Source organism: Bradyrhizobium sp. Kon10 (assembly GCF_055807395.1).
This window is the reverse complement of record NZ_JBVVOZ010000001.1, coordinates 391012-617112: the sequence shown is the minus strand read 5'-3', so window position 1 is coordinate 617112 and position 226101 is coordinate 391012. Positions and strand designations below refer to the sequence as shown.

Sequence of the window (226101 nt, the reverse complement as noted above, 5' to 3'; positions counted from 1 at the left end):
CTAAATCGCCGCAAAAGGAAGAGATCGACGATTACACCTATCGCGAGCAATTGGGACAATGCTCCGGGTTCCATCGGGAAAAACCCGTTCGCGCGTCGATTCAAGGAGCCATAAAATTCGACCGCATTTTGATTGTACGCAGACTCAACGAGGACCGGGTCAAGCGCCGGGATTGCATCCTTGAATGAGAAGATGCGTATGCCGCCGAACTGGAGGACAATTTGAACGATTGCCAGAACGGCGCACAGGCGAACATAGAAAAGGAAAGTGGGAAGGACAGCCTCGTTCGAGAATCTTGTCGAGGGTCCGAATAGGAAGATCGAATTCGTGACAAGAACCATCGCAAGCGACGCTGGGCTGGTCTCCACACCGCGATCAGGAGATTCGGCTGCAGCGACTGCGCTGACGAGAAACCAGATGACGACAAGTCCGAACGCGAGGGTCTGAGGCCCGCGAAGGCGTACAAGACCAACCCACCATCCCCACGCGACGAGGACAAAGAATCCGAACAACGAAAAGAAGATCTGTCCGGTTCCTACGAGGAGTCCGAAGCGCTGCATGCAAATGCACAGAATGAAGGCGATATGCGCGAAAATGACGCTGTTGCTCTCGTCGCTTGACGCTGCTGCAGCGCGCTTGTTAGACGAGCTTCTGGCTGGGAATGTATCGAGGCTCACCATGTTCGGACTCGTAGATTCCTGTTTCTTCGTGCCGCAGTTGTTGGCGTCCGCTTCGGCGGCGCGGGACAACAATCGCGATCGGCCTTGGTCTCGCTCGTGAGGCGGTCAGCCCTCTATACTAGAGCCAGTAGCAACTTCCACATGGAACACGACATGAGCGCAAGATTTAACCCTTACGTTCATGGCGCCAGAGGTTTGTTTTGCCTCATGGTATTCGTCTATCATGTTGTTCATTCCGGACTCCCGACGTTCGAGCTGTTTGCCGGGGGGCTGCTTGGAGAAGCGCTGCAGACCGGAAAGTTTGGTGTCGAGTTTTTTTTCGGCATCAGCGGAATCGTCATTCTGCCAAGCCTGTATCGAGCGTCCTCGGTCGTGACCTTTATCCTTGATCGCTATGCGAGGATTCTTCCGGTCCTCTGGGCGACGGTGATCGCGATTGCGATTTTCGGCTGGGTTTCAGGAAAGGGTCAAAGTCCGCTGCTCGTGGGCGTAAATCTGTTGGCGCCGCCTCCATTTATTGACATCATTCAAATCAATCCTGCTGCGTGGTCGCTCGGATACGAATTCCTGTTCTATGGCATATGCGCCGTCGTCTTCCTGATCAGCGGTTTCAGTCGTCCGCTGGCCCTGGCGCTGGCCGCCGGTTCGCTGATCTTCGTTGTGTACTACCCCCGCGCGCTCCTGATGATCGGCGGCGTGCTTGTTGCGGAGAAGTATCTAAAGTCGACACTATTGCAATCCCTGGCGAGATATCCGGCTATTTTCTTCGTGCTGTTCTTGACCGTCTGGAGAGGCCTCGAGCTTGTCAGTGCAACGGATTACGTCGGTTTTGTCACGCCGGCGCATCTCTCATTGCATGACTGGATCTCTGCTTTTCCATTTGTCGTTCTTGGTGGCGTCTTTGGGACCATTTTCCTGCTGGGCATGTCGCTCGGAAATGGTCCGTTCGGAAGAATGCTCCGTTGGCAGGTCATGCAATGGTTGGGGACGATCAGCTTCAGTTTTTATCTCTGGCCGCCGCTCGTGATGGCTGGTGTCAAGCTAATCATGTATCGAACGGGTATGGTCGATGCGTTGGGTCACGGGTCGCAGCTGGTGTTCTTCCTGGTCTCGCTTCCGCCGTCGCTCATCGTTGCGACGATCAGCCATCGGTTCCTTGAAGTAAAGGCGACGGCACAGATTCGAAAACGGATTGATAGGATCTCGGAAGCGAAGCCAACGGCCCGGCCGATCATGGAGGACGCCACAGCGAAGGAGGGAACCTGATCGGGGGGCGGTCAAATGTTCTTGAGCAGTCGACAGCTCATCGCCTCAAAACGATCGCAAGTTGAACATCTACTTGGGAAAAGCAGCAGGGCCGCGCGCTTGAGCGTGCTGGCTCGACGTGGCAGCGTCACCGCTGCCATCGTGTTTGCGCATTGGACCGGCACAGCCTGCCCGCCGGGGTCAACAGCCGAATCGAAAGGATCTCGATGATGATCGCAATCGCGCTCAGGCAATTCGTTTGTGTTGCCTCGATAGTTCTTGCGCTCGGATCGGCAGCTCCGGCGTGGTGCGCCGGCTGGGAGCTGGTGTTTTCGGATGAGTTCAATGGCGACAAGCTTGATCGAACCAAATGGGCGACCCGGTACATCTACAACAACGAAACGATGGACCGGTTCAACGACGAAAAGCAGCGCTATCGCGACAACCACATAGTGTCCGGAGGTGCCCTGAGCCTGACTGCAAAAAAGAATGAGGCGTCGGACACGTTCGATTCCTCGATGATCCGAAGCCACCAGACATTCTATTACGGCTACTATGAGGCGCGGGTCTTTCTTCCGAATGCGCGGGGATCGTGGCCGGCATTCTGGCTCGAAGCCGATTACGACGTCGATGGAAAATTTTGGCATCCACCGGAGATCGATATTTTCGAGTACGTCATCAACGGCGTGGAAGACAAGCCGAACATGCTGCACTCGAACGCCATGAGCAAGGACAAGTGGACGCCGCAGTCCTACACCTACGTGGACAACTCGTTCGTGCTCAGGTTTCAGGACATGGTCAGCAAGGAGGACCTGAACAAGGATTGGCATATTGCCGGTTTCGTTTGGGCGCCTGACCGCATTTCGTTCTTCTGGGACGGCCGCCTCATCTACACGCGCACGTACCAGTGGCTCAGGAAGGACGACCAACTGGGGCCGCCGGCGCATATCGATTTTAATTTCGCAATCGGCGGAGCGGCTTGGGCAGGCCGGCACGGGGTCGATGACGCGGCTTTCCCGCAGACGTTCAAGATCGACTACGTTCGTGTGTGCCAGTTCACAACGTCCGAACGGGGAGGCCGCAAATGCGGTCCGAGTGACGTGACACCCGATCCGAATGATTTTGGATATACGGCAGCGCTCAACGATATGCCGAAGCCGACATTCCTCAACGTCACGAAGGCGGTAGCGGACAAGAAGCCAAATGCAGGGGTATTGTCGCTGAATACGACCGATCCGCTCAACATCGAAGTTCCAATCAAGATTCCAAATGACTATCCAACAAATCGAACGCTTCACGTATACGTCTTCGATGAAACGACCGGCGCCATTGTCGCTTCGGCGAAGAAGCCGCTGCAACCGGTCTCTCGCAAGGAAGAGGAAGATGGCGCCAGTGTAGTCGAATTTGCGCTGCCGGCCGTGTCGCGCGAGGGAAACTACCTGCTGGGCAGCAAGCTGACCGCTGACGTTGCGGGCGAGGTTGGCCCCAAAGAAGTCCCTGTTGCCTGCGACACTGCGCTGATCCAACCAAAAAAAGCCCGGTCTTGCCGTCTATTGTCGCTGCACGTGGGACGCTGATCGGGAAGGGTGGATCTGGCGCAAGTACAACTCGTCGTGATCTGGATCAGGCCAAGTAGCGCTGGTTCCGATCGGCACGCTGTCCAATGTCGGTCTGAGTTTTGCTTTGGCTATGGCAGGTGAGCCTCCGTCGTGCGGGCTTATCTGCCATAGTCGGTGTCTTGCAAAGGTAATCGTCGATGAACTCCAAGGTTCTGGCCGTCAGGCAACTCCTCCGTGGTGCATTGCGCGGCAGCCCGAGCCGGCTCTGCGATCATCGCACGTGGCGAAGCGAGCATCCGCACACCTGGCTGACTGCGGTCGAAGAAGAGGTGCTTACTCGGAGGGCGCCGGTTCGATTTGGCAATCGTGACGCAGGGTTCGATGAAAGCGTTGAGAATAGAATGCCTGAGTTGGGCGTTCTCAGTCTGAACAACGCCCGCATCCTCGGTCCGGACGGTTGGCTCGTGACGGAGGATGGATCGCTGCTCTACGAGAGCACCTGGTACGGATCATCTTTCTCGCGCCATCCAAGATCAATTGGCTACGGGACACCGCTGCCGCTGAGCGGCACCTGTCTCTCACTGGCGAGCGATTTCGCCGGAGGGAACTATGGGCACTTCCTTCTCGATTGCCTGGGACGCCTGGCGCTTTTCCAGAACAGTGGCCTGTCGCTCGATGACGTGGATTATATCTATTTGCCCAAACCGACATCCGAAACAGCAGCCAAACTCGTTCGCCGGCTTGGAATTCCAATGCGCAAATGCGTGTGGGCAGGCCGCGACGATATCCAGGCCGATCTCGTGATCGGCACTTCGTTTCCGGGCTTGCGACGGAATTATGCGCCGTGGCTCACTAAGTTCTTTCGTTCGCAGGTAGCCCAGTCGCCGCTTCGTCACGACAGGCGCGTATATGTCCCGCGCAAAGGACAAAGGAAAGTTGCCAACGAAGAAGAGTTGATGCCTGCGCTGAAAAAGTTCGGCTTCCAGATCTACGACTTTGATGATGTCGAGGATGAAGCGACGTTTTTCTCGGAATGCTCGATTGTTGTTGGCCCACATGGTGCAGGCCTGACAAATCTCGTATTCTGCTCACCGGGAACAAAGATCCTTGAGCTGATCCCCTCAGACCACGTGCATCCCTACTACTACACGATCGCAACATCCGCCTGCATGGAATATTCGTACATTGTGGGACCCAGCAAGGGAACGCGCCCGCAGGGCGCGTTTGGACCCAGTCCATTCGATTTCGAGGTTGCGCCTGACATCTTCGAGCGCGCGCTGGAAGCCATCTGTCAATGAACGAGCATTGAAAATGGTCGCTGCTGCTGAGCATGTGGGGCTTCCTTTGTCGAAAAATTCAATCGCTATCGGAGCTGCCTGGATCGGCGTGAGCCGGCTGGTCGTCGCCAGTCTCGGCTTCCTGAACACGCTCATATTGGCGAAAATGCTCACGCCGGAAGATTTCGGCCTGGTTGCCGTCGCGACGGCCATTATTGCTATCCTGACGTCGATGACCGAACTGTCCCTGACATCGGCCCTCATTCACCACAAGGCCCCAACTGAAGACCAATTCCACGCCGCGTGGACGTTGAGCATGGCCCGCGCTTGCTTGCTCGCACTCCTGCTGTCGTTGCTCGCTTATCCGGTGTCATTTTCCTACGGCGACGACCGTTTGGTTGCGATCCTGTTGGTCCTGAGCTGCTCGATTGCGATATCCGGCCTTCGAAATCCGATGCTCGCAATGATGCAGCGTCAACTCGTCTTCTGGCAGGAATTCGTGACGAGCATCAGCCGGGCGCTCGCAACCATTCTGATCTCCTCCGGGATCGCCATTTGCTTCAAGAGCTATTGGGCGCTTATTGCCGGGGCCGTCGCCGCCAATCTCGTCGACGTCGTCGCCTCCTATTTGATCCGCCCGTTCCGGCCAAAATTCCGGATAAAGGGCAGTCGCTCCCTGTGGTCGTTCTCTGTGTGGCTATCACTTGGACAGGCCGTCAGCACGCTGAACTGGCGTTTCGATCAGATCATCATTGGATATTTTCTCGGGAAATCCGCGCTGGGCGGATATGTGCTGGGCAGCGACCTAGCCGCCACGCCGACAAGAGAAGCCACAAACCCGCTCGCAGGAACGCTGTTTCCCGCGTTCGTCAAGCTGAGGGACGACAAGGCTGCGCTGCAGCGAGCCTATCTGTCGGCGCAATCAATGCTTTGCGCGATCGCCTTTCCGGCGGGGTTCGGCTTCGCGCTGATCGCAGATCAATTCGTGCCGCTTGCTCTGGGTAAGGCCTGGGCAGGCGCGACGATTGTGATCCAGCTTCTCGGCGGCGCAATTGCGTTGCATACGCTCAGCGCGACCGTCCAACCTCTTGGTCTGGCTCTTGGGCAGACCCGCAGATTATTTCATCGCGACGTTGCGATCTTGATCGTGAGGCTGCCTGTCATCGTTGCCGGCTTGTGGGTAGGAGGGATACCTGGCCTGCTTGTCGCTCGCGTGGCGGTTACGCTCGGCGGTGTCGTCTACAACATGGTCCTCGTCCGTGAACTGATCGACACTTCTGTCTCCCGGCAATTTCTCGTTAATCTGAGGACCGTTCTGTCCACCTGCACAATGATCATTGCCGGTCTTCTGACCAACTGGGCTTTCGTCACATCGTTTGGCCACGAGTCTCACGTCTATGCTCAATTGATCGCTGCAGTCGTCGTGAGCGCTTTTGCCTATGTCGGGTCACTGTTTGGAATCTGGCGAGCGGCAGGCTCGCCGACTGGGCCCGAGCTTGAGATCCTGCGAATCCTCGTCGCAATCGCCAATAGGTTTTGGAAACTGGGAAAATCGTCAATTACAACCGCGCAGCCGGGTGAGCAATTATGAATGAAAAGTCGAAGCCCCGCGTCGCGCTGATTACGGGTATCACTGGTCAGGATGGTGCCTATCTCGCCGAGTATCTGCTCGGCCTGGGCTACACCGTCCACGGCATCAAGCGGCGATCGTCCTCATTCAACACCGCCCGTGTCGATCATCTCTATCGGGATCCGCATGCCGGCAACGTGCCGTTCCTCATGCATTACGGCGATATGACGGATTCAACGAATCTGATCCGCCTGATGCAGCAGATCCGGCCGACCGAGGTCTACAATCTGGCCGCGCAGAGCCATGTCGCGGTCAGTTTCGAGAGCCCGGAATACACCGCGAACGCGGATGCGATCGGAACGCTGCGGTTGTTGGAAGCGATCCGGATTCTCGGCATGGAGAAGGAGACGCGGTTTTACCAGGCGTCCACCTCCGAGCTCTACGGCCTCGTGCAGGAAGTGCCGCAGAAGGAGACGACGCCATTCTATCCGCGTTCGCCTTACGGCGTCGCAAAATTGTACGGCTACTGGATTACGGTGAACTACCGTGAGGCCTACGGCATGTATGCTTGCAACGGCATCTTGTTCAACCACGAGAGCCCGATCCGCGGCGAAACCTTCGTCACCCGTAAGATCACGCGCGGCGTCGCCCGCATCGAGACAGGCCTCGAAGAAGTGCTCTATCTCGGCAATATCGAAGCCAAGCGCGACTGGGGCCATGCCAGGGACTACGTCGAAGGCATGCACCTGATCTTGCAGGCAGACGGCCCCGACGATTTCGTGCTGGCAACCGGGGAGACCCGCTCGGTGCGCGAGTTCGTGGAGCTCGCCTTTGCCGAAATTGGCCGCACTGTCGAATGGCGGGGCAAGGGCGTCGAGGAAACCGGCATCGACAAGAAATCAGGCAAGATCGTGGTGCGGATCGACCCGACCTATTTCCGTCCCACCGAGGTCGATCTCTTGATCGGCGATCCCAGCAAGGCGCGCGAGAAGCTCGGCTGGAAACCCAGGACCCCGTTCGCGCAACTGGTCAAGGAAATGATGGCGGGCGATTTGCTCGAGGCCAGGCGAGAGGTTGCCAATGCTAAGCGCTGAGTTTGAACTGGCCGGCAAGACCGTCTTCGTTGCTGGCCATCGTGGCATGGTTGGCGCCGCGTTGGTGCGGCGGCTGGCAGAGGAAAATGTCGAGCTGCTGACCGTGTCGCGGAGCGAGGTCGACCTGCGCGACCAGGCCGCTGTCGACAAATGGTTCGCTGCAAAACATCCGCAGGCAGTGTTCCTTGCTGCCGCCAAAGTCGGTGGCATCGTCGCCAACCACACACTGCGCGCCGAGTTTCTTTACAATAATCTGGCGATCGCAACCAACGTCATTCACGCCGCGCACGTCAACCGATGCGAGAAGCTGATGTTCTTCGGCTCATCATGCATCTATCCCAAATTCGCAGCCCAGCCGCTGCGCGAAGATTCGATGCTGACCGGCCCACTGGAGCCGACCAACGAGCCTTACGCGATCGCCAAGATCGCGGGCATCAAGATGATCGAGGCGTATCGCAGCCAGTACGGATCAAACTTCATTAGCGTGATGCCGACCAATCTTTACGGTCGCGGCGACAATTATCATCCCGAATATAGCCACGTCGTCGCGGCGTTGATCCGCCGCTTCCACGAGGCCAAAATGTCGGGGGCGAAGAACGTCGAGGTATGGGGCACTGGAACGCCGCGGCGGGAATTTCTGTTCGTCGACGATCTGGCGGACGCCTGTATCCACCTGATGAAGACCTATTCGAGCGGCGAGCTCGTCAACATCGGCACCGGCGAGGACATCACGATCGCCGAATTTGCCCGCGTTGTCGCGGCGATCGTCGGCTATTCCGGCGAGATCAGCTATGACACCTCGCGCCCCGACGGCACGCCGCGCAAATTGCTCGACGTCAGCCGGTTGGCGAAACTGGGTTGGCAGGCCAAGACCTCACTCGTGGATGGGCTCAAGCTGGCCTATCAGGCGTATCTCAGCGAAAACGCGCAGGCGGCGGAGTAGGCAGCGCTAGCGCTTTGTTGTGCGGGCCAAGGTCGCGTGAACGCGCATCCGTCTCGGCGGTTGGCGTGATTGCATCGGAGCGATCATTCCGGCGCGAACCAGCAGTTCGGCAGCGCGACGTCGTCTCTGTCTACGACGTTTCTCCTGTCGAGGTCGTGAGGGAACCGTCTCGCAGGCGTCCGACGAGAAACGCGATCCTTGCGCAAGAACGAGAATTCCATGATCGGCGGGACCTTGAGGTCCCTGTATTCGATCGGTTTGAAGTAATTGTTCGGATGGATGTGTACGACGTCGAAGTGCTTGGTGATCTTCTTGAAAACGGCTCCGATGAGTTTGAGACCGATGGGATTGAGAAGTCTGTCCAAGGAATGGAACTCGATGATCATGATCCTGAAGCGGTTCAGATAGTCTGTGCTCGTTTCGATGAGAACCTCGTATTCGCCGCCCTCAATATCCATCTGGAGAATGAGATCGCCGGTCTGAGGACCCTTTCTCGACATCCAGTTCCCTAATGTCATGAACTTGTCGTTGTTCTCATTCCCGAGGAATTTCTTTTCGAAGTCCAGTAGATCATTTTGGATCGCGGGTGCATCCACTGAGAAGTCGGCCAGGAAACACGGTATGCCGCGTCTGGCTAGCCCGAGCTCGAAATCCGAGACGTTGTAAACGCCCGGCGAAAAGCAACCGACGCATCCATCCAGGTCGTCCGGAACCAAATAGCCACCATCAGCCGGTCCGCCGAGTCGAATTAATTTCTTGTCCGTTGCCACAGGGAAGAGGTCGCGGAAGTACTCCCTGAGCTCATCCTCCTTTGATGTGCCGGATATCATTAAATCGTTATCGAGCAGGCGCGACTTCACATAGTCCTTCAACAAACCAATCATGCGGTTGACTCCGAGCTCGCTGCGCAGTCGGGTGCCGCTTGCTGCAAGAAGCGGCACTCCGGGTAGGTACGTTGCCTAGGTTCGTTGCGACGAACAGTTGCCTATCTTAAGACTTCAATAGAGTCGATTTTTGTCATGAATATGTGCTGTGTTGTCGGTAGTCGGCAGCGTTGCCGACGGTGCGTTTGGCTGCTAAGTCGACCTATCCGCTCTCTGGAACCTGATCTGTTCCGCGGCGGCAAGGGACAGCGGGGGGACGCGAGAGCAGACGCACGCCGGATGAGCGCGAAGGATCGAATCTGATGCACGACGCAGGAAGCCCGGCGCCGCAAACTGTCGGGCACTCTCGCTTGCAGCACGCGGATGCGTCCTTACCCAGCTGTAACAGGTACCTCGCGGAACGCGGAAGTGGATTTGTCGAATGCGGATTTTGGGTAATGCATCAGAAGCCGTTCGACGCCGTGATGCAACCGGCGGCTCCGAAGAGTTCAGGACGATGGGTGAAATTCCCATGAAGGGTTCTCGTACCCTCATCACGGAATTGCAGAGTGAGATCGACAGGGTCATCGGGCCCTATCTGGAAGGCGTCGACGACTTTGCGCTAGTTGACTTCCCCAACCATCCAAATGTGGGAGACAGCGCCATATGGTTGGGTGAAGAGACCTATCTGCAAAAGAAGCTGGGAAGAGCGCCGTCCTACGTGTGCACGTACGACACCTGGGCAAAGGAGGAGTTTGAAAGAGCGGTTCCTGCCGGACCTATCCTCATCCATGGCGGCGGCAATTTTGGTGACCTGTGGCCGAGTCATCAGGAGTTTCGTCTCAGGCTTCTATCGGAGTTTCCCGATCGCCGGATCATCCAGTTGCCGCAAACCATACACTTCTCGTCGAAGGCAAGTCTCCAGCACGCGGCGGCCATCATAAACGCTCACAGAAAATTCCTGATTCTGGTTCGCGACGTTCAAAGTTTGAAGGTCGCGAGAGAGGAATTCACGGCGCCCGTTGATCTCTGTCCGGACATGGCATTTTGCTTGGGGCCGCAGAGCTCACGAGCGGCAAAAGCGAGAAAGTTGTTGCTGCTACTTCGAACCGATCACGAGAAGGTAGAGCGGGCGCGTTCTCGTCCGCTTCCAAGCTTTGCAGTTGTCGAGGACTGGTTGACGGAACAGCGCGGCTTAGGAAAGTGGTTGTTTCTCAGGGCGCTGCTTGAGACGTCCCTTCTCGTGTTCAAAGGCAGGATGCCATCCGAGCTCGACCTGCGCATTCGATGGTTTCATCTTTTGGCGTCGAACCGTGTAGCGCGTGGAATGAAGCAGGTTGGATCGTCGGCCTATGTGATCACAGACCGGCTTCACACGCACATATTTTGCGTGTTGTTGAATGTCCCGCACTCCGTCCTTGACAACAATTATGGAAAGATCAGCACTTTTGTCGATGCCTGGAGCAAGCCCTTCGAGAAGTTGGGCCGACCATTGAGCACGAGTGTGGACGAGGCGGTCGCAACCTTTCTGGATATATGCAAAGGCGCTCCGGCGTCGCCCGATCAAGGATGACGGTCGAGCATCATCTTCCCGTCCGGGGGGCGGCCGGATCGTGCGCGTCGATGGTGAACGTGGTCGTCCTCGTTGTTGTCTGACCCGCGTTGTTTGTGCAGGAGATTGTCGGGGTGCTGACCCCTGTTGCCGTTGGTGCGCCGGTGATGAGTCCTGTGGAAGCGTCAAAAGAGAGACCCTGCGGTAGTCCTTTGACGGACAGGATTTTCGGCGTCATGATCCCGGCGTCGCACGCCCCATAAATATCGTAGCTGTAGCGGTCGCCCGCGGCGGCCGAAAGGGGGCCGGTCGTCATTCGCGGGCCGCGATTGATGGAAAATCGCAGCGGTTCCATGGTCGAGCCATCGGGCTTATAGCCATAGAGGACCACGTGAGATCGCCCGGCATGGCCCGTGCCGGCGGTGAAGTCCGCCCTGACCGTGCGCGAGGCCGCGTCGTACGAAATTCCTGCCGGGAACTGCGTAAACGTCGTCTGCTCCGTCATGCCCGGTTCGGAGCTATCGTAGGGTACGACCTGGACAAATTCGGTAACGCTTGCATCACCCCACAGGGCCTTGGCGCTCGGGAGCACGACCTTGCCGCTGCCGTCATAATCGACATTAAGGTCTTTGACCGAAACCAGCGGCTTCCAATGCGCCACACCTGCCGTCCGCCAGCCGCGGATCCAGTCCACATCGAGATAGACCGCGGTCGCCGACCCGGCCCATGACGCGGCGTCATACGCCTCGCCCGCGAACGTGTTGTTGAATATGTGTGACGTCAGCAGCACAAATGAGGGCATATTCTTGGTATTGGAGTTCACGCCAACAAACTGGGACCGAAGGGTACCGTCGACGTAAAGCTGGGTGCTTCCGCCGTTTCGAAAGACGAAGCTGAAGACGTGGAACGTATCGTCCATATAGTCGAACGGTCCGGCGCTGTTGTCGGTCGAGATTGCCCCGGACGTGTGGACGATATTGCTGAAGTGCATCCCTTGAGAGTTACATTCCAGATCCCACTCATTGCCGGTTGGATTGAGCACGGGTGCGACGGAATAGGTCCAGAATGCTGGATGAAAGCCAGCCGGATTTGTAAGCCTGGAGCTGAAACGAGCGCGTATCTCGACGATGACGGCATTCGCGGTCGGGTAGTATGCAAATGCCCCGGCCGTATGGATCATAGCAGAGAGGTGCGGGCGGACGCCTCCATTGATGGACCGGTCGGTCGGTGTAAGGAATGCCTGTTCGCGCACTGTTGCCTTCCGCGCCCCGAGCCGCAGCACCGAACTGGAAACCGACATGTTGTCGAAGCCGACCGCGATGCCGCGGTTACGGTCTTTGTAACCTGTCGTTAGCGGGTCGGCATCAAACGCTGTCCCTAACGATGTGGTATTGCCGCGGATGCCTGGATGATAGGCCCCAGTCGGAAAGAACTTGCCGCGCGGGTTTGCCGGACTAACGATATCGAGCGTGTCGAAATCGTCACCCCAGGACAGCGTATAGCCCGCATACAACCCGCTGCCATTCTGGCCGAGGACAGCGCCACCGATGATCTGGCTGCTTTGCTTGAAGGGCGTGATGGATCGCAGGCGCTGTCGCATACCATCGTTGCTCAGGTCCAGATAGAATGTTGAGCCAGCAATAACCAGCGATGCGACGAATAGTGCTGCCATGGTGCCGTTAATTCGACGCTTTGATGGCATCCAAGCCTCGCTTAGCTTACGCGCGCAATCACTCGCAAGTGAGGAACCTTCGGTTCGCGTGACGGCGTCCGAATGCGGGACGCGTTCTGCGTATAGCCGCGGATTTCGTCCTGACGGGATAACAATCTGAAACATCGTCGCGAGCATGGCAGCCTTGGTGCTTGCCTTCTCCTTGTCAGCAGAGACATGTTCGCGCTAATCGTTCGACATCATGTGCAATGCGGTTCCAAGTTGATAGCGCAGGACTGACTAACCAATGGGCAGCGATCTAAGAGTTGTGGCGATTAGTTTGGCCGGTTCCCAGCGCCGCGAGCGCGCGAGTGCAAATCTGGACTCGGTTGGAATTCCGTGGACCTTCTTTGATGCCCTGCGTATGCCAGCCAAGGGGCTCCCGCAATATGATGAAGCGCTGGCCGTCCGCTTTTGGGGCAGGGGCCTTTCACGAGCCGAGATCGGCTGTGCAGCGAGCCATATGAGCATCATGGCGCAACTGGGGGCATCAAACACCGACGATTCATGGACGCTTGTGGTAGAAGACGACGTCATTCTCGATGTCGGATTCGGCTTTCGGTCGCTTCCGGATATCTGCAAGGCTGCCGAGATCGGCTATCTCCGACTGTATGGGCGACACATGGCACCCAGCAAGCATGTGGCCTGGCTGGATCAGCGGGAATTGGTGCGGTTTGAGCGCGCGCCAATGGGAACGCAGGCCTATCTGATCTCCAGCCGCGCCGCGCGTCGATTCATCGAAAGCGTGACGACGATCCATCGGCCAGTCGACTGGGAGATGGATCGCTTCTGGGCAAATGGCCTGTACAATTATGGCTTGTTTCCTTTTCCGTGCCTTGAGCTGACGCTGCCGTCGTCGATTGCAAAAGCAGCCGAGTCGGTCCGTGAGCCTACAGCGCGTGACAGGACGGCATGGTTTGCGTGGAAATCGAAGGAATATGTTCTGCGCTTGTCGGCAAATATTCGTCTTCGCCAGTCCGACAGGCGGATTCGTGCCCGCCTTGCCGGCGTAACCAATCTTTACGAGCCAATGCAGGAGGCAATTCGCAGGATCGAAAGCCTGTGATTGACGCTTGGAGGGCGGACGACGAGGATCTGACGAGGTGGGTTGCCTTTGCGCGATGGCGCATTCAGGCGTGCTTGCGTCGGGTGACGCCGCCGAACCTCTGGAGCGGCCTCAGGAGTTCTGCCCTGTTGAACCGGAGCATGATCAGCCGGTATGCAAGCCAGGACGGACTCAAGAATAATGCAGTGAACCAGACGATATGAGAGGCAGCGGTCCGCCATCGTGTCGTCTCGGTCAGGGCGAGCCATATGCCACGACGCAGAAGCGAGCTCGACGTGTCTGAGTCCTGGGCGACATACCTCAATCCCAATTTGCGCGACGCTAGTCGATAGTTGACAAAGACGATCTCGTTATCGATTGGCCTTGCCGATTGCACATGTACCGACTTCCTGTCGCAATGCGCCTTCAGGATATCGAACTCGGCGACGCGAAACCCGATTTGCCTGGCGAAATCGGGAAAGCGCTGCGGGCGCCCCTTCGCGTCGTTCCGGCTGATATTTCGACCATGGAGCCGATATTGCCCCAAGGCTGCCTGTACCGTGACGACGTCTCCGTAAAGAGGCGCAATCGAGTTGAGAGCGCCGTCGTATCCGACGGGCGGATTGAGAGGGATGACCTGACGAAGAAAGGCTCGGGAATACGCATTTCCCGACATGACCGGCCAGATGTACGTTCCCGACCGGATAAATTCTGCATGCACGTCCTGTGACGTATACGATTCCGGAAACGCACAGGATGAGCGTCCCAGAGGCGTGCCAGCGCCGTCGATAAGTTCCAGATTGAACTGAACTTTCGAGAGACCCTCGCGCCAGTGTGCGACGACATTTTCCACTGCTGTCGGCATCAGGATATCGTCTGCATCGAGGAAGAGCAGCACATCGCCTGTCGCTTCGCGATACCCCACCTCGAATGCTGCGATGTTGCCTTGGTTTGCCTGAAATACGGCTCGAATCCTCTCACCATACTCGGCGATGATCTGACGGGAACCGTCGATCGAGCCGTCGTCGACGACAACGATTTCATCCGCCGGACGCGTCTGATTCAACGCGCTGTCGATTGCCAATCCGACATACCGCTCGTAATTGTAGACTGTTATGACAATGCTAATCTTCAACGTGTGTCGCTCAGGAAATCCGCCAGTGTCACCGAAGGCTATCAATCCATGCGTTGATGAGCCAGAAGTAATTTCACGATCCGCAAGCATGGTTGGTGAGACAATCGCATGAAAATCGCTCTGATCGATCCGTCACTGTTTACCTGGCCGTACGATCTTAGATTAGCCAAAGGATTGACCGATATTGGGCATGCGGCGAGCATTGTCGGGCGCCAGCTTGGGCAGAAGCCGTCCGTCGACGAAATGCAGTTTCTTGATCGGCATTTTTATCCTGGGATGCAGTCGCGTTTTTTCAAGAAACTCCCGCGCAACGTGCAGCTGGGACTGAAGGGCCTCAGTCACGTTGAATCAATGGCTCGGCTGATCAGGCGCTTCAGGAGAGCGCCGCCCGATGTGATCCATTTCCAGTGGGCGCCTCTGGCGATCGTTGACAGCCAGTTCGTTCCAAAGTTCAGAAAGGTTGCGCCAACTGTGCTGACCGTTCATGACTCGAATCCCTTCAACAACAATCCGAGCTCGCGGATACAGCGGATTGGCGCGCTCAAGATTCTGCATTGCTTCGATCATCTTATCGTTCATACGACCGTTGCACGCGATCGCCTATTGGGCGTTGGTGTTCCGGACGAGAAGATATCCGTTATCGCGCACGGATTGCTGACGGATCATATCGCCCGACCGGTCGACGAGCTTTCGGCAGGGGGCGGGCTCGTTCAAATACTCCTGTTCGGCAAGATAAAGCCCTACAAGGGCGTCGACGTCATGCTTCGCGCGCTTGCGCTGCTTCCTCGAGAGGTCAGGAACTGTTGCGTGGTGAAAGTCGTCGGCTGGCCGGAAATGCCGATGGAGCCGCTGTTTGCGATGGTGAAGGATCTGCAGCTCGAAGAGCATGTCGAATTCGACCTGCGCTTCGTTCCGGAAGATGAAATCACTTCGCTGGTCGCGCGCGCGGATATCCTGGCTTTTCCATACCGGGATATTGACGCGTCGGGTGTGCTGATGCTGGCGATCGCAGGGGGACGTCCGATTGTCGCGTCGAACCTTGGAACGTTTTCGGAATGGCTCAGCGATCAGGCGGAAGGGACGCTCGTTGCTCCAGATGATCCCGTCGCATTGTCCCGGTCGCTCGAGCGCCTGATCGGCGATCCTGACTATCGAATCTCCAAGAGCCAAGGAATGCTGGACCTGCGCGACTCAGTGCCGACGTGGACCTCGATTGCACGCCAGACCGAAGCCGCCTATGCGAAGGCGGGCCAGCGTGTGGGCGCAGATGCCGGCGCCCAGGCTCTTGAGGCTTCACGAAACTGAAGGGGTCATCTGCCAGCTGCTCTGACGGATCGACAGGATGCCCCAGAAAAAGCCCAGCGCCCACGCGAAATGCATCACGACAGCAGCCGGCAGGGCCAGCAGTCCGCAGATTGAGCGGTGCTTTCCTGCAATCATCACTGCGGTCAGTGCCAGGATCGCCAGATAGGCCGCCGGGAATGCCAACAGCGCTGGCGCCACGGGGGACAGCAGGATGGTGCAAAACGTAAGTGCAACATGAGTGGGCACTAGGAACTGACGCAGTCGCAGCGATCCGGGATGCCGTCTCACTGTTCTCGATCGACCGCGGCCATAGTTGAAGTATTGCTTCGCCAGGCTGGCGAAACCCGATCGTGGTCGATATGAAAGGCGGATGTCCGAATCCAGAAATATCCGGCCGCCGATTGCACGCAGCCTGCAGTCGAACTCTGCATCTTCATTATGAGTGAAGGTTTCGTCGTAACCCCCCGCCCTTCGGAATGCGTCAACGGTCATGGCCGCATGATGTCCGTGGTCGACAAAGCCGCTTTGCCTTCCGCCGCGATGTGCCGATCCGCCCGAACCGACCTTCGTGTCCGAGACCCAGGCGACGGCGTTCTGGAGGCAGTCGTCGCCACGCGAGTCCATGGGCACCACGACCGAGTCGGCCTTGCGCTCGTCCAGCGTCTTGAGGAGGCGTGAAACATAATGCGCCGGATATTCGCAATGGGCGTCACACCGTACCAGGGCTTGCGCGTCAGCACCGTAGACCTGGACGGCCAGATTGACGCCGGCGCTCTGTCGCCGCTGGGGATTATGCAGCAGATTGACGCCATCAATTTCTCTGGCGAGAGCGCGAACAATGTCAGGCGTCCCATCCGTGCTGCCGCCATCTGCAACGACTATTATGCGGTCTTCGAGAAGACTGTCCTGGGCCAGGTTACGGACAACCGTCTCGATGTGGGACGCCTCGTTCAAGGCCGGTATGACAATCAGCACTTTCCTAGACACGGTCCTACTGCCACATGCATTTTTGTCTAATCCGTTGGCAGGCGCGGGAACGCTATCTATTGATGCACCCCAAGGGACAAGCAACAATCCACCAAAAAAATGGCCAACCCGTGGCCTCATGGCTTGTTCTCTTGGTGCCTCGGCAAAATGAGCGGATATGGCGACCAAGTGCCTTAAAACCGGCGATCTATTTTGCGTCTGGTGGTAGCCGTCCGCCTGAAGATCGGAAGCTAACTCGAATGGGAGCTTTATAAGTGAGAGTTGCTGTCGCCCTCTTCGCCTCATTGCTTGCCGTACCTTATCCTGCATCGGCTGATCCGATGACGCTGGATTTTTCCTGGCGCGGGGCGCACGGCTGCGTGACGCTCTTTCCGAATCCCGAAATCCGTTTTCGCAACCTTCCCGCAGGTGCCGCGTCGATGTCGCTGACGCTGACGCAAGGCATTCGAGAAATGGGAGGCCAGGACGTTCCGGTTCCTGGCAATGGCATCTTGCCCTTTGGGACGATCCGGACATACGGTCCTTGCATGCCCGGTCTCTATGAATGGACCGCGCTGGTGAAATCATCGACAGGACAGGTTCTATCGGAAGCGCGTCAGGGGCGCTTTTATCCCTCCGACGAACCCGGACCGGGACTTTAATTTCGCCGCAATGTCGCCGTGCTGAAAAAAAGACCGCCTGCCGCTGCATCGGACATCGTCGGCGGAACGTTTCGCCGAGACCGGTGCCGAGGCTCTTGCGAATACATGCGCGACGATCGCCGCTTGTATTGCGGTCTCTCGCCGGCCGATGGGGCAGGATCATGCAAGCTGCACAATTGTTTCGCACCAAATGAGGCCACTATCCCTCCCGATAAGATTTGATTGGAAGTGAGGAGACTGAGAAAACCGGCACGACCGCGGCAAGGAGTGAGGCGTTGTTGGCGCGAAGGAAGCGAATTCTGGCAACGGGTGGCGCCGGCCTTCTGGGTTCACACCTCTGCGAGCGGCTGGTCAGCGCGGGAAGCGAACTTCTGTGCGCCGACAATTTTTACACCGGCACGAGGGAAAATCTAGCTGGACTGCTCGCGTGCCGTTAGTTCGAAGTGAACCAGCACGACATCATCTTTCCTCTCTATGGGGCTCGTCAGGCCAATGAACACACTTGACGGTGTCGTCGGCCCGATGAGTCTCGGAAATCTCGCCGAGATCACGATGCTGGAGCTGGCCGAACTGGTCATCGAACTTACAGGGTCGAGATCCGCAATCGAGTTCAAGTCACTTCCGATCGACGATCCAAAGCAACGCCAGCTGCGGAATCCCGAATCACACGCCGATAGCCGAAACGCATCCGCAGGCGCTCTGGTCTCACCTCTTACGGAGGTGGGATATATTCTCGTGCTGTTCCTCGTTATCGCGTCGGCCGATATGTGGGGTATCGGATTTGCGACGAGCCTGACCGCAGTGGCGCTGCTCTATCGATTACAGCCGCATATGCGAGATATGGAAGCGAACTTGCTGTATATGGCGCAGATCGAGCCTCAGCTTCGTTCAATTCGTGGCATGCTGTCGACGAGTGACAAGGAGTATCCGAAGCCCGGACACCTTGCCGCGAGGACGCTGAGCGAGGGTATCTCGTTTCACGGAGTGACGTTTCGTTATGACGTCGGATCTGAGCCGGCGCTATCGGATGTTTCGTTTGATATTCCCGCGGGCAAAGCCACTGCGCTAATTGGAGCCAGCGGGGCGGGCAAGACCACGATCGTAAATCTTCTTCTTCGGCTCTATTCGGTCAGCGAGGGGACCATAAGGGTTGATGGTCGACCCATCGAAGATGTCCGCCGATCTGATTGGCTTGGCATGCTCGCGATTGCCGGACAGGACGTCGACCTCGTCGAGGGCACGGTGATCGAGAACGTTCGGATGGCCAAGGACGACGCCACCGAGGAAGAGGTCCAGCAGGCGCTGAGGGTGGCAGGCATTTCAGAGTTCGTTGAGGCGTTGCCCGACAAATACGACACCTGGATAGGGCAGCATGGCCTGCGCTTTTCGGGGGGGCAGCGTCAGCGTCTTGGTCTTGCACGCGCGATTGTACGCCATCCGAAATTCCTCATTCTTGACGAAGCGATGAGTGCGCTTGATCTGTCCCTGGAGGACAGCATTCGACGCGCGATCCGGCTGCACTTCAAAAATCGAACCTTGTTGCTCATTACTCACCGCCTCGAGTCCGTGCGCGATGCAGACCATGTGGTTTGCATTGAAGACGGCCGGGTTTGTGCGGGGGGGCCTCCCCTGAAGGTCCTGGCGAGTTCAAGCAGTGCGCGTTCCGAGAGCGTCGCGCGCTGAAACTTTCGGTGCCCCACCGAGTTCCACCTCGAAATCCGTATCCTTACGGTGCGCCTTGAGGCCCGTTCGATCGGGCTCCCAGCCGTGAGCGGATTTTATCTTCATGGGTCAAATTGTTTGGAATCCGTAAGGCGCTTTTGAACGCGATTATCGTTGGGTACCGCGCAAAGGGAGCACTGATCATGACCGTAATCAGCGGAACAGCAGGTGCTGACGTCCTGTTTGGTGGCACCGGAAACGATGTTCTGAGCGGAGGAGCAGGTCAGGATACTTTCGTCATTTCGAAGGGGTACGGATCCGATAGCATCACCGATTTTCAAGCGGGTATGGGCGGCGACGTCTTGCGCGTGCAGAATTACGGCTTTGCGACGTTCGCTACGTTCCTGGCCGCAGCCACGCAAGTGGGCTCCGATACGATCGTAACTCTGTCATCGACCGAGACGCTTACCCTGCAAAATGTAGCGCTTTCCACTTTGGCTGCAAATAATGTCGCGCTCGATAATCCGCTGCCGGCAAGTGGAACCGCGTGGAACTGGGCGGGTACTGTTCCGGCAGGCGGCACGCTGACCACCGGAGCCACAAATGACGGCATGGAGGCCGGCGGCACGGGCGTGACCCTTATTGGTGGAGCCGGGGACGACACCTACTACGTCTACGACCACAACACCAAGGTCGTCGAGCAGGCCGGAGAGGGTATCGACACGATCCGTGTCTGGAACATCAATGGATACAGCCTCGTCAATGCGCCGAACGTCGAGAACCTGGTTCTGACGGATAGCGTTCCGTCTCCCGCCACCGGCAACGATCTCAACAACATCATTATCGGCAACGCCGGCGACAACATGATCGACGGCGGGCGGGGCAACGATGTGCTGACTGGTGGCGCCGGTCGTGACACCTTTGTTGTGACTACGGGCAACGGAAACGACATCGTCACCGACTTTCAGGCGGGCGCGGGCGGGGACATCCTGCAGCTCAACAACACCGGCTTCAAGACATTCGTCGATGTCACGACGGCGATGAAGCAGGTCGGCACCGACCTTATCCTGACGATCGCCAGCGGCGAGACAATAACGCTCGAAAACACCAGCCTGCAGAATCTCACGGCGGCCAATGTAAATATTGTCAGTCCCCTGACGGGATTGGTCCAGACCTTCAACGACGACTTCAACACGCTTTCCGCGGGGCAGGATCCCAGCCTGACCTGGCGAACAAGCTATGCCTGGAGCGGAGCAGCAGGCTACGGGTTGGCCGGCGAGCAGGAAGTGTATGTCGATCCGAGCTTTTCCGGGCTGCCGACAACCCGGGCATCAACGTCGCTTGGGCTTAATCCGTTCTCGATTCAGGATGGCCATCTTGTCATCACGGCGCAGCCCTTGCCTGCGAGTGCCACGCCTTATACAGGCAGCGCCATTTTCTCGTCGGGCATGATCTCGACCCAGAACAGCTTTACCCAGACCTACGGTTATTTCGAGATGACGGCCACGCTGCCCGGCACAAGCGGCGCGTGGCCGGCGTTTTGGATGCTGCCCGCCACTGCCAACAACCTCAATACGGAAATCGATGTGCTCGAAGGCTTTGGTCAGGATCCTGGCCAGGCCCATTGGGCCATTCACTCACCGTACGCACCCGCGACGAACGGCGGTTGGGCAAATACAGCCAACCTGACCACAGGAGAACACACGTTCGCGCTCAAGTGGACGCCTTACGACCTGACGTTTTTCGTCGACGGGAAGGAGCTCGCACAGCAGGCCACGCCCGCCGATATGAATGCGGCGATGTATATGATCGCCAATCTCGCGATGGGCGGGAGCTGGCCGGGCAATGCCGCTCCAGGATCGACGGCGACGATGACCATCGATTCAATCAAGGCCTATCAACTGCCGGAATACACGCTCGCGAACTACACCCTTCTCACGAGCGGAACACCGACCAACACGATTGCGGGAAGCGCGGCTGCGGACACGTTGACTGGCACTTCCGGCAACGACCTGATTGGTGGCGCCGGAGGCGCCGATGCCATGACCGGCGGCGCCGGCGATGACACCTACGTCGTGACCGATTCGGGCGCGAAGATTGTCGAAGCCTATGGCGGAGGCATCGATACGGTAAACTCTTCGGTGACGTACACGCTTCCCAGCTACGTCGAGAATCTGACGCTCACCGGTTCAGCGGCCGTCAATGCCACGGGCAATATCCAATCCAACATCATCACCGGCAATTCCGCGGCGAACGTCATCACCGGCGGGCTCGGCAATGACATCCTGACCGGCGGTGGTGGTGCGGATACCTTCGTATTCAACTCCGGCGACGGTTCGGACATCATCACCGACTTTTCGCCGGGATCGGGCGCCGGACACGATATTGTCCAGCTGAACGGTTTTGCCTTCAGCTCATTCGCCGACGTACAGGCGGCGATGAGCCAGGTCGGAGGCGACGTCTATCTGAAGCTGACGAGCCAGGATACCCTGGTGTTTCGGAACACGACGATCTCCGCGTTCACCGGCGACGATTTCCAGTTGCCCGCAACGTTGCCGGTCGGCGGCACGATTACGTCCTGGATCAGCGGGAAAGCGAGTAGCCGCATAGTGTACGGCACCGCGGCGAACGACAAGCTCACGGCAGTAAATATCGATGACACGCTCGTCGGAGGGAACGGCGACGATACCTACATTATCGGCAGCGCAACCCAGAAAATCGTCGAGAATCACGGCGGCGGTATTGACAGCGTGGAGGCCTGGACGTCGTACACGCTGCCGGCCAACGTCGAAAACCTGACGTTGATGATGGGCGGGCTCGCCGGCGTCGGCAACCAGATGGCAAACCGCATGGTCGGCTCGACCGGTGATGACATCCTCGATGGCGCAGGCGGCAACGACTGGCTCTCCGGAGGCGCTGGGAACGATACATTCATTTACAATGCAGGCAGCGGCAACGATACAATCGCAGATTTCCACGTCTTGACGAGCGCGACTGCCGAGCACGACAAGCTGATCCTGAAAGGCTACGACAGCGGGGCCTATTTGACCCATGTGAACGATGTGTGGACCGTTCACTACGCCGGTGGCGCAGATACGCTGCGTATTGCCGGCGTCACCAGCTTGACCTCGGCCGACTATTCATTCGTTTCGGGGACGAATTCGCCGATGGCGATGACGTCTATTGCCGTACCGACGCTCTCCGCTACCAACGACAGCGGATCGATCGTTTCGGGCCTCATCAACACAAGTCATCTGATCCTCACGGGTCACGCAGAGGCAGGTGTAACCGTCGAGGTATTCGACGGGACCAATCAGATTGGCACGGCGATCGCCGATGGCAATGGTAGCTGGAGCTTGGCGACCGGAACGATGGTCGAAGGCGCCCATACCTTCGCGGCCGCCGCAATGGACGGCGTCGGCAGTCTCAGCGCGCTCTCGGCCGGGGTCAATGTCACGATCGACACCGTCGCCCCGACTGTGCCCAAGGTCGCGTCGTTCTCGCCTGACACCAATATTGCCGGCGACGGCTCCACCAAGGTCAGCCAGGTCAATTTGGCGGGAACTGCTGACGCGGGGAGCACGGTGCAGGTCTTCGACGGCGGCACGTTGATCGGAACGGTGGTCGCCGATGCCAACGGAGTCTGGTCGCTTGCGACGGGATCGTTGGCGGACGGCAGCCACACCTTCACCGGCAGGGCCGCGGATGCCGCCGGCAATGTCAGCGCTTCCTCAGGCGCGCTAAGTGTCATAGTCGACACGCATGCACCGGCTGCGCCTATCCTGACCTCGGACACACCTGCCGCTTCCAACGCCATTATCCTTTCCGGCACCGCGGAGGGCGGAAGCACTATCCGACTGTACGAAGGTTCGAGCTTGCTCGGCACCGGCGTGGCGGCGGTGAGTGGGGCCTGGAGCATCACCACCGCATCGCTCACGGCAGGCCAGCACAGCCTCACCGCGACTGCAACCGACATCGCCGGCAATTTGAGCCAACTCTCGAACCCCTTCAGCGCTCCCGTCGGTACCGTGATCGAAGCGGCCGGCACGACAATGCTCACCCAGGTGGGAAGCAAGTTCTATCTCTCGACGGCCGGGTCATCGATCCTCTTGAAGAATGGCGGGACGGCGGTCGTCGCAGGGCAGCTTGGTGCATGGACTGCGGTCGGTGCGGAAGCATCGTCGAGCGGTTATCTTGTCGCCTGGAAGATTCCCTCCACTGGCCAGTTCGCGATCTGGAATACCGATAGCAACGGCAATTTCGTATCCAATTATCTGACCAAGGTGTCTGGAACAGATCCGGCTCTTGAATCAAGTGAGACTCTCTTCCACCAGGATCTCAACGGCGATGGTGTGATTGGTCTTCCACCGATGTCCCAGTCGGTTTCAGGCACGGCCATCGAGGCGTCTGGCTCAACCAGTCTGGTTTTGGTCGGCAAGAATTACTTGCTCGACTCGATGGCCAGTGGCACTGGGCCGACGTTGAAGCATGGTGGTGTCGCGGTCGTGTCGGGACAGTTTGGCGCATGGACGCCGGTGGGCGTCGAGCAGACGTCCAGCGGTTATGACGTGGCCTGGAAGATTCCGGCCACCGGCGAACTATCTGTGTGGACCACGGACAGCAATGGCAACTATGTATCGAACCTCCTGAACAAGGTGTCTCCGACAGACCCTTCTCTAAAAATGGTCGAGACGACCTTTTATCAGGACCTCAATGGCGATGGTGTGATCAATACGTCATCGACCATCCTCAAAATCTCGGGAAATGTCGTATTGAACTTGGGCAATATGACGCAGGCCGCAACGATCGACGCCGGCGCCACACTCGAATTGTCGGGTGCCGCTTCCGGTTCGATCACCTTCAAAGCGTCGACAGGCAATCTGGTGTTGGACCACGCCGGGCAATTTGCGGGGACGCTGCTCGGTCTGACGGGCGATGGCACCGCCACCAATTCCAACCATATCGACCTCAAGGACATCGTGTACGGAGCCGGGACATCGGAGTCTTTTTCCGGTGACACAGCCGGTGGCGTGTTGACCGTGGTCGATGCCCAAAATCACACGGCACATATTTCGTTGCTTGGTGACTACACGAGGTCGACCTTCAATCTCTCCAGCGACGGAACGGGCGGCACGCTGGTCATCGATCCTCCGAAAACCAGCTTTGATTTCGCGCCGGTTCCGGCGTCGCAGCCTCCTGCGGCCGCTCCGGCCGCAACCGCGGCGGGCGTGGGAAACGAAGGATTTGTTTTCGAGCAATTTGCCGCCTGGAAGGGCGCCTATGAGTTCGTTAACGAGACGTTCCATGAATTGTTCAGGTCAGCGCCCCTCGTGGAGACCAGTCGCTCAGATGCCGACCTCAGTTTTCATCAGGTCGACCTCGTTCACGCGGTGGCTCCCATCGATGCCCATGTGGCGGAATTGCACAACTTCATCCTTCGCTGAAGCTCTTTGGATCACATTGGCAGGGCGAATTCAGCAAGCTGAACTCAATCGCTGCCACCGCGTATTGGTCTGACTGCTGTTAAGGTTCCGGTCGGCTGACGTCGCCGGGGTTGCGCCCGTTCCTGAAGCCCTGGGAGAGCTTGCCTAGATCTAGGGGATTGCCGTTCGATAAGCGTAGCGCAACAGACGCCTCGCGAGTGTCCTTTTCTGCGCAAAGAAAGTGATGGCTAGAAGATATGACGCATAGGCAAGCGCCAGCAGCGTAGCCATTCCAGCCAGAGAGTTTCCATCCAGCAACGCGATGGTCGAAATTCTTGTGACGGCCGCCGCGACGAGACAACCGATCCAATGCGGGCCGGTCGTTTCGATCAGACGCCTCGTTGTCACGGGACCATTGCGACCGATCGATTTCGCGTAAAGCGGCGGCACGATGGCGCAGTTCACAAGGGTATATGCCATGGCAATCCCGAGGGCGCCCCAGGGAAGGCCGATGATGAATGAGGTTACGTTGATCAGAGCGGTCCAAACGCCCAGCTTGAAGTACTCCCGCCCACGGCCTTGACTGAGAAACAGCCAGGCGCCCGTCGCGGTCGCGACCTGGATCAAGCCCGCAAGGCCAAGCCATGAAAAAATCGGGGCTGCAGCCACCCAATGCTCTCCGAGGACAATTCTGAACAGCGGCTCCGAGAGCAAGATGGCGAAGACGATGCCTGGCTGACATACAAGCATGACCATGGAAAGGGCATCGTCGTAAGTGCTCAGGTATTCTTTATGATCGAGACGAAGCCGCGAAAGAAGCGGGACGATTACCTGGCCGATCGGGTTGTGCAGTTGCACGATCGGGAACAGCAATAGCTTATAGGCCCGATCGTAAAGGCCGAGTTCGTCGCCGCCGCGGAATTTGCCGATAAGGATATTGTCCGCGTTTCTCGAGAAATAGTTGACCAGATTAAACCCAGACACGTGCAGGCCGAATGTTGCCATGTGCCGCGTCTCGCTGTCCAGGTGAGGATATCCGGGACGATAGCCCGAACAGATCCAGATCCCAGCTGTCGAAACCAGCGTAAGAACGAGCGTCGATAGGCAAAGCGCCCAGTAATTTCTCAAGACCATCACAGCAACGATCCCCGCGACTACGGATGCGGTTGTCGCTGCGACATCCAAGACTGCCAGGGCCTTGAACCCGGACTCTCTGGCAAGCAGGGCGGCGGGAACGGTTGACAGGCCTGCAATGAAGCTAAGCCCTGCAATTGCGACGACGAGCTGTCGAAGCCTAGGATCGTCGTAAAACAGTGAAAGCGGATATGCGCTCAATGTCAGGGCGAGGGCCGACGCCGCGGAAGCTAGCATCGACAGCCAGAACAGCGCATCGATCTGGCCCTTGGCGATTTCTGGGCGCTGAATGATGGCCTGTCCAACGCCGAGGTCCTTGATGAGCCCCAAGAACGTTGTGGCGGTCGCGGACATGGCAAGTAGCCCGAAGTCGGATGGCGTAAGATTTCGCGTCGAGAATATCGTCAAAACGAAACCGGCCGACAGTTTCCAAGCCTGGGCCCCACCCGTTATGAGGATATTGGTTGCGGCCCGCGACTTGCTGTCTTTGTCCAACGATGCGGGATCGGCGGACTCTGAGGCGAGTCCCGTCGAGCGAGGCGTATGACCAACTTCGAAAGATTGCATGAAAGTTCACCAACGTCGCTGCGGAGACGCGCAGTCACATCAATGCCCGCAGTTTGTCACATTTCAATTCGCAGTATTCAGGTTCCCGCAAGATGATTTTGTGAGCACTCCCATCGGGGGCCAAGGCTGCGCTTGCGATCCTTGCAGGACGCGATCGATTCGATAATGTTCGGTTGATCTGCGATCGCGCAGTTCCGGAGGTCCGAGACGGGATGGCGTTATATACCGTTGCATCACGGCAAGGAACCCGGTCTGGCATCTCATCGCTGGCGGGACCTCTCTTCCTCCTTGCAGTAGCCGTCGTTCTTTCTGCGATTTCGCGGCGGGCCGTCACGCATCTCGCGCGCTGGTCTGACATTTACGCGCTTGTGCTGGTTTGCACGGCATTTGCCGGCGCGCTCGCCTTCAGCTCGATTCGCTACCGGGATTTCTCGCCGCCATTGCGGATCACCGCATTCGCGATCGGAATGGCGATCTTCGTGCAGTTGCTCTTCGATTCACTCGGGCCCTTCGCAGGCCCTGCCAATATCCTTTTCGGTTCGGGCGACAGGATCCTGTTCTTTCGCTACGGCGCAGTGCTCGCGGTTGTAGCTGGCATTGCCGCGATCTGGCGTCCAGCATTTCTGCTGCCGCTGTTCTACTTCTACCATGCGTGGCGCGAGCTGGTCAGCGTCGTCTCCGGCATCTTTGTGACCGAGACCGACTATCTTGGCATGCTCGACGTCGGCAACTTCTGCGTTCTTGGCGTGCTAGGCACGATCGTCCTTACCAGTACCTTGGCAATGGATCGCGTGCCGCAGTTGCGGACCGTGTTCGCTTCCGCAGACGGTGTGAAACAGCTCCGCGATCGCGCCTACGGGCTGATCTGGGCGTGCGCTGTCGGGGCGCATCTCGGCAGCTATTTCTGGTCGGGAATCGCGAAGCTGCAGGCAGGCGGCGAGAAGCCGTGGACCTGGCTGCTTGCGAACCCGACGCAGACCTCGATTCTGATGGGGCTCGAACGTGGCGACGCCCCGCTCGGCCTGTGGCCGGCCGCGTTGCAGACTATCTGGGACGCGATCGTCAGCAACCAGGTGCTCTTCAACGTCTTGGTGCTGGGCGCGCAGCTGCTGTCGCCGCTGGCCGCGATGTCGACGCGCGCGTTGTCGTTCTTCTGTCTGTTGTTCGATGTCTTTCACGTTGGTGTGTACTTCACCCTTGGGGCGCTGTTCTTCTTCTGGATTGCGCTAAACCTTTTCATCGTCGCCGCGGCGGGCAGGCTGCCGCGCGACGGATTCACCCCGGCCATGAAGGTTGTGATGGTCGTGGCCATCATCTGCGGACGATTCTTCTTCTACACCAACTTCCTCGGCTGGCTGGATGGGCCGAAGCTGGCAAGCCCGCGATTCTTCGTCGAGACCCGGGATGGCCGCCAGATCCTCGCCCCGTCCACCTATTTCGGCATCTACTCGTACATGATCGGGACCGGAACCATGTACATCCCCGAAAACCATTTCCGGGCTCGTGTTGGCGGTAACAACCACGACCTTACGACCTGGCACGACGCGACCACCTGCGGTCCGGAGGTTCTTCCTCACCAGGACACAGGAGTAGTCATGGACTCTGTGGAGAAACTGGTCCGCGAGACGGACCGCTTTTTCCGCATCTATCCCTGGGTCAAGGACAACAACAGCTTCTATGCCTATCCGCATCACATGCTCGCAAATCCATGGATGTACCGCGAATTCAACAAGCTGAGCATGGACGACATTGTCGCCTATCACTACGTAGTGGATTCGGTATGCCTCGGCCTTGCGGAAGGCAAACTTGTGCGCGACGTGCGGAAGCAGACGGACTATCGAATTGACCCAAGATGGCGATGACGAGATCTGGGTGGTCTATGACGGCGAATGCCCATTATGCAGCCGTTATGTTCTGCTATACCGATTGCGGGAGCAGGGGCAGCGCGTCCACCTGATCGACGCGCGTTCGGAACATCCGATAGTGGGCGAGATCCGCGCGCGCAGTCTCGATCTTAATGAAGGCATGGTGGTTCGCTGGCGTGGGCAGTATTACTATGGGGCCGAGGCAATGTATCTGCTGGCAACGCTTGCCGGCGAGGCGACATTTTTCAATCGCGTCAATCGGCTCGTGTTCTCCCGGCCGCGGCTCGCACGGGCACTTTATCCGACGCTCGTGCGTGGAAGGAAGCTTCTCCTTCGGCTGCTCGGCCGCAGGCTGATCGGTGAGCTCTGATCTGAGCATGCTCCAGAACGGCGAGGACCGGTCTTCCAAAAGGTCCATCGAGTAGAACGATGCAGTCCGGTGACGAGTCGAGAAAAGGACTCTAGAGCGCGCCCGATGTTCCGGAAGCGATAGTTAGGGTTGCCGCGTCACGGTCTGGTAGGCCGGGGAGAAGCGCATCAGACCGCAACTGACAATATCATCCGACGATTGGTAGATCCGGCTTTTCGGATAGGTGAGTTCGAATGACCGATCCTGAGCGAGCCGCTCCGCGTAACGTTGATACTCGACCGATCCGCGGTAGTAATTCCGCTCGCGGACGGCCGTGGCGACCTTATCTGTGAAGTCATGCAGAAACTTGAAATGGAGCAGGGCGCCCGTGACGTCGCCTGGCTTGCCGGGCGGGACCATTAGGTGACCGGCGGCGATATAGCGGCGGCCGGGCAACCAGCGCGCGAGCGGCACCTTAGTGAGCAGCGGTGGCTGCCAGCGCGTGACGTTGACTGCGGGCAGAAGCCGCGCCAGCCCGTAGGGCTCGAGCAGCCTTACGAGCGCATCGTATAACGCGATCTTCGGCGGCATCGGCTCGTCATAGAACAGTCTCGCTCGCGCTCCGCCAATCAGGTACTTCGTCGGAAAGCCGCGGCGACGGCGCTTCACATAGGTATCTGAATCGAAATAGGGGCAGAATGCGACAAGGCTCTGTCCGGCGCGGTAGCGCTCCGGGCCGCCGAGCCAGCGTGGATACATATCGATCATCTCCGCAGTCATGCAATCCGCGCCGGTGCTCTCCAGGTAGCGGCACAGCCTTCGAAGATCAAAATTTTCGCAGCCGGGATAGACAAAGAGCTCGTCGGCGTCGAGCGTCAGCGCCCACCGTCCCGGCGCGAATTGGTCGAGCACGGCGCTGGTCCAACGCGCGCCACCATCTGATTCTGCAAACGGCTCGCAGATCTCGAGCAGGTGAACATCTGGCTGATCGAGGAGGAATTCTCGCGTGCCGTCGTCCGAACGGTCGTCGATCGCAAGGAAACGTCCGACCCCAAGCCGGCGATGATGGCTCAGGAAATCGGGTAGTCGGAGCATCTCATTGCGGAGTTTGCCGACCGCCACGATCTCATCGGCGCCAATATCGAGCGGCCGGGTATCGATCCGGCGAATGGCGGGACCAGGACGTTGCTTCGGCCGCAATCGTGTTGGCTCCGAGAGAGTTACAGCCGCTCGGTCCGTTTCGATCGACCGTTGCAATGCCTCCCGTGCGCCGCTACGGCGCGCTGCTGCCGCTACTCTCGCCAGCAGTTCCATTGTGGATCCTCCCGCCAACCAAACACACGTTGAAGCAATCTTAAGACAGGACACGACAAAGACGGCGAAGATAGGTGCCGTCGCGGCAGACCATTTCGTTTTCCAGCGAGTTGATTCTGTATTCACAATTCCCTGGCGAGGCCATCTGTGCGCTTCTTCTGCACGATGGAAAAATATCAGCCGAGGAGGCGCCGGTTCCAGATCCGCCGCCCATTATCATCAAATTCCCAAACAGCGTGAGTCGCCGCTGATGTAACGCAAGGCAGGCGTTGCGCCGTCAGTTCCTTGAGGAGATCGAGCCTAGCTGGCATTCAGCGTGGAATGCTGATGCGCTGAATTGGCGCGGGACAGGCTTTCCGCTGACGGTTTCGAGGTGTTCGCAAGCTGGACCATGACCGCGGGTACACTGTCTGGGAAATCCCGGTCAAACCATAACGGAACCGGCCGATGGACAGGCCAACGGCTCTGTCGACGTGGAAGATATCCATCCGTGGCACGTGCGACTAAGCGAGCTTCAGACTGATCCGGGGAGGAACTCGCATTGCACCGCGTAGTGCGACCAAATCCTCGGCTTGCATCCCCACTGTCGCGCCGGTGATTGATTAGAGTGCGACTCGAGCTTCAGGCAACGGTGGAGAAGCCTCCGACTGCACCTGATCGAGCAGCGAGAGGTTCTGGAGAAGCAGATTGGTCAGCAGGCTCGCGAAATAGGCCACCTGCATTACCGCCGCGCTGACGACAAATGATATCACACCGGTCATCAGACCTTGCTCAGCGCCCAAATACCACGCTGGAACTATGACTAGCATCGTTGCGGGAATGAGGACGAACGCGCGAAGAGTGCGCCCCAAAAGAACACCCGCTACGCCGCATACCACCAACAGCAAGATCAAAAATCCGCCCTCCTGCATTTGCGCCAAGGATGTCCCTGACCCGGGACATCGTCGCATTTCAACCACAGAACTGCTGAAAAGATACCACTTTATAACTGCGTCTGCTAGGCAATTAGTGGGTCGGCCACTTTCGCCGAAAATGCGCGGAGCCCCCGGGAAATATCCTCAGGGGCACAACCACGCTGCGAAAGGCGAACTCGCAGACACGGCGAAAGACTTCTGACCAAACCGACTCAAGCTAGAGGGGTCTAGACGCCCTTCCCGCGGCGCTTCAGGAGTGCGACCAACTCCTCGAGGCTCTGTTCGAAGTTCGCGGGCTGCAAAGATCCGGCGTTCGGCTCAGGCCGATGAGGCGGGATCAGATGCAAGTTTGCGCCGGCACGCCTTGCTGGTTTTTCCGGGTTCCACTCGTGAACGGATATGTCCTGAAACGAATGCGTGATGTCGTGGTTCGTCCGTCGCCCTTCATCCATCGGCGGTTCAGACGCGGCATGTCGCGTCCTCGCGCGTTCATCGGAAGATGATTGCCTGGGTCTGAGCGCGGGCGAAATGTAGGGTTGTAATTGCAGGTACTTCGTCTGTCGCTTGCGGGAAATTAGCTCGCGCGCGCCAAAGCCTGCAGCGAAGCCAATCGCGAGCAGAACAAATATGATAAGAAGCCCTGCCATCAAGCTATACGCGCGCTCTCACAATAACGCCCCCAAAACCAGTCTGCTGCCATCTATATCCCGTAGTTGACCATTTGAAGGCATGTTGTTCCCGTGTCCTCCTGGGCCGCGCTCTTTCAATATCTGTCCTGATGAATGATGTGGCAGCACTGTCGATTGACAGGCCATTCAATCTGGCCAGTATCGCAAGTAACAAACCACGAAATGCCGGGATCGTCGATCTTGTTAATACAATCTCCAGGTTCCTCCGTCCTCGCAGAAAGCGGCGCGCTGAAGATCGGGGCCGTCAACGGCCTTCGTGGCCTCGCGATAATGATGGTGATCGTCTTTCACCTGTTTGTTCCGTTTACATCCAGCACGCCGTCGTTTCCCGGCGAGCTCGATCCCAATGGTCTCCTTGCCGTTATCGCGAAGCACGGCTTCTTGGGCGTAAATATCTTTTTTGTGCTCTCTGGATTCGTTCTGTACCTTCCCTATCGCACGAAAAAGAAAGCCATCAAGCGGCTGGCGGACTTCCCGGATTTCTATTGGCATCGAGCTGCGCGGTTGCTTCCGCTTTACTATATCGTCGTCCTCGTGACGGTTGCACTCCATGCCAAATCTCCCGCTGGATCGCACGGCTGGTATATGGAGCTTGGCGGACTCCTATCGACACTATTCATTTTTGTGCCGCACGGATTTATGCCTCCGTCCAATCCCGTGTTGTGGTCTGTCGGTGTTGAAGTCTGGTTTAGCCTTTTGTTTCCACTGCTGATCCTTCTGATCGCGCGGTGGAGCCTCGAAAGGCTGGTGCTGTTGAGCGTGGTCGTCTGCTCAGCCTTCGTGGTGACCGGAAATCTTATCGCCGTCGATCGGATCGGCGTATTTCGCCCGTTTGTGGGCGGCATCTTCGGGGCGTGCTACCAATTCATTTTCGGAATGTTGGTTTGCGATCTTTATGTCAAGTCCAGGGACAGCGCTTCGCTCAAGCGATTGCATTCGTATTGGCTGCTGCCCGGGGTGCTGCTGATGATTGCCGCCATATTTCTCAAGGATTACGGCCCCTGGCTCGTGAGCATTCTCTATACAACGATATTTTGCGCCGGGTTTTCTATGGTATTGCTTGCGGTGCTGTGCGGGGCATGGTCGGTAAATCGTGTATTCGAAGCATGGGCAATTCAAGTCGTTGGATGCATGTGCTACAGCATCTATGCATGGCATTCGATCATCATGGTCACAATGATCCCGCCGGATACTTCTTCGTTGAAAGAGACGCTTCGATTGTCATTGCCGTATCTCGCAATAGTGATCGCGCTGAGCGCTTTGAGCTATCGCTATATTGAGTTTGGCCAACGGCTCGATTGGAGAGCTCTGTTCTTGTTGCGCGACTCCAGGTCCAATGAACTCGCTGGCGCTAGACGATCCAGTCGTGATCACGCCGAGTCTGAGTCCGTTGCATCGTCCTAACAGAGAGCGGGGCGCAAATCCGGCTGCGCAAAAATTCTGTCGCAGCGCTTTAGTCATGCGTTCCCCAGTGTCTTGCTGCATGTGGTTCTGAGGTGTACACGTGAGCATGACCGACGAAACCCATTCCATTCGAGCACGCGGCCTCACCGCGACCATCAAGGCGCGAGGCGCTGAGCTGTGCTCGCTCAAAGGTGAGGCCGGCATCGAATTGATCTGGCAGGCGGGGCCGGCCTGGCCGCGCCACGCGCCACTTTTGTTTCCAATTGTCGGGCGCCTCGCCAATGACGAATTGCACCACCGGGGCAGAACCTACCGGATGACCCAGCACGGTTTTGCGCGCGACCAGCGCTTTACATGGGCCCAGCGAGGTGAAAATCGTTGCACGCTGGTGCTGAACGACGATGAGGCAACGCGCACGGTCTATCCGTTCGCGTTCCGGCTAGCAGCAACCTTTACAATCGATGAAGAAGGGCTCGATGTGGCGCTCACGGTCGCCAACACCGGCGAGGAGACGCTGCCCGCTTCGCTCGGCGGCCATCCCGCTTTCAACTGGCCGCTCGTCCCTGGCCAGACCAAGGAAAGCTATGCACTGACGTTTGCGAACGCGGAGCGCTTTCCGGTTCGTCGTCTCGACGCCGGACTGTTGCGTGCGGCAGCGGAGCAAAGCCCCGTCAGAGGCGCGGAGCTTCCTCTGTCAGAAACGCTGTTCACCGACGACGCCATCATCTTCGATCGCATCGCAAGCAAGGCGGTCCGCTATGCGGCCGGGCAGGGCGCCGGGCCTTGGCTCAAAATGTCATGGCGCGGCTTTCGCGAACTCGGCGTCTGGTCGAAACCTTCGGGCGCGCCGTTCCTCTGCATCGAGCCCTGGCGCGGCTTTGCGAGCCCCGCGGGCTTCGACGGCGAATTCAGCGACAAGCCGGGTTTGATGCATATCGCAGCCGGTGCGGAAGAAGGCTTGTCGTATCGGATCGAGGTCGGATCGTCCTGATACATCGAACAGGAGCTGCGGCCGGGCGCCTCAAGCGGTCGCCAGCGCCGCCTCGTTCAGCCACCGAAGCTGACGACGAACCGGATGGCGAGAAAGGTCGACAGCGCCACCGCGCTCGTCGCCATGATCGCGAACAAAACTCTCAAACTGTTGTGCATGATCTCAATTCGGGTTCAGTTCGGAAATACCTGTTGTCCTAATGGCCGCTCGCTCAACGGCAAACTGTTGTATCACCGGGTTGCGACGCGTTTCCACCTTGCTTCGATGCGAGAGTTAATCAGCCTGATCCGGGCTTCCTTAGCTGCCCAATAGGCGCGGCTGGCTGCGGCTGTGCCTTGACGATAGCGCGCATAGACCTCCTTGGGCTCTACCGAGGGTTCTTCATTGCGCGCTGATTGTGTCGGCGGCCTCGCCGCGGCCGGTGTTGGCGTCGGCGCCGCGTCCGGGATGATCGCAGCCTGGGGGTCCGCTGCCGAAGAGTTCATTGCGACAAGGCGATTGCGGGCACGGTTACAGTAAACTTGCGAACGCGGGGTCATGGACTCCTCGCCATGGCCCGCCCGATATTTCATCAGGGCGCGGCAAAGGTCTCCGCCTGCGAGATGCCATGCGCGGCTGAGATAGAGCACCCCATAGTGGATGTTGACGTCCGGCTCTGCGAGCTCGGCATTATTTCCGCGGAATCCGAGCATCGCCGCCGTCTCCGGCCGCACCTGCATGAGGCCGATCTCGCCGACGCTGCCGATGGTGGTCGGGTTGTAGCCGCTTTCAACGAAGACAACGGCCTCTGCAATGTCGGCGGGCAGATTGGTTTTGGCTGTTTCTCGTTCGATGATGGTTCGGATTGCAGCCCGTGATGTCGCCGTCTCTCCGGCGCCGAGATCTGCATTGTGGGCGGCGATCGCCGAGGTCGTCTCGGTTTCGCCCGAGGCGGCATCTTCGGCATGTGCGCAGGTCGAGGCCAACAAAAGCACAGCGATCGCGACATGTTTGCGCGCCGCGCTGGAACAATTGTGTGCCCGATCCCACAGCATGGCTCCCTCATATATGTTTCGCGTTAACAACCGATTTTCCCGGTCGCAGCCCTTGAGGGCGGTCGCGGTCGGGAGCTGGGCACCGGCGCGGTGAGCTATCGCGCGCGCGATCCCTGATCGGTGGAGGCCTTCTGAGCAGGCCCGGCGAGTTGGTCGTCGACCGCATAGAGCGTGCATGTCGGCGACCATTTCATGCAGGCCGCGAGCGACTCGCGTTGGGCGTCCTCCACGGTGTTGCGCCCCGAGCGCCAACCGTAGCCGCCATTGGGCGACACCGCAAAGGCCTTGTGCGGCGTAGTGCTGGCGAGATAGCGCGCAAATTCGGCGAGCGCAGCGTCGCTGAAATGGCCAGGCGGCGGCAGCGGATCGGGCGCGCTCAAAATGTCGCGGCCGAGCCCGCGTTCGCGCAGGAAGGCGTCGACGTAAGGCGTCCATTGCGGACGGCCCGCCACTGAATAGAGATAATGACCGTCGTCGCCGTAAGCCGGTGCCGCGACGAACTTGGCGTTGCCGCCGCTGCTGCGAAATCCGTCATAGAAGCGGCGCGCCAGGTCAGGGCCGAAAAACAGGTCGTTGTTGGCATAAACCCACAGCATCGGCACGCGCGAGGTCTTGCCGAAGTTGGCGAAGGCCTGCACCAGCCCATCCGGATTGCAGACGTCGTCATCGTCGCGCGAGCCGCGGCCGCCGGCGAAGCTGATCGCGGCGACGAGACCCGCCGGCGCCTGCGCGGTCAGCGCGACCGTGGCGAGCCCGCCGGCGGAATGCCCGGCCGCGATCATGCCGGTCGTGGTGACGTCGGCCCTGCGCGCCATCGCATCGATCGCCGCGCGCAAATCCGCGACCGCGACCGCCGCCGCCGGCGAATAGGCGGCGTTGGCGCAGCCACCGACGCTGTCGACGCGGCCGCCCGCCGAGGTGCCGTAGCCGCGCCGCATCACGATCAGCGCGGCAAAGCCGCGCCGGGCATATTCGAGCGCGATGCCGTAATATTTGTGGGCCGACATCGTCGCGCGGTCGTCGAAATCGCGTGGCGAGCCGTGGCTGAGCAGCGCAAGCGGATAGCGCTTGATCGCCGCGGGGCGGACCAGGAACGCCTCCAGCCCCTGCGGCCCGGCCTCGACCATCGGGATGCGGAGGTCCTCGGTGTAGAATTCCGCGGCTGAGGCAAGCGACGGCGTGCCGGCCAGGGCGAGCCAACTGGTCAGCAGCAGGAGCTTGCGCGAAACAGCCATGAGCCGACTCGAATGATCTCTATGGCGCGAACCATAGCATGATCCGGCTGCGGCACCGTCATTCCGGGGCGCGCGAAGCGCGAGCCCGGAATCCATCGTGCGGCGTGTGATGCGGAGAGATGGATTCCGGGCTCGCGCCAAGTGGCGCGCCCCGGAATGACAGCAGGGAACGCCTCCCCATCGCCCTTGTTGTGCTCTTGGCGAGGGCCCGGCCGATGCTATGGTATCCCCGCAATCTCTATACGGCAGGACGAGGATATTTCCAGTGGCTGATGTTCATCCCGCGGCGGGCAAATTGGTCTCGCCGGACGCGCTTGCCAATATTCCACGGCTCGTGACGGCCTATTTCGCCAACAAGCCGGATGCGGCGGATCCGGCGCAGCGGGTGGCGTTCGGCACCTCCGGCCATCGCGGCACATCGCTGAAGACCTCCTTCAATGAGCACCACATCCTCGCCACTACGCAGGCGATCTGCGACTACAGACGGGAGAAAGGGCTGACCGGCCCGCTCTTCATCGGCATCGACACCCATGCGCTGGCGGAGCCCGCGCTCGCCAGTGCGGTCGAGGTGTTTGCAGCCAACGGCGTCGACATCATGGTCGACAAGGACGGCGGCTACACGCCGACGCCGGTGATCTCGCATGCGATCCTAGCTTACAACAAGGGCCGCACGTCGGGTCTGGCCGACGGCGTCGTCGTCACGCCCTCGCACAATCCGCCGGAAGACGGCGGCTACAAATACAATCCGCCGCATGGCGGGCCGGCCGATACCGACGCGACCTCCGTGATCGAGAAGCGCGCCAACGCCTATCTCGCCGACGGCATGAGGGGCGTAAAGCGCATCGACTACGCGAGGGCGCTGAAGTCGTCGACCGTCCACGCCTACGACTACGTCACGCCCTACATCGCCGATCTCGGCAATGTCGTCGATCTCGACCTGGTCAGATCCGCCGGCATCAATATCGGCATCGATCCGCTCGGCGGCGCCGCCGTGCATTACTGGCATCCGATCATCGAGCGCTACGGGTTGAAGGCCACCGTGGTGAACGAGGCGATCGACCCGACCTTCCGCTTCATGACGGTGGACTGGGACGGCAAGATCCGGATGGACTGCTCCTCGCCCTATGCGATGGCGAGCCTGATCGCGATGCGCGACCGCTTCGACGTTGCGTTTGCCAACGACACCGACGCCGACCGCCACGGCATCGTGACGCGCACCGGTGGCCTGATGAATCCGAACCATTATCTCGCGACCGCGATTGCCTATCTGTTCGCGCATCGCCCGAACTGGGGCAACGACGCCGCGATCGGCAAGACGGTGGTGTCGAGCTCGATCATCGACCGTGTTGCCAAAAAACTCGGCCGCAAGCTGGTCGAAACGCCCGTCGGCTTCAAATGGTTCGTCGATGGCCTCCTCACGGGCGGCTTCGGCTTCGGCGGCGAGGAGAGTGCAGGGGCCTCGTTCCTGCGCCGCGACGGCACGGTGTGGACTACCGACAAGGACGGCATCATTCTCGGCCTGCTCGCAGCCGAGATCATGGCTAGGACCGGCCGCGATCCCAGCCAGTTCTTCAGCGATCTCACCGCCGAACTCGGCGTGCCGCATTACGCGCGGATCGACGTCGCGGCGACCACGCCGCAGAAAAACATCCTGAAGTCGGTCACGCCCGAGCAGCTCGGGCTGAAGGACCTCGCCGGCGATCCCGTCCGCGCCACGCTGAGCAAGGCGCCCGGCAATGGCCAGCCGTTCGGCGGCATCAAGGTCGAAACCGATTTCGGCTGGTTCGCCGCGCGTCCCTCCGGCACCGAGGACGTCTACAAGATCTACGCGGAAAGCTTCCGCAGCACCGAGCACCTGGGGCGGATCCAGCAGGAAGCGCAGGCCGGGTTGGCGAAGGTGTTCGGGGCGTAGCCGCCAAAGCGCGGCTCCCGCTGTCCCTCCAGGGGAGGACACGCTGTTTCAACAGGTGTCATCACCCGCGAAAGCGGGTGATCCAGTACGCCGTGCCGCCAGTTGGGTGAACCAATGACGGCGCGGCGTACTGGATTCCCCGCCTTCGCGGGGAATGACAGTGGAGATAAGCGTGTATACACAATGATGCGTTTAGGTATTATGGTAGGCTGTTTTCGGCCTTGAACGATTATGTCCTCGTGCTATTGTATACATAACGTATCCATAAGCTCTGGGAGAACGCCGCCATGACCAAACCCTTCCCCATGAACGCCTGGTACGCCGCCGCCTGGGACGCCGATGTCAAGCCGGCGCTGCTGCCGCGGACGATCTGCGGCAAGCATGTCGTGATGTATCGCAAGGCCGACGGCTCGGTGACCGCGCTGGAGGATGCCTGCTGGCACCGGCTGGTGCCGCTGTCCAAGGGCCGGCTCGAGGGCGACACCGTCGTCTGCGGCTATCACGGCCTGAAATACAATGCGCAGGGCCGCTGCACCTTCATGCCCTCGCAGGAGACCATCAACCCGTCGGCCTGCGTGCGCGCTTATCCCGTGGTCGAGCGTCATCGCTATGTCTGGCTCTGGATGGGCGATCCCGCGCTGGCCGATCCTGCACTTGTGCCTGACATGCACTGGAACCACGACCCGGCCTGGGCCGGTGACGGCAAGACCATCCGCGTCAATTGCGACTACCGCCTCGTGCTCGACAATCTGATGGACCTCACCCACGAGACTTTCGTGCACGGCTCCTCGATCGGCAACGATGCGGTCGCCGAGGCGCCGTTCGACGTCACCCATGGCGAGAAGACGGTGACGGTGACGCGCTGGATGCACGGCATTGAGGCGCCGCCGTTCTGGGCGAAACAGCTCGGCAAGCCGGGCCTGGTCGACCGCTGGCAGATCATCCGCTTCGAGGCGCCCTGCACCGTCGCGATCGACGTCGGCGTGGCGCCGACCGGCGCCGGCGCGCCGGAAGGCGACCGCTCACAGGGCGTCAACGGCTTCGTGCTCAACACCATCACCCCGGAGACAGAGAAGACCTGCCACTACTTCTGGTCCTTCATGCGAAACTACCAGCTCGGTGAGCAGCGCATCACCACCGAGATCCGTGAGGGCGTCTCCGGCATCTTCCACGAGGACGAGCTGATCCTCGAGGCGCAGCAGCGCGCCATGGATGAGAACCCGGACCGCATCTTCTACAATCTCAACATCGACGCCGGCGCGATGTGGACGCGCAAGCTGATCGACAAGATGATCGCCAAGGAAAACCCGCCGCAGCATCTTCAGGCGGCGGAGTAGGGGCTTGGCCGAGCGTGAGGTCGACCGCTCCGTTTCGCAGACGGTGAAGGCGCAGCTCGCGCTGCGTGACCAGATCCTGTCGGGCTCGTTGCGGCCGGGCGAGCGCATCTCCGAGCTCCAGGCGGTCGAGACCACCGGGGCCTCGCGCACCCCGGTGCGCATGGCGCTGGTGCGGCTGGAGGAGGAGGGCCTGTTGGAAGCGATCCCGTCCGGCGGCTTCATGGTGAAGGCATTCTCGGAGCGCGACATCTCCGATTCCATCGAGCTGCGCGGCACGCTGGAGGGCCTTGCCGCGCGTTTCGCCGCCGAGCGCGGCGTTTCCGCGCGCGAGCTCGAGCCGCTGAAGGAGTGCCATGCCGCGATCGACGAATTGCTGCGCCAGGTCCCGATCTCGGTCGATGCGTTCTCGTCCTATGTCGCGCTGAACGCGCGCTTCCACGCGCTGCTCACCGAATTGTCGCGCAGCCCACCCCTGATCCGGCAGATCGATCGCGCCTCGGCGCTGCCGTTTGCCTCGCCGAGCGGCTTCGTGATGGCGCAGTCGGCGCTGCCCGAGGCGCAGCAGATCCTGATCATCGGGCAGGAGCACCATCGCGTCGCGATCGACGCCATCGAGAACCGCGAGGGCGTCCGCGCCGAAGCCATCATGCGCGAGCATGCACGGCTGGCCGTGCGCAATCTGCGGCTCGCACTGCGCAACCGGACCCATCTCAACCTCTTGCCGGCGCTCGCGCTGATCAAGACCCCAACCGATTGAGGGGAGTGGCATGCGATTCATCGAAACCTGGACTCCGGCCACGCTGGTCTCGACCCGCGATCTCACACCGGGCATTCGCGAATTCCTGATCCAGCCGGATCAGTTCGACGGCGCCGCCTATCCGGTCGGCAGCCACATCAATGTCAGCGTCGCCATCGATGGCCAGCCCGAGACGCGATCCTATTCGCTGGTCGGCGAAGCGTCGCCGCGTGGCTTGCGGATCGCCGTGCGGCGTGCCGAGGACTCCCGCGGCGGCTCGCGCTACATGTGGTCGTTGCAGCCGGGCGCGCGGCTCGACATCACGCGGCCGTCGTCGCTGCTCGCGGTCGACTGGACGCGCGAAAACTATTGCCTGATCGCCGGCGGCATCGGCATCACGCCAATTTTCGGCGCCGCGCAGGCGCTGGCGCGGCGTGGCGCTGACGTCAGGCTGCATTATGCGGTGCGCGGGCGCGGCGATGCGGCGTATCTCGATGATCTCACCAACCTGCTCGGAGATCGTCTGGCCGTCCACGCCAGCGATGAGGGCGAGCGGCTCGATCTCGACGCCCTGTTCGCGTCAGTGCCCAAGGATGCGTTGGCGCTGTTCTGCGGCCCGATGCGGATGCTCGATGCCGCCCGTCACGCCTGGATCGGCGCCGGCCATCCACTTGCAGATCTCCGCTACGAGACCTTTGGCTCCAGCGGCACGCTGCCAACGGAGGCTTTTCGCGTGCGCCTGAAGGGATCCGACGTCGAGCTCGAAATCCCGCGCGAGCGCTCGATGCTGGACGTGCTCAATGCCAGCGGCCATGACGTCATGTACGACTGCAAGCGCGGCGAATGCGGCCTCTGCGCCATCGACGTGGTCGAGGTCGACGGCGAGATCGACCATCGCGACGTCTTCTTCAGCGATCACCAGAAGCAGGAGAACCGCAAGATCTGCGCCTGCGTCTCGCGCGCCCGCGGCACCATCACGGTGGACACGCTGCTGCGGGCGGATCCGGTGTGACCGAGCGCTTGTTAGTAGACGTGAGCTTGTTAGTAGAAACTGACCGCGCCGCGGGCTCCACCTCTCCCGCTTGCGGGAGAGGTCGCGCCGAAGGCGCGGGTGAGGGTTCTCTCCTCTTGGGCAGTCTCTTTGAGAAGGCACCCTGGGCCGATTTCTCTGTGGCCATCCTTCGAGACGCCCGCCTTTGGCGGGCCCTCAGGATGAGGACCGAGTGTGCGGCAGCAGTTTCAACCGGCGGCTCCGATGCCGCTTAGCCTCATCCTGAGGAGACCGCGAAGCGGTCGTCTCGAAGGACGAGGCGCGCGCTCAGGTCGGCCAACAGCCCGCGAAGGGGCGTCCGCTACGCCGCGGCCCATCGGCTCATTCACAACTGCCTCGGCGTACTGGATCGCCCGCCTTCGCGGGCGATGACAGCAGTATTTGACGCTCGTGCGTCACCGTCCCATCTGTCTCGGATCGTAATAGAACCGCTCCTCGATCAGCTGATCGCCGCGCCAGGTCTGCCACGCGATCTCGTCCAGCGTCCGCGTCACGCCCTCCGTGTTGGTGAAGCTGAAGGTCCAGCGCGTGGCGACGTTGTCGCCCTCGATCAGGCTCGGTCCGATCCGCACCGCCTTGACCTCCTTGAATGCGGCCAGCACGCCGCGCTCCTTTGCAACGAGTTTGTCGCGCCCGACCGTCGGGGCGGCGTTGTTCTCGTAGGTCGCGGCGTCGGGCGTGTAGAATTGCTCGATCGCTCCGACGAAATCCCCGTCCTCCAACTGCTTTGCAAAAGCTTCGACAACATTCCGGCTCGGCATGGCTGACCTCACGATTAAAACCGACTGCTAGTCGGTAAATACCGACCGTCAGTCGAAAAGTCAACTGGTCCGATCGGCCGAATTGGATTAGACGAGAGCGATGGCAAAACAGGCGGAGCGGCGGGCCGCGACATCGGAGGCGATCCTGACGGCGGCGCGCCGCCTGTTCGGGACGCAAGGCTTTGCGGCCACCACCATGGACGAGATCGCCGAAGCCGCCGGCGTTGCCAAGGGCGCGGTCTATCATCACTTCAAGACCAAGGAGGCGGTGTTCGAAGCCGTGTTTGACCTGGTCTCGCGCGACCTCGTCGTCGAGATCGACGGCGCGGCGCGGGCCGAGAAGGACGTGCTCGCCGCGATGATCGCCGGCACCCAGCATTATTTTTCCGCTACGGCCAAAGGCCCGACCGGCCGGATCATCCTGCGCGACGGCCCGGCGGTGCTCGGCTGGGAGCGCTGGCGCGAGATCGACGCCCGGCATTTCGGCGGCAAGCTGCCGCGCGCGATTGCGGCCGCCATGGAGGCGGGCCTGATTGCAAAGCAGCCGGTCGAGCCGCTGGCGCGGCTGCTGCTCGGCGCGGTGACGGAAGCCGCGGTCGCCTGCGCCGGACGCGCGGATATCGCAAGGGCCGGTGTGGAATATGCCCGTGCGTTCAAGTCGCTGGTCGAAGCGCTGCGCGTGCGCGTGTAATGGTGCTAAAATCGGACCAGCTTACTTGGCTCGCTTCGCGCGCAGAACTCGGATCACCTCTCCCCTCCGGGGAGAGGTGTATCTCGCGCCACCGACAGAATTTTGCATGCTCTATTCGCGTGTTGTAAGGGACGAACCGGAAACGCCCGCCAACAAGAAGAACAGTAGCGCATGAACGCAAATTCCGCCCTCGCGCCCTCCGATCCCGAATTCGATTACATCATCGTCGGCGCCGGCTCGGCCGGCTGCGTGCTCGCCAACCGGTTGTCGGCGAACGGCAAGCACACGGTGCTGCTGCTCGAGGCCGGCCCGAAGGATACTAACATCTGGATCCATGTGCCGCTTGGCTACGGCAAGCTGTTCAAGGAGAAGACCGTCAACTGGATGTATCAGACCGAGCCGGAGCCCGAGCTGAAAGGCCGTCAGGTGTTCCAGCCGCGCGGCAAGACGCTGGGCGGATCGAGCTCGATCAACGGCCTGCTTTATGTTCGCGGCCAGCACGAGGATTATGACCGCTGGCGCCAGCTCGGCAACACTGGCTGGGGCTATGACGACGTGCTGCCCTATTTCAAGAAGGCCGAGAACCAGTCGCGCGGCGCCGACCAATATCACGGCTCCGGCGGCCCGCTGCCGGTGTCCAACATGGTTGTGACCGATCCGCTGTCGAAGGCCTTCATCGACGCCGCGGTCGAGACCGGTCTGCCCTACAATCCCGACTTCAACGGCGCCACGCAGGAAGGCGTCGGCCTGTTCCAGACCACGACCCGCAACGGCCGCCGCGCCTCGACGTCGGTGGCCTATCTCGGCCCGGCGAAGACCCGCGGCAATCTCAAGATCGAAACGTCTGCGCTCGGCCAGCGGGTGCTGTTCGAGGGGCGCCGTGCCGTCGGCGTGGAATATCGGCAAGGCGCCAGCCTGCGCCGCGCCCGGGCGCGCGCGGAGGTCATCCTGTCGAGCGGCGCCTACAATTCGCCGCAGCTGCTTCAGCTCTCCGGCGTCGGCCCTGCCGATCTCCTGCGCCAGCACGGCATCGATGTCGTGCTGGACGCGCAAGGTGTCGGCCACGATCTCCGGGACCACATGCAGGTCCGCATCGTGATGCGCTGCTCGCAGAAGATCACGCTCAACGACACCGTCAATCATCCGCTCCGGCGCACCATGGCCGGCGCACGCTATGCGCTGTTCCGAAAGGGCTGGCTGACCATCGCGGCGGGCACGGCGGGCGCGTTCTTCAAGACCCATCCGCGGCTGGCCTCGCCCGACATCCAGGTTCACTTCCTGCCGTTCTCGACCGACAAGATGGGCGAAAAGCTGCACGCTTTTTCCGGCTTTACCGCGTCAGTCTGCCAACTCCGGCCCGAAAGCCGCGGGTCCTTGCGCATCAAAAGCGCCGACCCGACCGTGCCGCCTGAAATCCGCATCAACTACATGTCGGCCGAGACGGATCGTACGACCAATGTCGAAGGCCTGAAGATCCTGCGCAAGATATTGAACGCGCCGGCGCTGAAGCCGTTCGTGATCGACGAGTATGATCCCGGCACGAAGGTATCCTCGGATGCCGAGCTGCTGGATTACTGCCGCGATCGCGGCAGCACCATCTACCATCCGACCTCGACCTGTCGTATGGGCAATGACGCGCTTGCCGTGGTCGACCAGCGGCTGAAGGTGAAGGGGCTCGAGGGCCTTCGCGTCGTCGACGGGTCGATCATGCCCGATCTGGTCTCGGGCAACACCAATGCGCCGATCATCATGATCGCCGAAAAGGCCTCGGATATGATATTGGAGGATGCGCGGTAAACCCGCGCTTCGAAAGGACTTCGACTTGGCTATTCGACTAAAGATCGGCACGCGCAAGAGCGCGATGGCGCTGGCGCAGACGGAAGAGATCGCGCGGCGCCTGACCGCCGCCGTGCCTGATCTCGACGTCGAGATCGTCAAGTTCGACACGTCAGGCGATCTCGACCAGACCAGCAAGCTGCTGCCGCATGGCGGCAAGGGCGGCGCCTTCGTGGCGCAGATCCGCGCCGCCGTGCTGTCAGGCGAGCTGCAGGCCGCGATGCATTCGCTGAAGGACATGCCGGGCAACGAGGACACGCCGGGCCTCGTGATCGGCGCGACGCTGTCGCGCGACCCCGCGAGCGACGCGCTGGTGCTGCGCGACGGCGTGACCCTGGAGGCGCTGCGCCAGTCACGCGGCAAGGGTTTCAAGGTCGGCACCAACGCCGTGCGCCGCGCCGCTTATGTGCGGCGGTTGTTTCCGGAGGTCGAGGTCATTCACTTCCGTGGCGCCGCCGACACCCGCGTGCGAAAGCTCGACAATGGGGAGAAGCAGCGCCTGCCGGACGGCGGCGCGGTCGGGCCTGCGGACGCATTGATCATGGCGCGCTCAGGCCTCGATCGCGTTGGTCTTGCCAACCGCATCGCCTACGAATTCTCCGCGGCGGAGATGCTGCCTGCGGCGGGCCAGGGCATCGTCGCGGTCGAATGCGCCGCGCAGGACTGGCAGACGCGGCGTATCCTCGCGTCGATCGACGACGCTGCCGCGCATGCCTGTGCCGATGCCGAGCGCGAAGTGCTGTGGGTGCTCAACGGCCATTGCAACTCACCGGTGGCGGGTTTCTCGACGATCACTGGCGATCAGATGTCGCTGACCGCGTCCGTGCTCGACCTCTCCGGCAACACCATCATCGAAGCCTCACGCGCCGGCCCCGCCAACCGTCCGCGCGAGCTTGGCCGTGCGGTCGGACTGGATCTGCTGGCGAAAGGTGCGGCGGAGATCATCGAGCGCAGCCGGCCGGGGTAGGGCGTGGACCCACAACTCAAGCGGAGTGAGACAACGTCCGCTTTGCGCCTACAGCGACCAAACTAGTGTGGCATCGCGATGGGGCCACAAGCAGACATCCGGTTTGTCACTTTCGTTTCGCCATTGCCTTTGCGAGCTCACGGGCGCTGTCCATGACGAGCTGCATAAGCGGGCTGACGGCGCGATCCCCAACAGTGACCATTCCGTTCGGTCGACGTGCCGCCGGCAGTTCAACCGACAAGACCTTCAGGGCTGAGCCTCTGGCGAGAAATTTCAGTGCGGAAGCCGGAAAAACGGTGATGAACCGACCTGTCTCCAGCAAGCTGACCCGCATATGGGGGGAATCAGTGACGACAGTCGCGCGTGGATAGTCAAATCCGCCGGCGCGAAAGGCTTGCGTGATGATCGATCCGATCACGCTCTCCCGCGGTGGAAGCACCCAACGCTCCTTCGCCAGATCGGAGAGCTGGATATTGCGCCGCCGCGTCCAGGGACTTTTGGCACCCGCCGCGACGACATAGCAATCCTCGAAAAGAAATTCGAAATGCAAACGCTCGTCAGCAATCGGGCCGCCGCTCCGCACGAACAACAGATCCACTTTGCGCTCGCTGAGGTCGCGGTGCAGCGCCTCCATGTAGCCGGTCACGAGCAGAAACTTGATCCTGGGATGACGCCGGGAGAGCCGATCGATGAGAGCGGAGACGAAGCTCGCTGCCAGAAAAGCCGTGCTTCCAATCCGCACTTCTCCAGCGGTGGGGTCGGCCAGAAATTCGATGCTCTTCACACCGCGGCGTAGTTCGTCGAAAACGGCGGCACCGCAATCGAGCAGGGCGCGGCCGCTCTCGGTCGGCTCGATTCCGCGCCGATGGCGATCCAGCAGGCGCACGCCGAACGCACGCTCAAGCTCCGCGATCGATCTCGAAATGTTCGGCTGGGTGGTATTGAGCATGACCGCCGCCTTGCCCATGCTGCCGGCCTGAACCACCGCCATCAGCACATGCAGATCGTGCAGCTTCATTCGCTTTCCGATACGATCGCTCATCTGCATGGGAGCACCCATTTCCGTTTTGAGATGATCTCATCAGACAATAGCCTTATGCGCTTATGCCAGCATCAACTATCCTCGACAGCCGGGAGCCGGCGCGAGTGCAGGTTCGGCGGACAAGCCCTATGACTCTCTCTAGACGTCAATTTCTGCGCCTTGCTGCGGGGCTGGCCGCACCGCCTTTGCTGTCAGGCATCGCTTACGCGGACAGCTATCCCTCGCGGCCGGTCCGGATCATCGTTGGATTCGCCGCCGGCGGGCCAAATGACATCCTTGCGCGTCTGGTGGCGCAATGGTGCTCGGAGCGGCTCGGCCAGCAGTTCATCGTCGAGAACCGGCCCGGAGCGGGAAGCAACATCGCCACCGAGGCGGTCGTGCGTGCGCCTCCGGACGGCTACACTCTCCTGCTGGTTGGCTCCCCCAACGCGATCAATGCGACGCTTTACGAAAACCTTGATTTCAATTTCCTGCGGGATATCGCGCCGGTCGCGAGTCTGACCCGTGGCGCCCTGGTGATGGTGATACATCCATCGGTTCGTGCCCATACAATTCCAGAGTTCATCGCCTATGCCAGAGCCCATCCCGGGAAACTCTCCTATGGTTCGGGCGGCGTGGGCGGGATCACCCATATCGCCGCGGAATTGTTCAAGCAGGAAGCCGGCCGGCTCGATCTTCAGCATGTGCCCTATCGGGGCGTGGCGCCGGCGATCACGGATCTGCTCGGCGGGCAGGTGCAGGTCGTCTTTGCGAATTTGGCGCCATCGATCGGCTACATCGTGAGCGGCAGGCTGCGCCCGCTCGGAATAACGGCGGCAGCGCGATCCGAAGCGCTGCCGGATGTCCCGGCCATCGGCGAATTCGTGCCAGGTTACGAGGCGAGTTCGCTGTTCGGCCTCGGCGCCCCGAAGGACACGCCGGCCGCGATTATCGACAGACTCAACAACGAGACCAACGCCGCTCTGGCCGATCCCGGGTTCAGGATGCGCCTTCGTAGTCTCGACGCGACGGCACTCGGCGGCTCGCCCGGCGATTTCCGCAAGCTGATGGCGGGTGAAACCGAGAAGTGGGCCAAGGTGATCAGCCTTGCGAAGATCCGACCGGAATAGCGCAGCGGCGTCTTGGACAGCCGCAATCTTCGTAGCGCGCATCCCAGCCGGACCGGGCATTGCCGCTGCACCTCAAACGAAACGTTGGATTCGACATGCAAGGGAAGCTGCACATCTCTCCCGGGGTGCGCCATGGTTACATGATGCGGAGAGGTCCCTCGTTCGATCAGGCGACACACAATTTTTCAATAAAGCGCGCCCGTGAGATTCTCGAAGGTCTCGAGTCGGCAGCTCGTAAGGCGGCTGTTCCATGATGAACCGCCAATCGCCGCGTCCCAATGGCGTCCCGGCCTACCTGCGAAGTCACGATCGCGATCATGCCATCGTGCGCCTGTTTTGCCCGACGAGTCAAACGTCGTTGTTGCAGGGGCTCAAGCCATGCCGGACGAAATTCTTCAATGATTTCTACTTTGCATGGGGTTGTTTTCGCGTTTTTTTGGGGGAGGACGCTCAGCCCCGCACACGCTTCAGCATCTGCTCGACATGGGCGATCGGCGTCTCCGGCTGGATGCCGTGGCCGAGGTTGAAGATCAGCCGGCCCTGGCCGAAATTCGCCAGCACATTGTCGGCCGCGCGGTCGAGCGCAGCGCCGCCAGTGATCAACACCAGCGGGTCGAGATTGCCCTGCACGGCGACGCGCGATTGCACGCGCTCGCGGATGAAGGCCGGCTCCGCGGTCCAGTCGATGCTGACCGCGTTCACCCCGGTGGCTTCGACGTAACCAGGCAATTGCGCGCCGGCGCCGCGAGGAAAGCCGATGATCTTTGCGTCCGGCACCTTGGCGCGCACGCCTTCGACGATGCGCTGCGTCGGCTCGACCGACCAGCGCGCGAACTCGGCCGGCGGCAACACGCCGGCCCAGGTGTCGAAGATCTGCAAGACGTCTGCGCCGGCAGCAAGCTGCGCCAGCAGATAGTCGATTGAGCTCTCGACCAGCACGTCGATGATTTTCGCGAATGCCTCGGGATGCCGATAGGCCATCATGCGCGCCGGCGCCTGGTCCGGCGTGCCTTGGCCTGCGACCATGTAGGTCGCGACCGTCCACGGCGCGCCGCAGAAGCCGATCAGCGCGGTTCTGGAATCGAGCGCGCGGCGCACGATGCGCAGCGCCTCGAACACCGGTGCGAGCGTGGCGAGATCGGCGTGCGGGGCGAGCGTCGCGACCTTGGCGGGATCATCCAGCGGCTCGAGCCGCGGCCCTTCACCGACCTCGAACCGCACGGACCGGCCGAGCGCATAGGGGATCACCAGGATGTCGGAGAAGATGATTGCCGCATCGAACCCGAACCGGCGGATCGGTTGCAGCGTCACTTCGGCAGCGAACTCCGGATTGAAGCAGAGATCAAGGAAGCCGCCGGCCTTGGCGCGGACCTCGCGATATTCCGGCAAGTAACGGCCGGCCTGCCGCATCATCCAGACCGGCGGGACCGCCTGCCGCTGGCCGGAGAGCACGTCGATGAAAGGCTTGGTCGGAGACTGGGGCACGAACCGTCCTGTTGCAGATTGAGGTTCCTGATACACCGCCGAGGGCCCGAGCGGAACAGGGGAACCAGCGCAAATGCGCCGCGTTGACCCGACCAATGGAGGAGCGATCATGGCTGAACCATTCAATCCCGCGCCGCATGACAAGCACGCCGACGATTTGCGCGAAGCCCTCGCCGCCGATCGCCATGCCAAGCTCGATGCCGGGCTGAGAGATAGCTTCCCCGCCTCCGATCCTGTCAGCGCCGCCCAGCCGACCCCGTCGAAAGCCGACGCGGAGGCCGACAGCCTGTCGCTCTGGGACAAGGTTAAGGCCATCTTCAGCTAGGGCGCGCCGTCGCCGGTTTCCGACAGGTTCGATAACGCATTGTTAGCGATCTGCGGACGCTTTGGTCCGTAGGAGTACGGGAAAACCCGGAAATGTCGGCAAGCGTTTCAGGGTTCAATAACAGAAGCGGCAGAAGGTCCGGCGATCGGAGATTTCTGCCGCATGAACGTCGTCTCACAAAGAGTCGGATCGAGCCGCCTGCCGCTGCGCGCGGCAGCCTTTGTCGTGCTCACTTGCGTGGCGATCCTCAGCATCAGCGGCTGGCGTGAATGGGCGGCACGCGACGCGGTGCTCAAAGGCGCCGAGACGGAGATGGCGAACGTCGCCCGCTCCCTGACGCAGCATGCCGAGGACAGTCTCGATCTCCTGGATTCCGGTGTTGTCGGCGTCGTCAGCCGGCTGGAGATGGACGGTACCGACCTCGCCACGATCACGAAGCTGCGCAGCCTGCTTGAGGTGCGCAAGAAGGCGATCGAGCGCATCCACAGCCTCGCCATCATCGACGAGCATGGCAACTGGCTGACCTCGCCCGGCACCATTGCCTCCACGCTCAGCGACGACGCCTTCTTTCGTTACCATCAGCTCTCGCCCAAGCGCGAGGCCCATATCGGCCACCCCGTGAAGAGCCTTCTGGACGGCGAATGGGTGGTCACCCTGTCGCGCCGTTTCAACAAGCCGGACGGCAGTTTCGGTGGCGTGGTGCTGGCGGCGATCAGCTCGAAATATCTTTCGCATTTCTACGAGCAGTTCGAGATCGGCCGCAACAGTTCCGTGACGCTGATTCACGGCGATGGCTTCATCATCGCGCGCAACCCGAGCAACGAACGATTCGTCGGCCGCAACGTCGGTGACACCCCGCTGTTCCGGGACCCAAGCCTGCTACGGCCGAGTGGCACCTCTCATTTCAAGTCGCCACTGGATGGCATCGAGCGCGTCAGCTTCTTCAAGCGGTCCGGCCGCTATCCGTTCGTCCTGCTCGCGACGGTCGACAAGGACGAGCTGCTCGCGCCGTGGCGTGCCGCCGCGATTTCCCGCATGCTCTATGTGCTCGCGCTGGTGATGCTGATTGCCGTCATCGGCGCGGTGCTGGTGCGGCAGCTGCAACGCGGCCAGCACATGGCCGCCGCCCTGGTCGAGAAGGAAGCGCATTTCCGCCTGCTCGCGGAAGGCTCCAGCGACATGGTCACCCGGATCGGGCTCGACGAGCGTCTGCGCTATGTTTCGCCGTCGTCGAACCGCGTCGTCGGCTGGCGCGCCAATCAACTGATCGGCACGCCCGCGCTCGCGGGCGTCCATCCGGAGGACCTGCCGCAGGTTCAGGCCATCATCGACGCCATGAAGCGCGGCGAGAAGGACGAAGCGCGCGTCACCTACCGCAACGTGCATCGGCAGAAATCCGAGGTCTGGCTGGAATCAACCATGCGGGTGACGCGCAAGGACAACGGCAGCGCCGATGGCGTGGTCGCGATCTCGCGCGACATCACCGAGCAGAAGAAGCTGGAGACAAGGCTTGAGACGCTCGCGATCGAGGACAGCCTCACGGGCCTTGCCAACCGCCGCCGCTTCGACGAGCGGCTGAACGAGGAATGGGCGCGCGCCTACCGCGATCGCTCCAGCCTCGGGCTGTTGATGATCGACGTCGATCACTTCAAGTCCTACAACGACGAGTACGGCCATCCCGCCGGCGACGCCTGTTTGCGCGTTGTCGCGAAAATCATCGCGGCCGAGATGCAGCGCGTCGGCGATCTCGCGGCGCGTTATGGCGGCGAGGAATTCGCCATGTTGCTGCCGAACACCGATGCCGCGGGCTGTGGCCGGATCGGCGAGCGGATCCGCAGCGCCGTCCGCGATGCCGGGCTGGTTCATGCCTCCAATCCGGTGGCATCCGTCACCGTCTCGGTGGGCGGTGCGGCCTGCCGGCCGGCGCTGGAGCGTACCGCGGGCACGGGATCGCTGGTGGAGGCCGCCGACCGCGCGCTTTACGCCGCCAAGGACGCCGGCCGCGACCGCCTGATGATGTCAGGCGAGGTCATGAACCTGCTGCTCAAGGCGTCTGGACAATAGTCCCGCTCAATAATGCGGTGGGCGTTCGTTGGCAGGCCCCGGCGCATTCGCCTCGGCCTCTTGCAGCCGCTCGCCGAGTTGCGCGAGCTGTCGCGTCACCGCGTCGATCTGCTTCCATTGCGCGGTGATGGTCTGGTTCAGGCTCTCGATGATGTCGTCCTGATAGGCCAGGCGCGCTTCCAGCGTGTCGACGCGCTCAGCGAGCGCCTTGATCTCATTCGTCACGTGCCGCGTCCTTGTCCCGTTCGCGCGATCCAAATTCGCGCAATCCATGCCCGAGCGCCACGCGCTCATCGAACACGAAGCATTCGCCGCGCCAGCGGCTCTGCGCTTCCGGCACCTCTTCGAGATATTTGAGGATGCCGCCCTTGAGATGATAGACCTCGGCAAAGCCGCGCGCGAGCAGATGCGCGCTCGCCTTCTCGCAACGGATGCCGCCGGTGCAGAACATCGCGATCTTGCGGTGCTTCGCCGGATCGAGCCGCTCGGCGGCAAAATCCTTGAACTGGCCAAAGCTCCTGATCTCGGGATCGACCGCGCCCTCGAACGTTCCCATCGCCACTTCGAATGCGTTGCGGGTGTCGAGCACCAGCGTGTCCGGTGCCGAGATCAGCGCGTTCCACTCGGCGGCATCGACGTAAGTGCCGACCTGCCGCGTTGGATCGGCGGCCTCGTCTCCGAGCGTGACGATCTCCTTCTTCAGCCGCACCTTGAGCCGGCCGAACGGCATCGCCGCGGCGGTCGAGAACTTCAATTCGAGATTGTTCAGCCTGCCGCCAAACAGGTCGCCATGGGCGAGCTCATGGGTGAAGGCGTCGATTGCGTCGGGCGCGCCCGCGATCGTGCCGTTGAGGCCTTCCTGAGCCAGCAGCACGCTGCCCCTCAGCGCCAGGCCAGCGCAGAATGCGCGCAGCGGCTCGCGCAGCTCGCGGTAATCGGGCAGGGCGGCGAATTGATAGAAGGCGGCAACCTTGTAAATCATGCCGCCCGTTTAGCAGGCGGCCCGCGCGCAGAAAACCCGCATGGTTGCGGTGCGCGAAAGGCCTATACGCCTAGCGGATGGCAGCCATTTCCGTGGTATGCCAGCATTGCCCGGGCGGGGTGGAATGTGCCATGAAGACCCGGTTTTCAAACTGGCGCGGGACGCGCGCGCCAGGACTTAGCCAGCGGCCTCGGAGAGCAAGAATTCGCATGAGAAATTTCCACTTCCCCGGCCGGTCCACGGTCCACGCCACCAACGCGATGGTCGCGACCTCGCATCCGCTGGCGTCGCTCGCCGCCATCGAGGTGCTGCGCGAGGGCGGCACGGCGGTGGATGCGGCGGTGGCGGGCTCGGCCTTGCTCGGCGTGATCGAGCCGCAATCGACCGGCATCGGCGGCGATTGTTTTGCGCTGATCCAACCGCGCGGCGAGGGCAAGATCGTGGCCTATAACGGCTCCGGCCGTGCCCCGAAAGCCGCGAACGCCGACTGGTATCTCGAGCGCAAGATGAGCTCCGTGCCGCTGACTTCGGCGCATGCGGTTTCGATCCCCGGCGTGATCGACGCCTTTGCGATGGTGCTGCGCGACCACGGCAAGTTCGGCTTCGACCGGCTGCTCCAGCCGGCGATCAAGGCGGCCGAGGAGGGCTACGTCGTTGCGCCCCGCATCGCCTTCGACTGGAAGAACCAGTTCGAGAAGTTGAAGAACGGCACCAATACCCAGCGCTATCTCCTTCCGCACGGCAAGCCGCCGGTCGCCGGAGATGTCATCCGCCAGGCCGAGCTCGGCAAGACGCTGCGCGCGATCGCGAAGGATGGCCGCGATGCCTTCTACAAGGGCCCGATCGCGGAGGACATGGTCGAGACCCTGCGCGGAATCGGGGGCCTGCACACGCTGGACGATTTCGCCGCGCACACGACCGAGACGACGACCCCGATCGGCACGATGTACAAGGGCTATGATGTTTGGCAATGCCCGCCGAACGGACCCGGCCTCACCATGCTGCTGATGCTGAACATCCTGTCGCGCTTCGACCTGACGAAATACGCGCCCCTCAGCGTCGAGCGCTTCCATCTCGAAGCCGAGGCCGCGCGCATCGCCTACATGAATCGCGAGTTGCATGTCGCCGATCCCGAGCACATGCAGATCGAGGTGGCCAGGATCCTCGCCAAGGAATTTGCCGACGAGCACATCAGCAAGATCCGGATGGACGGCATGCTCGACCTGCCGAACGTCGCGCCGCCGATGAATCCCTCGACCATCTACATCACCGTGGTGGACAAGGACCGCAACGTCTGCTCGTTCATCAATTCGATCGCGCATTCCTTCGGCTCGGCGATCGTCTCCAACAACACCGGCGTGCTGTTCCAGAACCGCGCCGGCGGCTTCCGTATCCAGCCGGGCCACCCGAACAGCATCGCCGGCGGCAAGCGCCCGCTGCACACGATCATGCCGAGCCTGCTCACCAAGGCTGGCCGGTCCGTGATGCCGTTCGCGGTGATGGGCGGCCAGTACCAGCCGGTCGGCCAGACCCGTGTGGTGACCAACATCCTTGACTATGGCTGCGACGTGCAGGAGGCGATCGATATGCCGCGCGGCCTGCATTACGAGGGCCAATATCAACTCGAGGACAGCGTGCCGGCCGAGATCGTCGAAGGCCTCAAGAAGCTCGGCCACAAGACCACCAGCGTGGTCGGCCCGCTCGGCGGCGCGCAGGCGATCTGGATCGACTGGGACAAGGGCACGCTCACCGGCGGTTCCGATCCGCGCAAGGACGGCTGCGCACTCGGCTATTGATGGCTTGCGGAGGCCGAGTTCCTCACGCGAGATCAGCAAAAGTTGACGGAGGGCGACGCGGCATTTGCTGCGTTCACCCTTTCTTGTTCCGGAACTGCGCTCGTTGCTCCAAGTTAAGGGGCGATGAGCGGCGCAGACGTGCGCTGCTGTCTCGAAGCGGCGGAGGCCGTCATGCGCGACAAGACAGGTTCCAGAAACGTAGGTTTCGATCGGCGCGCCTTCATGGCCGGTGTCGCAGGCAGCGCGCTCATTCCCATGACCGCGCGCGCCGTTGCCGAAGGCGCTCAGTCGCCAACCGCTCAGGACCCGACGCTGCCCGTCGACGTCACCTTGCGCGTGAACGGGCAAGACAAGCGCCTGCACATCGACGCCCGCACCACCGTTCTCGATGCCTTGCGGGAGCATCTCGGACTGACCGGCAGCAAGAAGGGATGCGATCACGGCCAATGCGGCGCCTGTACGGTGCTGATCGGCGAGCGACGCGTGGTGTCCTGCCTGACGCTCGCGCTCGCGGCGGAGGGCCAGGAGATCACCACGATCGAAGGTCTCGCCACCGGCGATCGCCTGCATCCGATGCAACAGGCCTTTGTCGACAACGATGCATTCCAGTGCGGTTACTGCACGCCGGGACAGATCATGTCGGCGATAGCCTGCGTGAAAGAGGGACATGCCGGCAGCGACGCCGACATCCGCGAATATATGAGCGGCAATATCTGCCGCTGCGCCGCCTATCCCAATATCGTCGCCGCCGTGAAGCAGGCCGCGCCTGAGATCATGAAAGGATAGGTTCATGCGATCCTTTCTCTATCAACGAGCAACAGACCCGAACATGGCCGTACAGCTGCTCAGCGCAGCCGCGGCGGCCGATAATCCGCTGACCCAGGCCGCCGCGCAGCCGCTTGCGGGTGGGACCACACTGATCGATTTGATGAAGCTCGACGTGATGCGGCCCACCGCGATTGTCGATATCAATCCGCTCGCGCAAGGCTGGTCGGCAATCGAGACTGGCGGCGAGAGCTTGAGGCTCGGCGCGCTCGCAAAGATGTCCGATGTTGCCGCGCATAGCGAGATCGAGCGCAATTATCCGGTGATCGCGAACTCGCTGAAGCTTGCCGCCAGTGCCCAGTTGCGCAACATGGCGACGCTTGGCGGCAACGTGATGCAGCGGACGCGTTGCAGCTATTTTCGCGATATTTCTTATGAGAACTGCAATAAGCGGAATCCTGGCTCCGGCTGTGCGGCGATGGACGGCGTCAACCGCATGCATGCGGTGCTCGGCACTTCGGATCGGTGCATCGCGACATATCCTGGCGATTTGGCGCAGGCCTTGATTGCACTCGATGCCGCGGTTGAAATCACCGGCAAATCCGGCAGCCGTAGCATTGCGTTTGCCGAGTTGCACAAGCCACCTGGCACGACACCCGAGATCGAGACGACGCTTCAGCCTGGCGAGCTGATCTCGGCGTTTTCCATCCCCGGGCGCTGGCCGCGCTCGGTCTATCTCAAGGCACGCGACCGGCAGTCCTATGAATTCGCGCTGTCTTCGGCTGCGGTGGCGCTTGACGTGCAGGATGGCGTGATCAGGGACGCGCGTGTTGCGATCGGCGGTGTCGCCACTGTGCCGTGGCGCGCACGCGAAACCGAGGCCCTGCTGAAGAGCCAGAAGTTCGATGACGGCCTGGCAGAGCGCGCCGCCGATGCAGCCTTTGCAGACGCCAAGGCGCGCCAGCACAACGGCTTCAAGATTGCGCTCGGCAAGCGCGTGGTGGCACGCGCGCTTGCGCAGGCCGCAACAATGGAGATCAGATCATGATCGTTGCTGCTCCCGAGCCGAAGGCCAATATGGGCCAGCCCGCGCCGCGTTACGACGCCGTTTCAAAGGTCACGGGCCGGGCGACCTATGCGTCCGATATGCCGCTGGCCAATCCGGGCTACGCATTCCTGGTCACCAGTGCGATCGCCAAGGGCCGCGTCGACCGCTTCGATTTGGATGATGCCATGCGCGTCCGCGGCGTCATCGACATCGTCACGCATCAGAACGCACCGGAACTAAAAGAGTCCAAGCTCTTCAGCAATGGCGGCTACGCCGGCACCACGATCCAGCCGCTGAAATCGGCTGAGATCGCCCATGACGGCCAGATCATCGCGGTGGTTATTGCCGAAAGCTACGAGGCTGCGCGCGAGGCCGCCAACCGCGTCAAGGTCAGCTATGCGCCCGTAACGCCGAGCGCCAGCTTCGGTTCACCGGGGGCGACGAAAGCCGCTGCGAAAGGCCAGAACTCGCAATTCAAGGAAGACCCGCAGGTCGGCGACTTCGCCAAGGCGTTCGATCAAGCCGAGGTCAAGCTGACTGCCTCCTACGACACGCCGACGCAGCACCACAATCCGATGGAGCTGTTTTCCACGAGCTGCGCCTGGATGGGCGACGACCTCGTCATCTACGAACCGAGCCAGTACGTCTATGGCTTGAAGAACGGCGTGGCCGAGCAGCTCGGCATCGATGCCGACAAGGTGCGTGTGGTCAATCCCTATGTCGGCGGCGGCTTCGGTTCGCGCGGCTCGATGACGCCGCGCACCGCCATCATCGCTGCCATCGCCAGGCGCTTGAATCGGCCGATCAAGCTGGTCCCGCCACGCGACCAGGGTTTCACCATCGCAACCTATCGCGCCGAGACGCGGCATCAGATCAAGCTCGGCGCCAGCCGCGACGGCAAGCTGGTCGCGCTCAGGCACGAAGGCGCCGAAGTCTCGTCGCGTCCGGACGCCTATTGCGTCGGCGGCACCAAAACGACGACGCGGCTCTATGCCTGCCCCAATGTCGACAGCCTGGTGTCGATCGTGCGGGCCGACCGCAATACGCCCGGCTTCATGCGCTCGCCCCCCGAGGTGCCTTACATGTTCGCGCTGGAAAGCGCGATGGACGAGCTTTCCGTCAAACTGAACATGGATCCGGTCGAGCTTCGCCGCGTCAACGACACCACCAATGAGCCGATTACCGGCAAGCCGTACACGTCGCGGTCGCTGATGGTGTGCTTCGACGAGGCCGCGAAAGCGTTCGGCTGGTCCCAGCGTTCAACGGCGCCGAAATCGATGTCGGACGGCGATTGGCTGATCGGCTACGGCTGCGCGGCCACCTGCTATCCGACCCAGATGGCGCCCTCCGCGGCGCGCGTGCGCCTCCAGCGCGACGGCCGCACCCGGGTCGAGATCGCCGGCCACGAGATCGGCACCGGCGCCTATACCATCATCGCGCAGACCGCAGCCGAACGGCTTGGGGTGCCGTTGGAGCGGGTCTCGGTTTTCCTGGGCGACAGCGATTTGCCACCGGCGCCGGTCGCGGGCGGCTCGAACTCGACGGCCAGCACCTGTTCGGCCGTGATGATGGTCTGCGATCAGGTCCGCCAACGGCTGTTCAAGGCAGTCATGCCGAACGACAGCCTGACGGACCGGGCCAAGGAGACGATCGGCATGGGACAGACGGCGACAGCCCAGGCGGCGAAGAGCGATCGCCCGCTCGACATCGAGAAAGCCTTCGACGCGCTCGGCGTTGGCGTGGTCGAGGAGTATGGCGAGTGGAAGCCGGACGGAGCGCCACTGGATTCCTTCAAGGCCATGCACAGCGGGCACGCGCGGCTGGTCGGCGGCCATCAAATGAAAGACAAGATCGCCTACGCCTTCGGTGCGGAGTTCGTCGAGATCAGGATCAACCGCTTCACGCGTGAAATCCGTGCGCCGCGCCTGGTCGGCGCCTTCGCGGCTGGACGCATCATGAATCCGCGGACGGCGCGCAGCCAGCTCATGGGCGGTCTGATCTGGGGCATGTCCTCGGCGCTGCTCGAGGCCACCGAGATTGACGAGCGCACCGCGCGCTATGTCAACGACAATTTCGCCGATTATCTCGTGCCGGTGAATGCCGACGTGCCCGGCGTCGAGGTCATCCTGCTGTCCGAGCAGGACGATCACATCAACCCGGCCGGCGCGAAAGGCCTCGGCGAACTTGCCAATGTCGGCACCAACGCCGCGATTTGCAACGCGATTTATCACGCCACCGGTCAGCGCATCCGCAAGCTGCCGGTGCGGTTGGAAAATATCGAGGTTTGAGGGGTGGAAACCACTCCCGCGTTGGGCTAGACACCTCCCGCCTCGAACGGAAGGTGCCTTATGCAGCGTTTCCAACGCGTGCTCCTCGCCATCATGTCGGCACTCGCGATCGCAATGATCGGCGGCGTGTCCAGCTTCGTTTCCACCACGGCCTCGGCCCAGACCGCAGGGAAGACCATGACCACAGCTTCAGGCTTGCAGATCATCGACAGCGTCGCCGGCACTGGTGCCTCGCCAAAAGCGGGTCAGATTTGCGTGATGCACTATACCGGCTGGCTGTACGAGAACGGCCAGAAGGGCAAGAAATTCGACTCCTCGGTCGATCGCAACGAGCCGTTCGAGTTTCCGATCGGCAAGGGCCGCGTCATTGCCGGCTGGGATGAAGGCGTTGCCTCGATGAAGGTCGGTGGCAAGCGCACGCTGATCATTCCGCCGCAACTCGGCTACGGCGCGCGCGGCGCCGGTGGCGTGATCCCGCCGAATGCGACGCTGATGTTCGACGTGGAATTGCTTGGGGTGAAATGAAACCCGCCAACAAAAAAGACCGGCCTTGCGGCCGGTCTTTTCGCATGCAAGCCTGCGCTCGTTAGTCGGCTGCGCGCTTTGCCGCGGCGGCGGCCCGGTCCGTCGCGTCCTTCGCGGCGTCCTTGGCGTCACCCATGGCCTGCTGGCCCTTGCCCTTCACTTCCTGAACCGCGCCTTCGCCCTTCATGCGGTCCGAACCGGTGGCTTCGCCGATGCCCTGCTTGGCCTTGCCGATCGCCTCATTCGTGCTGCCTTTGATCTTGTCGGTGGTGCTACCCATGAAACTCTCCTTCGTTTTGCTTATGGAGACAACGTTTCATGGCTGGGAGAGTTCCGATTTTGGTATGGCTTGCCGGCGCGACCTTGAGCTAGTTTGCGACGGCACGGAACCAACAGAAAGCAGTCCAGATGACCGGCCATGACCACACACATCCGCACCATGCACACGATCATGACGATCGCTGGAAACATGACGGTGTGCGCGTCATTCCCGCCAACCAGCTCGATACCAACGTGCCGTCCACGCCAGGGATGGACCGCGCGGCCGCGATCAATTTCGCCCGCGTCGGCGCACAGAAATTATGGGCGGGCACCGTCAGCATCAAGCCGGATGCCAAGACCGGCGCGCATCACCACGGCCATCTCGAAAGCGTCATTTACGTCGTGAAGGGGAAGGCGCGGATGCGCTGGGGCGAGAGCCTGCAGTTCACCGCCGAGGCCGGCCCCGGCGATTTCATCTTCGTTCCGCCCTACGTGCCGCATCAGGAGATCAACGCCAGCCCCGACGAGGTGCTGGAATGCGTGCTGGTGCGCAGCGACGGTGAGGCGGTCGCAATCAACCTCGATATCGAGCCGGTCGAGAAGCCCGAGAACGTGCTGTGGATCGATCCGGTGCACCGGGATCCCAACGAGACGAAGTAACGCCTGCTGCCGGCTTTCGCCGTTCATGCGTAACGGGCGGGCTGGTCAAAAAAAATAATAGGAAGCCGTGTCGGATGGCCGTCTGGCCGTCCGTCCTTGGGCAGAACCCCTCGCAAGGAGCTTCCGATGCCCAAGATGATCTTCGTCAACCTGCCGGTGACCGACCTCAAGCGCGCCACGGCGTTCTATGAGGCGGTTGGCGCGGTCAGGAACCCGCAATTCAGCGACGACACGGCGTCGTGCATGGTCTTTTCCGAGACCATCTACGCCATGCTGCTGACCCACGACAAATTCCGTCAGTTCACGCCGAAGCCGATCGCGGATGCCAAGACCTCGAATCAGGTTTTGCTCTGTCTCTCCGCGGACAGCCGCGACGAGGTGGACGCTATCGTGGGTAAGGCCGAGGCTGCAGGCGGGATGGCCGATCCGAGCCCGGTCGACGAATACAGCTTCATGTACGGCCGCAGCTTTGAGGATCCGGATGGTCATATGTGGGGCGTGAACTGGATGGACCTCGCGGCTGCCCCCGCCCAACCCGCGATGGCCTGATTGAAGCTCGACAAAATCGAATCCGGAAGAGGAGCCTTCGCAAATGTCCAAGGTCGTGCCCTGCATGTGGTTCAACGGCGACGCCGAAGAAGCCGCGAAATTCTACGTGTCGCTGGTGCCGAATTCGGAGATCACGCACGTCCAGCGCAACGTCACCGACAACCCGTCGGGTAGGGAGGGCTCGGTACTCGTCGTCGAGTTCACGGTGGCCGGACAGCCGCTAATCGCGCTCAATGGCGGGATGAAGATGGAGTACACCCACGCGCTCTCGCTGATGATCCATTGCGACGATCAGGCCCAGGTCGACAGCGTATGGAATGCGTTCCTCGCCCATGGCGGCAAGGCGCAGCAGTGCGGCTGGCTCAATGACCGTTACGGCGTGTCGTGGCAGGTCGTGCCGAAAGTGATGTTCGAATTTCTCTCGAGCTCGGACAGGCCTGCGGCCGCCCGCGCAATGCAAGCGATGATGAAGATGGTCAAGCTGGATGTCGAGGCCTTGCGCCGCGCATTCGAGGGCAAATCGGCAGCGTGATCTCAGCACAGCTACCGTAGGGCGGGCAAAGGAGCTCCTGCGCCGTGCCCACCGTCTTTCCGCCACGGAGTGACAAGTGGTGGGCACGCTTCGCTTTGCCAACCCTACGAGACGGTGCTTCGGCGATGCGTCTCAGTAATTGATCCGTAGCCCGACGCCGCCGTGGATGGTGTTGCCCACTGGCTGCGGACCGAGCGTGCCGTTTGCAAACAGGTCCACGATCCAGCCCTTCTGCACCCGGAAGCCGAGGCGGCCGCCATATTCGAACCAGCCCTGGTTGCCCATCGTCGGGACCACCGTGCCATCGCCGGTCACGGTGGCGACGATGCCGCTGTGGGACGCGAACGACTGCACCCAGCCGCCATTGAGGTTGGCTTCGATGTTGCTGCCGTAGAGATGGGTCCACTGGCCGCCGATCTTGACCAGGCTGGTGCGGTCGGTGCCGGTCGCAATGGTGGCGTCGAACGGATTGAACGCCGCCATGTTGTCCGCGTAGCCGGATACGCGCTGCCAGAGCTGCCAGACTTCGATGGACGCTGCGATTTCGTCGCGGGGTGACAGCCGGCTCATCCAGCCGGCACGGCCGTAGACCGCGTAATTCGCGGCGTTGGTCGAACTCGTGACGCTCACCGGTCCGAGGCTGGTGTTGTAGCTGCGGGTGTAGCGCGCTTTCTCCCAGGGGGTCAGGATCGTGCCGATGTCGAAGAACGGGCGCGACGTGCCCCAGTCGGTGAAGTCATAGCGCAGCGCGAAGGCGCCGATCGGCGCGCTGGTGATGTTGTAACCGCCCTCGCTGTATTGCGTGTAGGCGATGCCGGCGAGCAGCGACAGGTTATTGGTGAGCTCCTTGCGGCCGTGGATGCCGGCGGAGAACGAGCCGGCCGAGCCGAACGCGCTGACGCAGTCGCTGCAATTGACCTGCTCGTTCACACCGAGCAGCACAGTGCCGAGCACCCGGTTGGTGATCATCTGGTTGAAGCGCTGGTTGGCGAGGCCGCCGATCGAATTGCCGCTGGAATCGGCGCCGGTCGGCGTCGGCGACGGACTCGGACTTAGCGATGGTGAAGCGCTCGGGGTCGGCGTCGGTGTCGGTGTCGCCGTGGGCGTAGGCGTAGGTGTGGGCGTGTAAGTCGGCGTAGGCGTCGGCGTCTGGGCCGCCACCGGCTGCAACTGGGCTGCCAGCAGCAAGAACGTCCCGGCTGTGGTGAGCGCAGCCAGGAGAACGAAGCGCCGCATCCGGAGTTTCGTCATGATCAGCGCCCGCACAGCATGCCGTCGTCATGGACGGCGGGCGTGATGGTCGGCGAGGCGTCGGCATATTGGTTGACCGCGCACAGCCCGGCACTCGCGGCGCAGTTGGCGGCGAAAGTCCAGGGCGGTGTGTTGGTCTTGGCGATGCTGATCTTGCCGCCGCTCGAGGTGATGATCGCGGTATCGCCGGGCTGGATGAGCTGCACGCATTGGAAGCTCAGCGTGCAGACGCTGGCGGCCCCCTCCTGAAGCACGACGACGGAGCGACCGCGCTGGGACAGGATGTCGAGCGTGGTGCCGCGCACGCCGATGGTCGCGAGCGGCGTCGTGATCTTGTAGGCGGTCTTCTCCGAATGCCCGGTGACGAAGCGGAATGCACCGGTCGTCATGCGGATCGCGACGTCGCGATAGCTGTGCTCGTCGTTGAAGACGGTGCGATCGAGCTTCAACGTTGCGCTCGCCCCGAGCGACAGGTTGGTGCTGTCGGCCATGACGAAGCGCGCCGCACTGTTGGCTCCGGTCTGCACGGTCTCGTCGCGCAGCATGCTGTCGCCGACATTGATCGGCGTCGCGGTCGCGGCGAGGCGCACCACTTCGTTCTGGACCACGACGGCTTCGCCGACGCGGGTCTGCGCCTGCGCGCAAGGTGCTGTGCACAGCAACGCCGACAACAGCATTGGGAAGAGCAAAGAACGCAAAATCATTTCGCTACCGATCGATATGTCCCTGATCGTACCGGACCGCGCGCATTTGTGTTGTGGCAGAATTATCACAAGCGGCGCAGGACGCGCGTTAGCTTAGTGACAGCCGCTGCAGAATGCGTTCAATGCTGCGAGCGAGTTATCTTTTTTGTCCGCGGTGACGCAGATTTGCCACGCAAAATAGCCTCACAGAAGCCGGGTCAATTGCCTGCAGTTCCAAAGCTGTCGCGGAGCGCAGTGATTGCTGTCGCGATTTTCCTAGCCGCACATCTCGCGCTGCTGATCGGCCTCGTAACGCCGGAAAAATTGGTGTTCGACGAGGTGCATTACGTGCCCGCGGCGCGGCAGATGCTCGGCCCCACGCTGTCGCAGCCGGTGCTCAATCCGATGCATCCGCCGCTGGCAAAAGAGATCATCGCAGCATCGATCGCGGCGTTCGGCGATAATGCGCTCGGCTGGCGCTATCCGGCGACGGTGTTTGGCGCACTCGCGATCGTGGCGATCTATCTCTGCGGTCTCGCGCTGTTTGCCGCACAAGGCCCCGCGATCGCAGCCGCGCTGATCGGGGCCTTCAACCAGATGCTGTACGTCCAGTCGCGCATCGCGATGCTCGACATCTTCGCGCTTGGATTCGGCCTGCTCGCGACCGCCGCCTTCATGCACGGATTTCGAAGAGAGCGCCCGCATGCATTGTTCGCGCTTGCCGGGGCGCTGTTCGGTCTCGCCGCCGCGTGCAAATGGAGCGGGCTGTTTCCGCTCGGCGTCTGCGTCGTCATCGTTGCCATGGTCCGCCTGATGCGGAGCTGGCGCACGCTGTTTGCCGATGCCAGGCCGGGCGACTGGTACCGGCCGGATCTCTGGCCCGACTTCAGGGCGCACCATGTCGCGCTCTGCTTCGCGCTATTGCCGGCGTTGACATATCTCGCCGCCTTCGTTCCACTTTACGGTCTGTCGCTGTCGGATCTGATCGAGGCGCAGCGCCGGATCTTTGCCGACAACACCACCACCGCGATCGCGGGCCACACTTATATGAGCTCGTGGCCGTCGTGGCCGTTGCTCGCGCGGCCGGTCTGGTTCCTGTTCGACAAGACGGCCGACGACAACGTCGCGGCGGTCGTTTTCCTCGGCAATCCGCTGGTGCTTTGGCCGGCGCTGCTCGCGCTCGCCGTGGTACTCCGCGACTTTATCGTCGCGCGGCGGTGGGATGCATTCCTGATCGCGGCGTTCTATTTCGGGCCCTGGCTTGCCTGGGCGTTGCTGCCGCGTACGCTGGGCTTCATCTATTATTATCTGCCGGCCGCAACAGCGGCCTCGCTCGCGCTGGTCTATGTGCTGGCCAAAGAGGGGTCGCCGCGCTGGCTGTTATGGGCTTATGTCGGCGTCGCCGCGATAGGCTTTGCGGTGATGCTGCCGATTTCGGCGGCGTTCATCGGCACGTCGATGCAGACGTTCAACCGCCTGATGCTGTTTCAGAGCTGGATATGACATCGCCGCCCGCCATCGTCGTGGCGGGCGGCGTGTTTCGCGCAGCGATTATTTCGAGGCCGTCTTGGTATCCATGTTCACGACCTGGACGCGGCGGTTGACGGGATCGGCGCCATTGGCAGCGTCCTTCAGCTTGGTCTTGCCATAGCCGACGGTGACGAGATCGGTGCCGTTGAGGCCGTAGTTCTGCACCAGGTACTTCTTGATGGTGTCGGCGCGGCGTTCCGAGAGCCCCTGATTGTACTCTTCGGTGCCGATCGCATCGGTATGGCCGGCGACCACGAAGGTCGAGCCCTTCAGCGACGGATCGGACAGCGCCTTGCCGAGGGCCTGTACCGAGGGTACCGAGGTCTTGGCGATGTCGGCCGAGTTGTAGTCGAACTGGATCTCCAGATCGATGTTCGGCTTGGTCGCGGCGAGCTCGGCGATCTGGTCGCGCTCGCCCATCGAGAGCGAACGGGTCTGCCGGTTGCGCACGGTGTTGAGGAACGTCGCTTCCTTGGCCTGCGCCGTCGGGTCGGCCTGCGGACCGACGGACAGGCCGCGGGTCACCGGCTTTGGCTTCAACGCATCCAGGATCTGGCTGGAGGAGACGTTGGTGTCGCCGGCGAAAGCCAGGCCGGCTGTCAGCGACAGTGCGGCCGTGAGGGTAATCACCGTCAGTCCAAAAAACTTGTTGAAATGGGTCATTGTCGTAACCTCGCTGTGACGCCTGATGGCGATTTGATGCCGCGAGCATAGAGTAGGTTCAAAGGCCCAGATGTGATCTTCATCACGTTGGTGACAACGGGGCTGCGAGGTCATCCTACCTCGATTTGTGGGGACGGGACGCCGCTTTTGGATGGAAACCCAAGTACGTCGATTGTCGCAAAGGCGTCGTCGCGTGGCCTGCTCGCGAACAAGAATTTGGCCAGATGCGCGCCTAGCAGAAAACCTTGATCCAACAATTGCAGACAAGAGGAGCCGAGTTCCGTCCCGTGCCGAGGCCGAGTGACTATCAGTTTTATCGCAATGGCCCGCCGGATCGGACCGTGTCCGTAAGCTCCATGCCCATCTATATCGGCGCGGCGATGATCGCGGTGGCAATCCTGCTGTCGACGCTGATCACAGGTCTCACGTCCCGCTATGTCGGCCTCGAGGCCCCGAACGACGAGACCGTGTGGCTGGTCGACCGCCTCACCGGCAGCGTCTATCGCTGCCAGTCCGAGGGGCGCGGCAAGGCCGCCTGCGAGCCCGATGTCGCGACCGGCAGCCTCGGTGACCGGTCCAAAGCGCCCAAAGACGGCCGCTGACCGCCGTGCTTCGCACTGCAGCAAAAGAATTGTCTTCTCCGCGAAACGTTGTCGCTGGAGAATACGTAATTGCGAAGGCCGGCATGACGCCGGTTTCGTTTTACGGAGGAGACTTTTGATGAAGACCTTGCTCACCGCCGCTGCCTTTCTCGTGTTTGCCCTTTCCCCCGCATCCGCCGCGATGATGGCGTGCACCAGCGCCAACCTGATGAAATCGACCGCCATGATGTCCGGCCCTGCCGACACGCCCGCCAAGGTGGCCGCGAACAAGGAAATGGCCATGGTCAACACCGACATGAGCAATGCCAAGATGAAGAGCGCCTGCATGCACTACATGAAGGCGCAGAAGGCGATGATGATGAAATAGGCGCGAGGCCGCATCATCCGGCCGCGCTGTCACCAGCTGGCAGCGCGGCCTTTCTTCGACCCGTCGCTCTGCCCAAGTTGTTTCTCCCGGCGCGAATCCCGCTACATTGCTCCTCGCAATGCCTCGCTCACCCAAACCGCTTCCGCTCCCGACGACACAGGCCCGGCAGATCTGGCTGCATGCCCAACGGCTCGACACGCGCGCGCCGTTCGGGGAAGGCGCGGCGGCCGTGGCGGACGCAGTTGCGCATCTCGGCTATGTGCAGATCGACACCATCAACGTGATCGAGCGTTGCCACCATCACATCCTGTTCAGCCGCATCCCGTCCTATCGCCGCGCCGATCTGCGTCACGCCCAGAGTGTCGACAAGAGCGTGTTCGAATACTGGACCCATGCGCTGTCCTACGTTCCGTCGAGCGATTTTCGCTTCTTTCTGCCGGCGATGCGCGAGCACCGCCGCGAGGGGCATAAATGGTATGCGTCGGTCAAGCCGGCCGACACGCGTAAGGTGATGCGGCTGCTTCGCGCCGGCTCGCTGACGATCCGCGACATCGAGGACGACGTGCTCACCGAGAAGGAGCATCTCTGGCAGAGCCGAAAGCCCTCCAAGCGGGCGTTGCAGCTCGCCTTCTACACCGGCGTTGCCACCGTCAGCGAGCGCCAGGGCATGCTCAAGACCTATGAGCTGATGACGCGGCATTTCGGCTGGGACACATTGCCGAAGCCGGCATCGGCCAAGGAAATTACGGCCTATCTGCTCGACCGCGCATTGCGGTCACAGGGCGTAGTGAGTCTCGATTCGGTCTGTCACCTCGACGCGCCGAGCAAGAAGGCGGTGGCAGCTCTGATCGCCTCGCGCGTTCGCCGCGGCGAACTGGTTCCGGTTTCGCTCGAGGGCGCCGGCAAGCAGGAGCATTGGGCGCAGCCGTCCGCGCTGGAGCCGGACGAGGTGTCGGCGGATCTTGTCCACATCCTCTCGCCGTTCGATCCCCTGATCATCCAGCGCAAGCGGACCAGTCTCATTTTTGGCTACAATCACCTGTTCGAAGCCTACGTACCCAAGGCAAAACGCAAGCTCGGTTATTTCGCGCTGCCGGTGCTGGTCGGCGACGAGATCGTCGCTGCGCTCGACCTCAAGGCTGACCGGCAGAACAAAAAGCTGCTGATGCAGAAATGGACTTGGGTCGGGCAGGGCAAGAAGGCGGCGCGGCGCAAGGAGCTCAAGCAGAAGATCGAGGACGAGCTCGATCGCTTCGAGCGGTTTCAGCTGGCGGAGTGAGATGCGCTTTCGTAGGGTGGACAAAGCGAAAGCGTGCCCACCGAAATCGCCGCGCCAAGCAAGGTGGTGGGCACGGCGCTAAGGCGCCTTTGCCCACCCTACGAGACGGTCGATCCAAACGCCGAACGCAATCCCGATCGCGTAGGCCAGCAAATTCCACAGCGAGAAGATGCGCCCCAACAGCAGGGCGCCAGCGGTAGTAAGCCGGAACGCATCGAGCCACGGCGCATGCACCAGCCGGGATAATTCGACCGCGACCGCGATCACCGTCGCGAGCCTTGCGATCTGCGCCCGCGTTAGCCGCGGCAGCAAAACGCCGACCAGCAGATACACCATCGTCGCCCACAGCAGCGATCCGCCATACTTCACGACGAAGGCGGGGAGGCCGAGGCGAAAGCCGTACCAGCGCAAGGACAGCCCGCACGCGATGACCGCGAGGGCGAGCCCGGCGCGGATCACGGATGTTCGCAACGGCGCAACAGGTTTCTCCAACTGCGCCCCCCGCATCGCCTGCTCCATTGACTCTTTGCCTGTGATGCTCAAAACCGCAGATCAGCTCACAGAAACAATAATTCGGGGGACGCCATGAGCCAGACCACGACCTATGCCGGTTCCGCGAGCACCAACAAGACGGAAATCGAAACCTCGACCATCCGCGCCATCTCCTGGCGCCTGATTCCGTTCCTGGTGCTCGCCTACTTCTTCTCCTATCTCGACCGCGTCAATCTCGGCTTCGCCGCGCTGACCATGAATGCCGAGCTGAAGTTCACACCGCTGATCTTTTCCTGGGGCGCCGGCATCTTCTTCATCGGCTATTTCATCTTCGAGGTGCCGAGCAACCTCGCGCTCGAAAAGTTCGGCGCCAGCCGCTGGATCGCGCGTATCATGGTGACCTGGGGTATCATCTCGGGGCTGATGGCGCTGACGAGCGGTGTGACGAGCTTCTACGTCCTTCGTTTCCTGCTCGGCGTCGCCGAGGCCGGCTTCTTCCCCGGCATCATCCTTTATCTCACCTATTGGTATCCGGCCGAGTATCGCGCCCGCTTCCTCGCGGCGTTCGCGATCGCAGTCCCGGTCTCGACCGTGATCGGCGCGCCGACTTCGGGTCTCCTGCTCGGGCTCGACGGCGCCATGGGCCTGAAGGGCTGGCAGTGGCTGTTCATCATCGAGGGCATCCCCTCGGTGCTGCTCGGCATCGTCACCTGGTTCTATCTCACGGACCGGCCCGAGAAGGCGGGCTGGCTCTCGGCCGAGCAGAAGGCCTGGCTCAAGACGAAGCTGGACTCCGAGATCGCTGCCAAGCAGGCGGTGAAACATTTGTCGCTCGGCGAGGCGCTGTCATCACCGAAGGTGATCATGCTGAGCCTGGTCTATTTCGGCTTCGTCGGCGCGCTCTATGGCATGCAGTTCTGGCTGCCGCAGATCGTCAAGGCATTCGGCCTCACCAACGCCCAGACCGGCTTCGTCACCGCGATTCCGTATCTGTTCGGCACCATCGCCATGATCCTGTGGGCGCGGCATTCGGATGCGACGCGCGAGCGGGTGATGCATGTCGGCGCGCCGCTGCTGCTCACGGCCATCGCGCTTGCCGTCTCCAGCTACCTGACCGATCCGACTATGACGATGGTTGTGCTGACCATCGCGGCGATCGGCGTATTCTGCTGCTTCGGCGTGTTCTGGACCCTGCCGACCGCCTGGCTCTCCGGCACGGCGGCGGCGGGCGCGATCGCGCTGATCAACTCGATCGGCAACCTCGCCGGCTTCGGCGGTCCCTATCTGATCGGCTGGGTCAAGGAAGCGACGGGGCAGACCTCGACCGGCCTTCTGGTGCTCGCGGTGTTGCCGCTGATCGCCGGCATTCTGGTCTTCATCGGCGGCCACGAGAGCAAGCACGAGTTTGCGGAGCAGGGGCGGTAACGGAAGCCTTGTAGGGTGGGCAAGCGCTCTTCGCGCGCCGTGCCCACCGTTTCTCCCGAAAGGCCGACCGATCTGGTGGGCACGCTACGCTTTGCCCACCCTACAATAGCACCTTCGTGGCGGCCATGGGCCGCTTTACCACCCCTAAACGATCACAGATTTCTGATGACTGACGATTATTGACTTTCATCAGTGATTAGTCGACATTCCTCTCATTGCAGTGCGCAGGAGTGTCCTCCGATGTTCGTCCGGTTAGTTTTATCGAGCTACTCCAGGCTCTTGGCAGGTATATCGCTGGCCGTGATGGCCGCGGCGCTGGCCGGATGCAACGACACCGTGGCGCAACAAGCCGAGCCGCCGCGCCCGGTTCTGGTCGCAACCGCCCATTATGAGGCCGAGACGCCGGAGCGCAGCTTCGTCGGCACGGTCAAGCCCCGGATCGAGAGCGATCTCGGCTTCCGCGTCGCCGGGAAGGTCGCAAAGCGCCTGGTCGAAGTCGGTCAGACCATCGAAATCGGCCAGCCGCTCGCGACTCTGGACGAGGTCGACCTGAAGCTCCAGGCCGAGCAGGCCGTGGCCGAGCAAACGGCTGCGACCGGCGTGCTGGCCCAAGCCGCCGCCGCCGAGCAGCGTGCCAAGGAGCTGAAGGCCAAGGGCTGGACCACGGATGCGGCGATGGATACGAGCCGCGCCGCGGCCGACGAGGCCCGCGCGCGCCTGGACCGCGCCGTGCGCTCGGTCGAACTGACCAAGAATTCCCTTTCCTACGCGACGCTCAACGCCGACGCCCGTGGCGTCGTCACCGCAACGCTGATCGAGCCCGGCCAGGTGGTTGCCGCAGGCCAGACTTCGATCCGCGTCGCCCGCTTTGCCGAAAAGGAAGCGGTCGTCGCGATCCCTGAGACGCTGGTCGGACGTGCCAAATCGGGCGCCGCCAGCGTCACTCTTTGGTCGGAGCCGGGCAAGAAATACGCCGCCAAGCTGCGCGAGATCGCGCCCACCGCGGATCCCGCCACGCGCACTTACCTCGCAAAATTCTCGCTGCCTGAGGCCGACGACAAGGTTTCGCTCGGCATGACCGCGACGCTGACGCTGTCTGACGCCGCCACCGAGCGCGTCGCGCGGCTGCCGCTGTCAGCGCTGTTCAACGAAGGCGGCAAGCCCTCCTTCTACGTCGTCGACGACAACGGCGCGGTCGCGCTGAAGCCGGTCACGGTGAAGTCCTACGAGAGCAACGACGTCCTCATCACCAGCGGTGTGGAAGAGGGCGCCAAGATCGTCGCGCTCGGCGTGCAGAAGCTCGATCCGAGCCAGAAGGTGCGGATCGTCTCGTCACTGTCCTTTTAGCCTTCGTCGCTCCGGGGCGATGCGAAAGCATCGAACTATGGTGCGCAATCGCGCACCTGAGAACCTCGAGATTGCGGGTCTGGTCCTTCGGACCATCCCGGAATGACAAGAAACTAAGTTTCGTCGTGTGAGGTGAGTTTCGGCCAGAGCGCAAATGCGAAGGCTGAAGCGGCGAAGCGATCCAGAACCTGCCCAGCCCCCTGGATTGCTTCGCTGCCTCGCGACGACGGTTTGAACAGAGTGGCTGTTGTTTTTGGCAATCGGATCGTCTCGCGGAGAGAGCCATGAAGCGCTTCAACCTTTCGGCCTGGGCTGTCAGCCATCCGACGCTGGTCCTGTTCCTGATGCTGGTGCTCGGCGTCGCCGGCTTCTTCTCCTATCAGAAGCTCGGACGCGCCGAGGATCCGTTCTTCACGGTGAAGGTGGTCAACGTCTCCGTGCTTTGGCCGGGCGCGACCGCGCAGGAGATGCAGGCGCAGGTCGCCGATCCCATCGAGAAGAAGATCCAGGAGCTGCCTTACTTCGAGAAGGTGCAGACTTATTCCAAGCCCGGCTTCACCGCGCTCCAGGTGACCTTCCGCGACTCCACGCCGCCGAAGGACGTGCCCTATCTCTTCTACTTGTTGCGCAAGAAGCTGGTCGACGTGCAGGGCCAGCTGCCCTCGGGTATTCTGGGACCCGTCGTCAACGACGAATTCTCGGACGTCGATTCCATTCTCTACATGATGACCGGCGACGGCGCCGACTATGCCCAGCTCAAGAAGGTCTCGGAAGGTTTTCGTCAGCGCCTCCTGAAGGTGCCGGGCGTGACCAAGGTCGACGTCTACGGCAATCAGGACGAACGCATCTTCGTCGAATTCTCGCACGCCAAGCTCGCCACCCTCGGCATCACGCCGCAGGCGCTGTTCGATTCACTCGCCAAGCAGAACAACGTGACGCCGGCCGGCACGGTCGAGACCTCGGCGCAGCGTGTGCCGCTGCGCGTCACCGGCGCGCTCGACGGCGTCAAGGCCGTGGCGGAGACCCCGGTCGAGAGCAACGGCCGCGTTTTCCGCCTGGGTGACATCGCCACCATCACCCACGGCTATGTCGATCCGCCGAGTTTCAAGGTGCGCCAGGAGGGCAAGGCTGCGATCGGCATCGGTGTCGTCACCGCCAAGGGCGCCAACATCCTCGATCTCGGCAAGGAGGTCGAAAAGGCTACCGCCGAATTCATGAAGGCCGTGCCGCAGGGCGTCGACGTCCGGCTCATCGCCGACCAGCCCAAGGTGGTCGAGCATGCCGTCAGCGAGTTCGTGCATTCGTTCATGGAAGCGCTGGTGATCGTGCTGTTCGTGTCCTTCCTCGCGCTCGGATGGCGGACCGGCATCGTGGTCGCGCTCTCGGTGCCGCTGGTGCTCGGCATCGTCTTCATCGTGATGAATACGTTGTCGCTCGACCTGCACCGCATCACGCTCGGCGCGCTGATCATCGCGCTCGGGCTCCTGGTGGATGATGCCATCATCGCCGTCGAGATGATGGTGGTGAAGATGGAGCAGGGTTGGGACCGCATGCGCGCGGCGTCCTTTGCCTGGGAATCCACCGCGTTTCCGATGCTCACGGGAACGCTGGTCACGGCCGCTGGCTTCCTCCCCATCGGCTTCGCCAATTCCGCGGTCGGCGAGTATGCCGGCAGCATCTTCTGGATCGTGGCGATCGCGCTGGTCGCCTCCTGGTTCGTGGCGGTGATCTTCACGCCCTATATCGGCGTCATGCTGCTGCCCAACATCAAGGTGCACCAAAATCATGATCCGCACGCGGTCTACGAGACCCGCATGTACCGCGGCCTACGTGCCGTCGTGCAATGGTGCGTCAACCATCGCATCACGGTGGTAGCCGCGACCGTCGGCGTCTTCGTTGCCTCGATCGTCGGCTTTGGCCATGTGCAGCAGCAGTTCTTCCCGCTGTCGGAGCGGCCCGAGCTGTTCCTCCAGCTCCGCCTGCCGGAGGGCACCGCCTTCAACGTCACTGAGAAGGCCGTGAAGGAGGCCGAGACGCTGTTGAAGGACGACAAGGACATCGACACCTATACCGCCTATGTCGGCCAGGGCTCGCCGCGCTTCTGGCTCGGCCTCAACCCGCAGCTACCGAACGAGGCCTTTGCCGAGATCGTCATCGTCGCCAAGGGCGTCGAGGCGCGCGAGCGCGTCAAGGCCAAGATCGAGCGTGCGGCTGCCGACGGCATGCTGACGGAAGCGCGCGTGCGCGTCGATCGCTTCAACTTCGGTCCGCCGGTCGGCTTCCCGGTCCAGTTCCGCGTCATCGGCCCCGATGCCAACAAGGTGCGCGAGATCGCCTACCAGGTGCGCGACATCATGCGCGACAACAAGAACGTCAAGGACGTCCAGCTCGACTGGAATGAGCAGTCGCCTTACCTCAAGCTCGTCGTGGACCAGGATCGTGCCCGTGCCATGGGCCTGACCCCGCAGGATGTGTCGCAGGCGCTTTCGATGCTGATCTCGGGCTCACAGGTCACGACCATTCGCGACGGCATCGAGAAGGTCGGCGTGGTCGCCCGGGCGGTCCCGTCCGAACGTCTCGACCTCGGCAGCGTTGGGGATCTGACCATCACCACGCGCGACGGCATTGCCGTGCCGCTCGAGCAGATCGCTAAAATCGAATATGCCCACGAGGAGCCGATCCTGTGGCGGCGCAACCGGGACATGGCGATCACCGTGCGCTCCGACGTCGTCGACGGCGTGCAGGCGCCCGACGTCACCGGCCAGATCGCGCCGAAGCTGAAGGGCATCCAGGACAAGCTCGATCCGGCCTACCGCATCGAGCCGGGCGGGGCGTTCGAGGAGTCCGCCAAGGGCAATGCCTCGATCTTCGTTCTTTTCCCGCTGATGGTGATGGTGATGTTGACGCTGCTGATGATCCAGCTTCAAAGCTTCTCACGCCTGATCCTGGTGTTCCTGACCGCGCCGCTCGGGATCGTCGGCGCCTCCCTCGGGCTCAACATCGCCAACGCCCCGTTCGGTTTCGTCGCGCTGCTCGGCCTGATCGCGCTCGCCGGTATGATCATGCGCAACGCGGTCATCCTGGTCGACCAGATCGAGACCGACGTTTCGCACGGGCTGACCCGGCGCGAGGCAATCGTCGAGGCAACCGTCCGGCGTGCCCGCCCCGTGGTGCTGACGGCGCTCGCCGCCATCCTGGCCATGATCCCGCTGTCGCGCTCGGCCTTCTGGGGCCCGATGGCGATCACCATCATGGGTGGATTGTTCGTCGCGACCTTCCTGACGCTACTCTACCTGCCGGGCCTCTACGCCCTGTGGTTCCGCAAGAGCCTCGATCAGGCCGGCACTCCCGAGCAGCCTGCCGCGCCGCAGCATGGGAGCGATGACGAGCACGCAATTCCGCTTGCTGAAGCGGCTGAATAAGTGACAAGAAGTACTGACGAGTCCTGACATATGGCACTGATTGCGGAACATATCGAAGGCGACACCCGGGACCGTATTCTCGAGGTGGCCGAGCGGCTGTTCCGCCAGATCGGCTACCAGAAGACCACGGTCGGGGACATCGCCAAGGAGCTCAGGATGAGCCCCGCCAACGTGTATCGCTTCTTCGAATCGAAGAAGGCGATCCATCAGGCGGTGGCCCGTTCGTTGATGGGTGAGGTCGAACTGGAGGCGCAGCGGATCGTGGCGAGGTCCGGTCCGGTGCTGGAGCGCTTCCGCGAGCTGCTGACCACCGTCCATCGCATGAACACCGAGCGCTATGTCGGCGACAACAAGCTGCATGAGATGGTCGAGATCGCCATGCAGGAGGACTGGGGCGTCTGTGTCACCCATATGGAGTGTGTCGCCGGAATGATCGGCCAGATGATCGCGCAAGGCGTGGCCTCCGGCGAGTTCGAGGCGGCGGACCTGCAACTGGCCGCGCTGTGCACCTGCACCGCAATGATGCGCTTCTTCCACCCCCAGATGATCGCCCAGTGCGCCACCAAACCGGGCCCCTCGATCGACCAGATGATCGATTTTGTCATTGCGGGCCTGTCTCCGCGCCACTGACGGGCGGCGGAATTTTTCCTATAAGCGCACCTGCCGTCATTCCGGGGCGCGCAAAGCGCGAACCCGGAATCTCGAGATTCCGGGTTCGGTCCTGCGGACCGCCCGGAATGACGGGCAGCGGAGAAGCAGCGCGTGACCGACAAAGACCTTCACTTCTACGAGCCCTCCCAGGGCCACGGCCTCAAGCACGATCCCTTCAACGCCATCATCGCGCCGCGGCCGATCGGCTGGATCTCCTCCCGTGACACCAAGGGCCACGTCAACCTCGCGCCCTACAGCTTCTTCAACGCCTTCTGCTACGTGCCGCCGATCATCGGCTTCTCCTCCACCCACTGGAAGGACACGGTCGCGAACATCCAGCAGACCGGCGAATTCGTCTGGAATCTCGCCACGATGGACCTCGCCAAGCACATGAACGCGACCGCCGCGCATGTCGCCCCCGAGGTCGACGAGTTCGAGATCGCGGGCCTGACCGCCGTGCCCGGCAAGCTCGTCAACGTGCCGCGCGTCGGCGAAAGCCCGGTCGCCTTCGAGTGCAAGGTCTGCGATGTCGTCCGCCTCAAGGGCGCCGACGGCAAGGAAGCAAATGCCTGGCTGACGCTGGGCGAGGTCGTCGCCGTCCACATCGACAAGGCCATGATCAAGGACGGCGTCTACCAGACCGCAGCCGCCCACCCGATCGTGCGCGCGGGGCGCCGCGGAGACTATTTCGAGATCAAGCCGGAAAACATGTTCGAGATGGTCCGGCCGGATTAGGCTCGCGGAGCCCGTAGCCCGGATGGAGCGAAGCGCAATCCGGGATTCTCACCTCGCGGATAGGCTTTCCCGGATTGCGCTGCGCTCCATCCGGGCTACTGCCTCCCCTCCCGGAACTGCCACCGCCCCCGGCCGTTATCGCCCGGGGTCGCCCGGCCGCGTCAATTCGCTTCGTTTTGCTGCCGAAGTGTTCACTCCCGCCAGCCGATTTCCGCTAAAATGTCCGACATCCGCGCCGATCCAAGAGGTCTGCCATGAGCTTCCGCCGCGACAACATCACAAAGCCGATCTTCTCCTGGGCGCGCGGCGTGTTGCCGGCGATGTCGGACACCGAGCGTGAGGCGCTGGAAGCGGGCGATGTCTGGTGGGACGCCGATCTCTTCACTGGCAACCCCGATTGGGCGAAGCTGTTGAAGGTGCCGCCGGCCACGCTGACCGATGAGGAGCACGCCTTCCTCAATGGCCCCGTCGACGAGCTCTGCGCCGTGCTCGACGAGTGGAAGATCTTCTGGGAATGGCGCGACCTGCCGCAGGACGTGTGGGCCTTCATCAAGCGCGAAAAATTCTTCGGCATGATCATTCCGAAGGAGTTTGGCGGCCTCGGCTTCTCGCCCTACGCGCATTCGGAAGTCGTGCGCAAGATCTCGACCCGTTCGATCGCGGCCGCCGTCACGGTGATGGTGCCGAACTCGCTCGGGCCCGGCGAGCTGTTGATGCGCTTCGGCACCAGGGAGCAGCAGGAACGCTGGCTGCCGCGGCTTGCCGATGGCCGCGACATTCCCTGCTTCGGCCTCACCAGCCCGGAAGCCGGCTCCGACGCCGCCTCGATGATCGACACCGGCATCATTTGCAAGGGCATGTTCGAGGGCCGTGAGGTGCTGGGCCTGAAGCTCAATTGGCACAAGCGCTACATCACGCTCGGTCCGGTGGCGACGCTGCTTGGCCTCGCATTCAAGGCCTATGATCCCGATCGTCTCGTCGGCAATGTGGAGGAGCTCGGCATCAGCGTGGCGCTGATCCCGACCAATCTGCCCGGCGTCGAGATCGGCCATCGCCACTTGCCGGCGATGCAGGTGTTTCAGAACGGCCCGAACTGGGGCCACGACGTCTTCATCCCGCTCGACTACGTCATCGGCGGTCAGGCACGGCTGGGACAGGGTTGGAAGATGTTGATGACGGCGCTCGCCGCCGGCCGGGGCATTTCATTGCCGTCGCTGTCGGCGGCCGGCGCCGCCTATGCCGCGCGCACCACCGGCGCCTATGCCCGCATCCGCGAGCAGTTCGGCATTTCCATCTCCAAATTCGAAGGCGTCGAGGAGCCGCTCGCGCGCATCGTCGCCACCGCCTATCAGCTCGACGCGGCGCGGCGGCTGACCTGCGCGGCGCTGAACGCCGGCGTCCATCCCGCCGTCATCTCCGGCATCATGAAGCTGCATGCGACCGAGCGGATGCGGACCGCGGTCGACGACGCCATGGATATCCATGCCGGCAAAGCCGTGATCGACGGCCCGCAGAACTACCTCGGCAATCTGCATCGCGCCGTCCCCGTCGGCATCACGGTCGAAGGCGCCAATATCCTGACCCGCAATCTCATCGTGTTCGGGCAGGGCGCCATTCGGGCGCATCCCTATCTGCTCGACGAGATGAACGCGCTCGCCGACGCCGATCGCGAGCGCGGGCTGACAACGTTCGACAACGCGTTCTGGAAGCATGTCGGCCACAGTTTTCGGACCCTGCTGCGTGCCTTCGGCCGGAGTTGGACGTTGGGTGCGTTCGCACCGGCGCCTGATGCGGGCGAGGCGACACGATTTTATCGGCAGCTCTCGCGCTATTCCGCGGCGTTTGCACTTTGTGCCGATATGACGCTGCTGACGCTCGGCGGCGCGCTCAAGCGCAAGGAGATGTTGTCGGCGCGTTTCGGCGACATCCTCTCCGAGCTGTACCTGCTCTCGGCCGCGCTGAAACGCTGGCAGGACGAGGGCCGGCACAAGGACGATTTTGCCGCGCTGGAATGGTGCATGGCGGCCGGCTTCAGGACCATCGAGAACCGGCTTGCCGAAATCCTCGCCAACCTGCCGAACCGCTTTGTCGCTGTGATCCTCAAGCTCGTGGTCCAGCCCTTTGGTGCCCGCGTGCTCGGCCCAAGCGACCGCGTCGTGCACCAATGCGCAAGCCTCGTGCTGGAGCCGTCGGCCGCGCGCGATCGCCTCACGCCTGATCTGGCCCATGTCGACGACGACAGCGGCTTTGCCCGGCTGGAGCGCGCTTTTGCGCTTGTCGTAAACTGCGACGCGATCGCGAAGCGCATGCGTGCCGCGCATCTGAGCGATTGGAACGAGGCCGTGACCAAGGGCGTGATCACGCAGGCCGAGGGCGAGCAGTTGGTCGCGGCCCGTGAGGCCGTCGCAAAGGTGGTCGAGGTCGATGATTTTGCGCCGGAGGCGCTGTCGCCGATTTACAAGAAAACCGGAGACGTGCATCAATTCTTCCAGGAACTCGGCGAACAGAGGGCGGCGAGCTGATGGCACGGCCGGTTTTCATCGTCGACGGCAGCCGGACGCCGTTTTTGAAGGCGCGGTCAGGGCCGGGGCCGTTCACGCCGGTCGATCTCGCCGTGCAATGCGGCCGGCCGCTGTTGGCGCGCCAGCCGTTTTCGCCTACGGCCTTCGATCAGGTCATCCTTGGCTGCGTCAACGTGATCGCGGACGAGATGAATCCGGCGCGCGTCGCGGCCCTCAGGCTCGGCATGGGCGAGGACATGGTCGCCTTCACCGTGCAGATCAATTGCGGCTCGGGCATGCAGTCGATCGACACCGGCTATCGCTACATCCGCGAGGGCCACGCCGACATGATCCTCGCCGGCGGCACCGAGGCGTTGAGCCACGCACCGCTGGTCTGGCCGAATTCCGGGGTGCGCTGGTTTGCCGGTCTTGCCACGGCAAAAGGCATCGCCGCGAAACTGGGCGCGGCGTTCAAACTGCGGCCGCGCTATCTCAAGCCGATCATTGGCCTCGAGCGCGGACTGACCGATCCCATCACCGAATTGAACATGGGCCAGACCGCCGAGGTCGTCGGTCATCTCTTCGGCATCACCCGCGCGCAGTCCGATGTCTATGCCGCCGAGAGCCATCGCCGGCTCGCTTATGCGCAGGCGGAAGGCTTTCTGAAGGGCGAGGTCGAGACCGCCTTCTCCCGCGACGGCAAGTTCTTCGACCGTGACGACGGCGTGCGGCCGGACTCTTCGTCTGAGACGCTCGCAAAACTGAGGCCGGTGTTCGAGCGCCCCTGGGGCCAGGTCACTGCCGGCAATTCCTCGCAGATCACCGACGGCGCTTCCTGGGTGATCCTCGCTTCCGACGAGGCGGTGGCAAAACACAGACTGACGCCGAAGGCGGTGATCGTCGACAGCAACTGGGCCGCACTCGATCCCAGCATTATGGGGCTGGGCCCCGTGATGTCGGCGACGCCGCTGCTGACCCGTAACAATCTCACCATCAAGGATGTCGAGACCTGGGAGCTGAACGAGGCCTTCGCGACCCAGGTGTTGGGCTGTCTCGCAGCGTGGAACGATGACAAGTTCTGCCGCGAGATTCTCGGACTCGACGGTGCTGCCGGCGAGATCGATCGCGACAGGCTAAATGTCGATGGCGGCGCGATCTCGCTCGGCCATCCCGTCGGCACCTCCGGCAATCGCATCGTGCTGCATCTGGTCAATGCGATGAAGCGGCTCGGCACCCGGCGCGGGGTCGCCACCGAATGCATCGGCGGCGGGCTCGGCGGTGCCATGCTGATCGAGGCGGTGTGACGATGGATTCAAGGATCATGACCGCGCTTGGCGACCGCGTGCTGGAGCTCGGGCCTCCACCTGCGGCTGACAGCCCATACAAGAACTTCAAGCTTTCTCGCGACGCCGACGGTGTCGCCTGGCTGCTGTTCGATCGTGCTAATGCCAGCGCCAATACGCTCTCCGCTGACGTGATGGAGGAGTTCGACACCGTGCTCGCCGCGATCGAGACCGAGCGTCCCGCCGGTCTCGTGATCCGCTCGGCAAAACCGTCCGGCTTCATCGCCGGCGCGGATGTCAACGAATTCCGCGGCGCCAGCGATCCCGCGGTGGTGGAAACCCGGATCCGCGCCGCGCATGCGGTGGTCGATCGTCTGGAGGCGCTGAAGCTGCCGACGGTCGCGGTGATCCACGGCTTCTGCCTTGGCGGCGGACTCGAGGTGGCGCTGGCCTGTCAATCGCGGATCGCGATCGACAGCGCGCGTTTCGGTTTCCCGGAGGTGATGCTGGGCCTGCATCCCGGCCTCGGCGGCACCGCGCGCTTCACCGCGCTGGTCAATCCGACCCAATCGATGGCGCTGATGCTGACCGGTCGCACCATCGATGCGCGCCGCGCCAAATCGCTCGGCCTCGTCGATACCGTGACGCAGGAGCGCCATGTCCGCAACGCGGTGAAGGATGCGCTGTTCGGCCGGCTGAAAAAGGCGCGACCGGGCCTTCTCACGCGCGCGGCCAATTTCGGACCGGTGCGCGGTCTGCTCGCCAAGCGCATGCGCAGCGAAGCAGCGAAGGCCGCGCCGCGCGAGCATTATCCGGCGCCTTACGCCCTGATCGAACTCTGGGAGGCCCATGGCGGCAGCAAAGCCGCGATGCTGAAGGCAGAGCAGGCGTCGTTCGCCAGATTGATGGTGACGCCGACCGCGCAGAATTTGATCCGCGTGTTCTTCCTGCGCGAGCAGATGAAGAAGGCGGCCGGCAGCGGCAACACCATCAAGCACGTCCATGTCATCGGCGCCGGCGCGATGGGCGGCGATATCGCGGCCTGGTGTGCAGGGCAGGGCATGCGCGTCTCGCTCGCCGACATGAAGGCCGAACCGATCGCCGGTGCGGTCAAGCGCGCCGCGGAGCTCTACGGCAAGATTCTCCGCAAGCCGACCGAGGTGCGCGATGCGCTCGATCGCCTGATCCCCGACATGGATGGCGAGGGCGTCCGCAACGCCGATCTCGTCATCGAAGCGGTGCCGGAAAAGCTCGGGCTGAAGCAGAAGGTCTATGCCGGCCTCGAGCCCAGGATGAAGCCGGGGGCGATTCTTGCGACCAACACTTCGAGCATTCCGCTCCAGGATTTGCGCAACGGCCTGGCGCGGCCGGAGCGGCTGGTCGGCCTGCACTTCTTCAATCCGGTGTCGCGGCTGCAATTGGTCGAGGTCGTCAGCCATGACGGCAATGATGCGCAGGTGTTGAAAGAGGCGCTTGCCTTTGTAGGCGCGATCGATCGCCTGCCGCTGTCCGTCAAGAGCTCGCCCGGCTTCCTCGTCAACCGCGCGCTGACGCCCTACATGCTGGAAGCGATGGTGATGCTGGACGAGAAGATCGACCAGCGCCTGATCGATGCCGCCGCCGAACAGTTCGGGATGCCGATGGGGCCGATCGAACTGGCCGATCAGGTCGGGCTCGACATCTGCCTGGATGTCGGCGACATGCTGCGCACCAAATTCGGCGATCTCCTGCCGCCGACGCCGGCCTGGCTGCGCGACAAGGTCGCCAAGGGCGAGCTCGGCCGCAAGACCGGCAGGGGCTTTTACACCTGGAAGGACGGCAAGGCCGAGAAGGCGCCTTTGCCCGAGACCGGCCCGCGCGTCACTGACCAGATGATCGACCGGCTGGTGCTGCCGATGTCCAATGTCTGCGTTGCGGCTCTTCGCGAGGGCATCGTCGACGATGCCGACGCGGTCGATGGCGCCATGATCTTCGGCACCGGCTACGCGCCGTTCCGGGGCGGTCCGTTGAACTACGCGCGTGCGCGCGGCGTGGAGAATGTCGTATCCACCTTGCGCGCGCTGGCCGAACGATTCGGCGGCCGGTTTGCGCCCGATCCGGGCTGGGACAATTTCGAGTGAGAATTTCATGAGCGAACAGGGGAATACCGAGCCGAGCGGCGATCTCTGCATCCGCACGCTGGCGATGCCGGCCGACACCAATGCCAATGGCGATATTTTCGGCGGCTGGCTGCTCAGCCAGATGGACGTCGGCGGCGGCGTGTTCGCATCAAAGGTCGCGAAGTCGCGCACCGTGACGGTCGCGATCGAGGCGATGAATTTTCGCAAGGCGGTCTATGTCGGCGATCTCGTTTCCGTCTACGCCAACCTCGTCCGCCTTGGACGCACCTCGCTCACGGTGCATCTCGAAGCCTGGGCGCTGCGGCGAAGGGAGCTGCAGCCGATCCTCGTGACCGATGGTAATTTTACTTATGTCTCGATCGACGACACCGGGCATCCGCAGGTGATCCAGAGGAACGATCCGCCGGTTGCGACGTAACCGCCGCGGGTTTGCGTCTCATCTGGCGAAGACATACCGCACTGCCAAACGCGGCGCGAGTGGGTCGACGCGTCGCGGCTTTGCCAACAACAGGTCACAAAACGGATGAGGTCAGGGCGTACTCAATTGCGCGTCGATTCGGGGCGGAACCGGCTGATTGGCCCGAGGAACTTTTGGGCCGAGATCCGGTTATTTGCCCGCACTGAGGAATCCACGGGCCATGCCGGACAGCTACATCATCGAAGTCAATTCACAGACCGCAGGTATCGTCGTTCGCAGCCAGGGAGGCTACTGCTTCTTCGCCTCATCCGACCGCTTCAACCGGCTCGAAGGCCAGCTCTTCCGCAACGCCCGCGAAGCCGAGCGCGCCGCGCGCAAGCTGGTGAACGGTGATGTGAAGGAAGCGGCGTAGGCTTCTTCCTTCTCCCCTTGTGGGAGAAGAGTGGCATAGGCGGCCTGCGGCCGCCGTTCTTGAGAACGCCGAAGCAAAGCTTCGGCTACGGCGCCGGATGAGGGGTTGCTTCAACGCGCTCAGATGCAAGAGATGTACGCGCGGAGAGAGACCCCTCACCCGTCTCGCCGCTAACGCGGCGAGCCACCTCTCCCACAAGCAAGGGGAGAGGGAAAGAAAAGCATCACAATTTCGTCGCCGCCCGCGACAGCAGCTTCCAATCGTCGCCCTGCTTCTGCCAGTTCATCAGGATGTGCAGGTTGGTCGGCACTTTTTTCCCATCGGCCGCCATCTCCTGTTCCGCGACCCAGTGGAAGCGCACGATCGCGGCGGGACCGACGGCCTTGATGGTCGGATTCTGGTACTCGATCGACAGGAATTTCGATTTGCCGTCGGTGGCATTGGCGATGAAGGTCGCCTTGTCCTCGACCTTGCCGCTGGAATGGCTGTAGCTGAGATCGTCCCAGCAGAGCGCGGCGAGTGCCTTGGGATCGGCTGCGATCTGGGCGAGGCGGAAAGCCTCGAGCTTTTTCGCCACGGCCTCTTCGTCCGCTGACGCCGCCAGCGCCGGGGCCGCGAGTGCAAGCGCCGAGACCGCGAGGGCCGAGAGAGCAAGGTCGCGCCGATCGATCGTCATGGTTTCCTCCTTTTTGATCTTGCAGCGAGTGTTGCAGCCGAACGCGGCTTTGTCGAGTGTCGCTGGTCATGCCGATGCGTCATTGCGCGATCGCGGCTGTATTGATACGTCTTTCGCATCGATGCACCGCGCATTCTGGAAAGTACGGACATGATCGAGGCCAAGGGCAGAGCGTTGCTGTTCGATATCGACGGCACGCTGGCCGATACGGACGCACTTCATCGCGAGGCGTTCGAGCGGGTCTTTGGACCGCGCGGCCATGTGGTGGATGACGCGCGCTTCAAAAAAGAGCTGCAGGGCTTTTCCAACGCCTCGATCGGGGAGCGATTCCTGCCGATGGAAACGCTGGAATCCCGCGCGGTCATCATGAACGAGAAGGAACAGATTTTTCGCGACCTAGTCGCCGGACGGATCGAGCCTTTGCGGGGGTTGATGGCGCTGCTAGACCAGGCCGACGCAGCCGGCATTCCCATGGTCGCGGTCACCAACGCGCCGCGCCTGAACGCCGAGCTGCTGTTGTCCGGCCTCGGCATCACGAATCGTTTCAAGGCGATCGTGATCGGCGACGAATTGCCACACGGCAAGCCGCATCCGCTGCCCTATCAGGAAGGGCTCCGCTTTGTCGGCGCCAAGGCGCAAACCTCGATCGCGTTCGAGGACTCCCGCTCCGGCGTGCAATCGGCCGCCGCGGCCGGCATTCCGACCATCGGCATGCGCACGACCCTTGGCCACGCCGACCTCGTTGCCGCCGGGGCGATCGCGTCCGCGAGCGCCTACGACGATCCGGACCTCCTCGCGCGCCTCGCCACCGCCATGACTTGGTAAGATGACTTGGTACGATGATTGGTAGGACGTGACCTAGTAGGAAATGGCGTGGTGAGGGCGCTCATCGGTTAACCGTGATAGGCTCTCGCATTGACCGATGGGGCGAACCACCGCACCATGCAGCTTCCTGATTTTGAGGCCGATGCCGTGACCGGACTGACCCATCGCCAAGCCGAAATCCTCAACATCGCGCGTGCCTCGGGCCGCGTCATGGTCGAAGAGCTGGCGCGCCGGTTTGAGGTCTCGGCGCAGACCATCCGCAAGGATCTCAACGATCTCTGCGAGCGCCGTTCGCTGACCCGCATCCATGGCGGCGCCATCATCGCCTCCGGGGTGGAAAATCTCGCCTATGAGGCGCGCCGCTTCGTCGCCGCCGACGAGAAGAAGGCGATCGGGGCTGCCGCCGCATCGCTGATCCCGAATGGCTGCTCGCTGTTCATCAACATCGGCACCACGACGGAAGAGGTCGCAAGCGCCTTGACCTCGCACGAGGACCTTCTCGTCATCACCAACAATCTCAACGTCGCGATGCTGCTCTATCGTCACCCTCGCATCGAGGTGGTGGTCGCCGGCGGCACGGTGCGGCGCGCCGACGGCGCCGTGGTCGGCTCGACCGCAACGCAATTGATCGGCCAGTTCAAGGTCGACTACGCCATCATTGGTGCATCGGCGATCGACGAGGAGGGCGCGCTGCTCGACTTCGACTATCGCGAGGTGCAAGTGGCGCAAGCCATCATCGCCAACGCCCGCAGCGTCATGCTGGTTGCGGACTCGACCAAGCTTCGGCGCAGCGCGCCGGTGCGTATCGCCCATATCAGCCAGATCCAGACTTTCGTGACCGACCAGGAACTGCCGGAGCGCCTCGCCACCATCTGCCACAGCAAGGGTATTGAGGTGATGGCGGCGATGCCGAAGGTGGCGGGGGATTTGGATGAGGCAGCGGCGGAGCCGACGCAGGATGCGGCGCCTGAGGCCGCGCCGGTAGTCAGGCTAAGGTAAGACTATGGGCCGTCCCACGGGTTGAGCAGCGTCACGCCGAACGCCGCGAAATCCTTCACGTTGCGCGTCACGAGCGTGAGATCGTTGCTGAGCGCGGTCGCGGCAAAGAAGCCATCCATGACGGACAACGCGACGCAGCTCCTGCGGCTCTGAGCCATCAGGTCGCCCCAGCGCTCGGCCACCGCCTGATTAATCGGGAGGATGCGCCCGGAAAATCGCTCCGGCAGATCGTGGGCGAGCCAGGCGGCGAGGGCTGCGCGCCGACGGCCATCATCCAGCAGTGCGATGTCGCGGCGAAGCTCGGCGATTGAGGCCACGCTGATGAATGCACGATCCTCGTCGATTGTATCGAGCCAGGCCAGGACACTCGGCGAGGGCGCCGGCCGCTGAACCTCCGACAGGACGTTGGTGTCGAGCAGCAAGTTCACGGCATTTCGTCGCGTGGCGCGTCGTGCACGCGTTCAAGCGTAAGGTCGGCGCCCCGCAGCGGAGAGGCGAGCAGGAATTCAGCCAGCGTGCCTTTGCGGGCGGTCTTGCGTGCCCATTCCTCGGCGGAAACGATCACGGCGTTGGGCTTGCCATGCCGGGTAATGATTTGAGGGCCGCTTTGGGCACGGTCGATCACCTCGGACAGCCGGGCCTTGGCGTTGGCAAGCGTCCAGGTGTCACTCGGCGGTGCGTCAGGTGCAGTGCTGTGATCGCTCATGCTGGCTAGGACCAATGTGACTATTATGACTATACGGGTCCCAAATGGCTGTTCAAGGGCGATATTGCCACTGGCTCGGCCGGCAGGGTGCCGATTCCTTGGCCAAGTTGCCCACCAAAAAAGTTCCGCTTTCGCTTCCTCCCGCCTCTCTTTCATGTTGCTTTCGTTTTTGGCTGTGATCTAATCAAAAGCGAAAGTAACCACTCGATTGAACGGGTGGTCGCCCGGGGGATGCGTCTGTTGGAGCGTGTTTTCGACCTCGCCATCATTGGAGGCGGTGTTAACGGCTGCGGCATCGCGCGCGACGCTGTGGGCCGCGGCAACACCGTTTTCCTGTGCGAAATGAACGATCTGGCGAGTGGGACGTCGTCCTGGTCGACCAAGCTCGTGCATGGCGGCCTGCGCTATCTCGAATATTACGAGTTTCGGCTGGTCCGCGAGGCGCTGATCGAGCGCGAAATCCTCTGGGGCATCGCGCCCCACATCATCCGCCCCCTTCGTTTCGTTTTGCCGCATCACGCCGGTCTGCGCCCGGCCTGGCTCTTGCGCCTCGGTCTTTTCCTTTACGATCATATCGGCGGCCGGCATCTGCTGCCGGCGACGCGCTCGGTCGATCTCCGGCGCGACGAGGTCGGCCGTCCGCTGATCCCGAATCGCTATACCCGCGCGTTCGAATATTCCGACTGCTTCGTCGATGATGCCCGCCTCGTCGTGCTCAACGCGCGCGATGCCGCCGACAAGGGCGCCGAGATCCGCACCCGCACCCGCGCCACCGAAATCCGCCAGTCCGACGGCATCTGGACCGTGGGCATGGTCGACACGCTGACCGGCGCGCGCTCGCAGATCCAGGCCCGTGCATTGGTCAATGCCGGCGGCCCCTGGGTCGAGGACGTGCTCGGCCGCGGCGCCGGCGTCAACGCCAAGGCAAAAGTCCGCCTGGTGCAGGGCTCACACATCGTGGTCAAGAAGCTCTACGACCACGACCGCGCCTACATGTTCCAGAACGCGGACGGCCGCATCATCTTCGTCATCCCCTACCAGGACGACTTTACGCTGATCGGCACCACCGACCGCGACTACGACGGTGATCCGTCCAAGGTGAAGGCCACAGTGGAGGAGATCCAGTATCTCTGCGCTGCGGCCAGCGAATATTTGGCCAAGCCGGTGATGCCGCAGGACGTGGTCTGGACCTATTCCGGCGTGCGTCCGCTCTATGACGACGGCGCCAGCGAAGCCAAGGCTGCGACCCGCGACTATGTGTTCGAGCTCGATACGCCGGGCGGTTCGCCCCTGCTGTCGATCTATGGCGGCAAGATCACGACCTATCGCCGCCTTGCCGAAGAGGCGCTGGAACGGCTCGCGCCCTATCTCCGCAGTGCGAAAGCGCGCGAAGGCTGGACCGGCAAATGGCCGCTGCCCGGCGGCGACATGGACGTGTCGGCCGTTGACGGTCTGATCGCAGACCTCCTGCGGGGATATCCCTTCCTCAAGCCCGAGCATGCGCGGCGCCTCGCGCGCGCCTACGGCACCCGCGCCATCAAGCTGCTCGGCGAGGCAAAGTCGGCCGCCGATCTCGGCCAGGCTTTTGGTGCGACACTGACCGAACGGGAGGTTCGCTACCTCATGGCCAACGAATGGGCGGTGACCGCCGAGGACATCGTCTGGCGGCGCTCCAAGCTCGGCCTTCGACTATCTGCCGACGAAATTGCCACGCTTGACGACTGGATCAGGACCCACGCTGTGCCGCAAAGTCCCCTGTTGGAAGCAGGAGGACGCTCATGAGCGTGACACTCGATCACGTGACCCGGACCGTTGACGGGGTTCCGCACATCCGCGACGTCTCGCTAACGCTCGAGAGCGGCACGCTGAACGTGCTGCTCGGGCCGACGCTGTCGGGCAAGACCTCGATCATGCGGCTGCTTGCCGGCCTCGACAAGCCGACTTCGGGCAAGGTGCTGGTCGAGGGCAAGGACGTGACCGGCGTCGACGTGCGTCAGCGTTCGGTTGCGATGGTCTATCAGCAGTTCATCAACTACCCCTCACTCACGGTCTATGAGAACATTGCTTCGCCGTTGCGCGTGCAGGGCAAGTCGCGCGAGGAGATCGAAAAGCGTGTCGCGGAAGCCGCAAGACTGCTGCGGCTGGAGCCCTTCCTGAAGCGCACGCCGCTGCAGCTCTCCGGTGGCCAGCAGCAGCGCACGGCGATGGCACGTGCGCTGGTTAAGGGCGCCGACCTCGTGCTGCTCGACGAGCCGCTCGCCAATCTCGACTACAAGCTGCGCGAAGAACTGCGCGCCGAGCTGCCGCGCATCTTCGAGGCATCGGGCGCGATCTTCGTCTATGCCACCACCGAACCCAGCGAGGCGCTGCTGCTCGGCGGCAACACGGTCTGCATGTGGGAGGGACAGGCGCTCCAGATCGGCGGCACCCCCAACGTCTACCGCCAGCCGCAGACGTTGCGCGTGGCGCAGGTGTTTTCGGATCCGCCGCTCAACCTCGTCGGCATCGAGAAGAAGAACGGCTCGGTGCAATATGCCGGAGGCATTGCCGCGCCGGCGTCCGGTCTCTATTCGTCGCTCGCCGATGGCGCCTATCGCGTCGGTTTCCGCGCGCACCAGCTCGCACTTGCCAACGGCGAGACCGACCGCCACGCCTTCCATGCCACGGTCACGGTGACCGAGATCACAGGTTCGGAGAGTTTCGTGCATTTGACCCGCGACGGATCGAACTGGGTTGCGGTGCTGCACGGGGTTCACGAGTTCGAGCCCGGCCAGACCATCGACGCCGTGCTCGATCCCAACGACGTCTTCGTGTTCGATGCGGCCGACCGCCTGGTCGCCGCGCCGGGTCCCATAGCGTTTTCAAGCGAAGTGCCTGGCGGTTCGCGTGAAGAAAACGCGTTAAAGAAAAATACGTGAGGGAGATGCGCCATGGCCCGCATTGACCTGGTCGATCTCGCCCACTCCTACGGCGGCAATGATGCACCGCAGGAGAGCTTTGCGCTGAAGCCGGTGACGATGACCTGGCGACAGGGCGGCGCCTATGCGCTGCTCGGGCCGTCCGGCTGCGGCAAGACCACGCTGCTCAACGTCATCTCCGGCATCATCGCGCCGTCACGGGGGAAAATCCTGTTCGACGGCGAAGACATCACACCGCTGTCAACCCAGAAGCGCAACATCGCCCAGGTGTTCCAGTTTCCGGTGATCTACGACACCATGACGGTGGGGCAGAACCTGGCGTTTCCGTTGAAGAACCGCGGCGTGGCGAAGGCCGAGATCGACAAGCGCGTCACCGAGATCGGCCGCCTGCTCGACCTCGAACCCTATCTGAACCGCAAGGCGACCAGGCTCACGGCCGACGCCAAGCAGAAGATCTCGCTCGGCCGCGGCCTCGTCCGCTCCGACGTCGCCGCCGTGCTGTTCGACGAGCCGCTGACCGTGATCGATCCCGAGCTGAAATGGCAGCTTCGCTCCAAGCTGAAGGCGCTGCATCGCGAGCTCGACCTGACGATGATCTATGTCACCCACGACCAGACCGAGGCCCTCACCTTTGCCGATACTGTGGTCGTCATGCATGACGGCCGCGTGGTGCAGAGCGGCACGCCGGCCGAGCTGTTCGACAAGCCCGCGCACACCTTTGTCGGCTATTTCATCGGCTCGCCCGGCATGAACATCCTGCCGGCCGAAGTGAAGGGACGAGAGGCGCGGATCGGCGGCCATGCCATCGCGCTCAATCGCAGCTACGACAAATTGCCGGCGGGCGCGAAAATCGAGATCGGTGTGCGTCCGGAGTTTGTCGACGTCGTCGCGCCGGCGCCCGGCCTCCTCACCGCAAACATCGAGCGCATCGACGATCTCGGTCGCATCCGCTTTGCCCGTGCGCGCCTCGGTGGCGCAAAACTTGCCGCGCGTGCGCGCGCCGGCTTCACCAGCTCGGACGGCACCGCCGGCCTGAAATTCGACCCCGCGCATCTTCACGTCTATGCCGATAGCCTTCTGGTGGAGGGAGCCGCCTGATGGACAAGACTATCAACCAAAAAGCCTGGTTCCTGGTGCTGCCGGTCTTCCTGGTCGTCGCCTTCTCGGCGGTGCTGCCGCTGATGACGGTGGTGAACTATTCGATGCAGGACACATTCGGCAACAACCAGTTCTTCTGGAATGGCGTCGGCTGGTTCAAGGAACTGCTTGATCCCTCGACCGACCTCGGCGGCCGCTTCCTCGCCTCGCTCGGGCGCAATCTGTTCTTCTCGATGGTCATCCTCGCCATCGAGGTGCCGCTCGGGATCGTGGTCGCGCTGTCGATGCCGCGCGACGGCTGGACGGTCGCCGCCTGCCTCGTCACGCTCGCGCTGCCGTTGTTGATCCCGTGGAATGTGGTCGGCACGATCTGGCAGATCTTTGGCCGGCCCGACATCGGGCTGCTCGGCTATGTGCTCAACGCCATCGGCATCGACTATAATTACGTCTCCAACGACATCGACGCCTGGGTCACCGTCATCGTGATGGACGTTTGGCACTGGACCAGCCTCGTCGCACTGCTCTGCTACGCTGGCCTGAAGTCGATCCCGGAGGCCTATTATCAGGCTGCCCAAATCGACGGCGCCTCGCGCTGGGCCGTGTTCAGGGCGATCCAGCTGCCGAAGATGAATCGCGTGCTGCTGATCGCGGTGCTGCTGCGCTTCATGGACTCGTTCATGATCTATACCGAGCCGTTCGTCGTCACCGGCGGCGGACCGGGTAACTCGACGACCTTCGTGTCGATCGAGCTGGTCAAGATTGCGCTCGGGCAGTTCGACCTCGGCAAGGCCGCGGCGCTCTCGCTGGTCTACAATCTGATCATCCTGATCGTCTGCTGGATCTTCTACACCGTCATGACCAATGCCGGCACTGAGCGCAGACTCCGGGCGGAGAACGAGCCGGCGGCGGAGCCCAAGTCCTTGGATTCCAAACCGTCTGACGCCAAGCCCTCGGCCGGGCTCAGGCCCGTGACTGCACCCAAGCCAAAGGAAGGAGTGGCCTGATGCATTCGATTCCCGGCCGCCGCCTCATCATGGCGCTGTTCCTGATCTTCCTGCTGTTGCCGATCTATTGGCTCGTCAACATGAGCTTCAAGACCAACGCCGAGATCGTCTCGACGATGACGCTGTGGCCGCACACCCCGACGCTGCAGCACTACCGGCGTATCTTCACCGACGAGAGCTGGTATTCCGGCTATATCAACTCGCTGGAATACGTCGTCATCAACACCATCATCTCGATCTCCGTGGCCTTGCCCGCGGCCTATGCGTTCTCTCGCTACCGTTTCCTCGGCGACAAGCATCTGTTCTTCTGGCTGCTCTCGAACCGCATGGCGCCGGCCGCGGTGTACGCGCTGCCGTTCTTCAACCTCTATTCGGCGATCGGCCTGTTCGATACGCCCTGGGCCGTCGCGCTCGCGCATTGCATCTTCAACGTTCCGCTGGCGGTGTGGATCCTCGAGGGCTTCGTCTCCGGCGTGCCGCGCGAGATCGACGAGACGGCCTTCCTCGACGGCTATTCCTTCCCGCGTTTCTTCATCAGGATCCTGGTGCCGCTGATCGCCAGCGGCATCGGCGTCGCGGCGTTCTTCTGCTTCATGTTCTCCTGGGTCGAGCTGTTGCTGGCGCGCACGCTGACGTCGGTCAACGCCAAGCCGATCGCCGCCGTCATGACCCGTACGGTCTCGGCGGCCGGAATGGATTGGGGGCTATTGGCCGCGGCCGGCGTGCTCACCATCATCCCCGGCGCGCTGGTGATCTGGTTTGTCCGCAACTACATCGCGCGCGGCTTCGCGCTTGGCCGGGTGTGAGGGGAGGCGACAATGGAATCCATCGCATGGATGGCCTGGACGCTGCCGACGGCGATCTTCTTTGTGGCGCTCGCCTGCACGCTTGCCGTGATGACCTGGCTGGCCGCCGTCTATCCCGAGGCCGAGCGCGTCGGGATTCTGCGCATTCCGACTACGCGCGGTGACCGCCTCTTCATCTCGCTGATTGCCGCCGCCGTCATTCACCTCGCGTGGATCGGTCTGGTCGGCACTGACCCGATCGCGACGCTGCCGATGGGGGAGGGGACCCTTGAGATTACGAGCCTGTGGCTCGCAACCGTGATTTCGCTTGTTTCAGGCGCGGTGATTTTTCGCACCGTCTGAGTCAGGCGAGAAAGAGCAGATCCGGGGTCTACCCGGGCCTGGATTTTGTTTGTCGCTACAACCGGAGGAAACTAGATGCGACACTTGCGAACGACCAAGGACAGTCTTCTGACCATGACCAGCGCGGTCGCGCTGATCGCGGCTTCGATGACGATTGCCGCGCCGGCGCGCGCGGACGAAGCCGCCGCCAAGAAGTGGATCGACAGCGAATTCCAGCCGTCGACCTTGTCGAAAGACGACCAGATGAAGGAAATGCAGTGGTTCATCAAGGCCGCTGAACCCTTCAAGGGCATGGAGATCAACGTCGTCTCCGAAACCCTGACCACGCACGAGTACGAATCCCGCACGCTCGCGAAGGCGTTCGAGGAAATCACCGGCATCAAGGTGAAGCACGACATCATCCAGGAAGGTGACGTCGTCGAGAAGATCCAGACCCAGATGCAGTCCGGCAAGAACGTCTATGACGGCTGGATCAACGACTCCGACTTCATCGGAACCCACTTCCGTTACGGCCAGGCGGTCGACTTGACCGACTGGATGGCGAAGGACGGCAAGGACGTCACCGACCCGATGCTCGACGTCAACGACTTCATCGGCAAGTCGTTCACGACCGCGCCGAACGGTCACCTCTACCAGCTGCCCGACCAGCAGTTCGCGAACCTGTATTGGTTCCGGTACGACTGGTTCACCAACCCCGACTACAAGGCCAAGTTCAAGGCCAAGTACGGCTACGATCTCGGCGTGCCCGTGAACTGGTCGGCCTATGAGGACATCGCTGATTTCTTCACCAACGACATCAAGGAAATCAACGGTACCCGCGTCTATGGCCACATGGACTACGGCAAGAAGGATCCTTCGCTCGGATGGCGTTTCACCGATGCCTGGCTCTCGATGGCCGGTAACGGCGACAAGGGCATTCCGAACGGCCTGCCGGTCGACGAATGGGGCATCCGGATGGAAGGCTGCCGTCCGGTCGGCTCGAGCGTCGAGCGTGGCGGCGACGTCAACGGCCCGGCGGCGGTCTATTCGATCGTGAAGTATCTCGACTGGATGAAGAAATATGCCCCGCCGCAGGCGCAAGGCATGACCTTCTCCGAATCGGGACCGGTGCCGTCCCAAGGCAATATCGCCCAGCAGGTCTTCTGGTACACCGCCTTCACCGCCGACATGGTGAAGCCCGGCCTGCCGGTCATGAATGCGGACGGTACCCCGAAGTGGCGTATGGCTCCGTCTCCGCACGGCTCCTACTGGAAAGAGGGCATGAAGCTCGGCTACCAGGACGTGGGTTCGGCGACGCTGCTGAAGTCGACCCCGGTCGATCGCCGCAAGGCGGCCTGGCTCTACCTCCAGTTCATCGTCTCCAAGACGACGAGCCTCAAGAAGAGCCATGTCGGTCTCACCTTCATCCGTGAATCCGACATCTGGGACAAGAGCTTCACGGAACGTGCACCGAAGCTCGGCGGCCTGATCGAGTTCTACCGCTCGCCCGCGCGCGTGCAGTGGACCCCGACCGGCAACAACGTGCCTGACTATCCGAAGCTTGCGCAATTGTGGTGGCAGAACATCGGCGATGCGTCGTCCGGTGCGAAGACGCCGCAGGCGGCGATGGACTCGCTGGCAGCCGCGCAGGATTCCGTCATGGAGCGTCTGGAGAAATCCGGCGTCCAGGGCGCCTGCGGGCCGAAGCTGAACAAGAAGGAGACGGCCGAATACTGGTTCGCCAAGTCGGCCAAGGACGGCAACATCGCTCCGCAGCGCAAGCTCGCGAACGAGAAGCCGAAGGGCGAGACCGTCGACTACGACACGCTGATCAAGTCGTGGCCGGCCTCGCCGCCGAAGCGCGCCGAAGCGAAGTAATTCGCAGACATCACGACGGCCGGGCTCGTTCCGGCCGTCCAGGAGCAGGAGGCCGGGAGCGATCCCGGCCTTTTGTCTTATTGGCCTATTGCGTTGCCGACGGCCTTGATCTGAATTGGCGGGCCTAGATCCGAAGCGAGACTTCGCCATGCGCATGACGTTCCGTTGCGATCCCATGCTGGCCGACCACTTGATCCGGCCCTATCCGGCGCGCAGAGCCTTGCCCGACTGGCTGCGCGCAATGCCGGCGAAGGCGCACTCGGACGTCCACGGCCGAGACATACGTACGGTCAAGCAATGTCCGCCCGTCGTCGATGCGATGGCCCATGGCGTCATGATTCCGCTGCCATGCGACATCAGGATCGAGTCGGGACAATTCAGTTGGGATTGGGACATCCCGGAGCCGGCGACCTCGGGACATCCGCGTGCGCCTCTGAGTTTCCACCCCGCAGCCCAATTCGCTGCTGCGCCTTTCGCGAACGGGCGGTCTGCGATCAAGTTCAACAGTTTCTGGACGATCGAGCTCGAGCCCGGCTGGTCGCTGTTCGCGACGCATCCGGTCAATCGCGATGATCTGCCATTCCGCCTGGTTTCGGGTCTGGTCGACGCCGACCGGTTTCACGACGGCGGCATCAACTTTCCGGCCGTATGGATTGAGCCGGGTTTTTCCGGCGTTCTCGAAAAGGGGACTCCGGTCGCGCAGTGTTTTGCCGTACCGCGCGAGGCACCTGAGCTCGTGTTCGAGGCGTTTGACGAGCCTCACCAGCAGGCTTACGCGAAGGTCGTTGCCGACGTGCTGGCCGAGCCCAACGTCTACCGCAAGCATTTCCGTGCGAAACGTGGACGCCTAATCTCCTAATGCGCGGCGCAATCCGTCCTCGTCAAGCCAGAGGCGGCCATGTGAGGCCGAGGTCAGCGCCATCGCGATCGAGCCGAACAATTGCGGCCGCAGGCGATAGGCCTGGGCAAAGGCGCGCATGGCGTCGTCGACCGCTCCACTCTCTTGCAAGGCGATGCCGAGATTGAGCGCGGCCTCCGCATGGTCGGGCTTGAGTTCGAACGCCTTGCGGTAGGCGCTTGCAGCGCCGGTGTGGTCACGCAAATCCTGTCGCGCGACGCCAAGATCGAACCATACCGAAGCCGGTGCGCCCGTTGCGACCGCCTGTTCGAGCAGGTTAGCGGCGGTGGCGGGATCGCCATCCTCCCACGTCAGCCGGCCGAGCCGTGCCGCCGCTTCCTGGTGACCGGGGATGACCTTTAGGATCGCTCGCCAGGATTCTCGTGCTTGAGCCCTCAGGCCAGCCTGATCGAGTGTTCTCGCCTTCTCGACGAACATTTCGCGTTGCGGGCTGGTGGCGATCGCGGCATCGATGTGCGCGAGCGCGACGTCGAAGTTCCCCTCGCTGCGCGCAATGCGGGCGGCAAGCAGCCGTGCTGCGGCATTGCCGGGGCGCTTGGCAAGGCTCACGTCGATATGCGCATGAGCAGGGGCGATGGCATTCCTGGAGAACAACACAGCGGCCAGCACATGATGCAGCACCGGATCGCCAGGTTCGCGTGCAAGGCCTTGTTCACACAGACGTTGCGCCTCATCCGGCTTGCCCGAATTGAACGCTTCAGTCGCGCGGCGAACGAGTGTCTCGATGGCATCCATCGTCGCATTAGAGCAAGGATGCCACGACGCAGCAATACGGGAAAGTCCGGGAGCGATCCCGGCCTTTTTTGCTTTCTTTGTGAGTTCGGCCCGCCGACCCCACACCGTCATTGCGAGCGAAGCGAAGCAACCAGAGTCTTTCCGCGGAGGCGGTCCGGATTGCTTCATCGCCAGCGCAAATTGCTCTGCAATTTTGTCGCGGGCTCCTCGCAATGACGGAGGATGGAGCGGCGACGACGACCTACTCCGCCGGCTCGGCCGCTTCCAGCGCCGGGTAATCCGTGTACCCCTTGGCACCGCCGCCGTAGAACGTGTTCTTGTCCCAATCGTTCAGCGCCGCGCCCTGCTTCAGCCGCTCGACCAGATCCGGGTTGGAGATGAACGGCTTGCCGAACGCGATGAGATCGGCCGCGTTCGCATCGAGGACCTTGGTCGCTAGCTCGAAATCGTAACCGTTGTTGGCGACATAGGTGCCGGAGAAGCGCTTGCGCAGCGCCGCATAGTCGAACGGCGCGATGTCACGCGGACCGCCGGTGGCGCCTTCGACGACGTGGAGATAGACCAGCTTCAGCGCGCTGAGGCCATCGACGATATGGTCATACAAGGCTTGCGGGTTCGAGTCCGAGATATCGTTGGCCGGCGTTACCGGAGAGATGCGGATGCCGGTGCGGTCGGCGCCTGCCTCGGCAACAACGGCCTTGGAGACCTCCAGTGTCAGCCGCGCGCGGTTCTCGATTGAGCCGCCATAGGCGTCGGTGCGCTTGTTGGCGCCATCCTTGGCGAACTGCTCGAGCAGATAGCCGTTGGCACCGTGGATTTCGACGCCGTCGAAACCGGCCTCCAATGCATTCTTCGCGGCGCGCTTGAAGTCGTCGATGATCCCTGGAATTTCGGAGAGCTCGAGCGCGCGGGGTTCGGAGACGTCGGCGAAGGTGCCGTTGACGAAAGTCTTGCCCTTGGCGCGGATCGCGCTGGGCGCCACCGGGGCTGCGCCATTGGCCTGGAGGTCGACATGCGAGATGCGGCCGACATGCCAGAGCTGGATGAAGATCTTGCCGCCGCGCTCATGGACGCGCTCGGTGACTTTGCGCCAGCCGGCGACCTGATCCTTGGAGTAGATGCCGGGCGTGTCCTGATAGCCCTGGCCCTGCTGCGAGACCTGGCTCGCCTCGGTGATCAGGAGGCCCGCGGAAGCGCGCTGGCCGTAATAGTCGGCGGCGAGCGGGCTCGGCACGAAAGTGCCGGGCGCAGCGCGGTTGCGCGTCAGCGGGGCCATCACGAAACGGTTCGCAAGCGTGATCGGGCCGAGCTTGTAGGTCTCAAACAATTTGGTGGGACGGCTCATGAGTATGCTTCCAGACGATGAGAGGTCCGGAACATTTGTGCATCGCGGCAATCAACGCAAGGGAGGAGCCATACGGAAAGTGCAGGCGTGCTGCGCGGCAGGGCCCGCGCAGCATAATCCATGTGCAATTTGGGCGGCGGCAGCCGATTCCGGCTGCCGCGGCCCGCGAACTCAGTTCAGGCCCATGAAATCGCGCTTGCCGATCTCGACGCCGTTATGGCGCAAAATGCCGTGGGCGGTCGCGGCGTGGAAATAGAAGTTCGGCAGCGAGAACGCGCTGAAGAATTGCTGGCCTTTGAGAGTCATCGACCGGTCCGGGCCCACCGGAAAGGTGACGTCCTTGGTGTCGGCGCCCTCGAACTGCTCCGGCTTGAACAATTTGACGTAGTCGACCGTTTTGGCGAGACGCTGCTTCAACTCGCCAAAGCTCGTCTCCGTGTCGGGCGTCGAGGGCAGGTCGCTATGCGTCAGCCGTGCACAGCCCTTGGCGGCGAAATCGCTGGCCAGCTGGATCTGCTTCGAGAGCGGCAACATGTCCGGGAACAGGCGCGAGCCGAGCAGGACGCTCGGGTCGATCTTTTTGGCCGCGCAATGCGCCTCTGCCTTGGTGAGCAGGCCGATGAGGCTGTTCAGCATTTGCAAGTAGGCGGGGACGACGGCGTCGTGAAAGGACATGTGATGCTCGCTTCAATGGTGGGAGATTTCAGGAGAAACCTGAGCCACAGACATGGGAGCGTCATGGCAAATTACAATCGCGGAAACGGCCTGTGCAGTGCGAAAGTTCTCCGACTGTCATCGCGGCTTGACCGGGCGATCCAGTACGCCGAGACGCCAGGGATCGAACCGAAGCGCTGGATGCCCGCCTTGACGGGCACGACAAAGGGCGCTCAGCGGATCGCGCTCGCCGGTTGCGCCTGGGCCGTGCCGCCGCGCATGCGCGCGAGCAGCTCCGCGGTCGGCCAGGAATCGGCGGGCAGGCTGTACTTGATCTGCATCGCCTTCACCGCAGCGCGGCTCTGCTGACCGAGCACGCCGTCGACCTTGCCGACATTGAAGCCGGCGCGCACCAGCAACTGCTGCAATTCCTTGAGTTCGTTGAACGGCAGTTGCGTCACTTGCCCGGCCGGCCTGCGCATCGGCGCGGCGCCCGCGATGCGCGAGGCGAGATAGCCCGCGGTGGTCGAATAGATCAGCGAGTTATTCCATTCGGTATAGGCTGCGAAATTCGGATACGCCATGAAGGCCGGTCCGGTCCGTCCCATCGGCAGCAGCACCGAGGCCGCGAGATTGTCGTTGGGCAGCGGCCTTCCGTCCGGATAAGTCACGCCGAGCTGGGCCCATTTCGCGCGCGGCTGCTGTACGGTGAGATCGGTCTGATCCCACGGCAGGTTCTGCGGTACCTTGATCTCTTCCAGCCACGGCTCGCCGCGCCGCCACTTCAATCCGTTGGCGATGTAGTTCGCCGTCGAGCCGATCACGTCGGGCGCGCTGCGCAGCAGGTCGCGCCGGCCGTCGCCGTCATAGTCGACGGCGTAATTCACGTAATGCGTCGGCAGGAATTGCGTCTGGCCGAGTTCGCCGGCCCAGGAGCCGATCATCTCCTCCGGCGTGAGATCGCCGCGGTCGATGACCTTCAGCGCGGCGATGGTCTCGTTCACGAACATCTCCGAACGCCGGCAGTCATAGGCCAGCGACACCAGCGATTTCAGCGTCGGCAGATTGCCCATGTTGGCGCCGAAATCGCTCTCCAGTCCCCAGAACGCGGCGATCACCGCCGGCGGGACGCCGTATTCTTTCTCGGCGCGCGCGAACGCGGCGGCGTATGTCTTGATGTGCTGCTGGCCGTTCTGCATGCGATAGGGTGCGGCCATGCGGCCGGCGAATTCGGTGAAGAGCTGGCCGAACACGCGCTGGCCGCGGTCGCGGTTGACGATGCCCTGGTCGTAGATGAGGTATGGCGAAGCTTCCGAAAGCGCCCGTTGCGATACGCCGGCCGCCACCGCCTTCTGTTTCACATCAGCCAGGAAGCGATCGAAGTTCGCCCCGTTGTGGCACGATGCCGCGCGCGGTGAGGCCGCCGCCTTCGGAGCGGCAGGCCTTGCAGCCGGCGGCGCGAACTGGGCGAAGGCGGGAAGAGCGAAGGTCAATGAGACCGCGATCGTTGCGACCGCAAGGCGAGAACCAAGGCAGTTCATCGGCATCAATATCTCTGGTGCTGGGCGGATGAGCGTCAGGCCGCCAATACGGCGCGCTTTGTGGCGAGCGGCAATGCGATGGAGCGGAATAATGTCTTCGGATAAAGATAGTCTTCGCCCGACTCATCGATGATCCGCAGCATGCCGTGCTTATCGGCCGCCGGGTCGCGCAGCACCTCGTAGATCTTGCGCTTCTCCAGAGAGGCCCCGTAGCCCTCGTTGTTCACGCAGATCACCAGTTGCCTGCTTCGCGATTTCGTCATGGTCTTCAGAGCAGGCCTTTGATTTTGAATTCCTTGCGGCCGATGCCGGCAGCCTCATACCAATGTATCTCAGCGAGGTGGATAGAGCCACCGGATAATCGCACTCGGGCGACACCCTTGCGCTTGCGCCAGCGGCCTCGTCCATAGATTCGTCGCAGCCGGGCGATCTCGCGAATGCCCGAGCCGCTGGCGAAGGTTTCGACCTCGGTCATTTCGCCGAGAATCTCGAAATGCATGGCGTCGATCGTGCCCGGTTGTCCCGGGCTGGGTCAATAGCCGCGGCGCCGCGACGCACCCTGAAACCTTGCGGGCCAGCCGGGGTCATCCCCACCTCATGCTCGCCGGCCTTTCGACGCCTCGAGCGGCCGTGGCCGGCCCGGGAGACGGCCATGAACTATCTTCGTACCGCAATGCTTCTCGCAGGCCTCACCGCCCTGTTCATGGGCGTGGGCTATCTGATCGGTGGTGCCGGCGGCGCCATGATCGCGCTCCTGATTGCGGCGGCGACCAATCTTTTCACCTACTGGAACTCCGACCGCATGGTGCTCTCGATGTACGGCGCCCATGAGGTCGACCGCGCCAGCGCACCGGAGCTGGTCGGCCTGGTCGCCGAGCTTGCGCGCCGCGCCGGGCTGCCGATGCCGCGCGTCTTCCTGATGGACGAGCCGCAGCCCAACGCATTCGCGACCGGCCGCAATCCGGAGAACGCCGCGGTTGCCGTCACCACCGGCTTGATGCGCCAGCTCAGCCGCGAGGAGCTCGCCGGCGTGATCGCGCATGAACTCGCGCACATCAAACATCACGATACGCTGTTGATGACGGTGACCGCGACCATTGCCGGTGCGATCTCGATGCTGGCGCAGTTCGGGATGTTCTTCGGCGGCAACCGCGACAACAACGGTCCCGGCATTGTCGGCTCGATCCTGATGATGATCCTGGCGCCGCTCGGCGCCATGCTTGTGCAGATGGCGATCAGCCGCACCCGCGAATATGCCGCCGACAATCTCGGCGCGCGCATCGCCGGCCAGCCGATGTGGCTGGCATCGGCGCTGGTCAAGATCGAGAATGCTGCGCATCAGGTGCCGAATCTCGAGGCCGAGCGCAATCCCGCGACCGCGCACATGTTCATCATCAATCCGCTGTCGGGCCATGGCGTGGACAGTCTCTTCGCCACCCATCCCTCGACGCAGAACCGCATCGCGGCGCTCCAGCAATTGGCAGCCGAGCTCGGCGCGCAGGCCATGCCGTCGGTCGGTGCCAATGAAAACTATCCGCCGCAGGGACCGTGGGGCCGCTCGTCGTCGCGTGGTCCGTCACGCGGTCCTTCACGCGGTCCTTGGGGCTGAGCGATCGCGGCGGCGCGAACGCATGTCTGCGACGCTGCAATTCGAGCGCGAAATCTCTCGCGCAACGTCGCATTGCCGGTAGCCGCCGCGGTCATCGTCAGGATGCAGACTGCTGCCGCGCACGATCCGAAATGTCTCTTGCGCTCTGTCGCACATTGAGTCAGACCAGCGTTGCTCGCCTTGGCTGGGAGAGCAACAGGTTGGAATGCTTGCCGAGTGGCAGAGTTTGCAAATGCAAATTGCCGGAGGTTCGCATGGCACCGTTGCAGATCGAGCACGTGGTCGAACGCGATATTGCACCGCGTGAGGGCTTTTTAGAACGAATGGAAGGCGCGCTTCTCCTGACGTCACTCGCAGCAGTGACGGTAGGCTGGTGCTGTTTGCTCGCCTTGATGGCCTGGAAGAGCTTCTTCTGGTTCTCGACTTGACCTGGCTCTCCGAACTGCTGGCGTTCTGAGCGCTGCTCATGCGCAGCAATGTCGTCGCGCGCCTTTGTGATCTGGCGCACACAGGGCAGGTCCTGCCAATGTTAACACCTGGTCGAGAGTATTCCTTCGAAAGGGAATGCGTGGCCGGCGCGCTGCCGGTCACCGTCGACCATGACCAGAGCTGTAGTGCCATTGTTGATCGTCCTGGGCGTGCTCATTGGCCTGTCCACGCATACGGTCGTGAATTGCGGTGACGAAGACGAGCCGGATGTCTGCTCGGCCGTGATCGGCTTCTCGCCGTTTCGCGGCTCGCTGATCGCCTTTGCCTTTGAGGGGCGCGGGCGGATCGCGTTGCGCCACGGCGACTATCAGCGGGCAATCGCCGATTTCGACGAAGCGATCCACCTCAATCCCAGCCGCGCTTCGCTCTATCGCGATCGCGCGCTGGCCTACCGGCAGAACGGTGCGGTGGAGCTTGCGATTGCCGATTATGACGAGGCGATCGCGCTCGATCCCAGGCTCGCCGCGCCCTATCACGAGCGCGGCATTGCGCTCGCCGCCAAAGGCGATCTCGACCGCGCGATCTTGAGCTACAGCACCGCCGTCCGCCTCGACCCGTCGGACGCGCAAGCCCGCTTCGATCGCGGCCTGGCGTTCCTCGCCCGCGGCCAGGCCGACGATGCCCGCGCCGATTTCGAAGCCGCGCTTGCGTTGCCTCCAGGCAAGGACGGCCGCACCCACGCTGCTGCCCGCGCGAAGCTTGCCGAGCTCTCGACCACCGAGCCGACGCAGGTCTCCGGGCCGCAGCGGTGAGAGTTGCTCCCCCTCTCCCCGCAAGCGGCGGGGCTATCGCATATGGCCTGCACGATGCGGCGGCATCGGCAGTGGGCTCCCTCTCCCGCTTGCGGGGGAGGGCTGGGGTGGGGGGTGTCTCCGCGTCGGGATTGTCGAGAGTTGCTGAGGATGTCCCTGTGTTGTGAGAGCCCTCACCCGCCGCGCTCTGCGAGCGCGTCGGCCTCTCCCGCAAGCGGGAGAGGCGGAGCAAGCCGCGCGGTCCTCGTAAAAGCCATATGCGACAGCCCTGCCGCAAACGGGGAGAGGTGAAATTCACCAGTCGCGATTATTTCGCCTTCTTCGCTTTCGCCTTCTTCGCCGGCTTCTCCTTCGGCGCCTTCTTCTCCGCCTTCTTCTGGTCCGCCTTGGCCGCGACCGGCGTGCTGGCCGCTGCTCGCATTGCGCGGGCATAGCTGTCGGCGACGTTGTCGGCAGACATCTGGAGGCGTTTGGCGGCGGCGGTCGCCTGCTCCATCGTGGCCTTGGCCATCATCTTGAAGCGGTCGCCCGTCTCCTTGCCTTTGGCCTTGGCCGCAAGGCCGTTGAGGCGATCCCGCCGCTCCTTGGCGCGGGTCATCAGGCCCGTATGCAGCTGTCTGGCCAGTTGCCGGATCACGACATCCAGGTCGGCGTCCGCCATGTTGTTCTATCCTTTTCGAAACAGGTACCGATGCGGGCGGGACTATGCAGATCGAGCCCCGGCTTGGCAATTCCCGGCCGCGCGTCATCCGCAGCTTCCGGTTTACAAAACAAAAAGGCCGCGCTGGGGAGCGCGACCTTTGCCGTGATGATTGGGGTTGGTTGGCGCGAGGGGCGCTAGCTCCGCTTCACTTCAGCGAGGCCACCGGTCCGCTGGAAGCCGCCGCCGGATCGGGGTCGAAGCCGAACACGCCGACCAGATATTTGTAATAGTCCGGCATTTTTTCCTTGAGCGCTTCGCGGGTCTTGGGGTCGTGGAATTCGCTTTTGCCGGCCAGGAAAATGCTGGCCGTCACGGCAAAGAATTCCATGGGATTCTTCAGCGCATAGGCTTCCTTGGGCAGGAAGTCCTTGGACTTCGCGTAAGCGTAATAGCTGATCACGCCCTTGTTGGCGTAGCCGTCCGGCAACAGCCGCGCGTGATAGGCGTGCAACATCTCGTGGAGCAGCACGGCTTCCTTCTCGTAACGCATCATGTCCGGCCGCACCATGATCACGCCGAGCCCCGAATCGACCGCGAGGTCCACGGCGTTCGGATTGGTCCAGCGCTGCTTGTCGTGATCCCACACCGTCAGCGTCCGTGGCGCCGTGCGCTGGATGTCCGGCGTGACCCGGCCGTAGCAGGCGGTGGCGGCGCCTTCGTCGAGACAGGCCAGCTCGCTCGCGATGATCGGGACGGTACGGAAGAAGCGCGTCACGCGCGGCGAAAGGCCGACACTCTCCACGACGTCGATCTGGCGTTTCAGATTTTCGGTGAGCTTGTCGACATCCTTGCGGTCGGAGTTCTCCGACAGGTCGAACATGTAGCCGCGGTAGCTCTGGAATCCGGGCGGCAGCGCCTGCGCGGCATCGGCGGATGCAGCCTCGGGTGAGCCGGCATTGGATGGACTGGCGAAGAGCGTGCCGACGACGGTCGCAGCCAGCAGCAATGCAACGCGCATGATGAACCCCCTGATGTCACTTCACGCGGCAGGATAAGCCGCCGTTGTTTGCGAAAAGTGAGTAGGGCGAGACTAAGGCAGCGATGTTGAGGCGTGCTTAATGGCTGGTTGCAGACCGCTGGATGCGGGTTAGTCCCGGGTTAACCAAGCAGGAGCATCAGCCGCTGCTCAGGAGCGTCGAGATCGACGGAACGCATCGTCGTAGCGGCTACTTCAATGCAACGCGTTTCGTGCATAGCCGGTGCAAATGCCGTCGGAACGTTTCGTATGCTTGCCACTTTATCCCACGCCTCTTTTGGCAATTTGAAAATTGGAGGAGATGGGACATGAGGATCCTGAAATTGTCTGCGGCCGCAGCGGCGCTGCTGGCCGGTACTGCACTCGCGGTCGCGCAATCGAGTTCGACGGTTGGAACGGGCGGCAGCTCGGCCGGCGGCGGCACGAGCAACTCGACGATCGGCACCGGCGGTTCGTCAGCGGGCTCCGGTAGCGGCTCCGGCTCGGCTTCAACGCTCGGCACCGGTGGCTCGTCCGCGGGCGGTGGCACCAGCAGTTCCACGGTCGGCACGGGCGGCTCCGCGGCCGGCGGCGGCACCGGTTCCGGTTCGGCTTCGACGCTCGGCACCGGCGGCTCCTCGGCGGGTGGCGGCAAGAGCTCGTCGAGTCTAGGCACCGGCGGCTCCGCAGCGGGCTCGGGATCGAACTCCGCTTCGACTGTCGGCACCGGCGGCTCGTCCGCGGGTGGCGGCAAGAGCGGCTCGACAGTCGGCGCAGCCGGCTCATCCGCCGGCCATGCTGGCGACATGGGCATGGAAAAGGGCAAAGGCCACCACAAGGATGAGATGAAGAAGGACAAGGACAAGGACTGACGCCTTGGTCCAAAGGGAGCGGCGGCAATGCCGCTCCCTTCATCTCTGTTGGAGGAGAACGCAATGAACAAGTCGAGCATTGCGATCGCGGTGATCGCCCTGATGGGCAGCACTGCTTTTGCGGAGACCATGGAAAAGACCGGCAAGAACGCATCGGGCGAGACCTGCAAGGTGACCGTCGAAAAACATCCTGACGGCAGCATCACCGCACTCGGTTCGTCTGGCTCCGGCACGACTGGATCGAGCTCGTCGGCTGGGTCGTTGTCGAGCTCGAGTTCGGCCGGAGGATCGTCGGTGCATGTCCAGGCCGGCGGCGGCAACGTGTCGAGCTCGTCATCGACGTCAGGTGGGCCTGGTTCGACCAGCGCCAGCACAGTCACTGTCAATGGCTGCACGATTTCGACATCGTCGCCTTGAACCAAGAGGATTGATTCATGAAAGCACTTATCACGGCCTCGGCGGTCGCGCTTCTGCTCGCAGCCTCCTCGCCGGTCTTTGCGCAAACCAGCATGACGGGCGGCACCGGTGGGTCCGCGGCTGCCGGCGGCACCTCGGCCACCACGCTCGGCACCGGCGGCACCTCGACTTCGGCGTCCGGCCGCACCGGCTCCTCGATTGCGGCCGGCGGCAGCGCGGCGGTAGCCAATGGCAAAGCGCAGACCGGCACCAGCATGAACAAGGGCAATGGCCCGGTGCTCAACGCCAATGCCCGCGCACAGGCGCATGAGGGCGGCACGTTCAGCCGCTCGCACACGCGCACCAAGGTGAAAGCGGGTGAGCAGGTCGGTTCGACCACCAAGACCATGTCGCATGTGCCGGGCTCCAAGCCGAGCATGTCGACGACGTCGACGACGGTTCGCTAGTCCTCACGACACTGCTGCCCGATGCGTCGGGCAGCTTTTTTGTACCTGCCCCGGACTTCAACCGCCATGCAGGGTGTTGCTGATCCTGGTGACGACACTGTCCCACTGCCGTTTCTGGTCCGCCGGGTAGTTGATCAAAACGCAATGCACGTAGCGGCCGGAAAAGTTGCAGCGGTCGTACCAGATCGCATCGCGTTTGACGCTGGAGACCACGAAGAAGCGCGGGGTGATGCGTTTATAGACGATGCCGGACGGCGGATGTTTCCGCGCGAGGAACGCTGCCGGCGACTCGCCGGTCCGGGGCACCGCCTGCACGGTGAGATCCGCGCTGCCGTCGGCCGAGCGAAACCGCTGCCCATAGCCGTCCGGCTTGCCGGCCTCTTCGGTAAAAATGGAGCCCGGAATGTCCACCGCGGTGCCCGTTTCCGGAATGCGATAGGTAGTCCAGCTCGCGGCATGTGCGGCGTGGGAGGCGCAAAGCAGGAAAGCAACTGCAGCAAAGCCCGTTTCAATTCTCATCATTGACCTCGTCATGACCGCGGCGCGAGCTGGAGCTCCATCAGCGCAATCCGCTCGAGCACCGCGACATCGCGCTCGCCCGCATTCGCCGTGCGGAGGATGGATTGGGCAAGTACGTCGACATGCCCGGCATGGACCGGCTCGGGCAGCGTTGCGACCGCCGCTGTCAGCGCAGCGCTCATGATCTCGATGACCTCGGGGGAGAATTCCGCATTTGAAAAGTTCTTCATCGCCCGACCGGCGGTACATCACCGCACGCAGCTTGTCCGGCAACATCGGGAAAAAGCGGAAGTTCCAACGACAATGGCAGACAGCAGGGTGCGTCGCCAACTGCGCACGCAAGCGTGGATCGATCCGCTGCTTCGGCGTAGGATCGCAATTGGGCGCCGGGCCCACACGCAGCCGGGAGGATCCCATGTACGCCGCCATTCGTCAGGCCAAAGCCAAAAGCGGGAGCGCGGAAGAGCTGGCGCGCCGCATCAAGGACGGCGCCGTTCCCATCATCAGCGACGTCGAGGGCTTTCGCGCCTATTACGTCGTGTATGCCGGCGACGATACGGTCACCGCGATCTCGATCTTCGACAAGTTCGAGCAGGCGGAGGAGGCGAACAGGCGTGCCATCGCCTGGATCGAGAAAGACCTCGGTCCGCTGCTCGCTGGAGACGCGCGCGCGGTCGCCGGTCCGGTGATCGTGCATACGCTGGCGTAGGAGGCGGTCGCAGCGCTCTCCCCGCGTCGTCCCCGCCTTCGCCGGGACGACAGCGAGATTGTGGAGCGCGTTTGCCGGCAAACGCCCATCGTCCCCGCTTACAACTCCCGCGCATTCGAGAACGCGAACGAGCTCACCCGCCGCGTCGTCTCGTCCAGGATCAGCGTACGGGTGATCGGCGGCTCGGCGCGCTGGGCGCAGTTTTCGCGCTCGCAGAGGCGGCAATTGACGCCGATCGGCGTTCCTTCCGCCTTCTCCAGATCCATGCCGCCTGCATAGACCAGCCGTGATGCGTGACGGATCTCGCATCCCAATCCGATCGCGAAGCGCGGCTGCGGCAGCGGGTGCGGCGCGACCGGCCGGCGCACCATCTGCGCGATCGAGAAATAGCGCGTGCCGTCGGAGAGCTCGATCACCTGCTTCAACAGGCGATCCGGCGTGTCGAAGGTCGAATGCACGTTCCAGAGCGGACAGGTGCCGCCGAACTTCGAGAACGGAAACGTGCCGGACGAAAAACGCTTCGAGACGTTGCCGGCGTTGTCGACGCGGAGCAGGAAGAACGGAATACCGCGCGCGTTCGGGCGCTGCAGGGTCGTGAGCCGATGACAGACCTGCTCGAAGCCGGCATTGAAGCGCTGCGCCAGCAAATGGATGTCGTAGCTGAGCGCTTCGGCAGCGGCGAGGAACGCCGGGTAGGGCATCATCACGGCGGCGGCAAAGTAGTTGGCGAGGGTGATGCGGAATAGGCGGCGGGGCGCGTCGTCGAGCGGGCCGGCGCGGCCGACAATGGTCTCCAGCTGCTGCGCGGATTCGCCAAGCCCAAGCTGGAAGGCGAGCTGGAACGCGCGGCCCGGCGGGTCGACCAGTTCGGAAATCAGGAGCTGGCGGCGATGGCGGTCGAAACGGCGCAGTGTCTCGCGCATCACGTTCACCGGCATGATGCGAGTCTGGATCGAATGTTTTTCACGCAATCGCGCCGCGAGCGCCGCATAGAGCTCTTCCGCCGGTACGTTCAACTCGTCGCGCAAATTCTCCGCGGCCTGCTCGAGCTCCGGAAAATAGTTGCGGTTGGCCTCGATCAGCTCGCGCACACGCTCGACCGGATTGGCCTCGTAGCGCGTACCGACGTCGCGGTCCGCCATCTGCGCCGCGGCCAGTGTCTCGCCCTGGCGGGCCTCGGCATAGGCCGCATAGAGCCGCTGCAGCGCATGGGTGACGCCGGGGCAGAGTTCGGCGAGGTCGCGCAGCTCCTGCTTGGGCACGTCGATCTGGCGGAACAGCGGATCGGAAAAGATCTCGTTCAGCTCGGCGAAGAAGCGATCCTCGTCGGCGGTCGCGAGATCGCGCAGATCGAGGTCGTAGGTCTCCGCGAGCCGCAGCAGGATCTGCGCTGTCACCGGGCGCTGATTGCGCTCGATCAGGTTGATGTAGCTGGGCGAGATCCCGAGCCCCTCGGCGATCTGGGTCTGCGATAGCCCCAATTGCTGCCGGATCCGCCGGAAACGCGGGCCGACGAACAGTTTCTTCCCGGAATCGGCGGCCATTTTGGAGTCTCCAAAGACACTAAGGACAGACGTGCTGACCTGCGTGATTTACAATAATTACAAACTTACATCTATTACATGTACTGATGTTACATGACATCACCATTCAAGTACAAGCCCTCTGTACGAACTTCCCGTTCTCGCGTTTAGCTCTCGCCATGCATTTCGCAATGCACTGTCAAGTTTGTCGACAGTGACGAAGACTGAAGGGATCACGGACATGAACTTCCAACCGCGCGGGATCGACCAGGGCATTCAGGCACCGGCGTCGTATCAGAGCCAGATCGAGGCGGCCGAAGCGCTGCTCAAGACCAAGGACACCTGGAACGGCGTGACCGCTGAGGCCGTGGCCCGCATGCGCCTTCAGAACCGCTTCCAGACCGGCCTCGATATCGCCCGCTACACCGCGGCGCTGATGCGTGCCGATATGGCCGCCTATGATGCCGATCCGACCAAGTACACCCAGTCGCTCGGCTGCTGGCACGGCTTCATCGCCCAGCAGAAGCTGATCTCGGTCAAGAAGCACTTTGGCACGACCGACCGCCGCTATCTCTATCTCTCCGGCTGGATGATCGCAGCACTGCGCTCCCAGTTCGGACCGCTGCCCGACCAGTCCATGCACGAGAAGACCTCGGTGCCGGCGCTGATCGAAGAGCTCTATACCTTCCTGCGTCAGGCGGATTCCCGCGAGCTCAACGACATCTTCCGCAACCTCGACAAGGCGCGCAAGGAAGGCGACAAGACCCGCGAGAAGGAGCTGATCGCGAAGATCGACAACTTCCAGACCCATGTCGTGCCCGTCATCGCCGATATCGACGCCGGCTTCGGCAACGCGGAAGCAACCTATCTGCTTGCCAAGAAGATGATCGAGGCGGGCGCCTGCGCGCTCCAGATCGAGAACCAGGTCTCCGACGAGAAGCAGTGCGGCCATCAGGACGGCAAGGTGACCGTGCCGCACGAGGTGTTCCTGGCCAAGATCCGGGCCTGCCGCCACGCGTTCCTGGAGCTCGGCGTCGAAGACGGCATCATCGTGACCCGCACCGACTCGCTCGGCGCTGGTTTGACGCAGCAGATCGCCGTCAGCCATAAGCCGGGTGATCTCGGCGATCAGTACAACAGCTTCCTGGACTGCGAGGAAGTGACGGCGGAGAACGCCCGCAACGGCGACGTCATCATCAACCGCAACGGCAAGATGCTGCGTCCGAAGCGGCTGGCGAGCAATCTCTACCAGTTCCGCCCCGGCACCGGCGAAGACCGCTGCGTGCTCGACAGCATCACATCGCTCCAGAATGGTGCCGACTTGCTCTGGATCGAAACCGAGAAGCCGCATATCGAGCAGATCGCCAAGATGGTCGATCGCATCCGGAAGGTGGTTCCGAACGCGAAGCTGGCCTACAACAACTCGCCGTCGTTCAACTGGACGCTCAACTTCCGTTGGCAGGTCTACGACGCGATGAAGGAAGCCGGCAAGGATGTCAGCAAGTACAACCGCGCTGACCTGATGAAGCCGGAATACGACGAGACGCCGCTGGCCCTTGAAGCCGACGAGCGCATCCGCACCTTCCAGGCCGACTCAGCCAAGCGTGCCGGCATCTTCCACCATCTGATCACGCTGCCGACCTATCACACGGCCGCGCTGTCCACTGACAATCTCGCCAGGGAGTATTTCGGCGAGCAGGGCATGCTCGGCTACGTGAAGAATGTTCAGCGCCAGGAGATCCGTCAGGGCATCGCCTGCGCCAAGCATCAGAACATGGCCGGCTCCGACATCGGCGACGACCACAAGGAGTATTTCGCCGGCGAGGCCGCCCTCAAGGCGGGCGGCGCCCACAACACGATGAACCAGTTCGGCTAAGTCGGGTAACAGGAGACTGACAATGACCAACAGCAATTTCTGGGTGATCGGCGGCGAGTTCGGCTCGATGAACTTCCACAAGCTGGTGGAAGGCTCGGCCCAGGTGCAGGGTCCGTTCAAGACCCGCAAGGAAGCCGAGGATGCCTGGCGCTCGGTTTCGGAAGAGAACCGCCACAAGGCCGGCGTCCGCTTCTCGATCGTGGAAGAGCCGTCGCGGGTCTCGGCCTGACGGCTGCCTGACTGAACAAGAAGACGTCCAAGGACGGAAGGTCCCATCCGGCGCAAGCCGGGTGGGATCGTCTGTTTTTGGCACACATCAACCGCCTGTGGGCGCCGTAAGTATCTGGAATGATACGCCCTTTGCGGGCGTTGTGGTTGCTGCTAGGTTAACGGAGGAAAGTCGAGGACGAGGCCGACAATGTCAGAGCCTGAGACCAGTGGGACCCATCCCAGCCAGCCGCGCCCGGTGCGGCTGCGCGATGCGCTGCTGCGCGCGCGGATCGAGGCCGCCGACCGCACCGGCGTCGTCGTCGATTTGCGCGACGCCGAAGTGGCGCGGCTCGAGATCCTCAACGATGCGCTGGATCCGTTGTTCGCGCAGGTGCCCGAGCAAATCGACCTGTTCGACCGCGGCATCAGCCAGGGCGATACGCCGCGGCTCTGGATCGACGTCGTCGCACACGTGGTGATGGGGCGCGACAAGCGGATGTACCGCTTCGTCCAGGACACCCGCTTCGGCCGCATCGTGCTCGCCGAATCGCATGACACCTCCGTCATCGTCGACGCCGTCACGGACTATGTCGCCCGCCGCATGATCGAGCGCGAGCATGCGATGGTGATCCCGCCCGAGCCGAAACCCGTATTGGCGGCGCCGCCGCGCCGCTCGCGCGTCTGGCCGTTCGTGCTCGGCTTCATCCTCGGTGCCGCCGCCTTGTTCGGGATCGCCCTGCTTGCGGCCTTGCGGAGCTGGTGAGAAACCCTCCGCCGTCATTCCGGGGCGATGCGTCAGCATCGAACCCGGAATCTCGAGCTTCCGGGTTCATGCTTCGCATGCCCCGGAATGACGGCCCTGCTTCAAATCAACCGCGCGCGCTTGATCTCCCGGACCTGCAATCCATGATCCAGGCTCCGCACCACCTGCTCGCAGCGCCAGCCGGCATTGTCCTTCTCGATCGCGAACAGGTTATACGCCGCTGCCGGATAGCGCCCGTGCGCCAGCGCGGAGGCCGACGGCACCCCGACCGCGGGAATGTTGCCGTTGGGGCCTTCGAACCACATCGTCGAATGAACGTGGTCATGCCCCTGCAGGACCAGCTCGACGCCGTGGCGCTTGAGCAGCGCCAGCAGCGCGGCGGAATCGGTCAGCCGCTTCTGCCATGCGCGGGACTTCAGCGGATGATGCACCAGCAGCACGCGAAACACGTCCTCGGCCGCGAGCTGCTCGAGCACGCCTGCGAGGGCTGCAAGCTGCTCGCGCCCGAGCGTGCCCGTTGCCATCAAGGGCAGCGTCGGCACGGCGCTGGACAGGCTGATCAGTGCGGCCGGCCCGCGGCGGCGTATCGCGGGAAAGCCGGTGCTGCCGTCGTCGCCGGCCAGATAGGGCGCGAAACTCTCGCCGAAGCGGTGGCGCGTGGCGCGGACATAGGCGTCGTGATTGCCGGGAATCGTGGTGACGCGGTCGGGTGGACCGACGCTGTCGAGCCAGGCGCGCGCCGGCGCGAACTCCGCGTCCATTGCCAGATTGACGAGATCTCCGGTCACCGCGATGTGGTCAGGCGCTTGCGCCTTGATGTCGGCGACGAGCGCGTCGAGCACCTCGCGGCGCTGGTATTTGTGGCGGTTGCGGCGCCAGTTGACATAGCCGAGCGCACGCTTGCCCGCGAGCTCGACCAGCCGCGGCTTCGGCAACGGCGGCAGATGCGGATCGGACAGGTGGGCGAGCGTGAAGGGGGCCGTCAAAGCTGCCATGGCGCGCGATTGCCTCGCTATTCCATTGCTGTAATGGCAAGGTCGCGGGCGACGCGCAAGGGAAGCCTGCAAGCGAAGCCTGCCAGGGCCTGAAGGGGAGCGCATCACGAGACGTTAATGGCGAAGCGCCTGGACAAGATCCGACGGAGATTCGAGCCGCTGCTGCGGCGCGTCTTCCACGCCTATTTCCTGCTCGTCCGCGGCATGACGCTCGGCGTCCGCGCGGTGGTGCTCGATGCCGACAACAAGGTGTTTCTGGTCAAGCACAGCTATGTCGACGGCTGGTATCTGCCCGGCGGCGGCGTCGACCATGGCGAGACCATGGAGCAGGCGATGCGCCGCGAGCTGAAGGAGGAGGGCGACATCGATCTCACCGGCGCGGCGGAGCTGCACGGCATCTTCCTCAACAGCCACGTCTCCCGCCGCGACCATGTCGCGGTCTACGTGGTCAGGCATTTCCGGCAGGACAAGTTGCCCGCGCCGAACCGCGAGATCATCGAATGCGGGTTCTTCGATTGCGCCGCGCTGCCCGACGGCGCAACCCCCGGCACGCGGCTGCGGATCGCGGAAGTGCTGGACGGCAAGCCCGTGATTGCGACGTGGCGTTGAGGGCGGGCTGTGGTAGTAACTCGCCCCGAAGTGCGCCTCGGAAACCGGATGACAATCGTAAAACTCGCCTTCGGCCTGATCTGCCTTGCGATCCTCGCCAGCAACATCGTCACGATGTCGCGCTGGAGCGAAGCGCGCGGGGTCTATGACCACATCTGCTATCTCCGCCAGGCGCATCTGTTCCAGCGCTTCGGCGCCGATGGGCTGAACACCGACGCGGCACGCGACGATGATCGCTATTTTGAAGGCAAGATGAAGCAGATCGGTTTCGCGGAAGGGGCGGATCCTGCGCGCTGGCCCTGTCACAATCCGATGCCGAGCGGCAAGGTCGTGCTGCAATATCCGCCGGGCACCGGATTTCTGCTGGCGTTGTTCCCGCAGGGCCACCAGGTGGTGCCGCTCTATGTCGCCGCGAGCCTGATCGTGTGCGGCCTTGCGCTATCAGGCATTGCCATGGCACGGACGCTGCCGTCGGTCCTCAGCGCGGGTCTGTTCGGCGCGCTCGCCGTTTACCTGATGATCAATCCGGCCAAGGCGAGCTATTCGGTCGCACCGACCATGGCGCTGTGCGCCCTCGCAGGCCTCCTGACGGCGCTGTGGTTGACCAGGGACAGGCGCAGCCTCTTGTTGATTGCGCTGATCGGTCTCCTGCTCGGCGCCTCCGTCAATTTCAGGCTGCCGAATGCGCTGCTCGCCGCCGGCTATTTCCTGTTCCTCGGCATTTCCTTCGCGTGGTCGCGCAGGTTTGCCACTTTGGTGCAGGGCCTCGGCTTCGCGGCCGGCGTGCTCGTCGGCATCGCGCCGACCCTGATCGCGCAGGCCATCAATGCCGGCAGCCCGCTGGTCACGACCTACGGCAGCGCCGACGTGGTCGCACCGGGCTTCGACCTTGTCGTCCTCGGTCACTATTTGCACGACATGCAATTCGTGCTGATCGTGCTCGCGATCGGGTCGACCGCGTGGCTGTTGTCGAACGGTGAGGCGAGAACACGGCAGGTGGCCCTCCTCGTCGCCGGCAATCTCCTCGTCAACCTGATCTTCTTCCTGACCCACCCGATCTTCACGCCCTATTACGTCGTGCCGATCGCGATGCTGTCGCTCTGGACTGTCTCGTTCGCCTGGCTGATGCAGCCGGATCACGCGCGACAGGCCGCGCCGCTTCGGAGCGCATCGGCGAGCCTCGGAGCGCTGCAGCGATGATGTCAGCGCAACCTCGCATCGCGGTGCTGGTGCCCTGCTACAATGAGGAAGCGGCGGTCGCCAGCGTCATCGCCGGTTTCCGCAAGGCGCTGCCGTCGGCGGAGATCTACGTCTACGACAACAATTCACGCGACCGCACCGCTGCCGTCGCGCGGGACGCCGGCGCGATCGTGCGCAGCGAGCGGCGGCAAGGCAAGGGCCACGTCGTGCGCCGCATGTTCGCCGATGTCGAGGCCGACATCTACGTGCTGGTTGACGGCGATGCCACCTACGATGCGCCGAGCGCGCCGCCCATGGTCGACAAGCTGCTCGACGAGCATCTCGACATGGTGGTCGGGCTTCGCATCGACCAGTCGCAGGCGGCCTACCGGCTCGGCCACCGCACCGGCAATCGCATGTTGACCGGCTTCCTGTCCTCGACCTTCGGACAGGAATTCAAGGACATCCTGTCGGGCTACCGCGTGTTCTCGCGCCGCTTCGTCAAATCCTTCCCCGTGCTCTCGGATGGTTTCGAGATCGAGACCGAGCTTGCGGTCTATGCGCTGGAATTATCGCTGCCGGTCGCGGAGGTCGAGACGCCCTATTACGCGCGCCCGGAGGGCTCGTTCTCCAAACTCAACACCTGGCGCGACGGTTTTCGCATCCTCGGCACCATTCTGAAGCTTTATCGCTCGGAGCGTCCGCTGCGCTTCTTCTCGGTCATTGGAGTTCTGCTGGCGCTGGCCGCGATCATCCTCGCGATCCCGATCGCGATCACCTTCATCGAGACCGGCCTCGTGCCGCGGCTGCCGACCGCCGTGCTGTCGATGGGATTGATGATCATGGCCCTGCTATCGGTGTCCTCGGGGCTCGTGCTCGATACCGTGACGCGCGGACGGCGCGAGATGAAGATGCTGGCCTATCTGTCGCAGCCGGCGCCGAAACGGAACTGACGTTCACTCCCATGGACGGCCAGGGGGCCAGATGCTATTCCGCGATCCAATATGAGCGATCTCTCACTCACCATTCGTCCCGAATCCGCCGGCGACGCCCAGGCCATCGAGCGCCTGCACGAGCGCACCTTCGGTCCCGGCCGCTTCGTGCTCAGCGCCTATCGCATTCGCGAGCATGTCGATCATCTGCTCGACGTCTCCTTCACCGCCCGCATCGGCACGCTCCTGGTCGGCTCCGTCCGGCAATTGCCCATCCTGATCGGCGAGACCTCGGCGCTGCTGCTCGGGCCGCTCACGGTCGAGCCGCCGTTCCGCAGCCGCGGCGTCGGCCGCCTGTTGATGGAGCGCGCGCTGAAGGTCGCCAGGGAAAATGGTCACCGCCTCGTGCTGCTGGTCGGCGACGAACCCTATTACAGCCGCGTCGGCTTCAAGGCTGTGCCCAAGGGCCGCGTCACCATGCCGGGCCCGGTCGATTCGGCTCGCATCCTGGTGCTCGAGCTCGTCGACGGCGCCTTCGAGGGCGTGTCGGGCAAGGTCGCTCCCGACTGGAGCAAGGCGCGCCGGTCCCAACTCTGAGGCTTTATTCCGAACGCGGAAAGCCGGACACGCTATGCCGTCGGCGCGGTTTATGCCAAAACCGCCGCTGCGCAGCTGACGAAGGACATTTGAAGTTTGGCCGCATCCAGGAAGGGCACCTCGCCCGCGGAACGCCAGAACGGGATTGATCGGACCATCGATCTCCTGGAAGCCCTGCTGCATTTGCGCGCGCCCTCCAGGCTCAGCGACCTTGCGAAGCAGATGGGCGCGCCGCGCTCGACGGTCTATGCCATCGCCAACCGCCTGATCGAGGCGGACCTGCTGGAGAGCGTCGGCGAGGGCGGTCAGGTCTATTTCGGCAAGGCGGTGCATCTCTACGGGCGGGCCTATGCGGAAGCCAATCCGCTGCATCGCCGCTGCCGCGAAGCCCTCGACCGGCTGGCAACCCAGCACAGCGCCACCGCGCAACTTTGCGCGTTGCGCGGTCGCAAATATGTGGTGGTCGATACGCGAGACGGCTCGGGCCTGTTCCGGATCACGACGGATGTCGGGATCGAGGTGCCGCTGCCGTGGACTGCATCCGGCAGGTTGCTGCTCGATCATATGAGCCCGGCAGAAATCCGCGCCTTCGTTCCGAAAGAGGATTTTCGTCTTCCGGACGGCCGCGTCCTCGATGTCGACGATTTCGTCAAGGACGTCGCACGCGCGAGACGCGAGGGCAAATGCGTGACGACGGCGCTGTCCGATCGGTTCACGTCGTGTCTTGCCGCCCCGATCCGGGACAAAAAGGGTGTTGCGGTCGCGACGCTCTGCTTCGTCGTTCCCGCGGACTCGCTGAAGGACCGCAGGACTGCGCTGCTGGACGACCTCGTCGCCACCGCAACCGAACTCTCGGATCGAAACTAAACACAGTTGGCCGGCAGCGCGACGGCTGATGCACCGGCATCGGGGCCTCGCGCGTGGTCGCGCGTGCTGGCTGCGGGCCGATGGGCCTCGCATGTCCGCTCTTGACATCATGCCGCCGTAATATTTAACGTGACGCTACAAGATAATACTGTCCACTATAACGGACATTGCAGCAGCAGGCGCGGCGAGGTTCTCCCGTCTCCGTTTCGGGGGGAGGGATGCGGTCCTGCGTTCCAGGCGAGGATTCGAAATGGCGAATGCAGGCCAACAGGTACCCGGGCGACGCTGGCTGATCGGTTGTCTCCTCGGCGTCGGAATTCTCATCAACTACATCGATCGGGTCGGGCTCTCCGCCGCGACGCCCGAACTCACGAGGGAGCTTGGCCTCACCGCCACGGATATCGGGCTGCTCGGCAGCGCGTTCTTCTGGACCTATTCGTTGCTGCAAATCCCCGGCGGCATGGTGCTCGACCGCTTCGGCGTCACCATGGTCGGTCGTGCCAGCAGCTTCCTCTGGGCGGTCGCCGCCACGATCACCGCGCTCGCCAGCGGACTCTGGGGCATCGCCGGCGCACGCCTGTTGCTCGGCATCGCGGAGGCGCCGGCCTTTCCGGCGAGTCAGAAGGCGACCGGCCATTGGTTTCCGCTCGAGGAACGCGCGCGCTCGACTGCGATCTTCGATTCCGCCGCTAAATTCTCCAACGTCATCGGCGTGCCGCTAGTCGCTTACGTGATCTTCCTCTACGGCTGGCGCTGGGGCTTTGGCGTCACCGCGCTGCTGAGCTTGCTGTATTTCGTCGCCTACTATTTCATCTATCGAAATCCGAGCGAAGATCCGAAGCTATCGAGAGCGGAGCATGACTATATCATCGCCGGCGGCGGCACGCCGGAAGGCCCTGCCACGGCAGGACAGAGCCGCATGCTCGGCTACCTCTTGCGCAACCGCAAGGTCTGGGGACTGACCATCGGGTTCTCCGCCTATGGCTACACCTTCTATCTCTTCCTCACCTGGTTGCCGGGCTATCTCGCGCAGACCATGCACATGAACCTGATGTCGGCCGCGGGCTATTCGACGATTCCCTGGATTTTCGCGACGTTGTCGGATCTCCTGATCGGCGGTTTCCTGGTGGATCATTTGATCGCCCGTGGTTACGACAGCACGCGGGTGCGTCAGTCGGTGATCATCGTCGGCATGCTGATGGGGCTTGCCGTCATCGGCGCCGCCTTCACCGTGAAGCCGGGCTGGGCCCTGCTGTGGTTGTCGATCGCGATCTCGGGATTGTCGGCCGCGGCGCCCGTGGGGTCCTCGATCGTGTCGCTGATCGCGCCGAAGGGCGGGGCGGGAACGGTCGGCGGCATTCTCAATTTCACCAACAACATGATGGGCGTGCTCGCACCGATCGTGACCGGAATCGTCGTGGACTGGACTCAGTCGTTTGCCGGTGCCTTCATGATCGCCGGCGTGGTGCTGCTCATCGGCATCTTCTTCTATGTCGTGGTGCTGGGGCGGATCGAATCGATTCCCGATTTCGCCGAGGAACCGCCGCCGGACGCCGTGCCGGTGCACTGAGGAGGGGGGGCATGCCCCAAGGTACGAGCCAACGCAGCAGCAAGGACACTCTCATCCGCAATGCCAGGCTGATTGACGGCACCGGCGCGCCGTGGTTCGAGGCCGATCTGCGCATCAGCGGCAGCCGCATCGCGGCGATCGGGGCGTCCTTGCCGGCGGAGGAGGCCGACATCATCGACGCGCGCGGATGCTATCTCGCGCCCGGTTTCATCGACGCCCATTGCCACGACGACCTGATCTGCCTGCGCGAACCCGACAGGCCCGAGAAGGTGTTGCAGGGCGTGACCACGCTCGTGGTCGGCAATTGCTGCTTCTCGCTCTATCCGGCCACCGCAGGCTCCGCCGAGATGCTGCGCCTGCATTTCTCGGGTCTCGCCGGCGAAACCCGGGCGGACGAGATTTTCGAAAGTTTCGAGGGCTATCGGCAGGCGCTGGAAGGAGCGGGCGTGGCGCTCAATCTCGTCTCGCTGGTCGGACATGCCGCGATCCGGCTCGCCGTGCTCGGTTACGACCGCCGCGCGGCGACAGAGCAGGAGATCGCGGCGATGCAGGCGCTGCTCGCGCAGCAACTCAAGCAAGGCGCTGCCGGCCTGTCGCTGGGCCTCGTCTATCCGCCGAGCGCCTATGCCGACAGCAGGGAGCTATGCGCACTGGCGGAGACGGTGCGGGTTCACGGCAAGCTGCTCACCGCGCATATCCGCAGCTATGAAGCGGGCCTCCTGCAATCGATCGACGAGTTCATCGCGATCCTGCGCGCCTCCAGAGCGGCCGGGCTGCTGTCGCATCTGCAATCGGCAGGAAAGCCGAACTGGGGCGCGATCCCCAAGGCGCTCGACCGGCTCGAGGCCGCGCGCGCGGAGGGGATCGATATCTCCTTCGACATGTATCCGTATCCTGCCGGCAGTTCCTACATGCTGCAATTGTTGCCGCCGGCGGCGCTCGAAGGCGGCATCGACGCGCTGCGCGCGCGGCTGCGCGATTCGGCCAGGCGCGAAGCGCTGCGCGTGCTGGTGGAGGAGGGCGATCCCGATCCGCATGCCGCGCAGTCCAAGATCGTGCTGATCGGCTGGCACAATGTGCGTATTTCCGGCACCGGCAATCCCGCGCTGAAGCCGCTCGAGGGCAAGTCGATGGTCGATGCCGCGCGCGAGCTCGGCATCTCGCCGTTCGATCTGATGGTTCGGTGCATCGAGGAGGACCAGGGCCAGACCGGCATCATCATGTTCCAGCTCGATGAGGCCGATTTGCGCGCCGCCTTCACCCATCGCCTGCACATGGTCGGCTCCGATGGCATTCCGCGCCCCGGCACCAAGCCGCATCCGCGCGCCTATGGCAGCTTCCCGCGCGTCGCCGGCCGGCTGACGCGCGAGCAAGGCTGGTTGACGTTGGAAGATGCCGTGCGGCGAATGACGGCGATGCCCGCCCAGCGCTTCGGCCTGTCCGATCGCGGCATCCTGCGGCCGGGCATGGCTGCGGATCTCACTCTGTTCGACGATACCATCATGGACAAGGCGACGTTCGAGACGCCGACGGAAATGCCCGCAGGCATCCGCTCTGTGTTCGTCGCCGGCGAGGCCGTTGTCACGGACGGACGCAGCACCTTGGCGCGGCCGGGGCGCGCCCTGATCAAGGGGTGAAGGCCCCGCAGACATCATAATCACAGACAGGACGAGACCAATGACGCTGAAACGATACGGCGCGGCCGGCGGCACCGGCACCGGCGGCCAGCACCTTCCTTTTGCCCGCGCGGTCGAGGCCGACGGCTGGCTTTACGTTTCAGGGCAGACGCCGATGGAGAACGGCGAGGTGATCGAGGGCGGCATCATCCCGCAATCGCACAAGGCAATCCGCAACCTGCTCGCGATCCTGAGTGAAGCCGGTTACGAGCCCAAGGATGTCGTGCGTTGCGGCGTCTGGCTCGACGATCCCCGCGACTTTCAAAGCTTCAATAAGGTCTTCGCCGAATATTTCGGCGCCAATCCGCCGGCGCGGGCCTGCGTGGTGTCGAGCATGGTGGTGGATTGCAAGGTGGAAATCGACTGCGTCGCCTATCGCAGGTGAGCCGGCCGCGGGCTCGCTCGACCTCTCCCGCTTGCGGGAGAGGTCGGCGCGAAGCGACGGGTGAGGGTTCTCTCCATACGGGGGTTCTCGATTGCGGGAGACCTCCCGCCCCAGCCCTCCCCCGCAAGCGCAGGGCGATCGCATATGGGGCAGATTTCTCTGTGGTCATCCTTCGAGACGCCCACCTTCGGCGGGCCCTCAGGATGAGGACCGAGTGTGCGGCAGCAGTTTCAACGGGCTCCGATTGCCGCTTAGCCTCATCCTGAGGAGACCGCGAAGCGGTCGTCTCGAAGGACGAGGCGCGCGCTCACACCGCCCAAAATGCTAAATGCGATAGCCCTGCCCGCAAGCGGGAGAGGGAGACCACCTTCGCCCTGGTGAGAAGTTAAACCCAACGCCATCATGCTCTAGAACCGCTGCGAGAGGCCGACATAGAAGCCGCGCCGCGGTCCGTATTGTGGGGCGAACACGCCGATGCCGGAGCCGTCGCGGATCTGGTAGATGGTGTCGAAGGCGTTGACCACGTCGAACCGCAATGTGGTCGGCTTGTTCGGCGCGACGATGTTGAAGTCGTGCGACAGGCCGAAATTGACCTGCGTGTAGCCGGGCAGGTGATCGGTATTGGCAAAGCCCGAGCGCAGGCCGCTGCCGTAGATCATCGACACGCTGTAGCGCGTTCCCTGCCACAGATAAGAGGCGCCGGCCGACGCGCTCAGCATCTGCGCGTGATCGGTGTAGATGTAGTGGGTCGAGATGTAGCCGAGCTCGTCCTGGCCGAACAAATATTGGTTCGACGCCACATTGGTCGCGATCTGCTTGGCCCAGGCGAGATTGGCATAAGCACTGAAATCGCCGTTTTTGTAGGTCGACTTCAACTCGACGCCGACGTTCTCGCCGCGATCGTAGTTGAAGCCGCTCAGCACATAGGCCGCGCCGAACTGGCCGTCGTCGAGCAGGTCACGCGCCTTCTTGTAGTAAGCGTCGGCGCCGACCTCGAGGCCGGGGATCGGATAGATCTTCTGCACCACGCCGACGTCGAACACATGCGACCGTTCCGGCAGCACCGGGCTGTTCAGCCCGACTTCCGGCGTCTGGGTGTTGGCGGACGCGCCGGGCGGGGTCACCAGCGCGAGATTGACCGGCGAGGCGATCACTTGCGAGGGTGGGGTGAAGTTGCGCGCATAGCCTGCGTGGAAGGTCGTGCCGTCGAACGGTTTCCAGGTCAGGCTGACCCGAGGGCTGAGCTGGTTGGCATCGACATATTGATACATCTGGTCGAACCGCAGGCCGGCGTTGAGCGTCAAATTGTTGGTGATCTTCCATTCGTCCTGGACGTAGGTTCCGACCAGCCAACCGGTCTTTGCGTTGGAATCGAACACCGAGAAGGGCGCGTCGATGGTGCCCGCCGTGGGGTCCGCGGGATCGACCAGCGGCAGCACCGTCGTTGCGTTGTTGACCAGCGTTCGCTCCGCGCTGACGGAGAAGCCAAAGCGCAGCGTGTGCGCATAGCCGACGCGCCAGGCAGTGTCCTGCTGGATGCCGTTGACGACGCTCTGGCGATAGACGTCAGAGGAGACACCGTTGAAGACGAGATCGCCGATCGGGTCAGGATAGAAATGCAGCTGGCTGTAGCGATTGAAGTAGGAGGTTTGCGTATCGAACTCGCCGCTCGATGTCTGGTACGAGACGACGTTGAACTGGTTAAACTCGTTCTGGTGCTCGTTGAGACGGGACGAGTCGAAATCCGACACGCCGAAGGCGGTGAAATTCGGCGTCTGTCCGGGATTGTTCGGAATCTGGAACGTCGCGTTCGATACGCCGCTCATGAAGGTGAGGCGGCTGGTGGGATCGAGCACCGTCGAGAGATAGAGAAATCCCTTCTCCTGGTTGGTGCGGTCGTGAATCGCATTGACGGACGGCGCCGGATTCTCGATGCCGAGATTGTTCTGGAGAAAGCGGCCCGACAGGAAGTACTGGGTCTGGCCGACCGTTCCGCCATATTCGACGTTGGTCGAGATGGTGCCGTGGCTACCGCCATAGACGCCGACGACGCCCGTATTGTTGAAGGCGTCGGCCTTGGTCTGGATGTCCAGCACGCCCGCGGTTCGCAAGCCATATTGCGCAGGCAGCGCGCCGGTGAGGAGGCTGAGGCTGCCGACAATGCCGGTGTCGAGAATCTGCCCGAACGCGCCGACGCCGTCCGGAAGCATGACGCCATTGATGCGATATTGCAGATTGGCGTGCTCGTTGCGGACATGCAGGTCGCCGCTCGCGGCCGAGTCCTGGGTGACGCCGGGGAATTGCAGCAGCACCTTGTCCAGCGAGGCATTGCTCCCCTGCGGCAGCGCCTCGATCGCCTGGTGCGTGAGCGTGTGGGTCGCGGCACCTGCGGGCGGGAGCACGGATTGACGCGCCGTGTCGAACCGTTCGCTCTCGCCAGCGACGGTGGCCGGCGCCTCGGTGCGCGGCGGCGCCTGCGGCGTTGCCCGTCGCTTCTCGACTGCGACGCGAACCTTAGGGCGGCGCGGCGCCTGCGTCCGCTTGGGCGCATCGACTTCGACGGTGGGCAACGTCGTGGCGGGGGGCGTCGTTGCGGTTTGCGCCATGGCGCTGCCGCCGAGATGAAGCAGCGTCAGTGCGGCGAGGCTCGTGCCCGCCAATATCGGTTTTGAAGACAGCATTGTCCTGAGTCCGCTTCCGCACCGCCGCGCTCATTCAGAGGTTTGCAGGTGGCACGCACCGTCGTTACGCGACGGCTCAATTTCGATGGCCTTGCGAGATCGGCGCAACGCCGATCCCGATAGGCAGCTCAATGGTTGGGAATCAGGAGGCGGGAGGAGCGCGCGGCTGGTACGCCGTGCGGACCGAGTGCAGGTGGACGAACTCGGCATCGGTGGTGCGGTAGAGCAGTTCGACCGCCTGCGGCAGTTGCAGCAATGGCGGCGTCGCGAACATAACCGTGCCGGCCATCGCGACCAAGGCGCAGATCGCGCAATTGTCGTCGCCCGGATGTTCGCGATCGGGGGCTGCGGGTGATGGCTTCTCGACCGCGGCGTGGTCGGCCGCAGCGATTGTCTTGGCGCTGCCCGCCAATTGGGACTGGGCAAGGGGAGCGGCTTGCGCGAACCAGTGGCTGTGGCCGAAGGTCAGCGCGAACTGCACCAGCAGCGCGAACAACGCGAGCCGGGCGCCGTGCCTGATGTTCGACCGGAACCACTTCATCTAAAGACGCCACCCCGCATCGCGACGCACCAACCCTTGGTGTCGCCGCAACGTTACAATGTAACATCGCGCGATTGGTCTATGGGTGTCAACCGCGCGCGGAGCCGCCCGCACAAGCAATCGGGTCGGTGTGTCGTTGGGGCAACTCAAGTGGGACGAGTTTTGGTTGAACGAGCAGGCGCCCCGAACTCGAACACCTCTCCCCGTTGGGGAGAGGTGAATCACGGGATCAGCGCCCCTCGCGCACCCAGGTCGCCGCAAATGCGCCGAGCAGCAGCAAGAGCCCGATCAGGCCGGCGAAGATCGGCAGCACGCCGACGCCCTTCACCACGCTGGCGTCGCGCATCCGCACGCCCATCCAGCCGTCGCCGTGGAAGACGCTGGCCGAGCGCACCGGCACGATACGCGGCAGCTCGACGCTGGAGCCGTCGACCACGCGCACCGAATCGCCGCCGGTCGCCTGCGTCAGCGGCTTCAAGGTCTCGGTGGTGGAGGTGACTTCCGAAAACTCCTTCGGATTGGTCGGGCCGACATTGATCAGCGCCTTCAGCGTGCCGTCGGTGGCCTGCCACAGGCCGAGCTCGCCCGCCGGCAGGCTGGCGCGCCACTCGCCGGGGTCGCCGGCGTTGAGGGTCAGCTCACGCGTCACCCCGGAGGGCGAGGTGACGGTGACGGGCTGCACGCTGTCCGCCATGGTCTGGCGCACCACCACGAGGTTCTTGCCTTGCACCTGGAGGCGCAGCGCTTCCTCGTCGAGATCCGGCTGCTTCATCAGCCAGTGCGACATCCGCCGCAACAGATCGAGATGCGGGCCGCCGCCCTCATAGCCGCGCGCCCACAGCCAGATGTGATCTGACAGCAGCAGCGCGACGCGGCCCTCGCCGAAGCGCGTCAGGAACAGCAGCGGCTTGCCGTCCGCGCCGGTCATCACCGGCGGGTTGACGGAGTTGCGGGTGTCGACGGTGCGGAAGAAGCGGCTCCAGTGCGGCGGCTCGGAGGCCGAGCCTTCCAGCCCGCGCGTCACCGGATGGCGTTTGCCGATGTCGGACAGATGCGCATAGAACGGCTTCTCGGTCACGCCGACCGGTTCTGCCGGCAGCACCGAATCCAGCGGCGTGCGCCAGATGCTGGTGTTGGAGGCGTAGTCGGGGCCGGCCGAGACCAGCACCGCACCGCCTGAGCGCACATAGCGCGCGATGTTGTCGAAATAGGCGACCGGCAGCACGCCCTGGCGGGCATAGCGGTCGAAGATGATCAGCTGGAATTCGTTGATCTTCTGCTGGAACAGCTCGCGGGTCGGAAACGCGATCAGCGACAATTCGTTGATCGGCGTGCCGTCCTGCTTCTCCGGCGGACGCAGAATCGTGAAGTGCACGAGGTCGACGCTGGCGTCGGACTTCAAGAGGTTGCGCCAGGTGCGCTCGCCGGAATGCGGCTCGCCCGAGACCAGCAGCACGCGCAGCTTGTCGCGCACGCCGTCGATGGCGACGACGGCGCGGTTGTTCACCGGAGTCAGCTCCCGCTCCAGCGGCGAGGCCTCGATCTCGACGATGTTGGGGCCGGCATGCTTGATCTCGACGTCGACGCTCGCGCTCTGGCCGCTTGACAGCGTGCGCTCGTTGATGACCTCGCCGTCGCGGCGGACCGTGACCTTGGCGCGCTCGCCAGAGACGCCCTGGTCGTCGAGCCGGTAGCTGATGGTCTGGGTCTGGCCGACGATGCCGAAGCGGGGCGCCGCCGTGATCGCGATGCGGCGGTCGCGCTCGTCCTTCTGCCCGGTGATCAGCGCATGCACCGGCGCCTGGAAGCCGAGCGCGGCCGCGTTGGCCGGGATGTCATGGACGCGTCCGTCGGTGATCAGGAACGCGCCGGCGACGCGGTCGACCGGCACGTCGGACAGCGCCGAGGCCAGCGCGCCGAACAGCCGGGTGCCGTCGGTCTCGCCGTCGGCCTGTCCGGCGTCGACGACGCGCACCTCGAGGCCCTTGATCTTCTTCAGGCTGTCGACCAGCGCTTCCTGGGCCTGCGCGGCCTCCTGGTTGCGCTTGCCGAAATTCTGGCTCGGGCTCTTGTCGACAACGACGGCGGCGATCGACGTGAGGGGATCGCGGTCTTCACGTGTGAAGGAGGGATTGGCGAGCGCCAGCAGGAACAGCGCCAGCGCGGCGACGCGCACGGCCGTGCCGCGCGCGCGTGCCAGCAGCAGCACGCCCGCGATGACGACGATCGCCGCCAGCGCGATCCAGAGGACGATCGCGGGAACCAGCGGCGTGAACGCGATGCCGTAATTCATGTCGATCCTATTGCCCCAGCCGTTCGATCAGCGCTGGCGCGTGCACCTGGTCGGCCTTGTAGTTGCCGGTCAGCGTGTACATCACGATGTTGACGCCGGCGCGGTAGGCGAATTCGCGCTGGCGCGGCTCGCCCGGCGTCAGCGGCAGCATCGGCTGGCCGTCGGGACGGAGCGCCCAGGCGCCGGCAAGGTCGTTGGAGGTGATGATGATCGGCGAGACGCCGTCACCGCCGCGCGCGGGCTTCTGCGCGCTCTCGTCGTCGTCCTCGCGCGGCAGCGCTTCGACCCAGGTCTGGCCGGTGTTGAAGCGGCCTGGGAAGTCGCGCAAGAGATAAAAGGTCTTGGTCAGCACGTGCTCGCGCGGCACCGGCTCGAGCTCGGGCACGTCGAGCGAGGACAGGATCTCGCGCAAGCTCTGCATGCCCGGCGTCTGCGACGCACCGTTCTCGCCGGGCGGCGCCTCGACCGCGTCGCGGGTGTCGAAGATCACGGTGCCGCCCTGCTTCATATAGGCATCGATCCTGTTGATGGCGTCCTGCGGCGGCTTCGGCGCGCCCGGCACGATCGGCCAGTAGATCAGCGGGAAAAACGCGAGCTCGTCACGCGCGGGATCGATGCCGACGGGATCGCCGGCCTCGAGCGCGGTGCGCTGCGCCAGGAACAGCGTCAGCCCGGACAGACCGGCCTTGACGATGGAATCGACGTCGGCATTGCCGGTGACGACATAAGCGAGGCGGGTCTGCGACGTCGACTTCATCGCGAACTCGTCGGCGGCGCTGTCGGCGCGCGACGGCGTCGGCGCGAACGAGAGCAGGCCGGCGAGCACCAGGCCGAGCACGATCATCGCGGGCGCGGCCCGTCGGCGCAGCAGCGCGGCGAGGCCGCCGCCGAGCAGCGCGACGATGATGGCGTCGACCAAAAACAGTGCGAGCGAGGTCGACAGCAGCCAACCGCGCAGGTCTCGCGGTTCCGCATTGGTGTAGGTGGCGTGCCGGGCGCGCAGGCTCGCGGTGTTCAGGGCGGCGATGCGGTCGGCGCTAGCGAGCGTGTTCACGGCGAGCGGTCCTTCTGCCGGACCGTAGAAGCCGGGCGGATGATCTGGTGTGGCGCGGTCGCGATAATCGGCCGTCAGCGGCTTTGCGGCGGCCGGCGGCGGGCCGAAGGCGCCGAAGCCGTCGAGCATGCGCAGCGGCGCCAGCGTCTCGGTGCTGGCCTCAGTCGCAACACCGGCGCCAGGTTTGGAGGTGTAGCCGGACATGTCGACGATCCGCCTCAGCATTTCGACAAAGCTGCCCGACATCGGCAGATCCGACCAGCGCATGTCGGCGCTGACATGGAACAGGCTGACGATGCCCTTGCCGCGGTGCTCGCCGGTGACGAGCGGAGTGCCGTCTTCAAGCGAAGCCCAGCTCTTGGTGGCGAGCACCGCATCGGGCTCGGCCAGAACCTGCCGGCTCACGGTGACGTCCTTGGGGACGACGACGCCGGCAAACGGACCGTCGGCCGCGAAAGCGGCGAGATGCTGCGGCTTCTCCCAGGTCAGGCTGCCGCCGAGCGTGCGGCCGCCCTTGCGCAGCTTGACCGGGACGAGATCGTCCTCGGCCTGCGCCAGCCTTGGGCCCGCGAAGCGCACCAGCACGCCGCCCTGATCGATCCAGGCGTTGAGGCGTTCGCGCAACTCCGGCGCGACGGTGCCGACATCGGCCAAAATGATCATCGGCAGCTTCTGGTCGAGGAATTGCGTGATGCCCTGCTGCGGCGCGCCCTTGTCGGCCAGCCGCACATCGGCGAACGGCGCCAGCGCGCGGGTGAGATAGAAGCTCGGCGCCAGCAGCGGCTGTGCGGTCTCGCTGCTCGCACCCGAGACGATGCCGATGGCGCGCCGCCGCCAGCGCTTGTCGAGCAGCTGCACCGCGCCGGCCGAGCGCTCGCCGGAGATCTCGAGCCGGGCGATGTCGTTGCGCAACTCGACCGGCAGGTCGAACGCGGCTTCGGTTTCCTTGTCCTGCGGGCCGAAAGTGTAACGGGCTTCGCCGATCGGCGAGGCCTTCTGGTCCAGTGCCCGCACCGTACCGGCGGCGATGCCGCTGTCGGTGCGCAGCACCTTCACCGTCATTGTCGCAGCCGCATTTTCGGCCGCCACCAGCGCCAACGGGGACGAGGTGCCGCCTTCGAACACCGTCAAGCTGCGCTCGCCGATGGTCTTGCCGAGGCCTTGCAGAAACTCCTCGCCGCGGCCGGTGTCGACGCCGTCGGACAGCCAGGCGATCTCGCAATCGCCGGTCGCTTTCAGGAAGCGATCGATCGCCGCCAGCGTTTCGACGCGTTCGATCGAATAGGGTTTTGGCGAGAGCTGCCGCAGCGCGACGCGCGCCGCACCCGCCGGCATCAGGGTGATGTCGCGGTTCGGCTCCGACAGCGGCACCAGCGCAATGGCGCGGCGGTCGTTGTCGGCATTGGCGATCAATTCGTCGGCGGCCCTGATCCTGACGTCCCAGTTCGATGCCGCGCTCCAGCCGTCGTCGAACATGATCATCAGCGGCGCCTTGCTGCCCGCAAGCCCGGTCCGTGGATTCCAGATCGGGCCGGCGGCGGCGAAGATCACCAGCGCCGCAGCCAAAAGCCGCAACGCGGTCAGCCACCACGGCGTCCGCGAGGGCGTCTCTTCCCTCGGCGCGATGTCGAACAACAGGCGCGTCGGCGGAAACTCGATACGGCGCGGCCGCGGCGGCATCACGCGGAGCAGCCACCACAGCACGGGGAGGCTGACGAGGCCGATCAGCAGCAGCGGTTCGGTGAAGGCGAGCGGCAATCCCATCATGCGGCCGGCCCCGCCTTGATCGTGGTGGTGCGGGCGCCCGACTTGCTCACCTGCATGCCGGCATGGAGGAACAGCAGCAGTTCGGCGGCGGAACGGTCGGTCGAATGTGTCGCGAACAGCCAGTCGAGCTTGTTGGTCTCGGCGCGGATCTGGTCGCGGTGCAGCGCGAGCCGCGCGGTGTAATCCTGCGCCCAGCTCTCGGCGCGACCGGCGGTGATCACGCCGAAGCCTTCCGGCTCCACGAACTCGACGCGGCCGGAATAAGGAAACGACTCTTCGGCGGGATCGACGATCTGCACCAGCGTGCCATGCGCGCCGGAGCCGGAGAGCCCTGCAAGCGTCGCCCTGATCTCGTCGATCGGCGACCAGAAATCCGACAGCACGATCGTCTCGGCCAGCGCCGAAGGCACGAAGGACGGCGGCAGGCTCGGCCGCTCGGAATCGTCATGCAGCATCGCCTGCGCCATCTTGTCGATGACACTGCGGCTTGCGGTCGGCGCCATCAGGCCGGGAATGCCGACGCGCTCGCCGCCGGAGACCAGCAACTCCGCCAGCGCAAACGCAACGATCAGCGTACGCTCGAGCTTGGACTCGCGCGCCTGTTTCGAGGCGAACGCCATCGAAGGCGAGCGGTCGGGCCAGATCCAGACCGTGTGCGAGGCTTCCCATTCGTGCTCGCGGACATAGAGATGGTCGTCGCGCGCCGAGCGGCGCCAGTCGACATTCTGCGACGGCTCGCCCGAGACGAAGCGGCGGTACTGCCAGAAGCTCTCGCCCGCGCCGGCGCGGCGCCGGCCATGCAGGCCGTGGATGACATTGGCGGCGATACGGCGGGCTTCCAGAACCAGGCGCGGCAGCGAAGCGGCGAGCGTGCGGCTTTCGCCATCGGCACGTCGGATCGCAATGATCTCCTTCGCCGTGTGCCCGTTCTCCGCTGCCATCAACCGATCCGTGTCTTCAACTGCCGGATCACCTCCGGAATGGTGCGTCCCTCGGCGCGCGCCTGGAATGTCAGCGCCATGCGGTGCTTCAGCACGGGCTCGGCGAGGTCGAGCACGTCGTCGATCGAGGGCGCGAGACGCCCGTCGATCAGCGCGCGTGCGCGCACCGCGAGCATCAAGGATTGGCTGGCGCGCGGGCCAGGTCCCCAGGCGATGAACTTGCCGGTCTCGCCGCTGTCCGGCCCCGGACGAGCGGCGCGCACCAGCGACAGGATGGCTTCGACCACGGAATCGCCGACGGGCAGGCGGCGAACCAGCCGCTGCGCCGTGATCAGCGCGTCCGCGCTCATCGATCCCCTGGCCAGCGTCTCGTCGGCGCCGGTGGTTTCGAACAGGATGCGGCGCTCGGCATCGCGATCGGGATAATCGACGTCGATCTCCATCAGGAAGCGATCGAGCTGCGCTTCGGGCAACGGATAGGTGCCCTCCTGCTCCAGCGGGTTTTGAGTCGCGAGCACGTGGAACGGCTTGGGCAGATCGTGGCGCGCGCCGGCAACGGTGATGTGCTGCTCCTGCATGGCCTGCAGCAGCGCCGATTGCGTGCGCGGGCTGGCGCGGTTGATCTCGTCGGCCATCAGCAGCTGTGCGAACACCGGACCGGCGATGAAGCGGAACGAGCGCTTGCCGGCGGTGCTCTCGTCGAGCACTTCGGCGCCGAGAATGTCCGACGGCATCAGATCGGGCGTGAACTGGATGCGCTTGGCATCGAGACCGAGCGTGACGCCGAGCGTCTCGACCAGCTTGGTCTTGGCCAGGCCGGGCACGCCGATCAAGAGCGCGTGGCCGCCGGAGAGGATGGTGACCAGCGTGTTCTCGATCACGCGATCCTGACCGAAGATGACGGATGCGATCGCGTCCTTGGCCGCACGAATCTGGCTCGACACCTGCTCGGCCGAGCGAACGATCCCGTCCTCGAGTTTCTCGACACTTTCCGCCATCCGTCAGCTCCTTAAGCCTGCCATGCGGCTATCTTGCGTCGTCAGATCATCTGTCGTCACGTCATCCCGTGACTTTGTCGTGACGCGATCTCATGGGCCCTATGCTAGACTTGCAGGAAGGCCATGTATTCGTTGAATTAACCTATCCCCACCTTATCGGCTTGGGGATATGTAGGGCATCACGAAGTGGCGAACTCCACACCGGACTAATGCGGGGTGGAACCACGCACCGACATACAACGTAGACTTACAATTCAGACCTGCACCAATCGTGCCAAATGACCCATCGTGCGAAATGACAAACTCAGGGCAAACCATGGCGAACCAAGGGCAGGGCACCGATCGTGCTCTCGATGGGCTGACTGCCGCCGCCAAAACTGCTGCCAGTGCCGAAGGCGCCAAAAAAGGACTGCCGCCGGTGCATCTGTGGAATCCGCCGTTTTGCGGCGATCTCGACATGCGAATCGCCAACGACGGTACATGGTTCTATCTGGGCACGCCAATCGGCCGGCCTGCGCTGGTTCGCCTGTTCTCGACGATTTTGAAGCGCGAAGGCGACAAGCATTTCCTCGTCACGCCGGTGGAGAAGGTCGGCATCCGCGTCGACGATGCGCCGTTCATGGCGGTCGAGATGCAGAAGGACGGCGAGGACAACCGTCGCGTGCTCCGCTTCCGCACCAATGTCGACGACTGGGTCACCTGCGATGCCGCGCACCGGCTGCGTTTCGAACAGGCCAGGGACGGCGGGCTGACGCCCTATCTGCACGTGCGCGCCGATCTCTGGGCCAAGGTCACCCGCGCGCTCTATTACGATCTGGTTGACATGGGCGAGGAGCGGATGGTCGATGGCCAGCCGATGTTCGGCGTCGAATCGGCCGGCGAATTCTTCGCCATGGCCGATGCGGAGCAGGTGAGGGCCGCGCTTTGAACAAGCCTGTCTTGAAGACCGAGTCTGTCGCGGCCGGAGCGGCTGAATTCTTTGCCCGCTCCAGGGAGCGGCTCGGCTTCGACGTTCCGCCCGGCCTCTATGATCCCAACATCATTCCGGCTTCGGGCGATCCGGGCACCGACAAGATGCTCGAGATCATCGCGCGCGAGCAGCCGGTGCGGCCGGCCGCGGTGCTGATCGCGGTGGTCGACCATCCCGACCCGACGATCTTGCTGACGCAGCGCTCCGCGCATCTCAACGACCATGCCGGCCAGATCGCGTTTCCCGGCGGCAAGATCGACGCGACCGACACCTCCCCGCTCGATGCGGCCTTGCGCGAGGCGGAGGAGGAGGTCGGCCTGTCGCGCGATTTCGTCGAGCCGATCGGCTATCTCGATCTCTACGGCACCGGGTTCGGCTTCCGCATCCTGCCGACGGTTGCGAGGGTGCGGCCGGGCTTTGAGCTCACGATCAACCATTCCGAGGTTGATGACGCGTTCGAGGTGCCGCTATCCTTCCTGATGAACCCGGCCAACCACCAGGTGCACAGCAAGGAATTCCGCGGCATGGAGCGGTCCTATTATGCGATGCCGTTTGCCGAGCGCTACATCTGGGGTGCGACGGCCGGCATGCTGCGCGTGCTTTATGAGCGGATTTATTCGTCATGATCCGGCCGGTCCTGACCGAGATCGGAATCTTTCTCATTCCCTTTGCCGTCTATGCGCTGTTCCTGGCCGCGACGCGTACCGGCCTGTTCGTGCAATCGTCCTGGCCGACCACCATCGTCGCGCGCCTGGCCCTGGCGGCCCTGGTGCTGGTGATCGCGGGGCTGATCGGGTTTGCGCATTTCTCCGGCGCCGCGCCGAATTCGACCTACGTGCCCGCCCATGTCGTCAACGGCAAGCTCGTGCCGGGCACCGAAAAATAAAGGCGGGATGATGAGCGCAGAGCCGATCCTTGCGCAAGCGCCCTGGCTGATCTCAGGCGGGACCGCGCGCGTCCTGCAAATTCTCAATGTGGACGGTGAGGAGGCGCGCGTGGTCGGCGGCGCCGTCCGTAACGCGCTGCTCGATCTCGCGCCGGGCGACATCGACATCGCGACCACGGCATTGCCGGAGGAGGTGATGCGGCGCGCAAAGAGCGCCGGCATCAAGAGCGTGCCGACCGGCATCGACCACGGCACCATCACGCTCGTGATCGACAGCCAGCCCTATGAAGTCACGACGCTGCGCGAGGACACCGAAACCTTCGGCCGCAAAGCCAGGGTCGCCTTCGGCCGCGACTGGGTCAAGGACGCCGAGCGCCGCGACTTCACCATGAACGGGTTGTCGGTCGATGCGGGTGGCGTCGTCTACGACTATGTCGGCGGCGTCGCGGATGCGCGAGCGCGGCGCGTGCGCTTCATCGGCGATGCCGATCAGCGCATCACTGAAGATTACTTGCGCATCCTGCGCTTCTTCCGCATCCACGCCGCCTTCGGTGCCGGCGAGCCCGACCGCGCCGGCTATCTCGCCTGCATCCGTGGCCGCGCTGGCCTCGCGACCCTTTCGGCCGAGCGGGTGCGGATGGAGATGCTGAAATTGCTGGTCGCCGGCGGCGCATCGAGCGCCGCGCTGGCGATGGCCGATGCCGGCTTGCTGCAAGCGCTGATCGGCGGCGTCGTCTATACCGGACCGTTGTCGGCGATGATCGCGATCGAGCGCGCGCTCGGCCTGCCCGCGAGCGTAACCCGTCGGCTCGCCGCGCTGACGGTGGCCGTGACCGAGGATGCAAAACGCGTCGCCGCGCGCTTGCGGCTCTCCAACAATGAGGCCAAGGCGCTGGATTCGATGGGGCACCGCTGGTGGCGCTTCGCCACCAAGGACGAGGCCAGCGCGCGGCGGCTGCTCTACCGGCTCGGGCCGGAGCGCTATCACGATCGCGTGCTGCTGGGCTGGGCGAGGAACGGCGGCGACGTGACATCGTCGCGCTGGCGCGCGCTGGCCGAGCTGCCGCAGCGCTGGACCGCGCCGAAATTCCCGCTGAAAGCCGCCGATTTCATCGCGCGCGGCCTGGCCGAGGGACCGGCGCTCGGACATGTGTTGACCCTCGCCGAGGACGCTTGGCTCGCGGCGGATTTTCCACTAGATGAAGCCGCACTCGCTTCCATCGCAGATCAAGCTGCGGCACGCATCAGGCGCGATCAGAAACATTGACCATCGTCTCGGGCTTCGCCGACATCTCGCTGTTTCAGCTGCTGCTGGTCGCGTTGATGGCGTTGTTCGCGTCGATCATTGGTGGTCTGGCCGGCTACGGCACCGGCGCGCTGATGCCGCTGGTGCTGGTGCCGCTGGTCGGCGCCGAACCCGTGGTGCCGATCATCGCGATCTCCGCGATCTTCACCAATTCGAGCCGTGCGATTGCCTATCTCCGCTATGCCGACCGCCGCCGCGCACTGATCGTGCTCGCCTGCGCGGCGCTGACCACCGCGCTCGGCGCCTACGGCTATACCCGGCTGAGCAATGCCGGCGCGGCACTGGTGATCGGCACCATGCTGACCCTCAGCGTGCCGCTGCGCCGCGTGCTCCGCCGCCGCCAGGTCAAGATCGGCGACACTGGTCTGGCGGCCGGCTCGGTCGGCTACGGGGTGCTGGTCGGCGGCACGTCCGGTTCCGGCGTGATCCTGCTCTCGCTGCTGATGGCCGCGGGCCTCGAAGGCGCCGCGGTGATCGCAACGGATGCAATGATCTCGCTCGGCACCGGCCTCATCAAGATCTCGGTGTTCGGCCTCGCCGGCGCCGTCACCGCGCAGGTGCTCGCCTTCGCGCTGCTGATCGGGGCCATCGTCATCCCCGGCGCATTCCTCGCCAAGGCGTTCGTCGAGCGCATGCCGGTGCACATCCACACGGCGATCCTCGATGTTGCGGTGATCACCGGCGGGTTGGTGATGATCTCGGCTGCGGTGAGGCAACTCATCGCGTAGATGACCCGGCCCGGAAGGCATTCGCGCGTGGACCGGGGATCGAACCTCGTTCCGGACTACCGCGTCGGATATCACCATTAGCAACTTCCGTCGGTGAAGCGCGTTTGCGGTCGACCAGGGAGATGCAAATGGCAAACGCGAATCCTTCGACCCCTCAGAACACCGGTTCAGCTTCCCAGGCCTCAACGAACCAGGCGACCCTCAATCCCGGTGACGAAGCCCGCCCCGGAACACCCGGCACCGGCGAAGACATCTGTCCCGAATGTCATGGCAAGGGACGCATCGGTGCGTCTCCCTGTCCCAATTGCGGCGGCAGCGGCAAGATCACGAGGGCGATTGGCGGTGCGTGATGCCCGGCGCAGCCTGTAGGATGGGTTGAGCCCTCGCGAAACCCATCGCTTCCGTCATCACCTCATCATGACGGGTTCTCGTCGTAACGATTCCGACGACACCCGCGAGCATGGCGCGAGACATTGATGGGTATCGCTGCGCTCCACCCATCCTACGGGCTTCAGCGATGTCCGCTGTCCCGTGATTGGCGGTGAAGCGGACATCAGGCGCGACGGAGTTGAGTAGCGCTAGCGTCTTGATCGCTTGAGTTCGGCGACTTTGAACTTGTTGCCAGCAGAGAGGCTGCTGCAAAACCAGTAGGCTCTGTTGCGATACTCGCCCAGGAACACCTTGGTCTCGACGCAGTCTACGTAGTTCTTGTAGGTGAGACTGTCTCGGCACGTCGCCGAGAAAAATGCGCTGGTTTGTCCGCCCGAGGACTCGCTACATCCAACCCAGGGATCTTTTCCGTGGGGAAAGCTTGATTCACAGCCGACGACCGTTGCGGACATGGCTGCCACACGGCACAAGCTACGCTGGCGTGGCGCGGGAGAAGAAGTGCAGTCCGTAGGATGGTTGAGCCCTTGCGAAACCCATCGCCTTTTTCTGCAATCACCTCATCATGACGGGTATCGTCGTAACTTTGCCCGGGCGGCAGCGTAGACGAGAATTGAAACCCTTTTGGCCTTTATCTCTATCTCGAGAACGTTGACGCCGCGGCCCGCGAATTTCAGCGATCACCCGAAGACAAACCATGGGGGATGCACGAGTTTGCCATGTCTGATCCCGATGAAACGCTGGTTCGTGTCGGTTGGCCGACCCGCCTCCGTAGCGGCGCGCGATGACCCATCCTACGGACTGCGACAAGCGATGTCCGCTAATGCGCCGCGATTGGCGGACCAAGCGGACATCAGGTGCGCCGGAGCCGAGCACTCCGGGTCTAATCAGGCTTCAACCGTGCCTATTCCTCGTCTTCGTCGTCATCCTCGTCTTCGTCGAGGTCTTCCACTTCCAGGCGTTCGAGCACCGCGAGCGGCAGCGTCTCGCGAAACAAATCGCCTTCTGCGCCCATCCAGAGACAGGTCACGTCGTCGCCCTTCACGGTTGCGACGGTGAGCGGCTGGCCGCCGGATTTCAGCATGACGATATCGCCGGCTTTCAGTTCCATGGATGGTCCTTTCGGGTTGATTGACTTGAGAGGCTAGCAAACAGGCATGACATGCCCATCACGGGCTGCTGGATTGCTGGATGTGCTGCCGCAGGCGGATCCGCTGCCAGGCTGTTGAAACACCGATGGCACGGTTTCAAGCCGGAGCGATTTCACTGAGTCAGGCAAGTGCGCCTGTTGGATCGATTGCGCAAGGGCTTTCTTGGCCATGCCCCGCGACAATGACATCATGCGCCTGTTTTGCCCGACGGGTCAAAGGTTTTTCGCAAAATCCGCAAGCCGTTGAATTTGCGGCAGCCGTCTACTGTGCATGGGGTTGTTTTCGAGATTTTTTTGTTCGCGCCTGGTTACAGCTCGCCCGGCAGCAGTTCGGTCAGCGAGCGGATGATGCGGTCGGGCCGGACGGTCGAGCCCTCGGGCAGGCCCTCGCCATGCACGTCGATCCAGATCGCATAGATGCCGAGGCGCTGCGGGGTGACGACTTCCCATTCCAGATTGTCGCCGATCATCCAGGTGTCCTCGGCGGTGACGCCGAGCGCGTCCATCGCATGCAGATAGGCGCGCTCCTCCGGCTTGCCGAAGCCGTGCTCGCCCTCGATCTGGATGTGGTGAAAACGATGCGCCAGCTCGAATCGCTCGACCTTGGCGCGCTGGGTGACGGCGGCGCCGTTGGTCACCAGCGCGAGCTTGACGCCGAGCGCCTTCAGCCTGTCGATGGCATCATGCGCGCCGGGGAAGACGAACATCTCCTCTTCGCGATAGCTGGTGAAGCGATCGGCCAGGCGCATCGCGAGATCGTCGGGCAGGGCGCGGTGGCCAGCCGCGGCGAGCGCGGCAAAGCCGCCCTTGACCGTCAGATGCCGGGCTTCGGCAAGCTTCAGCCGCCATGAGGCGTCCGCATTGGCCCAGAAGTTTCGCGCGAAGGCCAGCACGGCCGTTGCGACCTCGCGCGGCGGCAGCGGCGCGAGCTCGTCGGCGAACTCGTTGGCGATCGTGTTCCAGGCGATCTCGGGCCGGCCATAGGCCGACAGGATGGTGTCGTCCATGTCGATCAGCATGGCGCGGGGGAGCGGCTTGATCGCGCTCATGGCCATTTCACCTCCGGCGGCAGCGATGACAGGATCGAGTCGACATTGCCGCCGGTCTTGAGTCCGAAAATCGTGCCGCGGTCATAGAGCAGGTTGAACTCGACATAACGCCCGCGCCGAACCAGCTGCTCCTCGCGATCCTCCGCGGTCCAGGCGGTTGCGAAATTGCGCCGCACGATGTCAGGATAGGTCTTGAGGAAGGCGCGACCGACGTCCTGGGTGAAGGCGAGGTCGGCGTCCCAGTCGCCGCTGTCGTGCCAGTCGTAGAAGATGCCGCCGACGCCGCGCGCCTCTTTCCGGTGCGGCAGATAGAAATACTCGTCGCACCACGTCTTGTACTTGTCGTAATCGGCAACGCCGTTCGGTCCGGTACAGGCGTCCTTCATCGCGGCGTGGAAGGCGATCGTGTCGGCGTCGTCCTGCGTGCGGCGGCGATCGAGCACCGGCGTGAGGTCGGCGCCGCCGCCGAACCAGGCCTTGGTGGTGACGACGAAGCGCGTGTTCATGTGGACTGCCGGCACGTGCGGATTGCGTAAGTGAGCGATCAGCGAGATGCCGGAGGCCCAGAACCGCGGATCGTCCGCCGCGCCGGGGATCTGCGCGCGAAACTCGGGCGCGAATTCGCCGTGCACGGTCGAGCAATGCACGCCGACCTTCTCGAACAGGCGGCCGTACATCATCGACATCACGCCGCCGCCGCCGGCCGCGCCGGTATGATCGGTACGCTGCCACGGCGTGCGTTTGAACCGGCCGGCGTCGCCGGGATAGAGGCTTTGCGGCGCGTCATCCTCCAGCCGCTCGAAGCTCGCGCAGATGTCGTCGCGCAAGGATTCGAACCAGGCGCGGGCGCGGGCTTTGCGGTCTTCGATGACTGAAACGTCCATCTGCAAATCCCAACCGTAGTGCCGTAGGGTGGGCAAAGGCGCCCTTGCGCCGTACCCACCATCTTTCACCGTGATCTTGAATGGTGGGCACGCTGCGCTTTGCCCACCCTACGAAATCCTCGAAGTCTATCCTTGCGGACCGTAATAGGTGCAGCTCTCGTTGCAACTGTCGCGGTGAATGCTGACGCGGGTGAGCTTGCCGATATGCTCTAGCCGCTCCCAGACAAAGCGTGAGAGGTTTTCCAGCGTCGGGATCCCAAGCGCCTCGATCTTGTTGAGGAACTTGTGGTCCAGCATCACGCGCACGTCCTCGATGGCGCGCTGGAGCACGCCGAGGTCCACCAGCATCCCGGTCGCCGGATCCGGCGTGCCGCGCAGGGTCACCTCGGCGCGGAAGGAGTGGCCGTGGATCTCTTCGCTGTCAGCGCCAAAGGTCGTGCCCGACAGCGAATGCGCCGCCTCGAAGCGAAACGATTTCGTCAATTCCCACATCTGTCCGTCAACCCGTCCTATCTGATGCCGAGCGATTTATGCGTCTGCACGCTCAGCCGCCATTGCGGATGGCGCAGGCAATAGTCGATCGCGCGAGCGGTATTCTCAGCGACGTCCGGACCGTCCATCGGCTGGAGCGAGAAGCGTTCGAAGGCGAGGCTCTCGAAAGTCTCAGGCCGCGCGAGCGCCTGCGGATAGACCAGCTTCAGCTCGTGGCCATGGCGCAGCACCAGTTCGCTGCCGCCCTTGGGGCTGACGCAGATCCAGTCGAGCCCGTCCGGCGGCGCGACCGTGCCGTTGGTCTCGACCCCGATCTCGAAGCCGCGGGCGTGGAGCGCCGCGACCAGTTCGGCGTCGACCTGCAACAGCGGCTCGCCGCCGGTCAGCACCACATAGCGGTTCACGGCCGATCCGGTCCATTGCGCGGCGATGGTGCCGGCGAGGTCCGCGGCCGAGCCGTAGCGTCCGCCGAGCGTGCCATCCGTGCCGACGAAATCCGTGTCGCAGAATTTGCAAGTCGCGTCGTCGCGATCGGCCTCCCGGCCGCTCCAGAGATTGCAGCCGGCAAAACGGCAGAACACGGCGGCGCGTCCCGCGTGGGTGCCTTCGCCTTGCAGGGTCAGGAAGATTTCCTTGACCGCGTAACTCAATCGTCTCTCCTTAAACTGTCAAACTTGCTGTCAAACTTGCGGGTTCCGGACCTGCCGCAGCGCCTCGCCTGCGGCCATCGCCGCGGTCATGGCGACATTGAGCGAGCGCAGCCCCGGCGAGATCGGGATCACCAGGCGGGCATCGGCGGCTTCGACCACCGCATCGGTGACGCCGGCGCTCTCGCGCCCGAATAGCAGGATGTCGGACGTCTGGTAACGGAAATCGCGGTAGTCGGTCGCGCCTTTGGTGGTGAACAGCAGCAGCCGATAATGTTGTTCCTCGCGCCAGGCCGAAAATTTCGACCAGGAATCGTGACGGGTCAGGCTGACATGGTCGAGATAGTCCATTCCCGCCCGGCGGAACAGCCGGTCGGAGAACGGGAAGCCGGCGGGTTCGATGATATGGGCCGCCAATCCGAGACAGGCGCAGAGCCTGAGAATCGTGCCGGTGTTCTGGGCAATGTCGGGCTGGAAAAGCGCTATCTGCATGTGTCGTGACCGGGTTGCTGCGGGCCGGAAATGTCTCATTAAAACATCGCCAGCGACGGAATTCGTTCATTGCACGCTTCCGCGCGGTTAGCGGGCTTGCGCTCGCCCGGCAAGGGTGCGAATAGAACGATTCTGGACTGCTGTTTCCGCCTGTTTTGGCGGGAACACGCGAAGTTCTGCCGCCGCGGGGGGCCGCGGGCGCCGGCAGACTGTTCTGGGGACCTTTGGGCGCCCCCTGGAGCGGTTCCACCGGCAGCTAAGAAGAAAGGGTTGGAATCGTGACGACAGCGTCTTCGGCGGACCATCCGACACGCCGTGATTTCTTATTCGTTGCAACGGGAGCTGCCGCAGCAGTAGGGGGCGCGGCCGCACTTTGGCCCTTCATCTCCCAAATGAATCCGGACGCCTCGACCATCGCCGCCGGTGCGCCGATCGAGGTCGATCTCAGCCCGGTCGCCGAGGGGCAGGACATCAAGGTGTTCTGGCGCGGCAAGCCGATCTACATCAGCCACCGCACCAAGAAGCAGATCGACGAGGCGCGCGCCATCAACGTGGCGAGCCTGCCGGATCCGCAGAGCGACGAGGCCCGGGTCAAGTCCGGCCATGACCAGTGGCTGGTCGTGATCGGCATCTGCACCCATCTGGGCTGCATCCCGATCGCCCATGAAGGCAATTACGACGGGTTCTTCTGCCCCTGCCATGGTTCGCAGTACGACTCGTCCGGCCGCATCCGCCAGGGGCCCGCGCCCGCGAACCTCGCGGTGCCGCCCTACCAGTTCGTTTCCGACACCAAAATCCAGATCGGCTGAGCTGCGGACCCGCGTCCGCAGCCTCGAACCGTCATGTCGTATTATTTCCTCAGGATCGCATCATGAGCGGACCATCCGACTACCAGCCGAGCAATCCGGCCCTGCAATGGATCGAGCGACGTCTGCCGATCATGGGTCTGATCCACTCTTCCTTCGTCGTCTATCCCACCCCGCGCAATTTGAACTATTGGTGGACGTTCGGCGCCATTCTCTCCTTCATGCTCGGGATCCAGATCCTGACCGGCGTGATCCTGGCGATGCACTACACGCCGCATGCCGATCTCGCCTTCAAGTCGGTCGAGCTGCTGGTTCGTGACGTCAATTTCGGCTGGCTGCTGCGCAACATGCACGCGGTCGGCGCATCGATGTTCTTTGTCGCCGTCTACGTTCACATGCTGCGCGGCCTCTATTACGGCTCCTACAAGGAGCCGCGCGAGGTGCTGTGGATCCTCGGCGTGATCATCTACCTGCTGATGATGGCGACCGGCTTCATGGGTTACGTGCTGCCGTGGGGCCAGATGAGCTTCTGGGGCGCCACCGTCATCACCAACCTGTTCTCCGCCATTCCCTATGTCGGCGAGAGCATCGTGACGCTGTTGTGGGGCGGCTATTCGGTCGGCAATCCGACGCTGAACCGGTTCTTCTCGCTGCACTATCTGCTGCCGTTCCTGATCGCGGGCGTGGTCGTGCTCCACGTCTGGGCGCTGCATGTCGCCGGCCAGAACAATCCGGACGGCGTCGAGCCGAAGACGGAAAAGGACACGGTGCCGTTCACGCCGCACGCGACCATCAAGGACGGTTTCGGCGTCGCCTGCTTCCTGCTGCTCTACGCCTGGTTCATCTTCTACATGCCGAACTATCTCGGCGACGCCGACAACTACATTCCGGCCAACCCCGGCGTGACGCCGCCGCACATCGTGCCGGAATGGTACTATCTGCCGTTCTACGCGATCCTGCGCTCGATCCCGAACAAGCTCGCGGGCGTGATCGGGATGTTCTCGGCGATCATCATCCTCTGCTTCCTGCCCTGGCTCGATGCCGCCAAGACCAGGTCGTCGAAATACCGGCCGCTGGCCAAGCAGTTCTTCTGGATCTTCGTCGCGGTCTGCATCCTGCTCGGCTATCTCGGCGCGCAGCCGCCGGAAGGCATCTACGTGATCGCCGGCCGCGTCCTGACTGTGTGCTATTTCGCCTACTTCCTGATCGTGCTGCCGCTGCTCTCGCGCATCGAGAAGCCGCGGCCGGTGCCGAACTCGATCGCAGAGGCGGTTCTGGCCAAGACCGGCAGCAAGTCGACCCCGATGGTGTCGACCGTGATTGCTCTTGCGCTTGCCGGCTCCTTGCTCGCCGGCTGGAGCGACAGCGCCCGCGCCGAGGAAGGCGGCACCAGGCCGCCCGGCAACAGCTGGTCGTTCGCGGGCCCTTTCGGCAAGTATGACCGCGGTGCGCTCCAGCGCGGTCTGAAGGTCTACAAGGAGGTCTGCTCGAACTGCCACAGCCTGTCCTACATCGCCTTCCGCAATCTCGGCGATCCCGGCGGTCCCGGCTATTCGACGGCGCAGGTGGCCGCCTTCGCCTCCGACTACAAGGTCAAGGACGGTCCGAACGACCAGGGTGAGATGTTCGAGCGCCCGGGCCGGCCGGCCGACTACTTCCCCTCGCCCTTCCCGAACGAGCAGGCGGCGCGCGCGGCCAACGGTGGTGCGGCTCCGCCGGACTTGTCGCTGATCACCAAGGCGCGTTCCTACGGCCGCGGTTTCCCGTTGTTCCTCGTTGACTTCTTCACCCAGTACCAGGAGCAGGGCCCGGACTATGTCGCGGCCGTACTCCAGGGTTTTGAGGACAAGGTGCCGGAAGGCGTGACGATCCCGGAGGGCTCCTACTACAACAAGTACTTCCCGGGTCATGCCATCAAGATGCCGAAGCCGCTCAGCGACGGCCAGGTGACCTATGACGACGGCCCGCCGGCGACGGTGGCGCAATACGCCAAGGACGTCACCACGTTCCTGATGTGGACCGCGGAGCCGCACATGGAGGCGCGCAAGCGCCTCGGCTTCCAGGTCTTCATCTTCCTGATCATCTTCGCCGGCCTGATGTACTTCACCAAGAAGAAAGTCTGGGCCGACTCGCACTGAGCGGCGTACGCGAGACGAGAATGAAGAGGCCCCCGCAAGGGGGCTTTTTTGTTGCTCGCCCCTCCGTCATTCCGGGGCGATGCGTCAGCGTCGAGCCCGGAATCTCGAGATTCCGGGTTCGCACTGCGTGCGCCCCGGAATGACGTGAGTGTGGATTGCGCTACGCGCCCGCAGCGGCCAAAATGCCGCCAACCATTCCCCAGAAACTCGTCGGAGGACACCCATGGGAACCGCAATCAGCTTCAAGCGCCCGGACGGTAAGGACGCCTCGGGCTATCTCGCCAATGCCGCGCGCGGCAACGCGCCGGGCGTGGTCGTGATCCAGGAATGGTGGGGGCTGTCGGACCAGATCAAGGGCCTATGCGATCGTTTCGCGCTGGCCGGCTTCGATGCGCTGGCGCCCGATCTCTACAAGGGCAAGGTCGTGCCCTATCACGACACCGACGCGGCCGGCAAAGAGATGAACTCGCTCGACTTCATGGACGCCACCACGCAGACCGTGCGCGGCGCCACGCAATATCTGTCGCGCAACGGCGCCAAAGTGGGTCTGACCGGCTTCTGCCTTGGCGGCGCCGTGACCATCATCGGCGCGACCAAAATCCCCGAGCTTGCGGCCGGCGTCGTGTTCTACGGCATCCCGCCGGAGCAGGCGGCCAAGCCCGCCGACGTCAAGATTCCCTTGCAGGCGCACTTCGCCAACAAGGACGATTGGTGCACACCGGAGCTGGTCAGCGGTTTCGAGAACGCGATGAAGGCCGCCGGCAAGTCGCTGGAGCTGTTCCGCTATGACGCCGAGCACGCCTTCGTCAACGAGCAGCGCCAGGCCGTGCACGACCGCGAAGCCGCCGAACTCGCCTGGGGACGGGCGACGGAGTTTTTTAGGAAGCATCTGGGGTGAGACTGTGCCGGATCGATCCGAAGACGAGAGGCCCCGAGACCGCGAGGTCTTCGTGATCCCGGAGGAGCACAGAGCGGTCGTTCGCGAGGGTCTCGATCAAGCTGAGCGCGGCGAGTTTGCCAGCGATGCCGAGATGGCAGCCCTTTGGAAGCGGTGTGGCCTTTGACTTGTACCCCGGATGGAGCGCAGCGTAATCCGGGGCTGTCTCATCATGGTACCGGACCTGGATTGCGCTGCGCTCCATGCGGGCTACCGGAGGCGACACCTTGACGCCGCCTTCGCGCCATGGTGAGTATCCGGCCATGAGCACCGTGGCCAGCCCATCCCGTCTTTGGTGGCGCACCTCCTAAGAGGTGGCCGGTGCGATTTCTTTTCTCAAAATCGTCGAAGGTCGCCCACGCAGTGCGGCGGCCTGATCGTTTGTCCTGTGTGGCGTTCCCTCGACAAGTTTCGTAAGAGGACCACATGAACAGGACCGTCTTCACCCTCCCGGCCAGATCCGACTATGTGACCCGCGCGGGCCTTGCGATCACGCGCGCCGCGGAGCAGTTTACCGGCGGCGCCAACCGGCTGGACGATCTCATCAACCTGCTCGACCGCCGCCATGGCGTGGTGCTGTCGTCGGGAACGACCGTGCCCGGCCGCTACGAGAGCTTTGATCTCGGCTTCTCCGATCCGCCACTCAAGCTCGAGACCGTCGGCGTCAACTTCAAGCTGGAAGCGCTCAACGAGCGCGGGCAGGTCCTGGTTGCCTTTCTCGGCGACGTGCTGCGCGAGCCCTGCGTGGTGATCTCCGAGAAGACGCCATCGCACCTTGCCGGCCACATCATCCGCGGCGACGCTCCGGTCGAGGAGGACCAGCGCACGCGCCGGGCCAGCGTGATGTCGCTGGTGCGCGATCTCGTTGCCGCCTTCTCCGCCAACGACGACGGGCTGCTCGGCCTGTTCGGCGCCTTCGCCTATGACCTCGTGTTCCAGATCGAGGACATCGTGCAGAAGCGGCCGCGCGAAAAAGACCAGCGCGACATCGTGCTCTACGTGCCCGATCGCCTGCTCGCTTATGACCGCGCCACCGGCCGCGGCGTGATGCTGGCCTACGACTTCGCCTGGAAGGGCAAGTCGACGGAAGGCCTGCCACGCGAGACAGCCGACAGCCCGTATCAGAAGACGCCGCGCCAGGGCTTTGCCGATCACGCCCCCGGCGAGTACCAGGCGACAGTCGAGACCGCGCGCGCAGCCTTTGCCCGCGGCGATCTGTTCGAAGCCGTGCCCGGTCAGCTCTTCGCCGAACCCTGCGACCGCTCGCCGGCTGAAGTGTTCCAGCGGCTCTGCGTCATCAACCCGTCGCCTTATGGCGCGCTGATGAATCTCGGTGACGGCGAGTTCCTGGTGTCGGCCTCGCCCGAAATGTTCGTGCGCTCCGACGGGCGCCGGGTCGAGACCTGTCCGATCTCCGGCACGATCGCGCGCGGCAGTGATGCGATCGGCGACGCCGAGCAGATCCGCCAGCTCCTGAACTCGGAAAAGGACGAGTTCGAGCTCAACATGTGCACCGACGTCGATCGCAACGACAAGGCGCGCGTCTGCGTCCCCGGCACGATCAAGGTTTTGGCGCGACGCCAGATCGAGACCTACTCGAAGCTGTTCCACACCGTCGATCACGTCGAGGGCATGCTGCGCCCGGGCTTCGACGCGCTCGATGCGTTCCTGACCCATGCCTGGGCCGTCACGGTCACCGGCGCGCCAAAGCTCTGGGCGATGCAGTTCGTCGAGGATCACGAACGCTCGCCCCGGCGCTGGTATGCCGGCGCGATCGGCGCGGTGAATTTCGACGGCAGCATCAACACCGGCCTCACCATCCGCACCATCCGCATGAAGGATGGCCTCGCCGAGGTGCGCGTCGGTGCCACCTGCCTGTTCGATTCCGATCCCGCCGCGGAAGACCGCGAATGCCAGGTCAAGGCCGCGGCCCTGTTCCAGGCGCTGCGCGGTGACCCGCCGAAGCCGCTGTCGGCCTTTGCGCCTGATGCCACGGGATCGGGCAAGCGGGTGCTGCTGATCGATCATGACGACAGTTTCGTCCACATGCTCGCTGACTATTTCCGCCAGGTCGGCGCCAGCGTCACCGTGGTCCGCTATGTGCATGCGCTCGACATGCTGAAGCAGAAGAGGTGGGATTTGCTGGTGCTGTCGCCGGGACCCGGGCGGCCTGAGGATTTCGGGATCAAGACGACCATCGGCGCCGCGCTGGCGGACAAACTGCCGGTGTTCGGCGTCTGCCTTGGCGTGCAGGCAATTGGCGAATATTTTGGCGGCGAGCTCGGCCAGCTCACGCATCCCGCGCACGGTCGTCCGTCGCGGGTTCAGGTCCGCGGCGGGCGCCTGATGCGCAATCTGCCGAACGAGATCGTGATCGGCCGGTATCACTCGCTCTATGTCGAACGCGATAGCATGCCGGAGGTTTTGTCCGTCACCGCAAGCACCGAGGACGGTGTTGCAATGGCACTCGAGCACAAGACGCTGCCGGTCGCCGGCGTGCAATTCCATCCGGAATCGCTGATGTCGCTTGGCAACGACGTGGGTCTGCGTATCGTTGAGAATGCGTTCCGGCTGGAAGCGCCGGCCAATTGAGAGACACCGATGAATTTTGATCACGATCTGAAGGCGAGCGTCCGCACCATCCCCGACTATCCCAAACCGGGGATCATGTTCCGCGACATCACCACGCTGCTCGCCGACGCGCGCGCCTTCCGCCGCGCGGTCGATGAGCTGGTCAATCCCTGGGCCGGCAACAAGATCGACAAGGTTGCCGGCATGGAGGCGCGCGGGTTCATCATCGGCGGCGCGGTGGCGCATCAGGTCTCCGCCGGATTCGTGCCGATCCGGAAAAAGGGCAAGCTGCCGCACACCACCGTGCGCATCGCCTATTCGCTGGAATACGGCATCGACGAGATGGAGATGCATGTCGACGCGATCCAGCCCGGCGAGCGTGTCATCCTGGTCGACGATCTCATCGCCACCGGCGGCACCGCGGAAGGCGCGGTGAAGCTGCTGCGCCAGATCGGCGCCAATGTCGTCGCCGCCTGCTTCATCATCGACCTTCCCGAGCTCGGTGGCGCCGCCAAGCTGCGCGCCATGGACGTGCCGGTGCGCACGCTGATGACGTTCGAAGGGCATTGAGCGGTGGCTGCGGCGATCTCAGATCGCCTCGGCTTTCAGCGCGGACCGCCAATGCAGCCAGCGCTCCTTCAGGAGCGCATTGCGGACGTAGTCCGCTTCCTCGTTCTCCAGACGCTCGCACTCGCCAAACGTCAGGCCCGCCTCGCCATGCGTGTTCCACGCGGCCTGGAGGCTGCGGCAGGTGTGGCTGCCTTGGCGCAGCGAGAACCAGATACGGTTCTGGATAGTTTCGAGGTTAGGAGCCTGACCGACCCAGGCCTCGCCCGAGGCCGCGCAGCGAACGGCGAAGATGCCCGCGATGGTCTTGCGTTCCTTGTAGGCGGCGATGGCTGCTTTCCGGTCAGTGCTCACGGGCGTGGGGCCTTGTTGAGGGGATGCCGATGGGCTCCTCAGTAGGCGCGATCCTGCTCTCCGTCAATATTACCCGGGTAAATAAAGCGCTATGAGCGCTGCAGGATCAGACTGAGCTCGAGCTCCCGGAACGAAAGGTAATTCCGGCGGACCCACTGATGCAGCTCGGTCGAGGAGTCCTTCTCCTGGCGCAGATAGCCGGTGAAGGAGAAGGTCAGCCGGTCAATATAGGTCTTCAGGAACCCGGGCAGCGCCGGCAGGCGCAGCAGGCGGCCGTCGGCCATGGCAGGCGGCAACTCGCCGCGGATGATGAATTCATTGTCCACAATGATCAGGTTCATCCGCGGGATCTGCCCGCGCAGCATCTCATGGGCGCGGGCGGAGACGCGGTCGGTATCGGCGACGAACAGGATCATCGGCGCGACATGCCGGCGCGCCGCCTCTTTCAGCAGCCCGATCTCGTCGGTCATCTTGAAGAACTCGTCGAAGGCGTGGAAGCCGAGGTCGATCACCTTGGCAATCCCATCATCGACGATGACGCGGTCCATCAGCTGCATCTTGCCGAACGTGTCGATCACATCGGCCGTTTCGGTGATCTTCGGCAGATAGTCGAGCAGCGACGGCTCCTTCAGATTGACGTCGAAGGCCGCGACATTGCCGTTCTTGAGCAGCAGGAATTCGCTCAAGAGCCGCGCCAGCAGCGTCTTGCCGACCTGCGGGCGGGGCGAGCAGATGATGTAGAGGGGCGTTGCGGACATCTTGAGCTTATCTGAGCGAACTCACCGCCCCAATCCAGCCGTATCCGCACGTCGCTCGCAACTATTTTTCGCTGCTGCGGGCCCCAGCCTTGGTCGAGCCGACGATGTCGGTCAGCCGGATCCGGTCGAACTCGCTCCAGACGTTCGCGAGCCAGTGCCGGACATACCCGCGCAGCACGAAGGAATAGTTCGCGGCCTCGTCGTTGATGCCCTTGTTGGCGACGAATTTCAGGAACGGAACGGAGGAGACTTCGACCTGCTCATAGGCCATTTCGTTGAGCTTGGGGATGGTCAGCTCGGTCGCGTCCTTGATGCGGTGGAAGTAGGAATTATAGGTCGCCTGATCCCACTGGAAGAACTGGGTGTCGTTGATGAAGTTCTTGACCAGGAAATATTTTGCGCCGGACATGAAATTCGCGGTCTCGGCGATTTCGTCAAGCGAGGCGATCGAGGGGCCCAGGATGTGGAACACCGCGAAGGTGATCTGACCGGCCTTGGCGGCATCGAGAAAGCCGATGTCGCGCAACGAGGCGAGCGCAGGCGAGAGCAGGCCGGCGCGGACGTCGATCACTGTGACCGACGGGCTTGTCGCGTTGAGCGTATCGAAGATCTTCATCTGATCCGACGTCGTCGTCATGTCGACGATCTCGGTGATATCGGGATGGAAGCGCTTCAGCGTTCCGCGCGGCGACTCCGTGTCGAAGGCGCGCGTCGGCACGTTGTTGGCGGAAAAATAATCGAGCAAGGTGCGCGACACCGTGGTCTTGCCGACCCCGCCCTTGTCCGCGCCCACCACAACCACTGCCGGCTTTGCCATTGCTGTCCCCTAACGCGCGCCCCCGATCGCGAGGTCGCAATCGGCCGGGCCCCAAATCGATGTCCCAAGAAGGTCCCAAGTCTGCTGTTGGGCGCGAACATGGCAGAAACAAGGGAGAATTCAATTCCGCAGGCCACGCTTGCGGCAATTCCCGTGGTTTTTCCCAAGCGCCGGGAAATACGCCGCAACTTGCTGCAAATCACGCGTTCAATGGCGGCCCCAAGGACCTATGGGGTTGCCTAACGGATTGCCGGGCGTGGTTCCGGAGGGGCTTGGTGCAGGCACGGGAGGCGGACTGGTCTGACTGCCTGCGTCGTTCCACGGACCGTGCGGCAGCGGCGGCGGGGCATTCTGCTGGCCGGTCTGTGCTTCGGGCTCTTCCGTTTCGTCGCTGGGCGGCGGCAGCGGGCCGGGATCATGGCCGCCGGCAAACTTGACCAGCGCGTCGACTCTCGACTGCACCGACGGGTGGGTCGCGAACAGATCGGCAAAGCCCTCGCGCGGATTGTCCAGGCAAAGCTCCATCACCGCCGAAGTCGCGCCCGGCAGTTCGCCGCGGTTCTCGATCTTGCGCAGTGCCGAGATCATGGCGTCGGGGTTCTTGGTCAGCTCGACCGAACCCGCATCCGCCAGATATTCACGCGAGCGCGACAGCGCGAGCTTGACCACCTGCGACACCAGCCAGGCCACCACGATCAGCACGACTGCGATGATGATGACGACGATTGCGCCGCCGCCGGAGCTCTTGCTGTCGCTCGAGGACGAGGACGAACGCGATGACGAGGAGGAGCCGGACGACCACGAGCCGCCGGAACTCCAGCTCAGATTCGTGAACAGGCGGAAGAACAATTCGCCGAAGAAGCCGACCACGCCGGCGATGATGACGGCCACCACCATCAGCTGCACGTCGCCGTTCTTGATGTGGGTCAGCTCGTGACCCAGCACCGCCTCGATCTCCTGGTCATTCAGCGCCTTCAGCAGCCCCGTGGTGACGGTAACGGCATATTGCCGCGGGTTGAGACCGGTCGCGAACGCGTTCAGCGCCGGGCTCTCCATGATCTTCAGCTTCGGCATGGTGATGCCGCGCGAGATGCAGAGGTTTTCGAGCAGATTGTAGAGCCGCGGCTGCTCCTGCCGGGTGACGTCATGGCCGCCGGTCACCGCGTCGATCATCGACTGGTGGAAGAAATAGGCGATCACGATCCAGGCGATCGCCGCGACCGTCGCAAAGGGCGCCGCCTTGAGCAGGTCAGCGAAGGCACGGCTCAGATAAAAGGCGGCGGTCTCGTTGCCGTTGATGACGACTTCGGCGACCAGCGCGCCGGCATAGACCAGTACATAGACCAGCGCGAACAGGCCGGCCAGCAGCAGCATCGAACGAAACTTGTTCGATGCGATGTGCGTGTAGAGACCGTACGCTGCCATGACTGCTTCCGTCTAACCACCGTCATTCCGGGGCAGGCCGCAGGCCTGAACCCGGAATCCAGAGATTGGTGATCTCGAAGAGATTCCGGGTTCGATGCTGCGCATCGCCCCGGAATGACACCGTTTGGTGAGCTGAATCAGAACTTCACCTGGGGCGCCGCTTCGACTTCGGTGCGGGTCGCGCCGAGATCGAAGAAATCCTTCCTGGTGAAGCCGAACATGCCGGCGAACAACGCGGCGGGCATCTGCTGGATGCCGGTGTTGTATTCCTGGACCGCGCTGTTGAAGAAGCGGCGGCTCGCCGCGATCTTGTTCTCGAGATCGGAGAGCTCGCTGGCGAGCTGCTGGAAGTTGGCGTTGGCCTTGAGGTCCGGATAAGCCTCCGACAGCGCGATCAGCCGGCCGAGCGCGCCGGAGAGCTGGTTCTCCGCCGCGGACACCTGCGTCGGCCCCTGCGCCGACATCGCCGAATTGCGCGCCTTGATGACGTCGTCGAGCGTGCCGCGCTCGTGCGAGGCATAGCCCTTCACCGTCTCGACCAGGTTCGGGACCAGATCGTGACGCTGCTTGAGCTGCACGTCGATATCGGCAAAGGCCTGGCCGACGCGCTGGCTCAGCGCCACCAGCCGGTTGTAGGCGCCGAAGGCGAACAGCACGAGGACGACGATAACGCCGAGAACGATCCAGCCGGTCGACATGGAGAACTCCTGAAGGGGATTGAGGCGGGCAGCGTAGACCAAAACGGGGCCGGGGGAGAGCCCGGCGCAGAGGAAAGGTAAGACTTGGTCGAACGGGGAACCATCCGAGTTCAAGGCAAAAGCGGCTAACGAGGTTAACTTTCGGCCGTGGCGGCATCACCCCAGCGCCAGCGCCGTGCATGCGCATAGGCGGGCTTGTCGCGGCGCGGCACCTTCGCGAGTTCGACGCCGTCCTCGGTGCAAAGCTTGGCCGTGATCTCGGCCTTGCCGATGTCCGGCGGCGCCAGCACGCGGGCGGCGCGTGTTGCGGGCGGCGTGCGGGTCAATGCGACGTAGATGAAGCGTTCGTCCTCGAACGGCACGTCGGCGCCTTTGATCTGGCGGTGCGCCTGCGAGCGCGGCAGGCGCTGGTTGAAATGGCACCAATCGGGCGCGATGAGAGGGCAGGGCTTTTCATGCGGGCAGGGCGCGGCGACATAGGCGCCAGCCGCGATCAGCTGCTGGCGCAGTGCGAGGATGCGTGAACAACCGGCAGGCGTGCCGGGCTCGATCACGACCAGCGCATGGCGCGCTTTGGCCCACATCATTTCGGCGAGCTTGCGCTGATCGCTCTCGCCGAGCTCGCCGATGACATAGTTCGCGAAGACGAGATCGGCTTGAGCGACCTCGGCGAGGTTGGTGGCGGCGTCGCCCGGCAAATAGCGGCAATCCGCGAGGCGCGAGCTGTCGTGTGCCAGCTCGAGCGCAAGCCGGCTCAGGGTCGCGTTGGCGTCGAGCAGCGTAAAATCTTGCAATGACGAAAAAGCCTCCGCCGCGGCCCAGCTTGCGGTGCCCGGGCCCGCGCCGACGTCGAGCAGAGTTTCCGGGGCGAACTCCGGCGCGGTCGCGGTCAGTGCGCTCAGGCTTGCGGCGACGGCAGCGTAAGTGGCCGGCATCCGCGCCAGCGCATAGGCGAGCGCATCGGCCTCGGATTTGATCGTGCCGGAGCCGCCGCCGGCGCGATAGGTGGTCGAGATCTTCTGCGATCGCTGCGCCGCGTCGGTGCGCGAGAAGCCCTGGAGCTTCGCGTCGAGGGCTGCCTTTAGCTCAGCGGGAAGCGTGGGCGAGATCATGTTCACCGCCTTCATCCCGGGGCGCGACGAAGTCGCGAAGCCGGGATCTAGAGATCGTCGCGCGAGATTCCGGGCTCGATGCCGCGCATCGCCCCGGAATGACGGTCAATCTTCTCAAGCCACGTTCTGGTCGAGAATGTCCACGGCCTCTTGCAGGTTCACCGACACCAGCTGAGAAACGCCGCGCTCGGCCATGGTGACGCCGAACAGCCGGTTCATGCGCGCCATCGTGATCGGGTTGTGCGTGATGATGATGAAGCGGGTGTCGGTCGAGGCGGTCATCTCGTGCAGCAGGTTGCAGTAGCGTTCGACGTTGTGATCGTCGAGCGGCGCGTCGACTTCGTCCAGCACGCAGATCGGCGACGGATTGGTGAGGAACACCGCAAAGATCAGCGCCATCGCGGTCAGCGCCTGCTCGCCGCCCGAGAGCAGCGACAGGGTCTGCGGCTTTTTGCCAGGCGGCTTGGCGATGATCTCGAGGCCGGCTTCGAGCGGGTCGTCGCTCTCGATCAGATGCAGCGCCGCCTCGCCGCCGCCGAACAGCTCGACGAACAGCCGCTTGAAGTGGTTGTTGACCACCTCGAACGAGGTCAGGAGCCGCTCGCGGGCTTCCTTGTTCAGGCTCTGGATGCCCTGGCGCAGCCGCTTGATGGCTTCGACGAGGTCGTCCCGCTCGGTGGTGAGGCTGGTGTGCTGGGTCTCGACCTCGCGCAGCTCTTCCTCGGCGCGCAAATTGACGGCGCCGAGGCGCTCGCGGTCGCGGCGCAGTTTTTCCAGCTCCTCCTCGGTCTCGCCGAGCGGCGGCAGCTCCGCGCCGGGCTCGATCTCGGCGAGGCCGGCAACGGCCTGCGGCTCGACTTCGAGCATGTCGCGGATCTCGCGCTCGATGTCCTCGAGCCGGCGCCGCGCGCCTTCCATGCGCTCTTCGGCACGCGCGGTGGCCTCGCGGGAGCTCGACAGCGCTTCGAGCGTCAGCTTGGCCGCGCGATCGGTCTCAGCCATCGCGGTTTCGGCGGCGGCGAGCGCGTCGGCAGCGACGCGGCGGTCGTTCTCGGCATATTCGATCTCGGTGATCAGTGCGCTGCGCTTCTCGGCGAAGACGGCGGGCGCGTTCTCGAGATCGCTGCGTTCGATCGAGACTTCGGTGATGCGGGCCTGGATGGTGTCGATGTGGGAGGCCGCGCTGCCCTTGCGGTTCTGCCACTCGGTGCGCTCGGCGAGGATCGCCTGCACGCGGCGGTCGGCAAGTTCGGCCTCGCGTGCCAGCGCCTGCGCCTCGGCGCGGACCTGGGCCGCCATGCGGCGATGTCCCTCGATGTCGCTGCGGACCGCGGCGAGACGGATTTCGGCGTCTTCGCTGGGCGGCAGCTCGGAGATCGCAGCGGCAGCGTATTCATGCGCGGCCTCGGCCTCGGCGCGGTCGGCGGCGAGGCGGCTATGCGCTTCGATCAGCGCCGATTTGCGCGCGGCGTGACGGTTGATCTCGCGTTCGGCGGTGGCATGGCGCTCACGTGCGGCGTTGAGCTCGCGCTGCGCGGCGCGCCAGGCTTCGCGCGATGCGCCCTCGGTGCTGGCCGCCATCTGCAATTCGGCTTCGGCATTCTCCAGCGCCTGGCGCTGGATCTGCGCGTCGATGCGGGCCTGCTCCAGCTCGTTCTCGAGGTCGACGAGGCGCGCGCGCTCGGCAAGCCGGCGCGCGGCACCGGTCGGGGCGTGAGCTGCTGCGACAAAGCCGTCCCAGCGCCAGACGTCGCCTTCGGGCGAAACCAGCCGCTGGCCGGTCTTGAGCTGCGAGACCAGCTCGGCGCCGCGCTCGCGCGGCACCACGCCGATCTGCGCCAGGCGGCGCGCCAGCTCGGCCGGCGCCTGCACATGATCGGCAAGCGGCACGACGCCATCGGGCAGCGCCGGATCGCCATCGGTCACGCCGGCATTGGTCCAGCGCATCGGCGCCGACGGATCCACGGGCGCGTCGAGATCGTCGCCAAGCGCTGCGCCGATCGCCTTTTCAAAACCCTTGTCGACGGTGATGCCGTCGATGATCGGCGGCCACAGATTCTTGGTCTCGCCATTGACGATCTTGGCGATCGTTCGCGCTTCGGTCTCGAGCCGCTGCACGCGCTTGTCGGCCTCGTTTAGCGGCGAGCGCGAGGATTCCAGCGTCTGGCGCGCGGCGACGTGGGCCGCTTCGCTCGCCTGGGCTGCGGCTTCCGAAGCCGCCAGCGTCTGCCCGGCGTTCTCGACTGCGGCAGTCAGCTCGTCGAGATCGCCGAATCCGCCGGTCTCGTCCGCGAGCTTCTGCTCTTCCGCGGCGACATTGGCGATCTCCTGGTCGAGCCGGGCGAGCTTGTCGCGGTGGGTGCGAACATTGGCCTCGAGCTGGTTGCGCTTGGCCGTGAGGTCGGCGAGCGCGGTGGTGAGCTCGGAGAACTGCCCTTCGGCCTCGGTCAGCGTTGCCTCGGCTTCGGCCACGCGCTCGTCGACGCCGGAGCGCTTCTCGACACGCGACTTGATCTCTTCCTTGAGTTCCGCGTCCTCAGCGTCGAGCCGCTCGAGCGCGACGTCGGCATCCATGGTCTGCTGTTGGGCCCGGGCGATGTCGCCCTCGAACTGCGCCAGGCGCCGTTCGAGCTCGGCGACGCGCTCCTTGGCGCGCTCCTCCTCGCGATCGAGCAGTTCGCGAGCATTGGTGAGGCGCTGAAGCCCCGCCGCGGCGCGGGCTTCGGCATCGCGCAATGCCGGCATTTCGGCAGCGCGGATCGCCTGGATGCGCGCGGCTTCGGCCTGGTGCTGGGTGCGCTCGGCCATCTCGCGGACCGCGAGATCATGGGTGTGGCCGGACTCGTTCACGTCGGCATGGGCGCCGATCCAGCGCAGGTGGAACAGGGTTGCTTCGGCCTTGCGGACCTTGGACGCGACCTCGCGATAGCGCACGGCCTGGCGGGCCTGCTTCTTGAGGCCTTCCATCTGGCCCGCGAGCTGGCCGATCACGTCCTCGACGCGGGTGAGGTTGGTTTCGGCCGCCTTCAGCCGCAGCTCGGCTTCGTGGCGGCGGGCGTGCAGGCCGGCGACGCCGGCGGCGTCTTCCAGCACGCGGCGGCGCTGCTCGGGCTTGGTCTGGATGATCTCGCCGATCTTGCCCTGGTGAACGAGGGCCGGCGAGCGCGCGCCGGTGGCGGCGTCCGCAAACAGGATCTGCACGTCGCGGGCGCGCACGTCGCGGCCGTTGATGCGATAGACCGAACCCGCCTCGCGCTCGATGCGGCGGGAGATTTCGAGAAGCTGGCTGTCGTTCATCGCCGCCGGCGCGGTGCGATCGGCGTTGTCGATCGTCATCGTCACTTCGGCGTGGTTGCGCGCCGGGCGGTTGCCGGAGCCCGCGAAGATGACCGCGTCCATGTCGGCGGCGCGCAGCGATTTGTACGAGGTCTCGCCCATCGCCCAGCGCAGCGCCTCGACCAGATTCGACTTGCCGCAGCCATTGGGTCCGACCACGCCGGTCAGGCCGGGCTCGATGACGAAGTCCGTGGGCTCAACGAAGGACTTGAATCCGTGTAGGCGCAGGCGGGTGATTTTCATAAGCACGCATCTCTGTTGACAGGGCGCGAATCTCCCTGCCGGGACAATACCATGGAAGGTAATGTCGCTGTCTGGTGAGTCGCCCAAGGCTACTCATGCGGCTGGACAATGGCCGTGGTGCGCCGTGAGGGCAACCTGCGAAAGCCGCTTTTCCCAAGGGATTTATGACGGGAAAGATACGGCTTTGGATGCGCGAATCAGGTGTTGAATCTTCGGATCAGCTCTTCAGCAGCGGATTGATCTTTTTCGCGAATTCCTCGAACGAGGCCTCGCCCTTGATCTTCTCGCCATTGATGAAGAAGGTCGGCGTGGAATCGACCTTCAACACGTCGCTCGCGTATTTCTGGTCGGCGGCGATCTTGTCGAGCAGCGCCTGGTCCTTCAGGCAGGTTTCGACCTGCTGCTGGGTGAGGCCGGCCTGCTTACCGATCCGCGTCAGTGTCTCCGTGGTGTTCTTCACCACCCAATCGCTCTGCTGGCGGAACAGCATGTCGGTGACGGCGAAATATTTTGGCGCGTCGCCGTTGGCGATGCAGCGCGACAGCATCGAGCCGGCGGCCGCTTTGATGTCGAGCGGGAACTCGCGGAAGATATAACGCACCTTGCCGGTGTCGATGTATTCCGACTTGATCTTGGGGAACACCTGCTCGTTGAAGGCCGCGCAATGCGGGCAGGTCATCGAGGCGTATTCGGTGATGGTGACGGCGGCGTCCTTCGGGCCCAGCGCCATGTCGGGCAGCGAGACTGGCTTGGCCACATCCGCGGCGCTCTGTGCCATCGCCTCCGAGATGAACCGCAGCGGCGAGAGCCCGGCGAGCGCGGCAAGCCCGGTCAGCGACAGCATCGTGGTGAAGGCGCGGCGGGTGATGATCAAGGTCGGCTCCCGAATTGGCGTGGTCTCGCCCGAACTTCGTAGCAGGGTTCCGGGCGGCCTGTCGCTAGCTTGAAACGTGGTTTGAGGCAATGGCGGGCCGCAAGGACAGGTCCAGATTGGTCGCAGAATAAGGCTCAATTTCGCTTGATGGCGGCGCCGAGCCGGGCCAGCGCCGTTTTCAATTGTTCATCTTCGATCTCCCCGAGCTCTTCCGCCACCTTGGCGACAGCCTTGGGGTCCGGCGGACCCGGCCGCATTGGGCGCCGGGTGCGCGACAGGGGAGCCTGGCGAAAGGCGAGCTTGCCGACCGCGCTCCAGCCGAAGAAGCGGTTGACCCGCTCCAGGATCACATCGGCCGAGTGCTGGATCTCCAGCGCCATCGGGCCCTCGACCCGCAGCACCAGCGTCGCCGGCTCCTGCGGCTGGCCCTCGACCGGCCGCGGCCACTGCATCTTGAGGGGCTCGGCATGGGCGGCGATCTCCGGCCCGGCGATCTGCGCCCATCGCGTCACCAGCTCGCGCGCGGCAAAGCCCTGCTTGGCGTAGGCCTCGGCAAAGACGTCGTTGAGCAGCAGCGACAGCGGCTTGGCGCTGATCGGGCCGGGTTTGGAAAAGCGCGCCATAGCTAGGCGGCCGCGCGCGGCCGGATGGCCTTCAAGTCGCGATCTATCTCGCGCCGCCGCTGCATCAGATCGTAATCCATCTGGAGGCCCAGAAAAAAGCCCTCTGACAGCCCAAAATAGCGGGCGAGCCGCAGGTCCGTGTCAGCTGTAATGTCACGCTTGCCCAGGACGATCTCGTTGATCCGCCGTGGCGGCACGCGAACCGCGCGCGCCAGCGCGTTCTGGCTGAGCTCCATCGGCTTCAAAAACTCCTCCAGCAGGATTTCGCCCGGATGGGGATTGCGGAGCAGCCCGCTCCTAGCCGTGGTAATCGACGATTTCGACATCTCTCGGTCCTCCGTCGTCCCAAACAAAGCAGATGCGCCACTGATCGTTGATCCGGATCGAATACTGGCCCTGGCGGTCGGCCTTCAGCGCTTCGAGCCGATTGCCCGGAGGAACCCTGAGGTCAGCCACAACCCGTGCCTGGTTCAACAAACGCAGTTTTCGCAAGGCGGCATTCTGAATGTCGGGCGGCAATTTTCGGCTTCGCCGTCCGGACCAGATCAACTCGGTCTCGGCGTTCGCAAAGCTCTGGATCATGTGCGTGTATAACGTAAGGCGTTATAGCGCGCAACGACGGGGACACGCTGGCCACAGATCGAATCCTCCCTTAGTAAAGGCAAATGCCTTCCACGACCACGCTCAAGAGGGAACGTAGCCCAGCGGCGAGCACCTTATCGGGTAGCCCCGAATTGCTGCTCGCCTGGTACGACCGCCACCGCCGCCGATTGCCGTGGCGAGCCGGTCCCGGCGAGACGTCGGATCCCTACCGCGTCTGGCTATCCGAGATCATGCTCCAGCAGACCACGGTGAAGGCGGTCGGGCCCTATTTCGAAAAGTTCGTCGCGCGCTGGCCTGACGTCACGGCGCTGGGCCGGGCCTCGCAGGACGAGGTGCTGCGGATGTGGGCCGGGCTCGGCTATTACTCCCGCGCTCGCCATCTCTATGCTTGCGCGGTGGCGGTGACGCGCGAGCATGGCGGGGTCTTTCCCGACACGGAGGAGGGCCTGCGCGCGCTGCCGGGGATCGGGCCTTACACCGCAGCCGCGATCGCGGCGATCGCGTTCGATCGCCGCACCATGCCGGTCGACGGCAATATCGAGCGGGTGGTGTCGCGGCTGTTCGCGGTCGAACAGGAATTGCCGCAGGCCAAGCCGGTGATCCAGCAACTGGCGGCGACGCTGCTCGCCGATACGCGTGCCGGCGACAGCGCGCAGGCGCTGATGGATCTGGGCGCCTCGATCTGTACGCCGAAGAAGCCGGCCTGCTCGCTCTGTCCGCTCAACGAGGGTTGCACGGCGCGCGCGCGAGGGACGCAGGAGAGCTTTCCGCGCAAGGCGCCGAAGAAGAGCGGGAGCTTGCGGCGCGGCGCCGCCTTCGTCGTCACGCGTGGTGACGAATTGCTGGTTCGATCCCGTCCCGAAAAAGGCCTGCTCGGCGGCATGACCGAGGTGCCCGGCTCGGACTGGCTGGCCGGACAAGACGATGCGGCGGCGAAACAACAGGCGCCTGAATTGAAGGGCCTCTCGCGCTGGCAGCGCAAGGTCGGCGTGGTCACCCACGTCTTCACGCATTTCCCGCTGGAACTCGTGGTCTACACGGCGAAGGCAGCGGCTCGCACCCGCGCGCCGGCAGGGATGCGCTGGGTGCCGATCGCGACCCTTGCCGACGAAGCACTGCCCAACGTCATGCGCAAGGTGATCGCGCAGGCGCTGGACCTCGCGCCGGCCGCATCCTCCTGACACCATGCTGGCAGCAGAGCTGCGTTAACAGCGGGGCGAAACGGAGCTTCGCATGATCAAGACCGCGCTCGACGATTTTCGAAGGCCGCCCTGTGCCGAGCTGCTGGGATGGCGGCTGCTCGATGCCCGTCCCGAAGATGGTTGGATCAAGCTCGCTTTCGAAGGCAAGCCCGAGTTCTGCAATCCGGCGGGCTTTATCCAGGGCGGCATGCTCTCGGCCATGCTCGACGACACAATGGGCCCCGCCGTGCTCGTGATGAGCGAGGGCCGGCTCTACACCACCACCATCAGCATGACGGTCAATTTCCTGGCCCCCGCAAAGCCCGGGCCGATCACCGCCGAGGCCAAGGTGACGCAGCTCGGCAAGACGATTGCATTCGTCGAGGCCAGGCTGATGGCCGCGGACGGCACGGTGCTGGCAACCGCGACGGCCAGCGAGCGGCTGCTGGAAGCGGCGAGGGTGGTGCTCTAGCTTTCCGATTTTGCCACGCGCTCCGCTTCCCTTCTCCCCTTGTGGGAGAAGGTGGCGCGAAGCGCCGGATGAGGGGTCAGTTCAGCGAGCTCAATTGCCAGAGATGTATTCGCGGAGACAACCCCTCACCCGAGTAAGTCTGCGTCCACCAGCGTCGCTGCCCTCTCCCACAAGGGGCGAGGGCACATTAAGTCGCATCTCGCTCGTAGCGTCGCACGACAGAGGTCGAGCCGAACTCAGCCCCCCACCCGCTTCGCGCCCCCGCTCACGATCGGCGGTTTCGCGTTCAGCGCCTCGACCTGGAAACCCGCGACGCGCTTGTAGTTCGCGGCGACATCCTCGAGCTCCTGCTGCGACAGCACGTCGGTGACGACCGCGTAGCCGTCGGGCGCGCGCTCTTCGACGAGCTGCATCACCTGCTCGGGGCCGTTCTTGCGGTTGAGCAGGACGAGGTCGGTGGTCGCAGGCCTCCGCTCGGTCTCGTAGGCGAGCAGCGCCGCTTGCGTCGGGCCATGCGCCAGGATCTCGCGGGTGATGGTACGGGCATCGAGGATCGCCTGCGAGGCGCCGTTCGAGCCGATCGGGTACATCGGATGCGCGGCGTCGCCCATCAGCGTGACGCGGCCGAAGGTCCATTGCGACACCGGATCGCGGTCGACCAGCGGATATTCATAGGCGTGCGGGCAGGCCTTGATCAGGCCGGGCACATCGAGCCAGTCGAACTGCCAGCTCTCGAACCAGGGCAGGAATTCTTCCAGCCGCGCCGTCCGATTGTAGTCCTCGCGGCGCCACTGATAGGTCGGCGGCATGTGGCGCTCGGCGACCCAGTTGATCAGGTGGTTGCCGGCCGCGTCTGGCTGTTTCGAGATCGGGTAGCAGACGAATTTCAGGATCTCATGGCCGGCCATGATCATGGTGCGGCCGGTGAGGAAGGATTTTGACGGCGTGACACCGCGCCACAGGATGCGGCCATTCCAGATCGGCGGCCCCTCCTGCGGATAGAGCTTCTCTCGCGCGGCGGAATGGATGCCGTCGGCGGCGATCAGCAGTGTTCCGTCGTAAGTGCCCGCCGGCTTACCGGTCGCCTTGTCGACGAAGTCGGCGCGCACGCCGTCGGCGGTCTCGGTCCAGCCGGTCAGATGATGGCTGGTCAGAATATTCTCGCGGCCGAGCCGTTCGACCGCGGTGTCGAGCAGCAGCTGCTGGAGCGTGCCGCGATGGATCGAGAATTGCGGCCATTTGTAACCGGCCTCGAGCCCGCGCGGCTCGCTCCAGATCGGCTTCCCGTGCTTGGAGAAATAGGCGAGCTCGCGCGTGCGCACGCCGCTCGCGTCGAGCTTGTCCATGAGGCCAAGCTCGATCAGCTCGCGCACCGCATGCGGCAGCACGTTGATGCCGACGCCGAGCGGCTTCAGCTCCGCGACGCTCTCGAACACTTTCACGGGAACACCGATTCCGCGCAGGCTGAGCGCAAGCGTCAGCCCGCCGATGCCGCCACCGGCGATGAGTACGGTCATGAAAAGCCCCTCCGATTGCGGGCGTCTTGGCACGAGCGGGCGCCGGTGGGCAACTGCGAAGAGGATGTGGTACTATGGACCAGGGGGCCGGCCGCCGTTAATTTCCAGCTTTCCCATGAGGTCCGACATGCTCAAGCTGTACTACGCCACCGGCACCTGCGCGCTCGCCACCTACATCACCCTCGAAGAGGCCGGCGCCGACTACGCGGCGGAACGGTTGAGCTTCAAGGACAACCAGCAGAACAGCCCGGCCTATCTCGCGATCAATCCGAAGGGCCGCGTCCCCGCCCTGGTGACGGATCGTGGCGTCCTCACCGAGACGCCGGCGATGCTGGCCTATCTCGCGCAGACCTTCCCCAACGCGAAACTCGCGCCGCTCGACGATCCCTTCGACTTCGCCCAGGTCCAGTCGTTCAACTCCTATCTCTGCTCGACCGTGCACATCAACCATGCCCACAAGATGCGCGGTGCGCGCTGGGCAACGCAAGAGAGCTCGTTCGCCGATATGAAGGCGATGGTCCCGAAGACCATGGGCGCGTGCTTTGCCCTGATCGAGCAGAGGATGTTCAAAGGGCCGTGGGTGATGGGCGATCAGTTCACGATCTGCGACCCCTATCTCTACACGCTGTCCACCTGGCTCGAAGGCGACAGCGTCGACATCAACGCGACGCCGAAGATCGCCGATCACTTCAAGCGCATGTCCGGCCGCCCGGCCGTGCGCAAGGTGATGGACGCGCAGAAGGGGTGAAGGCTCTTGTAGGGTGGGCAAAGGTGCGCAGCGCCGTGCCCACCATCGTTCCATGCTATGAAAGAGTGGTGGGCACGCTGCGCTTTGCCCACCCTACAAGAGTTAGCGCTTGGCTTGGTCCAGCTCCCGTTCCGTCTCCAGCATCAGCCGCCGCAGCCAGATTGAGCCCTGGTCCATCTGCGCCCGCGTCGGATGGAACATGAACTGCTCGTCGATGCCGGGATCGAGCGGCGGCGTCACGGTGACCAGCCCGAATTGCCGCGACAGCGCCGCGATCCACGCGCAATGACGCGTGGACCTTTCATGACAGCAAGACGCGATCAGGCGACCTTCGTGGTCATGTGCTTGAACATGTTGCCGCGGGCCTCATCGTCCATCTCGGCCTTGAAGGTGAACTTGTCCTTCAGCGCGAGGGCACGCGTCGCCGCAGGGCGCGCCGAGATTTCGTCCACCAGCCGCTTCACATTTGGGTATCGCGCAAAGGCGTCGTCGCCGAGCTTGAACGGCACCATCCGCGCCCAGCCCCACAGCGCCATGTCGACGATCGAATAGCTGTCGGCGACCATGTAGCGGCGGCCTTTGAGGTGACCGTCGAGGATCTTGTAGTGGCGATCGGTCTCGTACTGGTAGCGGTTATGGGCGTAGTCGTGGTTCTGGTCCTTCGGCGCAAAATGCTTGAAGTGCACGGCCTGACCGGAATACGGCCCCACGCCGGTGGCGATGAACATCAGCCAGGACAGGGTCTCGCCGCGCGCGCTGGCCGCGGGCAGGAATTTTCCGGTCTTCTCGGCGAGATAGAGCAAGATGGCGTTGCTGTCGAAAACGATCGTGCCCGCGTCGTCGATCGCCGGCACCTTGCCGTTCGGATTGATCTTCAAATAGTCCGGCGTGAACTGCTCGCCCTTGCGGGTGTCGATCTTCACGGGCTCGAACGGCAGGCCAGCCTCTTCGAGATAAAGCGCGACCTTGGTCGGGTTCGGCGATCCGTTGAAATAGAATTTGAGCATGTTGTCTCCCCGATTGCGTTTTTGCAGAACAATGCAGCGTCGTGCCGCGGGCGGCCTTGTCTTGCTGAACCTGTCCGAAAGCACAAGCGGCGAGTTTGCCGTGCGGCATCCGCGCGTCGTGCAGATCAGCCGGCGTAACAGAGGCCGATTGCCGCCGTAATCACCATGGCCGCGCCCACGGCCTCGAGCCGCAACGCCAGTCGCGTCGCCGCGTGCACGTTTGACGCCTGGGTGGCGCGCTCCGACCCCCGCGCATAGCCGTGAACGATGACGTCGTGATTGAAGCTGTTGTGGGCCTCGTTGCTGCTGGCGAGCCCGACGCAGACCACGAGCACGCCGAACAGGGCGAGCCCGAAAAATCCCAGCAGCCCGATCAGGAACATCGGAAACATACCGACCAGGAAGATCGGCAGCAGCGGCACCAGCAGCAATGTCTCGGACTGTCGTCGCATCGGACCGGCCGGGTCGGGGCGGGAGTGATGATGCTATCGCAGTTTCAGCGGGTGCGGCGTTCAAGAAGTCGTCATTCCGGGGCGGGCGTTTGCGCGAGCCCGGAATGACGGTGGATGGGACTTATCCCGCTCCCATACCCGCGCGGATTTCGGCGCGGAGTTCGTCGATCAGCTTGAGGCCCTTCTTGGTCTCGATATGCCAGAAGGTCCAGCCATTGCAGGCCTGCGCGCCCTGCGCGACGGCGCCGATACGATGGATCGAGCCGACCTTGTCGCCGAACATGATGGCGCCGTCGGCACGCACCAGCGCGCCGAGCTTCTTCTTGGCGTCGAACAGCTTGGTGCCGGGCATGATCATGCCGCGCTCGATCAATTCGGAGAACGCGACCCGCGGCGCTTCGCGCGCGGTCATGAACGGAGCGAGGCTTGCTTCCGGCAACGGCTCGACCGCGGCGATGCGGGCCTCCGCCGCCTTGGCATAGACCTTGTCGCGCTCGAAGCCGATATAGGAGCGGCCGAGGCGTTTTGCGACGGCGCCTGTGGTCCCGGTGCCGTTGAAGGGATCGATCACGAGATCGCCGGGTTTCGACGACGACAGCAGCACGCGCGCGAGCAGGCCTTCCGGCTTCTGCGTCGGGTGAACCTTCTTGCCATCGGCGCCCTTGAGGCGCTCCTCGCCGGTGCAGAGCGGGATCAGCCAGTCGGAACGTGCCTGCACGTCCTCGTTGGCAGCCTTCAGCGCTTCGTAGTTGAAAGTATAGCCCTTGGCCTTCTCGTCGCGCGCGGCCCAGATCATGGTCTCGTGCGCGTTGGTGAAGCGGCGGCCGCGGAAATTCGGCATCGGATTCGACTTGCGCCAGACGATGTCGTTCAGGAGCCAGAAGCCGAGGTCCTGCATGATGGCGCCGACGCGGAAGATGTTGTGATAGGAGCCGATCACCCAGATCGTCGCCGATGGCTTCATCGCAGCGCGCGCGGCGAGCAGCCAGGCGCGACTGAAATCGTCATAGGCGGAAAACGATTCGAACTTGTCCCACTCGTCGTTGACGGCGTCGACATGGGATTCGTCGGGGCGCTTGAGGTCGCCCTTGAGCTGGAGATTGTAGGGCGGATCGGCGAACACGAGGTCGACCGAACCGGCCTGAAGCTTCGACATCTCGGCGACGCAATCACCGAGGATGATGCGATGCGAGGCGGATTCAAAATTTGTGCGGGGCGCCCTTGCAGACGCCCCGCGACGCGACTCTACCATGACTCAAGAACTCTGACTCAGGCGACGCTGTCGGCGACGCGGGACCAAACAACCGACTGGCCGTTACATTGAAGCGTCAAAGTAAAAATCGACTTAACCCGCTGGTTTTGTGAGCAGGCATCGCATCGCGCGTTGCGCCCGGTTCGTCGCGCGCATTCGCCGTGTTTTGCAGTGTATTTCTGATTTCTTCGCGTTGCGGGAGCATCTCGATCCCGAAAAGGACTCCAATTTCCCTCGGAAAAAATTGCACGACCCTCGGAAAATATTGCTGGCACCGGCACGCTGTCGCACTAGGCAACTTTTGCCGAGCGCGATATTGATGCAACGGAAATTTTACATGTGTGGCGCGTTGAGCTTTGGCGCATTTGTGCCCAGATGATGCCACAAGGACTGAGGGAAGCCCGCCATGCGATATGATGATTTCCGCCGCAGCGACGACGTTGAAGATCGTCGCGGCGATGATGGCGGCGGCGGTGGAGGCGGCGGGTTCGGCCTTCCGATGGGCGGCGGCGGGCTCGGCATCGGGACCGTCATCGTGCTCGGCCTGATCGGCTACGCGTTCGGCATCGATCCGCGCATCCTGATCGGCGGCGCCGAGATCCTCACCGGCGGCGGCCAGGCACCGAGCTACCAGACCGATCGCCAGTCCTCGACCGCCAAGCGCGGCGCGCCGACGGACGAGATGGGCAGCATGATCTCCGGCGTGCTCGGCGAGATCGACGATCGCTGGAGCGAGATATTCAAGGCCAGCGGCCAGTCCTACACCGGCCCTAAGATCGTGCTGTTCCGCAACGCCACCAATGGCGGCCGCTGCGGCATGGCGCAGTCGGCGATGGGCCCGTTCTACTGCCCGCCGGACCGCACCATCTTCCTCGATACCGGCTTCTTCCGCGAGGTCGAGACGCGCTTCCACGGCTGCTCCGGCAATGCCTGCAAGTTCACCGCGGCCTACATCATCGCGCATGAGGCGGGCCATCACATTCAGAACCTGCTCGGCATCATTCCGCGCGTGACGCGGCTGCAGCAGCAGGCCGGCAGCAAGGCCGAGTCCAATGCATTGCAGGTGAAGGTGGAGCTCCAGGCCGACTGCCTGTCGGGCGTCTGGGTCAACCGCGAGGAGAAGAAGCGGCCGGGCTTCCTCGAGGCCGGCGACATCGACGCGGCCCTGACCACGGCAAGCGCGATCGGCGACGACACGCTGCAGCGCCAGGCCACCGGGCGCGTGGTGCCGGATTCCTTCACCCACGGTTCAGCCGAGCAGCGCAAGCGCTGGTTCATGACCGGCTACCAGCGCGGCACGGTGGACGCCTGCAACACGTTCGGCAGCGGGTCGTTGTAGTTATCCGTCATCCTGAGGTGCTCGCCTCTTCGGCGAGCCTCGGAGGATGGCGGCGGTGGTTGTGAAGCAGGAGTGAAGCCCGTGGCCTCCATCGACGAAACAAAACAGTTCATCCCGCTCAACATCGCCGTGCTGACGGTCTCCGACACGCGCGCGCTCGCCGACGACAAGTCCGGCCAGACGCTCGCGGATCGCCTGACCGCAGCGGGCCATCATCTCGCCGCGCGGGAGATCGTCACCGACGATGTCGAGGCGATCCGCGCGGTGATTCGCCGCTGGGTTGCGGATACCAGCGTCGACGTCGTCATCACCACCGGCGGCACCGGTTTCACCGGGCGCGACGTCACGCCGGAGGCGATCGAGCCGCTGTTCGAGAAGCGCATGGACGGTTTTTCGATCGCGTTCCACATGCTGAGCCACGCCAAGATCGGCACGTCGACAATCCAGAGCCGCGCCACCGCGGGCGTCGCGGGCGCGACCTACATCTTCTGCCTCCCTGGTTCTCCCGGCGCCTGCCGCGACGGCTGGGACGGCATCCTCAAACCCCAACTCGACTACCGCACGCGCCCCTGCAATTTCGTCGAGATCATGCCGCGGCTGGACGAACATTTGCGCAGGCCAAAGGCCCAAGGCGCGACGGTGTAGTCTTCCTCCTTCTCCCCACATGTCCGCCAAAGCCTTGGCGAAGGCGGATGTGGGAGAAGGTGGCGCGAAGCGCCGGATGAGGGGTATCTATCCGCACGCACCATTGCAAAAGAGTCGTTCGCGGAGACAAACCCCTCACCCAAGCGAGCTCGCGTCTGCCAGCGTCGCTGCCTCTCCCACAAGGGGCGAGGGCACATTCATGCGCATCGCGCCCGCTGCTGCAGCATCAGAGATCCCGCTCCCAGGTTTCCCCAATCAGATCCTGGCCGAAGCTGTGATGCGGCTCGGTCGCGACCAGCTTGAATCCTGCGCTCCGATAAATGCCGCGCGCGGCGACCAGGATGCTCTGGGTCCACAACGTCATTTTGCTGTAGCCTCTCTCGCGCGCGCCCTGGAGGCATTGCTCGACCAGTGCGCGGCCGACACCCAGTCCCCGCGCTTTCTTCTCCACCTGCAACAGGCGCAGCTTCGCGATCTCGTCCGTGGCCTTCACCAAGAAGATCGAGCCGACCGGCTCGCCAGCCACTTCCGCGATCCAGCAGTGCTCGCGCGCGGCGTCATAGCTCTTGATGAACTGTGCGCAGATCTCGGCGACCAGCGCCTCGTAGCTGATATCCCAGTTGTAGTCGGCCGCGTAGGCGGCGGCCTGTCGCGAGATGACCCAGCCCATGTCACCGACCCGATGGCTGCGCAGCACGAAAGCCGTGGGCTGGCTTCGACGTTGCTCCAGCACAGCCTCGATGGTCGCCATGGCCTGCGTGAGCCGCTTTGCATCGTCAGCCGCCAGGGGAGCCAGCATGGCGGCGACCTCGTTTTGCGAGCCGAGGTTCAGCTTTGCGAAAGTTTGACGGCCCTTCGCAGTGAGGCAGAGCTGGTATTGCCTGCGATCTGCGGGCAGGGGCTTTCGCGTAATCAAGCCTTTTTCGTCGAAGCTTTGGACGATGCGGCTGAGATAGCCGGGATCGAGGCCAAGCTCGGTCCCGATCTCCTTTGCCGCAAGGTCGTCGCGATGCGCGAGTTCATAGAGCACGCGCGCCTCACTGAGCGAAAACGGGCTTTTTCCCACATGCTGGTCGAGCACACCCAGCTTGCGGGTGTAGAAGCGGTTGAAGGCGCGAACCGCTGCGATGGCATCCTCGGTACCGTTGATTGTCATTTGACGCACCTCGATACTTGCCATCGTCAAACAATTCTTTGACTTTGGCAAGTATTAGATGCGTGTCAGCCGACCATGACAATCCGGCTCCGCAGCAGCGTCCGGGAGGAACGGCCGAGCCGCCGCAGCAGCTGCGCTTCGGAACGGCGGGCTTGGGGCGGATAACCCCCAATCCGGTCGTAATGATCACGCGCGATCAAAAGTCCCTGATCGGCCAGCGGGCCGGCAAGCTTGCGCAGGACGAAGCGCAGGACGTCACGGTATCCGGTATCAGAATAGGGGGAACGGGCGTAGCGGAACACGGCCGCACGATCCCGGCCGCTCGATGAGACGGCCTGGATGAATTGGGTGGTCTCGTCGATCCAGCCGGTCTCCAGCACGGCCCCGGCGGGGAGGAACATCAGCCAGGGCGAACGGGCCTGCAGCGCGCCGGCAGCGAGGGCTGCACCTTGCGACGAACCCTCGTAGCCGATGAAACGGCAGCCCGCGACATCGGCAACGCGCTCGATGACGCCGTTGCGGGTGCCGTCGACGAGGAGAACTTCGCGGACGACGCCGGCCGCAGCACCGGGGACCAGCGCGGCCAGACTTGCGACCGCCGTCTGCTCGACGCCGTCGGTCGGAATGATGACGCTCAGCATGATTTGGGCTTCGGTGTCTGCGACTTCGGGAGAAGCGTAGCCTGTTATGACGGTGTCATAAACACCCGGCGTCGCCGAGTGCAACTTTTTGGCACGCTTCGGCTTGCGATGGTAAATCCCCGTCTGTCCAACGCAGCCAAATGTGTCGCGCGCGGGTGGCAAGATTGCCAAATGTTTCGGCAGCGGTGCCGACTCCGTAGAAAGCCGGGTCGCGCAAGGAGGATATTCGCGTGAATGTCGATCAACTCTCCATTGGCACTCCGCCAATATCGTCGAAGCAGGACGCCGCGCCGACCTTGCGGATCCGCGCCCTGATGCTGGGCGACCGCATCAATGCATCAGGCCTCGATATCGGCACGCTGGTGTCCTCGACGCCCGCCGCCTTCCGGATCCATGCCGGCCTGGCCGTGATCTTCCGTTACGGCGTCGTGGTGCTGATCGGCCTGCTTCCTTCCGAGGAGAAGGTTCTGATCGACAGCCTCAAGCCGCGGGTCACCGGCGAGTTCAGCCCCTATGAAGAGGAGACCGCACAGGCGCAGCTTTGCAGCGACGAAAGCGCCGAGGCGATCCAGCCGGGCGGGCCGATCTGCCTTGCCAAATTCTCCGACGACCGGCTGCTGCTGGTTGCGGACGCACTTGCCAAGAGCACGTCGCTGGCGCGCGACGAGCGGCGCGTCGCCGCGGTCTTCGACGTCATCGAGCCCTTTGCGCGCGAGCTCGCCGAGCACGGCCGCACGCCGCGCCGGCGCAAGGGCATTCTGCAACTGATCGGCAACGCGCTGCTGGTGCAGCAGCGCGTTGCTGGCCGTGTTGCTGTCGCCGAGAAGCCCGACGTGCTCTGGGAGAAGCCGGAGCTCGACCGGCTCTATGCCCGTCTCGAAGACGAGTACGAGCTGAAGGAGCGCCTCGACACGCTCGAGCGCAAGCTCACGGCAGTGTCGGCGACCGCCAACGCGCTGACGGACATCATCGACACCCAGCGTTCCCTCCGCCTCGAAATCGCGGTGGTGATACTGATCGTGATCGAAGTCGCGATCGGCTGTTTTCAGATTTATACCGGCATTCACTGAGCAGGAAGAAGTCCGCACAGGCGCGTCGCTGGAGCAATCCGGTCCGCGAGCGAGATGCGCGTGACCGTGCCCTCGCCCCCTATGGGAGAGGGCAGCATCGTGAGGAGACGCAAACTCACTTGGGTGAGGGTATGTCTCCACACGCTTGCATGCCGCATTCTCGTCATTGCGAGCGCAGCGAAGCAATCCAGAATCCCACCGCATAGCCAGTCTGGATTGCTTCGCTGCGCTCGCAATGACGGATGGCTGCCATCATGCGCCAATCGAACGAGCGTTCATCGCTGCAACACCGCCGCGCAATGTCGCGCGATCATCAATTCCTCATTGGTCGGGATGACGAAGATGTCGACGGCACTGTCGTTGCCGCTGATGCACTCGTGCGCCGCGTCATTTGCAATGGGATCGATGCGCGCGCCGAGCCATGCCAGCCGCTCACCGATCATGCTGCGAATCTGCGGCGCGTGCTCGCCGATCCCCCCGGTGAAGACGAGATAGTCCAGTCCTTCAAGCGTATTCGCCATGACTGCGACCTCCTGGGCCGCACGGAACGTGAAGAGCTCGATCGCCTCCTTTGCCGCAGTCTCGCCGCTCGCAAGCAGCGAGCGCATGTCGGCGGAGATGCCGGACACCCCAAGCAGGCCCGACTCCTGATAGAGCAGGTGCTGCACGTCCTCGACCGACATCTTCTCGTGCTGTTGCAGATAGAGCAGGACGCCGGGGTCGATGGCGCCGCAGCGCGTACCCATGACCAATCCGTCGAGCGGCGTCAGTCCCATCGTGGTGTCGACGCTGCGGCCGTTGCGAAGCGCGCAGAGGCTCGCGCCGTTGCCGAGATGAGCGATCACGGTGCGCTTGGCGGTAAGCTCGGGCGCGATGTCCGCGAGCCGGCCTGCGACATATTCGAACGACAGTCCGTGAAAGCCGTAGCGGCGGATGCCGCACTCTTCATAGCGCCTCGGAACGGCGAAGCGGCTCACGGGTGGCCTCAGACCATGGTGGAAGGCGGTGTCGAAGCAGGCGATCTGCCTCAACGCGGCCCGGATCGCCCGGATCGTATGCACTGGCGCGAGACAGCGCGGCTGGTGCAGCGGCGCCAGCGGCGTCAGCGCTTCAAGCTTCGCGTAGACGTCTTCCGTCAGTTCGACCGGCCCTGAATAGTCTGGCCCACCATGGACAATGCGATGGCCCACGGCACGCAAGTGGCGCTCGCCGAAATGCTCTTCGATAAACCCAAGCACGTCTGCGAACAGGTGACCGCTGCCCGTATCCGCCTCTGTGCGTTGCTTGTCGAACAGGGTCTCGCCCGCCGGGCTCTTCACGGCGAGTCGAGGCTTCGTCTCGTGCTCGTCGAGCAGTCCTTTGCAGAGCAGGGCGGGATCGGACCCCGACAGCTCGAACAGGCCGAACTTGATGCTCGACGATCCGGAGTTGAGAACCAGAACGGTGTCCGACATGGCTGCCGTCAATCGCCGGCTTCGGCCGGAGTCTTGCCGCCTGCGCTGTTCTGCCAGACCCAGTCGCGGATCTCCGGCATGTCCTCGCCGTGTTCGCGCACATAGTGCGAATGCTCGATCAGTCTGTCGCGGAAGTGCTGTTTCACGTCGGCGGCCCTGGCCGCAAGACCCGGCACGCGCTCGATGGCCTCGATCGCGAGATGGTAACGGTCGAGCTCGTTGAGCACGACCATGTCGAATGGCGTCGTCGTGGTGCCTTCCTCAGCAAAGCCGCGCACATGCATGCCGGCATGGTTGGTGCGGTTATAGGTCAGCCGGTGGATGAGATAAGGATAGCCGTGATAGGCGAAGATCACCGGCTTGTCGCGCGTGAACAAGGTGTCGAAGTCGCGATCCGCGAGGCCGTGCGGATGCTGCTCCTTCGGTTGCAGCGTCATCAAATCGACGACGTTGACGACGCGCATCTTCAGCTCGGGCAACGCATTGCGCAGGAGGTCGACGGCGGCGAGCGTCTCAAGCGTCGGCACGTCGCCCGCGCAGGCCATCACCACGTCGGGCTCGTGGCCCGCCTCCTCCGTGCCCGCCCAGGTCCAGATGCCGATGCCGGCGTCGCAATGCGTGGCCGCGTCCCGCATCGAGAGCCATTGGGGGGCCGGCTGCTTGCCGGCGACGATGACATTGACGCGGTCGTAGGTGCGCAGGCAATGGTCGGCGATCCATAGCAGCGTGTTGGCGTCGGGCGGAAAATAGATGCGGACGATGTCGGCCTTCTTGTTGGCGACGAGATCGACGAAGCCGGGATCCTGATGGCTGAAGCCGTTGTGGTCCTGGCGCCAGACATGCGAGGTGAGGAGATAGTTGAGCGAGGCGATCGGGCGCCGCCATGGCAAATGCCGCGTCACCTTGAGCCATTTGGCGTGCTGGTTGAACATGGAATCCACGATGTGAATGAAAGCCTCGTAGCACGAGAACAAGCCGTGCCGTCCGGTGAGCAGGTAGCCTTCGAGCCAGCCCTGGCAAAGGTGCTCGCTCAAGACCTCCATCACGCGGCCGTCCTGCGCGAGATGCACGTCGTAAGGTTCGATCGGCTCCATCCACACCCGTTCGGTCGCCTCGAACACCGCGTCGAGCCGGTTTGACGCGGTCTCGTCCGGTCCCACGATGCGGAAGTTGCGCGTCTGCGCGTTGAGGCGGATGACGTCGCGCAGGAATTTGCCGAGCTCGCGCGTTGCTTCTGCAATGACACCGCCCGGCTCCGGCACGTCCACGGCGAAACTGCGGAAGTCCGGCAGTTTCAGCTCCTTCTTCAACAGCCCGCCATTGGCGTGCGGATTGGCACCCATGCGGCGGCTGCCTTCGGGCGCCAGCGCCTGAAGCTCGGGGATGAGCGTGCCGTTGGCGTCGAAGAGATTTTCCGGCTCGTAGCTGCGCATCCAGTCTTCGAGCAGTTTCAGATGCGCCGGATTCTCGCGGCAGTTCGAGACTGGAACCTGATGCGCGCGCCAAAAGCCCTCGACCTTGAGGCCGTCGACCTCCTTGGGGCCGGTCCAGCCCTTGGGGCTGCGCAGCACGATCATCGGCCAGCGCGGCCGCTCGACGTTTTTGCGCCCGTCGCGAGCATGCCGCTGGACCGAGCGGATGCTGGCGAGCGCGACGTCGAGCGCATCCGCCATGATCCGGTGCATCAATTTGGGATCGTCGCCCTCGACGAACAGCGGCTCATGGCCAAGGCCGCGAAAAAGCTCGCGGATCTCGCTGTCGGGCATCCGCCCGAGCACGGTCGGGTTGGCGATCTTGTAGCCGTTGAGATGCAGGATCGGCAGCACCGCGCCGTCATGCGCCGGGTTGAGGAACTTGTTCGAGTGCCAGGACGCCGCGAGCGGGCCAGTCTCGGCCTCGCCGTCACCGACGACGCAGGCCACGAGCAGGTCGGGATTGTCGAAGGCCGCGCCATAGGCGTGGACCAGCGCGTAGCCGAGCTCGCCGCCTTCGTGGATCGAGCCCGGCGTTTCCGGCGCGGCGTGGCTCGGAATGCCGCCCGGGAAGGAGAACTGCCTGAACAGCTTGCGCAATCCGTCCGCGTCGCGCGCGATGTCGGGATAGATCTCGCTGTAGCTGCCTTCGAGATAGGTGTTGGCGACCATGCCCGGGCCGCCATGACCGGGACCGCAGATATAGATCGCATTCAGGTCCAGCGCGCGGATCACCCGGTTGAGATGGGCGTAAATGAAATTCAAACCGGGCGTCGTGCCCCAATGGCCGAGCAGACGCGGCTTGATGTGCTCCGGCCGCAACGGCTCGCGCAGCAGCGGGTTGTCCAGAAGATAGATTTGCCCGACGGAAAGGTAGTTCGCCGCGCGCCAGTAGCGATCGAGGAGATCGAGGTCGCCGCTCGCGGCGGTCGTTTTTTGTTGGATTGTCATGTTCCTGCCGACTTTCACCCAGCGCTCGTCACCAACCATGTTGCGCGACGATTGATCCCCGACCGGCATCAGACGTGATGCCCGGGACGGCCGTGTTGCGGGAGGTCAAAGCACCGCGCCCGAAATTTGGGCGGCTGCTTTGCATGGGGTTGTTTTCCAGTTTTTTGTTTGCGTTCTTGATTTGTTCTTTCGTCGTGCTATCTTGGCTTCATGAGTCCAGCATCCTCTCATGCTCTCAAGCACCCGCCGGTCACGGCGCCCTCCGAGCCGGCGGGTGCGGCTTCCGACTTTCCTGAGCTGGCGGTCGCCATCGACCGCCAGCGCAGGCGAGGCCGGGGCGCGCAATCCAACGCCAGCGGCCGCTATGAGGCCGAGGCGCGCGTCGCCTTCGACGACGGCTGGCAAAGCCTCGAAGATTTGCCGCCGTTCAAGACCACGGTGGCGGTCGACACCTCGCGCAAGGTGATCACGCGCAACGATTCCCCCGATATCGGTTTCGACCGCTCGATCAATCCCTATCGCGGCTGCGAGCATGGCTGCGTCTACTGCTTCGCCCGGCCGACGCATGCCTATCTCGGCCTGTCGCCGGGGCTCGATTTCGAGTCAAAGCTGTTCGTGAAGCCCGACGCGCCGGCGCTGCTGGAGAAGGAACTCGCCGCGGCCGGCTACGAGCCGCGGATGATCGCGATCGGCACCAATACCGATCCCTACCAGCCGATCGAGCGCGAGCGCAAAATCATGCGCGGCATTCTGGAGGTGCTGGAGCGCACCGGCCATCCCGTCGGCATCGTCACCAAGTCGGCGCTGGTCTTGCGCGACATCGACATTCTCGCACGCATGGCCAAGCGCAACCTCGCCAAGGTCGGAATCTCCGTCACCTCGCTCGATCCCAAGCTGGCGCGCACCATGGAGCCGCGCGCCTCGACGCCGCAGAAGCGGCTGGAGGCGCTGAAGCAGCTCTCGGAGGCCGGCATTCCGACCACCGTCATGGTGGCTCCCGTGATCCCCGCGCTGAACGATTCCGAGATCGAGCGTATTCTCGATGCCGCCGCCCATGCCGGCGTCAAGGAAGCCTCCTACGTGCTGCTGCGGCTGCCGCTGGAGGTCCGCGATCTCTTCCGCGAATGGCTGATGGCGAACTATCCGGACCGCTACCGCCACGTCTTCACGCTGATCCGCGACATGCGCGGCGGTCGCGACTACGACGCCAAATGGGGCGAGCGGATGAAGGGCACCGGCCCGATGGCCTGGACCATCGGCCGCCGCTTCGAGATCGCCTGCGAGAGGCTCGGGCTGAACAAGCGCCGCTCCAAGCTGACGACCGATCATTTTGCGAGGCCGAAGCGGGAGGGCGATCAGCTCAGTCTGTTCTGAGGAGTCGTTGAATAACGGGAATTGCCCGGGGTTCCCGGTTGCGCTGGCCGGAGGCGCGTGCGCACGATCCCGGCCATGATTCGGGACAAGTCCGTCAGCAAGCCGGCCAAGAAGGTCGCGCCTCAAAAGCCTGAGAAGGCTTCGATCGGGAATGCCGAGCCGGGCAAGGGTGCGGCCAAGAAAAGCGTCATCGCGGTTGCTTCGCCGAGCTTCCGCCGCGAGCGCGCGCTGATCAAGCGCGGCATCTGGCCGGTCGCCGGCTGCGACGAGGCCGGCCGCGGCCCGCTCGCCGGTCCCGTGGTGGCGGCTGCGGTAATTCTCGATCCCGACCGCATTCCGCGCGGCATCGACGATTCCAAGCGCCTGACCGCGGAGGAACGTGAAAAACTGTTCGACAAGATCTGCGCGACGGCGCAGGTCTCCGTCGCGGTCGCCTCTCGCTCCCGCATCGACCGCGACAATATCCTGCGCGCCTCGCTCTGGGCCTTGAAGCGCGCGGTGGTGGCGCTGCCCGAGCCGCCACGCCACGTGTTTGTCGATGGTCGCGACCGTCTGGATACCACCTGCGACTGTGAGGCCGTGATCGGCGGCGACGGCATCGTCCTGTCGATCGCGGCAGCTTCTATCATCGCAAAGGTGACGCGCGACCGGCTGATGTGCGCGCTGGCGCAGGACTGCCCGGGCTACGGCTTCGAGCAGCACAAGGGCTATGCCGTTCCGGAGCATCTCGATGCCCTCGACCGCCTCGGGCCCACCGTGCACCACCGCAGCTTCTTCGCCCCCGTCGTCGCCGCCCGCGCCAAGCACATGCCCTGGACGGTCGAGCCGGTGCAGGACTTGTTTGCTGTCGCCGAGGCCGAGATGCAGGTGGAAGCGGCCATCGAAATCGATGCGTCCGCCAGCCTCTAGAGCAGACTGTCGTTGCCACGACGCGCAGCGCCCTTTATCAAAACAATCATGAGCGAATAGGGCCGGCTGGACGGGTTGGCTGCATCTTTCGGACGTTGCATGCGGTTTACCTCCCTGGTCATCGAGCTCATTCGCGCCCGGCCGCGGCTGATCGTATGGATTGCCGTGCTGTTGCAGGCCGCGATGTGGCTGCTGGTGGCGCTGGTGTTCTACCGCAGCCCGCCCGGCAACCTCGCAACACTGCTGGCCTTTGGCCGCGAATACCAGGTCGGCACCGATCTTGGCCCGCCGCTGCCGCTCTGGCTCGCCGACATCGCCTATCGCGCCGCCGGCGGCCACATGTTCGGCGTCTATGTCCTGGCCGAACTGTGCGAGATCGCGACCTTCGTCACGTTTTACCATCTCGCGCGCGCCGTGGTCGGCACCCAGCATGCGGTGCTCGCCGTGCTGCTGACCATGACTGCGCTGGCCTTCTCCTCGCCCGCGCTCGACTTCGGCCCCTTGATACTGGCGCGGCCGCTCTGGACGCTGCTGCTGTTGCATTCCTGGCAGATCATCGGCCAGCGTCGCGGCAACGCCTGGTTCGCCTGGTCGATCGAGGCAGGTTTGTTGCTGCTGACCACGCCCGCCGCGATCTTCCTGCTCATGCTGCTCGTGATCTTTGCGTTCTCGACTGCGCGTGGCCGCAAGACGCTGCGCGCGCTCGATCCGCTGTTTGCGCTGATCGTGGTCGCCGTGCTGGCGCTGCCCTATGCGGTCTGGTTGATGCGTGCGGAGACGCTTGTCCTGCCGGCCTTGCCGCAAATCTCGGACCTGAACGCCCGCGCGTTGCACGCGGCCTGGCTGTTCGGCGGGCTCGTGCTCGGCACGGCGGCGATCCCGGTGCTGACGTTCCTCAACACCAGCCTGTTCGCCGGCAAGAGCGAGGAAGCGCCCATCATCTACCGGCCGCCGGTTGAGCCACTCGCGCGCAACTTCGTCTATTTCGTTGCGCTCGCCCCGGTGATCGGCGCGGTCCTGATCTCCGGCTTGCTCGGGTTCGATGCTGTCGTCGCTGGTGCCGGGGTCGTGCTCGTGATGTCCGGCCTCGCCGTGGTCGTGGCGGCCGGCGATCTCATCGCGATGCGCCGTGCCCGGATGTTGCGCACGGTGTGGGCCGCCGCAATCGTCGCCCCCGCCGCCGGCGTCGTGCTGGCGGTGCTGTTTCTACCCTGGAGCGGCACCGGCGAGATCGCGACCTCGATGCCGGCGCGCGCGATCTCGGACTTCTTCGACGACAGCTTTGCCCGCCGCACCAATCACCGCCTGCGCGCGGTCGCCGGCGAGACGCAGCTTGCCAGCTTGATCACGTTGCATTCCGGCCGGCCGCATCTCTTCATCGATGCCGAGCCCGCGCGCACGCCGTGGATGACGCCCGCGCGCTTCGCCGAGACTGGCGGCGTGGTGGTCTGGCGCGCCTCCGACACTGCCGGCACCCCGCCGCCCGACATCCTCAAGCGTTTTCCGGACATCGTGCCGGAAGTGCCGCGCGCCTTCGAATGGCTGGTGACCGGACGCCAGCAGCTCCTGCGCATCGGCTGGGCCATTGTGCGGCCGAAGGGGACGTAGGCGCGCGCGGCTCTCTCCGCCGTCATTGCGAGGAGCTCTTGCGACGAGGCAATCCAGAGTCCCTCCTCGGAAAGATTCTGGATTGCTTCGCTTCGCTCGCAATGACGAGGAAGGAGTATCCGTCCCTCACGCGCCCGCCAGCACCTTCGCGATCGCCCGCAGATCCTGCCAGGCCAGCCGCTTGTAGGATGGCGAGCGCAAGAGATAGGCCGGGTGGAACGTCGGCAGTGCCCGGATCGTGCGCGCGCCGGTCTCGTAATCAAACCAGCGGCCGCGAGTGCGCATGATGCCTTCGCGGGTCGAGAGCAGCGTCTGCGTCGCGGGATTGCCGAGTGTGACCAGCACGTCGGGATTCACCAGTTCGATCTGGCGCTGAATGAAGGGCAGGCAGATCTGCGTCTCCTGCGGCGTCGGCGTGCGATTGCCGGGCGGCCGCCACGGAATCACATTGGCGATATAGGCGCTGGTGCGGTTGAGGCCGATGGCTCCTATCATCAAATCGAGCAGCTTGCCGCTGCGCCCCACAAACGGCAGTCCTTCGATGTCCTCGTCGCGGCCCGGCGCCTCGCCGACGAACATGATGCGGGCCCGCGGATTGCCATCGGCGAACACCAGCCGAGTCGCGGTGTGCTTCAGCGCGCAGCCCTCGAAATTCTGCATCAGCTCGCGCAACGCCTCCAGCGTCGGCGCGGTGCGCGCGGCATCGCGTGCGGAGGCGATGGCGATCTCGGGTGCGGGAGCGGCCTCGCCCCGCATCACGGCGGGCGCGGTGACAGGCCGCGGGGCCTCGATCGGAGGTGTCGCACGCGGGGCCGGAGGCGGAGCATCCATTTCCGCCAGGCGGTCTACCGGCTCTTCTGCGAGCGCGCAGTCGACACCGGCCTCCAGATAGAAGGCGAGCAGCTCTCGGACGGTGGGTGCGGGTTCGGGGATCATTTGGAAAGTCAGGCTTTTATATCAGTTTCGGGCGCCTTGCATCCCAGCGGAACGCATTTCCGTGGTTGTCCTACCCGGAAAAATCGGAAACAAGGGAGCGCAAACGACCGAGGAACCGTCTCAAGGGCTGAGATCAGATGAGCATCGAAGAACTTCCCCCGCGCGAATCCATGGAATTCGACGTCGTCATCGTCGGCGCCGGCCCCTCGGGCCTGGCGGCCGCGATCCGGCTGAAGCAGCTCAATGCCGATCTCAACGTCGTCGTGGTGGAGAAGGGCTCCGAGGTCGGCGCGCACATTCTCTCCGGCGCCGTGATCGATCCGGCCGGGCTGGACAAGTTGATCCCCGACTGGCGCGAGGATTCCGACTGCCCGCTGAAGACGCAGGTCAAGGATGACCGCTTCTACTGGATGACGGCTGGCGGCGCGATCAGGCTGCCGAATTTCATCATGCCGCCGCTGATGGACAACCATCACTGCTATATCGGATCGCTCGGCAATGTCTGCCGCTGGCTGGCGCGCAGGGCCGAGGCGCTCGGCGTCGAGATCTATCCGGGCTTTGCCGCGGCCGAAGTGCTCTATGACGAGCAGGGGGCGGTGAAAGGCATCGCCACCGGCGACATGGGGATCGGCAAGGATGGCAAGCCAAAGGACTCCTTTACCCGTGGCATGGAATTGCTCGGCAAGTACACGCTGTTCGCCGAAGGCGCGCGCGGCAGCCTGACCAAACAACTGATCGCGAAGTTCGCGCTCGACTCCAACAGCGAGCCGTCGAAGTTCGGCATCGGCTTGAAGGAAGTCTGGCAGATCGACCCCGCCAAGCACCAGAAGGGCATGATCCAGCATTCCTTCGGCTGGCCGCTCGACCTGAAGACCGGCGGCGGCTCATTCCTCTATCACTACGACGACAATCTCGTTGCGGTCGGCTTCGTCGTGCATTTGAACTATGACGATCCGTATCTATCGCCGTTCGATGAGTTCCAGCGCTTCAAGACCCATCCGGCGATCCGCGGCACCTTCGAGGGCGCCAAGCGGCTCGCTTACGGCGCCCGCGCCATCACGGAAGGCGGCTACCAGTCGGTGCCGAAGCTGAGTTTCCCAGGCGGCGCGCTGATCGGCTGCGCGGCCGGTTTCGTCAACGTCCCCCGCATCAAGGGCGTGCACAATGCGATGGGCACCGGCATGCTTGCCGCCGAACATGTCGCGGCCGCCGTCGCTGCCAATCGCGCCAATGACGAGATCGTCGATTACGAGAACGCCTGGCGCTCGTCGTCCGTGGGCCGGGACCTCTTCCTGGTCCGCAACGTCAAGCCGCTGTGGTCGAAGTTCGGCACCGTGATCGGTGTTGCGCTCGGCGGCTTCGACATGTGGTGCAACACGCTGTTCGGCGGCTCGATGTTCGGCACCCAGTCGCATGCGAAGCCCGATCGCGCGACGCTCGATCCGGCGAAACAGCACGCGCCCAAGAATTACCCGAAGCCGGACGGCAAGATCACCTTCGACAAGCTGTCGTCAGTATTCCTGTCCAATACCAATCATGAGGAGGACCAGCCGGTCCATCTCAAGGTGGCCGACATGAATCTGCAGAAAATGTCCGAGCATGATGTCTTTGCCGGTCCATCGAATCGCTATTGCCCGGCCGGCGTCTATGAATGGGTCGAGGAGAGTGCGGGCCCGCGCTTCCAGATCAACGCCCAGAACTGCGTTCATTGCAAAACCTGCGACGTCAAGGATCCCAACGGCAACATCACCTGGGTTCCGCCGGAGGGCGGCGGCGGCCCGAACTACGAGGCGATGTAACGGCGCACCAAGTCGCGAAAGGTGACGGAGCGCACGTTCGCGTGGAACCGGGGCGTAGCCGGCGGCTGCGGCCACGATAAGGCCATACTAGCAGCGTCTTGGGGCACCTCAGGCCGGTTCGGGGCGCGCGGAGGGGACCGCACGGTCCGAATCCTTGCGGTGAGGCGCCAAAAGCGGCATTGTCCGGCCCTGACGGTTCCGGGTCCCGATGTCGCCGGCCGCGTTCGCATGCGAGACGGCCTTCTGCTCCAAACCCAGGCACTACCAACTCAAGGCGAGCCCTGATGTTTTCAAATCGTTTTAACCGCTGGACTGTTGCCGCCATCGCCCTCATGGGCACAGCGCTCGCGACGGTCCCCGGCGGGGTCCGGGCGCAGACGCCGGATCATCCGGCCGACACGGCGGCGCAGTTTCCGACCCGAAACGATCTGAAGGCGCTGACCACGTCCGGCAGCTATCTCGCCGCGCGCCACGCCAGCGTCGAGCGCGATGCGGCCTCCGCCGCGGCCTTCTATCGCTCCGCGCTGCGCAGCGATCCCAAGAACAACGAGCTGCTCGACCGTGCCTTCATCTCCTCGGTCGCGGACGGCGATATCGATGAAGCGGTCAAGCTCGCCGAGCGTATCCTGACCATCGACAAGACCAACCGAGTCGCGCGCCTCGTGGTCGGCGTGCACGACCTCAAGCTGAAGAAATATCCGAGCGCGCAGAGCAACATCAACCAGTCGATTCGCGGACCGATCACCGATCTGGTCGCAACCCTGCTGTCCGGCTGGGCCGCTTACGGCGCCGGCGACGCCAAGGGCGCTGTCGCCAGCATCGACAAGCTGGCGGGACCGGAATGGTATCCGCTGTTCAAGGATCTGCATGCCGGCATGATCCTCGAGCTCTCCGGCAAGGAGAAGGACGCAGGTACGCGTTTCGAGCGCGCCTACAAGCTCGACGATTCCATGCTGCGCGTCACCGAGGCCTATGGCCGCTGGCTGTCACGCAACAAGGACGCGGCTTCCGCGACCGCGGTCTACGAGGCTTTCGACAAAAAGCTCGCCCGCCATCCGCTGATCCTGGAAGGCCTGCGGGAGACCAAGGCCGGCAAGAAGATGCCGCCGCTGGTCGATTCCGCGCAGGCCGGCGCGGCCGAGGCGCTCTACGGCATCGGCGCCACGCTGACCCGCCGCGGGGGCGAGGATCTTGCGCTGGTCTATCTCCAGCTCGCGCTCTATCTCCAGCCCACGCATCCGCTGGCGCTGCTCTCGCTCGCCGACCTCTACGAATCGGTGAAGCGGCCGCAGATGGCGATCAAGGTCTATGAGCGCGTGCCGTCGTCGTCGCCCTTGAAGCGCAACGCACAGATCCAGCTCGCGGTCGATCTGGATTCCGCCGACCGCACCGACGAGGCGATCAAGATACTCAAGAGCGTCGTGAGCGAAGACCCCAAGGATCTCGAAGCCATCATGGCGCTCGGTAATCTCGAGCGCGGCCGCAAGAAGTTCGGCGACTGCGGTGCGACCTATTCGCAAGGGATCGACGTGCTGCCGGCCGGAAACGACAAGGCGAACAGCGTCTGGTACTATTATCGCGGCATTTGCGAGGAGCGCTCCAAAGAGTGGGGCAAGGCCGAAGCCGACATGAAGAAGGCGCTCGAGCTCCAGCCCGACCAGCCGCATGTCCTCAACTATCTCGGCTATTCCTGGATCGACCAGGGCGTGAATCTCGACGAAGGCATGAAGATGATCAAGCGTGCCGTCGAGCAGCGTCCGGACGACGGTTACATCGTCGACTCCCTCGGCTGGGCCTATTACCGCATCGGCAATTACGAGGAGGCGGTGAAGAACCTCGAGCGCGCCATCGACCTCAAGCCCGAGGATCCCACCATCAACGATCATCTCGGCGACGCTTATTGGCGCGTCGGCCGCACGCTGGAAGCAAAATTCCAGTGGGCGCACGCCCGCGACCTCAAGCCCGAGCCGGACGAGCTGCCGAAGATCGAGGCCAAGATCGCCAATGGTTTGACAGAGGACACTCCAAACTCTTCGGCCGCGCAGGCAGAGAAGAAGAAGGACGACGGCAAGGGCGGCTGAGGGTGCTGTTGGGGGTTGGTCGCCAATGCCGGCGTTGAAGGAAGAGGGACGCGCGAAGGTCAATTTGAGCCTTCGCGTCGTCGGCCGTCGTGCCGACGGCTATCATGATCTCGAAAGCGTGGTCGCGTTCGCAGATTGCGCCGACCGGCTCACGCTGGAGCCGGGTGGCGAGCTGAAGCTCACCACCACGGGACCGCTCGCGGCAGCCTGCGGCGACACCACCGACAATCTCGTGTTCAAGGCCGCCAAGCTTTTGGCAGAGGCGGTGCCGAACCTGAAATTGGGCGCCTTCGCGCTCGACAAGGTGCTGCCGGTCGCAGCCGGCATCGGCGGTGGTTCAGCTGACGCGGCGGCGGCGTTGCGGTTGCTGGCGCGTCTCAACAATCTGTCGCTCGATGATCCCCGCCTGCAGCAGGTCGCGCTCGCGACCGGTGCCGACGTGCCGGTGTGTCTGTTCTCGCGCGCCTGCGACATGACAGGGGTCGGCGAGCAGCTATTGCCGCTGGCGCTGCCGAGTATGCCCTGCGTCATGGTCAATCCGCGCGTGCCGGTCGCGACCAAGGACGTGTTCAAGGCGCTCGGCCTGCGCAACGGCGACCTGCTGGTCGGCGCGACCTCCGTCCTTGAAGCCCCTGCGTGGCCGGAGGAAGGCGCCTCCATTGCCGACTGGGTCGACGTTCTCGAAACCGTCCCGAACGATCTCGAAGCGCCCGCGCTGCGCATCGAGCCGGTGATCGGCGACGTGCTGGAAGCTCTGCGCGACTCCCGCGGTGTCAAGCTCGCCCGCATGTCCGGCTCGGGTGCGACCTGCTTTGCGATTTTCGGCGCGCCCACCGATGCGCATGCCGCTGCCGAGAAGATTCGCCGGGACCACTCCGGGTGGTGGGTGCATGCGGGGACGTTGAGTTAGGCACGTCCGCCTATCGCCTCCGACCAAAGCCCAATGGCGCTCGTGATGGGGTGCGGCCGATATTGCTCGTCAGCCGGAGAAGCTTCTTGGCCGGCGGGCAGAGGAAAGGGTGTTTGGATGACGCCAGACAATGTCGCCCTGTTCGCCACCATCATCCTGCTGCTTCCGATGTTTTACCTCCTGCTGGCCGCTCCCGCCTTTCTGCTGGTCAGGCTGGATGTCCCGACCGTCGCCGAGCTGTTGCGCGGCATGTTCAACGGCTATTTCCTGGCATTGGCGGTTGCCGGTGCCGTCGGGACGATCGCCGTTGCTCTGGCTGGTCGCCCGATTTTGGCCGTCGGCATCTGCCTGATCGCGGTTCTCGCAGCCTGGTCGCGCCGCTGGTTCCTGCGGCAGATGGATGCGCGGCTTCAGGACAGAGATGCAGGCCATTCCGATGCAGTGCGCCGGTTGCGACGGCTGCACTGGGGCGGCATGTTGAGCAATGCGATCCAGCTTGTCGCGGTGGTCGGTTGCATTCCCTATATCGCCGTCGCACCCTAGCGATCGCGCGTTGAGCTAAATTTGTTCGTCATTGCGAGCGCAGCGCGCTGCGCTCGCAATGACGCGGACGTCGCCGAGCTAGCCCGCAGCGTCCTTGCCCAGCCCGAGAAACCGCCGGATCTCATCCAGCACCTCTTGCGGCTTGTCATGCTGCAGCCAGTGCCCGGCGCCAGCGATGGTCTCGATGTGCGCCTGCTGGAAATAGCGTTCCAGGCCTGCCGCTTTGGGTCCCGCGAGAAAGCTTTCGCCGGCATTGAGCAGCAGCGTCGGGCAAGCGATGCGCGACCACAGCGCGACGTGATCGTCAGGCCAGAGCCGATGCGGCGCGGAGGCGCGCTGGTAGGGATCGAACTTCCAGCTATAGCTGCCGTCCTCGTTCTGTCGCGAGCCGTGCGTTGCAAGATGCAGCGCGAGGTCGCGGGACAGTCGCTTGTTGTGAAGCACCATCTGAGCGGCCGCAGCTTCGAGAGTCGAATAGCGGCGCGGCGTGCGGACATGCAGTTTGTCCAACTGGCCGACCCATTTGCTGATGCGTTCATGCGTTGGCGCTCTGGGCGCGTCCGGCAGCATGGTCACGCCGTCGAGCACGACCAGCTTTGCGACCTGCTCGGGGAACGATCCCGAAAAGATCAGGCTCACCATGCCGCCCATGGAATGGCCGATGAGTGTCACTTGAGGCGCCGCGATGTGGCGTACGAGCTGGATGAGATCGTACACATACTCCGTCAGCGCGTAGCTGCCGCCTCTGGTCCAGTCGGAATCGCCGTGGCCGCGCAGGTCGGGTGCGATCACGTGAAAATGTGGCTGCAACGACCGGGCGATGACATCCCAGCTCCGGCAATGATCGCGGCCGCCGTGAACCAGGATGGCGACCGGCGCTCCCGTATTGCCCCAATCGGCATAGTGCAGCCGCAGGCCGTGAGACTCATAGAAGCGGCTTTGCGGGGCGTTAGCCATTTGCCGGCCGCCGCGCCAAAGCGAGCGACAGGCCGAGGCCCGCGATGAAAACGCCGGAGCCCTGCGTGAGGCGCCGCATCAGGTGCGGCCTTCCGACCAGCTGGGTGCGCGTCGCCGACGCCATCAGCACCACAACGACGTCGGCGAACGTGTTCAGCGTCACCGAGATCGCGCCGAGCACGATGAATTGCAGCGTGGGGTTCGCTGCCGCCGGATCGAGAAACTGCGGAATGAACGCCAGGAAGAACGCCGCGGTCTTCGGGTTCAGCGCCTCGACCAGCACGCCGTCGCGGAAGGCGCGCTTGTCGCCAACGGCTTCGCTCTCGAGCGACAGCGCGCGACCGGCGTTGCGGAAGGTCTTGATGCCGAGCCAGACCAGATACAGCGCGCCCACGAACTTCACGGCCGTGAACAGTTCGGCGCTCGCGAGAATAATCGCGGAGATGCCGACGCTGCCCGCCACCACGTGAACCAGCCCGCCGAGCGCCGTGCCTGCGGTCGAGGCAAATCCGCTTGTCCGCCCTTCCGACAAGGTCCGTGCCGCGACGTAGAAAATGCCCGGACCGGGGATGGCAGCGACGACGAGTGCGGCCGCCAGGAATAGCCAGAAATCGGTTTCGATCATCCTGTTGTCGTAGCGATGCCCGGCGTGATTGCAAGTCCCGTCATTCAGGCCAACCGCCGAAAGATCACGCTGGCATTCACCCCGCCAAAGCCAAATCCGTTCGAGATGGCGTGCTGCATCGGCATCGGCCGGGCCGCAGCAGAGACGATGTCGAGGCCCTCGGCACCCGGATCCGGGTTTTCAAGATTGAGCGTCGGAGGAGCGATCTGGTCGCGCAAAGCGAGGACGGTAAAGATTGCCTCGAGACCTCCGGCGGCGCCGAGCAGATGACCGGTCGCCGATTTTGTCGCACTCACGGCGATGCTGCGGTCACGGCCGAACAGTGCGGCGATAGCGCCGAGCTCGCTCGCGTCGCCGGCCGGCGTCGAGGTCGCATGTGCATTCAGGTGCTGCACCTCGGCGGGCGCAAGGTTCGCCTGCCGGAGCGCAATCTCCATGGCACGGCGGGCGCCATCGCCATCCGGCGGACCCGATGTCATATGATAGGCATCCGCGGTGGTGCCGTAGCCGACAATCTCGGCGATCGGGCTGGCGCCGCGCGCAAGCGCATGTTCCAGCTCCTCGATCACCAGAATGCCGGCGCCTTCGCCCATGACAAAACCGTCGCGGTCGCGATCGAACGGGCGCGAGGCGCGCGCGGGCTCGTCATTGAATCCGCTCGACAGCGCGCGTGCCGCCGCAAAGCCACCGAGACTGACGATGTCGATGCAGGCTTCCGCGCCGCCGCAGATCGCGACGTCGATTTCGCCGGCGCGGATCATGCGCGCGGCATCGCCGATCGCCTGGACGCCGGCGGCACAAGCCGTGACCGGCGTGCCCAGCGCGCCCTTGTAGCCGTATTTGATCGAGACGTGGCCGGCGGCGAGATTAGCGAGGAACGAGGGGATCGTGAACGGCGACAGCCGGCGCGCGCCGCGCTGCTCGGTGATGCGCACGGCTTCCGCCATCGCCGGGAAGCCGCCGACACCGGAGCCGATGATGGTCGCGGTCCGTTCCCGCGCGCTTGCGTCCTGCGGCATCCATTTGGCCTGTGCCACGGCCTCTGCGGTCGCGAGCAGCGCGAACAGGATGAAGCGATCCATCTTGCGCTGGTCTTTTGGCGCTGCCGCCTGCGCCGGATCGAAGCCGCCGTCCGCATCATCGGCCTTATCGGGCACGAGGCCGGCAATGCGCGCCGGCAGCGCCTGCGACCAGTCGGGCAGGCGTCGCAGCCCGCTTTGACCGGCGAGCAGCCGGCGCCAGGACAATTCGACACCGCAGGCGAGCGGCGATACCGCGCCCATTCCCGTCACGACGATACGACGCATGTCAGTCTCCAGCCGGCGCGACCGCCGGGTTCATGGCCTTGAGCGAGGTGAGCCGCCGCCGCATCAAGCGGCTCGCGCCGGGCCCTGCGATCACCACCGCATTGCCGAGCGTGATCGGTTGCATGTCGGCGGCGTTGACCACGACGGGATCAAGCGGACGACGATCGTCCCGGTTCGCCAGCAGGATCGCTTCGCCCTTTGGCGCGAGATGCTTGTTGCCCCAGGCGAGCAGCGTGGCAATCACCGGGAAGAAATCCCGCGCCTTGTCCGTCAGCACATATTCGTAACGCGGCGGCCGTTCATGATAGCGGCGGCGGACGAACATCCCGGTCTTGGTGAGATGGGCGAGACGTCGCGACAGGATGTTCGGCGCGATGGACAGATTGCGCTCGAACTCGTCAAACCGGGTCGATCCCTGGAACGCATCTCGAAGGATCAGGATGCTCCACCACTCCCCCACAGTCTCCACGGCACGGCCGACGGGGCATTCCAGGATGGAGGGCGATTTAGGCTGCATGGCGGAGAAGGTAGGTCAGTGACTTGCAAAACGCAAGTTACTAGAGTTCGTCTTGCGGACGTGTGGAAATGCGCCGAAACTGCGAAGGAGGTTTCTGCGAGGCGAAATGCAGGTTGCAGGGACGTGCCCGTGCACCTTGCTCCGTCATTGCGAGCGCAGCGAAGCAATCCAGAGTCTCTCCGCGGCAAAGATCCTGGATTGCTTCGCTCCGCTCGCAATGACGCTGTTGATGCAGTGGTGGCGCTACCTCAACCATGTCGTCCCGGCCTTCGCCGGCACGACACTGAATGTGTGGCTAGCGGCAAGCGCTAAGACGTAAAAAAAACTAATGCGACCTTGCTAGGCAGAACGCCACCACCTGCTCCAGCGCGCTCTTCATGGGTGAGGACGGGAACAGCGCCAGCGCGTCGACCGCCATGGCGCCATAGTGCTGGGCGCGGTTCAGCGAATCCTCGAGCGCGCGGTGCTTGTTCATCAGGCCGATGGCGTGATCGAGGTCGGTGTCGCCGATCTCGCCGCGCTCCAATGCCCGGATCCAGAACGCGCGCTCGGTGTCGTTGCCGCGGCGGAAGGCGAGCACCACGGGCAGCGTGATCTTGCCCTCGCGAAAGTCGTCGCCGGTGTTCTTGCCGAGTTTTGCGCTCTTGCCGCCATAGTCGAGCACGTCGTCGACGAGCTGGAAGGCGATGCCGAGATTCATGCCGACCGACCGGCAGGCGGTCTGCTCGGCTTTCGGACGGTTGGCGATCACCGGCCCGACCTCACAGGCGGCCGCGAACAGTTCGGCGGTCTTGCCGCGGATCACCGCGAGATATTCGTCCTCGGTCGTTGCGGTGTTCTTGGCAGCCGCAAGCTGCATCACTTCGCCCTCGGCGATGGTGGCGGCCGCCGCCGAGAGGATGTCGAGCGCGCGCAGCGAGCCGACTTCGACCATCATGCGGAAGGCCTGCCCCAGCAGGAAGTCGCCGACCAGCACGCTCGCCTCGTTGCCCCAAAGCATGCGCGCCGACAGTTTGCCGCGGCGCATCTCGCTCTCGTCGACGACGTCGTCGTGCAGGAGCGTGGCGGTGTGCATGAACTCGACGGAGGCGGCGAGCTTGATGTGTCCGTCGCCGGTGTAGCCGGCGAGGTTGGCCATGGCGAGCGTCAGCATCGGACGCAGCCGCTTGCCCCCGGAGGAGATCAGGTGGTTGGCCACCTCCGGGATCATGGTCACCTCGGACCCGGTCCGCGACAGGATCGTGGCGTTGACGCGCTCCATATCGGGAGCGACAAGGGCAACCAGCTCTTCGATCGACGCGCCGGGAGTTTCGAAAGGTACGATGACGGCCACGCCGGTCTCCAATATTTGCCCCGGAAGGGCTATTCTGACGGAAAGACAATAGAAACTGGACGCGGATGCGGCAAGACCTGCGGAACCATTGACATTTGCCGTCGACCCCCGTCAGGCAGGAGGCCTGTGTTTTGCGAGAACTGGTTCGGACCAACGATATCGTGCTGGTATCAGCCATAGGCGCACTGCTCGACGGCGCCAACATCCATCATCTGGTGCTGGACCAGAACATGAGCATCATCGAGGGCTCGCTCGGCATTTTGCCGCGCCGGATCCTGGTTCACGAGGATGACGCCCGCGAGGCCCGGCAGCTCCTGGCCGATGCCGGCCTCAACCACGAACTGCGCGGCGATGATTGAGGCCGCGCTCGAGATCACCGAGGATGCCTTTCTCGGCGGCCAATTGCTGTTGAAGCAGAAGCGCTCCGGCCACCGTGCCGGTCACGACGCCATCTTGCTTGCGGCAGCGACCGAAGCCCAGGCTGGTGACCGTGTGGTCGATTTCGGTGCCGGCGTCGGCGCGGCCGGGCTGGCACTGGCCCGGCGCGTGAGCGGGATCAGGCTGAGCCTGGTCGAGATCGATCCGGAGCTGGCGGAACTTGCGCGCGAAAATGCGGCGGCGAATGCGATTGATGCGGAGACGATCGTGTTCGATGTCACCGCCGGCGCGCAGGATTTTGCGGCACATGGGCTCGTCCCCGACAGCGTCGATCGCGTGCTGATGAACCCGCCCTTCAACGATCCGGCGCGGCATCGCGGCTCGCCCGATCAGGCGCGGCAGATCGCGCATGTCGCAACGGGCGAGACGCTTGATGGCTGGGTGCATGCAGCCCGGCGCATCCTGCGATCGAACGGCGCACTGACCTTGATCTGGCGCGCGGATGGGATAGCAGAGGTTTTGGCAGCGCTGTCGCGCGGCTTCGGCAGCCTGTCGATCCTGCCGGTTCATGGCGAGGCGGCAAGCCCTGCAATCCGCGTGCTGGTGCGTGCCGTCAAAGGCGGTCGGGCGCCGACTCGGCTGTTGCCGGGCTTTGTGCTCAATGATGAGTCACGAATGCCTAAAAAAGAGGTGACTAATATTCTGGAAGGGAGGGCGGTCTTGGCGCTGGCAGAGCCGTGAAGGCCTACTGCGGCAGCGATTCCGACTGCTGTTCCTGTGGGGACGTGAAGCGAATCGCTGCGAAAAGGGCACCGATCAGCAGCAACAGCAGATAGATCTTCATGTTCTTGTTCTCCGCTGCCTCATTGCAGCCTCCCAAGGGGCAATCTGCAAAACACGTTCCAGGCATCTTCAATGACAGTCGCGTGATAAAAATTGGTTAACCAGAGGTAACGGCATGGCCGAACAATTGAACGATCGCAGTAACTCCGGCTTTGCCGACAAACTGATGCAATATGTGCCGGCGCGCTTCCGCCCGGGCACGGCGGTGGTGCCTGTGGTGCGGCTGTCAGGCGTGATCGGGGCCGTGACGCCATTGCGCCCAGGCATGACGCTTGCGGGCGTCGCGCGGGTGCTGGAGCGAGCGTTCTCCGTCCGTAACGCCAAGGCGGTGGCTCTGGTGATCAATTCGCCGGGCGGCTCGCCGGTGCAGTCGCGCCAGATCTATCTGCGCATCAAGCAGCTCGCGGCGGAGAAGAAGTTGAAGGTTTTGGTGTTCGTCGAGGACGTCGCGGCCTCCGGCGGCTACATGATCGCCTGCGCGGGCGACGAGATCTTTTGCGATCCATCCTCGATTCTCGGCTCGATCGGCGTCGTCGGCGGCAGCTTTGGTTTCCAGGAAGCGATCAAGCGTCTCGGCATCGAGCGGCGCCTCTATACGGCCGGCGCACACAAGGCGATGCTCGATCCGTTCCTTCCCGAAAATCCCGACGACGTCGCGAAGCTGAAGGCGCTCCAGCGCGAGATCCACCAGATCTTCATCGCGCTGGTGAAGGAGAGCCGCGGCGCGCGGCTCACGGGCGCGGACGACACCCTGTTCACCGGCGAGTACTGGGCGGGCGAGAGCTCAATCGGGCTGGGGCTCGCCGACGGCATCGGCGATCTCCGCTCAACTCTTCGTGCCCGCTATGGCGAGAAGGTTCTCACCCCTGTGATCGCCCAGCCAACCGGGCTGCTCAGCGGTCTTCTGGGGCGGAAATCGCCCGGCGCGGGCCAGCTTTCGGTCATGGAATCAATGGCAGGCTTGCCGGACGATCTGATTTCGGCGGTCGAGACCCGTGCGATCTGGGCGAAATTCGGGTTCTAGCGCGTGGCCACCCGCGCCATTTGGTCCAGGCCGAGCCAATTGCGGCGCGGCCCGGTCTGCGCAAGAATGCTCGTGGGGGCTGAGCATTGAACAAGGATCGACCGATGCCGCCGTTCGTTGCATTCGCGGGCGTCCTGGGCGGGCTTGCCGTGGTCCGCTGGGCGTACAAGACCGCACTCCGGATCAACCAAGAGCTGGAGGAGATGCGCCTCTCGCGCGTCGCCGAGGCCGCCCATATGGGGAACATCCAGACGTTGAAGCGTGACCCCGTCAGCGGGGCTTACCGGCCGGGTTAGGTGCTGCGGGGTAACAAGGTGCCGTAGGGTGGGCAAAAGCGAAGCGTGCCCACCACCAGTATCGCAGTCCCAGCAACATGGTGGGCATGGCGCTTCGCGCCTATGCCCACCCTACGGCAGTCGTTAAGCTCGGATCCTCCCCCTTTGCCTTGATTCCCACCCCCGCCGTCGATACGGTCCCGCGCGATTCAAAACCCCCCGCGAGAGCCTGACCTGACGATGGACGCCTCATTGCCCGCCCATATGCGCCCGGAACGCTCGTTCCAAGGCTTTATCCTCGCGCTCCAGCGGTTCTGGGCCGAGCAGGGCTGCGTGATCCTGCAGCCCTACGACATGGAGATGGGCGCGGGCACCTTCCATCCGGCGACCACGCTGCGCGCGCTCGGGCCGAAGCCCTGGAATGCCGCCTATGTGCAGCCCTCGCGCCGGCCCAAGGATGGCCGCTACGGCGAGAACCCGAACCGGATGCAGCACTACTACCAGTTTCAGGTGATCATGAAGCCGTCGCCGCCGAACCTTCAGGAGCTGTACCTGAAGTCGCTCGCCGCCATCGGCATCGATTCCGCCGTGCACGACATCCGCTTCGTCGAGGACGATTGGGAGAGCCCGACGCTGGGCGCCTGGGGCCTGGGCTGGGAATGCTGGTGCGACGGCATGGAAGTGAGCCAGTTCACTTATTTCCAGCAGGTTGCGGGTGTCGAATGCGCGCCGGTGGCGGGCGAGCTTACTTACGGGCTCGAGCGTCTCGCGATGTATGTGCAGGGCGTCGACCGCGTCTACGATCTCAACTTCAACGGCCGCGACGGTGACGCCAAGGTCACCTATGGCGATGTGTTCCTGCAAGCCGAGCGGGAATATTCGAAGCACAATTTCGAACTCGCCGACACCGCCATGCTATTCGAGCAGTTCAAGATGGCGGAGGCAGCCTGCAAGAAATATCTCGATGCAGGTTGGAAGGACGGCAAGCGCGAGGCGCACCTGATGGCGCTGCCGGCCTATGACCAGTGCATCAAGGCGAGCCACGTCTTCAACCTGCTCGATGCGCGCGGCGTGATCTCGGTGACTGAGCGGCAGAGCTACATTCTTCGCGTGCGCGAACTGGCAAAGGCTTGCGGCGACGCCTGGGTGCACACCGAAGCCGGTGGAGCGGCCTGATGCCCGAATTGTTGCTCGAACTGTTTTCGGAAGAAATCCCCGCGCGCATGCAGGCCAAGGCGGCCGACGATCTGCGCCGCATGGTCACCGACAAGCTCGTTGCCGAAGGCCTCGTCTATGAAGGCGCCAAGGCCTTCGCTACGCCGCGCCGCCTGGCACTCACCGTGCACGGCATTCCCGCGCGCCAGCCTGACCTGAAGACCGAACGCCGTGGACCGAAGATCGGCGCGGCGGATGCGGCCGTGCAGGGCTTCCTGAAAGCGACAGGGTTGCAATCGCTCGACGAAGCCAAGATCCAGCGCGATCCGAAGGGCGATTTCTACATCGCGCTGATCGAGAAGCCCGGCCGCCCGGCGATCGAGGTGATCGCCGAGATCCTTCCCGTGATCATCCGCACCTTTCCCTGGCCGAAATCGATGCGCTGGGGCGCACGCTCCGGCAAGCCGGGCTCGCTGAATTGGGTGCGCCCGCTGCACGCGATCACCGCCACCTTCGGCCTGGAAACCGAAGACCCCGATGTCGTGAAATTTTCGGTGGACGGCATCGAGGCCGGCCAGACTACCTATGGCCATCGCTTCATGGCACCTGCGGCGATTTCTGTGCGTCGCTTCGAAGACTACGAAGCCAAGCTGAAGGCCGCCAAGGTCATTCTCGATCCGCAGACGCGCAAGGACATCATCCTCGCCGACGCCAAGGAGCTGGCGTTTGCGCAGGGTCTTGAGCTGGTCGAGGATCAGGTGCTGCTCGACGAGGTCTCGGGTCTCGTCGAATGGCCGGTGGTCATGATGGGGTCGTTCGAGAAAGAATATCTCGCGATCCCCGACGAGGTCATCCGCGCCACCATCCGCAACAACCAGAAGTGCTTCGTCGTCAGGGATGCCAAGACGGGCAAGCTGACCAACAAATTCGTCCTCACCGCCAACATCGAGGCGCCCGACGGCGGCAACACCATCGTCGCCGGCAACGAACGCGTGATCCGTCCGCGCCTGTCGGATGCGAAATTCTTCTACGAGACGGATCTGAAGACGAAGCTGGAAGATCGGCTGCCGAAGTTCGAGCAGATCGTGTTCCACGAGAAGCTTGGCACCCAGGCTGCGCGCATCGAACGCATCGAGCGTCTCGCTGCTGAGATCGCGCCTTTGGTCGGCGCGGATGTCGCCAAGGCCAAGCGTGCCGCGCATCTCGCGAAGGCGGATTTGCTGACGGAAGTCGTCGGCGAATTCCCCGAGGTTCAGGGCTTGATGGGCAAGTATTACGCGCTTGCGCAAGGCGAGGACACTTCCGTCGCCGCGGCCTGCGAGGAGCACTACAAGCCGCAAGGGCCCGCGGATCGCGTGCCGACCAATCCGGTCAGCGTTGCGGTGGCGCTCGCGGACAAGATCGATACGCTTGTCGGCTTCTGGGCAATTGATGAAAAACCGACGGGAAGCAAGGACCCGTATGCGTTGCGTCGCGCGGCTCTGGGAATGATTCGTATATTGATCTCTAACAACATTCGTCTGCGCCTCTGGGAGGCATTTTCGAATTCGGTTGCGATCTACCGTCAGAGTGACAACAAAGCTGTGATCGCTGGTACCGATAAGTGGATTAATGGGGGCACGAAGGGCGAGAGCGTGCGTGAGACGTTGGAGCGGGTATCGAAAGGCCTCGGTGCCTCAGGGCTTCAGGATTTCTTGGCCGACCGTCTCAAGGTCCAGCTCCGCGAGCAGGGTGCTCGGCACGATCTTGTCGACGCCGTGTTCGCACTCGGCGGTCAGGACGATCTCTTGATGATCGTCCGCCGCGTCGAGGCGCTCGGAAAATTCCTCGAGAGCGACGATGGCAAGAACCTGCTCGCCGGCATCAAGCGCGCCAGCAATATCCTTGGTATCGAGGAGAAAAAGGACAAGCGCAGCTTCGATGGCGCGCCGGATGCTGCACTTTACAGCCTCGGCGAGGAGAAGGCGCTGGCGAAGGCAATCGGAGAGGTGACGGCGGAAGCCAGTGCCGCTGTGGCCAAAGAAGACTTCGCCGCTGCGATGAGCGCGATGGCAAAACTGCGCCCGCCGGTCGATGCCTTCTTCGACAAGGTCCGCGTCAACGACGAGGATGCGAAGGTGCGCGAGAACCGCCTGAAGCTGCTCAATGAGATCCGCAGCGCCACGCGTGCGGTGGCGGACTTCTCGAAGATCCAGGACTGAGGCGCGGTCGGGCGGTAAACACCGGCGTCATTCCGGGTCGCGCCACTTGGCGCGAACCCGGAATCCATTTCTCCTCGTCACGCGCGGCGCGATGGATTCCGGGCTCGCGCTCCGCGCGCCCCGGAATGACGAAGCACACAAAAAAAAGCCCCGCCCGGCGGGGGGACGACCGGGCGGGGCCTGATGTCCGTACTACGCGATGCGCGCCAGCCTGATGTGGCGCGCCGGACATCGAGTTGTGCAGAGCGTTTTCAAAGCGACGTGGCCGTCGGTTTGCGTGAAGAAAACGCGTCCAAACTAGTCGATGAGTTCCACGATGCGCCGCGAGCGCGGCTCGACCAGCACGGTCTCGCCGTTCACGACCGTGTAGCGGTAAGTGGTGGCGCCGAAACGTTGCGGCACGTCGTAATAGGTGACGCCGGTCTCAGGTAAGGTGGCACCGACCACCACGCGACCCGGAATGCTGAAGGCCGGCACACGTTGTTCGACGACATAGTCGCGGAACGCCGGCCGCTGTTCGACCGCAATGGTCGGGCCGCTATCGACCACGACGGGCGCGCGCCCCACCGTGATATCGGTTTGCGCCTGCGCTGCGACCGGCGAGCCGATCGCGGCTGCGAGCGCGGCAAGAGCAAGAATCCTGTTCCGCATAGGCAACTCCTTCGAGATGAGTCTTCGGAAGCGCCGGTGGCGCGACCCGTTGCCAATGCATGCGTCCTGTCAATGTTCCGGCAAATGCGCGGCCATATTCGCGGCAATTTCGGGCAGTTTTCGCGAAAGGTGGAACCCCGCTGTACGTCCGCGCGTCTCTACTCGCGGAACCAGGGCCGCTATGATCCGCCCGCGATTCGTCTCAAGGTCCACGCCCAGAAGGATAATTCATGCACCTCACCATCGCCCACATCTCGCCGATCCTGTCGCTGATTGCGGGCGTGCTCATCTTGATCATGCCGCGGCTCCTCAATCTGATCGTCGCGATCTTTCTCATCATAAATGGTGCGATCGGGCTCGGATTGTTGAGGTGGCTCCATCTCTAGGCCTTCATTTTCCGGAACTCTTCGACTTGCGCGGACCCGCCCAAAGTGGTGTAAGCGCGCGATTTCCCATTCCTCTCGCAGGTTGTGTGCAAGCTATGGCCAAAGCCGCCTCGAAGCCTAAGAAAATGCCAGCGAAATCAAAGTCTTCGGTCAAGACGAAGGCCGCGCCGGCAGCCCGCAAGGCGCTGCCCAAGAGCGCCTCGAAGCCTGTTGCCAAGCCCGCCTCGAAGGCTGCGACCAAGCCGGCAGCGCCGAAGAGTGCCGCCAAAGCCGCACCGATCAAGCCAGCATCAGCCAAGGCGGCGCCCGCTGCGGTCAAGGCCGGCAAGTGGGTCTACACGTTCGGCGACGGCAAGGCCGAGGGCAAAGCGGAGATGCGCGACCTGCTCGGCGGCAAGGGCGCCAATCTGGCCGAGATGGCCAATCTCGGCCTGCCGGTGCCTCCCGGCTTCACCATCCCGACCTCGGTCTGCACCTACTTTTACGCGCACGACAAATCCTATCCGAAGGAGCTGCAGTCGCAGGTCGAGAAGGCGCTCGACTATGTCGGCAAGTTGACCGGCAAGGTGTTCGGCGACACCAAGAACCCGCTGCTGGTTTCGGTGCGATCCGGCGGCCGCGCCTCAATGCCGGGCATGATGGACACCGTGCTCAATCTCGGCCTTAACGACGACACGGTGGAAGCGCTGGCGGAGCTGTCGGGCGACCGGCGCTTTGCCTATGACAGCTATCGCCGCTTCATCACCATGTATTCCGACGTGGTGCTCGGCTTCGAGCATCATCACTTTGAGGAAATCCTCGATACCTTCAAGGACAGCCAGGGTTACACGCTCGACACCGATCTGTCGGCCGAGGACTGGGTCGAACTGGTCGGCAAATACAAAGACGCCGTCGCGCGCGAGACGGGCAAGGACTTCCCGCAGGATCCGCACGACCAGCTCTGGGGCGCCATCGGTGCGGTGTTTTCATCCTGGATGAACGCGCGCGCGGTGACCTACCGCAAGCTGCACGACATTCCGGAATCCTGGGGCACCGCGGTCAACGTGCAGGCCATGGTGTTCGGCAACATGGGCGAGACGTCGGCGACCGGCGTCGCCTTCACGCGCAACCCCTCGACCGGCGAAAGCAAGCTCTACGGCGAGTTCCTGATCAACGCGCAGGGCGAGGACGTGGTGGCGGGCATCCGCACGCCGCAGGACATTACCGAGGATGCGCGCAAAGAGTCGGGCTCCGACAAGGCCTCGATGGAATTGGCGATGCCGGAGGCGTTCAAGGAGCTGACGCGAATCTACACGCTGCTCGAGAAGCACTACCGTGACATGCAGGACATGGAGTTCACGGTCGAGCAGGGCAAGCTGTGGATGCTCCAGACCCGCGGCGGGAAGCGCACCGCCAAGGCAGCGCTGCGCATCGCGATCGAGCTGGCCAAGGAAGGTCTGATCACCAAGAAGGAAGCGGTGACGCGGATCGATCCGGCCTCGCTCGATCAGCTGCTGCATCCGACCATCGATCCCAACGCCAAGCGCGACGTGATCGCAACCGGCCTGCCGGCCTCGCCGGGCGCTGCCTCCGGCGAGATCGTGTTCTCCTCGGATGAAGCGGCCAAGCTTCAGGGCGACGGGCGCAAGGTCATTCTGGTCCGCATCGAGACCAGCCCGGAAGACATCCACGGCATGCACGCCGCCGAAGGCATCCTGACCACGCGCGGCGGCATGACCTCGCACGCCGCCGTGGTCGCGCGCGGCATGGGCAAGCCCTGCGTCTCCGGCTGCGGCACGATCCGCGTCGATTATGGCCGCGGCACCATGAGCATCGGCTCGCGCACCTTCAAGGCCGGTGACGTCATCACGATCGACGGCTCGCTCGGCCAGGTGCTCGCGGGCCGCATGCCGATGATCGAGCCGGAGCTCTCCGGCGAGTTCGGGACGCTGATGAACTGGGCCGATCAGGTCCGCAAGATCGGCGTTCGCGTCAACGCGGATACGCCGGAGGACGCCCGCACCGCGATCAAGTTCGGCGCGGAAGGTATTGGTCTCTGCCGTACCGAGCACATGTTCTTCGAAGAGACGCGCATCCGCACCGTGCGCGAGATGATCCTCTCCGAGGACGAGCAGTCGCGCCGCGCGGCGCTGGCAAAGCTGCTGCCGATGCAGCGCGCCGACTTCGTCGAGCTGTTCGAGATCATGAAGGGCCTGCCCGTGACGATCCGGCTGCTTGATCCGCCGCTGCACGAATTCCTGCCGCACACCCACGCCGAGGTCGAGGAAGTGGCCCGCGCCATGAACACCGATCCGCGGCGTCTCGCCGACCGCGCGCGCGAGCTGTCGGAGTTCAATCCGATGCTCGGCTTCCGCGGCTGCCGTATCGCGATCGCCTATCCGGAGATCGCCGAGATGCAGGCGCGCGCGATTTTTGAGGCTGCGGTCGAAGCCGAGAAGCGCACCGGCAAGGTCGTCGGCCTCGAGGTGATGGTGCCGCTGATCGCGACCAAGGCCGAGCTCGACCTGGTCAAGGCGCGCATCGATGCCACCGCGAAGGCGGTGATGCGCGACACCAACACCAAGCTCAGCTATCAGGTCGGCACCATGATCGAGCTGCCGCGCGCGTGCCTGCTCGCGGCCGAGATCGCCGAGAGCGCCGAGTTCTTCTCGTTCGGCACCAACGATTTGACGCAGACCACCTACGGCATCAGCCGCGACGATGCCGCGAGCTTCCTCGGAACCTACGTGTCCAAGGGCATCCTGCCGATCGATCCCTTCGTCGCGCTCGACCAGGAAGGCGTCGGCGAACTCGTCAAGATCGGCGTCGCGCGCGGCCGCAAGACGCGGCCTTCGCTCAAGGTCGGCATCTGCGGCGAGCACGGCGGCGATCCCGCCTCCGTCGCCTTCTGCCACACGATCGGCCTCGACTACGTCTCCTGCTCGCCCTACCGCGTGCCGATCGCCCGCCTCGCCGCCGCGCAGGCCGCGCTCGGCAAGGCGATCGCGAGCCAAGCGTAAGGCGAAGCCGCAAGATCGAGTCGCGAGAGGCGGGGCTTTGGCCCCGCCTCTTTTCATTTTGCGCGCCGCTGTCGCCATATCGTCATTGCGAGCGCCACACCCTCGCTGTCATCGTCCGGCTTGACCGGACGATCCAGTACGCCGAGACGTGGGTGACTGAACGAGGCGCCGCGGAGTACTGGATGCCCCGCCTTCGCGGGGCATGACAGTCGTGTCAGGTGGGAGCATCTGGCGCAAACCACGGAACCGCACCAGCGTCCCGTAATGACACGTGCCCGCAAGGGTTCCTTCACCATTCGCGTTGACCGGATGTTTACCGCGTCGCGTGAGGGCGCATTTACCACGCACGCAATCACCCCGTGAAAACACCTGAGAGCGCTTGAGTGTGTTGCGCGCGCAACGCCGATTAACGCCCCAGCAACCTAAATTAGATACTCACGAGAAGGATCGAATTGCACGGATGTACTGCGGCTCGATTTTTCTAGCGTAAGCGTAGCGTGAGCGTATCGATGTCTGTGTTGCGTACCCATCCGAAGGGCGCGCGGTTCGCGTCCTTCGGAATCGGTCTCTGCATCTTCGCATTGATGCCGAGAGAGACCGGCTATCAGGATATTGCATCGTTGCTGGCGCGTCAGCCCGGCGTTGCCGAGCGCTGGCAGAAGCAGGTGTTTTCTGCGGCGTCGTCCATTCAGCTCGCCACCTACAGCTTTTCCCGGCCGATCGGAACCTCGGCTCCGCAGAGCACGATGATCCGCCTTGCGAGCCTCGATGGTCGCGACGTCACCGGCTCTATCACCCACAATCCGGCGCTGCAGGCGCCGGCGCGCTACCAGGCCTCCGATTTCCCAAGGGTCGATCGCTCAATGAAGGGCGATCGCCTCGCCACCGTGACGCCTGCGCCGGCCTCCGAGACGCCCGCGCCACCCGCACGGCAGGATCCGGCGACCTCCAACAGCTCGGTGTTCGGCGCCAAGACGGCCGCGTTGCCGCAAGCCATGTCGCCGGAATCCGCGGCTGCGCTCGATCCCGAGCTCCAGGAGGCGCTTCGCGCGCCGCCATTGCCGCAATATGTCAATCCACCGAAGGCCGGCGACAACGCGCTGTCCTTTGCGGCCCAGCCGCTCACTGCGCCGAAGCAGGCCAAGATCGCCGCGCCGCCGCGCGATCCCTTCAGCGTGAAGACTGCGAGCCTGTTCTTCGGCAGCTCCTCGCTCGGTGGCAATGTCGAGAGCATCGAGAGCTGGCAGCCGGGCGCCGAGCCGCTGATCGTGATGGCCGACCCCGACATGAAGGTGACGGCCTCGCTGTCTCCGTCGTCCGAGGACATTGCTAGGGACATCGAAAGCGGCGAGAGCGTCGCGCCCAAGGGCGAGGTCAATGCCGACAACCAGCGCGCCAAATCGCCGGCGGAACGGCTGGCGCTGGACGACAAGTCACGTGCGAAATCCGAGAAGTGTCTCGCCGAGGCGGTCTACTTCGAGTCCCGCGGCGAGGCCGTGCGCGGCCAGATCGCGGTGGCGCAAGTGGTGATGAACCGCGTGTTCTCCGGCAAATATCCCGACACTGTGTGCGGTGTGGTCTATCAGAACAAATACCGCCACCTGGCCTGCCAGTTCACCTTCGCGTGCGACAACAATCCCGACGTGATCCGCGAGCCCGAGATGTGGGAGCGCGCCAGGAAGATCTCGAAGGCGATGCTCGACGGCCAGATCTGGCTGCCTGAAGTCGGCAAGTCCACGCACTACCATGCCTATTGGGTCCGCCCGTCCTGGGTCGCCGAGATGAAGAAGATGTACAAATTCGGCGTGCACACCTTCTACCGGCCGCGCGCCTGGGGCGATGGCGGGGAGGAGCCGAGCTGGGGCACCCCGGCCCAGACCGCCGCACTCTCGGCCGAACTCGCCCAGGAAGCCAAGAGCTCCGCCGAGATGGGCGAAGTGGTGCGGCGTTAGCGTCTCACGCCTCGATATCCAGCGCGCAATCGAAATTCGGCGCCGAATGCGTCAGCGCGCCGGATGAGGCGTAGTCGACGCCGGTCGCCGCGATGGCCGCGATCGAATCCAGCGTGACACCGCCGGACGCCTCCAGCTTAAGGCGGCCCTCCGTCATCCGCACCGCCTCGCGCAGCATCGCGATATCCATGTTGTCGAGCAGCACGGCATCGGCGAGCCCGCTGTCGAGCACCTCGCGCAGCTGCGCCAGCGTGTCGACCTCGATCTCGACCTTGACGAGATGCCCGGCGTGCGCCCGGGCGCGCTCCAGCACGGGGCGGATGCCGCCGGCGACGGCGATGTGGTTGTCCTTGATCAGGACCGCGTCGTCGAGGCCGAAGCGGTGGTTGAAGCCGCCGCCGCAGCGCACCGCGTATTTCTCCAGCGCCCGCAATCCCGGCGTGGTCTTGCGCGTGCAGCAGATGCGCATTTTTGTGCCCACCGTGCGCGCGACATGGTCGGCCGTGAGTGTCGCGATGCCAGATAGACGGCCGACAAAGTTCAACGCCGTCCGCTCCGCCGTGAGGATGGCGCGCGCGGGACCGGAGAGCGTCAGCACGTGCTGCCCCCGTGCGACGCGCGCGGCATCGCGGACATGCGCGCGCACTTCGATGTCGGGCGAGAGCTTTTGCAGCGTCGCCAGCGCCAGCGGCAATCCGGCGATGACGCCGGACTGGCGCGCCACGAGGATCGCTTCCGCCTTTGTCGCCTCCGGGATCGTCGCAAGCGAGGTGATGTCGCCGGCACGGCCGAGATCCTCGTCGAGCGCGCGGTGCACGGCCTCGTCGATCGCGAGCGGGGACAGGAAGGCGTCGGGACAAAGCAGTGAGGTCGGGGTGATCATGAAAAAACTCCGTCAGGCGATCATGGATTGCGCGATGCGCGGCATCGGGTGCTCGATGAGGCTGTCCGCGACCTCGCGCGCTGCGGCGAGTGTCGTCATCGTTCTCTGCGCCAGCTCGGGTACGTCCGTCGGATGATCGGCCCGGAAATGCGCGCCGCGGCTCTCGCACCGCGTCCACGCCGACGCCGCAACGAGCAGGGCTGCCGTCGCCATGTTGCGGACAACGACGCTCGTTGCCTCGCGTTCGAGCGCCGCCAAGCTTCGCATGGCTTCCTCAAGCCCATTACTGTCGCGGATGACACCGACATGCGCGCTCATCATGGTTCGCAGCCGCTTTATGGCAGCTGCGTCCGGCGCGCCACCGCGCGGCGTCACCACGACGTCCGGGAGGCGGGTAGGCGAGGGGATCGCGCCGCCGGCGATGTCGTCGGCGATGCGCGCGGCATAGACCACGGCCTCGAGCAATGAATTTGAGGCGAGCCGGTTGGCGCCATGCGCGCCGGTGGACGACACTTCGCCGCCGGCCCAGAGCCCGTCGATCGAGCTGCGGCCCCGGTCGTCGACCGCGATGCCGCCCATGTGATAGTGCGCGGCCGGCGCGATCGGGATTGGTTGCGTGGCGGGATCGAGTCCGGTGGCGATGCAGCTTGCATGCACCGTCGGGTATTTACCGGCGAAGCGCGTTCCCAGCGCGTCCCGCGCATCGAGGAATGCACCACGGCCGGCCGCGATCTCGGCGAACACGCCACGAGCCACGATGTCGCGCGGCGCCAGCTCGGCGAGCGGATGTTGTGCGGCCATGAAGCGCTGGCCGTTGCCGTTGATCAGCGTGGCGCCTTCGCCGCGCAACGCTTCGGTCGCAAGCGGCGCCGGATCGCGGCCGGCCATGATGGCGGTCGGATGAAACTGCACGAATTCGGGATCGGCGATCACGGCGCCGGCGCGGGCGGCGATCGCAAGGCCCGATCCGCTGGCTTCGGCGGGATTGGTGGTGACGGCATAGAGATGACCGATCCCGCCGGTCGCCAGCACCACCGCGCGCGAGGCGATCATCGTCGGTCTCGCCAGGAAATTGCCGGCCTCGCGCAATTGCAGGCCGGTAACCGCGCCGTCCTCGGTCGCCAATGCTTCGGCGACGAAACCTTCGATCAGGCGGATTGACGGCGTGCGGCGCACGGCATCGCTCAATGCTGCGATGATGGCCGCGCCCGCGCCGTCGCCGCGGACATGCACGATGCGCCGTGCCGAATGCGCGGCTTCGCGGCCCACCGCGAGCCGGCCTTCGAGATCGCGGTCGAACGGCACGCCATAGGCGAGAAGGTCGTTAATCCGCTGGCTGGCCTCGCGCGCAATCCCGAGCGCGACCGCTTTGTCGACGATACCGCCGCCGACCGCGATTGTATCCGCGGCATGCGCCTCCGGGCCGTCGCCCTCGGCCACCGCAGCTGCGATGCCGCCCTGCGCCCATGCGGATGATGCGCCCTGTCCGAGCGGGGCCGCCGAGATCAATGTCACCGGGCGCGGCGCGAGCTTGAGTGCGCAGAACAGTCCGGCGAGACCGCCGCCGACGATGACGACGTCGTCGGTCGAGCGGGTGAGGTTGTGGAGGTTGGTTGTTTTCATAGCTCTCTCCGAATTCTGCGCTGGTGAGTTTGTGGCAGCGATTGCTCTCAATTCTTCAGATTGATCATCCGCTCGACCGATCGACGCGCACGCATCGCCAACGCAGGATCAATCGTCACCTCCTCGCGCAACGTCAGCAGGCTCTCCAGAATGTTGGACAGCGTGATCCGCTTCATGTGCGGGCAGAGATTGCAGGGGCGCAGCATCTCGATGTCCGGCAGCTCGGCGCGCACATTGTCGGCCATCGAGCATTCCGTGATCATCACCAGGCGCTTCGGGCGCCGTTCGCGCACCCAATTGATCATGTGCGCAGTCGAGCCGGTAAAATCGGCCTCTGCCAGCACGTCGGGCGGGCATTCGGGATGCGCGATGATCTGCACCGACGGATCGGTCTCGCGAAGCCCGCGCAACTCCGCAGCGGTGAAGCGCTCGTGCACCTCGCAGGCGCCCTTCCACGCAATGATCTTCACGTCGGTTTTCGACGCTACATAAGTCGCGAGATAGCGATCGGGCAGGAAGATGACGGTTGGCGCATTCAGGCTCTCGACCACCTGCACCGCGTTCGACGAGGTGCAGCAGATGTCGACCTCGGCCTTCACCTCTGCGGACGTGTTGACATAGGCGACCACCGGCACACCCGGAAATCTTTCGCGGAGGAGGCGCACGTCGGCGCCCGTGATGCTGGCCGCGAGCGAACAGCCGGCACGCTGGTCCGGGATCAGCACCGTCTTGTCCGGATTGAGCAGCTTTGAGGTCTCTGCCATGAAGTGCACGCCACACTGTACGATGACATCGGCCTTCACCTTGGTGGCTTCGACGGCGAGCTGCAGCGAGTCTCCGCCGATGTCTGCCACGCAGTGAAAGATCTCCGGGGCCTGGTAGTTGTGCGCGAGGATCACCGCGTTGCGCGTCTTCTTGAGCTCGTTGATCGCCTTGATGGTCGGTGCCATCAGCGGCCATTCGATGGGCGGGATCACGTGCTTCACGCGATCGTAGAGGTGGGCGGTGGCGCGCTCGACCTCATCAGTCCATTCCAGCGAGGGCATCGGCAGCGCAGCTCCCTCTCGCGCCGGGGCTGCACGGGGAGAGGCGAGGGCTTGGCCCTGCGGCCGGTCTGCAAAGTCGTCGGGACCGTAAATTCCAGTGATCGGCATCCAAGCCTCCCGCAAATGAGAATTATGCTCCATTTGAGTATATCTGAAGCTTGAGAAATCCGGCCGAGAGGGCCGGTGCAGTTCCGCCAAAGCCTACATATACTCAATCTGAGTAAATCAACCCTAACACGCCAAGCGGGAGGTCGCCAGGGCCACCCGCACACATTCTCGTCAAGTCACGCCATGCGCACGCCAGACGAGGTTGGGTTGAAGCGCAGCAGCCCTTCATGGAACGCAATCATTTTTGGATTGGGATTTTCATGCATTTGCATTAAATTCCTGACTCGCGGCCGCCCATTCCGGACCCGCCAACGACAGAAGAGAAACCCCATGTCGACGCAAGCGGGCGAGTTCAATCCGGCTTCACGTTCCTCCTCCTGGCGCACCCCGGCCATCATTATTCTTTGCGGCTGCGCGATCGGCATGCTCGGCTTCGGCCCGCGCTCGGCACTCGGCTTCTTCGTGCAGCCGATGAGCCACGAGTTCGCCTGGGGGCGCGACGTGTTCGGCCTCGCGATCGCCGTGCAAAATCTGTTGTGGGGATTGGGCCAGCCGCTCGCCGGCGCGATCGCCGATCGCTTTGGCCTGTTCCGGGTGATGTGCGTCGGTGCTCTGCTCTATGCCGGCGGCCTGCTGCTGATGCGTTACTCCTCCACGCCGCTGTCGCTCAACCTTGGCGCCGGCGTGATGGTCGGCTTTGGCCTCGCGGGCTGCTCGTTCAATCTGGTGCTGTCCGCCTTCACAAAGCTGCTGCCGGTCGAGAAGCGCGGCCTTGCGCTGGGTGCCGGCACCGCGGCGGGCTCGCTCGGGCAGTTCCTGTTCGCGCCCATCGGCGTCGCGCTGATCGACAATTTCGGCTGGCAGCAGGCGCTCAGCGTGTTCGGCTTCCTGATGCTGTTGATCATTCCGCTAGCGCTGGCGATCTCGACACCGCCGGTCGCAAGCCCCGCCAGCACCGCGCCCGCGGATGAGCAGACCATTACCAAGGCGCTTGCGGAGGCCTTCGGCCATCGCTCCTATGTGCTTCTGGTGCTCGGCTTCTTCACCTGCGGCTTCCAGCTTGCCTTCATCACCGTGCATCTGCCGGCGTTCCTGGTCGACCGCGGCGTCTCGACGCAAACCGGCGGCTGGGTGATCGCGGCAATCGGCTTGTTCAACATCATGGGATCGCTGAGCGTCGGCTACCTGCAGAATTCCTTGCCCAAGCGTTACATCCTCTCGGCCATCTACTTTACCCGTGCACTTGCGACGCTCGCCTTCATCTCGTTCCCGATCACGCCGCTCTCGGCGATCGCGTTCGGGGCTATCTCGGGCCTGACCTGGCTGTCGACGGTGCCGCCGACCTCGGCGCTGGTGGCGCTGATGTTCGGTACGCGCTGGTTCGCAACCCTCTACGGCTTCGCCTTCGTCAGCCATCAGGTCGGCGGCTTCCTCGGCGTCTGGCTCGGCGGCATCGTGTTCGAGCGCTTCGGTTCCTACACGCCGATCTGGTGGCTCTCGATCCTGTTCGGCGTGCTCTCGGCGCTGATCAATCTTCCGATCGTGGAGAAACCGGCGCCGCGAGCGGTTGCGCAGCCTGCCTGATCGGCTAAACATTTCCGACGAACAAGTCAGGGAGTTCAGCCGTGGCCACATTCAAGGCGATCCGGATCGACAAGGCAGACAAGGGCACCACCGCGCAGCTGGCTCTGTTCGACGAAGCCGAGCTGATGGAGGGCGACGTCACCGTGCGCGTCGAATGGTCGACGCTGAACTACAAGGACGGCCTCGCGCTCACCGGCAAGGCGCCGGTGGTGCGCCGCTTCCCGATGATCGCCGGCATCGACTTTGCCGGCACGGTCGAACAATCCTCGCATCCGCAATGGAAGGCCGGCGACAAGGTCGTTTGTACCGGCTGGGGCATGGGCGAGACCCATCTCGGCGCTTACGCCGAGAAGGCAAGGGTGAAGGGCGACTGGCTGGTCGGCTTGCCGCAGGGCCTGTCGGCGCGTGACGCCATGGCGATCGGCACCGCCGGCTTCACCGCGATGCTCTCAGTGCTGGCGCTGGAGAAGCACGGGCTGTCGCCGAAGAGCGGCCCGGTGGTGGTAACGGGCGCGGCCGGCGGCGTCGGCTCGGTCGCAATCGCCGTGCTGTCGAAGCTCGGCTATCACGTAATTGCTTCGACCGGCCGCGCGTCGGAAGCGGACTATCTCAAGCATCTTGGCGCCGCCGAAATCATCGACCGCAACGAATTGTCGGCGCCCCCAAAGCCCCTGGCCAGGGAGCGCTGGGCGGGCGGCGTCGACAGCGTCGGCTCGACCACGCTCGCGAACCTGCTGTCGATGACGAAGTATGGAGGGGCGATTGCCGCCTGCGGCCTGGCCGCCGGCATGGACCTGCCGTCATCGGTCGCGCCGTTTATTTTGCGCGGGGTGTGCCTTCTCGGCATCGATTCGGTGATGTCCCCGCTGCCGCCGCGAAAAGCCGCCTGGCAGCGTCTGGCGTCCGATCTGGACCGGGAAAAACTATCTGAAATCACTACAGAAATTCCGCTGGACGACGTTCCTGAATGGGGCGCGAAAATCCTCGCCGGCCAGGTCCGCGGCCGCATCGTGGTAAAAATTGTCTAACGGCGTTCAGACTTTACCAACGAAGCTGCTTCAATGTCGCCTTGGTTGGTATGGTAAGCAGCGGGTAAAGAGATACGGCATCGCCCGCTGCGGGGTTGGTTCGGAGTTGAGCATGCTAGCGCGTATTGTGTTGGGGGCTGTCACGGCGGCGGTGACGTTTGCGCCGGCCATTGCCGGAAGCATGAACGCCGATGAGGCGCGCCGCTTCGTCGCCGGCAAGGTGTTTGCCTTCACCTGTTTCGACGGCACCCGCGGCGCAGGCCGCATCCTGGACGATCTGGGCGCCGCCGGCGCTGTGCAGTTCTCGGGCGCGGGCCCGGTGCGCCATCTCCGGCTGCCCGGCAACACGCTCCAGATCCGCGGCCAGAACGTGTGCGCCTCGATCAAGGGCATTCCATTCGAGCCCTGTTTTAACCTGGAAAAGACCGACGATCGCAGCTTCCGCGGCTCGGTGTCGGGCATGGGCTTCGCCTATTGCGATTTCCACCACCAGGGCGGCAACCAGATGCTGATGGCGCGCGCCGTCGCGCGGCCGCGCTCGCTTCGTGCGCCGGAGCAGACCGGTTCGGTCAACGCATCGAGCACCGAGGTCGCCGCGCGCGTCGAAACGCCGCGGGTGGAAAGCAGCCGGCTCGAGCCGGTAAAATCGGAGGTGAAGTCCGAGCCGAAGAACGAAGGCGTGCCGGAGTTGCGCCGCTCGACTGAGTGACTTTGGCCTGCGCGCGCAGCCACCTTGCGCGTGCGTTGTTGACGATATCCATCAGCGATCAAGCCGCCGCGCCGTAGTCATACGGAGGGCGGCTTTCATGCCTTGGTAGCGACTGGCGCCCCAGCTTGCGGGACGGCCAAGGGCGGCCCGACACAAGGGTTCAACGATGTCGCTCTATTTCTTCCGCATCACCACCGGCCGCTATTCCGGCGCCGCCGATCAGCCGTACGAGTTCGACGATCGCGCCGCCGCATGGACCGAGATGACAGAGGTCTGCGCCAATTTGCTCGGCACCATCGCGCGCAATCTGAAGCCGAATGCGAAATGGAGCATGGAGCTGCTCGACGAGAACAAGGCGCCGGTGTTTCGCATCAGCCTTGTCGGTGAGAGCGAGACGGCCCCTGACTGGACCGGCTAGAAGTTGGGCATCCTACCGGTGCATGTGGTTAACCTGGTAAGCGCGGAAACGTGCCTGTTTTAGTTATTTCTCCGGCTGCGGTTGTTAACCAGATCGGAATGCCCGGCGCTCGCCGACGGCGGCCGACAATGATTTGGCCGCGTCTTCCCGAACCCCCATGTCGAGCCTGGTCCAAAATCCGCAAATCGGCACCAAACTCGCGATCGCTTCGGCGTTCGGCATTGTTCTTGTCGTCGCCATGATCGTGAGCCAGCTGATTGGCAACGGCAATGTGCATGATTCCAACCAGGCCGCACTCGCGCAGCAGCAGCTGGCGCGGGATACGGTCGAAGCCAAGCTTGGAAGACGAAGCATGCAGCTCGCCGTACGAGACATCCGGCTCGCCAATAATCAGGGTGAATTGCAGAAGGCGGGCGAGGCTCTGCTGGATCGGGCGAAAGCGCTGAATGGCGCCACCGATTCCATGCTCAAGCTGGCGCATTTCGCGGAAAATCGCGCGCGCATGGAAAAACTCAAGAGCTTGTCCGCGGATCATGTGAAGGGCGCCCAACAAAACGCCGCCATCCGTGGCGAGGCCTTTGCCCTGACGGCTACGGACCCTGCTCGCGCCGCCAAGATCACCGCCTTGTCCGCGAGCTGACGCTGCCGATCGCTGCACAGATTGATACCGCCGTCGAGGAGCAGGGCGCGGCCACACAGGAAATCTCTCGCAATGTGGCACAGGCCGCCCAGGGTACCGAGCAGGTGTCGTCCAACATCACCGACGTCCAGCGCGGCGCAGGCGAGACCGGTTCGGCATCCACGCAGGTGCTCGCGGCGGCACAGTCGCTGTCGAGCGACAGCAATCGCCTCAAGCTCGAGGTCGGAAAATTCCTCGACACCGTGCGCGCGGCGTGAAGCTCACGCAATCTCGCGACGTCGCGTGATCAGCTGCTTCGCCGTGTCGGCTGCAAGGACGCGCAGTAGCGACTTGAAGGCGAAATTTACAACTCTCTGGCGAGAATAGTGTTTCGAATTCAATTATTTGGCGCGAAATCTCAGTATTACTCCGAAGGCGCCCGTTAACCGAAACAGGGTGGCCCAGCTGTATCTTCGGAGGCAAGGGCGATCAACGTCCATGCGGCCGGCAAGGACTTGGCTGCGTGTTCCCCCGGGGGAAACCCACTGTGTTGAGCCTCATCAGGAATGAGCGGACCGGAGCCAACATGGCCCGTTCGCGCAGCAAGCTTGGACATGTTCGGATAGGTACGGTTCTGCCGGCCATCATCACGGCACTCGCCTTGCTGGGATTGGCCTCGGCTGGATTCATTGCCTACCAGGCGATCATCAAGCGGCAGGAGTCCGAAGCATTCCTGAGGGTCAATGGAGCTGCGCGTCTGCTGCTGCGTAGCGCAGGGCAGTGGGCGATTGAACGCGGATTGACCAACGTGGCGCTGAAGTCTCCTGACGCCGTGACCTCGGAGCGTCGTACCGAAATCGAGAAGGCGCGCGCGACGGCCGACGAGGCTTTTCGCGCTGCCGTGCTCGATATCCGCGCGATTCCGGAAATGGCGGCGGGACAGAAGCAGATTACCGAAGCTCAAGCGAGGTTCGAGGCGCTGCGTCTTTTGCGCGAGACGGTCGATGGCAACCTTTCGCATCCGCGTGGCGAACGCGCGTCCGATGTCGTTGACGGTTTTGTCCCCGCCATTACCGACGCGATCGACGTCGCGGGCAACCGCCTGCGGCTGACACTCGAGACCCTCACCAGTCCGCCTGTGGCAAAGCTGGCGCAACTGACCGGCCTGCGACATCTCGCAGCTCAGATGGCTGAGTATGCCGGAAGAGAGCGCGCCTTGCTCGCCGGTGCGATCGGGGCACGCGCGCAACTTGGCACGGAAGGCTTCCAACGTCTCTCGGCGCTGCGGGCGAAGGTCGAGCTCGCCTGGGACACGGTATTGCCGGTGCGGCTGCGCTCGGATCTGCCGGCGGAGGTCGGGGATGCGATAAGCGAGGTCGAGAAGATCTATTTCGTCCTCTATGGTGAAACCCGCGCGGTCACGCTGGCTGCCGGTGAAAGCGGGGACTACAAGATCACCGGATCTGAATACTTCGCGCGTGCCACCGCCGGCATCAATAGCGTGCTGAAGCTCGGCGAAGCCCTAGGGGCTGCCGCAGATCAGGAGGCCACGTCTCAGGCCACCGGCAGCACCCGTAATTTCGCTTTCACAGCTCTGCTGCTGTGCGCCGCTCTGCTGCTCGCCGGCGTCAGCTTCTGGATCACCTTCTCGCGGATTCTCAACCCGCTTTCGGCTATTTCGCATGCGATGGGCCGGCTCGCGGATCGCGACTTCAGCACCGAAGTTCCCGGCGTCAGCCGAGGTGATGAGATCGGCGAGATCGCGCGTACGGTGGAGGTCTTCAAGCAAAACGGCCTTGAAATTGAACGCCTGCGCGGCGAGCAGGCAGCTTCCGAGAAGCTTGCGGCCGCGCAGCGCCGGGACGACATGCACAAGCTTGCGAACGGTTTCGAAGCCGCAGTGGGCGAGATCATCGACACGGTATCTTCAGCCGCGACAGAGCTCGAGGCCTCCGCGTCGACGCTGACCTCGACGGCAGAGCGCGCGCAGGGACTTACGACGATGGTGGCTGCAGCCTCCGAAGAAGCCTCCACCAACGTGCAGTCGGTCGCGTCCGCGACGGAAGAGCTGTCCTCCTCGATCACCGAGATCAGCCGGCAAGTGCAGGAATCGGCGCGGGTGGCGAGCGAGGCGGTCGGCCAGGCCCGTACCACGACCGACCGTGTCGGTGAATTGTCGAAGGCAGCGGCACGAATCGGCGACGTCGTCGAGCTGATCAACACCATCGCAGGCCAGACCAATCTGCTGGCGCTCAACGCCACCATCGAGGCGGCGCGCGCCGGCGAGGCCGGCCGCGGCTTTGCCGTCGTCGCTTCCGAGGTGAAGGCGCTGGCGGAGCAGACCGCGAAGGCAACCGGCGAGATCGGTCAGCAGATCTCCGGTATCCAGACCGCGACGCAGGTCTCGGTTGGTGCGATCAAGGACATTAGCGACACCATCGAAAAGTTGTCGGAGATTTCCTCGGCCATTGCGGCCGCGGTGGAAGAGCAAGGCGCGGCGACGCAGGAGATCTCCCGCAACGTGCAGCAGGCGGCGGAAGGCACGCATCAGGTGTCGTCCAACATTACCGACGTCCAGCGCGGCGCAGGCGAGACCGGCTCGGCATCCACGCAGGTGCTCGCGGCGGCACAGTCGCTGTCGAGCGACAGCAGCCGCCTCAAGCTCGAGGTCGGAAAATTCCTCGACACCGTGCGCGCGGCCTGACGGCAGCGGCCTTCACCGACACGTCGGGCTTGCAACTGTCGCGCGCAAGCGAGCGGCGGATGCGCGCGTGCATATTGCGGCGCCGCGACGATTAGCGTCCAAGGTTAACTTTCCCGAAAAGCGAAGTGGTCATAATCCCCGCAATATTCCGGGCTTCTCGAGTCCCCCATCCTGTATCGCGTATCGCCCGTTTTGGAGCACATTCATGAGCGGCCTTTCCATGCGCCTGACGCACAAGGTGATGGCGATCGGGTTATTCGGCCTTGTTGGTCTCGCAATTTTCGGCGCGATCTACCAGATCGGCAGCCTCTCTCAGGACACCTCCCGCAGCGCCGCTAACCGTGCCCGTGCGATCGTGGACCTCAACCAGCAGCTCTCGATCGAGATGCTGGAGGCTCGTCGCAACGAGAAGAACTTTGAGCAGCGCCGCAACGAGAGCTACGCGAAGGCGCATGCCGAGCTGATAGGCCCGATCAACCGCGATTTCGACGAGCTTGAGCGGCTGACGTCGCGGGGCGGCATCAGCGCGCTCTCCGACAAGACCAAGCAGGCCCACGACGGCTTCAAGCGGTACGCGACGGATTTCAGCGCGCTGGTCGCCGCCGAGACCAAGCTCGGCCTGAACGAGACAGTCGGGTTGTCCGGTTCGCTCCGCGGCGCGGTTCACGACATCGAGGGGAAGCTGAAGGAGCTCGACAATCCGCGGCTGACGAGCTGGATGCTGACGATGCGCCGGCACGAGAAGGATTTCATGCTTCGGCGCGATCCGAAATACGTCACTGAACTAAAGAAGGCCGCGACCGAGTTCTCGAAGGCCATGGAGGCTGCTGCCGTACCCGCTCCCGTCTCCGCTGAGATCACGGCCAAGCTGCAGAAATATCAATCCGAGTTCGTGGCCTGGGCCGAGACCGCACAGCAGAGCGCGGCGCTCGACGCCAGCATGATGAAGACGTTTCGTGAGCTTGAGCCAGGCATGGTCGAAGTCCGCACCGCGGTCGAAGGACTCTACAAGCAGGCCGACGCATCGGAAGCTGCAAGCCGCGACGCGGTGCGCCTGTGGATAATGATCGCCTTCTTCGTCACCGTCGCGGTGCTGGCGATTGTCAGCTTCTTCCTGGGACGCTCGATCTCGAAAGCACTGTCGGGCATGGTCGACGCGATGACTGAGCTTGCGCGCGGCGATTTGTCGATTGCCGTTCCCGGTGTCGGGCGCAAAGACGAGATCGGCGAGATGGCCGGTGCGGTCGAGGTGTTCCGGAGCAACATGGCGGAGGCTGAGCGGCTCCGTGCCGAGCAGGCCGAAGCCGATACCCGTCGCCGCGCGCAGCGCAAGGCGGATATGAAGCAGCTGGCTGACAGTTTTGAAGGCGCAGTCGGCGAGATCATCGAAATCGTCTCATCGGCGGCGACCGAGCTCGAAGCGTCCTCGAACACGCTGACGCAGGCAGCCGAGCGGTCCAGCGGTCTCGCCAGCGCGGTGGCGTCCGCCTCGGAAGAGGCATCTGCCAATGTGCAGTCGGTGTCGTCCGCGAGCGAGGAGATGACGACGTCGATCTCCGAGATCAGCCGCCAAGTGCAGGAATCGGCGCGCGTCGCCGACGTCGCGGTCGAGCAGGCCCAGCGCACCAATGCGCGCGTCGCCGAATTGACCAAGGCTGCCGGGCGGATCGGCGACGTGGTCGAACTGATCAACACGATCGCCGGACAGACCAACCTATTGGCGCTGAACGCCACGATCGAGGCGGCGCGGGCGGGCGAGGCCGGCAGAGGCTTTGCAGTGGTTGCGAGCGAGGTGAAAGCGCTTGCCGAGCAAACCGCGAGAGCGACCGGGGAGATCGGCCAGCACATCGGTGCGATCCAGACGGCGACGCAGGACTCCGTCGGCGCGATCAAGGAGATCGGCGACACCATCGCGCGGATGTCGGAGATATCGTCGGCCATCGCCGCTGCCGTCGAGGAGCAGGGCGCCGCGACGCAGGAGATCTCCCGCAACATCCAGCACGCCGCGCAGGGCACCTCGGAGGTCTCGGCGAACATCGGCGACGTTCAGCGTGGCGCCGGAGAAACCGGCGCTGCCTCGGCGCAGGTGCATTCGGCCGCGCAATCGCTGTCGCAGGAGAGTAACCGTTTGAAGAGCGAAGTCGCGCGCTTCCTGGATACGGTGCGGGCAGCGTGATGCTGCTCGATGCCGCGCTGCGAACTGCGGTGCGCTGGTGTGGCGCAACGAGATATCGGCCCAACTGCAACACATGGTTGCAGCAAAATGACGTCGGCCGGGCTGCTACGTAGTTTTACGCAGCATCCCGTTAACGGCTACTTGCGACTATGAGTGCAATCCTCCGGGATAAGAACCAGCCAGCATTATTGGAATGACTTCCGCCCTGCCGTCCATCGTGACAGTCGCGGCGCAGGTGACTTGTGCGTTGTGAGATCATTGGGATTCATCGTGATGTCGAAGTTGTCGATCGTCTTCAAACTTCTCGCCGTGTTGTCGGTTCTTGTTCTGTCGCTCGCCGGTGTCGGCGTGACGGCGATCGGAACCATGCAGAACATCAATTCTCACACTGTCGAGATCGCGGAGAGCTGGCTGCCGAGCGTGCGTGCGCTCGGCTCGCTTCGCGCCGACATCAACGAGCTGCGTGTCGCGCTCCGCCTGCATGTGATGCAGGACACCGCCGAGGGCAAGGACGCCGCCGAGAAGCGCCTCGCCTCGCTGCGCGAGCGCATCGACCAGACGCGCAAGGTCTATGAGCCGCTCATCACGTCCGCCGAGGAGCGCTCGCTCTATGAGCAATGGAGCAAGGCCTGGGCCGAATATCTGAACGGGGTGCAAGACGTGATGGCGCTGTCGCGCAAGGGCGTCGGCCGCTTCCCGACCGACGCCAACGAGCTGCTGCAGACCAAGGTCGCCAAGATGGCGCAAGCCGCCGATCCCTTGCTCCAGAAGGGCATCGAGCTCAACAATCGGGGCGCCGAGCTCGAGACCAAGCAGGCGGCCGACAGCTACGCCACGATATTCCGCGTGCTGGTCGGCATGATCGTGACCTCGGTCCTGGTGGCGGTCGGCGCCGCCTATTATCTCGTGCGCGACGTTTCGCGCGGCATTGCCTCGATCATCAGTCCGATGCAGGCGCTCGGCGAGGGCGACCTCTCGGCCGACGTGCCGCATCGCGGCGAGAAGACCGAGATCGGCTCGATGGCGGACGCGCTCCAGATTTTCAAGGAAGCACTGATCGCCAAGAAGGCCGCCGACGAGGTCGCCGCGGCCGATGCCGAGGCCAAGATCGAGCGCGGCCGGCGCGTCGACGCCATCACGCGCAAATTCGAAACCATGATCGGCGAAGTCGTCGGAACCGTCTCCTCGGCCTCGACGGAACTCGAGGCGTCCGCGAGCACGTTGACCGGCACCGCGCAGCGCGGTCAGGAGCTTGCGACGGTGGTAGCCGCGGCGTCGGAGGAGGCCTCCACCAATGTCCAGGCGGTGGCGTCGGCTTCGGAAGAGCTGTCGTCCTCCATCACCGAGATCAGCCGTCGGGTGCAGGATTCGGCACGGATGGCTGCGGAAGCCGTCGAGCAGGCGGGGCGGACCAACGAGCGCGTCAATGCCTTGTCGCTCGCGGCGTCACGCATCGGCGACGTCGTCGAACTCATCAATACCATCGCGGGGCAGACCAATCTGCTGGCGCTGAACGCGACTATCGAGGCGGCGCGCGCAGGCGAGGCCGGCCGCGGCTTCGCCGTCGTTGCCTCCGAGGTGAAGGCGTTGGCCGAGCAGACCGCAAAGGCGACCGGAGAGATCGGGGCGCAAGTCGCAGGGATTCAGGCGGCGACGCAGGAATCCGTCAGCGCGATCCAGGAGATCGGCGGCACCATCGAGCGGCTCTCCGAAGTGTCCGCCGCCATTGCTGCTGCCGTCGAGGAGCAGGGCGCGGCCACGCAGGAGATCTCGCGCAACGTGCAGCAGGCCTCGGTCGGCACGCAGCAGGTCTCCTCCAACATCACGGACGTGCAGCGCGGCGCGATCGAGACTGGTTCGGCCTCGACCGAGGTGCTGTCGGCCGCCAAGTCGCTCGCGAACGACAGCACGCGGCTGAAGGTCGAGGTCGCGCAGTTCCTGGAATCGGTCCGCGCGGCCTGATCGTTATGCACTTGGCTGCGGAGCCGGCGGCGGCGCTACCTGCCGCCGGAACAGAATGCGCTGATAGAGCCAGCCGATCGCGACCAGCACGATGCCAAGGCACATGAACGACAGCGCACGATAGACGCCCGTCAGCGTCGACATGTCGATCACGAACGCCTTCAGGATCGTCAGCGCGATGACCACGGCAGACGCCAGCCGCGCCCGCTCGGAGTTGACGAGAAGACCGACACCGAGGAGCACCACGCCGAAGGCAAGCCAGCCGATGGAATAGGTGTATTGCTCGGCGCCCATCGTCTCGCCGCTGGTGAGGATCGGGCCATGATAGAAGCGGCGGATCTCCAGTGTGACGTAGGCCAGCGCAAAAAAGAGAGCGCCGCCCGCGATGGTGTTGGCATAGGCTTTGCCGCGCCCGCCTGCCACCGCGTAGGACAGCAGCAGCATCAGCACCGCCGGCAGCGCGTAGCCGAGCAGCAGCAGGTTGAACACCGCGCCGCCGATATCGATGCGCCACAGCAGCGGGTTCTCCAGGATGAGGAGGCCGAACACGCTGATGAGGCCGGCGATCGCCGTGAGCACGATAGCGCCGACATCATGCACCACACTGCGGCTGCGCAGCCGCAGCCGCTCCAGCCCGATCGCCATGGCGAGCGCCACGCAGACCTGGAGCGCGCATTCGAGCAGCGAGGGCGACGAGGTCATGTCGCCGCCGGTCGCGAGGTGACGAATTTCCATGAAAGCGAGCAGCGCGGTGAACAGGATCGCGGCCGCCTCCACCATGCGCAGCGGTGCGTCGTCGCCGCGGCGGTGCAGGAAACGGCTCGCTGCCCAGAACGATGCTGCCGGCAGGCCATAGCCCCACAGCAGCCAGTTGAAGATCGGCGTGGTGCCGACGGCGTCACCGACGATGCGCGGATCATAACCGATGCGCGCGGTGACGACGCCTGCAAGGATAGCCGCGAGCCAGCGTAGGAACGGGATCGGTCGCTGCATCGAGATCCAGGCGGTGCCGAGCGACATCAGCGCCAGCGCGATGGTGAGCCAGCCCTTCTCCAGCGCAAAGGTCAGCGCCAGCGCCAGCGCACCGAGCGTGCCGGTCGCGAACAACGCGGCGGAGATCGCAAGGCCCGGCCGGGTCTCGCGGCGGGTGAGAGCTTCGGTCGCCGCGCCAAAGGCGGCGGCGAGCAGCACCGCCAGGCTCGCGAACGGGATCGAACGGTCGAGATGGGCGATGCGCGCGTAGAGCGCAACCAGGATCGCGAGCGGGGTTGCGACGCCGGCCGCCGACCACACCACCGGAATGATCGCCGAGCTCGAGCGGCCCTGCGCGCGGAAGCCGGCGATGCCGAAGCCGGCGGCGAAGACCGCGGCCATCAGCAGATGCAGCGTCACCGCGCTGTCTGTGGCCGTTGGTCCGATGCCGGGCAGGGGCCCGTCCGGCAGCACCAGCATGTCCGGATTGGCGCGCACGGCCCATTCGGCGAAGACGATGAAGACGGTTGCCGCGGACGCACCCAACGCGCCGGTCGCCGCCGGCGCGCGCCAGGCCACCAACAGCGTCGCGGCGACGAGCAGCGTGAAGGCGATCAGCGCCAGATCGGCATGCGCGCTCGACAGCACGATCAGCATCGCGCCGAACAGATAGGCGCCGAGCGCGCTCGATGAGACCGGCTCGATCTGGCCATCTTCAATCGTCGGCCCGAACATGAAGCCGCAGACCACGAGGAGTGCGGCCAGCACGAAGCCCGCGATGACATGGAAGGCGTGCGGCGCGACCTGCAATTCGCCGAGATCGAGTCCCGGGAAAATCCACAGCACGGCGAACACGATGGTCGTCACTGCAAGCCAGCGCCACAGCCGGATGCGGGCGAGGCCGAAGCTCGCGGCGGTGACGATGGCGAGATAGGCGTAGAGCGCCCAATAGTCCGGCTTGGCGCTGGAGACGAGGACAGGCGTCGCGAAGGCGCCGACCACGCCAAGACCTGCAAGCGCGGGACCATGCAGAAGCGCCGCGGCGAGCGTGCCGAGCGCGACCAGCCCGAGCAGCACGAAGGCGGTGGCCGGCACGAGGAAGCCGTAGAGTGCGTAGGCTGCGTAGATGGTCGCAAACGCCACCGCCGTTCCTGCCGCGGTGAGGATCGCGGGGATGTTGGCGATCGGCAGCGCCACGATGTCGGAAATGCTCTCCTTGCGTCGCGACCACTCCCCGGCCCCGAGCAGCGCCAGCGCGAACAGGCCGCCGAGGAACACGCGAACGCCGGGGCCGACAAGACCGGCCTCGATCGAATAGCGCACCATGAAGAAGCCACCGAGGGCAAGCGCAAGGCCGCCGATCCACACCACCCAGCGGGTGCCGAGCCGCTCTTCGAAACCGGGCTCTGCCGCCGGCAGGCGAGGCGGCGGCGCGATGTGATCCGTGCTGGTTTCGAGCGGCGGCGGTGAGACATCATCGGTGACGAGCGGGGGCGCCGGCTCGGCTTCGGCCGCAAGCGGGGCTGGCTCTGCCGCGGTCGTCGCAGGCCAGGGCGGCGGCTCCTGCGCGGGCATCAGGGGCGGCGGCTGGACCTGTCGTTGCGCATGCAGCGCGGCTTCCAACGAACTCAGCTGGCGGCGCAGATTAGTCGCCTCCTTGGACGCCTTGAGCGCGATCAGGAACGCGGCGATCGCAATCATCACCGCAAAGACGTCAAACGGAGCGTCGAACATAGGGCCTCCAGGCAATCGGCGGGCAGGGGCCGATCGCGCAAATCTTAACCTAGCGCCGGGAGCGCACGCGCAATCCGGGCGCCGGCCGCTCCTGGAGCACGTCGCGGCGGAAGCGGTAGAGCGCCGCCGGCCGTCCGCCCGTCTGTGTCGACATCACCCCGGTCGGTTCGACCAGGGCCTCCATTTCGACCAGGCGACGGAAATTTTGCTTGTGCAGGACCCGGCCCGAGATCGCCTCCACCGTATACTGCAGTTCGGTAAGTGTGAACTCGGCGGGCAAAAGTTCAAAGACGACAGGACGATACTTCAGTTTTGCGCGCAGCCGCGCGATCGCCGTGGCAAGAATCCGCCGGTGGTCGAACCGCATGGAAGTGCCGAGTGCGGGAAGCGCCTTGCGCGCCAACGCCGCAGGGCGGCCATCGCGCCGCGCCTCCTCGACGAGGCCAGCCTCATAGAGGAGCTCGTAACGGTCGAGCACACGCTCCTCGTCCCAGGCCGCACCCTCGAGGCCGAAATAGAACCGTACGCGATCCCTGCGCGGCAGTGCGCGTGTGGTCTCCGGCGGCTCCTGTTCGGCCCATTTGGTCAATGCCGGGATGATATCTCGGGCAATGATCGCGGGCGGCGCCTCGCGCCAGTCTTCCCAGGGAAAGAAGCGATACCACGGCTCGAAACTGGCCGCATTTGTGGACGCAGGGCTATCGACAGCGCGCGTCAGCGCGAGATAGCCGATCGATACCATGTGCGCGCCAGTGTCACCGGTCTCCGCGTGGCGGCCGCGATCGCCGAACGTATAGAGCTGCTCGACGTAGCCGAGCCGCAAGCCCGCCTGCGCCTCGACCCAGGCGCGCAGGCCGATCTCGAAGGTGCGGTGGCTCGGCGCATCGAACGGGCCGAACGGCAGGCCGGCAAGCCCGTCGCCGCCACGGGCAGTGAGGACCAGCGGCTCATGGTCCTCGATCGCGACAATGGCCGCGGTCAGGCCGATCTCGATCGGCGTCAGCTGCCTCTCGCTCATGCGGGAATGATCGCAGGCGCTGCCACAAATCCGTCATGCCCGGGCTTGTCCCGGGCATCCTCGTTCTTCGCGCCGCGGGAAAGTTCGTGGATGGCCGGGACAAGCCCGGCCATGACGGCGTGAAAGCATCCACGCCCGCCATACACATGTGCAATTGCGCCGCCTGCAAGCGGGAGAGGGGGCGCACCTGCGGTGTTGCGTGCAGTGGTCATTCGAGCTCGATCATGAAGGGGCGGCCATCCACCATCATCGCGCCAGGGCCCATCTCGTCGAGTGCGCGCAGCATGCGGCCGTTGCGGCCCAGCGCGCGATCGGCGAGGCTGACGATGCGGCGGTTCGGTGAGGCGATCGGCGAGGCCGCGCGAATCTTCTTGGCGATATCGATCTCGTCGCGATTCGGATTGAGCGCGCAGACGGTCGCGAACGCGCTCGCGGTGGAACGGCTGATGCCGGCATAGCAATGCACCACCAGCGGCGCATTGCGGTCCCAGCCGCGCACGAAGTTCAGGACCTGCTCGATATGCGCCTCGGACGGGGCGACAAAACCGTCCATCTCCTCGGTGATGTCATCCATCGACACCTTGAGGTGGTTGGCCGGCAGCACAGACACCGGCCGCACCACCTGCTCGACATTGGCCATCACGGTCAGCACATGGCTGGCCCCGGTCAGGCGGACGGTCTCGGGAAGGGCGGCGAGGGAACAAACGTGGATCATGGGGGACCTTTTTGCCGGCCATTATAGCGAGCGCCCGTAGGGTGGGCAAAGGCGCAACGCGCCGTGCCCACCATTTCGCAGCTTGCTCGAACTGGTGGGCACGCTACGCCTTGCTCACCCTACAGGACCTAAGCAAACACCGCGTTGAACCGCTCCAGAAACTGCTTCTCGGCCCGCGCCGCGGTCCAGGGCGTGAGATAGTCGCGCCGAACGCTGTCGGAGAGGCCGGGATCGCGGCCGAACAGGCGTTTGGCCTCGGCATCGCTGAAGCCGGCGAGCTCGGTCGCTTCGAGATAAGCCGCGCCGCGGTCGGCGGCCTTGATCTGTTGCGTGATCTCGTCGGCCAATTCCGGCGGCAGCCCGAAACGGATGTGGATCGCACCGAGCAGGCGCTTCTCGACCGCCTTGTAGTGGCCGTCGAGCACGGCCTTGAACGGCGAGATCATGTCGCCGATCACATATTCGGGCGCATCGTGCAGCAGCGCGGCGAGCCGCACGCGCTGATCGACCCGCGGCGCCTCGTGCCGCATCACGGTTTCCACCAGCAGCGTATGCTGTGCGACCGAGAAGATGTGGGCGCCGGTGGTCTGCCCGTTCCAGCGTGCCACCCGCGCCAGCCCATGCGCGATGTCGGCAATCTCGATGTCGAGCGGCGATGGATCGAGCAAATCGAGCCGCCGGCCTGACAGCATGCGCTGCCAGGCACGAGACGCCACGTCGCGTTCCGCCTTCTTCGCGCTCATTTGACCTTGAGGCGCGGTTTGCGCTGCGTCTTGCCGCAGCTCGCGTGGCAATGGCAGTCGACGAGATGGTCGTTGACCATGCCGGTTGCCTCCATGAAGGCGTAAACGATGGTCGGGCCGACGAACTTGAAGCCGCGGGAGGACAGCTCCTTTGAGATCTGCACCGAAAGGGACGTCGAGGCCGGCACGCTCGCGGTGGTCTTGAAATGGTTGACCTTGGGCCTTCCGTCCATGAAGTCCCACAGCAGCTTGGAGAAACCCGGGCCTTTCTCCATGATCTCCAGATAAGATCTTGCGCTCAGGATCGCGCCATCGATCTTGGCACGGTTGCGAACGATGCCCGCATCATTCATCAGAGCATGGACCTTCTGGGGCGTGTAGCGCGCGATTTTCTCCGGCTGGAAATCGTCGAAGGCTTTGCGGAAATTGTCGCGTTTGCGCAGGATCGTGATCCAGGACAAGCCGGCCTGGAACCCGTCGAGCATCAGCTTTTCATAGAGCGCGCGGTCGTCATATTCCGGTACGCCCCATTCGGTATCGTGATAGGCGACGTAGAGCGGATCTTCGCCCGGCCACGGGCAGCGGGTCAGGCCGTCGGCATGGAGGCGCGGAGCACGGCTCATGCGATGGGCTGCTTCGTTGGAATGCGCACGACCTCAGGTTCGGCGAGGTGCAACTCAATGCCGCCGGCGCTGAGCGGCTGGTTTGCATCGAGTGCATCGGCGACGCGGTCGATGCGCACCAGCGCGATGCCCTTGCCGTCGGCCGTCGAGCCGATGGTGCCGACCGGCTTGTCGCCGGCGAGAATGGTGGCGCCGGTCTCCGGGGAAGGCCCGTCGAGCAGCACTTTGACGCTGCGGGTGCGCGCCGTGCCGCGATGCTGCATGCGCGAGACGACCTCCTGGCCGACATAGCAGCCTTTGTCGAAATCGACGCCGGCCAAGCGGTCCATGTTGGTCTCGTGCGGGAACGCGTCGCTGTACAGGAAATCCAGTCCACCGCGCGGCACGCCGAGCGCGATGCGGTGGGCCTCATAGGCTGCAGCATCGAGCAGTTCGGCGCCGATGAGATCGGACAGCTTCTGCTTGAGATCTTCGGGGATCAGGATGCGATAGCCGAGCTCGCCATTGCGCGGATCGGCGAAGGCGAGGTCGGGCTGAGCGTCAGGCTGGCCGTCCCAACCCGCGAGCACGCCAAGATCGTCGGAGAGGTTTTCCACCATGACCTTGGCGCGCAGCTTGTAGAATTTCAGCTTGGTGACGAGGCCGTCGGCCAGCGCCTTCGGACAGTCGATCAGGAACCCGCCGCCATGGCCGGCCGGCGCTTCCGTAATCAGGAAATCGACGATGATCTTGCCCTGCGGCGTCAGCAGCGCACCGAATCGCCCCAGGCCCGGCTTGAGCCTCTCGAGATCGGTGGTGATGAGGCCGTTGAGGAAGTTGCGCGCATCCTCGCCCGCGACCTTGACCACGCCCCGGTCGGGAAGAAACGCTGATTTCATGCGAAAATCTCTTGCGACATGTTGCTCCGGAACGTAAGCCCGCGAGGCATAAACGACAAGACCTCGAGCCCTGCGCTTGGGGACGAGAGAGGCCTTTAGCCATGACCCAGCGTTTCGACGTCATCCTCAAGGGCGGCACCGTGGTCAACCAGGACGGCGAGGGCGTCCGCGACATTGGCATCGTGAGTGGCCGCATTGCCGAGATCGGCGCGCTGTCGCAAGCCTCCGCCGCGGAGCTGGTCGACTGCAAGGGCCTGCACGTCCTGCCCGGGGTCATGGACACGCAGGTGCATTTCCGCGAGCCCGGGCTGACGCACAAGGAGGACCTCGAAACCGGCTCGCGCAGCGCCGTGATGGGCGGTGTCACGGCCGTATTCGAGATGCCGAACACATCTCCATTGACGGTGAACGAGGCCGAGTTCACCGACAAGGTGAAGCGCGCCCATCACCGCATGCATTGCGATTTCGCCTTCTTCATCGGCGGCACCCGCGAGAACGTGCAGGATCTGCCGGTGCTCGAACGCGCGCCGGGCTGCGCCGGCGTGAAGGTGTTCATCGGTTCCTCGACCGGCGCGCTGCTGGTGGAGGACGACGAAAGCCTGCGACGAATCTTGCAGGTGATCCGCCGCCGCGCGGCGTTCCATGCCGAGGACGAATACCGCCTCAACGACCGCAAATCGCTGCGCATCGAGGGCGATGCGCGCTCGCATCCGGTGTGGCGCGACGAGACCGCGGCGCTGATGGCGACGGAGCGGCTGGTCAAGCTCGCGCATGAGACGGGCAAGCGCATCCACGTGCTGCACATCTCGACTACGGAAGAGATCGAGTTTCTGCGCGACCACAAGGATGTTGCGTCCTGCGAGGCGACACCGCATCACCTCACGCTGGCCGCGCCGGAATGCTACGAGCGGCTCGGCACGCTCGCGCAGATGAACCCGCCGGTGCGCGGCGCCGATCACCGCGCCGGCATCTGGCGCGGCATCGAACAGGGTATCATCGACGTACTCGGCTCTGATCATGCGCCGCATACGCTGGAAGAGAAGCAGAAAACCTATCCGGCCTCGCCCTCCGGCATGACCGGCGTGCAGACGCTGGTGCCGATCATGCTCGATCACGTCAATGCAGGCCGCTTGTCGCTGGCGCGTTTCGTCGATCTCACCAGCGCCGGCCCCGCGCGCCTCTACAACATGGCCTGCAAGGGCCGCATCGCGGCCGGCTACGACGCCGACTTCACCGTTATCGACCTCAAGCGCAGCGAGACCATCACCAACAAATGGGTCGCCTCGAAAGCCGGATGGACCCCCTATGATGGCGTCCGCGTCACCGGCTGGCCCGTCGGCACCTTCATCCGCGGCCGCCGCGTGATGTGGCAGGGCGAACTGGTGACGCCGTCGCAAGGCGAGCCGGTGCGGTTTCTGGAGACACTGAAACAGTAGCCGCGAGGGCGTTGGAACACAGGAGGCGCTTTGTATCCGCAACCTCGTCATTGCGAGTGCAGCGAAGCAATCCATGCTGCCGCCGCGGAGGGATTCTGGATTGCTTCGCTGCGCTCGCAATGACGTAGGGAGAGAGCTACAATTCAGTTCGCCAGGGAGAGTAGTCAATGAACCAACCGACACCCCTCATCACGACCGAGCAACTCGCCGCCCAGCTCGGCGATCCCAGCCTTCGCCTCTACGACTGCACGACGTATCTGGAGCCAGCGCCTCCCGGCAGCGACATGCCCTATCGTGCAGTGCCCGGCGACAAGACGTTCGAGGCCGGCCACATCCCGGGCGCCGATTTCCTCGATCTGCAAGATGAGTTTTCCGACGCCTCCGCGCAGCACTTCTTCATGATGCCTGCCGTGGCGCAGTTGGAGGCCGCCTTCGGCCGCCACGGCCTCGATGGATCCAAAACCATCGTGCTCTATAGCATCGGCACGATGATGTGGTCGACGCGGTTCTGGTGGATGCTGCGTTCGCTTGGCGTCGACGCGTGCGTGCTCGACGGCGGTCTCGACAAATGGAAGGAAGAGGGACGGCCGGTTGCGACGGGCGCACCCAAGGGGTATCCGGTCAGGACGTTCAAGGCTGCGCCGCGCGCTGGGTTTTTCGTCGACAAGAACACCGTCGCGGCGCGGATCGGCGATCCCTCAACCGTTATCGTCAACGCGCTCGGGCCGCAGTTCCATCGCGGCCTCGAGCCGAGCCGCTACGGCCTGCCCGGCCGCATCCCCGGCAGCGTCAACGTTGCGGCCGCAACGCTCACGAATGCCGACAAGACGCTGACGACGCTTGCGGATGCCGAAGCAAAGTTCACCGCCCAGGGCATCACGCGTGACAAGAATGTGATCCTGTATTGCGGCGGCGGCATTTCGGCGACGATCGACCTGCTCATGCTGACGCAGCTCGGCTACGACAAGCTCACGCTGTACGACGCGTCGATGGGTGAGTGGGCGAGGGATTCGGCACTGCCGATCGAGACGGATTAGAGCTTTTTTCGGGAACCTTCTTGCCAGCCCTGCATCCAACGTTAGGAGAGCTGGAGACACGCCGTGACCGCTATTCATCGCACCGCAACATTTCCGGCCCTGGGTGCTGGCGCGCCTGAGACGGAGCTGATCCGCCGCGCGCTGGCCCGTGACGAGGCGGCTCTGCGCGCGATCATGCAGGCCAACAACCGCAGGCTCTATCGCCTTGCCCGCGGCATCCTGCGCAGCGATAGCGAGGCTGAGGATGTGGTGCAGGAGACCTATGTCCGTGCGTTCACGCATCTCGAGCGCTTCCGCGGCGAGGCCGGTCTGTCGACATGGCTGTCGCGCATAGCGATGAACGAGGCGCTCACTCGGGTGAGGGCCCGGAAGCCGCACGTCGAACTGGACGTGTTGCCGGAGGCCGTACTCGAAGCGCAGATCATCCTCTTCCCGCTCTCGTCCGCTGCAAGCGACCCGGAAAGATCTATGGCCCAACGTGAAATCCAGCGCGTCGTCGAGCGCGCGATCGATGAGTTGCCCGATGTCTTCCGCATGGTCTTCATCGCGCGGGTGATGGAGGGGATGAGCATGGAGGAGACCGCCGAACTGCTCGGCGTCAAGGTCGAGACCGTCAAGACGCGGTTGCATCGTGCGCGCACCATGCTGCGCGAGAACGTCGAGAGGAAGATCGGGCCGGTCGTGATGGATGCCTTTCCGTTCGCCGGCCAGCGCTGCGAGCGCCTCACCGAAGCCGTGCTGAAACGTCTCGGCGTCGGCGCGTAATTTTCCGGGAACGTTCGCGCGGAATTGTCATCCAACTCCTGTGCAAGCAATGCCGGCACAGCCACGGCGCCACAGGAGTATCAAACCATGTTCGTTCGATGGAGCGCAGCGATTGCTGCAGTCGCCCTTTTGTCCAGCCCTGCGCTCGCGCAAGGCGCCAAGCCGAGCGATCCGCAGATCGCGCATATCGCCTACACCGCAGGGGTGATCGACATCAATGCCGCCAAGCAGGCGGTGAAGAAAGCCAAGAACAAGGACGTCAAGGCATTCGCCGAGGACATGCTGCGCGATCACGAGGCGGTCAACAAGCAGGCGCTCGCGCTGGTCAAGAAGCTCAATGTCACGCCCGAGGACAATGACACCAGCCGCGCGCTGTCGAATCAGGCGAGCGACAAGCTCGCCGAGCTCGACAAGCTGGACGGCGCAGCGTTCGACAAGGCCTATGTCGCGAATGAGGTCGCCTACCACAAGACGGTCAACGGCGCGCTGGAGACCCAGCTCATTCCCTCGGCCAGCAATCCAGAGCTGAAGAGCCTGCTGCAGACCGGCTTGAAGATCTTCCAGGGGCATGAGCAGCACGCCGAGCATGTCGCGGCCGAGCTGAAATAGGGAGAAGAGATGATGCCGGGACGTTTGTCTTCGATCGTGACAGCGGTCGTGTTAGCAACGATGATCGTCCCGGCGCACGCCGCGACAATTCAGATCACGATGGAGAATCTGGAGATATCGCCGGCCGAAGTCTTGGTGAAGGTCGGCGATACGATCGAGTGGATCAACAAGGACGTCTTCGCCCACACCGCAACCGCGAGGAACGGCGATTTCGACGTGAACCTGCCGGCGAAGAAATCAGCAACGACGGTCGTCAAGAAGGTGGGGACGGTCGAATACTACTGTCGTTTTCATCCCAATATGAAAGCGACGCTCAAGGTCGAGCCGTAACGGACAGGGAACCGAGGGCTATTGCCGGGAGATGTCGACCGAGAACTCGCCGTTGCGGATGCGGCCGGGAAATCCCTCGACGAACTTCGCCACCGCGTCTTCGCCATAGGTGCCGACGAGCTCGGCCAGCGCCGCGAACAGGCTGGCCTGCGCCAGGCAATCGCCGTCGACGCCGTCATGGCGCGCCTCGGCCCAGGCTTCGTTGAGATAGCTCAGCGCGGCCTGTTTCTGCTCGTGATCGGGCAGCGGCGCGCGTGCGGGGGCGTAGGACACTGAATGGCTCATGAAACTCGTCAGGGCTGGGGCGCGATCCACGGCGATGCGCTGTTCGAGAGGTGTAGCACGCGCGTTAACGCCCGCTAGGCCACATCTTTAAGAACGGTTAACGGCTGTGTACAAAGACGATGACAGGGTTCCTTCCCGCGTCTCAGTTCGCGTAACGCGCCGTGAGATCCCGAGAAATCCTCGAGCCTTCTTCGATGTAGCGGCGGATTGCGACGGTCGCGGCCGGCGTGCAGCTCCGGTAGGTCTGCTGAAAGCCGTTATAGCCGCGGTTGAAGCCGGCGATCATGCGGGTGCGGCGCTCGCCGGCGGGCGTTTCGGCATCGATCAATGCCTGCATCTCGCTGCGCCATTTGTTGCCTTCGTTGGAGCCGCAGATGCCGCGCAGATAATGCAGGCCGCCCAGGATCTCGGCCAACCGTTGCAAATCGGCGTCGAACGGCGCCGCCACGTCCTGGGCCCGGGCGGGCGCGGAGGCGCAGGCGAGAATCAGGGCAAAAATGGCCAGAAATCGCGTGGACATCGGCCGCTGTATGCCTCCTCGGGACGATGGACGCAAGGCGGGCGGGAACGGCCGTCAGGGTGCGATCAGGCGGTGGGCGGACTGGATGACCTCCTCGAGGCCCCCCGTCAGCTGGAGGTCGCCCAGGCTGGCCAGTGCGTCCGGTGCGACCCAGCGGACATCGTCGAGCTCGTCGTTCAGGACCGGCTCCCTGGCTATCCAGCGAGCGGCAAAGGACATGATCAGGTAATGGCCGGCGCTGGGTGCGGCCGGCAGCACCTCACGCCAGCCGGCAAGGCCGATGATCTCGATGCCGAGCCCCGTCTCCTCGTCGACCTCGCGCGCCAGTGCCTGCTGCAGCGATTCGCCGAACTCGACCCGGCCGCCGGGGAGCGAATAAAACCCCTTTGCGGGCGAGCGGGCACGGCGGACCAGCAGCACCTTGCCGTCACGAAAAATCGCGGCCGAGACGGCGAGCTGGGGGTGGCTGGGCTGGACGACCGGGGCCATTCTCGTCACCTCCCCAGAGCTCAATTCGCCATGATGGTGTCGATGTCGGCCTCCGCGCCGCCATTGATGATGCCGCCGCAGGCCGCGATCAGCGGCTTGACCCAGAGGGTAGCTTGCTCTGCGAGCCGGACGCGGGTCGTGTCCTTCTCGACATCGCGCATGGCCGAGCCGACCGCGGTCAGGATCGACGTCATGGTATCGGTGAGATGGTCGAACTGGGCGCGCACGGACGGCTCGGCCTTCTCATAGGCTTCGATGGCGAGATCGCGCGCCTTGAAATTCGAGGCGGTGAAGTGCTCCGCGTAGGACAGTGGCGACCAGGTCAAGAAATCTTCGGCACATTCCGGCATGTCCGGGACCATTTCGAGCAACATCACGGCTTCATTGAAATGGTTGAGATAGTCAGTGGCAAGCCCGGTCCGCGGATTGATGTTGGCCACGCGCAGCCGCTCGGCCCAGGCCGCGACCTCGGGCCCCGTCTGTCCATGCGTCCGGGCGGCTTGGGAGACCGTTGAGCTCATCCGCCGCAGTGTTAACGTTGGGGGTTAAAAGGACCTGAACGGACCCTATATGGACGGCCAAGGATGTGTGGACGCTTCGTCATAACTTCGGCCCCCGCGGCTTTACGGCAACTGTTTGGCTATATCGAGCAGCCGAATTTCCCGCCCCG

The 226101-nt window shown here is 63.7% G+C and carries 210 protein-coding genes and 2 pseudogenes (2 of these 212 cut by a window edge); 124 read left to right on the top strand and 88 right to left on the bottom strand.

The features are described 5' to 3' along the window. Window positions 1-680 carry the 5' portion of a hypothetical protein gene (locus tag AC0L2O_RS02970; RefSeq protein ID WP_473368630.1) on the bottom strand. Its footprint begins 646 nt before the window's first position, so only the first 680 of its 1326 coding nucleotides appear in the window; its start codon is at window positions 678-680; the stop codon falls past the left edge of the window. Between the two features lie 141 nt (window positions 681-821). Here AC0L2O_RS02970 and AC0L2O_RS02965 point away from each other — a divergent pair, with 141 nt between their 5' ends. From AC0L2O_RS02965 to fcl, 6 genes are all read left to right on the top strand, one after another. Continuing rightward, a complete protein-coding gene (locus AC0L2O_RS02965) occupies window positions 822-1946 on the top strand; it encodes an acyltransferase family protein (RefSeq protein WP_473368629.1) in 1125 nt (374 codons plus the stop codon). Window positions 1947-2152: 206 nt separating this feature from the next. Continuing rightward, on the top strand, window positions 2153-3502 hold the full coding sequence (locus AC0L2O_RS02960) for a glycoside hydrolase family 16 protein (protein WP_473368628.1): 1350 nt from the start codon (window positions 2153-2155) through the stop codon (window positions 3500-3502). A 179-nt stretch (window positions 3503-3681) separates the two neighbouring features. Continuing rightward, on the top strand, window positions 3682-4782 hold the full coding sequence (locus AC0L2O_RS02955; protein ID WP_473368627.1) for a glycosyltransferase family 61 protein: 1101 nt from the start codon (window positions 3682-3684) through the stop codon (window positions 4780-4782). Between the two features lie 13 nt (window positions 4783-4795). After that, on the top strand, window positions 4796-6352 hold the full coding sequence (locus tag AC0L2O_RS02950) for a lipopolysaccharide biosynthesis protein (protein ID WP_473368626.1): 1557 nt from the start codon (window positions 4796-4798) through the stop codon (window positions 6350-6352). Next, a complete protein-coding gene (gmd, locus tag AC0L2O_RS02945) occupies window positions 6349-7425 on the top strand; it encodes a GDP-mannose 4,6-dehydratase (RefSeq protein ID WP_473368625.1) in 1077 nt (358 codons plus the stop codon). The genes AC0L2O_RS02950 and gmd overlap by 4 nt, the downstream gene beginning before the upstream one ends. After that, the gene (gene fcl, locus AC0L2O_RS02940; protein ID WP_473368624.1) at window positions 7412-8368 is read left to right on the top strand and encodes a GDP-L-fucose synthase; all 957 of its coding nucleotides are present in this window, start codon (window positions 7412-7414) and stop codon (window positions 8366-8368) included. The genes gmd and fcl overlap by 14 nt, the downstream gene beginning before the upstream one ends. Before the next feature lie 83 nt (window positions 8369-8451). On the opposite strand, the gene AC0L2O_RS02935 is transcribed toward fcl, so the two are convergent. Next, entirely contained in the window at window positions 8452-9252 is an 801-nt protein-coding gene (locus AC0L2O_RS02935) for an FkbM family methyltransferase (RefSeq protein WP_473368623.1), read from the bottom strand. Between the two features lie 421 nt (window positions 9253-9673). Between AC0L2O_RS02935 and AC0L2O_RS02930 the strand changes: the two genes are divergently transcribed. Continuing rightward, window positions 9674-10804: a polysaccharide pyruvyl transferase family protein gene (locus tag AC0L2O_RS02930; protein ID WP_473368622.1), complete on the top strand. Its 1131-nt coding sequence runs from the start codon at window positions 9674-9676 to the stop codon at window positions 10802-10804. A 10-nt stretch (window positions 10805-10814) separates the two neighbouring features. Here AC0L2O_RS02930 and AC0L2O_RS02925 read toward each other — a convergent pair whose 3' ends face one another. Next, complete coding sequence (locus AC0L2O_RS02925) at window positions 10815-12485, bottom strand: putative Ig domain-containing protein (RefSeq protein WP_473368621.1); 1671 nt, start codon at window positions 12483-12485, stop codon at window positions 10815-10817. A 256-nt stretch (window positions 12486-12741) separates the two neighbouring features. Between AC0L2O_RS02925 and AC0L2O_RS02920 the strand changes: the two genes are divergently transcribed. After that, window positions 12742-13560 carry a glycosyltransferase family 25 protein gene (locus AC0L2O_RS02920; protein WP_473368620.1) on the top strand — a complete coding sequence of 273 codons (819 nt, stop codon included), beginning with the start codon at window positions 12742-12744 and terminating at the stop codon, window positions 13558-13560. 64 nt (window positions 13561-13624) lie between these two features. Here AC0L2O_RS02920 and AC0L2O_RS02915 read toward each other — a convergent pair whose 3' ends face one another. Then, entirely contained in the window at window positions 13625-14674 is a 1050-nt protein-coding gene (locus tag AC0L2O_RS02915; RefSeq protein WP_473368619.1) for a glycosyltransferase family 2 protein, read from the bottom strand. 108 nt (window positions 14675-14782) lie between these two features. Between AC0L2O_RS02915 and AC0L2O_RS02910 the strand changes: the two genes are divergently transcribed. Further along, entirely contained in the window at window positions 14783-15979 is a 1197-nt protein-coding gene (locus tag AC0L2O_RS02910; protein WP_473368618.1) for a glycosyltransferase, read from the top strand. On the opposite strand, the gene AC0L2O_RS02905 is transcribed toward AC0L2O_RS02910, so the two are convergent. Next, on the bottom strand, window positions 15968-16954 hold the full coding sequence (locus tag AC0L2O_RS02905) for a glycosyltransferase family 2 protein (RefSeq protein WP_473368617.1): 987 nt from the start codon (window positions 16952-16954) through the stop codon (window positions 15968-15970). The two genes, AC0L2O_RS02910 and AC0L2O_RS02905, sit on opposite strands and share 12 nt — an antisense overlap. Before the next feature lie 266 nt (window positions 16955-17220). Here AC0L2O_RS02905 and AC0L2O_RS02900 point away from each other — a divergent pair, with 266 nt between their 5' ends. From AC0L2O_RS02900 to AC0L2O_RS02885, 4 genes are all read left to right on the top strand, one after another. Next, window positions 17221-17607 carry a hypothetical protein gene (locus tag AC0L2O_RS02900; protein ID WP_473368616.1) on the top strand — a complete coding sequence of 129 codons (387 nt, stop codon included), beginning with the start codon at window positions 17221-17223 and terminating at the stop codon, window positions 17605-17607. A gap of 218 nt (window positions 17608-17825) precedes the next feature. Beyond that, a complete protein-coding gene (locus tag AC0L2O_RS02895; RefSeq protein WP_473368615.1) occupies window positions 17826-18044 on the top strand; it encodes an NAD-dependent epimerase/dehydratase family protein in 219 nt (72 codons plus the stop codon). Window positions 18045-18099: 55 nt separating this feature from the next. Beyond that, a complete protein-coding gene (locus tag AC0L2O_RS02890; protein ID WP_473368614.1) occupies window positions 18100-19290 on the top strand; it encodes an ABC transporter ATP-binding protein in 1191 nt (396 codons plus the stop codon). A gap of 182 nt (window positions 19291-19472) precedes the next feature. Next, window positions 19473-24713, top strand: a complete 5241-nt coding sequence (locus AC0L2O_RS02885) for an Ig-like domain-containing protein (RefSeq protein ID WP_473368613.1) — start codon at window positions 19473-19475, stop codon at window positions 24711-24713. A 150-nt stretch (window positions 24714-24863) separates the two neighbouring features. On the opposite strand, the gene AC0L2O_RS02880 is transcribed toward AC0L2O_RS02885, so the two are convergent. Next, entirely contained in the window at window positions 24864-26393 is a 1530-nt protein-coding gene (locus AC0L2O_RS02880) for a lipopolysaccharide biosynthesis protein (protein WP_473368612.1), read from the bottom strand. 212 nt (window positions 26394-26605) lie between these two features. Between AC0L2O_RS02880 and AC0L2O_RS02875 the strand changes: the two genes are divergently transcribed. Both AC0L2O_RS02875 and AC0L2O_RS02870 read left to right on the top strand, forming a co-directional pair. Beyond that, complete coding sequence (locus tag AC0L2O_RS02875) at window positions 26606-28255, top strand: hypothetical protein (RefSeq protein WP_473368611.1); 1650 nt, start codon at window positions 26606-26608, stop codon at window positions 28253-28255. Next, window positions 28236-28628, top strand: a complete 393-nt coding sequence (locus AC0L2O_RS02870) for a DCC1-like thiol-disulfide oxidoreductase family protein (RefSeq protein WP_473368610.1) — start codon at window positions 28236-28238, stop codon at window positions 28626-28628. Before AC0L2O_RS02875 ends, AC0L2O_RS02870 begins: the two co-directional genes overlap by 20 nt. A gap of 123 nt (window positions 28629-28751) precedes the next feature. Here the strand turns inward: AC0L2O_RS02870 and AC0L2O_RS02865 are convergent, their stop codons facing one another. The 3 genes from AC0L2O_RS02865 to AC0L2O_RS02855 all read right to left on the bottom strand — a co-directional run bounded on the left by AC0L2O_RS02865 (window position 28752) and on the right by AC0L2O_RS02855 (window position 31482). After that, window positions 28752-29921, bottom strand: coding sequence for a glycosyltransferase family 2 protein (locus tag AC0L2O_RS02865; protein WP_473368609.1), 1170 nt, complete (start codon window positions 29919-29921; stop codon window positions 28752-28754). A 602-nt stretch (window positions 29922-30523) separates the two neighbouring features. Then, window positions 30524-30841 (bottom strand): hypothetical protein, encoded by a 318-nt coding sequence (locus AC0L2O_RS02860; protein ID WP_473368608.1) that lies wholly within the window; start codon window positions 30839-30841, stop codon window positions 30524-30526. A gap of 221 nt (window positions 30842-31062) precedes the next feature. Further along, entirely contained in the window at window positions 31063-31482 is a 420-nt protein-coding gene (locus tag AC0L2O_RS02855) for a hypothetical protein (protein WP_473368607.1), read from the bottom strand. A gap of 135 nt (window positions 31483-31617) precedes the next feature. On the opposite strand from AC0L2O_RS02855, the gene AC0L2O_RS02850 reads away from it, so the two are divergent. Beyond that, window positions 31618-32928 (top strand): acyltransferase family protein, encoded by a 1311-nt coding sequence (locus AC0L2O_RS02850; protein WP_473368606.1) that lies wholly within the window; start codon window positions 31618-31620, stop codon window positions 32926-32928. A 106-nt stretch (window positions 32929-33034) separates the two neighbouring features. Further along, window positions 33035-33919 (top strand): aldose 1-epimerase family protein, encoded by an 885-nt coding sequence (locus AC0L2O_RS02845; protein WP_473368605.1) that lies wholly within the window; start codon window positions 33035-33037, stop codon window positions 33917-33919. Between the two features lie 230 nt (window positions 33920-34149). Here AC0L2O_RS02845 and AC0L2O_RS02840 read toward each other — a convergent pair whose 3' ends face one another. Beyond that, complete coding sequence (locus AC0L2O_RS02840) at window positions 34150-34953, bottom strand: lytic transglycosylase domain-containing protein (RefSeq protein ID WP_473368668.1); 804 nt, start codon at window positions 34951-34953, stop codon at window positions 34150-34152. A gap of 95 nt (window positions 34954-35048) precedes the next feature. Continuing rightward, entirely contained in the window at window positions 35049-36188 is a 1140-nt protein-coding gene (locus AC0L2O_RS02835; RefSeq protein ID WP_473368604.1) for an alpha/beta hydrolase family protein, read from the bottom strand. A 265-nt stretch (window positions 36189-36453) separates the two neighbouring features. On the opposite strand from AC0L2O_RS02835, the gene pgm reads away from it, so the two are divergent. The 4 genes from pgm (at window position 36454) to AC0L2O_RS02815 (ending at window position 41185) form a co-directional block, all read left to right on the top strand. Further along, window positions 36454-38100, top strand: coding sequence for a phosphoglucomutase (alpha-D-glucose-1,6-bisphosphate-dependent) (pgm, locus tag AC0L2O_RS02830; protein WP_473368603.1), 1647 nt, complete (start codon window positions 36454-36456; stop codon window positions 38098-38100). 287 nt (window positions 38101-38387) lie between these two features. After that, window positions 38388-39437 (top strand): aromatic ring-hydroxylating dioxygenase subunit alpha, encoded by a 1050-nt coding sequence (locus AC0L2O_RS02825; protein WP_473368602.1) that lies wholly within the window; start codon window positions 38388-38390, stop codon window positions 39435-39437. Between the two features lie 4 nt (window positions 39438-39441). Beyond that, a complete protein-coding gene (locus tag AC0L2O_RS02820) occupies window positions 39442-40194 on the top strand; it encodes a GntR family transcriptional regulator (protein WP_369725966.1) in 753 nt (250 codons plus the stop codon). Window positions 40195-40204: 10 nt separating this feature from the next. Next, window positions 40205-41185, top strand: a complete 981-nt coding sequence (locus AC0L2O_RS02815; RefSeq protein ID WP_473368601.1) for a PDR/VanB family oxidoreductase — start codon at window positions 40205-40207, stop codon at window positions 41183-41185. A gap of 434 nt (window positions 41186-41619) precedes the next feature. On the opposite strand, the gene AC0L2O_RS02810 is transcribed toward AC0L2O_RS02815, so the two are convergent. After that, window positions 41620-41985 (bottom strand): nuclear transport factor 2 family protein, encoded by a 366-nt coding sequence (locus tag AC0L2O_RS02810; protein WP_369725964.1) that lies wholly within the window; start codon window positions 41983-41985, stop codon window positions 41620-41622. 100 nt (window positions 41986-42085) lie between these two features. On the opposite strand from AC0L2O_RS02810, the gene AC0L2O_RS02805 reads away from it, so the two are divergent. The 3 genes from AC0L2O_RS02805 to hemC all read left to right on the top strand — a co-directional run bounded on the left by AC0L2O_RS02805 (window position 42086) and on the right by hemC (window position 45479). Further along, window positions 42086-42676 carry a TetR/AcrR family transcriptional regulator gene (locus AC0L2O_RS02805; protein ID WP_473368600.1) on the top strand — a complete coding sequence of 197 codons (591 nt, stop codon included), beginning with the start codon at window positions 42086-42088 and terminating at the stop codon, window positions 42674-42676. Between the two features lie 171 nt (window positions 42677-42847). Continuing rightward, window positions 42848-44473, top strand: coding sequence for a GMC family oxidoreductase (locus AC0L2O_RS02800; RefSeq protein ID WP_473368599.1), 1626 nt, complete (start codon window positions 42848-42850; stop codon window positions 44471-44473). 25 nt (window positions 44474-44498) lie between these two features. After that, a complete protein-coding gene (gene hemC, locus AC0L2O_RS02795; RefSeq protein WP_473368598.1) occupies window positions 44499-45479 on the top strand; it encodes a hydroxymethylbilane synthase in 981 nt (326 codons plus the stop codon). Window positions 45480-45585: 106 nt separating this feature from the next. On the opposite strand, the gene AC0L2O_RS02790 is transcribed toward hemC, so the two are convergent. After that, window positions 45586-46497 (bottom strand): LysR family transcriptional regulator, encoded by a 912-nt coding sequence (locus tag AC0L2O_RS02790; RefSeq protein WP_473368597.1) that lies wholly within the window; start codon window positions 46495-46497, stop codon window positions 45586-45588. A 152-nt stretch (window positions 46498-46649) separates the two neighbouring features. On the opposite strand from AC0L2O_RS02790, the gene AC0L2O_RS02785 reads away from it, so the two are divergent. Further along, on the top strand, window positions 46650-47630 hold the full coding sequence (locus tag AC0L2O_RS02785) for a Bug family tripartite tricarboxylate transporter substrate binding protein (RefSeq protein WP_473368596.1): 981 nt from the start codon (window positions 46650-46652) through the stop codon (window positions 47628-47630). 450 nt (window positions 47631-48080) lie between these two features. On the opposite strand, the gene hemE is transcribed toward AC0L2O_RS02785, so the two are convergent. Next, window positions 48081-49115 (bottom strand): uroporphyrinogen decarboxylase, encoded by a 1035-nt coding sequence (gene hemE, locus AC0L2O_RS02780; RefSeq protein ID WP_473368595.1) that lies wholly within the window; start codon window positions 49113-49115, stop codon window positions 48081-48083. A gap of 109 nt (window positions 49116-49224) precedes the next feature. Here hemE and AC0L2O_RS02775 point away from each other — a divergent pair, with 109 nt between their 5' ends. Together AC0L2O_RS02775 and AC0L2O_RS02770 are read left to right on the top strand one after the other, a co-directional pair. Further along, the gene (locus AC0L2O_RS02775; RefSeq protein ID WP_473368594.1) at window positions 49225-49440 is read left to right on the top strand and encodes a hypothetical protein; all 216 of its coding nucleotides are present in this window, start codon (window positions 49225-49227) and stop codon (window positions 49438-49440) included. A gap of 162 nt (window positions 49441-49602) precedes the next feature. Further along, a complete protein-coding gene (locus AC0L2O_RS02770) occupies window positions 49603-51504 on the top strand; it encodes a sensor domain-containing diguanylate cyclase (RefSeq protein ID WP_473368593.1) in 1902 nt (633 codons plus the stop codon). A gap of 6 nt (window positions 51505-51510) precedes the next feature. Here AC0L2O_RS02770 and AC0L2O_RS02765 read toward each other — a convergent pair whose 3' ends face one another. Then, window positions 51511-51729, bottom strand: a complete 219-nt coding sequence (locus AC0L2O_RS02765; protein WP_473368592.1) for a SlyX family protein — start codon at window positions 51727-51729, stop codon at window positions 51511-51513. After that, complete coding sequence (gene trhO / locus AC0L2O_RS02760) at window positions 51719-52486, bottom strand: oxygen-dependent tRNA uridine(34) hydroxylase TrhO (protein ID WP_473368591.1); 768 nt, start codon at window positions 52484-52486, stop codon at window positions 51719-51721. The genes AC0L2O_RS02765 and trhO overlap by 11 nt, the downstream gene beginning before the upstream one ends. A gap of 209 nt (window positions 52487-52695) precedes the next feature. Here trhO and ggt point away from each other — a divergent pair, with 209 nt between their 5' ends. The 5 genes from ggt (at window position 52696) to AC0L2O_RS02735 (ending at window position 58908) form a co-directional block, all read left to right on the top strand. Then, on the top strand, window positions 52696-54282 hold the full coding sequence (gene ggt / locus AC0L2O_RS02755) for a gamma-glutamyltransferase (RefSeq protein ID WP_473368590.1): 1587 nt from the start codon (window positions 52696-52698) through the stop codon (window positions 54280-54282). 171 nt (window positions 54283-54453) lie between these two features. Next, window positions 54454-55068 carry a (2Fe-2S)-binding protein gene (locus AC0L2O_RS02750; protein ID WP_473368589.1) on the top strand — a complete coding sequence of 205 codons (615 nt, stop codon included), beginning with the start codon at window positions 54454-54456 and terminating at the stop codon, window positions 55066-55068. 4 nt (window positions 55069-55072) lie between these two features. Further along, entirely contained in the window at window positions 55073-56095 is a 1023-nt protein-coding gene (locus AC0L2O_RS02745) for an FAD binding domain-containing protein (RefSeq protein WP_473368588.1), read from the top strand. Continuing rightward, entirely contained in the window at window positions 56092-58383 is a 2292-nt protein-coding gene (locus AC0L2O_RS02740; protein WP_473368587.1) for a xanthine dehydrogenase family protein molybdopterin-binding subunit, read from the top strand. Before AC0L2O_RS02745 ends, AC0L2O_RS02740 begins: the two co-directional genes overlap by 4 nt. A 60-nt stretch (window positions 58384-58443) precedes the next feature. Further along, window positions 58444-58908 (top strand): FKBP-type peptidyl-prolyl cis-trans isomerase, encoded by a 465-nt coding sequence (locus AC0L2O_RS02735; RefSeq protein WP_473368586.1) that lies wholly within the window; start codon window positions 58444-58446, stop codon window positions 58906-58908. Between the two features lie 61 nt (window positions 58909-58969). Here AC0L2O_RS02735 and AC0L2O_RS02730 read toward each other — a convergent pair whose 3' ends face one another. Beyond that, on the bottom strand, window positions 58970-59188 hold the full coding sequence (locus tag AC0L2O_RS02730; RefSeq protein WP_369725948.1) for a CsbD family protein: 219 nt from the start codon (window positions 59186-59188) through the stop codon (window positions 58970-58972). A gap of 128 nt (window positions 59189-59316) precedes the next feature. Between AC0L2O_RS02730 and AC0L2O_RS02725 the strand changes: the two genes are divergently transcribed. From AC0L2O_RS02725 to AC0L2O_RS02715, 3 genes are all read left to right on the top strand, one after another. After that, entirely contained in the window at window positions 59317-59829 is a 513-nt protein-coding gene (locus tag AC0L2O_RS02725; RefSeq protein ID WP_369725947.1) for a cupin domain-containing protein, read from the top strand. Between the two features lie 126 nt (window positions 59830-59955). Beyond that, a complete protein-coding gene (locus AC0L2O_RS02720; protein ID WP_473368585.1) occupies window positions 59956-60378 on the top strand; it encodes a VOC family protein in 423 nt (140 codons plus the stop codon). A gap of 43 nt (window positions 60379-60421) precedes the next feature. After that, window positions 60422-60910 carry a VOC family protein gene (locus AC0L2O_RS02715; RefSeq protein ID WP_473368584.1) on the top strand — a complete coding sequence of 163 codons (489 nt, stop codon included), beginning with the start codon at window positions 60422-60424 and terminating at the stop codon, window positions 60908-60910. A gap of 132 nt (window positions 60911-61042) precedes the next feature. On the opposite strand, the gene AC0L2O_RS02710 is transcribed toward AC0L2O_RS02715, so the two are convergent. Beyond that, entirely contained in the window at window positions 61043-62161 is a 1119-nt protein-coding gene (locus AC0L2O_RS02710) for a hypothetical protein (RefSeq protein WP_369725944.1), read from the bottom strand. A 2-nt stretch (window positions 62162-62163) separates the two neighbouring features. Next, window positions 62164-62865, bottom strand: coding sequence for a FecR family protein (locus tag AC0L2O_RS02705; RefSeq protein ID WP_473368583.1), 702 nt, complete (start codon window positions 62863-62865; stop codon window positions 62164-62166). Window positions 62866-63066: 201 nt separating this feature from the next. On the opposite strand from AC0L2O_RS02705, the gene AC0L2O_RS02700 reads away from it, so the two are divergent. Beyond that, entirely contained in the window at window positions 63067-64347 is a 1281-nt protein-coding gene (locus tag AC0L2O_RS02700) for a phospholipid carrier-dependent glycosyltransferase (protein ID WP_473368582.1), read from the top strand. A 48-nt stretch (window positions 64348-64395) separates the two neighbouring features. Here the strand turns inward: AC0L2O_RS02700 and AC0L2O_RS02695 are convergent, their stop codons facing one another. Beyond that, complete coding sequence (locus AC0L2O_RS02695) at window positions 64396-65037, bottom strand: OmpA family protein (protein ID WP_409190009.1); 642 nt, start codon at window positions 65035-65037, stop codon at window positions 64396-64398. 356 nt (window positions 65038-65393) lie between these two features. Between AC0L2O_RS02695 and AC0L2O_RS02690 the strand changes: the two genes are divergently transcribed. The 3 genes from AC0L2O_RS02690 to AC0L2O_RS02680 all read left to right on the top strand — a co-directional run bounded on the left by AC0L2O_RS02690 (window position 65394) and on the right by AC0L2O_RS02680 (window position 67285). Beyond that, window positions 65394-65639 carry a hypothetical protein gene (locus tag AC0L2O_RS02690; protein WP_409190008.1) on the top strand — a complete coding sequence of 82 codons (246 nt, stop codon included), beginning with the start codon at window positions 65394-65396 and terminating at the stop codon, window positions 65637-65639. 118 nt (window positions 65640-65757) lie between these two features. After that, on the top strand, window positions 65758-66006 hold the full coding sequence (locus AC0L2O_RS02685; protein WP_473368581.1) for a hypothetical protein: 249 nt from the start codon (window positions 65758-65760) through the stop codon (window positions 66004-66006). Window positions 66007-66124: 118 nt separating this feature from the next. After that, window positions 66125-67285 carry a winged helix-turn-helix domain-containing protein gene (locus AC0L2O_RS02680; RefSeq protein WP_473368580.1) on the top strand — a complete coding sequence of 387 codons (1161 nt, stop codon included), beginning with the start codon at window positions 66125-66127 and terminating at the stop codon, window positions 67283-67285. Between the two features lie 78 nt (window positions 67286-67363). Here the strand turns inward: AC0L2O_RS02680 and AC0L2O_RS02675 are convergent, their stop codons facing one another. Continuing rightward, window positions 67364-67792, bottom strand: coding sequence for a ribosomal maturation YjgA family protein (locus tag AC0L2O_RS02675; protein WP_473368667.1), 429 nt, complete (start codon window positions 67790-67792; stop codon window positions 67364-67366). 78 nt (window positions 67793-67870) lie between these two features. Here AC0L2O_RS02675 and AC0L2O_RS02670 point away from each other — a divergent pair, with 78 nt between their 5' ends. The 10 genes from AC0L2O_RS02670 (at window position 67871) to AC0L2O_RS02625 (ending at window position 82091) form a co-directional block, all read left to right on the top strand. After that, window positions 67871-69202, top strand: a complete 1332-nt coding sequence (locus tag AC0L2O_RS02670) for an MFS transporter (RefSeq protein WP_473368579.1) — start codon at window positions 67871-67873, stop codon at window positions 69200-69202. A gap of 240 nt (window positions 69203-69442) precedes the next feature. Then, a complete protein-coding gene (locus AC0L2O_RS02665) occupies window positions 69443-70549 on the top strand; it encodes an efflux RND transporter periplasmic adaptor subunit (protein ID WP_473368578.1) in 1107 nt (368 codons plus the stop codon). A gap of 284 nt (window positions 70550-70833) precedes the next feature. Beyond that, window positions 70834-73971 (top strand): efflux RND transporter permease subunit, encoded by a 3138-nt coding sequence (locus AC0L2O_RS02660; RefSeq protein ID WP_473368577.1) that lies wholly within the window; start codon window positions 70834-70836, stop codon window positions 73969-73971. A gap of 30 nt (window positions 73972-74001) precedes the next feature. Then, complete coding sequence (locus tag AC0L2O_RS02655) at window positions 74002-74601, top strand: TetR/AcrR family transcriptional regulator (RefSeq protein WP_473368576.1); 600 nt, start codon at window positions 74002-74004, stop codon at window positions 74599-74601. Between the two features lie 132 nt (window positions 74602-74733). Then, window positions 74734-75357 carry a flavin reductase family protein gene (locus AC0L2O_RS02650; protein WP_473368575.1) on the top strand — a complete coding sequence of 208 codons (624 nt, stop codon included), beginning with the start codon at window positions 74734-74736 and terminating at the stop codon, window positions 75355-75357. Between the two features lie 254 nt (window positions 75358-75611). Beyond that, on the top strand, window positions 75612-77879 hold the full coding sequence (locus AC0L2O_RS02645) for an acyl-CoA dehydrogenase (protein WP_473368574.1): 2268 nt from the start codon (window positions 75612-75614) through the stop codon (window positions 77877-77879). After that, window positions 77879-79162, top strand: a complete 1284-nt coding sequence (locus AC0L2O_RS02640; protein ID WP_473368573.1) for an acetyl-CoA C-acetyltransferase — start codon at window positions 77879-77881, stop codon at window positions 79160-79162. Before AC0L2O_RS02645 ends, AC0L2O_RS02640 begins: the two co-directional genes overlap by 1 nt. Before the next feature lie 2 nt (window positions 79163-79164). Next, entirely contained in the window at window positions 79165-81261 is a 2097-nt protein-coding gene (locus AC0L2O_RS02635; RefSeq protein ID WP_473368572.1) for a 3-hydroxyacyl-CoA dehydrogenase NAD-binding domain-containing protein, read from the top strand. 7 nt (window positions 81262-81268) lie between these two features. Beyond that, entirely contained in the window at window positions 81269-81679 is a 411-nt protein-coding gene (locus AC0L2O_RS02630) for an acyl-CoA thioesterase (RefSeq protein WP_473368571.1), read from the top strand. 220 nt (window positions 81680-81899) lie between these two features. Then, a complete protein-coding gene (locus tag AC0L2O_RS02625) occupies window positions 81900-82091 on the top strand; it encodes a hypothetical protein (protein ID WP_247440723.1) in 192 nt (63 codons plus the stop codon). A gap of 223 nt (window positions 82092-82314) precedes the next feature. Here AC0L2O_RS02625 and AC0L2O_RS02620 read toward each other — a convergent pair whose 3' ends face one another. Beyond that, the gene (locus AC0L2O_RS02620) at window positions 82315-82767 is read right to left on the bottom strand and encodes a nuclear transport factor 2 family protein (RefSeq protein WP_473368570.1); all 453 of its coding nucleotides are present in this window, start codon (window positions 82765-82767) and stop codon (window positions 82315-82317) included. Window positions 82768-82917: 150 nt separating this feature from the next. Here AC0L2O_RS02620 and AC0L2O_RS02615 point away from each other — a divergent pair, with 150 nt between their 5' ends. Continuing rightward, on the top strand, window positions 82918-83592 hold the full coding sequence (locus AC0L2O_RS02615; RefSeq protein ID WP_473368569.1) for an HAD family hydrolase: 675 nt from the start codon (window positions 82918-82920) through the stop codon (window positions 83590-83592). Window positions 83593-83739: 147 nt separating this feature from the next. Then, window positions 83740-84591: a DeoR/GlpR family DNA-binding transcription regulator gene (locus AC0L2O_RS02610; RefSeq protein ID WP_369725927.1), complete on the top strand. Its 852-nt coding sequence runs from the start codon at window positions 83740-83742 to the stop codon at window positions 84589-84591. Window positions 84592-84593: 2 nt separating this feature from the next. Here AC0L2O_RS02610 and AC0L2O_RS02605 read toward each other — a convergent pair whose 3' ends face one another. Continuing rightward, window positions 84594-85019, bottom strand: coding sequence for a type II toxin-antitoxin system VapC family toxin (locus AC0L2O_RS02605; RefSeq protein ID WP_369725926.1), 426 nt, complete (start codon window positions 85017-85019; stop codon window positions 84594-84596). Further along, the gene (locus AC0L2O_RS02600) at window positions 85016-85297 is read right to left on the bottom strand and encodes a type II toxin-antitoxin system Phd/YefM family antitoxin (RefSeq protein WP_409189996.1); all 282 of its coding nucleotides are present in this window, start codon (window positions 85295-85297) and stop codon (window positions 85016-85018) included. Before AC0L2O_RS02600 ends, AC0L2O_RS02605 begins: the two co-directional genes overlap by 4 nt. 231 nt (window positions 85298-85528) lie before the next feature. Between AC0L2O_RS02600 and glpD the strand changes: the two genes are divergently transcribed. The 8 genes from glpD to AC0L2O_RS02560 all read left to right on the top strand — a co-directional run bounded on the left by glpD (window position 85529) and on the right by AC0L2O_RS02560 (window position 94181). Beyond that, complete coding sequence (gene glpD / locus AC0L2O_RS02595) at window positions 85529-87079, top strand: glycerol-3-phosphate dehydrogenase (RefSeq protein WP_473368568.1); 1551 nt, start codon at window positions 85529-85531, stop codon at window positions 87077-87079. Beyond that, a complete protein-coding gene (locus AC0L2O_RS02590; RefSeq protein WP_473368567.1) occupies window positions 87076-88215 on the top strand; it encodes an ABC transporter ATP-binding protein in 1140 nt (379 codons plus the stop codon). Before glpD ends, AC0L2O_RS02590 begins: the two co-directional genes overlap by 4 nt. A 12-nt stretch (window positions 88216-88227) precedes the next feature. Further along, window positions 88228-89313: an ABC transporter ATP-binding protein gene (locus AC0L2O_RS02585; protein WP_369725923.1), complete on the top strand. Its 1086-nt coding sequence runs from the start codon at window positions 88228-88230 to the stop codon at window positions 89311-89313. Beyond that, on the top strand, window positions 89313-90317 hold the full coding sequence (locus tag AC0L2O_RS02580) for a carbohydrate ABC transporter permease (protein ID WP_473368566.1): 1005 nt from the start codon (window positions 89313-89315) through the stop codon (window positions 90315-90317). The genes AC0L2O_RS02585 and AC0L2O_RS02580 overlap by 1 nt, the downstream gene beginning before the upstream one ends. Further along, entirely contained in the window at window positions 90317-91123 is an 807-nt protein-coding gene (locus AC0L2O_RS02575; protein ID WP_369725921.1) for a carbohydrate ABC transporter permease, read from the top strand. The genes AC0L2O_RS02580 and AC0L2O_RS02575 overlap by 1 nt, the downstream gene beginning before the upstream one ends. A 12-nt stretch (window positions 91124-91135) precedes the next feature. Next, window positions 91136-91465, top strand: coding sequence for a DUF2160 domain-containing protein (locus AC0L2O_RS02570; protein WP_369725920.1), 330 nt, complete (start codon window positions 91136-91138; stop codon window positions 91463-91465). Between the two features lie 75 nt (window positions 91466-91540). Beyond that, the gene (locus AC0L2O_RS02565) at window positions 91541-93322 is read left to right on the top strand and encodes an ABC transporter substrate-binding protein (RefSeq protein WP_409189992.1); all 1782 of its coding nucleotides are present in this window, start codon (window positions 91541-91543) and stop codon (window positions 93320-93322) included. Window positions 93323-93470: 148 nt separating this feature from the next. Next, the gene (locus tag AC0L2O_RS02560) at window positions 93471-94181 is read left to right on the top strand and encodes a hypothetical protein (RefSeq protein ID WP_473368565.1); all 711 of its coding nucleotides are present in this window, start codon (window positions 93471-93473) and stop codon (window positions 94179-94181) included. Here AC0L2O_RS02560 and AC0L2O_RS02555 read toward each other — a convergent pair. The 6 genes from AC0L2O_RS02555 to AC0L2O_RS02530 form a co-directional block, all read right to left on the bottom strand. Then, on the bottom strand, window positions 94170-94976 hold the full coding sequence (locus tag AC0L2O_RS02555; protein WP_473368564.1) for a tetratricopeptide repeat protein: 807 nt from the start codon (window positions 94974-94976) through the stop codon (window positions 94170-94172). The two genes, AC0L2O_RS02560 and AC0L2O_RS02555, sit on opposite strands and share 12 nt — an antisense overlap. 241 nt (window positions 94977-95217) lie before the next feature. Continuing rightward, window positions 95218-96321 carry an alkene reductase gene (locus tag AC0L2O_RS02550; protein ID WP_369725916.1) on the bottom strand — a complete coding sequence of 368 codons (1104 nt, stop codon included), beginning with the start codon at window positions 96319-96321 and terminating at the stop codon, window positions 95218-95220. A 171-nt stretch (window positions 96322-96492) separates the two neighbouring features. Continuing rightward, the gene (locus AC0L2O_RS02545; RefSeq protein ID WP_369725915.1) at window positions 96493-96996 is read right to left on the bottom strand and encodes a DUF1993 domain-containing protein; all 504 of its coding nucleotides are present in this window, start codon (window positions 96994-96996) and stop codon (window positions 96493-96495) included. Window positions 96997-97208: 212 nt separating this feature from the next. Beyond that, window positions 97209-98522 (bottom strand): lytic murein transglycosylase, encoded by a 1314-nt coding sequence (locus AC0L2O_RS02540; protein ID WP_473368563.1) that lies wholly within the window; start codon window positions 98520-98522, stop codon window positions 97209-97211. Window positions 98523-98551: 29 nt separating this feature from the next. Then, the gene (locus tag AC0L2O_RS02535; protein ID WP_473368562.1) at window positions 98552-98743 is read right to left on the bottom strand and encodes a hypothetical protein; all 192 of its coding nucleotides are present in this window, start codon (window positions 98741-98743) and stop codon (window positions 98552-98554) included. Between the two features lie 41 nt (window positions 98744-98784). Further along, window positions 98785-99015 (bottom strand): hypothetical protein, encoded by a 231-nt coding sequence (locus tag AC0L2O_RS02530; protein ID WP_473368561.1) that lies wholly within the window; start codon window positions 99013-99015, stop codon window positions 98785-98787. A gap of 153 nt (window positions 99016-99168) precedes the next feature. Between AC0L2O_RS02530 and htpX the strand changes: the two genes are divergently transcribed. The 3 genes from htpX (at window position 99169) to AC0L2O_RS02515 (ending at window position 101366) form a co-directional block, all read left to right on the top strand. Then, window positions 99169-100125 (top strand): zinc metalloprotease HtpX, encoded by a 957-nt coding sequence (htpX, locus tag AC0L2O_RS02525; protein WP_369725911.1) that lies wholly within the window; start codon window positions 99169-99171, stop codon window positions 100123-100125. A gap of 254 nt (window positions 100126-100379) precedes the next feature. Next, window positions 100380-100553 carry a hypothetical protein gene (locus AC0L2O_RS02520; protein WP_473368560.1) on the top strand — a complete coding sequence of 58 codons (174 nt, stop codon included), beginning with the start codon at window positions 100380-100382 and terminating at the stop codon, window positions 100551-100553. Between the two features lie 171 nt (window positions 100554-100724). Continuing rightward, complete coding sequence (locus AC0L2O_RS02515) at window positions 100725-101366, top strand: tetratricopeptide repeat protein (RefSeq protein ID WP_473368559.1); 642 nt, start codon at window positions 100725-100727, stop codon at window positions 101364-101366. A 307-nt stretch (window positions 101367-101673) separates the two neighbouring features. Here the strand turns inward: AC0L2O_RS02515 and AC0L2O_RS02510 are convergent, their stop codons facing one another. Then, window positions 101674-102027, bottom strand: a complete 354-nt coding sequence (locus AC0L2O_RS02510) for a hypothetical protein (RefSeq protein ID WP_473368558.1) — start codon at window positions 102025-102027, stop codon at window positions 101674-101676. A gap of 187 nt (window positions 102028-102214) precedes the next feature. Further along, window positions 102215-103027 (bottom strand): hypothetical protein, encoded by an 813-nt coding sequence (locus tag AC0L2O_RS02505; RefSeq protein WP_473368557.1) that lies wholly within the window; start codon window positions 103025-103027, stop codon window positions 102215-102217. A 326-nt stretch (window positions 103028-103353) separates the two neighbouring features. Between AC0L2O_RS02505 and AC0L2O_RS02500 the strand changes: the two genes are divergently transcribed. The 3 genes from AC0L2O_RS02500 (at window position 103354) to AC0L2O_RS02490 (ending at window position 104759) form a co-directional block, all read left to right on the top strand. Further along, a complete protein-coding gene (locus AC0L2O_RS02500; RefSeq protein WP_369725907.1) occupies window positions 103354-103896 on the top strand; it encodes a hypothetical protein in 543 nt (180 codons plus the stop codon). A 63-nt stretch (window positions 103897-103959) separates the two neighbouring features. Further along, window positions 103960-104313 (top strand): hypothetical protein, encoded by a 354-nt coding sequence (locus tag AC0L2O_RS02495; protein ID WP_473368556.1) that lies wholly within the window; start codon window positions 103960-103962, stop codon window positions 104311-104313. 17 nt (window positions 104314-104330) lie between these two features. After that, on the top strand, window positions 104331-104759 hold the full coding sequence (locus AC0L2O_RS02490) for a hypothetical protein (protein WP_473368555.1): 429 nt from the start codon (window positions 104331-104333) through the stop codon (window positions 104757-104759). 57 nt (window positions 104760-104816) lie between these two features. Here AC0L2O_RS02490 and AC0L2O_RS02485 read toward each other — a convergent pair whose 3' ends face one another. Next, the gene (locus AC0L2O_RS02485) at window positions 104817-105281 is read right to left on the bottom strand and encodes a hypothetical protein (protein WP_473368554.1); all 465 of its coding nucleotides are present in this window, start codon (window positions 105279-105281) and stop codon (window positions 104817-104819) included. 8 nt (window positions 105282-105289) lie between these two features. Beyond that, on the bottom strand, window positions 105290-105508 hold the full coding sequence (locus AC0L2O_RS02480; protein WP_473368553.1) for a hypothetical protein: 219 nt from the start codon (window positions 105506-105508) through the stop codon (window positions 105290-105292). Between the two features lie 185 nt (window positions 105509-105693). On the opposite strand from AC0L2O_RS02480, the gene AC0L2O_RS02475 reads away from it, so the two are divergent. Beyond that, window positions 105694-105987, top strand: a complete 294-nt coding sequence (locus AC0L2O_RS02475; protein ID WP_369725902.1) for an antibiotic biosynthesis monooxygenase — start codon at window positions 105694-105696, stop codon at window positions 105985-105987. Between the two features lie 98 nt (window positions 105988-106085). On the opposite strand, the gene AC0L2O_RS02470 is transcribed toward AC0L2O_RS02475, so the two are convergent. Continuing rightward, window positions 106086-107531, bottom strand: a complete 1446-nt coding sequence (locus AC0L2O_RS02470; protein WP_473368552.1) for a helix-turn-helix domain-containing protein — start codon at window positions 107529-107531, stop codon at window positions 106086-106088. 220 nt (window positions 107532-107751) lie between these two features. On the opposite strand from AC0L2O_RS02470, the gene AC0L2O_RS02465 reads away from it, so the two are divergent. The 3 genes from AC0L2O_RS02465 (at window position 107752) to AC0L2O_RS02455 (ending at window position 110359) form a co-directional block, all read left to right on the top strand. Beyond that, window positions 107752-109386 carry an isocitrate lyase gene (locus AC0L2O_RS02465; RefSeq protein ID WP_369725900.1) on the top strand — a complete coding sequence of 545 codons (1635 nt, stop codon included), beginning with the start codon at window positions 107752-107754 and terminating at the stop codon, window positions 109384-109386. A 22-nt stretch (window positions 109387-109408) separates the two neighbouring features. After that, window positions 109409-109615, top strand: coding sequence for a DUF4170 domain-containing protein (locus AC0L2O_RS02460; RefSeq protein ID WP_007595122.1), 207 nt, complete (start codon window positions 109409-109411; stop codon window positions 109613-109615). A 189-nt stretch (window positions 109616-109804) separates the two neighbouring features. After that, window positions 109805-110359, top strand: coding sequence for a hypothetical protein (locus tag AC0L2O_RS02455; protein WP_473368551.1), 555 nt, complete (start codon window positions 109805-109807; stop codon window positions 110357-110359). A gap of 101 nt (window positions 110360-110460) precedes the next feature. Here the strand turns inward: AC0L2O_RS02455 and AC0L2O_RS02450 are convergent, their stop codons facing one another. Next, the gene (locus AC0L2O_RS02450) at window positions 110461-111354 is read right to left on the bottom strand and encodes a metallophosphoesterase family protein (RefSeq protein ID WP_473368550.1); all 894 of its coding nucleotides are present in this window, start codon (window positions 111352-111354) and stop codon (window positions 110461-110463) included. A gap of 117 nt (window positions 111355-111471) precedes the next feature. Between AC0L2O_RS02450 and AC0L2O_RS02445 the strand changes: the two genes are divergently transcribed. The 8 genes from AC0L2O_RS02445 (at window position 111472) to AC0L2O_RS02410 (ending at window position 119169) form a co-directional block, all read left to right on the top strand. Next, a complete protein-coding gene (locus AC0L2O_RS02445; RefSeq protein ID WP_473368549.1) occupies window positions 111472-111963 on the top strand; it encodes an NUDIX domain-containing protein in 492 nt (163 codons plus the stop codon). Between the two features lie 48 nt (window positions 111964-112011). Further along, entirely contained in the window at window positions 112012-113163 is a 1152-nt protein-coding gene (locus AC0L2O_RS02440) for a hypothetical protein (RefSeq protein WP_473368548.1), read from the top strand. Further along, entirely contained in the window at window positions 113160-114095 is a 936-nt protein-coding gene (locus AC0L2O_RS02435) for a glycosyltransferase family 2 protein (protein ID WP_473368547.1), read from the top strand. Before AC0L2O_RS02440 ends, AC0L2O_RS02435 begins: the two co-directional genes overlap by 4 nt. A gap of 51 nt (window positions 114096-114146) precedes the next feature. Continuing rightward, window positions 114147-114671, top strand: coding sequence for a GNAT family N-acetyltransferase (locus tag AC0L2O_RS02430; RefSeq protein WP_409189970.1), 525 nt, complete (start codon window positions 114147-114149; stop codon window positions 114669-114671). 96 nt (window positions 114672-114767) lie between these two features. Beyond that, window positions 114768-115538 (top strand): IclR family transcriptional regulator, encoded by a 771-nt coding sequence (locus AC0L2O_RS02425; RefSeq protein WP_369725893.1) that lies wholly within the window; start codon window positions 114768-114770, stop codon window positions 115536-115538. Window positions 115539-115788: 250 nt separating this feature from the next. After that, window positions 115789-117108, top strand: coding sequence for an MFS transporter (locus tag AC0L2O_RS02420; RefSeq protein WP_473368546.1), 1320 nt, complete (start codon window positions 115789-115791; stop codon window positions 117106-117108). Window positions 117109-117119: 11 nt separating this feature from the next. Next, window positions 117120-118745, top strand: coding sequence for an N-acyl-D-amino-acid deacylase family protein (locus AC0L2O_RS02415; RefSeq protein ID WP_473368545.1), 1626 nt, complete (start codon window positions 117120-117122; stop codon window positions 118743-118745). Window positions 118746-118785: 40 nt separating this feature from the next. Further along, window positions 118786-119169 carry a RidA family protein gene (locus AC0L2O_RS02410; RefSeq protein ID WP_473368544.1) on the top strand — a complete coding sequence of 128 codons (384 nt, stop codon included), beginning with the start codon at window positions 118786-118788 and terminating at the stop codon, window positions 119167-119169. A gap of 407 nt (window positions 119170-119576) precedes the next feature. Here AC0L2O_RS02410 and AC0L2O_RS02405 read toward each other — a convergent pair whose 3' ends face one another. The 6 genes from AC0L2O_RS02405 to AC0L2O_RS02380 form a co-directional block, all read right to left on the bottom strand. Beyond that, window positions 119577-121850 (bottom strand): TonB-dependent receptor, encoded by a 2274-nt coding sequence (locus AC0L2O_RS02405; protein ID WP_473368543.1) that lies wholly within the window; start codon window positions 121848-121850, stop codon window positions 119577-119579. A 142-nt stretch (window positions 121851-121992) separates the two neighbouring features. Continuing rightward, window positions 121993-122391, bottom strand: coding sequence for a DUF2946 domain-containing protein (locus AC0L2O_RS02400; protein ID WP_473368542.1), 399 nt, complete (start codon window positions 122389-122391; stop codon window positions 121993-121995). A 229-nt stretch (window positions 122392-122620) separates the two neighbouring features. Further along, on the bottom strand, window positions 122621-124684 hold the full coding sequence (locus AC0L2O_RS02395; RefSeq protein ID WP_473368541.1) for a hypothetical protein: 2064 nt from the start codon (window positions 124682-124684) through the stop codon (window positions 122621-122623). A gap of 7 nt (window positions 124685-124691) precedes the next feature. After that, on the bottom strand, window positions 124692-127505 hold the full coding sequence (locus AC0L2O_RS02390) for a DUF4159 domain-containing protein (RefSeq protein ID WP_473368540.1): 2814 nt from the start codon (window positions 127503-127505) through the stop codon (window positions 124692-124694). Then, complete coding sequence (locus AC0L2O_RS02385; protein ID WP_473368539.1) at window positions 127502-128446, bottom strand: DUF58 domain-containing protein; 945 nt, start codon at window positions 128444-128446, stop codon at window positions 127502-127504. Before AC0L2O_RS02385 ends, AC0L2O_RS02390 begins: the two co-directional genes overlap by 4 nt. Next, window positions 128446-129444 carry an AAA family ATPase gene (locus tag AC0L2O_RS02380; protein WP_369725885.1) on the bottom strand — a complete coding sequence of 333 codons (999 nt, stop codon included), beginning with the start codon at window positions 129442-129444 and terminating at the stop codon, window positions 128446-128448. The genes AC0L2O_RS02385 and AC0L2O_RS02380 overlap by 1 nt, the downstream gene beginning before the upstream one ends. 316 nt (window positions 129445-129760) lie before the next feature. Between AC0L2O_RS02380 and AC0L2O_RS02375 the strand changes: the two genes are divergently transcribed. The 5 genes from AC0L2O_RS02375 to AC0L2O_RS02355 are packed head-to-tail and all read left to right on the top strand — an operon-like array spanning window position 129761 to window position 133334. Beyond that, entirely contained in the window at window positions 129761-130372 is a 612-nt protein-coding gene (locus AC0L2O_RS02375) for a DUF1285 domain-containing protein (protein WP_473368538.1), read from the top strand. Then, window positions 130369-131040 (top strand): CoA pyrophosphatase, encoded by a 672-nt coding sequence (locus tag AC0L2O_RS02370; RefSeq protein ID WP_473368537.1) that lies wholly within the window; start codon window positions 130369-130371, stop codon window positions 131038-131040. Before AC0L2O_RS02375 ends, AC0L2O_RS02370 begins: the two co-directional genes overlap by 4 nt. Further along, window positions 131037-131300: a DUF6111 family protein gene (locus AC0L2O_RS02365; protein WP_369725883.1), complete on the top strand. Its 264-nt coding sequence runs from the start codon at window positions 131037-131039 to the stop codon at window positions 131298-131300. The genes AC0L2O_RS02370 and AC0L2O_RS02365 overlap by 4 nt, the downstream gene beginning before the upstream one ends. A gap of 10 nt (window positions 131301-131310) precedes the next feature. Next, window positions 131311-132567 (top strand): CCA tRNA nucleotidyltransferase, encoded by a 1257-nt coding sequence (locus AC0L2O_RS02360; RefSeq protein ID WP_473368536.1) that lies wholly within the window; start codon window positions 131311-131313, stop codon window positions 132565-132567. Further along, complete coding sequence (locus AC0L2O_RS02355; protein ID WP_473368535.1) at window positions 132564-133334, top strand: sulfite exporter TauE/SafE family protein; 771 nt, start codon at window positions 132564-132566, stop codon at window positions 133332-133334. Before AC0L2O_RS02360 ends, AC0L2O_RS02355 begins: the two co-directional genes overlap by 4 nt. A gap of 1291 nt (window positions 133335-134625) precedes the next feature. Here the strand turns inward: AC0L2O_RS02355 and AC0L2O_RS02350 are convergent. From AC0L2O_RS02350 to AC0L2O_RS02325, 6 genes are all read right to left on the bottom strand, one after another. Beyond that, the gene (locus AC0L2O_RS02350; RefSeq protein ID WP_369725880.1) at window positions 134626-134832 is read right to left on the bottom strand and encodes a YodC family protein; all 207 of its coding nucleotides are present in this window, start codon (window positions 134830-134832) and stop codon (window positions 134626-134628) included. 347 nt (window positions 134833-135179) lie between these two features. After that, window positions 135180-135926: an HAD family hydrolase gene (locus tag AC0L2O_RS02345; protein ID WP_473368534.1), complete on the bottom strand. Its 747-nt coding sequence runs from the start codon at window positions 135924-135926 to the stop codon at window positions 135180-135182. Further along, window positions 135917-136804, bottom strand: a complete 888-nt coding sequence (hemF, locus tag AC0L2O_RS02340; protein WP_473368533.1) for an oxygen-dependent coproporphyrinogen oxidase — start codon at window positions 136802-136804, stop codon at window positions 135917-135919. Before hemF ends, AC0L2O_RS02345 begins: the two co-directional genes overlap by 10 nt. Window positions 136805-136930: 126 nt before the next feature. Then, window positions 136931-137296 carry a 6-pyruvoyl trahydropterin synthase family protein gene (locus AC0L2O_RS02335; protein ID WP_369725877.1) on the bottom strand — a complete coding sequence of 122 codons (366 nt, stop codon included), beginning with the start codon at window positions 137294-137296 and terminating at the stop codon, window positions 136931-136933. Window positions 137297-137313: 17 nt separating this feature from the next. After that, the gene (queE, locus tag AC0L2O_RS02330; protein WP_473368532.1) at window positions 137314-137946 is read right to left on the bottom strand and encodes a 7-carboxy-7-deazaguanine synthase; all 633 of its coding nucleotides are present in this window, start codon (window positions 137944-137946) and stop codon (window positions 137314-137316) included. Between the two features lie 30 nt (window positions 137947-137976). Beyond that, window positions 137977-138435 carry a tRNA (cytidine(34)-2'-O)-methyltransferase gene (locus AC0L2O_RS02325; RefSeq protein WP_409189952.1) on the bottom strand — a complete coding sequence of 153 codons (459 nt, stop codon included), beginning with the start codon at window positions 138433-138435 and terminating at the stop codon, window positions 137977-137979. 278 nt (window positions 138436-138713) lie between these two features. Between AC0L2O_RS02325 and petA the strand changes: the two genes are divergently transcribed. From petA to AC0L2O_RS02300, 5 genes are all read left to right on the top strand, one after another. Then, entirely contained in the window at window positions 138714-139244 is a 531-nt protein-coding gene (gene petA / locus AC0L2O_RS02320) for a ubiquinol-cytochrome c reductase iron-sulfur subunit (protein ID WP_409189951.1), read from the top strand. A gap of 62 nt (window positions 139245-139306) precedes the next feature. Beyond that, window positions 139307-141379: a cytochrome b/c1 gene (fbcH, locus tag AC0L2O_RS02315; RefSeq protein WP_473368531.1), complete on the top strand. Its 2073-nt coding sequence runs from the start codon at window positions 139307-139309 to the stop codon at window positions 141377-141379. A gap of 223 nt (window positions 141380-141602) precedes the next feature. Beyond that, a complete protein-coding gene (locus AC0L2O_RS02310) occupies window positions 141603-142277 on the top strand; it encodes a dienelactone hydrolase family protein (protein WP_409189949.1) in 675 nt (224 codons plus the stop codon). A 465-nt stretch (window positions 142278-142742) separates the two neighbouring features. After that, a complete protein-coding gene (locus tag AC0L2O_RS02305) occupies window positions 142743-144908 on the top strand; it encodes an anthranilate synthase component I (RefSeq protein ID WP_473368530.1) in 2166 nt (721 codons plus the stop codon). 9 nt (window positions 144909-144917) lie between these two features. Continuing rightward, window positions 144918-145457: an adenine phosphoribosyltransferase gene (locus AC0L2O_RS02300; RefSeq protein WP_045005226.1), complete on the top strand. Its 540-nt coding sequence runs from the start codon at window positions 144918-144920 to the stop codon at window positions 145455-145457. A gap of 18 nt (window positions 145458-145475) precedes the next feature. On the opposite strand, the gene AC0L2O_RS02295 is transcribed toward AC0L2O_RS02300, so the two are convergent. The 11 genes from AC0L2O_RS02295 to AC0L2O_RS02245 form a co-directional block, all read right to left on the bottom strand. Next, complete coding sequence (locus AC0L2O_RS02295) at window positions 145476-145808, bottom strand: GIY-YIG nuclease family protein (RefSeq protein ID WP_473368529.1); 333 nt, start codon at window positions 145806-145808, stop codon at window positions 145476-145478. Between the two features lie 89 nt (window positions 145809-145897). Further along, window positions 145898-146566, bottom strand: coding sequence for a hypothetical protein (locus AC0L2O_RS02290; RefSeq protein WP_369725872.1), 669 nt, complete (start codon window positions 146564-146566; stop codon window positions 145898-145900). 61 nt (window positions 146567-146627) lie between these two features. Next, window positions 146628-147383 carry a P-loop NTPase family protein gene (locus AC0L2O_RS02285; RefSeq protein ID WP_369725871.1) on the bottom strand — a complete coding sequence of 252 codons (756 nt, stop codon included), beginning with the start codon at window positions 147381-147383 and terminating at the stop codon, window positions 146628-146630. A gap of 207 nt (window positions 147384-147590) precedes the next feature. Continuing rightward, on the bottom strand, window positions 147591-148808 hold the full coding sequence (locus AC0L2O_RS02280) for a M48 family metallopeptidase (RefSeq protein WP_473368528.1): 1218 nt from the start codon (window positions 148806-148808) through the stop codon (window positions 147591-147593). A 137-nt stretch (window positions 148809-148945) separates the two neighbouring features. Further along, a complete protein-coding gene (locus tag AC0L2O_RS02275) occupies window positions 148946-149506 on the bottom strand; it encodes a LemA family protein (RefSeq protein ID WP_369725869.1) in 561 nt (186 codons plus the stop codon). Between the two features lie 134 nt (window positions 149507-149640). After that, complete coding sequence (locus AC0L2O_RS02270) at window positions 149641-150618, bottom strand: small ribosomal subunit Rsm22 family protein (RefSeq protein ID WP_473368527.1); 978 nt, start codon at window positions 150616-150618, stop codon at window positions 149641-149643. Window positions 150619-150732: 114 nt separating this feature from the next. Then, window positions 150733-154197 (bottom strand): chromosome segregation SMC family protein, encoded by a 3465-nt coding sequence (locus AC0L2O_RS02265; RefSeq protein ID WP_473368526.1) that lies wholly within the window; start codon window positions 154195-154197, stop codon window positions 150733-150735. Window positions 154198-154414: 217 nt separating this feature from the next. Then, window positions 154415-155071, bottom strand: coding sequence for a DsbA family protein (locus tag AC0L2O_RS02260; RefSeq protein ID WP_369725866.1), 657 nt, complete (start codon window positions 155069-155071; stop codon window positions 154415-154417). Between the two features lie 134 nt (window positions 155072-155205). Further along, window positions 155206-155694, bottom strand: coding sequence for a DUF721 domain-containing protein (locus tag AC0L2O_RS02255; protein ID WP_369725865.1), 489 nt, complete (start codon window positions 155692-155694; stop codon window positions 155206-155208). Between the two features lie 2 nt (window positions 155695-155696). After that, entirely contained in the window at window positions 155697-156020 is a 324-nt protein-coding gene (locus tag AC0L2O_RS02250; protein WP_369725864.1) for a HigA family addiction module antitoxin, read from the bottom strand. Continuing rightward, window positions 155992-156276, bottom strand: a complete 285-nt coding sequence (locus AC0L2O_RS02245; protein ID WP_369725863.1) for a type II toxin-antitoxin system RelE/ParE family toxin — start codon at window positions 156274-156276, stop codon at window positions 155992-155994. Before AC0L2O_RS02245 ends, AC0L2O_RS02250 begins: the two co-directional genes overlap by 29 nt. 83 nt (window positions 156277-156359) lie before the next feature. On the opposite strand from AC0L2O_RS02245, the gene mutY reads away from it, so the two are divergent. After that, window positions 156360-157478 carry an A/G-specific adenine glycosylase gene (mutY, locus tag AC0L2O_RS02240; RefSeq protein WP_473368525.1) on the top strand — a complete coding sequence of 373 codons (1119 nt, stop codon included), beginning with the start codon at window positions 156360-156362 and terminating at the stop codon, window positions 157476-157478. Between the two features lie 52 nt (window positions 157479-157530). Next, the gene (locus AC0L2O_RS02235; protein WP_369725862.1) at window positions 157531-157950 is read left to right on the top strand and encodes a PaaI family thioesterase; all 420 of its coding nucleotides are present in this window, start codon (window positions 157531-157533) and stop codon (window positions 157948-157950) included. A gap of 236 nt (window positions 157951-158186) precedes the next feature. On the opposite strand, the gene AC0L2O_RS02230 is transcribed toward AC0L2O_RS02235, so the two are convergent. After that, a complete protein-coding gene (locus tag AC0L2O_RS02230; RefSeq protein WP_473368524.1) occupies window positions 158187-159467 on the bottom strand; it encodes a flavin-dependent oxidoreductase in 1281 nt (426 codons plus the stop codon). Between the two features lie 127 nt (window positions 159468-159594). Between AC0L2O_RS02230 and AC0L2O_RS02225 the strand changes: the two genes are divergently transcribed. After that, window positions 159595-160215, top strand: coding sequence for a glutathione S-transferase family protein (locus AC0L2O_RS02225; protein ID WP_409189944.1), 621 nt, complete (start codon window positions 159595-159597; stop codon window positions 160213-160215). 102 nt (window positions 160216-160317) lie between these two features. On the opposite strand, the pseudogene AC0L2O_RS02220 reads toward AC0L2O_RS02225, so the two are convergent. The 4 genes and pseudogenes from AC0L2O_RS02220 to AC0L2O_RS02205 all read right to left on the bottom strand — a co-directional run. Continuing rightward, window positions 160318-160491 (bottom strand): annotated as a pseudogene (locus AC0L2O_RS02220) (LysR family transcriptional regulator); the annotation flags it as partial. Between the two features lie 44 nt (window positions 160492-160535). After that, window positions 160536-161222, bottom strand: a complete 687-nt coding sequence (locus AC0L2O_RS02215) for a glutathione S-transferase family protein (protein WP_473368523.1) — start codon at window positions 161220-161222, stop codon at window positions 160536-160538. Window positions 161223-161347: 125 nt separating this feature from the next. Further along, window positions 161348-161674, bottom strand: a complete 327-nt coding sequence (locus AC0L2O_RS02210) for a hypothetical protein (protein ID WP_473368522.1) — start codon at window positions 161672-161674, stop codon at window positions 161348-161350. Window positions 161675-161795: 121 nt separating this feature from the next. Then, window positions 161796-162926, bottom strand: a complete 1131-nt coding sequence (locus AC0L2O_RS02205; protein ID WP_473368521.1) for a DNA methyltransferase — start codon at window positions 162924-162926, stop codon at window positions 161796-161798. 406 nt (window positions 162927-163332) lie between these two features. On the opposite strand from AC0L2O_RS02205, the gene ypfJ reads away from it, so the two are divergent. Then, window positions 163333-164265, top strand: coding sequence for a KPN_02809 family neutral zinc metallopeptidase (gene ypfJ / locus AC0L2O_RS02200; RefSeq protein WP_369725857.1), 933 nt, complete (start codon window positions 163333-163335; stop codon window positions 164263-164265). A gap of 81 nt (window positions 164266-164346) precedes the next feature. Beyond that, on the top strand, window positions 164347-164910 hold the full coding sequence (gene moaB / locus AC0L2O_RS02195; protein WP_473368520.1) for a molybdenum cofactor biosynthesis protein B: 564 nt from the start codon (window positions 164347-164349) through the stop codon (window positions 164908-164910). A gap of 226 nt (window positions 164911-165136) precedes the next feature. On the opposite strand, the gene AC0L2O_RS02190 is transcribed toward moaB, so the two are convergent. Beyond that, window positions 165137-166066, bottom strand: coding sequence for a bifunctional helix-turn-helix transcriptional regulator/GNAT family N-acetyltransferase (locus AC0L2O_RS02190; RefSeq protein ID WP_473368519.1), 930 nt, complete (start codon window positions 166064-166066; stop codon window positions 165137-165139). A 65-nt stretch (window positions 166067-166131) separates the two neighbouring features. Next, complete coding sequence (locus AC0L2O_RS02185) at window positions 166132-166707, bottom strand: glycosyltransferase family protein (RefSeq protein WP_369725855.1); 576 nt, start codon at window positions 166705-166707, stop codon at window positions 166132-166134. Between the two features lie 230 nt (window positions 166708-166937). Between AC0L2O_RS02185 and AC0L2O_RS02180 the strand changes: the two genes are divergently transcribed. After that, entirely contained in the window at window positions 166938-167777 is an 840-nt protein-coding gene (locus AC0L2O_RS02180) for an RMD1 family protein (RefSeq protein ID WP_369725854.1), read from the top strand. A gap of 275 nt (window positions 167778-168052) precedes the next feature. On the opposite strand, the gene AC0L2O_RS02175 is transcribed toward AC0L2O_RS02180, so the two are convergent. Both AC0L2O_RS02175 and AC0L2O_RS02170 read right to left on the bottom strand, forming a co-directional pair. Further along, window positions 168053-169231 carry an acetate/propionate family kinase gene (locus AC0L2O_RS02175; RefSeq protein WP_473368518.1) on the bottom strand — a complete coding sequence of 393 codons (1179 nt, stop codon included), beginning with the start codon at window positions 169229-169231 and terminating at the stop codon, window positions 168053-168055. 8 nt (window positions 169232-169239) lie between these two features. After that, window positions 169240-171654, bottom strand: coding sequence for a phosphoketolase family protein (locus AC0L2O_RS02170; protein WP_473368517.1), 2415 nt, complete (start codon window positions 171652-171654; stop codon window positions 169240-169242). Between the two features lie 210 nt (window positions 171655-171864). On the opposite strand from AC0L2O_RS02170, the gene AC0L2O_RS02165 reads away from it, so the two are divergent. From AC0L2O_RS02165 to AC0L2O_RS02155, 3 genes are all read left to right on the top strand, one after another. After that, window positions 171865-173028 carry a PA0069 family radical SAM protein gene (locus tag AC0L2O_RS02165; protein WP_473368516.1) on the top strand — a complete coding sequence of 388 codons (1164 nt, stop codon included), beginning with the start codon at window positions 171865-171867 and terminating at the stop codon, window positions 173026-173028. Window positions 173029-173103: 75 nt separating this feature from the next. Beyond that, complete coding sequence (locus AC0L2O_RS02160) at window positions 173104-173937, top strand: ribonuclease HII (protein WP_369725850.1); 834 nt, start codon at window positions 173104-173106, stop codon at window positions 173935-173937. 99 nt (window positions 173938-174036) lie between these two features. After that, the gene (locus AC0L2O_RS02155; RefSeq protein ID WP_473368515.1) at window positions 174037-175545 is read left to right on the top strand and encodes a glycosyltransferase family 39 protein; all 1509 of its coding nucleotides are present in this window, start codon (window positions 174037-174039) and stop codon (window positions 175543-175545) included. Window positions 175546-175671: 126 nt separating this feature from the next. Here the strand turns inward: AC0L2O_RS02155 and AC0L2O_RS02150 are convergent, their stop codons facing one another. After that, window positions 175672-176481, bottom strand: coding sequence for a uracil-DNA glycosylase (locus AC0L2O_RS02150; protein WP_409189935.1), 810 nt, complete (start codon window positions 176479-176481; stop codon window positions 175672-175674). Window positions 176482-176618: 137 nt separating this feature from the next. Between AC0L2O_RS02150 and AC0L2O_RS02145 the strand changes: the two genes are divergently transcribed. The 4 genes from AC0L2O_RS02145 to AC0L2O_RS02130 all read left to right on the top strand — a co-directional run bounded on the left by AC0L2O_RS02145 (window position 176619) and on the right by AC0L2O_RS02130 (window position 181814). Beyond that, the gene (locus AC0L2O_RS02145; protein ID WP_369725847.1) at window positions 176619-178280 is read left to right on the top strand and encodes an electron transfer flavoprotein-ubiquinone oxidoreductase; all 1662 of its coding nucleotides are present in this window, start codon (window positions 176619-176621) and stop codon (window positions 178278-178280) included. Between the two features lie 284 nt (window positions 178281-178564). Then, window positions 178565-180361 (top strand): tetratricopeptide repeat protein, encoded by a 1797-nt coding sequence (locus tag AC0L2O_RS02140; RefSeq protein ID WP_473368514.1) that lies wholly within the window; start codon window positions 178565-178567, stop codon window positions 180359-180361. Window positions 180362-180386: 25 nt separating this feature from the next. Then, window positions 180387-181271 (top strand): 4-(cytidine 5'-diphospho)-2-C-methyl-D-erythritol kinase, encoded by an 885-nt coding sequence (locus AC0L2O_RS02135; RefSeq protein ID WP_473368513.1) that lies wholly within the window; start codon window positions 180387-180389, stop codon window positions 181269-181271. A gap of 117 nt (window positions 181272-181388) precedes the next feature. Then, on the top strand, window positions 181389-181814 hold the full coding sequence (locus AC0L2O_RS02130; RefSeq protein WP_369725844.1) for a hypothetical protein: 426 nt from the start codon (window positions 181389-181391) through the stop codon (window positions 181812-181814). A 78-nt stretch (window positions 181815-181892) separates the two neighbouring features. On the opposite strand, the gene AC0L2O_RS02125 is transcribed toward AC0L2O_RS02130, so the two are convergent. From AC0L2O_RS02125 to AC0L2O_RS02105, 5 genes are all read right to left on the bottom strand, one after another. Then, window positions 181893-182771, bottom strand: coding sequence for an alpha/beta fold hydrolase (locus AC0L2O_RS02125; RefSeq protein WP_473368512.1), 879 nt, complete (start codon window positions 182769-182771; stop codon window positions 181893-181895). Then, window positions 182764-183396 (bottom strand): LysE family translocator, encoded by a 633-nt coding sequence (locus tag AC0L2O_RS02120; RefSeq protein ID WP_473368511.1) that lies wholly within the window; start codon window positions 183394-183396, stop codon window positions 182764-182766. Before AC0L2O_RS02120 ends, AC0L2O_RS02125 begins: the two co-directional genes overlap by 8 nt. Window positions 183397-183440: 44 nt before the next feature. Beyond that, on the bottom strand, window positions 183441-184703 hold the full coding sequence (fabF, locus tag AC0L2O_RS02115) for a beta-ketoacyl-ACP synthase II (RefSeq protein WP_473368510.1): 1263 nt from the start codon (window positions 184701-184703) through the stop codon (window positions 183441-183443). 1 nt (window position 184704) lies between these two features. Continuing rightward, a complete protein-coding gene (locus AC0L2O_RS02110; protein ID WP_369725841.1) occupies window positions 184705-185220 on the bottom strand; it encodes a winged helix-turn-helix transcriptional regulator in 516 nt (171 codons plus the stop codon). A gap of 325 nt (window positions 185221-185545) precedes the next feature. Beyond that, window positions 185546-186553, bottom strand: coding sequence for a polyprenyl synthetase family protein (locus AC0L2O_RS02105; RefSeq protein WP_409189928.1), 1008 nt, complete (start codon window positions 186551-186553; stop codon window positions 185546-185548). A gap of 131 nt (window positions 186554-186684) precedes the next feature. Between AC0L2O_RS02105 and AC0L2O_RS02100 the strand changes: the two genes are divergently transcribed. The 6 genes from AC0L2O_RS02100 to glyS all read left to right on the top strand — a co-directional run bounded on the left by AC0L2O_RS02100 (window position 186685) and on the right by glyS (window position 192429). Then, a complete protein-coding gene (locus AC0L2O_RS02100) occupies window positions 186685-186912 on the top strand; it encodes a putative signal transducing protein (RefSeq protein ID WP_473368509.1) in 228 nt (75 codons plus the stop codon). Beyond that, window positions 186905-187672 (top strand): tRNA1(Val) (adenine(37)-N6)-methyltransferase, encoded by a 768-nt coding sequence (locus AC0L2O_RS02095; protein WP_369725839.1) that lies wholly within the window; start codon window positions 186905-186907, stop codon window positions 187670-187672. Before AC0L2O_RS02100 ends, AC0L2O_RS02095 begins: the two co-directional genes overlap by 8 nt. 217 nt (window positions 187673-187889) lie before the next feature. After that, the gene (locus AC0L2O_RS02090) at window positions 187890-188798 is read left to right on the top strand and encodes a S49 family peptidase (RefSeq protein WP_369725838.1); all 909 of its coding nucleotides are present in this window, start codon (window positions 187890-187892) and stop codon (window positions 188796-188798) included. Window positions 188799-188902: 104 nt separating this feature from the next. After that, window positions 188903-189094: a hypothetical protein gene (locus AC0L2O_RS02085; RefSeq protein WP_369725837.1), complete on the top strand. Its 192-nt coding sequence runs from the start codon at window positions 188903-188905 to the stop codon at window positions 189092-189094. Window positions 189095-189313: 219 nt separating this feature from the next. Then, the gene (locus tag AC0L2O_RS02080; protein WP_473368508.1) at window positions 189314-190249 is read left to right on the top strand and encodes a glycine--tRNA ligase subunit alpha; all 936 of its coding nucleotides are present in this window, start codon (window positions 189314-189316) and stop codon (window positions 190247-190249) included. After that, window positions 190249-192429, top strand: coding sequence for a glycine--tRNA ligase subunit beta (glyS, locus tag AC0L2O_RS02075; protein ID WP_473368507.1), 2181 nt, complete (start codon window positions 190249-190251; stop codon window positions 192427-192429). Before AC0L2O_RS02080 ends, glyS begins: the two co-directional genes overlap by 1 nt. A 297-nt stretch (window positions 192430-192726) precedes the next feature. On the opposite strand, the gene AC0L2O_RS02070 is transcribed toward glyS, so the two are convergent. Next, the gene (locus AC0L2O_RS02070; RefSeq protein ID WP_369725834.1) at window positions 192727-193080 is read right to left on the bottom strand and encodes a DUF1236 domain-containing protein; all 354 of its coding nucleotides are present in this window, start codon (window positions 193078-193080) and stop codon (window positions 192727-192729) included. A 230-nt stretch (window positions 193081-193310) separates the two neighbouring features. Here AC0L2O_RS02070 and AC0L2O_RS02065 point away from each other — a divergent pair, with 230 nt between their 5' ends. The 3 genes from AC0L2O_RS02065 (at window position 193311) to AC0L2O_RS02055 (ending at window position 198417) form a co-directional block, all read left to right on the top strand. Beyond that, window positions 193311-193466, top strand: coding sequence for a DUF3096 domain-containing protein (locus AC0L2O_RS02065; protein ID WP_082081526.1), 156 nt, complete (start codon window positions 193311-193313; stop codon window positions 193464-193466). A gap of 95 nt (window positions 193467-193561) precedes the next feature. Then, window positions 193562-196465, top strand: coding sequence for a pyruvate, phosphate dikinase (ppdK, locus tag AC0L2O_RS02060; RefSeq protein ID WP_473368506.1), 2904 nt, complete (start codon window positions 193562-193564; stop codon window positions 196463-196465). Between the two features lie 509 nt (window positions 196466-196974). Further along, on the top strand, window positions 196975-198417 hold the full coding sequence (locus tag AC0L2O_RS02055; RefSeq protein ID WP_409189923.1) for a cell wall hydrolase: 1443 nt from the start codon (window positions 196975-196977) through the stop codon (window positions 198415-198417). Window positions 198418-198421: 4 nt separating this feature from the next. Here AC0L2O_RS02055 and nadC read toward each other — a convergent pair whose 3' ends face one another. Genes nadC through nadA form a run of 3 tightly spaced genes read right to left on the bottom strand, consistent with a single transcriptional unit; the run spans window position 198422 to window position 202077 of the window. After that, window positions 198422-199300, bottom strand: a complete 879-nt coding sequence (nadC, locus tag AC0L2O_RS02050; protein ID WP_409189922.1) for a carboxylating nicotinate-nucleotide diphosphorylase — start codon at window positions 199298-199300, stop codon at window positions 198422-198424. A 12-nt stretch (window positions 199301-199312) separates the two neighbouring features. Continuing rightward, a complete protein-coding gene (locus tag AC0L2O_RS02045) occupies window positions 199313-200923 on the bottom strand; it encodes an L-aspartate oxidase (RefSeq protein WP_473368505.1) in 1611 nt (536 codons plus the stop codon). 47 nt (window positions 200924-200970) lie between these two features. Next, window positions 200971-202077, bottom strand: coding sequence for a quinolinate synthase NadA (nadA, locus tag AC0L2O_RS02040; RefSeq protein WP_473368504.1), 1107 nt, complete (start codon window positions 202075-202077; stop codon window positions 200971-200973). 330 nt (window positions 202078-202407) lie between these two features. Between nadA and AC0L2O_RS02035 the strand changes: the two genes are divergently transcribed. From AC0L2O_RS02035 to AC0L2O_RS01995, 9 genes and pseudogenes are all read left to right on the top strand, one after another. Continuing rightward, window positions 202408-203661, top strand: a complete 1254-nt coding sequence (locus AC0L2O_RS02035) for an MFS transporter (RefSeq protein WP_473368503.1) — start codon at window positions 202408-202410, stop codon at window positions 203659-203661. Window positions 203662-203702: 41 nt separating this feature from the next. Then, complete coding sequence (gene acuI, locus AC0L2O_RS02030) at window positions 203703-204689, top strand: acrylyl-CoA reductase (NADPH) (RefSeq protein WP_473368502.1); 987 nt, start codon at window positions 203703-203705, stop codon at window positions 204687-204689. A 112-nt stretch (window positions 204690-204801) separates the two neighbouring features. Further along, entirely contained in the window at window positions 204802-205398 is a 597-nt protein-coding gene (locus AC0L2O_RS02025; protein ID WP_369725826.1) for a hypothetical protein, read from the top strand. A 166-nt stretch (window positions 205399-205564) separates the two neighbouring features. Continuing rightward, window positions 205565-205816, top strand: coding sequence for a DUF6894 family protein (locus AC0L2O_RS02020; protein ID WP_369725825.1), 252 nt, complete (start codon window positions 205565-205567; stop codon window positions 205814-205816). Window positions 205817-205973: 157 nt separating this feature from the next. Then, the gene (locus AC0L2O_RS02015) at window positions 205974-206456 is read left to right on the top strand and encodes a hypothetical protein (protein WP_473368501.1); all 483 of its coding nucleotides are present in this window, start codon (window positions 205974-205976) and stop codon (window positions 206454-206456) included. Window positions 206457-206476: 20 nt separating this feature from the next. Continuing rightward, window positions 206477-206713, top strand: a pseudogene (locus AC0L2O_RS02010) (methyl-accepting chemotaxis protein); the annotation flags it as partial. Between the two features lie 308 nt (window positions 206714-207021). Then, window positions 207022-209139 carry a methyl-accepting chemotaxis protein gene (locus AC0L2O_RS02005; RefSeq protein ID WP_473368500.1) on the top strand — a complete coding sequence of 706 codons (2118 nt, stop codon included), beginning with the start codon at window positions 207022-207024 and terminating at the stop codon, window positions 209137-209139. A gap of 205 nt (window positions 209140-209344) precedes the next feature. Further along, window positions 209345-211315 carry a methyl-accepting chemotaxis protein gene (locus AC0L2O_RS02000; RefSeq protein ID WP_473368499.1) on the top strand — a complete coding sequence of 657 codons (1971 nt, stop codon included), beginning with the start codon at window positions 209345-209347 and terminating at the stop codon, window positions 211313-211315. Window positions 211316-211588: 273 nt separating this feature from the next. Beyond that, complete coding sequence (locus tag AC0L2O_RS01995; RefSeq protein WP_473368498.1) at window positions 211589-213277, top strand: methyl-accepting chemotaxis protein; 1689 nt, start codon at window positions 211589-211591, stop codon at window positions 213275-213277. A 3-nt stretch (window positions 213278-213280) separates the two neighbouring features. Here the strand turns inward: AC0L2O_RS01995 and AC0L2O_RS01990 are convergent, their stop codons facing one another. The 6 genes from AC0L2O_RS01990 to ygfZ all read right to left on the bottom strand — a co-directional run bounded on the left by AC0L2O_RS01990 (window position 213281) and on the right by ygfZ (window position 219960). Next, window positions 213281-215983 carry a DUF2339 domain-containing protein gene (locus AC0L2O_RS01990; RefSeq protein ID WP_473368497.1) on the bottom strand — a complete coding sequence of 901 codons (2703 nt, stop codon included), beginning with the start codon at window positions 215981-215983 and terminating at the stop codon, window positions 213281-213283. Between the two features lie 49 nt (window positions 215984-216032). Continuing rightward, on the bottom strand, window positions 216033-217001 hold the full coding sequence (locus AC0L2O_RS01985) for an NUDIX hydrolase (RefSeq protein WP_409189913.1): 969 nt from the start codon (window positions 216999-217001) through the stop codon (window positions 216033-216035). Between the two features lie 208 nt (window positions 217002-217209). Beyond that, entirely contained in the window at window positions 217210-217716 is a 507-nt protein-coding gene (locus AC0L2O_RS01980; RefSeq protein WP_473368496.1) for a tyrosine phosphatase family protein, read from the bottom strand. Window positions 217717-217844: 128 nt separating this feature from the next. Continuing rightward, window positions 217845-218459, bottom strand: a complete 615-nt coding sequence (locus AC0L2O_RS01975) for a YfbR-like 5'-deoxynucleotidase (RefSeq protein WP_409189911.1) — start codon at window positions 218457-218459, stop codon at window positions 217845-217847. After that, window positions 218456-219082, bottom strand: coding sequence for a DNA-3-methyladenine glycosylase I (locus tag AC0L2O_RS01970; protein WP_369725817.1), 627 nt, complete (start codon window positions 219080-219082; stop codon window positions 218456-218458). Before AC0L2O_RS01970 ends, AC0L2O_RS01975 begins: the two co-directional genes overlap by 4 nt. Next, window positions 219079-219960: a CAF17-like 4Fe-4S cluster assembly/insertion protein YgfZ gene (ygfZ, locus tag AC0L2O_RS01965; protein ID WP_473368495.1), complete on the bottom strand. Its 882-nt coding sequence runs from the start codon at window positions 219958-219960 to the stop codon at window positions 219079-219081. Before ygfZ ends, AC0L2O_RS01970 begins: the two co-directional genes overlap by 4 nt. 101 nt (window positions 219961-220061) lie before the next feature. Here ygfZ and AC0L2O_RS01960 point away from each other — a divergent pair, with 101 nt between their 5' ends. From AC0L2O_RS01960 to AC0L2O_RS01940, 5 genes are all read left to right on the top strand, one after another. Next, complete coding sequence (locus tag AC0L2O_RS01960; protein ID WP_473368494.1) at window positions 220062-221396, top strand: dihydroorotase; 1335 nt, start codon at window positions 220062-220064, stop codon at window positions 221394-221396. Window positions 221397-221563: 167 nt separating this feature from the next. Continuing rightward, on the top strand, window positions 221564-222433 hold the full coding sequence (locus tag AC0L2O_RS01955) for a sulfurtransferase (protein WP_473368493.1): 870 nt from the start codon (window positions 221564-221566) through the stop codon (window positions 222431-222433). A gap of 63 nt (window positions 222434-222496) precedes the next feature. Beyond that, complete coding sequence (locus tag AC0L2O_RS01950; protein WP_473368492.1) at window positions 222497-223198, top strand: RNA polymerase sigma factor; 702 nt, start codon at window positions 222497-222499, stop codon at window positions 223196-223198. An 87-nt stretch (window positions 223199-223285) separates the two neighbouring features. After that, window positions 223286-223807, top strand: coding sequence for a DUF4142 domain-containing protein (locus AC0L2O_RS01945; protein WP_473368491.1), 522 nt, complete (start codon window positions 223286-223288; stop codon window positions 223805-223807). 12 nt (window positions 223808-223819) lie between these two features. Continuing rightward, on the top strand, window positions 223820-224137 hold the full coding sequence (locus tag AC0L2O_RS01940; RefSeq protein ID WP_473368490.1) for a cupredoxin domain-containing protein: 318 nt from the start codon (window positions 223820-223822) through the stop codon (window positions 224135-224137). 18 nt (window positions 224138-224155) lie between these two features. Here the strand turns inward: AC0L2O_RS01940 and AC0L2O_RS01935 are convergent, their stop codons facing one another. The 4 genes from AC0L2O_RS01935 to AC0L2O_RS01920 form a co-directional block, all read right to left on the bottom strand. Further along, window positions 224156-224422: a hypothetical protein gene (locus tag AC0L2O_RS01935; protein WP_369725810.1), complete on the bottom strand. Its 267-nt coding sequence runs from the start codon at window positions 224420-224422 to the stop codon at window positions 224156-224158. A gap of 142 nt (window positions 224423-224564) precedes the next feature. Continuing rightward, window positions 224565-224942, bottom strand: a complete 378-nt coding sequence (locus AC0L2O_RS01930; protein WP_409189907.1) for a TIGR02301 family protein — start codon at window positions 224940-224942, stop codon at window positions 224565-224567. Window positions 224943-224996: 54 nt separating this feature from the next. Next, entirely contained in the window at window positions 224997-225431 is a 435-nt protein-coding gene (locus AC0L2O_RS01925; RefSeq protein WP_473368489.1) for an NUDIX hydrolase, read from the bottom strand. 20 nt (window positions 225432-225451) lie between these two features. Next, window positions 225452-225952, bottom strand: coding sequence for a hypothetical protein (locus AC0L2O_RS01920; RefSeq protein WP_473368488.1), 501 nt, complete (start codon window positions 225950-225952; stop codon window positions 225452-225454). 63 nt (window positions 225953-226015) lie between these two features. Between AC0L2O_RS01920 and AC0L2O_RS01915 the strand changes: the two genes are divergently transcribed. Then, window positions 226016-226101, top strand: the start of a protein-coding gene (locus AC0L2O_RS01915) for an SOS response-associated peptidase (RefSeq protein WP_473368487.1). 673 nt of this gene lie beyond the right edge of the window; only the first 86 of its 759 coding nucleotides appear in the window; its start codon is at window positions 226016-226018; the stop codon falls past the right edge of the window.

What these genes read in the sequence shown, in the direction of transcription:
- AC0L2O_RS02965 (WP_473368629.1), top strand. Translation starts at nt 822, where the DNA reads ATGGAACACGACATGAGCGCAAGATTTAACCCTTACGTTCATGGCGCC.
- AC0L2O_RS02960 (WP_473368628.1), top strand. Translation starts at nt 2,153, where the DNA reads ATGATGATCGCAATCGCGCTCAGGCAATTCGTTTGTGTTGCCTCGATA.
- AC0L2O_RS02955 (WP_473368627.1), top strand. Translation starts at nt 3,682, where the DNA reads ATGAACTCCAAGGTTCTGGCCGTCAGGCAACTCCTCCGTGGTGCATTG.
- AC0L2O_RS02950 (WP_473368626.1), top strand. Translation starts at nt 4,796, where the DNA reads ATGGTCGCTGCTGCTGAGCATGTGGGGCTTCCTTTGTCGAAAAATTCA.
- gmd (WP_473368625.1), top strand. Translation starts at nt 6,349, where the DNA reads ATGAATGAAAAGTCGAAGCCCCGCGTCGCGCTGATTACGGGTATCACT.
- fcl (WP_473368624.1), top strand. Translation starts at nt 7,412, where the DNA reads ATGCTAAGCGCTGAGTTTGAACTGGCCGGCAAGACCGTCTTCGTTGCT.
- AC0L2O_RS02935 (WP_473368623.1), bottom strand. Translation starts at nt 9,252, where the DNA reads ATGATTGGTTTGTTGAAGGACTATGTGAAGTCGCGCCTGCTCGATAAC.
- AC0L2O_RS02930 (WP_473368622.1), top strand. Translation starts at nt 9,674, where the DNA reads ATGCGGATTTTGGGTAATGCATCAGAAGCCGTTCGACGCCGTGATGCA.
- AC0L2O_RS02925 (WP_473368621.1), bottom strand. Translation starts at nt 12,485, where the DNA reads ATGCCATCAAAGCGTCGAATTAACGGCACCATGGCAGCACTATTCGTC.
- AC0L2O_RS02920 (WP_473368620.1), top strand. Translation starts at nt 12,742, where the DNA reads ATGGGCAGCGATCTAAGAGTTGTGGCGATTAGTTTGGCCGGTTCCCAG.
- AC0L2O_RS02910 (WP_473368618.1), top strand. Translation starts at nt 14,783, where the DNA reads ATGAAAATCGCTCTGATCGATCCGTCACTGTTTACCTGGCCGTACGAT.
- AC0L2O_RS02890 (WP_473368614.1), top strand. Translation starts at nt 18,100, where the DNA reads ATGAACACACTTGACGGTGTCGTCGGCCCGATGAGTCTCGGAAATCTC.
- AC0L2O_RS02885 (WP_473368613.1), top strand. Translation starts at nt 19,473, where the DNA reads ATGACCGTAATCAGCGGAACAGCAGGTGCTGACGTCCTGTTTGGTGGC.
- AC0L2O_RS02880 (WP_473368612.1), bottom strand. Translation starts at nt 26,393, where the DNA reads ATGCAATCTTTCGAAGTTGGTCATACGCCTCGCTCGACGGGACTCGCC.
- AC0L2O_RS02875 (WP_473368611.1), top strand. Translation starts at nt 26,606, where the DNA reads ATGGCGTTATATACCGTTGCATCACGGCAAGGAACCCGGTCTGGCATC.
- AC0L2O_RS02865 (WP_473368609.1), bottom strand. Translation starts at nt 29,921, where the DNA reads ATGGAACTGCTGGCGAGAGTAGCGGCAGCAGCGCGCCGTAGCGGCGCA.
- AC0L2O_RS02855 (WP_473368607.1), bottom strand. Translation starts at nt 31,482, where the DNA reads ATGGCAGGGCTTCTTATCATATTTGTTCTGCTCGCGATTGGCTTCGCT.
- AC0L2O_RS02850 (WP_473368606.1), top strand. Translation starts at nt 31,618, where the DNA reads ATGATGTGGCAGCACTGTCGATTGACAGGCCATTCAATCTGGCCAGTA.
- AC0L2O_RS02845 (WP_473368605.1), top strand. Translation starts at nt 33,035, where the DNA reads ATGACCGACGAAACCCATTCCATTCGAGCACGCGGCCTCACCGCGACC.
- AC0L2O_RS02840 (WP_473368668.1), bottom strand. Translation starts at nt 34,953, where the DNA reads ATGCTGTGGGATCGGGCACACAATTGTTCCAGCGCGGCGCGCAAACAT.
- AC0L2O_RS02835 (WP_473368604.1), bottom strand. Translation starts at nt 36,188, where the DNA reads ATGGCTGTTTCGCGCAAGCTCCTGCTGCTGACCAGTTGGCTCGCCCTG.
- AC0L2O_RS02825 (WP_473368602.1), top strand. Translation starts at nt 38,388, where the DNA reads ATGACCAAACCCTTCCCCATGAACGCCTGGTACGCCGCCGCCTGGGAC.
- AC0L2O_RS02815 (WP_473368601.1), top strand. Translation starts at nt 40,205, where the DNA reads ATGCGATTCATCGAAACCTGGACTCCGGCCACGCTGGTCTCGACCCGC.
- AC0L2O_RS02810 (WP_369725964.1), bottom strand. Translation starts at nt 41,985, where the DNA reads ATGCCGAGCCGGAATGTTGTCGAAGCTTTTGCAAAGCAGTTGGAGGAC.
- AC0L2O_RS02805 (WP_473368600.1), top strand. Translation starts at nt 42,086, where the DNA reads ATGGCAAAACAGGCGGAGCGGCGGGCCGCGACATCGGAGGCGATCCTG.
- AC0L2O_RS02800 (WP_473368599.1), top strand. Translation starts at nt 42,848, where the DNA reads ATGAACGCAAATTCCGCCCTCGCGCCCTCCGATCCCGAATTCGATTAC.
- AC0L2O_RS02790 (WP_473368597.1), bottom strand. Translation starts at nt 46,497, where the DNA reads ATGAAGCTGCACGATCTGCATGTGCTGATGGCGGTGGTTCAGGCCGGC.
- AC0L2O_RS02785 (WP_473368596.1), top strand. Translation starts at nt 46,650, where the DNA reads ATGACTCTCTCTAGACGTCAATTTCTGCGCCTTGCTGCGGGGCTGGCC.
- AC0L2O_RS02775 (WP_473368594.1), top strand. Translation starts at nt 49,225, where the DNA reads ATGGCTGAACCATTCAATCCCGCGCCGCATGACAAGCACGCCGACGAT.
- AC0L2O_RS02770 (WP_473368593.1), top strand. Translation starts at nt 49,603, where the DNA reads ATGAACGTCGTCTCACAAAGAGTCGGATCGAGCCGCCTGCCGCTGCGC.
- trhO (WP_473368591.1), bottom strand. Translation starts at nt 52,486, where the DNA reads ATGATTTACAAGGTTGCCGCCTTCTATCAATTCGCCGCCCTGCCCGAT.
- ggt (WP_473368590.1), top strand. Translation starts at nt 52,696, where the DNA reads ATGAGAAATTTCCACTTCCCCGGCCGGTCCACGGTCCACGCCACCAAC.
- AC0L2O_RS02750 (WP_473368589.1), top strand. Translation starts at nt 54,454, where the DNA reads ATGCGCGACAAGACAGGTTCCAGAAACGTAGGTTTCGATCGGCGCGCC.
- AC0L2O_RS02745 (WP_473368588.1), top strand. Translation starts at nt 55,073, where the DNA reads ATGCGATCCTTTCTCTATCAACGAGCAACAGACCCGAACATGGCCGTA.
- AC0L2O_RS02740 (WP_473368587.1), top strand. Translation starts at nt 56,092, where the DNA reads ATGATCGTTGCTGCTCCCGAGCCGAAGGCCAATATGGGCCAGCCCGCG.
- AC0L2O_RS02735 (WP_473368586.1), top strand. Translation starts at nt 58,444, where the DNA reads ATGCAGCGTTTCCAACGCGTGCTCCTCGCCATCATGTCGGCACTCGCG.
- AC0L2O_RS02730 (WP_369725948.1), bottom strand. Translation starts at nt 59,188, where the DNA reads ATGGGTAGCACCACCGACAAGATCAAAGGCAGCACGAATGAGGCGATC.
- AC0L2O_RS02725 (WP_369725947.1), top strand. Translation starts at nt 59,317, where the DNA reads ATGACCGGCCATGACCACACACATCCGCACCATGCACACGATCATGAC.
- AC0L2O_RS02720 (WP_473368585.1), top strand. Translation starts at nt 59,956, where the DNA reads ATGCCCAAGATGATCTTCGTCAACCTGCCGGTGACCGACCTCAAGCGC.
- AC0L2O_RS02715 (WP_473368584.1), top strand. Translation starts at nt 60,422, where the DNA reads ATGTCCAAGGTCGTGCCCTGCATGTGGTTCAACGGCGACGCCGAAGAA.
- AC0L2O_RS02710 (WP_369725944.1), bottom strand. Translation starts at nt 62,161, where the DNA reads ATGACGAAACTCCGGATGCGGCGCTTCGTTCTCCTGGCTGCGCTCACC.
- AC0L2O_RS02705 (WP_473368583.1), bottom strand. Translation starts at nt 62,865, where the DNA reads ATGATTTTGCGTTCTTTGCTCTTCCCAATGCTGTTGTCGGCGTTGCTG.
- AC0L2O_RS02695 (WP_409190009.1), bottom strand. Translation starts at nt 65,037, where the DNA reads ATGACCCATTTCAACAAGTTTTTTGGACTGACGGTGATTACCCTCACG.
- AC0L2O_RS02690 (WP_409190008.1), top strand. Translation starts at nt 65,394, where the DNA reads ATGCCCATCTATATCGGCGCGGCGATGATCGCGGTGGCAATCCTGCTG.
- AC0L2O_RS02685 (WP_473368581.1), top strand. Translation starts at nt 65,758, where the DNA reads ATGAAGACCTTGCTCACCGCCGCTGCCTTTCTCGTGTTTGCCCTTTCC.
- AC0L2O_RS02680 (WP_473368580.1), top strand. Translation starts at nt 66,125, where the DNA reads ATGCCTCGCTCACCCAAACCGCTTCCGCTCCCGACGACACAGGCCCGG.
- AC0L2O_RS02675 (WP_473368667.1), bottom strand. Translation starts at nt 67,792, where the DNA reads ATGCGGGGGGCGCAGTTGGAGAAACCTGTTGCGCCGTTGCGAACATCC.
- AC0L2O_RS02670 (WP_473368579.1), top strand. Translation starts at nt 67,871, where the DNA reads ATGAGCCAGACCACGACCTATGCCGGTTCCGCGAGCACCAACAAGACG.
- AC0L2O_RS02665 (WP_473368578.1), top strand. Translation starts at nt 69,443, where the DNA reads ATGTTCGTCCGGTTAGTTTTATCGAGCTACTCCAGGCTCTTGGCAGGT.
- AC0L2O_RS02660 (WP_473368577.1), top strand. Translation starts at nt 70,834, where the DNA reads ATGAAGCGCTTCAACCTTTCGGCCTGGGCTGTCAGCCATCCGACGCTG.
- AC0L2O_RS02655 (WP_473368576.1), top strand. Translation starts at nt 74,002, where the DNA reads ATGGCACTGATTGCGGAACATATCGAAGGCGACACCCGGGACCGTATT.
- AC0L2O_RS02645 (WP_473368574.1), top strand. Translation starts at nt 75,612, where the DNA reads ATGAGCTTCCGCCGCGACAACATCACAAAGCCGATCTTCTCCTGGGCG.
- AC0L2O_RS02640 (WP_473368573.1), top strand. Translation starts at nt 77,879, where the DNA reads ATGGCACGGCCGGTTTTCATCGTCGACGGCAGCCGGACGCCGTTTTTG.
- AC0L2O_RS02635 (WP_473368572.1), top strand. Translation starts at nt 79,165, where the DNA reads ATGGATTCAAGGATCATGACCGCGCTTGGCGACCGCGTGCTGGAGCTC.
- AC0L2O_RS02630 (WP_473368571.1), top strand. Translation starts at nt 81,269, where the DNA reads ATGAGCGAACAGGGGAATACCGAGCCGAGCGGCGATCTCTGCATCCGC.
- AC0L2O_RS02625 (WP_247440723.1), top strand. Translation starts at nt 81,900, where the DNA reads ATGCCGGACAGCTACATCATCGAAGTCAATTCACAGACCGCAGGTATC.
- AC0L2O_RS02620 (WP_473368570.1), bottom strand. Translation starts at nt 82,767, where the DNA reads ATGACGATCGATCGGCGCGACCTTGCTCTCTCGGCCCTCGCGGTCTCG.
- AC0L2O_RS02615 (WP_473368569.1), top strand. Translation starts at nt 82,918, where the DNA reads ATGATCGAGGCCAAGGGCAGAGCGTTGCTGTTCGATATCGACGGCACG.
- AC0L2O_RS02600 (WP_409189996.1), bottom strand. Translation starts at nt 85,297, where the DNA reads ATGAGCGATCACAGCACTGCACCTGACGCACCGCCGAGTGACACCTGG.
- glpD (WP_473368568.1), top strand. Translation starts at nt 85,529, where the DNA reads ATGCGTCTGTTGGAGCGTGTTTTCGACCTCGCCATCATTGGAGGCGGT.
- AC0L2O_RS02590 (WP_473368567.1), top strand. Translation starts at nt 87,076, where the DNA reads ATGAGCGTGACACTCGATCACGTGACCCGGACCGTTGACGGGGTTCCG.
- AC0L2O_RS02585 (WP_369725923.1), top strand. Translation starts at nt 88,228, where the DNA reads ATGGCCCGCATTGACCTGGTCGATCTCGCCCACTCCTACGGCGGCAAT.
- AC0L2O_RS02580 (WP_473368566.1), top strand. Translation starts at nt 89,313, where the DNA reads ATGGACAAGACTATCAACCAAAAAGCCTGGTTCCTGGTGCTGCCGGTC.
- AC0L2O_RS02575 (WP_369725921.1), top strand. Translation starts at nt 90,317, where the DNA reads ATGCATTCGATTCCCGGCCGCCGCCTCATCATGGCGCTGTTCCTGATC.
- AC0L2O_RS02570 (WP_369725920.1), top strand. Translation starts at nt 91,136, where the DNA reads ATGGAATCCATCGCATGGATGGCCTGGACGCTGCCGACGGCGATCTTC.
- AC0L2O_RS02565 (WP_409189992.1), top strand. Translation starts at nt 91,541, where the DNA reads ATGCGACACTTGCGAACGACCAAGGACAGTCTTCTGACCATGACCAGC.
- AC0L2O_RS02560 (WP_473368565.1), top strand. Translation starts at nt 93,471, where the DNA reads ATGCGCATGACGTTCCGTTGCGATCCCATGCTGGCCGACCACTTGATC.
- AC0L2O_RS02555 (WP_473368564.1), bottom strand. Translation starts at nt 94,976, where the DNA reads ATGGATGCCATCGAGACACTCGTTCGCCGCGCGACTGAAGCGTTCAAT.
- AC0L2O_RS02550 (WP_369725916.1), bottom strand. Translation starts at nt 96,321, where the DNA reads ATGAGCCGTCCCACCAAATTGTTTGAGACCTACAAGCTCGGCCCGATC.
- AC0L2O_RS02545 (WP_369725915.1), bottom strand. Translation starts at nt 96,996, where the DNA reads ATGTCCTTTCACGACGCCGTCGTCCCCGCCTACTTGCAAATGCTGAAC.
- AC0L2O_RS02540 (WP_473368563.1), bottom strand. Translation starts at nt 98,522, where the DNA reads ATGCCGATGAACTGCCTTGGTTCTCGCCTTGCGGTCGCAACGATCGCG.
- AC0L2O_RS02530 (WP_473368561.1), bottom strand. Translation starts at nt 99,015, where the DNA reads ATGCATTTCGAGATTCTCGGCGAAATGACCGAGGTCGAAACCTTCGCC.
- htpX (WP_369725911.1), top strand. Translation starts at nt 99,169, where the DNA reads ATGAACTATCTTCGTACCGCAATGCTTCTCGCAGGCCTCACCGCCCTG.
- AC0L2O_RS02520 (WP_473368560.1), top strand. Translation starts at nt 100,380, where the DNA reads ATGGCACCGTTGCAGATCGAGCACGTGGTCGAACGCGATATTGCACCG.
- AC0L2O_RS02515 (WP_473368559.1), top strand. Translation starts at nt 100,725, where the DNA reads ATGACCAGAGCTGTAGTGCCATTGTTGATCGTCCTGGGCGTGCTCATT.
- AC0L2O_RS02510 (WP_473368558.1), bottom strand. Translation starts at nt 102,027, where the DNA reads ATGGCGGACGCCGACCTGGATGTCGTGATCCGGCAACTGGCCAGACAG.
- AC0L2O_RS02505 (WP_473368557.1), bottom strand. Translation starts at nt 103,027, where the DNA reads ATGCGCGTTGCATTGCTGCTGGCTGCGACCGTCGTCGGCACGCTCTTC.
- AC0L2O_RS02500 (WP_369725907.1), top strand. Translation starts at nt 103,354, where the DNA reads ATGAGGATCCTGAAATTGTCTGCGGCCGCAGCGGCGCTGCTGGCCGGT.
- AC0L2O_RS02495 (WP_473368556.1), top strand. Translation starts at nt 103,960, where the DNA reads ATGAACAAGTCGAGCATTGCGATCGCGGTGATCGCCCTGATGGGCAGC.
- AC0L2O_RS02490 (WP_473368555.1), top strand. Translation starts at nt 104,331, where the DNA reads ATGAAAGCACTTATCACGGCCTCGGCGGTCGCGCTTCTGCTCGCAGCC.
- AC0L2O_RS02485 (WP_473368554.1), bottom strand. Translation starts at nt 105,281, where the DNA reads ATGATGAGAATTGAAACGGGCTTTGCTGCAGTTGCTTTCCTGCTTTGC.
- AC0L2O_RS02480 (WP_473368553.1), bottom strand. Translation starts at nt 105,508, where the DNA reads ATGAAGAACTTTTCAAATGCGGAATTCTCCCCCGAGGTCATCGAGATC.
- AC0L2O_RS02475 (WP_369725902.1), top strand. Translation starts at nt 105,694, where the DNA reads ATGTACGCCGCCATTCGTCAGGCCAAAGCCAAAAGCGGGAGCGCGGAA.
- AC0L2O_RS02470 (WP_473368552.1), bottom strand. Translation starts at nt 107,531, where the DNA reads ATGGCCGCCGATTCCGGGAAGAAACTGTTCGTCGGCCCGCGTTTCCGG.
- AC0L2O_RS02465 (WP_369725900.1), top strand. Translation starts at nt 107,752, where the DNA reads ATGAACTTCCAACCGCGCGGGATCGACCAGGGCATTCAGGCACCGGCG.
- AC0L2O_RS02460 (WP_007595122.1), top strand. Translation starts at nt 109,409, where the DNA reads ATGACCAACAGCAATTTCTGGGTGATCGGCGGCGAGTTCGGCTCGATG.
- AC0L2O_RS02455 (WP_473368551.1), top strand. Translation starts at nt 109,805, where the DNA reads ATGTCAGAGCCTGAGACCAGTGGGACCCATCCCAGCCAGCCGCGCCCG.
- AC0L2O_RS02450 (WP_473368550.1), bottom strand. Translation starts at nt 111,354, where the DNA reads ATGGCAGCTTTGACGGCCCCCTTCACGCTCGCCCACCTGTCCGATCCG.
- AC0L2O_RS02445 (WP_473368549.1), top strand. Translation starts at nt 111,472, where the DNA reads ATGGCGAAGCGCCTGGACAAGATCCGACGGAGATTCGAGCCGCTGCTG.
- AC0L2O_RS02440 (WP_473368548.1), top strand. Translation starts at nt 112,012, where the DNA reads ATGACAATCGTAAAACTCGCCTTCGGCCTGATCTGCCTTGCGATCCTC.
- AC0L2O_RS02435 (WP_473368547.1), top strand. Translation starts at nt 113,160, where the DNA reads ATGATGTCAGCGCAACCTCGCATCGCGGTGCTGGTGCCCTGCTACAAT.
- AC0L2O_RS02430 (WP_409189970.1), top strand. Translation starts at nt 114,147, where the DNA reads ATGAGCGATCTCTCACTCACCATTCGTCCCGAATCCGCCGGCGACGCC.
- AC0L2O_RS02420 (WP_473368546.1), top strand. Translation starts at nt 115,789, where the DNA reads ATGGCGAATGCAGGCCAACAGGTACCCGGGCGACGCTGGCTGATCGGT.
- AC0L2O_RS02415 (WP_473368545.1), top strand. Translation starts at nt 117,120, where the DNA reads ATGCCCCAAGGTACGAGCCAACGCAGCAGCAAGGACACTCTCATCCGC.
- AC0L2O_RS02410 (WP_473368544.1), top strand. Translation starts at nt 118,786, where the DNA reads ATGACGCTGAAACGATACGGCGCGGCCGGCGGCACCGGCACCGGCGGC.
- AC0L2O_RS02405 (WP_473368543.1), bottom strand. Translation starts at nt 121,850, where the DNA reads ATGCTGTCTTCAAAACCGATATTGGCGGGCACGAGCCTCGCCGCACTG.
- AC0L2O_RS02400 (WP_473368542.1), bottom strand. Translation starts at nt 122,391, where the DNA reads ATGAAGTGGTTCCGGTCGAACATCAGGCACGGCGCCCGGCTCGCGTTG.
- AC0L2O_RS02395 (WP_473368541.1), bottom strand. Translation starts at nt 124,684, where the DNA reads ATGAATTACGGCATCGCGTTCACGCCGCTGGTTCCCGCGATCGTCCTC.
- AC0L2O_RS02390 (WP_473368540.1), bottom strand. Translation starts at nt 127,505, where the DNA reads ATGATGGGATTGCCGCTCGCCTTCACCGAACCGCTGCTGCTGATCGGC.
- AC0L2O_RS02385 (WP_473368539.1), bottom strand. Translation starts at nt 128,446, where the DNA reads ATGGCAGCGGAGAACGGGCACACGGCGAAGGAGATCATTGCGATCCGA.
- AC0L2O_RS02380 (WP_369725885.1), bottom strand. Translation starts at nt 129,444, where the DNA reads ATGGCGGAAAGTGTCGAGAAACTCGAGGACGGGATCGTTCGCTCGGCC.
- AC0L2O_RS02375 (WP_473368538.1), top strand. Translation starts at nt 129,761, where the DNA reads ATGGCGAACCAAGGGCAGGGCACCGATCGTGCTCTCGATGGGCTGACT.
- AC0L2O_RS02365 (WP_369725883.1), top strand. Translation starts at nt 131,037, where the DNA reads ATGATCCGGCCGGTCCTGACCGAGATCGGAATCTTTCTCATTCCCTTT.
- AC0L2O_RS02360 (WP_473368536.1), top strand. Translation starts at nt 131,311, where the DNA reads ATGAGCGCAGAGCCGATCCTTGCGCAAGCGCCCTGGCTGATCTCAGGC.
- AC0L2O_RS02350 (WP_369725880.1), bottom strand. Translation starts at nt 134,832, where the DNA reads ATGGAACTGAAAGCCGGCGATATCGTCATGCTGAAATCCGGCGGCCAG.
- AC0L2O_RS02345 (WP_473368534.1), bottom strand. Translation starts at nt 135,926, where the DNA reads ATGGCCATGAGCGCGATCAAGCCGCTCCCCCGCGCCATGCTGATCGAC.
- hemF (WP_473368533.1), bottom strand. Translation starts at nt 136,804, where the DNA reads ATGGACGTTTCAGTCATCGAAGACCGCAAAGCCCGCGCCCGCGCCTGG.
- AC0L2O_RS02335 (WP_369725877.1), bottom strand. Translation starts at nt 137,296, where the DNA reads ATGTGGGAATTGACGAAATCGTTTCGCTTCGAGGCGGCGCATTCGCTG.
- AC0L2O_RS02325 (WP_409189952.1), bottom strand. Translation starts at nt 138,435, where the DNA reads ATGCAGATAGCGCTTTTCCAGCCCGACATTGCCCAGAACACCGGCACG.
- fbcH (WP_473368531.1), top strand. Translation starts at nt 139,307, where the DNA reads ATGAGCGGACCATCCGACTACCAGCCGAGCAATCCGGCCCTGCAATGG.
- AC0L2O_RS02310 (WP_409189949.1), top strand. Translation starts at nt 141,603, where the DNA reads ATGGGAACCGCAATCAGCTTCAAGCGCCCGGACGGTAAGGACGCCTCG.
- AC0L2O_RS02305 (WP_473368530.1), top strand. Translation starts at nt 142,743, where the DNA reads ATGAACAGGACCGTCTTCACCCTCCCGGCCAGATCCGACTATGTGACC.
- AC0L2O_RS02300 (WP_045005226.1), top strand. Translation starts at nt 144,918, where the DNA reads ATGAATTTTGATCACGATCTGAAGGCGAGCGTCCGCACCATCCCCGAC.
- AC0L2O_RS02290 (WP_369725872.1), bottom strand. Translation starts at nt 146,566, where the DNA reads ATGTCCGCAACGCCCCTCTACATCATCTGCTCGCCCCGCCCGCAGGTC.
- AC0L2O_RS02285 (WP_369725871.1), bottom strand. Translation starts at nt 147,383, where the DNA reads ATGGCAAAGCCGGCAGTGGTTGTGGTGGGCGCGGACAAGGGCGGGGTC.
- AC0L2O_RS02280 (WP_473368528.1), bottom strand. Translation starts at nt 148,808, where the DNA reads ATGGCAGCGTACGGTCTCTACACGCACATCGCATCGAACAAGTTTCGT.
- AC0L2O_RS02275 (WP_369725869.1), bottom strand. Translation starts at nt 149,506, where the DNA reads ATGTCGACCGGCTGGATCGTTCTCGGCGTTATCGTCGTCCTCGTGCTG.
- AC0L2O_RS02270 (WP_473368527.1), bottom strand. Translation starts at nt 150,618, where the DNA reads ATGATCTCGCCCACGCTTCCCGCTGAGCTAAAGGCAGCCCTCGACGCG.
- AC0L2O_RS02265 (WP_473368526.1), bottom strand. Translation starts at nt 154,197, where the DNA reads ATGAAAATCACCCGCCTGCGCCTACACGGATTCAAGTCCTTCGTTGAG.
- AC0L2O_RS02255 (WP_369725865.1), bottom strand. Translation starts at nt 155,694, where the DNA reads ATGGCGCGCTTTTCCAAACCCGGCCCGATCAGCGCCAAGCCGCTGTCG.
- AC0L2O_RS02250 (WP_369725864.1), bottom strand. Translation starts at nt 156,020, where the DNA reads ATGTCGAAATCGTCGATTACCACGGCTAGGAGCGGGCTGCTCCGCAAT.
- AC0L2O_RS02245 (WP_369725863.1), bottom strand. Translation starts at nt 156,276, where the DNA reads ATGATCCAGAGCTTTGCGAACGCCGAGACCGAGTTGATCTGGTCCGGA.
- mutY (WP_473368525.1), top strand. Translation starts at nt 156,360, where the DNA reads ATGCCTTCCACGACCACGCTCAAGAGGGAACGTAGCCCAGCGGCGAGC.
- AC0L2O_RS02235 (WP_369725862.1), top strand. Translation starts at nt 157,531, where the DNA reads ATGATCAAGACCGCGCTCGACGATTTTCGAAGGCCGCCCTGTGCCGAG.
- AC0L2O_RS02230 (WP_473368524.1), bottom strand. Translation starts at nt 159,467, where the DNA reads ATGACCGTACTCATCGCCGGTGGCGGCATCGGCGGGCTGACGCTTGCG.
- AC0L2O_RS02225 (WP_409189944.1), top strand. Translation starts at nt 159,595, where the DNA reads ATGCTCAAGCTGTACTACGCCACCGGCACCTGCGCGCTCGCCACCTAC.
- AC0L2O_RS02215 (WP_473368523.1), bottom strand. Translation starts at nt 161,222, where the DNA reads ATGCTCAAATTCTATTTCAACGGATCGCCGAACCCGACCAAGGTCGCG.
- AC0L2O_RS02210 (WP_473368522.1), bottom strand. Translation starts at nt 161,674, where the DNA reads ATGCGACGACAGTCCGAGACATTGCTGCTGGTGCCGCTGCTGCCGATC.
- AC0L2O_RS02205 (WP_473368521.1), bottom strand. Translation starts at nt 162,926, where the DNA reads ATGGTAGAGTCGCGTCGCGGGGCGTCTGCAAGGGCGCCCCGCACAAAT.
- ypfJ (WP_369725857.1), top strand. Translation starts at nt 163,333, where the DNA reads ATGCGATATGATGATTTCCGCCGCAGCGACGACGTTGAAGATCGTCGC.
- AC0L2O_RS02190 (WP_473368519.1), bottom strand. Translation starts at nt 166,066, where the DNA reads ATGACAATCAACGGTACCGAGGATGCCATCGCAGCGGTTCGCGCCTTC.
- AC0L2O_RS02185 (WP_369725855.1), bottom strand. Translation starts at nt 166,707, where the DNA reads ATGCTGAGCGTCATCATTCCGACCGACGGCGTCGAGCAGACGGCGGTC.
- AC0L2O_RS02175 (WP_473368518.1), bottom strand. Translation starts at nt 169,231, where the DNA reads ATGTCGGACACCGTTCTGGTTCTCAACTCCGGATCGTCGAGCATCAAG.
- AC0L2O_RS02170 (WP_473368517.1), bottom strand. Translation starts at nt 171,654, where the DNA reads ATGACAATCCAACAAAAAACGACCGCCGCGAGCGGCGACCTCGATCTC.
- AC0L2O_RS02165 (WP_473368516.1), top strand. Translation starts at nt 171,865, where the DNA reads ATGAGTCCAGCATCCTCTCATGCTCTCAAGCACCCGCCGGTCACGGCG.
- AC0L2O_RS02160 (WP_369725850.1), top strand. Translation starts at nt 173,104, where the DNA reads ATGATTCGGGACAAGTCCGTCAGCAAGCCGGCCAAGAAGGTCGCGCCT.
- AC0L2O_RS02155 (WP_473368515.1), top strand. Translation starts at nt 174,037, where the DNA reads ATGCGGTTTACCTCCCTGGTCATCGAGCTCATTCGCGCCCGGCCGCGG.
- AC0L2O_RS02150 (WP_409189935.1), bottom strand. Translation starts at nt 176,481, where the DNA reads ATGATCCCCGAACCCGCACCCACCGTCCGAGAGCTGCTCGCCTTCTAT.
- AC0L2O_RS02145 (WP_369725847.1), top strand. Translation starts at nt 176,619, where the DNA reads ATGAGCATCGAAGAACTTCCCCCGCGCGAATCCATGGAATTCGACGTC.
- AC0L2O_RS02140 (WP_473368514.1), top strand. Translation starts at nt 178,565, where the DNA reads ATGTTTTCAAATCGTTTTAACCGCTGGACTGTTGCCGCCATCGCCCTC.
- AC0L2O_RS02135 (WP_473368513.1), top strand. Translation starts at nt 180,387, where the DNA reads ATGCCGGCGTTGAAGGAAGAGGGACGCGCGAAGGTCAATTTGAGCCTT.
- AC0L2O_RS02130 (WP_369725844.1), top strand. Translation starts at nt 181,389, where the DNA reads ATGACGCCAGACAATGTCGCCCTGTTCGCCACCATCATCCTGCTGCTT.
- AC0L2O_RS02125 (WP_473368512.1), bottom strand. Translation starts at nt 182,771, where the DNA reads ATGGCTAACGCCCCGCAAAGCCGCTTCTATGAGTCTCACGGCCTGCGG.
- AC0L2O_RS02120 (WP_473368511.1), bottom strand. Translation starts at nt 183,396, where the DNA reads ATGATCGAAACCGATTTCTGGCTATTCCTGGCGGCCGCACTCGTCGTC.
- fabF (WP_473368510.1), bottom strand. Translation starts at nt 184,703, where the DNA reads ATGCGTCGTATCGTCGTGACGGGAATGGGCGCGGTATCGCCGCTCGCC.
- AC0L2O_RS02110 (WP_369725841.1), bottom strand. Translation starts at nt 185,220, where the DNA reads ATGCAGCCTAAATCGCCCTCCATCCTGGAATGCCCCGTCGGCCGTGCC.
- AC0L2O_RS02095 (WP_369725839.1), top strand. Translation starts at nt 186,905, where the DNA reads ATGATTGAGGCCGCGCTCGAGATCACCGAGGATGCCTTTCTCGGCGGC.
- AC0L2O_RS02090 (WP_369725838.1), top strand. Translation starts at nt 187,890, where the DNA reads ATGGCCGAACAATTGAACGATCGCAGTAACTCCGGCTTTGCCGACAAA.
- AC0L2O_RS02085 (WP_369725837.1), top strand. Translation starts at nt 188,903, where the DNA reads ATGCCGCCGTTCGTTGCATTCGCGGGCGTCCTGGGCGGGCTTGCCGTG.
- AC0L2O_RS02080 (WP_473368508.1), top strand. Translation starts at nt 189,314, where the DNA reads ATGGACGCCTCATTGCCCGCCCATATGCGCCCGGAACGCTCGTTCCAA.
- glyS (WP_473368507.1), top strand. Translation starts at nt 190,249, where the DNA reads ATGCCCGAATTGTTGCTCGAACTGTTTTCGGAAGAAATCCCCGCGCGC.
- AC0L2O_RS02070 (WP_369725834.1), bottom strand. Translation starts at nt 193,080, where the DNA reads ATGCGGAACAGGATTCTTGCTCTTGCCGCGCTCGCAGCCGCGATCGGC.
- AC0L2O_RS02065 (WP_082081526.1), top strand. Translation starts at nt 193,311, where the DNA reads ATGCACCTCACCATCGCCCACATCTCGCCGATCCTGTCGCTGATTGCG.
- ppdK (WP_473368506.1), top strand. Translation starts at nt 193,562, where the DNA reads ATGGCCAAAGCCGCCTCGAAGCCTAAGAAAATGCCAGCGAAATCAAAG.
- AC0L2O_RS02055 (WP_409189923.1), top strand. Translation starts at nt 196,975, where the DNA reads ATGTCTGTGTTGCGTACCCATCCGAAGGGCGCGCGGTTCGCGTCCTTC.
- nadC (WP_409189922.1), bottom strand. Translation starts at nt 199,300, where the DNA reads ATGATCACCCCGACCTCACTGCTTTGTCCCGACGCCTTCCTGTCCCCG.
- AC0L2O_RS02045 (WP_473368505.1), bottom strand. Translation starts at nt 200,923, where the DNA reads ATGAAAACAACCAACCTCCACAACCTCACCCGCTCGACCGACGACGTC.
- nadA (WP_473368504.1), bottom strand. Translation starts at nt 202,077, where the DNA reads ATGCCGATCACTGGAATTTACGGTCCCGACGACTTTGCAGACCGGCCG.
- AC0L2O_RS02035 (WP_473368503.1), top strand. Translation starts at nt 202,408, where the DNA reads ATGTCGACGCAAGCGGGCGAGTTCAATCCGGCTTCACGTTCCTCCTCC.
- AC0L2O_RS02025 (WP_369725826.1), top strand. Translation starts at nt 204,802, where the DNA reads ATGCTAGCGCGTATTGTGTTGGGGGCTGTCACGGCGGCGGTGACGTTT.
- AC0L2O_RS02020 (WP_369725825.1), top strand. Translation starts at nt 205,565, where the DNA reads ATGTCGCTCTATTTCTTCCGCATCACCACCGGCCGCTATTCCGGCGCC.
- AC0L2O_RS02015 (WP_473368501.1), top strand. Translation starts at nt 205,974, where the DNA reads ATGTCGAGCCTGGTCCAAAATCCGCAAATCGGCACCAAACTCGCGATC.
- AC0L2O_RS02005 (WP_473368500.1), top strand. Translation starts at nt 207,022, where the DNA reads ATGGCCCGTTCGCGCAGCAAGCTTGGACATGTTCGGATAGGTACGGTT.
- AC0L2O_RS02000 (WP_473368499.1), top strand. Translation starts at nt 209,345, where the DNA reads ATGAGCGGCCTTTCCATGCGCCTGACGCACAAGGTGATGGCGATCGGG.
- AC0L2O_RS01995 (WP_473368498.1), top strand. Translation starts at nt 211,589, where the DNA reads ATGTCGAAGTTGTCGATCGTCTTCAAACTTCTCGCCGTGTTGTCGGTT.
- AC0L2O_RS01990 (WP_473368497.1), bottom strand. Translation starts at nt 215,983, where the DNA reads ATGTTCGACGCTCCGTTTGACGTCTTTGCGGTGATGATTGCGATCGCC.
- AC0L2O_RS01985 (WP_409189913.1), bottom strand. Translation starts at nt 217,001, where the DNA reads ATGAGCGAGAGGCAGCTGACGCCGATCGAGATCGGCCTGACCGCGGCC.
- AC0L2O_RS01980 (WP_473368496.1), bottom strand. Translation starts at nt 217,716, where the DNA reads ATGATCCACGTTTGTTCCCTCGCCGCCCTTCCCGAGACCGTCCGCCTG.
- AC0L2O_RS01975 (WP_409189911.1), bottom strand. Translation starts at nt 218,459, where the DNA reads ATGAGCGCGAAGAAGGCGGAACGCGACGTGGCGTCTCGTGCCTGGCAG.
- AC0L2O_RS01970 (WP_369725817.1), bottom strand. Translation starts at nt 219,082, where the DNA reads ATGAGCCGTGCTCCGCGCCTCCATGCCGACGGCCTGACCCGCTGCCCG.
- ygfZ (WP_473368495.1), bottom strand. Translation starts at nt 219,960, where the DNA reads ATGAAATCAGCGTTTCTTCCCGACCGGGGCGTGGTCAAGGTCGCGGGC.
- AC0L2O_RS01960 (WP_473368494.1), top strand. Translation starts at nt 220,062, where the DNA reads ATGACCCAGCGTTTCGACGTCATCCTCAAGGGCGGCACCGTGGTCAAC.
- AC0L2O_RS01955 (WP_473368493.1), top strand. Translation starts at nt 221,564, where the DNA reads ATGAACCAACCGACACCCCTCATCACGACCGAGCAACTCGCCGCCCAG.
- AC0L2O_RS01945 (WP_473368491.1), top strand. Translation starts at nt 223,286, where the DNA reads ATGTTCGTTCGATGGAGCGCAGCGATTGCTGCAGTCGCCCTTTTGTCC.
- AC0L2O_RS01940 (WP_473368490.1), top strand. Translation starts at nt 223,820, where the DNA reads ATGCCGGGACGTTTGTCTTCGATCGTGACAGCGGTCGTGTTAGCAACG.
- AC0L2O_RS01935 (WP_369725810.1), bottom strand. Translation starts at nt 224,422, where the DNA reads ATGAGCCATTCAGTGTCCTACGCCCCCGCACGCGCGCCGCTGCCCGAT.
- AC0L2O_RS01930 (WP_409189907.1), bottom strand. Translation starts at nt 224,942, where the DNA reads ATGTCCACGCGATTTCTGGCCATTTTTGCCCTGATTCTCGCCTGCGCC.
- AC0L2O_RS01925 (WP_473368489.1), bottom strand. Translation starts at nt 225,431, where the DNA reads ATGGCCCCGGTCGTCCAGCCCAGCCACCCCCAGCTCGCCGTCTCGGCC.
- AC0L2O_RS01920 (WP_473368488.1), bottom strand. Translation starts at nt 225,952, where the DNA reads ATGAGCTCAACGGTCTCCCAAGCCGCCCGGACGCATGGACAGACGGGG.